We start from the raw sequence: 230686 nt of genomic DNA, 5'->3' as shown, positions 1-230686 counted from the left end.
CTATGAAAATTTTGGGTTTACCCAGCATGGCATCAGCCTGGCGGTACCGGTTCCCAAATCGCGCTGACTGCGGTCGAAATGACAGACGAAAATCTCCGCCCGCCTTCAGATTTGCTGAAGCCGGGCGCATAATATGCGGATAGCCACGGGAGACAAGACTTTGCCAACTTCAGAAAATCTGCAGCCGACCAATCAATTCGTCACGGTTGCATCCGCCGATGGCGCACAGGTGCAAGTGACATTGCACGGTGGCCACGTATGCTCCTGGCGAACGCCGGATGGCGTCGAACGGTTGTTCATGAGCCCGCTGAATGCATGGCGCAGCGACAGCGCCATTCGCGGCGGCGTACCGGTGATCTTTCCGCAATTCGCCAGCGAAGGACCGCTGCCAAAGCATGGCTTCGCACGTCTCAGTTTGTGGACATTGCTGGAGACGTCCACGCAGATAGATGGCAGCGGTCTGCTTCGGCTAGCCCTTAGTGATTCGGAAGAAACCCGGCGCGTATTTCCGCACGCATTCTCGCTGGAACTGCGCATTGAATTTTCTGGCCAGGCGTTGAATACCGAACTGATCGTGACTAATAACGGCGATCAGCCTTTTGACTTTACCTGTGCTTTGCATACTTACCTGAGTACGCTACTTGCGGAGACCGCAATATACGGCCTGGCCGGTAATGAGTATCGCGATTCTGTGGATGGTCGGCGAATCAAGCGTGCGGATCAAGATGTGTTGCATATCAAGGAAGAAGTCGACAGGGTTTATTTTTCAGTGGATAAGCCAATTACCCTGAGCGACCACAAACACAGCGTGATCGCCAGCCAGACCGGGTTTGTCGATGCAGTGGTGTGGAACCCCTGGGAAAACGGTTGTGCAAAAATCGCCGATCTGATGCTGGATTCTTATCAGCATTTTGTTTGCGTTGAAGCGGCAACGATCCAGCATCCGGTCACGCTGACGCCGAAGGCGATCTGGCGCGGATCGCAGCATCTGGAATGTCTCTCGATCGGTTGAGACCTAATCGAATTTGCCGCCCTGCATAGGAAACGCCTTCAAAAATTCGGCCACCGGCAATCGCTTGCCGCCCGGTTTCTGTAGTTCGGTAATTCGCAGAGCGCCGCTACTGCAAGCCACCACCACGCCATCCTGCGGATCGGCACTGATGATGGTTCCCGGTACATGCGCACCGGTAGCCGCAACCACCTGTGCTTGCCACAATTTCAAGGTAACGCCGGCGAATGACGCAGAAGCGGCAGGGAAGGGATTGAACGCACGTATCTTGCGTTCCAGCACTTCGGCCGGCTGCGTGAAGTCTAGCGCTGCTTCTTCCTTGCTGATCTTGGCGGCGTAGGTGACGCCCTGTTCCGGCTGTGGTGTGGCTGGCAAAGCATCATGCTCAAGCCGGCGTAGCGCTTCTACAATCATTTCACCGCCGAGCGCGGCCATCTTGTCATGCAGGCTGCCGGTGGTGTCGTCGGTGCTGATCGCCAGTTTTTCGATCAACAGCATGGCGCCCGTATCCAAGCCTTGATCCATTTGCATGATGGTGATGCCGGTCTCGCTGTCGCCGGCTTCGATCGCGCGATGGATAGGCGCGGCCCCGCGCCAGCGCGGCAGCAGCGAGCCGTGGATGTTGAGGCAGCCGCGCGGCGGAATGTTCAGGACGCTGAGCGGCAGGATCAGTCCGTAGGCGGCTACTACCATGATGTCGTGTGGCGTGGTCTGCAATAATTCATGGGCTTCTTTGGCGACCTCCGGATATTTACCATCCAGCCGCAGCGATACCGGCTGCGCAACCGGTATCTGATGATCGAGTGCGAATTGCTTGACCGGCGACGCATGCAACTGCATGCCGCGGCCGGCTGGGCGATCCGGCTGGGTCAGCGCCAGGACGATCTGATGGCCGGCGTCGTGCAAGGCCTTGAGCGCCACGGCGGCGAATTCGGGGGTTCCGGCGAAGATGATTTTCATGGATGCAATTTAGCTGGATGAGACTGGATTGGGTGGTGGCCAAAATGACTACGGGACAAACTGCAAGATCCGCATCGAGGCGCTTCTTGCAATTTGTCCCGCAACATGGAAAAGATACTTATCTGGTGCCGTATTGCTTGTCGCGTTTGAGCTCGCGTTCTTCCTTGATCATCTTGGCCTTGATCCGGTTGCGCTTCAACGGTGACAAGTATTCAACGAATACCTTGCCTTGCAAGTGATCCATTTCATGCTGGATGCAAACCGCCAGCAAACCATCGGCGTCGACTTCGAACGGATTGCCGTCAGCATCCAGCGCGCGTACTTTCACCCGCGCAGGGCGTTCGACGCCATCGTAGACGCCAGGCACCGACAGGCAGCCTTCGTCGTAAATCTGTTTTTCTTCGCTGGCCCAGAGAATTTGCGGATTGATGAACACTCGCAGATCGGTGCCGCTATCGGAGGTGTCGATTACCACCAGTTGTTCGTGCACGTCGACTTGCGAAGCGGCCAGGCCGACGCCGGGCGCTTCGTACATGGTTTCGGCCATGTCGGCGATCAATTTTTTTAACCGACTGTCAAAAACTGTCACTGGCTTGGCAATTTTGTGCAGGCGGACGTCGGGATAACGGAGAATATTTAATAAGGACATGCTTGAATGCGTAACAATTAGGCGGTTTGGAAGGGGTTTTCTCTTGCTAGTTCAATCGTTTATGGGCAAAATTTGATTCACTATGGCAAGTTTTTTGCTTTCTTTTACTTTACCTAGATCAAATGCCATGGCGACGAACCAGTAGGAGCCTGCCGGGCTTGGGAAGATCAGCTTACGCTTTGATCCCCTGAGACCGACGGGCTCCTGCGATGTAGGCGCCAATTTAACGCAGTATTCACCGGAAACAATATGAAAAAGTTTAGCACAGCTGCACTCCTTCTTGCTTTATGCACCGGATTTGGCATTTCCAGCATGGCCTATGCGCAGGCAGTCAAGCCCATGCGTTGCGAGTTTTTGCCGAATGCCCCGGATCAGCACGTGGTAGTGCGTGGCGATACGCTGTGGGGAATTTCCGGTCAGTTCTTGCAGCATCCATGGTGCTGGCCGCAGGTGTGGGGCCTGAATCAGGACCAGATTCATAATCCGCACTGGATCTATCCGGGCCAGATCGTGTATTTCGACCGCGCCAGCGGCCGTCTGCGCCTGGGTAACGCAACCAGCGGCGAGCCGGGCGTGGTTAAATTGTCACCGCAAACACGGGTGCAAGGTATCGGCCGTGACGCCATCTCCTCTATTTCCACAGACAAGATCGGCCCTTTCCTGTCGCAACCGCTGATCATCGAAGGCGACGACCTGAAAACGGCGCCGCATATCGTGGCCGTGCAGGAAGGCCATGTGAATTTGGGCAAGGGCGATAAAGCCTATGTGCGCGGCGACCTTGCCGATGCGACCACGTTCCAGGTATTTCGTCCCGGCAACCCGCTCAAGGATCCGGTAACCGGCAAGGTGATCGCCAATGAAGCGCTGTTTCTGGGCACCCTGAAGCTGGAGCGCCGGGGCAGCACGCCGGATGAGGCCGCAACTTTCAGCGTAGTCGACACTAAAGAAGAAATGCAGGTCGGCGACCGCATCATTCCGCGTCCGGTCGAGCCGATTTTGAATTATGTGCCGCATGCGCCGGCCGGTAATGTCGACGCCCGTATCGTCTCCATTTACGGTGGCGTGGCAACGGCGGCGCAGAACCAGATCGCGACGATCAATCAGGGCAAGGCTGACAATATCGATGTCGGCACCGTGCTGCAGCTGTCGCGTTTGGGTTCCACAATCAAAGATCCTGCGGATCACAACAAGAAGGTCAAGCTGCCGGACGAACAATACGGTACCCTGTTCATCTTCCGCGTGTTCAACCATATTTCGTATGGCCTGATCATGGAAGTCCAAAATACGGTCGATATCGGCGACATCGCCAGATCGCCTCAATAAAGGTTTTTGCTGTTAATAACGATAATCTCCATGACGATGGTGGCGCCGGTCTAAGCCACCATCCGGCAGCAACCGATGCCGATGAACTGGCAGCGTGGTTGCGTCTCGAACAGACTGCCGGTGTCGGCGCCGAAACAGGGCGCCGGTTGCTGGCGGCCTTCGGTTTACCCGAGAACATCTTTTCCGCTTCTTTTTCTGCCTTGCACAAAGTGGTGCCTGAGCGCGTCGCCTATGCTTTGCTGGCGCCGCCATCGGACGCCACCCAGGCGCTCATCGACCGCACCCTGGAATGGCTGCAGCATTCAGCCAACCAACTCATTACTCTGGCTGACGTCGCTTATCCGCAAGCGTTGCTGGATATCGCCGACCCGCCGCTGATGCTGTATGTGAAGGGCCGCGCCGAATTGCTGGTACGACCGGCGATGGCGGTGGTCGGGAGCCGCAATGCGACCGCGCAAGGTATCGCCAACGCCGACCGCTTTGCCGAAATCCTCAGCCAGCGTGGCCTGACCATCATTTCAGGCCTGGCTTTAGGGATCGATGCCGCTGCCCATCATGGCGCTTTGCGTGGCGCCGCGGGCTATCCTGAGTCCGGCAGCACGATAGCCGTGATCGGAACGGGCGCCGACATTGTCTACCCGGCGCGCAATCGCGGGCTGGCGCATCAGATCGCTGAAGCGGGTTGCATTGTCAGCGAGTACCCACTGGGCATGCCAGGCATAGCGGCCAACTTCCCGCGCCGCAATCGCATCGTTTCCGGCCTGGCGCGGGGCGTGCTGGTGGTGGAGGCGGCAGCACAGTCCGGTTCGCTGATTACCGCCAGGATGGCTGCCGAACAGGGACGGGATGTCTTTGCGATCCCTGGCTCTATCCATTCGCCGCTGTCGAAGGGATGCCATCAACTGATCAAGCAAGGCGCCAAGCTGGTGGAATCGGCGCAGGATATTCTGGAAGAATTGGGTACTTTCCACCGGACCGCAGCAGTACATGCGGGCGGCGGCGCGGCTAACAACGAGGCGCAGATCGCAGGGGAAGCCGATGAAGATATTGCCGCCATGGCCGACGACAATCAAAGGCTGTTGCGGCAACTCGGGTATGATCCGATCAGTTTCGATGTCCTGGCGGCGCGCTGCGAGAGCGACGCGGCCAGCCTGAACGGCCAGTTGCTTGAACTGGAGCTGGCGGGCCTGATCGAAGTCTTACCCGGCGGCTTATACCGGCGTATCGATTGATCTTGCCATACTGCATCTGAACGGTATTTGAGGGGCATTCCGTCATTTCAGGCAGCTTTACCTAAATCCTGCGATACTAATATACGTATACTGGCGCTCGAAGCTGCAACATTGTTGAAATGCATTTCTCGGCTGCGTTGCACTTTACTTGTCATACCCTTACCTTAGCGATACAGTAGAACCATGTTTGAAGTCCTTGTTTATCTGTATGAAACTTATTACCGGCCCGATGCCTGCCCTGAACCGGAGGCCTTGGTCAAGAAGCTGTCGGCGATCGGTTTTGAAGAAGACGAAATCACCAAAGCGCTTGGCTGGCTGACCGATCTGGCCGAAGCCAACCACGAATTCGCTGACAAGTATCCGCAGCAAACTTCTTTTTCTTTTGGCATCCGCATCTACGCCCAGCAGGAAATTGACGTGCTGGGGATCGCTGCGATCGGGTTTATCCAGTTCCTGGAGTCGGCCAAGATGCTCAATCCGGTGCAACGCGAGATTGTGATCGAGCGCGCACTGACCGTCAGCGAGACCCCGGTTCCGCTCGACAAACTCAAGGTGATCGTGCTGATGGTGCTATGGAGCCAGGGTAAGGAACCGGACGGTCTGATGTTCGACGAGCTGTTTCTCGACGAAGACGAGGATCCTGAACCACGTCTCTTGCATTAGCCGCACCAAGCGCCATCTGACGTATGCTGGCAAGACTACAGTCTGCCCCGCTTGCGACTTTCCCAACAACCCGCTTATCATTGGCCGCAATAATTGCTAACCGCAACGCAATTTTGATGTCAGCCAGGGAGTTGACAGAGAAATCGTCTGGTGCGACTGGTATATTAATGAGAGAATTTCTCTCAAGCAACCAAAAATTCCGAATTGCCGTGATGGCCCAAGACCAAGCCATGGCGAGCAAAAGCAAAAAAATGCGCTGAAACATAGCGCGCTACTGTCGAGACAACACTATGAGCAAGACCCTCATCATTGCCGAGAAACCTTCTGTCGCGAACGATATCGCGAAGACGCTCGGCGGCTTCACCAAGCACGATGAGTACTTTGAATCCGACGAATACGTCCTGTCATCGGCCGTTGGCCATCTGCTGGAAATCGCCGTACCTGAAGAATACGACGTCAAACGCGGTAAATGGACCTTCACCCATCTGCCGATGATCCCGCCGCATTTCGCGCTGAACCCGATCGCCAAGACCGAGTCGCGTCTCAAGGTGCTCAACAAGCTGATCAAGCGCAAAGATGTCACGTCCCTGATCAACGCATGTGACGCCGGGCGGGAAGGCGAGCTGATTTTCCGTCTGATCGCGCAACATACCAAAGCCAAGCAGCCGATCAAGCGGTTGTGGCTGCAATCGATGACGCCGGGCGCGATACGCGACGGTTTTGCGCATTTGCGTGACGACGCGGACATGCTGCCGCTGGCCGATGCCGCCCGCTGCCGCAGCGAAGCGGATTGGCTGATCGGTATCAACGGCACGCGCGCCATGACTGCGTTCAATTCGAAAGAAGGCGGCTTCTATCTGACTACCGTCGGCCGGGTGCAGACACCCACGCTGTCGATCGTGGTCGACCGTGAAGAGAAGATCAAGAAGTTCGTGCCGCGCGATTTCTGGGAAGTGCGCGCAGATTTTGTCTGCGCCGCAGGCATCTACGAAGGCCGTTGGCTCGATACCGCGCACAAGAAGGACGAAACCGATCCGGAAAAGCGGGCCGAGCGCCTGTGGAGCAAGGCCGCGGCGGAATCCATCGTCGCCGCCTGCCGTGGCAAGCTGGGTTCGGTGCGTGAAGAATCCAAACCGACTACTTCGATGGCGCCGGCGCTGTTCGACCTGACCAGTTTGCAGCGCGAAGCCAACTCGCGCTTCGGCTTCTCCGCCAAGAATACCCTCGGCCTGGCGCAAGCGCTGTACGAAAAGCACAAGGTGCTGACTTACCCGCGTACCGATTCGCGCCACTTGCCGGAAGACTACCTGAACACAGTCAAGCAGACATTGGAAACGGTTTCTGAGAACAATAATTACCAGCAGTTCGCTGCCCAGATCCTGAACAAGGGGTGGGTCAAGCCGAACAAGCGGATCTTCGACAACACCAAGATCAGCGATCACTTTGCGATCATCCCGACTCCGCAGGCGCCGAAGAATCTGTCGGAGCCGGAACAAAAACTGTACGACCTGGTGACGCGCCGTTTCATGGCGGTGTTTTTCCCGGCAGCCGAGTTCCAGGTCACCACCCGCTACACGGAAGTCTCCGGCCATCAGTTCAAGACTGAGGGCAAGGTCATGACCAATCCGGGCTGGCTGGCCATCTACGGCAAGGAAGCCGCGGACGAGAAGGACACGGAAAATAGCGGCACGCTGGTTGCCGTGGCCAAGGATGAGAAGGTCAAAACCGACAAGATTACCGCCAACGGCCTGGTGACCAAGCCGCCCGCGCGTTATACGGAAGCAACCCTGCTGTCGGCCATGGAAGGCGCCGGCAAGCTCTTGGACGACGGTGATCTGCGCGAAGCGATGGCTGGCAAGGGCCTTGGCACGCCGGCAACGCGCGCTGCGATCATTGAAGGTTTGCTGAACGAAAAATACCTGCTGCGCGAAGGCCGGGAAATGATCCCGACCGCCAAGGCGTTCCAGCTGATGACCTTGTTGCACGGTCTCGGCGTCGATGAACTGACAGAACCTGAACTGACCGGCGAGTGGGAACACAAGCTGTCGCAGATCGAACGCGGCACCATCAGCCGTGAAGAATTCATGCGTGAAATCGCGCAGCTGACCCAGATCATCGTCAAGCGCGCCAAAGAATACGACAACGATACGATCCCGGGCGACTACGCTACCTTGCTGGCGCCGTGCCCGAATTGCGGCAGCGTGGTCAAGGAAAATTATCGCCGCTTCGCCTGCACCAAGTGCGAATTCTCGATGAGCAAGACGCCGGGTAGTCGTCAGTTTGAAATTCCGGAAGTCGAAGAATTGCTGACCAATCGCACCATTGGTCCGCTGCAGGGTTTCCGCTCGAAGATGGGTCGGCCGTTTGCCGCGATCCTGAAAATCAGCCGCGATGAAGAGATCAAGAACTTCAAGCTGGAATTCGATTTCGGCCAGAACGATGAAAGTGAAGACGGCGAAGGCGTCGACTTCACCGGCCAGACCGCCTTGGGCCCATGCCCTAAATGCGCCAGCGGCGTGTATGAAATGGGCCTGGCCTACGTTTGCGAAAAAGCCGTGGCCAAACCGAAGGCTTGCGATTTCCGCAGCGGCCGCATCATTCTCCAGCAGGAAATCCTGCCGGAACAAATGGTCAAGCTGCTCAACGATGGCAAGACCGATTTGCTGCCGGGCTTCATCTCGCAACGCACCCGCCGTCCGTTCAAGGCCTTTTTGGTCAAGGGCAAGGATGGCAAGGTGAGCTTCGAGTTTGAAGAGCGCAAAGCCAAGGCTCCTGCCAAGGGGAAGGCCAAAGCGGCAGCGGTTGAATCGGAAGACGGTGCGGCCGAAGTCAAGGCGGCTGCAAAGAAACCGGCAGCGAAAAAGCCTGCGGCCAAGAAACCAGCGGCGAAAGCGGCAGCTCCTAAAAGAGTGGTCGCCAAACGCAAGGCAGCCTAAGCGCCGGGGTGCACCAGAAAAGCCGCTCGTTGAGCGGCTTTTTTTCGTCTCAAGCTATTGCCATACTGGCTTGGTGATTTTGCCATGCCACCAGCCATCGTACTTTCGGCTAAACTGCCTGACAAGCTACGCTGATGCCGGCCTGCGTTGCCGGCATCGCAATTCACTCCTGCTAACCGGATATCGCCATGTCTCTGGATCACCCCGCCGTTGCTCGTGCTGTCGTACGTGAACTGGGTGCTTCGCGCATCCGCGAAGTTGCCAATGTCGGCATTGGCCGCGACGATGTGCTGCCGTTCTGGTTCGGCGAGCCGGATCAGGTCACGCCAGGTTTTATCCGCGATGCCGCCAAGGCCGCACTGGACGACGGCGACACGTTTTACACCCACAACTACGGTATTCCTCCATTACGCGAGGCGATCGCCAAGTACTTGTCCGCGCTACATCAACCACTAGACGCCAGCAGGGTGGCTGTGACTTCATCCGGCGTCTCTGCGTTGATGGTGCTGGCGCAGATGATCATCAGTCCCGGCGACCGGGTAGTGGCTGTGACGCCGCTGTGGCCAAACGTCAGCGAAATCCCGAAAATACTCGGCGCCGAAGTCGTACGGGTGTCTTTGCAGTTCGGCCAGACCTGGGAGCTGGACTTGCAACAGTTGCTGGATGCCTTGACCCCGGATACCCGCGCAGTGCTGCTCAATTCGCCCAACAATCCTACAGGCTGGGTCATGCCGCGCGTGCAACAGGAGGCCGTGCTGGCGCATTGCCGCCGGCACGGAATCTGGATCGTTGCCGATGACGTGTATGAGCGGCTGGTATACAACGAAAATTCGAACGAAAATTCGAACGAACAATCGAGCGAACAAGCGGAAGCGCATCCATGTGCGCCTTCGTTCCTCGATATCGCCGATGCCGACGACCGGGTGATTTCATCCAACAGTTTTTCCAAATCCTGGTTGATGACCGGCTGGCGGCTCGGCTGGCTAGTGGCGCCGCCGGCGCTGATGACAGATATCGGCAAACTGATCGAATACAACACGTCTTGCGCGCCAGGGTTTGTGCAGCGCGCCGGCGTTGTCGCCATCGAACGCGGCGACGAAATTATCGACAACACCGTGGCCCGCTATCGCCAGGCGCGAGATTATCTCTATGAGAGTTTGAATGCTCTGCCGGGTATTACCGCGCCGCGGCCGAAAGGTGCGATGTATTTGTTTTTCCGTGTCGACGGTGTCAGCGACAGTCTGGCGCTGTGCAAGCAACTTGTGCGCGACGCCGGTCTCGGGCTGGCTCCGGGCAATGCCTTTGGCGCGGAAGGCGAGGGCTATGTGCGCTGGTGTTTTGCCAGTTCGCTGGAGCGTCTGGAGGATGGTGTGCAAAGATTGCAACGTTTCCTGTCTGCCTGATCAGCCTTCCGGTTTTACCGGCACCGGCCGCGTCATGAGATCGACATACAGTGCAAAAAGGCGTGCATTGTCGAAGCGTTTGACGATGTGCAGCTTCCTTTTCAATATTGGCGGCGGCTTCTTGAGATACACCAGGGTACGGCCGTCGTTGACGCCGAAACTGACGTCGACATCGACCCAGGCGTCCATCGTTTCGACGGCATAACGCGGGTCCAGTAAATACGCGATGGTCAGGGTGTTGGCGGCGTATCCCGGATCGGTTTCGAAGCCGGATTTGCCGTCGTAACCATCGCTGTTGAATTGCTTGAGCAACCTGGTGACGATGGTTTGCTTTACCGGATCGTAGGCGATACGGTCATACGTTTTTTATCCATGATCACGGAGCTGGCGACATCGAGCGGAATCATCACCTGCGGAATCGGCTGGCGCAAGACGATCTGCGCCGCGTCAGGATCGAACCAGCAGCTGAACTCGGCGTTGGCGGTGGTGTTGCCGGGGACCGCGATTGCACCGCCCACGTAGATGATCTGTTTGATCAACGGCACGATTTTGGGATGCTGCAGTACAGCCAATGCAATATTGGTGAGCGGGCCAACCGCCAGTATGGTCACTTCGTGCGGATGTTGCTTGACGGCGTCGACGATGAAGACAACCGCACTTTCACGCCGCAAAACCGTATTTTGCGCAAAGCCGTCGGGCGGTGCCTTGAGATCCAGCTCAGAGCGCGGTTCCGGTGTATTCCATGCGCCGAGATAACCGTCGCCGCCGGGAAATTTGGCCAATTCTCCCTGCACCGTCTGCAGATCATGCGTGAGCGGTGTGTTGGCGCCAGCGTAGATGCCAATGCGGGAGCCGACGCCCAGCCTTTCCATCGCTTTTAAAGCGTTGGCGACGCCTTGATTTAACCATGGGTTGCCGGAAACGGCGGTAATGCCCAACACCTCAATCGCACCTTGCGCCTGCAATTGCGCCGCCATCACCCCGAGCTGGCCATCGTCGCCCATGGCGCTGTAGTCGGTGCCGATAATGATTTTCTCAGGGCTGGCCGGAGACGGCGCACGGTGGCGCCCGGTCAAATAGCATGCACATGCCAGAATGGCAAATATTTTCCTTACTCCCGTCTCCCGCTTCCATCGGGTAATTCCGCGTCAGCAGCGCATCCTGACGCGGATGGACGCCGATTTTGCCGCAAGCTATCTTTCAGGCAGCTTTCTTATAACTCAGATAAGAAGTTCTTTGGGGTAATTTTTTGCTCCTTTTTTTTTGCCTGTTCTGGTGCTATCATCAAAACGCGCAAACGTTTGCGCGCTTAATGATGGCATGCCGATCCGAACGGATATGCCATTGGGCATGAACTTATTTGCAAAAATTTCAATAACGACTTTCAGGAGACTTTTGATGAATACCCGTATCCGCCTCAAGCTGATTGCTGCCACTATTCTGGTTTGTGCCCTGCCTTCCCTGCCGGCGATGGCGCAAACTGCCGCCAAGCCAAAGGTTGCGCTGGTGATGAAGTCGCTCGCCAATGAATTTTTCCTCACCATGGAAAACGGCGCCAAGGAACACCAGAAGGCGCACGCTGCGCAATATGACCTGATCGCCAACGGCATCAAGGACGAAACCGATACCTCGAACCAGATCAAGATCGTCGAACAGATGATTGTCTCCAAGGTCAACGGCCTGGTGATTGCGCCTGCCGATTCCAAGGCGCTGGTGCCGGTCATCAAGAAAGCGATCGACGCCGGCATCATCGTGGTGAACATCGACAACAAGCTGGATGACGCCGCGCTGAAGGAAAAGGGCATCACCGTGCCATTCGTCGGTCCGGATAACCGCTTGGGCGCCAAACTGGTGGGCGACTACCTGGCCAAGCAAATCAAGAGCGGCGACAAGGTTGCCATCATCGAAGGCGTATCAACTACTTTCAATGCGCAGCAACGTACGCTGGGCTTCCAGGACGCCATGAAGACTGCAGGCGCCAATGTGGTCGCAGTGCAATCCGGCCAGTGGGAAATGGATCCGGGCAACAAGGTTGCCGCTGCGATCCTGAACGCGCATCCTGACGTCAAGGCATTGTTGGCCGGCAACGACAACATGGCCCTCGGCGCTGTCGCCGCCGTCAAGGCAGCTGGCAAGACCGGTAAAGTGCTGGTGGTCGGCTATGACAACATCAACGCCATCAAACCGATGCTGAAAGACGGCCGCGTACTGGCGACAGCCGACCAGTATGCTTCGCAACAAGCCGTGTTCGGTATCGAAACGGTGTTGAAGGCGATCACCGACAAGAAGGCGCAGTCGAGCCTGGGCGGCACGGTTGAAACCAAGGTCGCGCTGGTGACCAAAGACAGCAAATAATCAACCTGCAAGTAATCAACCTCACTGCGGCACATGGTTAAGTTGCCGCCGCGCTTTAGGCGCGGCGGCTGCCCTGTCCGCAACCAGTTATGCCATTGGTGGAGGACGGAATGTCCAATGAATTCAATGCCGCGCATCAGTCCGACGCGCGCACCGCTGCCCCCGCAGTTCCCCTGTTGTTAAGCTTGACCGGAATTGGCAAGACCTACGTCGAACCGGTATTGAGCGACGTCTCGATCAGCATCAGCCCGGGCCAGATTCTGGCCCTGACCGGCGAAAACGGCGCTGGCAAAAGCACATTGTCGAAGATCGTTTGCGGCCTGGTGGAGGCAACCACCGGCAGCATGCTGCTGGACGGTCAACCCTATTCGCCGGCTTCGCGTAAGGAAGCCGAGCATCTCGGTATCCGCATGGTGATGCAGGAACTGAACCTGATTCCTACGCTCAGCATTGCCGAAAACCTGTTCCTGAACCAGTTGCCGCATCGTTTCGGCTGGATCGACAAGCCCAAGCTGGCGGAAGCCACGCGGATCCAGATGGCCGCGGTAGGCCTGACCGATCTCGATCCCTGGACGCCCGTTGGCGAACTGGGCGTCGGCCATCAGCAAATGGTGGAGATTGCCCGCAACCTGATCGGTCACTGCCGTCTGCTGGTGCTGGATGAACCGACCGCCATGCTGACCAGCCGCGAAGTGGAACTGCTGTTCACCCAGATTGCGCGGCTGCAGTCGGAAGGCGTCGCCATCATCTATATTTCGCATCGGCTGGAAGAGCTGAAACGGGTTGCCGACCGCATCGCCGTGCTGCGCGACGGCCAGCTGGTGTGCGACGATCCGATTTCCGGTTACAGCACCGACGCACTGGTGCAATTGATGGTCGGCCGCGCCGCTGAAGCGGAACTGGATCTCGGTCATCGCACCATCGGCGCGCCCATGTTGCGGGTACGTGATCTGGGCCGCGGCAAAGCGGTGGCGCCGACTTCCTTCGACTTGCGCGCCGGTGAAATCCTCGGCATCGCTGGTTTGATCGGTTCTGGCCGCACCGAATTGTTGCGCCTGATTTTTGGCGCTGACCGTGCCGACCAAGGCGAGGTATTCATCGGCGATCAAGGCGAGCCAGCCAGGATTTCATCGCCGAAAGACGCTGTCGCCGCCGGCATCGCCATGATCACCGAGGATCGCAAGAGCCAGGGTTTGCTGCTGTCGCAATCGATCGGCCTCAACACCACGCTGGCCAAGCTCACGGATGTCAGCAAGTACGGCGTACTTGATGTGGAGGCTGAAGCCGCGGTTGCCGACGACTATATCAAGCGTTTGCGGATCCGTTCGCGCGACGGCACGCAGGCAGCCGGTGAACTGTCCGGCGGCAACCAGCAGAAGGTGGTGATTGCCCGCTGGTTGTATCGCGATTGTCCGATCATGCTGTTCGACGAACCCACTCGCGGCATCGATATCGGCGCCAAATTCGACATCTACAAGCTGCTGGCCGAATTGTCGCGGCAAGGCAAAGGCTTGCTGATCGTTTCCAGCGACCTGCGTGAACTGATGCTGATTTGCGATCGTATTGCGGTGATGAGCGCAGGCAAGCTGGTCGATACTTTCGAACGTGGCAACTGGAGCCAGGAAACGATTCTGGCCTCGGCATTCAGCGGTTACATGAATGGCAACGGCGCCGGCAACAGCGGCGCTCCGGCAAACCCAAGCACCGCGCAAGCCGCCTGAATCCAGAGCGTCCGCCGAAAACAATTTATCCAACATCATGACAACTAATTCTCTTACCCGAAGCATGTCCGGCCTCAAGAACTACCTGGGCCTGATCGGCGCATTGATCGCCATGTGCGTGCTGTTCTCCGTTCTCAGCGAAAATTTTCTTACCATGGGGACGTTCACTACCCTGTCCAACGATATTCCGACGCTGGTGGTCATGGCGGTCGGCATGACGTTCGTGCTGATCATCGGCGGCATCGATCTCTCGGTCGGTTCGGTCATGGCGCTGGCGGCATCGGTCTTGTCGATGGCGATGGTGCGCTGGGGCTGGCCTTTGTTCGGCGCGGCTTTGCTGGGCGTGCTGGTGGCTAGCCTGTGCGGCATGGTGACCGGACTGATTTCAGTCGGCTGGCGGATTCCATCGTTCATCGTTTCGCTGGGCGTGCTGGAAATGGCGCGCGGCCTGGCGTACCAAGTCACCAATTCGCGTACTGAATACATCGGCAGCGCGGTCGACGGCATCAGCTCGCCGATCCTGTTCGGCATGTCGCCGGCCTTCCTGTCTGCCATCATCATCGTCATCGTCGGCCATCTGGTATTGACCAAGACCGTGCTGGGGCGTCACTGGATCGGCATCGGCACCAATGAAGAAGCGGTGCGCCTTGCCGGCATCAATCCGCGTCCAAGCAAGGTGCTGGTGTTTGCCTTGATGGGCTTGCTTGCCGGCGTCGGCGCGTTGTTCCAGGTATCGCGGCTGGAAGCAGCCGATCCGAACGGCGGCGTTGGTCTTGAATTGCAAGTGATTGCAGCTGTGGTTATCGGCGGCACCAGCCTGATGGGCGGGCGTGGTTCGGTCATCAGCACTTTTATCGGCGTGCTGATTATCTCGGTGCTGGAAGCAGGCCTGGCGCAAGTCGGCGTCAGCGAACCGATGAAACGGATCGTCACCGGGCTGGTGATTGTGGCTGCGGTGGTGCTGGATACATATCGACGCCGTGGCGAGCGTTCAACGCATTAAAACCCACTACATTACCGCTCCGCAAACTGGCATCGAGTAAATAATATGGCAACCATCAAGGATGTAGCGCGTAAAGCCGGGGTGTCGTACACCACGGTGTCGCATGTCCTCAACCAGACCCGTCCCGTCAGCGTCGACGCTCGCGCCCGCGTACTGGAGGCGGCCGAGTCGCTGGCCTATGTGCCGAGCGCACTGGCGCGCTCGCTGCGCAGCAAGACTACCGGCAGTATCGGCCTGATCATTCCGAACAACACCAATCCGTATTTTTCGGAAGTGGCGCGCGGTATTGAAGACAGTTGCTACGCCGCCGGCTACAGCGTCATCCTGTGCAATTCCGACGACGACCCGGCCAAGCAGCGCGATTACCTGAACGTGCTGTTGACCAAGCGCTGCGACGGCTTGATCGTGGCGACATTGGCGCAGACCGACGGCGAGCTGCTGCGCAAGATGAAAGTGCCGACGGTGCTGCTGGACCGCGCGCCGAAGGATATGGGCATCGATCTGGTGGCTGTAGACAATGCTGCCGGCGGTGCCTTGGCGGCGGAGCATCTGCTGAGCCTGGGGCGGCGTCGCATCGCTTGCATTGGCGGCCCGGCAGACATCGATATTTCCCGCGAGCGGATCGCAGGCTTGCGCCAGACCATGTATAGCGCCGGCATCGCGTTGCCGGACGACATGCTGGTGTATGCCGATTTCACCAGCGCCGGCGGCTATCTGGCGGCGCGCAGCTTGCTGGCCTCGCAGACGCCGGACGCGATTTTCTGTTGTAATGATTTGATGGCGATCGGCGCCCTGCGTGCCGCTGCGGAGCGCGGCATTGCCGTGCCGCAAACGCTCGCAGTGGTGGGCTTCGACGATATTGACCTGGCGCAGTTCGTGCATCCGACCTTGACCAGCGTCGCCCAGAATACGCGCCGGCTCGGGCAGCTCACCGCGCAATGTCTGCTGGAGCGGATCGCCAGTCCTGACCGGCCTTTGCAGCGACAGACCATCGCGCCGGAATTGCATATCCGCGGTTCGACCGTGGTCAGTTGAGTACGCGGATTTTTCGTTATTCCTTTTTGCAATCTTTATTCTTAAGACACATATGATCGTCATCATCGGCAGTATCAATATGGACCTGGTGTTGCGCGTGCCGCGTATGCCGCACCCAGGCGAAACCTTGTCCGGCGGCCAGTTCCGTACCATTCCCGGCGGCAAGGGCGCCAACCAGGCGGTGGCATGCGCACGCCTCAGCGGCGACAGCGCCAAGGTCGGCATGATTGCCTGCCTCGGCGATGACGCCTTTGGAGCTGAGCTGCGCGCCGCCTTGCGCAAGGATGGCATCGATGACGCGCATGTCGCGACAATGAGCGGCATGGCCTCCGGCGTGGCGTCGATCATGGTCGATGCCAGCGGACAAAACAGCATTGTGCTGGCGGCCGGCGCCAATGATGCGCTAAGCCCGGCACATATCGACGCCGCACGTGCTTTGATCGAACAGGCGCGCATCGTCGTCTTGCAGCTGGAAACGCCGCTTGCCACCGTTCGCCATGCGATCAAACTGGCGCATGAACTGGGTAAGACCGTGGTGCTGAATCCGGCGCCGGCGCAGGCCTTGCCGGCCGATCTGCTGGCACAAGTGGATTATCTGATTCCAAATGAAATCGAAGCCGCCATGCTGGCGGGCCTGCCTGAAGCCAGTCTCGACAGCGACGCTGCCATCGACGTCGCAGTGGCGAAATTGCGAGCAAATGGCAGCGCCAACGTGCTGGTGACGCTCGGCTCCAAGGGTGTGTATGCGGCGCTGGCGTCAACTTCAGAACATTTTGCGGCACAGCCGACCCAGGCAATCGACACTACCGCCGCTGGCGATACCTTCATCGGCGGCTTCGTCGCAGCGCTGGCGGAAGGCCGCAGCGAAGCCGATGCAATCGCCTTCGGCCAGCGTGCCGCAGCGATTAGTGTGGCGCGCATCGGCGCCCAGACTTCGATTCCTTATCGTCGCGAACTGGAGGCTTGAGATGAAGAAAAATCCATTGCTCAATATCGCCTTGTCGCAATTGATTGCATCGCTTGGCCATGGCGACAGCATCGTGATCGGCGATGCCGGTCTGCCGGCGCCGCCGGGCGTACCGCTGATCGACCTGGCGCTGACGCGTGGCGTGCCTGGTTTCATGGTGACCTTGCAAACGGTACTGACGGAAATGCAGGTCGAGCACCATGTGCTGGCCGACGAATTGCCGTTGCATAGCCCGCAACTGGCGCAGCAGATCGACGCCCTCGGCGTGGCTGACAAGCGGACCTTATCGCACGCCGATTTCAAGCGCATGACGCATACCGCCAAAGCGGTTATCCGTACCGGCGAGTTCACGCCGTATGCCAACATCATCCTGGTTGCCGGCGTAGTTTTTTAACAATAGTTGAATGGCGTGGCCGTCAAGCTGCCGGCAGCAGGTACAATAAAGCCATGAATATCTCATTGCCCGAACTGGAACAAGCCATCAATTACTGGCGTCTGCAACGGCCTGCGGTAGGAGAAGAGTGCGCCTTGTCGCCTGAGGTTAACGCGCTGGCCAACGTCTACGCCATGATGATCATCAACCACAGCAGCAACGTTGCGCTAGCCTCGATGGATAGCATGGCGCAGCAGCTGATTGCCGCCTGGCGTCAGCACATGCTGGACCTTAACGCCACTACCCGATCAGTGGGCTAGATGCCGTGCCTGGCGTTTCGGCGCCACGGCGGCATCCGTTTCTTTCTTTATCATTAGTTGCTGCACATCAGGCTGCTTAGCCGGCTTGCCCGCGTAGTCTGTGCTGAGCACGGCATTCACTGCGCTCTCCGTCATTCCCTGCAGGCGCAACCACTGTCCGACAAGTCCCGCCAGCCGGTCCAGCGCGATACGATGGGTGGCGTCGGTTTTACCGTATAGCCAATCGGAAAACGCCATGAAGCTGTTGAACGGCGTCTCGCCCAGCAGGATCGGCAAAGTGTGGGCAAAGCGGCCCGAGTTGGCGACCAGATCCCAGTAGCGCGAAAAGCGTTGCAAACGCTGCATGGTCGGAAAGTCGATCTTGTTGGTGGCGAGGATGGTGTAGGGCGGGTGCGGATCGAAGATCAGGCCGAACGGCTCGGTATGGCGGATGATGGGCGTGCCGCGCAGGCGTTTGAGAATGCCAAACTGGATTTCGTGCGGCTGCAACGCCACCAGCCGGTCGAAACCGCGGGCGAAGCTCTCGACGTCCTCTCCCGGCAAGCCGGCGATCAGATCGACGTGCAGGTGGGCTTGCGACGACTGTATCAGCCAGCGGATATTTTCCGCTGCCTTCTCATTGTTCTGTTTGCGGCTGACGAGCGCCTGAACTTCCGGATTGAAACTCTGGATGCCGATTTCGAATTGCAGCGCGCCCGGAGGAAATTGCGTGATCGCATCTTTCAGCGCATCTGGCAAATGATCCGGCACCAGTTCAAAGTGGGCAAACACCGGATCGTCAGGATTGGCGGCCAGTTTGTCGAGAAAGAATTGCAGGATCTTGAGGCTGGTCTTGACGTTCAGGTTGAAGGTACGGTCGACGAACTTGAACAGGCGCGCGCCGCGCGCATGCAACGACTCCATCTCCGCCAGGAAATTGTCGAGCGCGAACGGCCACGCAGTCTTGTCCAGCGCCGACAAACAGAACTCGCATTTGAACGGACAGCCACGGGAGGCTTCCACGTACAGGGTGCGGTGCGCGATGTCGTGGTCGCTATACAGGCTGTAGGGCAGGGTGATGTCAGCCATCGGCGGCTGCACGCCGACATGGACCTTCATCAGCGGCTTAGGCCCGCGCAGGATTTGCCGGCACAGCTGCGGCAAGGTCACATCGCCCCAGCCGGTCACCAGGTAATCGGCCAGCTGGACGATCTGCTGTTCGGCCGATTCGTAGGAAACTTCAGGTCCGCCCAGCACGATCACCATCTCCGGCGCCACCCGCTTCAGCATCGCCACTACCTTGGTGGTTTCCTCGATATTCCAGATATACACGCCGAAGCCGACGATGGTGGTGCCTTCGCTCGCCTTGTGCGCCAGCAGTTTTTCGACGATATCGGTGGTCTTTGCGCCGATAACGAATTCATGCAGCTGCGTCGCGTCGCGCAAATCTCCCATGTTGGCCTGCAGATAGCGTAAGCCGAGCGAGGCGTGGGAATAACGGGCGTTGAGCGTGGACAGCAGGATGGTCATGTGTGGCTAGCGGAAAGATTGGCGGCAGACATTGCAGGATGCGCCATTTTACGCCCTGCGCCCGTTTAGCCCTGTTTTTTAAGGGAGTTTCCAAATTGGCAATCTTCAACGTTTACCCAAGGCTCTGGTTACCAGCAGCACCGGAATCAAACCCACGGCCACAATCGTCAAGGCCGGCAGCGCCGCTTCGCCCAACCGCTCATCGCGCGCCAGATTATGGGCGATGACTGCCAGCGTATCGGTATTAAATGGCCGTAGCAAAAGCGTCGCCGGCAGTTCTTTCACGACATCTACGAAAACCATCAGGAACGCCGTCGCCATCGAACGCCACAGCAGCGGCGCATGCAGGATGCGGGCAATGCGCCAGCCGCCGCTGCCGAGCGTGCGGGCGGCTTCATCCAGCGTCGCCGGGATACGGGCATAGCCGGCTTCAACCGATTGCACGGCAACTGCGCTAAAGCGCACCAGATAGGCGTACAGGATGCCGAACGATGTGGCCGTCACCAGGATGCCGACGTTGTTTTGCGGCGCCACGGCTTGCAGCCAGGCCAGTGGCAGCAGGATACCGATGGCAATCACCGAGCCAGGTATCGCATAACCCATGCTGGCCATGCGGGTGGCCAGCCGCAGCAGCCACAGTTTCAATGGCGGCAGATTGCGCGCCCGCTGTACATAACAAAGCGCCAGCGCCACCGCAACTGCCAGCAGTGCGGCGATGCTGCCAAAGCGGAAGCTGTTCCAGGCCCAGCCGGCGTAGCGCAGCAAGTCGAAGCCTGCGTTGAGATAAGGATCGCTTTCCTGATGCAGGAATTCGCGCCACATCAGGCGCAGCAAAATCAACACCGGCAGCACGAAGCCAAGCAAGACAGGCAGGCCGCAGATCAACCAAGCCAGCAGACGCCGGCCGCCGCGTAGTGGTGTCAGCCGGGTTTCCGAAGTATCGCTGCGCTGTCCGCGCACGCTGGAAAAGCGCAGCCGTTGCTGGCCCTTGCGTTCAACCCATAGCAACAGCGCAACGATGGCCAGCAGCACGGAAGCCAGTTGCGCCGCGGCGATGCGGTCGTCCATCACCAGCCACGCTTTGTAAATGCCGGTAGTGAAAGTGGTCAGGCCGAAGTAAGCGCCTACGCCATAGTCGGCCAGCGTTTCCATCAGAGCCAGCGCAGCGCCAGCCATCAGGGCGGGCCGTGCCAGCGGTAGCGCTACTCTGCGGATACGTGCAGCCAGCGGCGTGCCGAGCAAGCGCGCGGCTTCCATCAAATGAACGCCGCGTTCGTTCAAGGCATTGCGCGCCAACAGGTAGGTGTAAGGGTAGAGCGTAAAAATGAACAGAAAAATTGCGCCCGGCAGGCTGCGGATTTCCGGTAGCCGCAAGCCGGGAATGAACTCGCGCAAACTGCTTTGCAGCAACCCACTGTATTGCAGGAAATCGGTATAGGCGTAGGCTGAGACATAGGCCGGCATCGCCATCGGCAACAACAGCGCCCACTGGAAAAAACGGCGGCCGCGAAATTCGAACAGGCTGACCGTGACCGCAGTGGCCGCGCCGACGATCACGACGCCGGCAGTGACTGCGATCGCCAGCCACGCCGACGTGGCCAGGTAGCCCGGCAATACGGTCTGCATCTGCTGCGACAGGGTGTCGATGGCGTGGGCGTCCAGCTGCAGCCAGGCGCCGATGATGCCAAGGATGGGAAGGGCGATCAGCAGCGCGATTAAACCTATAAGTGGCATGTTTGGTTTTGGAGAATGGCAGTAAGCGAAATGGAGTGCGTTAAACTAGGGGATTGATGACCACCCTTCGACTTGAACCTTCGCCACGGGTTCATCTCGATCAAGCGAATTGTTACCTGTTCCCCATGTTTCTTACTCTTGAGCAAATCTGCGTCAATTACCCCGGCGCTCCGGCACCGGCGGTGAATGGCGTTTCTCTGCAACTTGCGGCAGGCCAGCTTGGTGTGCTGATCGGTCCGTCCGGCAGCGGTAAAACTTCCTTGCTGCGCGCAATCGCCGGCCTTGAGCAAGCGCAAAGCGGACGGATCTCCTTGGATCAGGTATTGCTCGATGGCCCCGGCATCAGAGTCGCCGCCGAGGAGCGCCGTATCGGTATGGTGTTTCAGGATTTCGCCTTGTTCCCGCATCTGGATATCGCGGCGAATATCGGCTTCGGCCTGCACCAGGCATCGCGCCGTCAGCGCGAGCAGCGGATCGGGGAGATGCTGGCGCTGGTGGGGATGGAAGGTTCCGAGGAAAAATATCCGCATCAACTGTCCGGAGGCCAGCAGCAACGGGTAGCGCTGGCGCGTGCTTTGGCGCCGCAACCGCGGCTGCTGTTGCTGGATGAGCCGTTCTCCAGCCTCGACGTCGAATTGCGCGAGCGTCTGGCGCATGATGTCCGCGAGATCCTGAAGCAGGCGCATATCACTGCACTCATGGTGACCCACGATCAGCTGGAAGCCTTTGCCATCGGCGATGTCGTCGGTGTCATGCAGAGCGGCCATCTGCAACAATGGGCTGCGCCCTACGATCTGTATCATCGGCCGGCGACGCGCTTTGTCGCCGATTTTATCGGCCATGGCGTCCTGTTGCCGGGTCAGTTGATTGAACGTGACGGCCGCCAGGTGGTGTCGACCGGGTTGGGCGATCTGCACGATGTCAGTGCTGCCGCCCTGGCGCAAATCCATGCGCATGGACGCGACCGGCAGCGTTTCGATGTATTGTTGCGCTCTGATGATATCGTGCATGATGACGCTTCTCCGTTCACGGCGCGGATTGTGCGCAAATCCTTCCGCGGCGCCGAGTTCTTGTACACGCTGCAACTGGCGAGCGGCCAGGAGTTGCTGGCGCTGGTGCCATCCCATCACGATCACGCTATCGACGAATGGATCGGCATTCGCCTGGATGTCAGCCACGTGGTGACATTCCCTTTATAAATCGCATCATTTTTTGGATATGAATCATGGCGAAGTACTTTGTGGTCGGCTTGGAATTTGGTGTGGTGTTGCTGATTGGACTGGCGATTTATATGATCAGGAAAAAATAAGTGCCAGATGTTCCTGCACATGAAAAAGGCTGGCGAATGATTCGCCAGCCTTTTTTGCGTCTGACTAACCTGCTTTATTTGTAACCGGCGCGATCCAGCAGCTGCTGGACTTTTTGCTGGTTGCGGCCAACTGCGGAGACGTCGATCACTTCAGCCTTGAATGGCCCCAACGCGTCCAATGCAGGATTGCCGGTCTTGACGCCCTTGACCGCGGGGGTTTCGTTATTGCCTTCGGCGAAGTAGCGTTGCGCATCGTCGCTCGACAGGTATTCCAGGAATTTCACGGCAGCTTCACGGTGCGGCGCATGTTTGGCGACGCCGGCGCCGGCGATGTTGACATGGGTGCCGGTGGTTTTCTGGTTAGGCCAGATCACCGCGACTTTTTTCATCACTTCGATATCTTCCGGCTTGGTCGATTTCATCAAGCGGGCGACGTAGTAGGAGTTCGAAATCGCCACGCCGCATTCGCCGGAAGCCACTGCCTTGATCTGGTCGGTGTCGCCGCCTACCGGCGAACGCGCCTGGTTGGCGACATAGCCCTTGAGCAAGGCTTCGGTCTTGGCTTCGCCATGATGTTCCAGCAGCGAGCCGAACAGCGAGACGTTGTAAGGATGCGAGCCGGAACGGGTGCACAGCTTGCCCTTGTTTTCCGGGTCAGCAAGGGCTTCGTAAGTGTCGACGTCTTGCGGCTGGATATTCTGCTTGTTGTAGACGATTACGCGGGCGCGTGTCGAGAAGCCGAACCATTCCGAGCCCTTGCCATCATCCTTGCCGCGCAGGTTGGCGGGGATGCGTTCATCCAGGATCGCCGATTTCACCGGCTGAAACAGGCCGTCTTTTTCTGCACGCCACAGACGCGCAGCGTCGACCAGCAAGATGACATCGGCAGGGCTGGCGGCGCCTTCGCTTTTCAGGCGCGCAATGGTGCCGGCGTCGTCGCCGTCAACGCGGTTGATCTTGATGCCGGTGGCTTTGGTGAAGTTGCCATACAGCGCTTCGTCAGTTTGATAGTGGCGCGCCGAATACAGGTTCAGCACTTGTTCTTGCGCGAACGCAGCGGTAGTGCTGGCGGCCAGGATGGCGCTGGCAATGACAGAGCGTAAAAGCATGGAAACTCCTCTAGTGTTGATGAAAATGACAATTTTATTGCCTGTAACAAATAGTTACATTTAAGGAGGAAAGACTATAACACAAATGAGAATCGTTACTGTTTGTGATGATTTCATGACATAACAGGCGTCGTCGTTGCCGGTCGTCGCGATGGGGTAATATGTTTACTCTTTCATACGCAAAGATCGGTTTCAAATGAGTAATAAAACCACTTCCAAGTCACAAATACGCACTACCGGCAAAGCCGAGTCGACCACGCCCCGGGTGGCGCTGGTGTTACAGGGAGGTGGTGCGCTGGGCGCCTATCAGGCTGGCGTTTATCACGCGATGCACGAAAATGGCCTGACGCCGGATTGGGTAGTGGGAACCTCGATCGGCGCGATCAACGCCGCCATCATCGCTGGCAACGAACGCGATCTGCGGCTCTCGCGCCTGAAAGAATTCTGGGAGCAGGTCGGCCATGGCGACCTGGCGGATCTGAGCAAAGTGCCGGATGCAATGCGCCATTTCAACACCTGGTGGACCACGAACGATGTCACGACCCGCGGCGTGCCTGGATTCTTTTCTCCGCGCGGTTTCAATCCGTTCATGCTCGGCATGGCGGTGGAACCGGAACAAGCCAGTTTTTACGACACCAAGCCGCTCGCCGAGACCTTGGCGCGGCTGGTAGATTTCAAGTATCTGAACAGCCCGGGTGGTATGCGTCTGACAGTCAGCGCGATGCGGGTCGCCTGCGGCAGCCTGATCAATTTCGATTCACAGGAACGGACTATCGGTGTTGAGCACATCATGGCCAGCGGCGCCTTGCCGCCCGGCTTTGCGCCGGTGCGCATCGATGGCGACTTGTACTGGGATGGCGGGCTGTATTCGAATACCCCGCTGGAAGTGGTGCTGGACGACGAATCCAAGACCGATGTCGATGGCAACACCTTGTGCGTGATGGTGGATTTGTGGAGCGCCAACGGTCCTGAGCCCGCTACCCTGGACCAGATCACCAATCGCCAGAAAGACGTGACATTCGCTTCGCGTTCGGAACGCCACATCGAAAATTACCTGCGCATGTACCAGTTGCGGCGCGCTGCACAAGCGCTGTACGACAAGCTGCCGCCGGCCTTGCGCAAAAAATCCGATCTCAAGGAATTCGAAGGCTTGTCCGACGACAGCACGATTCATATCGTGCGCTTGCGCTATAGCGGACATGACTGGAATATGCCGTCCAAGGACATCAATTTTTCGCGCGGCTCGATCGAATGGCGCTGGGAGCAGGGTTACGCCGATGCCATGCATGCCGCTGAACGGATCAAAGCCAATGGCGACACGTTCGGTAATTCCGATGCCGGCCTGGTGGTGCACGAGCTGGTCATGCCGCCTGTGAGCTGATGCCGTGATGTTGCGGATTTTGCGTCGACTGTCTTTCCTCCTGTTATCGATGCTGCTGCTGTCAAGTCTGGCGCAGGCGCAATCTGCGGGTCTCGGTTCTGGCCCCGGCCTTGATCGCCAGCAATGCGAACTGCTCAAGCAGCGCGTACTGCAGCCGGGCGCGCCGGTCGGATGTTCGCAACTGCAGGTAGTGCGTTTTTCCTATATCGATTTCGAGCAAGTGCGTCACGACGATGGCGAAATCATGGTCATGGCCGCTGTCGCGCCGCAGGTAAAAGCGCTGTTCGACGAACTGCTTAAGCGCGGTTTCCCGCTTGCGCAGGCGCGTCTGATGGAGCATTATCAAGGCAACGACGATGCATCGATGGCGGACAACAATACCTCCGCTTTCAACGACAGGCCGATTACCGGCGGCAAGGCAATTTCCTTGCATGCCTACGGTTTGGCGATCGATATCAATCCTTTGCAAAATCCGTACGTCTTGCGCAATGCGCAAGGCGAGCAGATTTATAGCCCGCCAGCCGGGAAGGATTTTGGCCAGCGTGTAGCGAGCCGCGTCGGCAGCAGTGAACAAGTTGTGGAACTATTCGCCCAGCATGGCTTTCTGATCTGGGGTGGTGATTGGAAAAAACCGATCGACTACCAGCATTTCCAGGTGAGCCGCAGCATGGCTGAACGGCTGGCAAAACTGCCGCTGCCGCAGGCGCGCCAGTTGTTTGAAAATTCTGTCGTGACCTACCGCAGTTGTCGTTCCGGCAGTGGTCACAGTGGTAAGCCGAATGGCAGGAAAGTTTGCGCCGCAGCAGCAGATTGAGCGAGCAATGCACTGTTAGCTTTGGCAGGGGGCAAATGCATATTTCGCATATAAAATATGCAACGTTGCCATATTCATAGCAATCGATGATTTGTTCACACGTTCACACAGGAGAAGGCCATGTTTTCGTTCCACGAACAGTTTGCCGCAGCAACCAAAGCGCATTTCGAAGCCCAGTTGGCATTGCTTAATACACTCACTGCAAAAACCTTCGAAGGCGTTGAAAAAGTAATCGAGCTCAACCTGAATGCGGCCAAGGCATCGCTGGAGGAGACCGGCGCTGGCGCCAAGCAATTGATGAGCGCCAAGGATCCACAGGAATTCCTGACCATTTCTGCCGCACAAGCCAAGCCTAACGCCGAAAAAGCCGCAGCTTACGGACGCCATCTCGCCGGTATCGCTTCTGGCACGCAGGCTGAATTCACCCGCGCAGCTGAAGCCCAGGTTGCGGAAACCCAAAAGAAAATCAATGCATTGATCGAAGAAGTCAGCAAGAGTGCGCCGGCCGGTTCTGAAAATGCCATCGCCATTCTCAAATCGGTGATCAGCAATGCCAACGCCGGTTACGAGCAGCTGACCAAGAATGCCAAGCAGGCAGTTGAAACGCTGGAAGCCAACTTGAATACGGCCACCACGCAACTGACCAAGGCCGCTACGCCACGCACCAAGAAGTAAGCCGTAGCGCAGGTTCTGCAAACGAAAGGCCGCATTTTGCGGCCTTTTTCATAGTGGCAAATCGCGGTCCCAGTCTGGCACCTCGCCGAATTGCTGCGCCAGGAAATCGACAAAGGTGCGTACCTTGGCTGACAGATGCTGGCGGCTCGGATACACCGCATGAATTGCCAGCGCTTCGCCGTGATACTCAGTCAATAGCGGCACCAGGCGGCCTTCACGGATGGCGTCGCCGATGATGAAAGTCGGCTGGCGGATGATGCCCATGCCGGACAATGCCGCCGCCAGCAGCAGATCGCCGTTATTGCAATGCAAGCCGCCGTGGATACGCACCGTGTGGATTTTACCGTCGCGCTGCAGGCGCCATTCGTTGTCAGGCTGAGTGTAGGCGTAAGTCAGGCATTTGTGCCGGGCCAGATCGTCCGGATGTTGCGGTATGCCGTGCCGTTCCAGATAGGCGGGCGAGGCGCAGGTCAGCACGCGCGCCGCCACCAGCCGGCGCATGACCAGGCTGGAATTCTGCAATTTTCCGATGCGGATCGCCAGATCGAACCCTTCTTCCACCAGATCCACCACCCGGTCTGACAAGGTCACATCCAGCTCGACATTGGGATAACGCTCTGCATACAAGGGCAGCACCCGGCCCAGATGATGTACGGAAAACGACAGCGGGGCATTGATGCGCAATACGCCGCTAGGATTGGCGGCATGCATGCCAGCTACCAGCGTGGCCTGCTCCAGGTCAGCGAGTACTTGCTTGCAGCGTTCCAGATAGGCGCTGCCAGTATCGGTCAGGCTGATGCGCCGGGTACTGCGGTTTAGCAGGCGCGCGCCGAGGTATTCCTCCAGGTCGGCGATATGTCGCGTCACCGATGGATTGGACAGGTTCAGGATGCGCGCCGCGCCGGACAGGCTACCGGTTTCGGTGACTTTGACAAACACTTTCATGGCTTCGAACAGGTTCATCGCGGGATCCAATTGTTTCGGAATTCGGAAATAGTATTTTAAGAAAAGCAGATTTTTCTTTCCATTGCAAGAATATATAGTGAAACGTGATCTACGAGCCACCTTTGGCTTTTAACCAATTTTCGGAAAGTAAGCGATGAATACGACCAATACCACCACCCATACCGATACCAGCATGTATGCCGCAACCCTGCTTAGACTGACCCTCGGCATCGCCTTGCTGGCGCATGCCTATCTCAAGGTTTTCGTTTTCACCTTCCCCGGCGCGGCGGCATTTTTTGCCAGCCAGGGCTTCCCCGCCTGGTCGGTGTACCCTGTAGTGGCGATCGAAGTCCTGACCGGATTGGCAATGGTGCTGGGCCTTCAGGCACGTATTGCTGCGATCATTTCGCTGCCGGTGTTACTGGGCGCCTTGTCGGTGCATGCGCCTAACGGCTGGGTGTTCACCAGCCCGAACGGCGGTTGGGAATTTCCGGCGTTCATGATTGTGACCGCATTGTCTGTTGCGCTATTGGGCAATGGCGTGTTTGCAATCGGTAACGCCCGGGCCGGCAAGTAACTATCTGTTTGTGTAACTTTATTGGATGAGGAATGAAATTGCGATGAACATCAATGCCACCCGCATGCCGGCGATTTTCTTCGGTCACGGCAGCCCGATGAATGCACTGGAAGACAATCGCTACACCACCGCCTGGACACAGCTGGGCGCCAGTGTGGCGCAGCTGAAGCCGAAGGCGATCTTGTCGGTATCGGCGCACTGGTACACGCGTGGTATTGGCGTCACTGCAATGGCGATGCCGAAAACCATTCACGATTTCGGCGGTTTCCCGCAAGCGCTATTCGATGTGCGCTATCCGGCCCCGGGCGATCCGCAGCTGGCGGCGCAAGTGCGCGATCTGCTGGCGCCGCTGAGCGTTACCATGGATCAGTCCTGGGGTTTGGATCATGGCACCTGGTCGGTGCTGGTCAAGGCTTTTCCCAATGCAGATGTGCCGGTGATACAGCTCAGTATCGACGCTATGCAGCCAGCCCAGTTTCACTTTGACCTGGGACGCAAGCTGGCGGTGCTGCGCGAGCAAGGAGTACTGATCGTCGGCAGCGGCGACGTGGTGCATAACCTGCGTTTGATGAACCGTCATCAGGATGCGCCGCCCCATGACTGGGCCGAGCGCTTCAACGACCATGTCCGCGAGAGCTTGCTAAGCGGCGACATGCAAGCCCTGATCGATTACGCTGATCAGGGCCAGGACGCGCAATTGTCGGTGCCGACGCCGGAGCATTACCTGCCGCTGTTATATATCGCTGGCGCCAGGCGGGAAGGCGAGGCTGTATCGATTGTGGTGGATGGCATCGACATCGGCGCCATCAGCATGCTGACCGCTGTAGTCGGCGCCGTTTGAGTTCAGTCTTCCGCCAACAGGATTATTCCTTGCCCTTCACCGGCTTGGGATAATCCTTCAGCACATCGATAGGCTGGGCGTAGGCTGAATTCCAGGTTTGCTGATGCAAGTCAGCGATCCGCTGCGCCATTTTTTGATTGCGCAGCACGATTTCCAGGTTGCGCGACAAATCCAGGTAGCCGCCGCTCCAGTTGCTGGTGCCTATCCAGGCCACCTGGCCGTCGATCTCCATGGTCTTGGTATGGATCACGCGGGCGAAAGGGATGAAGCCGCTGCTGGCTTGCGGCAAGGTGACGATCCTGATTTCCATGCCGGGCAGCAGCGCCAGGCTTTGCAGGTAGGCGATGCCCGGCTTCTCGGTATTCCAGTTCGACACCATCAGCTTGACCTTGACGCCGCGCGCCAGCGCAGAGCGGATTGCATTGTCTATCACAGCATAGTAAGGGCGCGTGCGATTCGGGCCATAGCTAAGCGGTGCGTAGTCGAGCAACTGTATCCGCACTTCCGATTTAGCCGCCGCCAGCAGCTTGACCAGTTCGGATTCGGAATCGCCCACGCCTGCCGGGTTGAAGGCGTTCGGGCTGGCGACCAGGAACGTTGCCTGCCGGTCATCGGCGGCCACCGTCGCCTGGTTCAGGCGCGGTACTTCCTTCCCTTGCGCAATCAGTTCCTGCGCATGCCAGTCGTGATCAAAGATTTTTTGCACTTGTGCGACCACTACGGGATCGGTAATCCGCAGCCCGGTTTCGTGGATGTGGGCAAACGAGCGCCAGTCGAAATTCTGGCTGCCGACATAGGCGGCTTTGGCGTCGACCACCATATATTTTGAGTGGATGATGCCGTTGCCGGTCAGCTTGGAGTAATCGAGATAGCGGAATTCCAGGTTCGGGATTTTCTTCAACCGTTCAATGGTTGTCATGTCGGAGGCGAACTTGCCCTTTTCTTCCATCAGGAAGCGGATCTTGACGCCACGTTCGCCGGCGGCGGCCAGTCTTGCTATCACTTGCTCGAACGCTGCGCCCGGCTGGCTGGCGACATAAAACTGGCCAAGTACGATGTCGTGTTTTGCACTATCGAACATTTCGCTCCAGACCTGCAGCGGCTCTCGCAAATCAGGTGTCGCCAGCGTGGTTTCTACCGGCACGGTATGCACCAGCTCGTAACCCGGGATGCTGAATTCTGCGCGAGCAGCACCGGTACAGGCGAGCAGGATGGCTGTCGAGACGATCAATTTACGCATGCATTGCTTCCGAAAGATGGTTAAGTGGTTAGTTCACGCGCAGTATGCGGGCGTCTGTCTGCGCGCTGCCGGCGGGATGTCCTTCGCGTTCGCGGGCGATCAGATAGAGACTAAGGGCATCCAGATCATTGATGCCGGTATCGATACGGTCGGTGCCTTGGGTCAGCAGACTGAAGCCATCGCCGCCCTGGGCGATGAAACTGTTGACGCTGAGTCGGTACTGCTTCTTGGGATCCAATACAACGCCATTCAATGTGACGCTGCCGGGTACGACGCGTTGTCCAAGCGGCTGCCGCGCATCCCAGCGATAGCTCAAGCCATGTGAGACTTGCAGCATGAAACGGCCGCCGGGACGATCCTGGTCCAGCCAGCTCTGTTGTTCCAGCAAAGCCAGGATCTGTTTGCCGCTGAGCGACAGGAGCACCAGCGTATTGCCATACGGCGTGGTGGCGGCAACCTGGGCGTAGTTGCTGCCGCCGGCGCCGCTCTCCAGGTTTTCACGGATGCTCTTGTGATTGATCAATGCAATCTGCGCGCCGAGTTTGCGCGTCGCCGCCAGTTGGGAATCGGCGATGACGTCGCCCAACGGCGATTCGCCAGCGTCGTTGATCTGCTTATCGATATGCGGTACGGCGATGCGCGCTATCGGCTGCGCCAGCACGACCTTGCTACGCGCTTCCAGTTTTTTCAGAAAGCCGGCAAGCGCCGGATCGGGCGCAAAGCGCTGTGGATCCATTAGTACGTTGCGCGCGCTGATGGCCGTAATTTTCTCCGGCAAGCTTGCGCCGCGCGGATCGATGGTCAGGGAAATGCGCGTCAACATATGGCCGAAGGATTCGCCTTGCGTCACGGTGCGGCCATCGACCTGGCAAGTGTAGCCATTGTGCGAATGGGCACTGATCACCAACTTGATGGCGGGATCGAGCCGCTTGACGATGTCGACGATCGGGCCGCGCAGCTGGCTGCAGTCTGGCTTGTCGAAGGGTTCCGGGGTTTCGCCGCCCTGATGGATCAGCACCACGATGGCGCTGACGCCCTGCGCCTTTATCTCGGGAACCCACTGGTTGATGGCGTTGGCTTCATCGATGAAATGGACATTGGCGATGCCGTCGGCGGACACCATTTTCTCGGTTTCGCGCACCACCGCGCCAATGAAGGCGATCTTGACGCCGCGCACCTGTTCAACCCGGTAAGGCGGCAGGAGCGGACGGCCGCTATCGTTGACAATGACGTTGGCTGCCAGATAAGAGAACTGCGCGCCGGGAAATGTATCCTCGTAATGACACGCTTTATCCGGTCGGTTGGACTGGCAACCGCCATGCTGGTAACGCAGCAATTCCGTCGTGCCTTGGTCGAACTCGTGATTGCCGACCGAGCTGACGCGCAACTTGAGTTGATTGAGTGCGTCGATGGTAGGCTCGTCGGCCCAGATAGAGGACAGCGCCGGACTGGCGCCGATCAGGTCGCCGGCGCCGACCAGCAACAGTTGCGGATCTTCAGCGCGCCATGCGTTGAGGGCGCCGCCGATGGTATCGATGCCGCCGACCTTCAGTTTGCGTGGATTGGCGTCGGCGACGCTGGCAAAGCTCTTGGTTTCCGCTTCCAGATGACCGTGCAAGTCATTGATAGCGACCAGGTTGATCGTGACAGGCGCGTTTGGCGGCAGGCTTTGCAGGCCGCTGCACGCCGTCAGGAAAAAAGCTGCCAGGCAGCTCGCCAATGTGGTCCGGCTGAAAGATGTTGCACGCATTTGACTCATTTGACTCAGCCGGTCCTTTACAATTCATTGATCAGGCGAGATGCAGTTTCCCGGCTTCAGCTGCAGCGGCAGCCTTCGCGTTCCTGGTTGCATCACGGCCAACGCAGGCGCGCAACATCAAGACCTTCAGGTGATCGTTGATGCGCTCGATGCGTTCCTGGAACATGTTGAAGAAGAACATGCCGACTACCGCAATGCCGATCCCCAACGCCGTTGCATACAAGGCGGTGCCGATACCCTGGGACACCTGGCCCGGATCGGAAACGCCCGATACCGCGAGCGCCTTGAAGGTATCGATAATACCTAAAATCGTGCCGAGCAGGCCGAGCAATGGCGCCGCCGTCACAATCGTATCGAGAATCCACAGGCGATGCTGGACCGCGCCGCGGTTGGCGATATAGACCGATTCGCTGAAATCCTCGAGATCCTTCTCGGTCGTCAACTGATGCTTTTCAGCCAGGATATCCGACACCAGGGTCAGCGGCAAGCTGGCGCGCGCCGTCAGTTCCGCCGGCAGTTCCTGCACATGCTGCACCGCATGCGTCATGGCTTTTTCCAGGCCGATAGCCTGGCGCAAGGTGTAGTTGAAAAACAGTCCGCGTTCGACAATCACGAAGATCGCCAGCGCCGCGCAGGCGTACATCAGGTAGAAAGCGAGCTCGTGGAATAATTGCATGTTCATGATGACCTCTTTGTGCACTTATGTTGCAGCGGCGGACCGCAGTCCGCCGCCAGGGTTTGCTGCAACTGCTTTAAATACCGCTACTTACCATTACTTAGAAATCCGCGACCAGCGTCACGCTGAAAGTACGCGGAGGACTGACATAGAACGATGGCGCCGATGCCGCAATGTTGCCGACCGCGACTGCATTCGTGGTGAATTGGCTGCCGCTGCCGGAACTGAGACTCAGGAACTGCTTGTCAAAAATATTGTTGACGTTGAAGCGAACTGTCGGTTTCTTCAGCCAGGTCGATGACGGGAAGGTGTAGCCTGCGCCGGCGTTGAACACGGTGTAGCCGCCGATGCTGTCGTCGTTGACCAGCGTCGAGTAACGTTTGCCGGTGTACTTGCCCTGACCGAATACATACCAGTTATCTTGCTGATATTGCAGGCTCAGGCCGCTCAGCCAGTTCGGCGTATCGGGAAATTCCTTGCCGGCGGTAGGTAACGCCGTGGTGGCAGAAAATGGCATGTCTTTATCCATCTTGCTCTTGATGTACGAGAGCGAACCGTACAGGCTCAGATTCTTGGTGAGCGAATAGCCGGATTCCAGTTCCAACCCCTTGGAGGTCGAGTCGCCGACGTTATAGTCGGTGTTGTTACCTGTCAGGGGATTGTAGGAGGTCGCTATGCGATTCTTGAAATCGACATAGAACAAGGAACCGGAAAAAGTCCATTTATCAGCAGCGATACGGTAGCCGAGATCGTAGTTCCACGAGGTTTCCTTGTCCACCAGCGGGTTGCGCACGGTGCCGCCGGTGTACACGCCATTGACGATAGTGCCGCCCGAGATCAGGCCGAAATAGGAGAAATTGCCCGGCGCCTTGAAGTTTTTCGCGGCATTGAAAAATACCGAATCCGTTTGCGTCAGCTGATAACGCGCGCCGAAACTCGGCAGCAGGTCGGAATACGATTTTTGCAGGGTATAGAAACCCGGCGAGCTCTGGCTTGGATTGTTGGTGAAGTCGCGATCGATGCTCGAATAGCGTGCGCCGATCTGCAGGTTCAGCTTGTCTTGCATCAGGCTGATATTGTCCTGTGCAAAGGCGGATTTCCCGGTGCTGACCGTCATGGTGTCGCGGTACTGCACGTAAGAGCCATTCTGGTTCTTCAGCCACAGATCCGGATTGTTAAGCCAGACATCGGCGGCATTGCCGTTATTGTCGATCGGTGTGAAAGGACCGGTTTGCTGGTGGCGTGCACGTTCGTACCAATAGCCGACCATCAGCTTGTGGTTGTCGATCTGCTGGTTGAATTTGATCGTCACGCCAGGACGATAGGTGCGTGTGCGGCTGCCTTCATAGACGAACACGGTGTCTTTGGTGTCGCCGTCGCCGTTGATGTCCCGCACGCCGCCGCCTAGCAGGTTACTAGCGTTGCCTTCGGTGAGAGTCTGCAATTGATTGCCGCCTGTGCCGAAGCCGTACCACATGTAGGGACTCACATCCAGGCTGGATGCCGGCGTCAGCGCGAAGTGCGCATTCATGGTGGCCAGCCAGTTCTTGAACGGATTCAGGTTGTAGCCGTAATAAAGATTCTTGTTGCCGGTATTGATGCCGGCGTTCGGACCGTAGGTCGAATCGTTTTGCGCGCCGGGGCCGCCTGGCTGGTGCACTGGCGGCACTGTGCCGAAGTCGAGGTTCGGACCGAACTGGGCGATCTGCGCCTTGGTCAGCGAGCGGTAGTTGTTGTTGATCGCCGAGTTGTACATGAAGCCGGTATCGACATAGCTGCCGCCACCCAGGTCGAAGGTGCTGTTGAAGTCGGTGTGTTCCTTGTCGGCGCGGCCATCGCCTTTGAACTTGTCGGCCTGGGTCTTCGAGTACGAAATGAAGAACTTGAAGCGGTCGTTGAAAATCTTGCCGGAATCGAAGCGGACATAGCCTTTTTGCAGGCTATTGGAACCGAAGGTATATTCGGTGCGGAAGCGCTGCTTGTCTTCCGCCGAGCACATGGTCATGCCGATGTTGCCGCCGGAGGCGCCGACGTGCGGCGCTTCGGTGTCGGTAGAACCTTGCGTGACGAAGATGTTGCACAGGTTTTCTGCGTCTGTATATTCTTGCGGATAGACCGCAAAGCTGCCGGAGTCGTTGACTGGCGCGCCGTTGATGGTGAAACCCAGCTGGTCGCTGTTGAAGCCGCGCACCCGGACGTTGCCGCCGAACAGGCCGGTGCCGTCCTGGTCATAGGAATTCACGCCTGGCAGCAGGTTGATCATCTGGTACGGATTGCCGGTCGAGCTCTGCTTTTCTATATAGTCGCGACCGACCGAGCTGCGCGCCTTGGCCGATTCCTCTTGCTGGATCAGGCCGGTGCTTTGGCCGCCGCCGGCATCGCCCTGCACGGTGACTTTGCCGACGTCGGAGGTGTCGGCTGCATAGGCCAATGGACTGGTGGCGATGAATAGCCCGGAGATCAGCAGTGACAGCCGGGTGACTTTGAATTGCATGGTGTTACTCCCTGTACGTTTTTGGTGTATGTCTGAAGCAAGCGTTCAAACGATGTCTTCAACTCGGTCTTGAAACTGCTTTCATCCCGCTCCCGGAATGAACTCCAACTCGGCGCTGAATCGATGGGTCGTTTCTCCGCTCCAGCTGGACTCGGGGAAAGCGGTAAAGGTGGCACGGTTGATGGTCTTGCGGGCGGCTTCGTCGAGCAGCATCGAATTCGACGATTCCTCGATACCCTGTTCAACCAGCGTGCCGTCGCGGTTGAGTACAAACCACACCTTGACCTTGCCTTGCGGCCGCTGCTGGCTGGCTTCACGTCCGGTCGGGTAGCGCTTGATGCTATTCAGATGCGCACGCACCTTGCTGATGTAGCTGGCCTCGATGCTGGCGTTGTTTGGCTTGGCCACGGCTGCCGGCGGCGGCGCTTCGGGTGCAGGCGTTGTCGCCGGAGCTGCAGGCGGCGTAGCGGCCGGCTTGGGCGGCGCGGCCGCCAGTTCGGGGCTCGGCGTATTGCTGACCGCTGTCGGCGTCACAGCTTGCGGCGGCGTTGGCAACGGCGGAGGTTGACGCACGGGCTGCACCGGCGACGTCACCGGCTTGACTACCTGTGGCAGAACCGGCGGCGTCGGCACGGCTACCGGCGGAGCAGGCGGTTCAGGTTCAGTCAGAGCGATCTGCACTAGTGAATCGTCATTATGCGGCTGGATCTTCACTGCCTTCTGGATGCCGGCGAAGATCAGGATCGCGAGAATGAGGATGGATGGCAGCGTCGCTAGCGCATCGCGAAAGCGATAGAAGAACGGCGTGGTCGTCATTGCTTGCATCACGGTTTGCGGGTAGCAATGGAGATCGACTCGAAGCCATTCTGCTTCAGAGTATCCATCACCTCCACCAGCCGTTGCACCTCGACGCCGCGATCGCTGTTGACGATGACGTTGAGTTTTTCACCGTTCTTCTTTGCCAGGTTCAGGCGCGTCGGCAATTCACCGATCTTGGTGTCGACGCCGTCTACCTGTAGCGCATCGTTCAGGCCGATGGTAATTACCGCCTTGTTTTGCGGCTTCAGATCTTGCGAACTGCTGGCGCTAGGCAGGTGCGTTTTCAAGCCCAGGGCTGGGATCACGTTGAGACTGATCAGCACGAAAAACACGAGTAGAAACATCATGACGTCGATCATTGGAATAATCTCGACGCGCGCTTTCCGCTTTTTTGGTTCGTCCCAACTACGCATTGCTATACCCCGGTGGAAGATGTGCGATGAACGCGATAACGCATGCGGCGTTGCGCAGTTTGCGCAACGCCACGCTGGCTGATCGCTATAATTTCTATAACTGTCGGCAGAATAGCGAGGAATTATTTCGGCAGTATTACAATCACTAACAATGTGGTGGTCGCACCACGTCGCAGTTTGCGGTACGCTGTGGCGGTACCGATTCAGTGCTGGATTATTGCGGAGTGCGCGTTAAATATCAGTCGCGCGGTAAAGGGAAGAAAGACAGCAATAGCTTGATCGCATAAACCACGATCAGCGAGCCGGTGAGGTCGCCGATAGACATGACGATCAGACCAGACCAGAAATGATAGGAGATGCCGCGCAGGACAAACCACATCAGCTGCAGCAACGGATTGGTCAGGCCGTAGAGCAGGATGCAGGCCAGCAGCCGGGTCGTGGTCAGATTGCTGAGCGACGGTTGCAGGCGCATTTCCTGCAAGGTAAAGCGATAGGCAAGATAGGGGGCGAGCGCCGAGATTGCGCTATAGCCGATGGTGGTGACGGGATCGCCGGGAAAGATGGCGTAGATGCTTGAGGTGAGCAATGAGGCGATCAAGATGCCGAAAACGCCGGCTTCCGCAAATAGCAAAGTGCAGATAAGACGTATCCCTGCCGGCAAATAGATCCAGGCAATCCCTTGGGTAAACTCGATGTGCTTGAACAACCAGTCGTTGGTCATGTACACCAGCATATAGACTACCACCGTGATGGTGATGGTCAGCAGGCTCTGGCGTAGTTTCTCGGCAGGGAATGAAATGGATGACATAGCCGGCGTATATTACCGAAGTATCCGGATAGATGTGGCAATCTGCTTGCGGGGGTTGTAAATTGACGGGTATTATCGTTATGCAATTAATAGCGACAACGGCGGCGTCAGCAGAAGCATCAATCGCGCTGGCCTTGTGTTTTTACTGCAGTTTATAAAATAGCCATGGACAAAGACAACCGACCTGCAGACATCTATGTGCGTTTTCTACAGCTGGCGAATGCGCTGCGCGGCTTGCCGTCATTGCCGTCGCTGGATCCGCTGGAAGACCGCATCCTGGCCTTTATCGCCCGTGCCGGGCAAGCCCGTGAACGGCTTTCGGTGCGCGATATGATGGCGCAAAGCGAACTCGGTTCGCCGGCGATGTTGCACGCGCGCTTGAAATCGATGCGGGAAAAGGGCTGGATCGTGTTATCGGATACCGACGATACTCGCCGCAAACAGGTTGAACTCAGCCAGGCAGCCTGGCTCCATTTTGATAAATTGTCCAAATGCCTGGTGCAGGCGACGCGGGATGCGAGTAAATAGGCGCTGTTTGTTTGCCGTATGTTTGCAGTATGTTATGCCGCATAACTGGCAAGCTCTTTGAAGTGAAAAAATACGCCGCCGGCGTATTTTTTTTGCCTGTCATTTGTAACAAACAGGTCATATTTTCTTTTTATAATTTATCAACTCTCCATTATCGACCTACATCCTCGTGAGCACCATGGACGCTATCGCGCAACAACAGCAACGCAAGCCGGTTATCAAAAATTTTGGATTTGCATTGACCATAACGCTCAGCGTGCTAGTGGCAGCCTGCGGCGGCAGCGACAGTAACATCGATGCCGGTGTCAAGGCCGCCTGGGTGACAGTCGGCAGCAACAACCAGGCTATCGTCAGGGTGATCACCACCGATGCCAGTTGCCCCGAGGTGCATGATGGTTACAGCTACACGGCAATGACTTTGCGCGCAGCGGCCGGTACAGTGACGCAGCGCCCGACCGCCAGCGCTGCGGTGGATTCCAAGCCTTCCGCTTTCCCGGTCACTGCCTGTGAGTACAAGGTTCCAGCCGACAGCAGCGGCGTTTCGGTCGGTTCGCGCAGCCTGCCGTTGCCGAAGAAATCGCCGCAGCGTATCGTGGTGCTGGCCGATACTGGTTGCCGTTTGAAAAAAGCCGACAACGCCTGGCAAGCCTGCGACGACAACGATTCCTGGCCTTTCCCCGAAATTGCCAGCGCGGCTGCCGCCATGAAGCCGGATCTGGTGCTGCATATCGGCGATTATCATTATCGCGAGAATGCCTGTCCGGCAGATATCGCAGGTTGCAAAGACAGCCCTTGGGGTTACGGCTGGGATGCCTGGCAAGCCGATTTGTTCAAGCCGGCGGCGCCGCTGATGGCTGCCGCGCCATGGGTCATGGTGCGCGGTAATCATGAGGAATGCGCGCGTGCCGGACAGGGCTGGTTCCGCTTCCTCGATACCCAGGCGCTTGATCCGAAGCGCTCATGCGACGATCCAGCCAATGATGCGGCAGGAAACCTCTCCGATCCGTATGCGGTTGCCGTCGGCGCCGACACGCAGGTGATCGTGTTCGATTCGGCCAAGGCGGGGCGGGCTGCCCTGGCGACCAACGATCCGCAATTTATTGCCTACCAGGCGCAATTCCAGGCAGTCAACCGGTTGGCGGCGAAGGCCGGCGTCAACAGTATTTTCACCAATCATCATCCGATTCTCGGCTTCGCGCCAATCGCCGGTGCGCCGCCGGCGCCGGGCAACATGGCATTGCAATCGGTCATGCAAAGCGTCAATCCGACGGCGTTTTATCCGGCGGGCGTGAAGACAGCGATCCACGGCCATGTCCATGATTTCCAGGCCATCAATTTTTCCTCAAACCATCCCGCCACCTTCGTTTCCGGGAATGGCGGCGACAATCTGGATGTGAATTTCGCCGATCCTTTCCCTGTCAATACCAATCCGGCACCCGGCGCTATCGTCGACAAGATTTCTCACACCAGCAGTTTCGGCTTCATGGTGATGGATCGCCAAAGCAATGGTAATTGGGCATACAAAGCCTATACCCGAAAAGGACTGTTGCTGACTACCTGTGTGCAAAACGGGAACCAGATCAGTTGCGACAAGACCGGTTATCTGGCGCCGAACTGATGCGTCTGAAGTGGATGCGCCTGACGTTAATACAGATTCTGAGGCTCCTCTTGTTGCTGGCTGGCCTGCTGTCGCTGCCGGTAGAAGCGACGAACACGCCGCTCTATCCGGAAATGCCGGCGCCGGCAGTCGCGCCGGTCGATTCTCCGGCGCTGGTCGCACTAGGCCGCAAACTGTTTTTCGATACGCGTCTTTCAGAACCGCGCGGTACCAGTTGCGCCGGTTGCCATGCCCCGCAGCAGGCGTTTTCAGGCAATCACGGCTCACGCATCGGCGTCGCGCTCGGCAGCCGTCCAGCCAGCCTGGGTACGCGCAACACGCCCTCGGTGCTATACCTGCGTTACACGCCGCCGCGCTTTTTTTATCAGGACGACGACGCCCTGGCGCCGATTCCGTTCGGCGGCTTCTTCTGGGATGGGCGCGCGAATACGCTGGCCGAACAGGCGCAGGGACCTCTGTTCAATCCTCTGGAAATGAATAACCGCAACCCGCATCAGCTTGCCGGCAAACTGGCGCAGGGGTATACACCGGAAATGCGCTTGCTATTCGGCCAGGCGATATTTGATCAGCCCGCGAAAGCCACGGAGGCGGCCACGCTTGCGCTTGCAGCATTTCTACGCAGCGATGAAATGACGCCGTTCAATTCCCGGTACGACGCCTATATCCGCGGCAGCGGAAAATTGGAGGAGGCCGAAATGCGCGGCCTGCGTTTGTTTAAAGATCCGGACAAAGGCAATTGCGCGTCCTGTCATAAATTCAACGATAGATCGAGCAATCCGGCCCGCTCGATGTTCACCGATTTCGGCTACGACGCGGTAGCCGTGCCGCGCAACCGTCGCATCGCAGAAAATCGCAATTCCAAATTCTATGATGCCGGCTTGTGCAAAACCGCAGACCAGTTGCAATGGCCGGATAGCAGCCAATGGTGCGGTTATTTCAAAACGCCCAGCTTGCGCAATGTCGCCGTGCGCGAAAGCTATATGCACAACGGCGTCTTCACATCGCTGCGCGACGCCGTCGCGTTCTATGCAACCCGCGCCACTAAACCTGGTGACTGGTACAAGACCGGCGTCAAGTTCGATGACGTGCCTCCCGCTTATCGGGAAAACGTCAACATCAATTCAGTGCCGTATAACCGGCGCGAAGGCAGCACGCCGGCGTTGAGCGATAGTGATGTTGACGATCTGGTGGCTTTTTTGAAAACGCTGACCGATGCAGAATTTACCAAGCCAATTCAAAGCCGGAAGTCGGACAAGTAAACAGTGTTATTTGCATTCGCCGGTTTTACCTGATTCCCTCATTGCAGACCATATCTGACGTCATTAAATTCAGCTTCTGACATGCAGCCGATTTTACTTTTGGGTGCTTTAATGCAAGCTATTATGTTTCCGTTAAATTAATTGATGTAACATATTGTGTTCATCTTGATTCAAGTTGGTTGTTTGGCGATAGAGCGCTATCTATTCGCATTTTCTGTAGATCAAATTTAACATTTCTGGCCTTTGTCAGCAGGGGGGAGCCTGCTTGATATCGAACGGCTGCCTGCGAAGGTAGCGACAGCGTCGGCTGGGAACAAAACATAAAAGGGGGGAGTTGAATTGGTAGATTTAAGAATTCGGAACGGATTTTTCATTGGTTTTTTTGTCCTTGTCTTGGCGGCATGTGGTGGTGGCGGTGGTGATGGATCTGCGGATAAGGGAGGGGGAAGTGTACAACCCAATAATCCTGCGCCAACTCCGACCCCGGCGGTGGATCAGGCGCGGGCGACAGGGATTCAGACAATACCCCCGCAACCGCGCACTGGAAGCCCAGCAAAATTTTTCCCACTCGGATATTTTCCAGGGGGAACCAAGTTCTCTTGGGACTTTGGCGATGGCGGACTTGCATCGAACGATCCCCTGCCGGAACACACCTATGGCAGTCCAAATATCTATGCCGTCAAGTTCACTGCAACCGATTTGGGTGGTCGCGTTAGTACATACACTGGATCTATCCAAAGCAAAACAAATCAGCCGCCAAAGCTTGACGCGGTACTTACGACAAACGCTTCTCTGATCGTTGGCACCCCTATATCGCTGGGGGTAACAGCCACTGATTTGGACTACGATCTTCTGACATATACTTGGTTCGTTGACGGTAAGCAGGTCGCCGAAAAAACTCAGGATTATCAAATTACCTACACTTTTGCGACTAGTGGCACGCACACGATAACCGTGTCCGTCCGAGACGATTTCGGTGGGAAGGATAGTCGTGATTATGCGATGCAAATATTGGATAACCCGGTTATAAAACCGCCCCCAGTACCGGTAGATCCTCCGCCGAATCCTGTGAAGTGGAAAAAGGTTTCTGATGCGTTTTCGCAGGAAAACAATATTCGGTTCTTTGCTGATGGCACAGGCTGGGTAATTTCCATGTATCAGGCACAAGCTCTGCGTACTATAGACAAGGGGGTAACGTGGCAAAGTGTGGCGTTGCCCAAGAGTGATATGGGAGGTGCCAGCGGATTTCGTGACATCGCGTTTGCTAACAGCAAAGAAGGGTGGGTTGTCGGTTGTCCCCAACTACGCACCACGCGTCCGACTCCTGACAGTTGGCGCCTGGACTTTGGCTATGGACGTGCGGGTCACACGACTGATGGCGGACAAACGTGGGAAAACGTCGAAATCAATCTTCCCTCGAAGGGCTTGGATTGTTTTGTGGCTGTCCAGTTGATCGGAGTAAAAGGCTGGATTTTAACCAGCGGTGGGGAGTTGATGGGTACGACTGACGCTGGTAAAAACTGGAGCCTTCTCTCGCGTTTGACAACCGAGCCGTCACGTATGCAATTCGTCGATGAACTGCATGGCTGGATGATAAATACCGTCCCAAGTACCACAATGAAATTGTCTCGTACAACCGATGGTGGCAAGACTTGGACAACTACGGAACTTCCGAATTCATCCGATATGAACTCACTGATGGGCTTTTCCTTTTTCGATAAAGACACAGGTTATGTTTCGGCCCAAGGGCGTTTTCTGGAGCCATATAAGCTGCTAAAGACAACGGACGGCGGCGTAACTTGGTCGGAATTGCCGGTACATACCCGATCGACTCTTGGAGAGGCAACTTTTGCGAGCGCATCTGTCGGCTACGTCATTGACGGATATGGGGCGTTCTATAAAACCAATGACGGCGGACTTAGCTGGAATCAGGTTGCGATGACTCCTCCGGAATTGGCAGATATGTATCCTCTTGCAGTCGATTCGCAAGGGGCGTGGTGGACTGCCGTTGGAGGTATTCACGTTAATGGTGGACTATATAAGCTAATATTGCCCTGAATAGTTGCCTGTCATGTACTGGTTGGGTACTCAATGCATGACAGGCATCGTTGCAAATTACCTTGGAATGATGGACAAAACGGAGCGTGAAGTTTGATGTTGCCTCAGCTTTTATTAAGCATGCTCAACGCCACCGCCTCAGCCACCCGAATCCCGTCAATCGCCGCCGACATAATGCCGCCGGCATAGCCCGCACCTTCACCGGCCGGGAACAGGCCAGTCGTATTCAGGCTTTGCAAACTGTCGTCATGACGTTTGATACGGATCGGCGACGAGGTACGGGTTTCGACGCCGGTCAATACTGCATCGGCCATGGCGAAGCCGCGGATCTGTTTGTCGAAGGCGGGCAGGGCTTCGCGAATCGCCGCAATCGCATAGTCAGGCAAGGAAGTGCTGAGATCGCCCAGCAGCACGCCGGGTTTGTAGGAGGGGATCACCGAACCGAGTTCGGTCGATGGGCGGCCGGCGATAAAGTCGCCTACCAGTTGGCCCGGTGCATCGTAAGTGCCGCCGCCCAGTTCAAAGGCGCGCGATTCCCATTGTTGCTGGAAGGCGATCCCGGCCAGCGGATGGCCTGGATAGTCGGCCGGTGTGATGCCGACCACGATGCCGCTATTGGCGTTGCGTTCATTGCGCGAGTACTGGCTCATGCCGTTGGTGACCACGCGGCCCGGTTCAGAGGTGGCCGCGACCACGGTACCGCCTGGGCACATGCAGAAACTGTAAACTGCTCTTCCATTTTCACAGTGGTGCACCAGCTTATAGTCGGCTGCTCCCAATATCGGATGTCCTGCGCTGGGGCCGAAGCGGCAGCGGTCGATCAGCGATTGCGGGTGTTCGATGCGGAAGCCGAGCGAGAACGGTTTGGCTTCGATATAGACGCCGCGGTCGTACAGCATCTGGAAAGTATCGCGTGCGCTGTGACCGATCGCCAGCACCACATGGTCGGTGACGATGGTTTCGCCGCTGGCCAGTACGACGGCTTGCACTTGTCCCTGGCCGTTGTCCGATTTGATCGTAATGTCTTCGACCTTTTGCTGGAAGCGGAATTCACCGCCCAGCGCCTCGATGGTCGCGCGCATCTGCTCCACCATCTTGACCAGCCGGAATGTGCCGATGTGCGGCTTGCTGACATACATGATTTCTTCCGGCGCGTCGGCCTTGACGAATTCAGTCAGCACTTTACGGCCGTAATGCTTGGGGTCCTTGATCTGGGTCCACAGCTTGCCGTCGGAGAAAGTACCTGCGCCGCCTTCGCCGAACTGGACGTTGGATTCCGGCTGCAGTTCGCGTTTGCGCCACAGGCCCCAGGTATCTTTGGTGCGTTCACGCACCGCCTTGCCGCGTTCCAGAATGATTGGATTGAAACCCATTTGCGCCAGGATCAAGCCGGCGAACAGGCCGCATGGGCCGGTGCCGATCACGACCGGCCGCGATTTCAACTGGCCGGGCGCCTGCGCCACAAAGCGATAGTTGGTGTCAGGCGTCGGCATGATGTTGCGATCGCCTGCGCGTCGTTTGAGGACGGCGCTTTCATCCTTGAGCTCGACATCCACCGTGTAAGTCAGGATCACCGCGGTTTTCTTGCGGGCATCGTAGCTGCGCCGGAAAATTGTGTAACCGAGCATTTCCTCCGCTGCGATGCCGAGCCGCTCCAGAATCGCCGCATGCAAGGCGTCTTCGGGATGGTCTAGGGGCAGTTGTACTTCATTCAATCGCAACATGGATAATCCGGGAAGTCAGGTGGGGATAGTTGGCAAGCCTAGCTTGGCGAAGCGTTGGCGCTATCCTGCATATATTTTATAAAACGACAATGCCGTCTGGCAGGCCGCCATTTTACCTTAGCGGGCGCTGCTCTGGCAGCCTGCGGGGATTCCGGCGTCTTGATAGTCTGTATCTTTTGGAAACACAAAATTACAAGTTGCGGGAGTTTTGTGGCCTATATTTAATCGTCGCCCGAAGTTTTTAGATGATTAAAGGAGATCCCCGATGAAGATCAAATCGATTTTATGTGTCAGCGCCTTGGCCCTTAGTGCAGGACTTGCATTGCCGGTAAGCCAGGCCCAAGCGCAGGCTTATGTAGGCGTCCAGATCGGCCAGCCGCCACCACCACGCTATGAAGTGGTGCCGGTTCCGCGCCGCGGCTTCGTCTGGGCGCCGGGATACTGGCGCTGGAATGGCCGTCGTCACGAATGGGTCGGCGGCACCTGGATCAGAGCACGGCCGGGTTATCGTTACGTTCCCCCAAGCTGGGTCAGAGGCCCACGCGGCGATTGGCAAATGCGGCCATATCGTTGGGATCGATAAATAATTGCAAGGGCGCCTCAGGGCGCCCTTTTTAATGGGCGGGTTTAGCCTCGTGACGTTGTTTTTTTAGTAAAAATCGTCCCGGGTCGAGCGCTGCGGCCAGATCGGCCTCAATCGGTAGCGGCTCTCCATCGAGTTGCGCAGCCAGTAATTCTGCCGCCAGTGGTGCCCAGATCAGGCCACGCGAAGCGTATCCCAGCAAGCTGTACAGACCTGGAAAGCGCGGCAGGTCTTTCAGTTTTGCTTCGCGCACGCTGGATTTTCCTGTCTTGTCCGGCAAGCCCCCAATTAAGGGCAGGCGGTCGCCGGCCACGCAACGAAAACCAACACGTCCTGCCAGCGGCAATTCGCTACTTAGCCAGCCAGGGAGGATATTTTCCAGGCGTGTCAGATTGTCGGCCTGGCTGTCATGCCGCAATGCCGGATCGGCATCTTCGTCGTAGGAGGCGCCGACGCTGCAGACTCCATCGCACGGAGGGGTCAAATAGGCTTCGCCGCAAATCACCGGTGCGATAGCGGGGACCAGATCGGCATCGACATGGGTGATCTGTCCGCGTATTGCGGCGAGCGGTAAATCTTCTGCCTGCGGAAAGTCGAGCGCCTCGCAGCCATTGGCCAGGATCAATACCGGCGCGCGGGCAATTTCCTGGCCGTTTTGGTCAAGCGCTACCCAACGCTGCTGTTCATGTACAAGCCCCGTCACACGCCGTCCGAAAAGTATTTGTAATCCAGCGCCGCAATCATCCAGCATCGCCTGGCACACACTGCGCGGCTGCACCCAGCCGGCGGCTGGGAAATGCCAGCCGCCGTTGCTGACCGGATTGCCGGCCAGTCGCGTTGCGGCGGCTTGATCCAGCCATTCGGCAAAGTCGGCCGGATAACGCCAATGATTTGCCAGCTGTTGCTGGGCATTTGCATGTTCGGTATCGCGGGCGATTTGCAGTACGCCGCAGGCGGCGCCGGTGAACGCATCGCCGATACCGCCAAGCTGGCGCCAGACGTGCCGGGCGAACAGATAGGCGCTGCGGCTCAGGCGCGAACTCGGGTTGTCGTCGCGCGACAGCAGGGGCATGAAAATACCCGCCGTGTTGCCGGAAGCTTCTTGCGCTATTTCTGTGTGGCGCTCAATCAGCGTGACCGTCCAGCCGCGCCGCACCAGCCGCTGGCAGGCGGCGCTGCCGGCCAGCCCGGCGCCAATCACAATGGCGTGGCGCTCAACGATGGCGGGCGCGTCCGCCATGTGCGACCGGGGTGTAAAACGCGGTGTAAAACTGGCGCGCAAGGCATTTTCATCAAAAATAAATCCGGCCTGCATGAGCGTTGCGCGCTGCGCTTCCATCTGCGCCATGTCGGGGGTCGAAATGCTGAGGGTGGCTTGTCTGGCAGCTAATCTTCCCAGTGTGCCAAGCAGAGGCAGTGACCAGTTCTGCCAACTCCGGCCACGCAAATGGAATGCATCTATGTTTGCCACGATCTGGCGCAGGCAAGCGGCGCTGTCGCCGAACATCAGCGTCAGCACCAGCTGGCCGTTTTGCAAAAAAATCCGGTGAAAGCCCGGCACCGCGGGTGGCCATACGGCGCACAATTCAGCAGACAGCGCTTGCCAGTGCGGCCTTTGCTCCAGCACGGGCTGTAGCGCGTGCAGCGCAGTCATGTCGGGTACCAGAGCCAGGTAATGCAGCTGTTGCGGACGTTGGGGATGATCGCGCCATGCTTGCCAGGTCGCCAGAAAATGTTCGCCATCGCCGAAGTCGCTATCGAGTAAGACAAAGCGCGCTTGTCCCTGCCAGCGATTGGCGAATTCCGGCGGTACTTTTACGGGATGGCTGAGAGACATGAAGAGGGCGTACGGCAACTGTGGTCAAGAACGAATTATAGGCACTATCGCGTCTCAGTAGCGGTCATAGTCACGCCGGCTTGATCTATGTCAAAGCGCAGGCCGCTCCAGGCAGCTAGGCTGTAGCGATAGACATAGCCAATTGCCGGAGCCAGACCATGTTAACTTCCCCAAAGCCGATCGCCGCGGTTGCATCGCTGGCTGCGCTTGCGTTCGAACCGACTTTGCTAAGAAAATTAAATCAGCTCGGACCGCGCTATACCTCCTATCCGACGGCAGACAGGTTTTCCGATGTATTCGGCGCCGAAGCCTATGAGCAGGCGGTTGCCGGCCGGCGGGCGATGGGTGCGCGGCATGCCTTGTCGCTGTATCTGCACATTCCCTTTTGCGACACGGTTTGCTATTACTGCGCTTGCAACAAGGTGATCAGTAAAAACCTGGGCAAGGCCGCGCATTACCTGACTTACCTGAAGCGCGAGATTGCCATGCAGGCGGCTCTGTTTCAAGGGATGAACAGGGTTGAGCAGCTGCATTTCGGCGGCGGCACGCCGACCTATCTAAGCGATCGCCAAATGAGCGATTTGACGGCGCATCTGCACCAGCATTTCCAGTTTGCGCCGGATCAACTGGGCGAATATTCGATAGAAGTCGATCCGCGCACGGTCACGCCGAAGCGCATCGTCACGCTGCGCCGCCAAGGCTTCAACCGGCTCAGCCTGGGCGTGCAGGATTTCGACCACGCAGTGCAGAAGGCGGTGAACCGTATCCAGGCGGAGGAGGACACGCTGCGCATCATCGATGCCGCGCGCTTTGCCGGCTTCCGCTCGATCAGCATTGATCTGATCTATGGCTTGCCTAAGCAGAGCCTGACGTCGATTGCGCAAACACTGGACAAAGTGATTGCCGCTGCGCCGGACCGCATCGCCATCTACAACTATGCTCACATGCCGCACTTGTTCAAGCCGCAACGGCGGATTGCCGGCGACGATCTGCCGACGCCGGCCAGCAAGATCGACATGCTGTTCCTGTGCATCCGGCGCCTGACCGAGGCCGGCTATATATACATCGGCATGGATCATTTCGCCAGGCCGGAGGACGACCTGGCGATCGCACAACGGCAGGGACGCCTGCACCGCAACTTCCAAGGTTATTCGACGCATGCCGAGGCGGACCTGGTGTCATGCGGCGTATCGGCGATCAGTGCGGTCGGCGCTAGCTACAGCCAGAATGAAAAGACGCTGGAAGCCTACTATCAGCGGCTCGACCAGCAACAACTGCCGATTGCGCGCGGCATCAAACTGAGCATGGATGACTTGTTGCGGCGGCTGATCATCCAGCGTCTGATGTGCCATTTCGAATTGTCGCTGGCATCGATCGAGATGGCCCATCCTGTCAAGTTTGCCGCCTATTTTGCGAAAGAGCTGGCGCAGCTGAAATTGCTGGAAACGGATGGTTTGCTATTGCTGGAAGACGACTGGATCAGCGTCACGATGAAAGGGCGCTTGCTGATCCGGAATATTTGCATGGTGTTCGACCGTTACCTGGGTACTGCGAAAGAGCCTTTGCGGTACTCGAAAACCATCTGATGCCAGTCTGACGCTGATAGCAGACGGTCAGGCGCAGGTCTCGCCGCCGGTCGCCAGTCTTTTCAACGCCGGCAAGTCGACAAGTTCGATTTCCCGGTTGCTGACTTTCAGCATCCCGTCTTTCTTGAGTTTGGACAGCAGGCGACTGATGCTTTCAATCGTCAGGCCAAGATAGTTGCCGATATCTTCGCGCGTCATGCGCAGCTGGAAACTGGTCGAAGAATAGCCGCGCGCCGCGTAGCGCGACGACAGGTTGACCAGGAACGCGGCAAAGCGCTGTTCGGCGCGCATGTTCCCAAGCAGCAGAATGACGCTTTGTTCGCGTGTGATTTCCTTGCTCATGATGCGATGGAAGTGCCGCAGCAAAGTAGGGATGTCGCCGAACAGTTCTTCGAGCCGCACGAATGGAATTTCACAGATTTCGCTATCTTCCAATGCCATCGCATCGCATTGATGGGTATCGGTGCTGATCGCATCCATGCCGAGCAATTCGCCGCTCATCTGGAAGCCGGTGATTTGCTGGGCGCCGTCGGGATTGGCTTGTGAGGTTTTGAACTGGCCCACCCGTACCGCATACAAAGCGCTGAATTTGTCGCCGATACGATACAAGGTTTCATCGCGCGCGATGCGGCGGCGGCCGATAATGCCGTCCAGGCGCTGCATCTCGGACTCATCCAGCCCCATCGGCAGGCATAGCTGGTGCATGCTGCAAGACGAACAGCTGGAGCGCAGGGCCCTGATGTCCAGCAGCGGCGCTGCGTGGAGGGGAGCGTGATTCATGACAGGATCCGATGGAAAGCGTGGCTTTGTATGTTGCCAAGACACGCCATTTTACCGCCGCCGGTTGCACAGCGGCCGAAACCTCGTTGCGAATTGATCACAAGTTGGGCACGAATGGGCCAAGATCAGCTGACGACGGCAGCCGCGCTGGTCGGCAGGCCGGAAAAATTGGTCCAGCATTGGCGCCGGAAATCATACAGCTTGCAACGCCGCGCCGTATCGAAATACCAGCGCCATGAAAATTTCTGGATCACGATGCGCATGGGCAGCATGGTTTCAAGAATCTGCTGTGCTTCCTGCAGGCGATACAGCGGGATGCTCATATCGACATGATGCGCGGTGTGTTCCATGATGTGATGCAATAGCGCGCCGATGCGATAGCGGAAGGTCAGGTGCACGGTAGTCGAGACAAACGGTTGCGACGCCGCCCATTTGATTTTTTGATCGTACCAGGCGATGCCGGTGTGGGTGTGATGCACGTAGACGACAAAACCGATCATTGCATTCCAGAACAGGAACGGCAACACAAAGCCAGCCGCTAACGTCAGCCAGATCGATTGCGCGGTGGCCAGCGCGGCGATAACCAGCAGGCTAATCCAGACCAGCGCCGCCATCGTCACCAGGACGCCGTCCCAGACAAATACCGGACGCCGGGTCGGCATGGTGCGGCGGTTCGGAAAATACATGCGCTGCCACCACATTTCAACCAGGTAATACAGCCACGGCGCCCAGCCGCTACGGTAGACGCGCTCCAGCCACTGACGCCAGCGCGGCAGGGCCTGGAACTCGTCCAGCGACAGCGGGTGCCAGACAAAATCAAAGCCTTTCAGATTGGTATAGCCGTGATGCACCATGTTATGGCCCACATCCCACAGACTGTAAAGCGTCAGCGAGGGAAGGAACACCAGGCGGCCGAGCCAGCGATTGAGGCGTCGGTGCGGCGTAAAGCTTTGATGGCAGGCATCATGGCCGAGGATGAACAGACGGCCGATGATGAAGCCGGCGATTGCGCCGAACAGCAATTTTATGGCGGTATTTTGCAGCCAGACCGTGGCGGTGATCGCCAGCGCGAACAAGCACAGATCGAGCAGCACCAATGCCAGCGCACGGCCGGTATTACGTTGCGCGACCGGCAGCAGCCAGGAGCGGATCACTTTGCGATGCGGCATGGCTGCCGACGGTGATACCGGTTCGGGCAAGTGGGAGAAATGCATGTGGCAAACCTTTGATATGGAAATGACGCCGTCTGATCTTAGGAAAATTGCGCCGGTGCGGCTTTGATCTCGATCAAAGATTGTCGAGATTATCCGTGCTGCCATCCGGGGTCATATAGACAATGGCAAAAAAGCGCGCCAGGCAGTTTTATACCTGGCGCGCAACAGTCCGGGGAAAGACTGACGAGACATCGATTTCCGGAGAGCGCGATTGCGCGGCCGGTCTAGAAGCGGTAACCGACACCCATGCCGATCAGCCAGGGATCGATCTGCACGCGACTGATTTTTTCGCCGCCGGCATAGACGTCGCTACGGATCTGCAGTTTTTTCACATCCAGGTTGAGTAACCAGTTTTTGTCCAGCTTATAGTCGAGCCCGGCTTGCAGTGCCAGGCCCCAGCTGCTGTTGTCCAGCGAACCTGCGCCATTGAGCAGATCGACGTTCGAAATGCGGGTGTAGCTCACGCCGGCGCCGAGATAGGGGCTGAACTGCGCTTGCGGCAGGAAGTGGTATTGCAAGGTCAGCGTTGGCGGTAAATGCTTGAAACTGCCGATATTCTTTCCGTCCAGCGAAACATTCTGTTTTTGCGGATAGGTCAAGACCAGTTCCGCTACCCAATTGGACGTAAAGAAATAGGAAATGTCGATTTCAGGGATGGTCTTGTTGTTGACCTGCAAACGGTCGGAGGCGCCAACGCCGCCGATCGGATCGGACTTGTTCGCCGGTTTCAGGTAATCGGCGCGCAGCCGTATTTGCCAAGGACTTTCTTGCGCCATACTGTTGCCGGCCAAGACCAGCGCCAGTGCTGAAAGCGTTGATATGCATACCGCTTTTTTCATTTCCTATTCCCGTTTTTGGTGAGAGATCTATGTTGACCTTCACTGTAAAAGGAAACGCTGCGAATTGATTTGATGTAAATCAAATCAATTCGCAGAACACGGAAATGGCAGCAGTCTGAGAAATGGGAAGTGGGCCAGATGTTAGTAAACCCGTGTCACCGTATAACCACGCTGTTGCAATATCGCCAGCACGCTGTTCGGTCCGACCAGATGCAACATGCCGATAGCGACGAAGGGGGCGTTGGTCGAGTTGGCCAGCTTGGCGATGCCGTCCGCCAGCCCCGGATTCCTGCCGTCGAGCAGGGAACGTTGCATGAATTTACTGGCAAATGTGTCCTCGGAATTCATTTCCGCCAGCATTGCGGCCAAGCCGTCGACATCGCCGCTGCGCCACAAATTGACCAGTTCGAGCGAGCGCTGCGCTTTGGCTGGATCCTGGATTTCATCGATGCTGTCTTGCAGAAACTGAACTTGCTCGGTGTACGACAAGCTCCCAAGCAGCGATAGCTGTGCGTCGGCGGTCTCAAGTTCGACCAGGCGTTTGTTGCTTTTTTTTGCAAGATTGGCCAAGGTGGTGTCGACGCCATATTGCGACAGATAACCCTGGCTGCTGTATTCATTGATGCCGAGCATGGTCGCTATCAGCCAGGGTTTCAGGCTGGCGACCTGGTCCGGCGCCATGCCGTACTTTTCCAGCAGGGCGGCGAGCTCTTTTTGCAGCTTTGGCGGCAAATCCTTCTGGTGCGATTTACCATCCGGATAGATGCCGTACTTTTTTATCAGCGGAACCATGGCCTGATTATTGTTCGGATCGATTTCCAGTGCGATACAGGACGATTGTTGTATTGCTTGCAATATTTTTGCATCCAAGGGATAAAAATCGGCTTTACCGACATGGATGGTGCCGAACAAGTAGGCGCTGTGGCCGTCGCGTTGTACCTGAAACATGGCGCCACCCTGGCGAACGCCGGCGGCAGGCTGTAGCGATGCGCCGGCGATGACATCCTGGGCGAACAGCGGCGGCGCGCCCGCCAGCAATGCACCAAATCCCAAGGGAAGCAGCAGCCGGCGTAGCCGGGTCCGTTGGCACAGGCAAGATAGCTGCGCGAGTAATCCGGCGGCCGAACCTAGGCCGGTTGCACCTAATGAAACTATAATCTGACGAAACACGTGTTCCCCTTTGGTTATCGAATCAACGATTCAGCGACTTCACGACTCAGCGATTTTAAATTCCGGAAAATCACCGGCGCACATCATGGTAATGGATACAGGAAGAAAAAATACAAAGGGGAACAAACACGCCGTGCTTTGGCTGTTCGACCTGGACAATACCTTGCACAATGCCTCGCATGCGATTTTTCCGGCGATTCACGTCAACATGAACGCCTTCATGGCGCGTACCCTCGGCAGTGACGGCATCGATGCCGACGCCGCTACCGTCAATGCCGCGCGCGAGAATTACTGGCGGCGCTATGGCGCGACCTTGCTGGGCATGGTAAAACATCACCAGGTACGGCCCGAAGATTTTTTGCGCGAAGCGCATCGTTTCGACGACCTGCTGGGCATGATTCGGGCGGAACGCGGCCTGATCAATTTGCTCAAGCGGCTGCCGGGGCGCAAGATCTTGCTGACCAATGCGCCGCTGCACTATTCTGGTGATGTGATGCGCCATCTGCGCCTGCAGCGTCATTTCGGCAAGCATATTTCGATCGAGGCCATGCATGTGCATCGCCAGTTGCGCCCCAAGCCGTCGCGCCACATGCTGCGACAACTGGTGGCGCGCGAGAAGGTTCCGGCACGGCGCTGCATTCTGGTGGAGGACACCATCGTCAATCTGAAGGCCGCCAAGCGGGTCGGGATGCGTACCGCGTGGGTGACGCAGTACCTGAAGGACCAGTCAAATACGATAAAGCGCCCCAATTACGTCGATGTCAAAGTAAAATCCGTCCGTCAGTTGAGCAAGAATCTGCACCGTTTGCGCTGAAGCAGCGCTACAGCGCCGGCGTTCCGGTTCTGCTCCAGTTTTCATTATCTCCATTATTACTAAAATAAAAACCATGGCTACTACTAAACCAGGCGAGCGTAAACTTCAGATCCTTCAGACCCTCGCGGTCATGCTGGAACAACCAAAGGGCGAAAAAATCACCACGGCTGCGCTGGCGGCTCGGATCGAGGTGTCGGAAGCGGCGTTGTACCGGCATTTCGCCAGCAAGGCGCAAATGTTCGAAGGCTTGATCGACTTTATCGAAAGCACCGTGTTCGGCCTGGTCAACCAGATTACCGAACAGCAGGAAAAGGGCTTGCATCAGGCGCAGGCGATTACGCTGATGCTGCTTAATTTTGCCGAACGCAATCCGGGTATGACCCGCGTCATGATCGGCGATGCCTTGGTCAATGAGGACGAACGTCTGCAACTGCGCATGAACCAGTTCGTCGACCGTATCGAACTGGCGCTCAAGCAGGCGCTGCGAACCGCTGCCGCGCAGGGCGAAGCGAATGAGGCAGAAACCGCGATGCGGGCCAATATCCTGGCAAGTTTCGTGCTGGGCCGCTGGCAGCGTTTCGCCAAGAGCCGTTTCCAGCACAAGCCCGGAGCCGACGCCGCGCAACAGGTCGCGCTGATGCTGGTTTGATTTTTTTGCTACCATCGCTGGGCTTGGCGCCATTGTCGCCGCCTGTGACGGCGGCATCCAAGCGCTATAACCACATGGAGCAGATCAGATGAAAAAAGCATGGTTGGGGACGACCGTTTCCGCAGCACTGGCAATCACCCTGGCCGCAAGTAGCGGCGGCGCATACGCACAGATCAAGGTTGGCGTGAGCGTGTCCGCCACCGGTCCGGCGGCTTCGCTGGGTATCCCTGAGAAAAATACTTTTGCCTTGCTGCCGAAGGAAATCGCCGGCCAGAAGGTGCAGTATATTGTGCTCGATGACGCTACGGACAGCACCACCGCAGTCAAGAATGTGCGCAAGCTGGTCAGTGAAGAAAAGGTGGACTTGCTGATCGGTTCGACCGCAGTTCCCGGTTCGCTGGCGATGAGCGACGTCGCCGCCGAATCCGGCACGCCGATGATTTCGATGGCGGCTTCGGCCGCGCTGATCGAGCCGGTCGACGCCAAGCGCCGCTGGATTTTCAAGACGCCGCAAAATGACTCGCACATGGCGACTGCAATCATCGCTCACATGGCGGATGCCGGCGTCAAGAGCGTGGCTTTTATCGGCTTCTCGGATGCTTACGGCGAGGGCTGGTATCGTGAATTTTCCAAGCTGGCCGAGCTGCGCAAGATCAAGATCGTCGCTAACGAGCGTTTCGCGCGTAACGACACGTCGGTCACCGGCCAGGTGTTGAAGATGGTTAGCGCCAATCCCGACGCGGTGCTGATCGCCGGCGCCGGCACACCGGCCGCCTTGCCGCAAAAGACGCTGAAAGAGCGTGGCTATAAAGGCAAAATCTATCAGACCCACGGCGTCGCCAATAACGATTTCCTGCGCGTCTGCGGCAAGGATTGCGAAGGCACTTTCCTGCCCGCCGGCCCCTTGCTGGTGGCAGAACAACTGCCGGACAGCAATCCGGTCAAGAAGTCGGCGATGGCTTATCGTAGTGCCTACGAAAAGGCCTATGGCGTCGGCAGCATCTCCACTTTCGGCGGCCATGCCTGGGATGCAGGCATGTTGCTTGGCGCCGCCGCACCTGCGGCCCTCAAGAAAGGCAAGCCCGGCAGTCCTGAGTTCCGCGCCGGGCTGCGCGACAGCATCGAAGCCATCAAAAACCTGCCGGTCTCGCAAGGCATCGTCAACATGAGTCCGACCGATCACGTCGGTTTCGACCAGCGCTCCCGCGTGATGGTGGAAATCGTTAGCGGAAAATGGAAACTGCTGGGCGCTGCGCAGTAATTCGATAATCCCGGTAACTTGGGTAACCCCGGCAATCCGGACAACATCACGCAGCACAGGTATATTTATGGATTTCTCAATCGCCGCTATCCTGGCGCAGGATGGCATCACCAGCGGCGCCGTCTATGCGCTGCTGGCCTTGGCGCTGGTGCTGGTGTTTTCAGTCACCCGCGTCATCTTTATCCCGCAGGGCGAGTTCGTGGCTTTCGGCGCCCTGACGCTGGCGGCCATCCAGGCCGACAAATTTCCCTTGTCGGCGACCTTGCTGGTGGTGCTTGGCGCGTTGAGCTTTATCCAGGAAGCGGTAGCGCTGGCTGTGGGTCGTAATGGCGAAAGCCGCGCTACGGTTGTCCGCCGCATCGGCCTGGCTTTGCTGAAATTCGTGCTGCTGCCGCTGGCGATCTACGCCGTTGCGCGGGTGTATGGCCATGCTGCGCTGGCCATGCCGCTGCAGGTATTGCTGACCCTGGCGATCGTGGTGCCGATGGGGCCGATGGTTTATAGGCTGGCGTTCCAGCCGCTGGCGGAGGCCAGCACCCTGGTCTTGTTGATTGTTTCGGTAGCGGTGCACTACGCCTTGACGGGTATCGGCTTGCTGATGTTCGGCGCTGAAGGTTCGCGCACCACATCGTTTTCCGACGCCCGTTTCGAGATCGGCGGCTTGACCGTTTCCGGCCAGAGTTGCGTGATCATCCTGGTTTCCCTGCTGCTGATCGTGGCGCTCTATCTCTATTTCGAACGTACTTTGTCCGGCAAGGCCTTACGCGCCACGGCTGTCAACCGGCTTGGCGCGCAGCTGGTCGGTATCGGCACCACGCAGGCCGGACGGCTGGCATTTACGCTCGCCGCCGCATTGGGCGCCTTGTGCGGCATTCTGATTGCGCCGCTGACTACCATCTACTACGACAGCGGTTTCCTGATCGGCTTGAAGGGATTTGTCGGCGCCATTATCGGCGGTCTTGGCAGTTATCCGATTGCCGCCGCCGGCGCTTTGCTGGTGGGTTTGCTGGAATCGTATTCTTCGTTCTGGGCCAGCGCCTTCAAGGAAGTGATCGTATTTACCCTGATCATTCCGGTGCTGCTATGGCGTTCGCTGACCAGCAAGCAGGTTGACGAGGGAGACCAGTGATGCGTCATCTCTCTGTGCGGTTTCTACCGCTGATCGCTTTTATCGCCATCCTGGGTTTATTGCCGATTTTGCCGACGCCGGAATTCTGGATCACGCTGGCCAACTACATCGGCCTGTATGCGATCGTGGCGCTGGGGTTGGTGCTGCTGACAGGAGTTGGCGGGCTGACTTCGTTCGGCCAGGCTGCCTTTGTCGGCCTTGGCGCGTATTCCACAGCTTACCTGAGCACGCAATTCGGCCTGTCGCCATGGATCGGTCTGCTGGCTGGCTTGGGCGTGACGACCGTAGCGGCATTGGCGATAGGCGGCATTACCATGCGGCTGTCAGGACATTTCCTGCCGCTCGGGACAATTGCCTGGGCTTTGTCGCTTTACTTCCTGTTCGGTAACCTAGAGTTTCTCGGCAAGTACGACGGCTTGAACGGCATTCCCGCCATCAATCTGCTGGGCATCGAGCTCGATAGCGGCCGCAAGATGTTTTATCTGATCTGGGTAATCTTGCTGATCGCGCTGGCCGGCCTGCAAAATCTGTTGAATTCGCGTCCCGGCCGCGCCATTCGCGCGCTAAACGGCGGCGGCGTGATGGCGGAAGCGATGGGCGTCAACACGGCCTGGATCAAGGTGCTGATCTTCGTGTTGGCGGCTTTGATGGCCAGCGTTTCTGGCTGGCTCTATGCGCATCTGCAACGCTCGATAAGTCCGACGCCGTTCGGCCTGAATGCCGGTATCGAATACCTGTTCATGGCGGTGGTTGGCGGCGCCGGTTATGTATGGGGTGCGATCCTGGGATCGGCGCTGCTGACTGTACTGAAAGACCAGCTGCAATCGTGGCTGCCGAAACTGCTGGGGGCCAGCGGTAACTTCGAAACCATCGTCTTCGGTATTCTCATGGTCTTGCTGCTGCAACGCGCACGCGATGGATTGTGGCCGTATCTGCGCAAACTGGCGCCTGCCAAGCCGACAGTAAGGGCGCCGGAATCCGCGACGGCGTTACCGGCGAGAAGCAAGCATGCAGATGCGGCGGTGGTGCTGGAGATAGATCGCGCACGCAAGAAATTTGGCGGCCTGGTTGCGGTCAATGACATGAGCTTTAGCGTCGAGGCAGGACAAATCGTCGGCCTGATTGGCCCCAACGGCGCCGGCAAATCGACCATGTTCAATCTGGTGACCGGGGTTCTGCCATTGACCAGTGGTGCGATCAGGTTTCGTGCACAGCAGGAATTGCAGCAGATCTCTGGCTTGCCGTCGCGCCGGATCGTTGCACGCGGAATCGCTCGCACCTTCCAACATGTGCGCCTGATGAGCAGCATGTCGGTGCTTGAGAACGTTGCCATTGGCGCACACCTACGTGGCAGCCACAACGATGTCAGTGGCATTGCGGCCAGCTTGTTGCGTCTCAATCGTGCGGAAGAAAAGGCGTTACTGTTCGAGGCCAGGAAGCAGCTGGAGCGTGTCGGTCTTGGCCATTTGCTGTACGAAGAAGCTGGTAGCCTGGCGCTGGGCCAGCAACGGATCCTCGAAATCGCCCGCGCCTTGTGCTGCGATCCCACCTTGTTGTTGCTGGATGAACCGGCGGCTGGATTGCGTTACCAGGAAAAGCAGGCGCTGGCGGTATTGCTGCGCAAGCTGAAAGCCGAGGGGATGAGCATCTTGCTGGTAGAGCACGATATGGATTTCGTCATGAACCTGACCGATCATTTGGTGGTCATGGAATTCGGCAGCAAGATTGCAGAAGGCTTGCCGGCCGCAATCCAGCAGGATCTGGCGGTGTTGGAAGCTTATCTGGGAGGCATCGATGAATAATGCTCTTGCCAATCCCGTATTGGAAGTAAGCGATCTGCACGTTGCCTACGGCAAGGTCGAAGCCTTGCATGGCGCCGGTTTGCAAGTCGGTGCGGGCCAGATTGTGACAGTGATCGGCCCCAATGGCGCCGGTAAGTCGACCATGCTTAATGCGATTGCCGGCGCCATGCCGAATAACGGCAGCATGCGCGGCAAAGTGCGTCTGCTGGGGCAAAATACCGATGGCGTGGCGATCGAAACCCGGGTCGCGCGCGGCATGTGCCTGGTGCCGGAAAAGCGCGAACTGTTTGCCAGCATGACGGTGCAAGACAATCTGCTGCTCGGCAGCTATCGGCGCTACAAGGAAGGCGAGAGCGGCTATGCCGATCAGATGGCGGTGGTGTTCGACCTGTTTCCTCGCTTGCAGGAGCGGCGCAAGCAGCTGGCCGGCAGTTTGTCCGGCGGCGAACGGCAGATGCTGGCAGTAGGGCGGGCCTTGATGGCGAAGCCGCAATTACTCATGCTGGACGAGCCCAGCCTCGGTCTGGCACCGCTGATCGTCAAAGAGATTTTCCACATCATCGTGCGTTTGAAGCAGACCGGCGTGGCAATCCTGCTGGTCGAGCAAAACGCTCGCGCGGCTTTGCAGGCTGCCGATTACGCCTATGTGCTGGAAACCGGAGATATGGTCTTGCAAGGTCCTGCCGCAGAGTTGGCGCATGATCCAAAGGTGATCGATACCTATCTCGGACTCGCCAGGAAAACCGGCTGAGGCCGGCTGACACGGCGGTTGCCAGACCTGGCGTGCTTGTGCAGCGCCGCAATTTATGTGATAAATTCTCCGCTCGGTGCGCTAATCAATATGGCGCGCCGAGACGTTCTCAGGGCGGGGTGCGATTCCCCACCGGCGGTAATTGCGTGCAATGCGCATAGCCCGCGAGCGCTTGTTGCGATTTCTTGCAGCAAGGTCAGCAGACCCGGTGTGATTCCGGGGCCGACGGTATAGTCCGGATAAAGAGAGAACAGGTTGTACCGTGTTTATCTGAACCGATAGAGTCATGCTGTGTGTCGCCTAGGCGACGGCAGGGCTGTTGCCATTTGCATCGGCGTTGGCGTTTGTCGTGTTGAATAATTACGTGCTTCCTTTCGATCCAACGCGCCCTGTTTTTATCATTTAAACAGGAGTCTTCACATGCAACAGCAACAAACCTCAGCAGTCGATATCAAAACAAAAATCCTGGGCGCAGCCAATGAGCGCATCGCCTTCATTCAGGCCGGCTGGCACCGCGAGATCGTCGATCAATGCCGTATCGCTTTCATTGCCGAAATCGCGCATGCCGGCTACAGCGAGCAGGACATCGATTTCTTTGAAGTCGCCGGCGCTTTCGAAATTCCCTTGCACGCCAAGCTGCTGGCAAATAGCGGCAGGTACGCTGCGGTGGTTGCAACCGGGCTGGTGGTGGATGGCGGCATCTATCGTCACGAATTTGTCGCCCACGCGGTGATCGCCGGCCTGATGCAAGTACAGCTGGAAACTGGCGTGCCGGTATTGTCAGCGGTATTGACGCCGCATCATTTCCACGGCGGCGAGGAACATCACAAGTATTTCTATGAGCATTTCTTGGTGAAGGGCGCGGAAGCAGCGCGCGCTTGTGCGGACACTATCCAGAAACTGCGCGCGCTGAAAGCCATGCAAGCGGTGGGCGCCGTACGCGCCTTGCACAGCGCTTAATTCAGGGGCGGTGCCGCTGTCCGCAGACCGGGCAGGCGGCATCGCGGGTGACGCCGATGCGTGTCCATTCCATGCTGCGGGCATCCAGCATCAGGAGAAATCCTGACAGGGAAGTGCCGATGCCGGCGATCAGCTTGAGCGCTTCCGCCGCCTGCATGCTGCCGATGATGCCGACCAGCGGCGCAAATACGCCCATAGTGGAACAGGCGATTTCTTCAAACTCGCGGTCCGGCGGAAACAGGCAGGCATAGCATGGCGATTTTTCATCGCGCGCATCGAAGACGCTGATCTGGCCGTCAAACTGTATGGCGGCGCCGGACACCAACGGCACGTTGAGCGCAACGCAGGTGCGGTTGATCGCTTGCCGCGTGGAGAAATTATCGCTGCAGTCGACGACAACGTCGGCGTCGGCGACCAATGCATGCAGACGCGCCTGGTCCGCGCGCTCGGACAGGGCGATGATCTCGATCTCCGGGTTGATTTGCGCCATGGCGGCTTTACCCGAGCTGACTTTGGCCTGGCCGATCCGTTCGCTGGTATGCAGGATCTGCCGTTGCAGGTTGGTCAGGTCGACCGTGTCGTTATCGACCAGCGTGATGCGGCCGACGCCGGCCGATGCCAGGTACATCGCCACCGGTGAGCCAAGGCCGCCTGCGCCGATGATGAGGGCATGCGCTGCCAGGAATTTTTCCTGGCCGGCTATGTCGATATCATCCAGCAGGATGTGGCGCGAATAGCGGAGTAATTGCTGGTCGTTCATAAGAAACTGTCAAAAAGTAAATGTGTGCCAGGCGATCAAGCAAGGGACATAGCCATAAAAAAGGCCGCATCGCTGCGGCCCTAGTTTAGCGTGAAAAGCGATTATTCTTTATCGCTCTTCTTGTCGTCTTTTTTCTCTTCGGTCTTCAAGTTTTTCTTGATGACTGCGCCAGCGGCCGGATCTGCTTTGTCATCTTTCGAGGTGGTGTCGTCCTTGTCGGTTTCCGAGCGAATTTCCGGCTTGACCTTGGACACCTGCACCGGCAATCCCTTCAACTGATTGATCGCTTGCGCCAGCTGAAAATCATCCTTGCTACCGTATTCCAACGGTTTGCGTTTCTTCTCGGCGGCGGCAATCCGTTGCGCTTCTTCCAGTTCATCGACTTTTGGTGCGGTGACTTCAGGACCCTTGTCAGTGTCGTTGCTCAGATGCTTGGTCAGGTCGGCTTCACGCAGACGCAGGCCGTTCAAACCGTCGCCGTCAGCATACTCGTCCACCATGACGTCAGGCACGATGCCCCGGGCCTGGATCGAGCGGCCGTTCGGCGTGTAGTAGCGCGCCGTGGTCAGCTTGACCGCAGTCGTGCGGTCAGGCGGCAGAGCGATGACGGATTGCACCGAGCCTTTGCCGAAAGTCTGTGTGCCCATAATGGTGGCGCGCTTGTAGTCTTGCAAGGCCCCGGCGACGATTTCCGAAGCGGACGCGGAACCGGTATTGACCAGCACCACCATCGGTACTTTTTTCAAGGCTTCCGGCAGGCGCGCCAGCGGGTCGTTGCCCGGATTGGCATAATATTCGCGCTTGGCGTAGAACGAGGCCTTGGAGCTTGGCAACTGGCCATTGGTTGTCACTACCACCGAATCCTTAGGCAGGAAGGCGGCGGACACGCCGATCGCGCCTGGCAGCACGCCGCCCGGATCGTTACGCAGATCCAGCACCAGGCCTTTCAGGTTCGGTTCTTGTGCGTAGATGGCGGTGACTTTCTTGGCCATGTCGTCGACTGTCGGTTCCTGGAACTGGGTGATGCGCAGCCATGCGTAACCCGGTTCAACCACTTTCGATTTCACGCTCTGAACGCGAATTTCCTGGCGCGTGATAGGGATGATCAGGGGCTTGTCTTCACCCTTGCGTGAAATAGTCAGGGTGATCTTGGTGTTCGGCTCGCCGCGCATGCGCTTGACTGCCTGCTCCAGGGTCATGCCCTTGACCGGGGTAGAGTCGAGGCGGGTGACCAGGTCGCCAGCCTTGATGCCGGCGCGGTAGGCGGGCGAATCCTCGATTGGCGAGATGATCTTGATGTAGCCGTCTTCCATGCCGACTTCGATGCCGAGACCGACAAACGTGCCTTGCGTGCTCTCGCGTAATTCCTTGTAAGCTTTCTTGTCCAGGTAGGCCGAGTGCGGATCGAGCGAAGCGACCATGCCGGAAATGGCTTCGGTCAGTAGCTTTTTATCATCAGCCGGCTCTACGTAATCCGACTTGATCAGTCCGAACACATCGGCCAGCTGGCGCAACTCTTCCAGCGGCAATGGCGCAGCAGCACTCTTCTGCGCAATAGCGTCGAACTGGATAGAGGCGCCGATGCCGGCAATGACGCCTAAACTGATTAGACCGATATTTTTAAGCTTACTGCCCATGTTTCACCTAGTAGTTACCCACCCGAGTGGGTCGAACGCACGGCCTTGATGCCGAATTTCGAAGTATAAACCCGATTGTTCATTACCGCCGCTGTTGCCGGCATTGGCAATCACGTCGCCAGCTTTTACCGTATCGCCGGGGCGCTTCAATAATGCCTGATTATTACCGTAAATAGTCATGTACTGGTTGCCGTGGTCGACAATGATCAGATTGCCGAAGCCGCGCAGCCAGTCTGCAAACACCACGCGGCCGGCGGCGACCGCCTTGACCTCGGCGCCTTCCGGGGTACGGATGAACAATCCCTTCCAGCTCGGGCCGTCGCCGCGCTTGCTGCCAAAGCGCGCCATGACGTCGCCGCGTACCGGCAGCCGTAGCTGGCCGCGCAAGGATTCAAACGGTTTGCCGTAGGAAACATCTTTGACGTCGGCTTCCGGCGTCAGCTCGTTGCGCGCCACCGGCGTTGCAGGAGCCGGCGGTGTCACGGCAACGGCCGGCGGCTGGTCATCGTCGATCGCATCCGGATTGACTGGCTTGGGTTTGACCGTAGTATCGCCGGCGGGCGGCTTGTTAGCCCGGGCTGCGCGCTGCTGTTCAAGCAGGCGCTGGCGCTCGCGTGCCGCCTGGGCTTGTGCTTCGGCCTTGGCTTTAGCCTGGGCCAGTTGCTGCTGGCGTAGTTTTTCGCGCGCCGCAGCTTCCGCTTGTTTTTGCGCTTCGATCAGTTGCGCCAATTTATCCACCAGGCCCGACAGGCGCTGGTCGTCGCGCTCGATATTGCCGACTTCCTTGCGCTGGCTGCTCAGTTTGCTGGAAAGCTGGCTCAGCAATGCCGCCCGTTTGGCTTTTTCCTGATCCAGCAGCTTCTTCTGGTCGCGCTGTTCCTGGGCGATTTCGTCGAGGTCGTCCTTGGCGTTCTGGGCTTCAGTCTGGTTGGCTTCCACCGCGGCCAGGTTGGCGCGAAGCGATTCCAGCAGCTTGGCCTGCGCCTGCGAGACGTAGCCCATGTATTGCAGGTCGCGATTGATGCGGTTCGGATTGTCGCCCGACAACAGCAGTTTGATGCGGTCTTCATTGCCGGCGACATATTGCTGGCGCAGCAGATTGGCTAGCTGGGTTTGCTGCTTTGTGACGGTCTTGCTGAGTTCATCGTGCTGTTTGGCCAGTTTGGCCAGTTTGGCTTCAGTCTGGTTTTGCTCGGCGCCGAGATCGCGCAAGGAGCGGGTCGCCTTGGAAACCGCTTCTTCAGAATCGGCCAGCGCATCGCTGGCATCGTCTTTCTGGGTTTCGGTCTGGCTGATGTCACGCTTGAGATTATCAAGTTTTTGCCGCAAGTCGGCGCGCTGTGCTTCCGCCGCCTGTTTTTGCTTGCTGCGTTCAGTGATTTTGGCAGGTGCAGCGTTGGTCGCCGCAGGCAGGGCCAAGCCCAGCGCTGTCGCCAACAGCAGCGCCAAAGGCCACGCCAAGAGAGCCGGCTGGCGGCGTTTGGCGTGGCTGGTTTTGCGCTTGCTGAAGGGCGTCAGGAGATTACCCGGCGAGATATTTATTTCGCTTTCCCCTGACTGGCCACGGCGTTCATCGCCGCTGCTATCGCCGCCTGGTCGCCGAGGTAATAGCTCTTGATCGGCTTCAGATCCGCATCCAGCTCATAGACCAGCGGCTGGCCGTTAGGGATGTTGAGGCCAACGATATCTTCGTCGCTGATGCCGTCCAGCATCTTGATCAGGGCGCGCAAGCTGTTGCCGTGCGCCGAAATAATGATCCGTTTGCCGCTACGGATAGATGGCGCGATTTCATCGTTCCAGTATGGCAATACGCGCGCCACGGTGTCTTTCAGGCATTCGGTCAGCGGAATTTCCTCGCGCTTGAGGCCGGCGTACCGTGGATCGGCATAGGAAGTACGCGGATCGTTCGGCTCCAGCGGCATCGGCGGCGTGTCGTAGCTGCGGCGCCATACCATCACTTGTTCGTCGCCGTACTTGGCGGCTGTCTCCGCCTTGTTCAAGCCTTGCAGAGCGCCATAGTGGCGTTCGTTCAGACGCCAGCTGTGCCGGATTGGCAACCACATCAGGTCCATCTCGTCGAGCGTGCCCCACAGGGTGCGAACCGCACGTTTCAACACCGACGTGTAGGCCAGGTCGAAGGTGAGGCCGGCTTGCAGCAGCAACTGGCCGGCCTGGCGAGCTTCGGCTACGCCCTTTTCCGTGAGGTCGACATCGACCCAGCCGGTGAAGCGGTTAGCCAGGTTCCAGGTGGATTCGCCGTGACGCATCAATACGATTTTGTACATAGATATAAATAATTGGGGACAGGGTTCAAGAGTCGCCTCAGGGCGACGAATTACTCCGTCCTCAACTGATCAAGTAAGATGGTTAAATTACCAAGAACAGCATCAGTCGATCGCGATGCAAGATCAACCGCATGCCAAGTTTTTCGCGGCAAGCAATACGAATTGAATGGCGCTCCAGCTTCTATTTTATAATGGCGGGATTAACTAATACCATTGGATCGCCGTGAAATTCTTGATTGATAACATTTTTCTGATTGCAGTAGCAATTTTGTCGGGCGGTGCGTTGTTGCTGCCTTTGTTGCAAAAACGCGGTAACCGGGTAACGACTTTACAGGCTACCCAGCTGATTAACCAGGGTAAAACCCTGGTGCTGGATGTACGCGACGGCGAGGCATTTGCCGCCGCCCACCTGATTGACGCCAAAAACATTCCCTTGAAAGACTTGCCGCAGCGCATGGCCGAACTCGACAAGTTTAAAGCAAAGAATGTAGTGGTGGTTTGCCAGACTGGCAACCAGTCTGCAAAAGCGGTGGCGCAATTGGGCCAGGCCGGTTTTGCCCAGGCCTATAACCTGGAAGGTGGCATTGCAGCCTGGCAGACCCAGGGCCTGCCTACCGTCAAATAACCGCCGTTGAACCGCCGCTGCCCGCTGCGGCAACCGGACCAGAAAGAGTAATCATGACAGCACAAGTGGTAATGTATAGCACTGCGGTATGCCCGTATTGCATCCGCGCCGAACAATTGCTGAAGGCAAAAGGCGTGGAAAATATCGAAAAAATCAGAATTGACCTTGATCCGTCGCAACGCGCGACAATGATGCAAAAGACCGGCCGTCGCACCGTTCCGCAAATTTATATCGGCGAAACCCATGTTGGCGGCTTTGACGACTTGCACGCGCTCGATCGCGATGGCAAGCTTGAGCCCCTGCTGCAAAGTGCCTGATTTTCAGCAATAAGCCAGCAAATAAGCTGGCGATTCAGGTATTGTTGCAAACTGTACGGAGAAACAGGTCAGATGGCATTTTTCGCAATCTGGCTAATTTAAATTAACTGAAAGAGTGTCATGGCTGAAGAGAACCAACAAGTTGAAGCACCGGTGTTCCAGATTCAACGCGTTTACCTGAAGGATTTGTCGCTTGAGCAACCGAATTCGCCGGCCATTTTCCTCGAGCAAGAGGCGCCGCAAATCGAAGTAGCGGTTGATGTCGGCGCAGAAGCGCTGGCCGAAGGCATTTTCGAGTCGACCGTTACCGTCACCGTTACCGCCAAGGTAAAGGACAAGGTTGCATTCCTGGTTGAAGGCAAGCAAGCCGGTATTTTCGAACTGCGCAATATCCCGACTGAACAGCTGGATCCGCTGCTCGGCATCGGTTGCCCGAACATCGTCTATCCATATCTGCGCGCAAACCTGGCTGACGCAATCACGCGCGCCGGTTTCCCACCGATCCACCTGGCGGAAATCAACTTCGAAGTGTTCTACCAACAACGCCTGCAGGCATTGGCTGAACAAGCGCAAAAAGGCAGCGGCGACAGCATCGCTGTTGATGGTTCGACAGCAATCAACTAATTTCGGCGGGCTTGCCGGCGGTAACTTGCTGCCGGTTCCTGTCGACAAATGAGTGCGGTATGTCTGGCGGCAGGCCGTCCGCTTTGGCGGGCGCTTGCCACCCAGTGAATTTTTCCGCAACTGGAGATCAATAGATGAATTTTGCACGCATGGCCGGTGCCGCCACGTTGTTCATGGGAAGCTTGCTTGGCGTTGCCGGTTCTGCCCATGCGCTCGATTTCAAGGCGGTTGGCGCAGCGCCTGTGGTGTTATATGACGCGCCCTCGGAAAAAGGCCGGCGCGTAGCAGTTGCCCCGCGTGGCATGCCGGTCGAAGTGGTGCTGACCTACGGCGAATGGACCAAAGTGCGCGACGCCAGCGGCGATTTGTCGTGGTTGCAGTCGAAAGGCCTGGTCGCCAAGCGCAATTTGCAAGTCAGCGTGGCCAATGCCAAGATCCGCGCTAATCCTGACGATGCCGCCGCTGTCGTGTTTTCAGCCGACAAGGGTGTGTTGCTGGAACTGGTTGATCCGGTCGCATCCGGCTGGGCCAAGGTGCGTCACCGTGATGGTCAAACCGGCTATGTGAAGGCTGCTGAGGTTTGGGGCGATTGATACATGTTCCGTCAATATTTTTCATAGCAATTTGGGCGTTTTATCTGATCGGTTGAGGACAGAGTAATTCGCCGCGCTACGGCGGCTCTTAAACTCTGTCCCGCAAATAATAAAACTATGAACATAACTGTACTCGGCGCCGGCGCCTGGGGCACGGCGTTGGCGATTGCCTTGGCGCAGCGCCATAGCGTGACGCTGTGGGGGCGGAATCCCGACACCATGGCGGCGGCCGCGCAACAGCGTGAGAATAGCGCCTATCTGCCGGGCTTTGCCTTGCCTGACAATCTGCGCCTGAGCGCCGATTTTTCACAGGCTGTGACTCATGTGACCAGCGATGCGCTCGCCGCTCAGGCCGAGGGCTTGCTGATCGTCGCTTCTTCGGTTGCCGGCTTGCGTGAACTGGTGCAGCAGCTGCAAGCGTATCCGATTCCGAATATCGTCTGGCTGTGCAAGGGTTTTGAAGAAAACACCAGCTTGCTGCCGCATCAGATCGTGCGCGAGGTGCTGGGCGATGCGATCCCGGCGGCGGCGTTGTCCGGGCCGTCGTTTGCACAGGAAGTTGCGCGCGGCCTGCCTTGCGCCCTGTCGGTGGCCAGTACCCATGCCGGCCTGTGCGATCAGGTGGTGGCAGCGGTGCATGGCGATAACATCCGGGTTTACTCCACCGACGATCTGGTTGGCGTCGAAGTAGGCGGCGCGGTAAAGAATATCCTGGCGATCGCCACCGGCGTTGCCGATGGCCTGGGACTTGGCCTGAATGCGCGGGCAGCGCTGATCACGCGCGGTCTGGCGGAAATTACCCGGCTCGGCGTCGCACTTGGCGGCCGCAGCGAAACTTTCATGGGCCTGTCCGGCGTCGGCGACCTGATCCTGACCTGCACCGGCGACTTGTCGCGTAATCGCAAAGTCGGGCTGGGACTGGCGCAGGGTAAACCACTGGCGACCATCGTCACCGAACTCGGCCACGTCGCCGAGGGTGTGCGTTGCGCCGCCGCGGTGCGTGCCCTGGCACAGCAGCGTGGCGTTGACATGCCGATCACCAACGCGGTGGCTGGCGTCCTGTTCGACGGCGCTTCCTTGCGCTCGGTCATGGAGCTCTTGTTGTCGCGCAATCCGCGCGAGGAAGCTGTATAGGCTGGTTGGCATCGACCGCCGCATAAAGCCGATTTACATAGCGATGCAATGTCGTTATGTCGTTTGCAGCTGCATCAAGTAGTATCATTTCTTTGTGTCAAATCAATGACAAAATCCGGATAAATACGCTGATGATAATTAAGTGTATTTCTCCTGCTTCCTGGCAACGATTGCGGCATATAATCGCCCTTTCCAAACATGGTCGTGGTTTTTTTGATAAGGAAAGAAATGCATAGCACAATGTTTCCGGCCGTTCGACGTCGCTCTGCCCTTATGCAACGCGGATTCACGCTGATTGAAATCATGGTGGTGGTGGTGATCATGGGGATTCTGGCCGCTTTGGTCGTGCCTAAATTGATGGGCCGTACCGACGATGCGCGTATCCAGGCTGCGCGCCAGGACATCGGCACCTTGATGCAGGCGCTCAAGCTCTACAAACTCGACAATCAACGTTATCCAACCACTGAACAAGGCTTGCAGGCGCTGGTCGTCAAGCCGACCAGCGGTCCTGCCGCCAATGGCTGGAAAACCGGCGGCTACATCGACAAGTTGCCAAAAGATCCTTGGGGTAATCCATACCAATTCCTGTCGCCCGGCATTCACGGCGAAGTGGATATATTTTCCTATGGCGCCGATGGCCAACCGGGCGGAGAAGGCAACGATGCCGATATCGGCTCGTGGGATCTGTAGGAATGTCTCTGATGGCGCATCGCAATTTGCGCCAGGGCGCCATCGGTGGCTTTACGCTGCTGGAGTTGCTGGTGGTGGTGGTGATCGCCGGCATCACGCTGGGCGTGGTGTCGCTTAACGCTTTTCGTAGCGACCGCCAGGTGATGCAAGACGATGCCCGGCGCATTGCCTTGCTGCTGCAACTGACGCGCGAAGAAGCGATCTTGCGTAATCGCCCCACGGCTTTCGAAGCCGATGCCAACAGCTATCGCTTCATGGTGCGCGAAGAAACCGGCTGGCAGCCGCTGGCGCAGGACGACATGCTGCGCCAGCGCGATTTCAAGCGAGCTCCCATGCAATTGTTCATGGAACCGCCGCCGACTGAGGCCGCACCGCCAAACACTCTACGCATCACCTTCGGCCGCGAGCCGGTAGACAAGCCTTTTACGCTGACCATGACTAGCGGTGACAGCAGCGTCGTCATCCGTGCCGATGGCATCGGTCATTTTGCGGTCGAATAAATGTTTAGGCCGCGTCTATCCCCCCATCGTTATGAAGCAGGTTTCACCTTGCTGGAAGTGCTGGTGGCGCTGGTCATCGTCGGTACCGCGCTGGGCGCCAGCTTGCGCGCGGTCGGCAGCCTGACGCAAAACAGCAGCGGCTTGCGCGCCGCCATGATGGCCAACTGGTCGGCGGAAAACCGCCTGACCCAGATCCGCCTCGGCAAGGAATGGCCGGCAATAGGCAGCCGTGCCTTCGAGTGTGCCCAGGGCGACCTGCCGCTGCATTGCGAAGAAAAGGTTTCCGGTACGCCCAACCCGTATTTCCGGCGCGTTGAAGTGTCGGTGTTCGCCGACGCCAATTCCGAACGGCGCATTGTCAATCTGTCGCAGGTGGTGCCGAATGCGCGTTAGCAGACAGCTGAAAAGCGGCAGCCACGGTTTTACGTTGGTAGAGCTGATCATCGCCGTCACGATATTGGCAATGGTGGCGGTACTGGGCTGGCGCGGTCTGGACGGTATCGTCCGCTCGCGGATTTCGCTGACGGCTGAAATGGAAGAGACGCGTGGCATGCAATTGACGTTCGCCCAATTGCAAAGCGATTGTGCGCAAATCGCTCCCAAGAGCTTGATGACCACGCGGCCGTATTTACTGGCGGAGCCGGGGCGTTTGTTGTTGGTGCGAATGGTGTTCGCCGACCAGCAGCCTACGCGTTTGCAATTGGTCGATTACCGGCTGCGCGACGGCAAGCTGACACGCCAGGAATCGTCGCCGACGCGCGATTTGAACGCCCTCGATACGTTGTGGCAAAGCGCGCTTAACGATGGCGGTGACGGCAACAACAGCCAGGCAGTGTTATTGCAATCGAATATCGCCAGCATGCAAATGCAGGTGTGGGGGAGCGACCAGCAGGGATGGCGTCCGCCGTCCGCCATCAGCGCGGGCAGCCAGGATACTAGCGTTAACGCTAATCGCTGGACAGGTTTGCAGGTAGCGCTACAGCTGCGTGGCCATACCAGCACCATGGCCAAGACTTTCCTGCTGGGGGCTGTATGAGCCGGAAGCTCCGGGCCAGATACAGCCAGCGTGGCGTCGCAGTAGTGACCGCCTTGCTGCTGACGACGCTGGCGATCACCATCGTCGCCAGCCTGTTCTGGCAGCAGCAGGTGCAGGTGCGTTCGATTGAAAACCAGCGCCTGCAGTTGCAGAAAAGCTGGATCATGCGCGGTTCCCTGGATTGGGCCGGCATGATTTTGCGCGCCAGTGGCAAGCAATTCCAATACGTTGATCTGGGACAGCCCTGGGCCGTACCTTTGGCAGAGACGCGTCTTGATCAATATGCGGAAGATAAGCAGGCAGCCGGCGATGCGGCGGATGCTGTCCTGTCTGGCAACATCATCGATGCGCAATCACGCTACAACCTGAATAACCTGAGCGTCAATGGCGTTCCGGCACCCGATGAGGTGGCGGCGTTCAAACGTTTGCTGAGTTATCTGCGCCTGCCGACCACATTGGCGACGGCTGCCGCCCAGGCTATCGCCCAAAGTCAGCCTGTCACGGCGCCGACCGGGCAGCAAAGCCCGGCTACTTCAAGTAACGGCGCGATGCCGCTGCTGCAAGTCGACGATTTGCTGTCGGTACCTGGATTCACGCCAGATATTGTGCGCCAGCTACAGGATTACGTGGTGCTCTTGCCCTCGACCGGAAACCCAACGCCTATCAATGTGAATACTGCGCCGGCAGAAGTGCTGGCCTCGCGTTTTGCCACCTTGTCCTTGGCGCAAGCCAATACGCTGGTTGCGGCGCGCCGCACCGCGCCATTCCCCGATATCCCTCATTTCACTACGCAAATGTCAAACCTGTTTGGCATCTCCTTGCCGGAAAACGCGGTGATCGGAGTTTCCAGTAACTTTTTTTTGGTCTACGGCAAGATTCGCATGGGTCGCGCTGGCCTGAATACCGTATCCTTGTTGCAGCTAGTGGGTCAAGCCCCCAACATCACCGGCACCAATATCGTGTGGATTAGAGAACAATAAATGGAAGATGCGTTTTGAGTACCTTACTTATTCGCTTACCCGCCAGGGCAACGCTGGACAGCGCGGCGGCGGTGGCCATGCCGGATTGCCGCTACGCGCTGGTTTCCGACGCCGGCCGTATCGAGCGCCAGGGCGCTGAGCAGCTGGCCGGCCTGGCTGAGTCGATTGCTGCGGCGACCCGGGTGATGCTGATACTGGCTGCGGCTGACGTCAACCTGCTGCAGCTGCAAGTGCCGCCATTGTCCGACGCCAAACTGAAGATGGCGCTGCCGAATCTGGTGGAGGAACAACTGCTGGTCGATCCTTTCGACTGCGTGATCGTCGCCGGCCGCAAACGCGCCGGCGTCGCCGCTGCCGCAAATAATCCGCGCCTGATTGCCGTCGTGCAAAGAGACTGGCTGGAATTGCTGGTCAAAACCTTGCTCGCCCTGGGCGCACATAATCTGCAAGCCTGGCCGGCCCAGCTTTGTCTGCCTTTGCGCGAGCCGGATATGGCAGTGGCTGCGATTACCGATCACGGTGGCGACATCGATGTCGCATTGCACGTGTCCACAGAGCAGGGCATGGGCTGGTCACTGTCGCCGGTATCGGGACAGTCGGTGGCGCAAGAAGTGCTGGAGGGCTTGACCTCCATCCTGCCGCAGCAGCAAATCACTTTATATGTACCGCAATCCAGCCTGGCCGCTTATCAAGAACTGGAGCCGGCGCAAGTGACGGTGCTGGCCGACGACTGGTCGCACTGGCTTGCGGGGACGCAAGAGCTGGCGCGCAGCGGCGTCGATTTGATGAGCGGATTGACCGCCAGCGCCGCCGGCACCGAGTTCAGCTGGCGTCGCTGGCGCTGGCCGCTGGGTCTGGCTGCAGCGCTGCTGCTGGTAAATATAGTGAGCCTGAATTACGACTGGCTGCGCATGCGGCACGAAGCCGCTGGCCTGCGCAGCGGCATGATGCAAAACTATCGCGCGGCCTTTCCAAAAGAGACCGTGATCGTTGATCCGATCGCCCAGGCTAAGCAAAAGATCGCCACCGCCCAGCGTGATGGCGGCCAGCTTGCCGCTGACGATTTCCTTTCGCTGGCAACCGCCTTTGGCACAGCCTGGGCTGGATTGCCGCAAAGTTCAGATAGCGGTGCGATCGCCAGCATGGATTACCGTGACCACCATCTGCTGGTGCGTTTGAAAAATCCTGGCGACGCGGATGGCGCCGAAACACAAATCAAGAGCGCATTGGCAAGTATGAAATTAACGCTGAGCAAATCGGCTACCGGCGTCTGGCAAATCGGGAGTGGCAAGTGACATCTACACGCAATCCCCTGCGGCAAGCCTGGGATCGCATCGCGACTCCGGCCGGCGCCTATTGGGCGCAGAGAAACCAGCGCGAGCGTCGTTTGCTGAGCGTAGCCGGGGTGGTGATCCTGCTGGCGATCATTTATCTGCTCCTGCTGGATCCTGCCTTGAACGGCCGCAGCCGGCTGCAAAAGGATTTGCCGGCGTTACGCCAGCAAGCCGCCGAATTGCAGTCCCTGACGGCCAAGGCGGTAGCGTTGTCCGGACAGATAGCAGAACGGCCAGCTTCGCCTTTGAGTAAAGAGGCTGTCGAGAGCGCCTTGAAAAGCAAAGGGTTGAGTGCGCAAAGCGTGACGCTGAACGGCGATATGGCGAAGGTGCAGCTATCGTCGATCGCTTTTGCCGGCTTGCTGGACTGGCTTGACGATGCCCAGAAGAATTCGCAGTGGCAAGTGGTGGACGCCAACGTCACGGCGCTCGGTGGTGCTACGCCTCAACCGGGAATTGTCAACGCCACAGTCACTTTGTTGCAGCAAAAGCATGAGTAATGCGCAGCAAGGGAGGGCATTCGCAATGTCATCTCGGATTACGGGATGTCGATGCGCGGACTAGGCAGAGCATTGATATGGCTGGTGGCTGCAGGATTGAGTGCACTGATCACGGTACTGGCGTTTTTACCAGCCGCGTGGCTGGCGCCGTTGCTGGAAAGCCGTACCGGCGGCCGTTTGACCTTGGGCGATGCACAAGGATCCTTGTGGCAGGGATCGGCTTTTATCGGCGCCGCACCCAGCGGCAAGGATGCGGTTGCAGCCTTGTTGCCGGGCCGTTTTACCTGGCACCTGTCGCCGCAGGTGTTGTTCGGGCGAGTCGATGCGACGCTGGAGAATGCGCAAGTGTTGTCGAACAAGGTAAGCATTCGCGGCAGCTGGAGCGAATGGACTGTCAGTCCGTCCAGCATGCTATTGCCGGCGGAGCGTTTGTCGGCATTGGGGGCGCCCTTGAATACCTTGCAGCCGTCAGGCAAGATGCAGCTGAGCTGGCAGCAGTTGACGTTGGCGCGCACCAAGGTTGGCGGCGGCGATGGCATTGCCTTGAACGGTGGCATGACGCTGGACCTGCTGGCGATGGCGTCGCGTATGTCGCCGGTCAAGCCGCTTGGCAGCTATCGCATGCAGCTTGATTGGCAGGGCACCCAGGCGGCTTTGACGCTGACCACATTAGGTGGCGCGATGTTGTTGAACGGCAGCGGTAAATTGCAAGACGGTCATTTTCAGTTTTCGGGGACCGCGGAAGCGGCGGCGGGTCAAGAGGAAAAGTTGGCTACTCTACTGAGCTTGCTCGGCCAACGGCGCCAGATCAATGGCAGAAATGTTATCGGACTAGAGTTTAAATCATGAAAGATAAAATGTATCTCGCACCATTCAACAACACTGCGAACAAGATTGCATCGACATTCGAGACACCTCATTTGCAGATGGCGTTGCGCGGTTCGTGGCGCTACGCTGCTGCCATCGCCTTGCTGACCTGCGCGGCCGGTATCCCGGTGGTTGCCACGGCGCAACCGGTGTTGGGCACAGCTCCGGCCGGCGCCACGACCGATGGCCCCAGCGGCCAGGCAGTGATGAATTTTGTCGGTGCAGATATCGAGTCGGTGATCAAGGCGGTCGGCCAATATACCAACACCACCTTCATCGTCGATCCGCGCGTCAAGGGCACCATCAACCTGGTATCGGAAAAGCCGCTGAGCAAAGCGCAGGCTTTTGATTTGCTGGCATCAACCTTGCGCCTGCAAGGCTACGCGGTGGTGCGCGGCGACGGTTTTGTCAAAGTCGTGCCGGAAGCGGACGCCAAGCTGCAAGTGGCGCCAACCAGGCCGGCCAGCGTGCGCGGGGACCAGATCGCAACGCAGATTTTCTCGTTGAACTACGAGTCGGCAACCAACATCCTGCCGGTGCTGCGGCCGCTGATTTCACCAAACAACACGATCAATGCCAACCCGGGCAACAACACCTTGGTTGTCACCGACTACGCAGAAAATTTACAGCGCCTTGGAAAAATGATCGCCGCGCTGGACGTGCCTGCGATCAATGACCTGGATGTCATCCCGGTTCGTTATGCGGTGGCCAGCGATATCGCAGTAATGGCTAGCAAACTGCTGGATTCCGGTTCCGCTGCACCTGGCGCCAGCGATAGCGCGCGTACCATGATCATGGCGGATTCGAGGACCAACTCGGTGGTGATTCGGGCGCCATCTGCAGGTCGGGCCAACCTGGCCAAGTCGCTTATTGCCAAGCTGGACCAGCCGACTGCCAACGCTGGCAATGTCCATGTGGTCTATCTGAAAAACGCCGACGCGGTGAAGCTGGCTAAAACCTTGCGTGCGATAGTTTCCAATGATACGTCGTTGCCTAGTTCCAGCCAGTCCAGCAAGAGTTCCAGCAGTTCGGGCAGCATGTTGCAAGGTTCAGGTAGTGGGGGGGCGCTGAATTCCGGGACGTCGACTACGCCATCGCCCCCATCGACCGATACATCTCCGCAATCTTCAGGTGGCAGCGGTGGCGGCGCTGCCGGATTTATCCAGGCCGACGAAAGTACCAACACGCTGATCATTACTGCCAGCGAGCCGGTCTATCGCAATATCCGGGGAGTTATTGATCAGCTCGACACGCGCCGGGCGCAGGTGTATGTGGAAGCGTTGATTGTCGAAGTCACCGACAGCGCCGCCAGCGAGATCGGAGTGCAGTGGCTGGCATTAAGCGGCGATAAAAACAGCGCCTACCGGATCGGTGGCGGTACTGGATTTACCGGCACTAATACTGGCCTGATTAATAGCAATCTGTTCAATACGGCGATTGGTCAAACGGTAAATACCGGGACTACCACTACCGTGCCGAGTGTTGGCAGTGGTTTGCAGCTTGGCATATTCCGTCAGATCGCCGGCAAAATCGGCTTGGGTGCTTTAGCCAGCGCCTTGAACTCGACTACTGGCAGCAATGTTTTGTCCATGCCTAACCTGCTGACGCTGGACAATGAGGAAGCTAAGATTATCGTTGGTCAGAACGTGCCGTTTGTGTCGGGCTCGACCTTGACCACTGGCGCCGGCACCACCAGCCCGTTTACCACCATCGACCGCAAAGACGTCGGCACCGCGTTGAAAATCAAGCCACATATTTCGGAAGGCGGTACGGTGCGGCTGGAAATTTCGCAAGAAGTGTCTGCGGTCGTCACCGGCACGGCGAACAACACTAACGGACCGATTACAACCAAGCGTTCCTTGGATACCAATGTGGTGATCGACGATGGTGAGATCATTGCGCTCGGCGGTTTGATTGGCGACAACAACCAAAGCGGGGTGCAAAAAGTACCTTTACTGGGCGATCTGCCCTTTATCGGCAATTTCTTCAAATACCAGACCGGCTCGCGCGAGAAGACTAATCTGATGATTTTCCTGCGCCCGGTGATTGTGCGCGACAAGGAGACCAGTAATTTGCTGGCAGTGGACCGTTACGACTACATGCGCAAGCAACAGATCAAGGTGCAGCCAGGTAAGAGCATTCTTACCGATTTTGGCTCATCTGTGACCAGCAAACTGGAAGACGGTGGACCATTCATTGACCTGCGCAAGCAAGAATCCGCACCGAATTCGCCTCATCAACCTGCCCCGGAACAGGAGCAAATGCCGATGCTGGTCCCGGCGAAACCACAGGTCTCGCCGGCCCCTGGTTTTCTGAATGACAGAACGCCATGAGCGACCCCAGAATGACGGACACGCGCCTTCTGCCCTACGCTTTCGCCCGCAATTTTTCATTGCTGGCGCAGCGTACCGAAGATGCCAACGGCGCAGACAATCCGGTGGAGCTGTGGATTTCCGAAGCTACTCAGCCGAGCGCGATTGCCGAAGTCAGCCGGCGTTTCGGCCGCGTCAAATTCCGCAAACTTTCACGCGATGAGTTGGAAGCGGCGATTGCCGCGGCTTATGCCGGCGCAGGCGGTGATGCGGCGCAGGTGGTGGATGAATTCGAATCCGATATGGATCTGGCCAAGCTGATGCAGGACATGCCGGCGATCGAGGATTTGCTGGAGTCTTCCGATGACGCACCGGTGATCCGTATGATCAACGTGCTGTTGACGCAGGCCTTGCGCGAAGGCGCGTCGGATATTCACATCGAGCCGTTCGAGCAGATCTCGGTGGTGCGCTTCCGCATCGACGGCAGCTTGCGCGATGTGGTGCGGCCTAAGAAAGCCGTGCATGCTTCGCTGATTTCGCGGATCAAGATCATGGCGCAACTCGACATCGCCGAAAAGCGTTTGCCACAGGATGGCCGTATCACCTTGCGCGTCGGCGGCAAGCCGGTCGACGTCCGGGTTTCCACTCTGCCTACCGGCCACGGCGAGCGCGCGGTGCTGCGTTTGCTGGACAAGGAGGCCGGCCGGCTAGACCTGCAACATCTGGGGATGAGCCCGACGATGTTGCCGCAATTCGACCGGCTGATCGCTCAGCCGCACGGTATCGTGCTGGTGACCGGGCCAACCGGCTCCGGTAAAACTACGACGCTGTATGCGGCGCTGTCTCGCCTCAATACCAGCAGCACCAACATCCTGACGGTAGAGGATCCGATCGAGTATGAACTGGCGGGAGTCGGCCAGACCCAAGTCAATGCGCGTATCGACATGACCTTCGCTAAAGCCCTGCGGGCAATCTTGCGGCAGGATCCGGACGTCATCATGATTGGTGAAATTCGCGACCTGGAAACTGCGCAGATCGCGGTGCAAGCTTCACTCACGGGCCATCTGGTGCTGGCGACTTTGCATACCAATGATTCTGCCGCCGCGGTGACGCGTCTGCTGGACATGGGGATCGAACCGTTCCTGTTGTCATCGTCCTTGCTGGGCGTGGTGGCGCAACGACTGGTGCGCAAGCTGTGCGTACATTGCCGCCGCCATGACGGCCAGTTATGGCATGCAGTCGGCTGCGAACAGTGTGGCCACACCGGCTATCACGGTCGCGTCGGTGTCTATGAATTGTTATTGACCACGGATGAGATTACTGCGCAGATTCATAATCGGGCTTCCGAAGCCGAGATCCAGCAAGTGGCGCAGCGCAATGGCATGCAGACCATGCGCCAGGATGGCGAGCGTTGGCTGAACGAAGGCGTTACGACGCAAGCTGAGCTGTTGCGTGTAACTAAAGAGTAAGCCCCAAAAGCAAGCTGTGAATTCAAGTTGAAAAGTTAAGCGAGGAGCAGAGTGCCAGCATTTCGTTACGAAGCGGTAGATACCAGCGGCAGCACCACCAAAGGCGTGGTGAATGCGGATAGCGCCAAGGCGGCGCGGGCGGATCTGCGCGCTCAGGGTTTGCTGCCATTAACGGTAGACATCATTGCGCAACAGGTCGATGCCGCCGGCAATACGCAACGACGCGGTTTTGGCGAGCATTTGTCGACGGTCGAGATTGCCTTGTTTACGCGCCAGCTGGCCAGTCTGCTGGAAGCCAGCCTGCCGCTTGAGCAAGCCCTGACGGCGTTGCTGGAGCAGTCGGAACGCAATTATCAGCGCGATCTGATCGCCTCGATACGTTCTGAAGTCATGGGCGGCGCTTCATTGTCCAGCGCTTTAGCCGGACATCCGCGCGATTTCGCCGAGATTTACCGGGCACTGGTGGCTTCCGGCGAGCAAATCGGACAACTGTCGCGGGTGTTGTCGCGGCTGGCCGATTACATCGAACGCCGCAATTCGCTGGTGCAAAAGGTAAAGTTGGCGTTTACCTACCCGGCCATCGTGACCGTGGTGGCGTTCGTGATTGTGATTTTCCTGCTGACCTATGTGGTGCCGCAAATCGTTTCGGTATTCGCCAACACCAAGCAGAAACTACCGCTGCTGACGGTGGTGATGCTGGCGACTTCCGATTTCGTTCGCAACTATGGCTGGATCGTGCTGATCGTGGTGATTGCCCTGTTCTATGCCTGGCGCACTGCGCTCAAAAACCCCGCCACCAAGATGCGTTGGCATAAATGGTTGCTGGTCGCGCCTTTGTACGGCAAGTTCGAACGCAGCCTGAATACCGCGCGCTTCGCCAGTACGCTGGCGATCACCACCGGCTCCGGCGTGCCGATCTTGAAAGCGCTGCAAACAAGCCGCGATACCTTATCCAACGTCGCCATGCGGCAGCAGGTTGATACAGCCGCCACCAGCGTGCGCGAAGGGGTCGGTCTGGCGCGTGCGTTGGCGGCGCACAAGCATTTCCCGCCAATGCTGATCCATATGATACGTGCAGGCGAAGTCACCGGAGAACTGCCTGCCATGCTGGAACGCGCCGCCAGCGCCCAGGAGCAGGATCTGGAGCGGCGCGCCATGACCATTGCCGGCTTGCTGGAACCGGCGCTGATCCTGGCGATGGGGGTTGTGGTGTTGCTGATTGTGCTGGCTGTGCTGATGCCGATTATTGAAATCAACCAGTTGGTCCACTAGGAATAAATGTGAACGTACCGATAAGCAAAAAACTGGGCCGCCATACCAAGCGCCTGCCGGAATTCATCAGCCTGCTGCTGTTCATGTTGCTGTGCGCCTGCACGGCGTATTGGGTGATGCAATTGATCAAGCCGCCGGTGCGCCCGGTGGCTGCGCCGCCGCCAGCCGAGGATGCGCAGGTTGACGTAACGCTGGCTGCAGGCTTGTTCGGCGGCCGCGGTACAGTCACCGTCGCCAGCAACTATCAGCTGCTGGGCGTCGTCGCTGCAAAAAAAGATGGTGAAAGCGTGGCCATCCTGAGCGCCGATGGCAAACCGCCGCAGGCTGTGCGGCAGGGCAAGGAACTGTTGCCAGGAACCAGCGTAAAAGAAGTCCATGCGACTTACGTGCTGCTGTCCGAAGGTGGAGTGCTGAAGCGGGTGATGTTGCCGGAGGATGTCCGCGCCAAATCGGGTCTGGGAAACACCGCGCCACCATTGGCGACGCCGCAGATGGCGCCAATGGCCCCACAACCCGCACCAAACCAGGATTTGCCGCCGGAGCAGCCGGCGGTGCCAGTGCAGGACAAATAAATACTCCGGGGCAGAGCGGCTCTGCCCCGTATTTTGTTAAAGCACGTAACGCGACAGGTCCTCATTGACCACCAGAGCCCCCAGGCGTTGATCGACATAGGCAGCATCGATCACCATGGTTTTCTCCGTAGCGTTAGTCGCCGAGAACGAGATTTCTTCCAGCAGCTTTTCCATCACCGTGTACAAGCGGCGGGCGCCGATGTTTTCGGTTTTCTCGTTGACAGAGAAAGCGATTTCGGCCAGCCGCTGCACGCCTTCCTTGGCGAACTCCAGCGTCACCCCTTCGGTTGCCAGCAGCGCTTCATATTGCTTGGTCAGGCAGGCATCGGTGCCGGTCATGATTCTTTCGAAATCGCTGATCGACAAGGAATCGAGTTCGACCCGGATCGGAAAGCGTCCTTGCAGTTCCGGGATCAGGTCGGATGGTTTGGCCAGATGGAAAGCGCCGGAGGCGATGAACAGGATGTGATCGGTCTTGATCATGCCATACTTGGTGTTGACAGTTGTGCCTTCCACCAGCGGCAGCAGGTCGCGCTGGACGCCGGCGCGCGAAACATCGGCGCCGCCGTTTTGCGAGCGGGTGGCGATCTTGTCGATCTCGTCAAGGAACACAATACCGTTTTGCTCGACGTTACTGATGGCTTTTTGCTTCAGCTCGTCTTCATTCAACAGTTTGGCGGCTTCCTCTTCGATCAGGACTTTCATCGCATCCTTGATCTTGATCTTGCGGTTTTTCTTGCGGTTGCTACCCATCCCGGAGAACATCGACTTGATCTGCTCGGTCATTTCTTCCATGCCCGGCGGCGCCATGATTTCCATTTGCGATGCGGCTTCCGACAATTCAATCTCAATTTCCTTGTCGTCGAGCGCGCCTTCACGCAGGCGCTTGCGGAAAGTCTGGCGCGTATTGCTTCCTTTGTCTGTATTGTCGCCGTCGCCGGAACTCTGTTCAGGATGAAAGCCGAAATCACGGGCCGGCGGCACCAGGATATCGATGATGCGGTCTTCGGCAGCATCTTCGGCGCGGGTGCGGACCTTGCGCATTTCGGTTTCGCGGGTCTGCTTGATGCCGATATCGATCAGGTCGCGAATGATGGTGTCAACATCGCGTCCGACGTAGCCGACTTCAGTGAATTTGGTCGCTTCGATCTTGATGAAAGGGGCCTCCGCCAATTTCGCCAGGCGCCGCGCGATCTCAGTCTTGCCGACACCGGTAGGGCCGATCATCAGGATATTCTTGGGAGTGATTTCGTGTCGCAGCGGCTCAGCAATCTGCTGCCTGCGCCAGCGGTTACGCAGCGCAATCGCTACCGCGCGCTTGGCGCGATCCTGGCCGACTACGTGTTTATCCAGTTCTGAAACAATTTCTTGGGGTGTCATGTTCATGGTTCTTCCGCGTTTGATAGTTGAATGCGCAAGCTGGCTGCATGGTCCGGGGTGCGGACATTGATAAGCTCAAAGTAATGTTTGCGCATCACAGAATGTGTGGAATCGTGGGTGTGGAATTAATCCAGCGTTTCGATGATGTGCGACTGATTGGTATAGATGCAGAGCTCGCCGGCAATCACCAGCGATTTCTTGACGATCTCGGCGGGCGTCAGCTCGGTGTTTTCTTGCAGCGCCTTGGCTGCCGATTGTGCAAAGGTGCCGCCGGAACCGATCGCGCCGATACCGTCAGTAGGTTCCAGCACATCGCCATTGCCGGTGATTACCAGCGTGGTTTCACGGTCAGCCGTCAACAGCATGGCTTCCAGCCGGCGCAGCATGCGGTCGGTGCGCCATTCTTTGGCCAGGTCGACTGAAGCGCGCATCAGATTGCCCTGATGCTTTTCCAGTTTTGACTCAAACAGGTCGAGCAGGGTGAACGCGTCGGCAGTGCCGCCAGCGAAACCGACCAAAACTTTACCTTGATACAACTTGCGTACTTTACGGGCAGTGCCCTTCATAACGACATTGCCGAGTGTTACCTGACCATCTCCGCCCAAGGCGACGCTATTGCCGCGCCGTACTGAAAGAATGGTGGTGCCGTGAAATTGTTCCATTTTTGCAAGCCTCAGAAAATGCGGACAGAGCCGCTCATGCAGGGCGCAGGATGCTGCGGCCATGCTGCATGTGATGCAGTATCAAACGATAAATTGATGCTGTTCCGAAAAAATGGGGACGGCTGGCGTGATTACAAGCGTTTATTTTGGCCGACTCGACGCGAATCGCATTGCTATTTAATTACTGCGGAGGTCGATTTTGCTAATAAATCAATTTTTACGTGGCACAACCCGAACGATTTCCTGTATGCCTACTACTTTGAACAAGGCTGTCACCAGATGGTTGACGCTGTGAAACTCGATGACGTTACCGCTACCGACAAGTATGGACAAACCATTCAACAACTCGCCTGCAGCACTGAAATCGACCCTGACCAGGCGCGAACAATCCATGATCGCCGGACTATGGGTGATGGTGTGGGTGTGAATCTTGGTTAGCAGGTCTTCTGTGCGGCCTTCTATCAGGATTGGCATCAGCAAGCTGTTGTTGCCAGCTGCATTGGAGACCTGGCCATTGTCTTCAGCGGCGGTGATGATCTTGGTGTGCGGCGCTACAAACGGCGGTGGCGAGACTTCAAAGGTTATCGAATAGTCGATGCTTGTGTCTTCATAGGCTTGCTCAAGATTGAGCAGGTGCAGTATTTCCAGCAGCAACAGCCATGGCGCGGCGGTTTCGTCACGACGACCGACCTGCAGGATTTCACGGATCCTGTCCGCCAGCTCGTTGGCGCCGACCAGGATCAGGTCGAGTCCGGATTTTTGCAATTTTTTCAGCATGCGCAGCAACAGGCCGCAACCGATCGGATCCACCGAACTGACTCGTGTAAATTCGAGCCGCACCGCAGGATGGGTGACGCTCAGTTTTTGCGCGCGTTCAAGTTGCTTGCCGATGTTGGCATCCAGTTTCCCGGAGAACGCTACGGCCGGCGTGGAGCCGGGCTTTTCCTGATTTTTTGCCTGCGGATCGAGGGTCATGATGTCGATCCAGGTCGGCGGGGACGTTTCAAATTTATTGGCAAAATCGACGGACAGGTTATCGAATTCCTGTTGCTTGCCAGTGATCTGGTACAGGTCCAGCAGCATCCACCAGACAATATGGGTGGAGGAGCCGAGATTATCTTCGCCGATGGCATTCAACAACAGCGCTTCGGCAATGTCGTTCTGGTCGCTGGCAAAAAGTACGGCCGCCTCTTCGATGACTTCCGGCGTGTCGGAGACGGATACTTCGATGCTGCCGCTTCTGGATTGATCGTCCAGGTATTCTGTCGTGCGGCTCATCACCGGCAATGTCAGCTGGGTAGTGTTCGGTCCCTGGGTGAGCGGCGTTGTTGTCGTTGAGTCCGCCAGTGATTTCGCCGACGGCGGCAGATGAACGAACTCGGAAGACATCTCTGATTCGATGGCGTCGATCTTCATGGTGGTCGTGCTGCGTACAGCGCCATCACGTATCGTGGTCGAGTTGGTCAGCCGCTCCGGGCTTTCGCCAAACAGAACCGGCGCCTGATTGTCTGCCGCGGCTGGTAACTTGTCATCCTCCGGTGGCGTACCGTTTGGACGATTATTTTTGCCGAAGAGCGAGAAAATCCCCACGTGTTAATCCTGATAGTTAGTTGCTGTTATAGCTGCGTATGAGTAGCCGCGTTAGCTGTAATTTTATTGAAAACCGGGTTGTCAGATAAGGCCGCTTACTGTGGGGCCGGTTGCTGATTCCGCGAATTTCCAGATGCGCTTTTGTCATCGCTTTAGCCACTGCTTTTGCTGTCTTCATGGCTGCATTTTTGTTTTGAGGCTGCTCGGGCTTTTACCTGTTTCCAAGAAAAAAAGCACGATCAATCGATACCGCTAAAGGTAACACAAAGCCACCCTGGAAGTATGTCCGGAACACGCTAAGTTATGACATAAATATGTTGTGATTTTTGCATAAGGACCGTTGAAAATGGTCATCTTGCATACTCTTCCATGTCTGAAATCGGGTGGGGATTGCACTGCACAAGCTTTTTTAGACACTGGCTTTTCGGCTTTGCAATCCCGCCTGTTCAGCTTAGAACTTTGTGCGCACGCCAAGAATCAGACTACGTCCCGGCTGCGGTGCAACATCTTTCAATACCGACGTCGCCAAGCGGATATCCTGGTTGAGCAGGTTTTTGGCCAAGGCAAACCAGGTTATCTGCATTGCCCCCATCTTTTGCGTGTAGGAGATATTGGCGTCGATCTTGGTGTAGGCTGGCGTCACGCTGTGCTCAAATGTCGCCAGCCGGTCTTGCTGCTGCGCGCGCAGGATGGTCAGGCCGCTGCGCCACGGGCCTTGGGCGTAGCCGAGATCGACGCCGTAGCGGCTGGCTGGCTGCAATGGCAGATTGCCCATGTTTGTCAACCTGCCGCGTGAAGTGTCGGCAAAGCCGCGCACCGAAAAACCTTCACCAGCCAGGTTATAGCTTATTTCTGCTTCGGCGCCGCGAATGACGGCGTCAGCCTGCGACCAGAAACGTTCCGTGAATTCGCCGTGATCGTGATCATGCTCATGATCGTCTGCGGCGCCATGGTCGTGCTCGTCTACCGCCGTCTCTCCCATGCGCCCGTAAACATAATTGCGCACGTGGTTTTCGAACAGGTTGGCTTTCCATCGCACCAGGCCTGTGGTTTTCTGCAAGGTGAGTTCGATGTTGCGTGAGGTTTCCTTTTTCAAGGCTGGATCGCCGATGTCGAAAGTGGCGGTTGCTTCATGCGGACCATGCGAATACAACTCTTCCGCGGTAGGTGCGCGCTGTGCGATGGAGAGTGTCGGGCCGAAGCTGTAGCCTGGAGCGAAACGCCACAGGCCGCCGATCGAGTACGAAGCCAGGTTGAAATTGCGATCGGCCAGCTGCGCTGCGGCGTCCGGTTGACGTTTCACCGATTCCAGACGCAGGCCTGCGGTGGCGAGGATCGGACCGAAATCGCGTTCTTCGACCAGGAATGCTGCGATCGAGGTGGATTTGGTTTTAGGAACCGTATCGGGCATATTGCTTTCTGCGCCGAGCGAGGAGAAACGGGTATCGTCGCTTTGCATGCCGAAAGTGCCGCGCCATCCCGCCATCGGCTTGTGCGACAGTTCCAGCCTGGTTTCGGTCGACTGGTTGGAGAAAATCGTGTGCGCTGTACCATCTTCCCCTTTCTCCGTATGGCCGTAGTCGGTGCGACCCAGCTTGAAGCTCAATTTCTCAAAACCGGCGAATGGTTCGTCGACCTGGCCGGCGATGTCGTAGCGGGTCTGATGCAGGTCGATGAACGATTTTTCATCGGTTGGGATGCCGTAGTGGTCGTCCAGGGCGGCTGCGGAGGCGCCGATATAGCCCCAGGAAGCGATATACGAGGCACCCAGGCCGAGATTGGTCTCATGGGTAAAGGAGGTCGGTAGTCGGCGGGAAGCCGAGGTAGGGTCGTTCTGGGCCGCATTGCCGGGGATCTTGTAGTTGCCGGTATCGCGCCAGTTACCGTCCAGATGCATACCTATCGGTCCGGCGGAACCTTCCAGCATGACAGAGGTGCTTTTGCCGTTGTCGACGCTGCTATAGCGGGCTTCGGCTTCGCCGCTGACCTCCTTTTGCAGTTGTGTCGGGATACGGTCGTTGACCACATTGACCAGGCCGCCGATGGCGCCCGAACCATACAGCAGTGCAGCCGGGCCGCGCAGGATTTCAATTTGACGGGCCAGCGTGGCTTCGCTGGCGACCGCATGATCATCGGACAGGCTGGAGACGTCGGCGACCGACATGCCGTTTTGCAGAATCTTGACGCGCGGACCGCCCATGCCACGGATGATCGGTCGGGAAGCGCCAGCGCCAAAACCAGATGCGGACACGCCGAGTTCCTGCGCCAGTGTGTCGCCCAGCGAGGTGCCGGTCTTGTTACGTAGTTCTGCTCCTGACAATACTTTTGTCGGATTCAGGATTTGGGTGTCGGCACTGGCGTTGAACGGGCTGGCGGTGACTACGACGGGCGACAGGGCGCCGGCCTGCTCGGCGATTTCGGTTTGGGCGGATGCGGCAGACGACAAAACGGCCAGCGCGGACAGGACCGCGCTGGATAAGAGCGTACGTTGGACAAACATGATAATTCCTAGACAGGTAACGGCCGTCGACCTTGAGATCGATGCGTCAGCAATGCGCGAGGGTGCTACGCCGGTTGCTTACGGTCCCACGCAACGTGAATCGTGCGGGACGGCGGACAGCCAGGCATGGCTAGCGCGCTATCGGTCGGGCATGATCCCGGGCGACGGCAATAAATGATGTGATGCTTCGGGATGAGCGAAGCCGGTAAATGGCGTCCTGTCAGGAGCGGGGTGGAGCGCGGGATGAAAAGTGGCAAGTGAATGGTGCATCCCAAGAGGCGAATGCCTGCCATAGGGCCAGTAGATGTTTACCTGGCAATGGCGGTAGTGCTGGCGGCGCCGAGTATATCGCTGCTGCCAAGGTGGCGTCGTCGAATGCCGCGCAGGAATGATGTGCTTTGCCGCCGCCTTCGATGGCGCGCTCAATGACCGACGTAATGTGCGTCAGGTGAGTCTCGGACTTGTTTTCCCAGGCCGCATGGACAATGCTGTGTGTCAGCCCCAGCCATTGGGCGAACAGGATCGCAAACACCAGCACTGGCGCCAGGGCGGCATGCCGGAGGTGTCTTGAGCGGGTTGGCTGGGCTTGCATCGAGAGTCTGGATAAAGCAAACGGCGGTGAATCAGGCGTAACAATCCGACGACAGGGAGGCTATCTGCTGCGCGCCTGCGTTATCTGCAGGAATTCATCCTTGCAGCGTTCGCAGGCATTTGCGTTATCGGGACCGCTGGCGAGACTCAGTCGCCGTAAAGTTTCTGCTTCAGTTCGCGGCGTTGCTGCGCTTCCAGCGACAAGGTTGCCGTCGGCCGCGCCAACAAGCGTGGAATGCCGATTGGTTCGCCGGTTTCTTCGCACCAGCCGTATTCACCGGCGTCGATCGATGCGATCGATTGCTGTACTTTTTTCAGCAATTTGCGTTCGCGGTCGCGGGTGCGCAATTCCAGTGCATGCTCTTCTTCGATCGTGGCGCGGTCCGCAGGATCCGGCACCAGGACCGTTTCACGCAGATGTTCCGTGGTTTCTCCTGCGTTCTTGAGCAGGTCGATTTCTAACTGCTGCAAACGTGCCTTGAAGAATGCCAGTTGGGCCTCATTCATGTAGTCCTTTTCGCTCATCTTTAAGATTTGCTCTTCGGTCAACAGAGTGATGGAATCAGAGGTTGGTTTGGTTGTTTTAGTAGCCACTTCGCTTGCTTTCGATACGACGTTTTTTTCAATTTTATCCGTTGATCCGGTACCAGGCTTACTGCTGGTGTTGCTGGCGCTGGCGCCGGATCTGGCCGTTGGGGAATTCAGTTTCTTTGTAGCAGAACTACTGGTTTTCACCGCTGTATTACCCGTTACTTCATTACGGATTACCTTATTGCGTGTTTCCTTGTCGGCTGCAGGATCGGATCTTGTTGCAGTCACCGTTTTCTTGGCTAAGGATTTTACAACAGGTTTGGGACTGGGTTTGGCAACTTTGGAAACTGCCTTGGCCGCAGTTGCCGTAGGGGGCTCAGTTTTCCGCGGTGCCGTGGCGGCAAGTTTTGCCTGCTTTTCCGTCGCCTTTGCGCTGCTGCCGGTCTTTCCTGCGGCGGCAGGAGCCTGGCCCGATTCACGGGCTTGGCTCGACGACGTCGATTTCCCCAGCGAGACCGTCGCTTTGGCGGCGGTCTTTTTATCGGTCAGGTTCATGGTCCTCTCCCTTAATCAGCGGCCAAAGGAAGATGCTATTGGCCTGCTATCCAGTGATTTCCCAGCGCAAAACTGCCATAGTTTATACCAAACATTGCTCTAAACCGCGAATAAAGATGTCTTTCGGCAGATTCTTGCCGATGAAGACCATTTTACTGCCACGTGTCTCATTTGCATCCCATTTGCCGCCGACATCGCTGCCCATGATTTGATGCACGCCTTGAAACACTACCTTGCGGTCGGCGCCATCCATCAACAATACGCCTTTGTAGCGCAGCATGCGCGGTCCATATACTTGCACCAGGCTGCCGAGGAATTCATCCAGGCGCGCAGTATCGAAAGGTCTTTCACTTTTGAACACAAAAGCGGCGATTTCATCGTCATGGTGAGCATGGTGATGGTTGTGATGATGGTCGTGGCTATCGTGCTGGTGGGACGGATGGTCGCAATCGTCGCCGGCATGCTCGTGATCGTGCTCTTCTGTTGCCAAAAAATCAGGATCGATTTCCAGCTTGGCGTTGAGATTGAAGCCGCGGATATCCAGGATTTCTTCAATCGGAGTGTGTTGTGGATCGAGCGTGATGATCGGCGCACGCGGATTGATGCGTTTCAGGCGGCTGTTCAGGGCGGCTACCTCTTCCGAGCTGACTAGGTCGGTTTTGGAGAGCAGCAATTTGTCGGCAAAACCAACTTGCCGTTGTGCTTCTTCCTGCTGATCCAGCTGCATCATTGCATGTTTGGCATCGACCACGGTGACGATGGCGTCCAGCATGAAGTGCATCGCCACCTCGTCGTCGACAAAGAAGGTTTGCGCGACCGGTCCCGGATTGGCCATGCCGGTGGTCTCAATGATGACTCTGTCAAAATTCAGTTCGCCCGCAGTGCGGCGGTGCGCCAGATTGGTCAGGGCAACGATCAGGTCGCCGCGTACGGTGCAGCAAATGCAGCCGTTGTTCATTTCAACGATTTGCTCGGTGCTATCCTGCACCAGGATTTCATTATCAATATTTTCCTGGCCGAACTCGTTTTCGATCACGGCGATTTTATGGCTGTGCTGCTGTTGCAGAATGCGGTTCAGCAAAGTGGTTTTTCCGGCGCCGAGGAAGCCGGTCAGGATAGTAGTAGGTATAAGTGCCATGGCAGTTCGGAAAATTAGAAATAAAAGGGGACCGGCCGGCAGATCAATACATTTCTGCGCCTGCTGGCCAAGGATCAGGTAGCCTGCTAATGCGCGCAGTCAGCGCACCAGCCCTTGATCGTCAATTCGATCTCATGGCCCTGGAAACCTTTACCCAGCGTATCTTGCAAGGCTTGCTGCAACTGCTTGCGCAGCGCCGCCGGTGTGCTGTTGGCATGATTGTCGCCAAGCGTCAGTATGCTGTCGAGGAAGCCTGCGTCGCCACTGCCGTCCAGGCAAAACACCTTGGTGCAGCGGGTGCATTTGAAATGACCGTGCTGATGCTGGGTATGGTGCGCAGCGTCGCCGTGCGTCCCGGAATCGCCATGTTCGGCGCCGGCGCTATAGCGGAACACGCGGTCATCGCCGGCGATCTTGTGCGCCAGGCCGGCGTCGGTCAGGCAGTCTAGCGCGCGATACAAGGTTACCCGGTCCATTTCGACAAACTGGTCCTGCATGTCTTGATGCGAAAAAGCGCAACGCGCTTCCAGTAACGCAGCCAGGACTTTGATACGGACCGGCGTAATACGTAGCGCGGCTTCGCGCAACTGCGCCTCAGCCAAAGCTGCGGCATGCTGATGGGGGGCAGCCTTGGCGGCGGTTGCTGCCGCATGTGCAGCGGCGCCGGCAACAGACTTGGATTTTTGACCTGGGTTCATAGTGCGAGGCATGCTGCGGGGTTGTATAAGGCTTCAATTATGCCTGAAATGCAATTCAGTTGCATATTTGATGTGGGTTTCGAGACAAGGGCTTCATTCATTTCCCTATATGGCATTACTTGTCAGAGATTTTTTTTGCACGTGGGTGGGCTGCGTCGTAGACCTGCGCCAAGCGCTGGAAATCCAGCGATGTATAGACCTGGGTGGCGGCAATCGATGCGTGGCCCAGCAGTTCTTGCACCGCGCGTAAATCTCCTGAACCCTGCAGCATGTGCGACGCAAACGAGTGACGCAGCATGTGAGGATGGACGTTGCTGCCGATACCGAGCGCTTGCGCATGGTGTTTCAGACGCAGTTGGATCACGCGCGGCGATACGCGGCTACCGCGTTCGCTCAGGAATAACGCCGCCGCATGGTCAGCTTGATCGCTTTTACACAGCGTTTGCCGTAGTGGCAGCCAAGCAGCAATAGCTTTGATCGCCGGATCGCCCACAGGCACACTGCGCTTCTTGCCGCCCTTGCCGGTGACGGTCACTTCGGCGGCATCCAGATCGATCCAACCGGCCGACTCGTAGCCGTCCTGACGCGTATAACGCAGATCCAGCCCGGCTAGTTCTGAGACCCGCAAGCCGCTGGAATACAGCAGTTCAAACATGGCCTGGTTGCACAAAGCCATGCTGGAGCCGGCATCGGCGAGCGGATTGACGCTGGCGACCAGGTGGATGGCGTCATCGGCGGCCATGGCTTTCGGCAAGGGCTTGGCGCGTTTGGGTGCTTTGACCCCTTCGACAGGATTACTGGAAAGTGGGATTTGTTCTGCCAGCCACTCAAAAAATCCGCGCCAGGCGGACAGCTTGCGTGCAATCGAGCTCGGGCTCAAGCCGCGCGAGTGCAATTGCGCCGCGAATTTACGAATATGGAAATGGCTGATGGCGGCGAATTCCCACGTTTCGCCCAGCGCCTGGGTCAAGCTGGTCAGCTCCTGCAAGTCGCGTGCATAGTTGCTGATCGTATGCGCGGATAACTGGCGCTGTCCCGCCAGGCTATCGAGGTAGCTGCTCAGATAAGACTGGTTGGTGGCGCCGTTCACGTTCACGTTGTCGTTTATCCTTTGGTTCCGGTCTATTCGAGCAGGCAGGCGAGGGCAGCGCTTGCCGTCTCGCCGATCTGTACCAGGAAATCGGTCGCCATGTCGGCGCTGAAGCGTTGCGCATCGGGCGAGCCCAGCACCAGTAAGCCGAAGGTGGCTGAAGTTGTGCTGTCGCCGCTGCGTAGCGGCAGCATGGCCACGGACTGGATATCCTGCTCTAGCCAGGAGGCAGCTTCGAAATCATTGTTGCTGCCGCAAAATGGCATGCTCAAGCCATTTGCAAAAATCTTGGCATCTTCTGACGCAGCAGCGGCAAACCAGGTATGCGAATAGTCTTCGGAGACGCCCCAAAGACGCAAGGTGGCCTGTGGTACTGCAAATGTGGTGCGCAATCCATCTACCAGTGTATGCGGCAAATCGACATCGTTGCGTGCTAGCAGCAGGCTGCGGGTCCAACGATGCAATTTATGCGAGGTGGCGTCATTTTCCTGTGCATTGCGCACCATGTCCGCCAGCCGTAAATCCTGTACTTTGATTTTCTCGCGCAGTATTTCCATTTGCCGTTCTTGCAGCGATACTGCGCGGCCCAGCAGAGGGCTGCTGAGGCGAATTTTTGCCAGCAGTTCGGCATGTTCTTCGAAAAAATGCGGTGAGTCGATCAGATATTGGGCGACGTTATCGGGATCCAGAGGGGAGGTCATGTGCTGTGGTGTCGATGATGAAGAAAAGGAATGACCTAGGGTACACCGCGAAGCCGTTGTGTGACAACCTGAGGTTTTCAGAGAGCGACAAGGGGCTGCAGGCAATAAAAAACCCGCATGGCGAACCATGCGGGTTTTTTAGATCTTGATTCAAGTAACCTGGCCCGCTTGTTGCTGCGGGTTCGGCTAACTTAAATTAGAACTTGTGACGGATACCAACAGTAACTGCTGTTTGGTTAGCTGTGCCACCAGTGCCGTCGCCTTCAACGCCTGGGTTAGCTGCATTCTTAGCTTGCAGGTAAGAAGCGAATGCATACAGGTCGGTACGCTTGGACAGGAAGTAGTCTGTACCCAGGTTGTACTGGATCAGCTTACCGTTGCTGTTCAGGCCAGTGCCATCAGGAACGAAAGTCAGCTTGTTGTACTGAACGCTGCCCAACAGGTGCAGAGGAGCAGTCACAGAGTAGTTAACACCCAGTTCGAAGATGTCAGCTTTGCTGTTGTTAATCGAACCAACGCTGTAGAAGTTAGGAGCGCCAGAAGCGGTTGTCAGAGCAGTTGTGCCGTTCCATGCAGTAGCCAGTGGCTGCTTGACGCGCGACCAGTTACCGTACAGGCGAGCAGGACCAGCTTGGTAGCTTGCGCCCAGGCTGAATGTCTTCAGAGCTGTGTCGCCAGCCTTGCCGGCGAATGCTGGAGCGTTGTTAGTCAGCGAAACGTCAGACGGTGTATTGCCCAGCTTCGATTGGTAGTAAGCAGCATACACACCCAGTGGGCCGTTTGCGTACTGACCGCCCAGACCGAACGATTGACCGCCCGAAGTTTGACCAGCTGTTTCGCCGAAGCCATAGATCAGGCTACCAGTGAAGCCGGACAGATTTGGCGTGTTGTAGCGGATCGAATTGTTAGTACGTGTACCTTCCAAACGGTCCAGGTTGTGACCGACGGAACCAGTTACGCCACCGAAATCTTGAACCGAAGTCCATTGGCTAACGTCGTCCAGGATGTCAGTTTGACGACCCAGCAGAACGGAACCGAAGTCACCGCCCAGGCCAACTACCGATTTACGACGGAACAGAGTCGACGAACCCTTGTCGCTTTGCAGCGCGCCAGTGTCGTTCGAGAAGCCAGCTTCCAATTGGAACAGAGCCTTCAGACCGCCGCCCAGATCTTCAACGCCCTTGAAACCCAGACGCGAACCTTGGATGATGCCGGAGTTAACAGCAAATTTGCTGCCGTTGGCGGACGTTGTGCCATTTGGGCCAGCATTTGCAGTCGAAACCTTGTTGGTGTATGTGATACCAGTATCAACGATACCGTAGATGGTTACGGAGCTTTGAGCTTGTGCTGCACCTGCGATTGCGCCGAGTACGGCCAGTGCGATTAGTGATTTCTTCATTTGACGTCCTTTATTTAGAAAACTGTCTTAAGGATCCGTACATCTTGCCGGATGGATGAACATTAAGGGGTCTCGCCGTCTATGCCTGTGGTTTGGTTTCCTGTGGCGCTATAAATTGGTCGAAATTGGAGAAGATTGTTAATTCTGTTGTATTTTTGGGACATCTATTAACGGCCCAGTGTTGCTTTCGCAGCTCAAGCTTTCTCTTGTTTCCATGGTAACCGTTCGAACTTTCCTGAGCAGAACTATGTAAAGTTAGGCAATAAAAATCAGGCAATAGCTCGAGGACATTAATCTATGCAAAAAACCGGGCGGTGTCGCCGTCTACGGCTAAGGCCTGGGATGTTGCGTATTTATAAAATATTTCACATCGATTAAGTTTTGTATGTCTTTGATACTAAAATATTGCTTTTGATACATATCTTGACTGTTTGAGTCGAATAGCTGGATTTGTCATGTTCTTATGGGAATCTTTATCCGCCACAAACGTCCAACGCCTTGTTGTATAAAAGATTCATATATTGTAAAAAATGGGCGGAAATAAAATTTTATGAATTTATCGGGGATAATTTACGTTTTAGTAGTGAGTGCTTATGGCTAAACGTGAAGATTTGGCGATTATTCGCGCGGCCCGTGCAGGGCAGGGGCCGGCGCAACTGGCCTTGGGTAAACGTTATCTATTTGGCGGCAATGGATTGCCGCAAAGTTTGTCGACCGCGCTGCATTGGCTGGATCGGGCCGCGCAGCAACAGGAATCTGAAGCCTGGATGTTGATCGGGAGTCATATTCCGTTGGATGTGGCGCGTGCGGCAGCCGATCCATTTGCCCTGTGCGTCTGGTATGAGCGGGCTTTCGATGCGGGTCTGATGCAAGCCGGGCTGGTGCTGGCGCAGCTGGTGCTGGCCGGCGAGGGGCAGGCTGCAGCGCAACATGTGTCGCAAGGATTGCGCGTGAAGGTAATCAAAGTTTTGGAAACAGCGGCTAATGCGGGTGTAGCGGAAGCCCAGTGGCTGTTGGCGCAACACGCTGACATCGCTCCGCAACCTTCTACTGAAAGAAAATCGCTGGACGAACATGTTATCGCTGTCCAGTCGCACAGGCTGGCTGAACAGCAGGCGGAGCAGGACGCCACTTTGAAATGGACAGCACGAGCCGCCGATGCCGGCGTCACGCAGGCTCAGCAATCATTGGCTCAGTTGGCTTGGGAAAAGTCTGACTGGCCGGTTTTTCTCGAAAGAGCCTTGCCATTAGCGAAGGCGCTGGCCGAACAATATGCCGATATCCTGGCGCAATTGAATGTGCCATCGGAAACTCTGGCTCGCCAGCTAGGTGAAGAGAACCTGTCTTTGCTGCTGCGTTGCGCCCAAGTGCTGCAGACTAATGCCAGTTTCGATGCCGGAGAGGTGCAGCAGTTTCTCGAGCTCGCCGCCTATGGGGATGATAAAACTGCACAACTGGCGCTAGGTCTTTGGTATGCCCGTATGAATAGCGATGGTGAGCGCTTACTAGTAGGGACCGGTTCAGCCAATTACAAAAAAGCCATCCGCTGGCTGACACTGGCCGGTGAGGCTGGTTTGGCCGATGCCTGGTACGCCTTGTCACGAATCTATTTGAAGTCTGAATTTTCCCAGCGCAATCTGGTTGATATGCAGCGCCATCTGGAGCATGCAGCTGAAATGGGCCATTGTGCGGCGCAGTTGGAGTGCGGTTTGAGCGCCTGGCGCAATCGCCGTGAGAAACTGGCCAACGACGTCAGGGCTGTGTACTGGTTGCAAAAGGCGGCAGCGCAAGGCAATACCGAGGCTGCAAGTTTATTGGCAAAGATTGCCGATAGCGCGCAGCCGGCCCCTTGGGCCGAATCGGCGAAACAGCAATTGACGCGTGAGCTGGTCACAGCGCATCCGTTTCTTGCCGCGCGCATCGAGCTGGCGACCATATTCGGCCTGAGCCGGCCGGAAGCCTTGTTGCTGGATTTGAACCAGGCCGATTGCGGGCATTGCCTGGTGGTCGACATCCGGGGGCATTATGCGCGCAGCAAGCGGCGGCTGATCCAGATCCAGACCGGTGAGGAACGCCAGGCGTTGAGCCGGGTTGCACGTTTGTTCGAAGATGTGGATTGCGGCCCCAACGGACCCGAAGGCAACTATCGCCAACGCCTGTATCGTTTCAAGGCAGCGGTGCCGGTTGCAGTGTCTGGAACCGAAGCCGACGATCTGGCCTAGGAGGCTGTTGCCCTAAGCCGATAGGTTCTTAGGCGGCGATCTCGATTTCGCCTTCGAATACCGATACCGCCGGACCGGTCATCATGACCGGATGCTGGTCGCCCGCCCATGCAATAGACAGTTCTCCACCGTGCGTCTGGACTTTCACCGGCGTATCCAGCAAGCCGCGGCGGATCCCTGCCACCACTGCAGCACAAGCTCCTGTACCGCAAGCGAGGGTTTCACCGGCGCCGCGTTCGAACACCCGCAGCTTGATGTGATGACGATCGACAATCTGCATGAAGCCGGCGTTGACCCGTTTCGGAAAGCGCGGATGATGTTCTATCAGCGGGCCATCGATCAAGACCGGCGCTGCTTCACACTCCTCGACCACTTGCACCGCATGCGGGTTGCCCATCGATACCACCGATATCCAGATTTGCTTGTCCCGGATATCCAGCGGCCATAGTGCATCCTCGCCTTGCATCCGGCTACTCAGGTTGCTGGCGTCAAACGGCACGGCGGCCGGCGTCAGGACGGGCGCGCCCATGTCGACCGTTATCCTGCCATCGTCTTCCAGGCGCGGTTCAATAATGCCCGACATGGTTTGCACCCGGATCGCACGTTTGCTGGTCAGGCCCTTGTCGGTGACGAATTTGACGAAAGCGCGCGCGCCATTGCCGCATTGTTCGACTTCACCGCCATCGGCGTTATAAATCCGATAGCGGAAATCGACTCCTTCTGCCGGCGACTTTTCCACCACCAGCATTTGATCGGCGCCGACGCCGAAGCGGCGATCTCCCAGCATTTGCCATTGCGCCGCAGTGAAATCGATGTGCTGGCTGATCGCGTCTATGACGACGAAATCATTGCCAGCACCGTGCATTTTTGTGAATTTGAGTTTCATATGTCTATTATCACGGAAATCACGGAAACCGTGTTTGGATGCTGCGGTGTTTCAAGTTTGTTCTGGCGTTGACGAGGCGTAGACATCTGCTTGTCCTGGCGGCCGGGTCTTGAAGCGTTTGTGGGCCCAAAAATATTCGGCTGGCGCTTCCAGGATACGAGCTTCGATAAAGGCGTTCATGCGCCGGGTGGCTTCTGTCATGTCGTCGCCAGGGTAGTTTTCCCAGGCTGGATAGAATGTGACCTTCCAGCCTTTGTAGCCGGGGAGGAAAGTCGCAATCATTGGCACGACGCTGGCTTTGGTGGCGGCGGCAATCCGTGCGGTGGCGGTTAGTGTTGCCGTCGGGATACTGAAAAACGGCACGAACTCTGCATCTTTCATGCCGAAATCCATATCCGGCAACATGATGAAAGGATAGCCTTCGCGCATGGCGCGAATGATGGGCTTGACTCCTTGTTCACGGGAAAACAGCTTGACCGGCCGGAAGCGCGAGCGTCCCTTCAGCAGCGCGGCATCCGTCACCGCATCTTGCTGGCGCGTATAGATAGTGCAGATCGATACCGATGAATTCAGCACCAGTGCAATCCCCGGAATCTCCAGACAGACGAAGTGCGGGCATAACAGGATGGTCGGCCCCGCCTGTAGCGTGCTGAGAGGCAGGTCGGATTCGATCTTGATCAGACGTCGCAAGCGCGTTTCCGACGCCCACCACAAAACGCTGCGTTCCAGCACGCTACGCGAATAAGCCTGGAAATGGCGGCGCGCCAGCGCGACACGTTCTTGTTCCGGCATCTCGGGAAAGCACAGGCGCAGATTGGTCAGCGTAATGTGCCGTCGCGGCTTCATGATGATAAACAGCAATGAGCCTAGCGCTTCGCCGACCGGGCCGAGGATCCATAGCGGTAAAAAATGCGCCAGCCACAAAAGTGCCAATAGCGCCCTCATGCTTGCGGTTCCTGCGCGGTGGAATCCATTGCCGGCGTAACTCCCGGCGGCGTCTTGTAGCGGTTGTAGCTCCAGATATATTGCGCCGGACAACGCGCAATCAGCTGTTCCATCGCCTGGTTGATGGCGAGCGTACGTTGTTCAGGGGTGTGGCCCGGAGTTTCGTCAAAAGCTACGAAGCGGATCACATAGCCGCGCCCGAAAGATAGTCGTTCGGCATAGGACAAGATGATAGGCGCGCCGCTCATCTGCTGCAGCTTTGCCGGCAGCGTCATGGTGTAGGCGGGACGACCGAAAAAATCGGCCCATATGCCTTCGCCGTTTTGCGGTACCTGATCGGGTAGCAAGCCGATTGCCTGCCCCTTTTTTAGCGCCTTGAACAAGGTCCGAACACCAGCCAGGTTGGCTGGCGCCAGCAGCAAGTTGTGGCGTCCGCGCGCCCCTTCGATCAAGGGTTTCAGAGCTGCCTTGCGCGGCGGCCGGTATAGCGCTGTAAGTGGGGTCTTGGTGGCGATTGCCTGGGCGATGACTTCAAAGCATCCCAGATGCGGCGTCAGGAAAATTACGCCGGTCTTGGCATCCAGAGCGGCCTGCGCCAGTTCCCAGTTTTCGATGGTGGCAGTGCGCAACACCCGTTGCGGCGACGCACACCAGATGAATGGCAACTCAAACATGCTCTTGCCGGATTCACTGATAGCTTGCGACAGAGTGGCTTGATAACCGGCCTGCGTCAGGTTGTCTTTCAATTTTTGGCGGTACGAGGCAGAGGCGAGATAGACCAGCCAGCCGCCAGCCGTGCCCATAACATGTAAGAAAGAAAGCGGTAGTTTTGAGAGCAGGCGAAAGAGTGATACGAGCATTGGATGAGGCCTAAAAGAGCTAAGGAGCCGTCAGGAAATAAGTTGACCATTGTGCTGGCCGTAGCTGGCGCCCTGCGGCGTTAGCCACCGCTTGCAGTGCTTGCACTGCGGCGTGTCGTCTGCCTTGCATCGCATCCAGCCACGACAGCCAAATAGCCAACTTATTCCCTGACGCCCCCTAAACAAAGCCCAAAAGGGGCCGGATTTTGCCGATTTTTTTCAAGAGGCGTAAAATAGCACAATAGTATGGAATTCAAATAACGTTGCGATATCGTTTTGAATCGTGTTTTGAATTGCCGAAGTTTGCTTATAAGAATTATCTTAATATATAGTAATCAGCATTATCCGCCGAGTTAATAGACAACTTGCGAGGCGGAATACAAATTTCGCTAAAGCGTCGCAGGCTCAACAAGTTTGACTGCGACATGGTCACCACTTGTTTTTTGTTGGAGCTTGCAATGGCACATGAATACCTCTTCACCTCGGAATCTGTTTCTGAAGGTCACCCTGACAAAGTCGCAGATCAAATCTCCGATGCAATTCTGGACGCAATTTTCACGCAAGACCCGCAAGCCCGGGTCGCCGCTGAAACCCTCTGCAACACCGGCCTGGTAGTACTGGCGGGTGAAGTCACCACTTTCGCCAATGTCGATTACATCGCCGTTGCGCGTGAAACCATCAAGCGTATCGGTTACGACAACGCCGACTACGGCATCGACTACAAGAGCTGCTCGGTGCTGGTCGGCTACGACAAGCAATCGCCGGATATCGCCCAAGGTGTGGATGAAGGCAAGGGCCTCGATCTCGACCAGGGTGCTGGCGACCAGGGCCTGATGTTCGGCTACGCTTGCGACGAAACGCCGGAACTGATGCCAGCCGCGATCTACTACGCGCACAGAATCGTCGAACGCCAATCGCAGTTACGCAAGGATGGCCGGCTGCCTTGGCTGCGCCCAGACGCCAAATCGCAAGTCACGCTGAAATACGTCGATGGCGTTCCAGTTGCAATCGATACCGTGGTGCTGTCGACCCAGCACGCGCCGGAAATGCTGCACAAGGCCATCGAGGAAGCAGCGATTGAAGAAATCATCAAGCCGGTGGTGCCGAAGGAATGGCTGCAGAACACCCGTTACCTGGTTAATCCGACCGGCCGTTTCGTCATTGGCGGCCCGCAAGGCGATTGCGGCTTGACCGGACGCAAGATCATTGTTGACACCTATGGCGGCGCAGCGCCCCATGGCGGCGGCGCATTTTCCGGTAAGGATCCGTCCAAGGTTGACCGTTCGGCGGCCTATGCCGGCCGTTATGTGGCGAAGAATATCGTTGCCGCCGGTCTTGCCAGCCGTTGCCAGATCCAGATTTCGTATGCGATCGGTATCGCCAAGCCGACTTCGGTGATGGTGACCACTTTTGGCACCGGCAAGATCAGCGACGAAAAGCTGGCGCAATTGGTGCTGGAGCATTTCGACCTGCGCCCCAAGGGTATCGTGCAGATGCTTGATTTGCTGCGTCCGATTTACCAAAAAACTGCAGCCTATGGCCATTTCGGCCGCGAAGAGCCGGAATTCACTTGGGAGCGCACTGACAAGGCTGCTGCCCTGAAAGCCGCCGCTCTGTAATTGTTTGATCGAGCATGGCGAGTTCTTTCTCGCCATGCTGCATATCGGCGACGCCAGAATCGTGCTTTGCACGATGGTTACGACTTGTTACACTGATCATCTCAGTGACTATCCTAAAAGAAAGATGCAAGAGCATTATTTCGCCAGCGCTATATCGCGCTCGATCTTTGCGCTTGATCTAACCAAGTCCCCACATGGCCTCCGCCCCCAAATCCGTTCCTGAATCCACTACTCGTCAACTACGGCCGGTCATCACCGAACTGCCGCGCTTTCGCCTGGCCGCCTGGCTGGTAGCCCTGACGGTGCTGTTTTTGGTGATGTCGCTACACATGTTGACGGCGCTGCTGGCCGGCTTACTGGTGTACGAGCTGGTGCGGGCGCTGACGCCGTTTGTCCAGCGTCGGCTTACCAGCGAACGGGCCCACCTGATCTCCGTCGTCTTCTTGTCTTCAATCATCATTGGACTGCTGACCCTGGTCATTTTTGGCCTGATTGCTTTCTTTCATGGCGGCCCTGACCGCCTGCAAGTGTTGCAATCGAAATTGCTGGTAGTGCTGGACCAGGCGCGCACGCAACTTCCGGTGTGGCTGCAGCAATATTTACCCGATGACATCGACGATATCCGCCAAATGATCGGTGACTGGCTGCAATCCCACAGTGGCGAAGTGCAGCTGGCGGGCCGGGAGGCGGTGCAGGTATTCGTGCATGTGCTGATCGGTATGGTGCTGGGCGCCATGGTGGCGCTGAATGCTGCGCATCCGATGCCGTTGCTGCAACCGCTGGCGAGAGAGCTTCTAGGGCGCGCGCATCTGCTGGCGGACGCCTTCCGCCGCGTCGTGTTCGCCCAGATCAAGATTTCCCTGTTGAATACGGTCTTGACGGCGATCTTTCTGTTGGTCGTGTTGCGGCTTGGCGGTATTCATCTGCCTTTGACCAAGACCATGATCATCGTCACTTTCCTGGCGGGATTGCTGCCGGTGATCGGGAACCTGATTTCCAACACGCTGATCGTGCTGGTCGCCATGTCGGTATCGGTGTACGTGGCCTTGGCGGCGCTGGTGTTCCTGGTAGTGATCCACAAGCTGGAATATTTCCTGAATGCGAAGATCGTCGGCACGCAAATCAATGCGCGCAGCTGGGAATTGCTACTGATGATGGTGCTGGCCGAAGCCGCATTCGGCTTGCCGGGGCTGGTGGCGGCGCCGATTTACTATGCTTATATCAAGAGCGAGCTGCATGAAATGGGCTGGGTTTAAGGGCGGGCCGGCTATTCGCCAATCCGGATAGCCTGAATTTGTATTGCGGTCAGCCGAAAACCTGCCGTTTTGCTTTAAAATGACAGGCCGTATCCAAGGAGCGTTGCGACAGACATAGTCTGCCAGGCTTGGTACAGTCAACATGCAACCGCGCTCACGTTACTTTTTTTCTAACGAAAGGAGGGCGTGATGAACGCCGCTGTAATGAACTCTACAACCTCTTCAACCCAAGACTACGTCGTTGCCGATATCAGCCTGTCCGGCTGGGGCGACAAGGAAATCAAGATCGCCGAAACTGAAATGCCGGGCCTGATGGCGATTCGCGACGAATTCGCAGCAGCCCAGCCGCTCAAGGGTGCGCGCATTACCGGTTCGATCCACATGACGATCCAGACCGCAGTCCTGATCCAGACGCTGGAAGCGCTGGGGGCGAAGGTCCGTTGGGCATCTTGCAATATTTACTCGACCCAGGATCACGCCGCTGCCGCCATCGCCGCTACCGGCACACCTGTGTTCGCTTTCAAGGGTGAATCGCTGGACGACTATTGGGAATTCACTCATCGCATTTTCGAATGGCCGGGTGAAGAGCAAGCCAACATGATCCTGGATGATGGCGGCGATGCAACTCTGTTGCTGCATCTCGGCACACGCGCAGAAAAAGATGCTTCTGTCCTGAACAATCCGGGTTCGGAAGAAGAGATCTGCCTGTTCAATGCGATCAAGAAGAAGCTGGCGACATCGTCGAACTGGTATTCGACCCGCCTGGCGCAAATCAAGGGCGTCACCGAAGAAACCACGACCGGCGTGCATCGCCTGTACCAGATGCACAAGGAAGGCAAGCTGGCTTTTCCTGCCATCAACGTCAATGATTCGGTGACCAAATCGAAGTTCGACAATCTCTACGGTTGCCGCGAGTCGCTGGTCGACGGCATCAAGCGCGCTACCGATGTCATGATCGCAGGCAAGGTCGCTGTGATCGCCGGTTACGGCGACGTCGGCAAGGGTTCGGCCCAAGCCATGCGCGCTTTGTCGGCGCAAGTGTGGGTGACCGAAGTCGATCCGATCTGCGCTTTGCAGGCGGCAATGGAAGGTTATCGCGTTGTCACCATGGAATACGCGGCTGAGCACGGCGACATTTTCGTCACCTGCACCGGCAACTATCATGTCATCACGCATGCGCACATGCAAAAGATGAAAGACCAGGCAATCGTTTGCAACATCGGTCACTTCGACAATGAAATCGAAGTCGCCGCCTTGAAGCAATACACTTGGGAAAACATCAAGCCGCAAGTCGACCACATCATCTTCCCTGACGGCAAACGCATCATCCTGCTGGCTGAAGGCCGTCTGGTGAATCTGGGCTGCGGCACCGGCCATCCATCGTATGTCATGAGCTCGTCGTTCGCTAACCAGACCATCGCCCAGATCGAATTGTTTGTGAACACCAAGGCCTATCCGGTTGGCGTGTATACATTGCCAAAACACCTGGATGAAAAAGTCGCGCGCCTGCAGTTGAAAAAGCTGAACGCGCAACTGTCGGTACTGACGGAAGAGCAGGCTGCTTACATCGGCGTCAAGCAAACCGGTCCTTACAAGCCGGAACACTATCGTTATTAATCGCTAGGCCACCGGCCGCCAGGCAAAACCATGTATGGCGGCCGGCAGATGCCGCATAACCAAGAGGAAAACGCAATGCGCTTACTGATAACCTGGCTAATCAATACCCTGGCCTTGCTGGCGGTGCCGTATCTGATGCATTCGGTGCAGTTCACCAGTTTCGGTGCGGCGTTGATCGCAGCGCTGGTGCTGGGTTTCGTTAATACCCTGATCCGTCCGGTCCTGCTGCTGCTGACTTTGCCGGCAACCTTGCTGACCCTGGGTTTGTTCATCTTTATCATTAACGGCCTGATGTTCTGGCTGGTGTCGCATCTGGTAAGCGGTTTCTATGTCGCCAGTTTCTGGTCGGCGGTAGGTGGTGCGATCTTGTACAGCATCGTTTCATGGGCGCTGTCCACGCTGCTGTTGAAGAAAAATTGATTGGCACAGAAAATGACACAAAAGAATTTTAGTATTGAATTTTTCCCGCCGAAGACACCCGAGGGCACCGAAAAGCTGCGGGTGACGCGCGCCAAACTGGCAGAACTGCATCCGCGCTATTTCTCGGTCACTTTCGGCGCAGGCGGTTCGACCCAGAAGGGCACGCTGGATACCGTGCTGGATATCCGCAGCGAAGGCCACGAAGCGGCGCCGCACCTATCCTGTCTGGGCAGTTCGCGCGAATCATTGCGCGCCATCCTGACGCAATATAAGGATCACGGTATCAAGCGCTTGGTGGCTTTGCGCGGCGATTTACCGAGTGGCTACGGCGCGATGGATTTTTCTTCCGGTGAGTTCCGCTACGCGAATGAACTGGTGGAATTCATTCGTGCGGAAACCGGTGACTGGTTTCATATCGAAGTCGCGGCTTATCCTGAGATGCATCCACAGGCAAAGTCGCCGCAAGACGACGTGCAGCGTTATGTGAGCAAGGTAAAGGCCGGCGCCAACGGCGCTATCACACAGTATTTCTACAATGCGGACGCGTATTTCCGTTTTGTCGACGAAGCGCAAAAATTGGGCGCGACGGTGCCGGTGGTTGCCGGCATCATGCCGATCACCAACTACTCGCAACTGATGCGTTTTTCCGACATGTGCGGCACTGAGATCCCGCGCTGGATTCGCCTGAAGTTGGCCAGTTATGGCGACGACACCGATTCGATCCGGGCTTTTGGCCTGGATGTGGTGACGCAACTTTGCGAGCGCTTGCTGGCCGGCGGCGCACCGGGCTTGCATTTCTATACGCTGAATCAATCGCCTGCGACGATTGCCATCTGGCAGCGCCTGAAGTTATAAGTGCTTATAAGCCGATTGATTCGGTAATGACGGTGTCCAGCGCAATATCGTGCGGCGCGCCGTCAAAATCCACCAATCCGCAGGAATAGGCTATCCCGATTGCTTGCGGACGTGGAGTCGACGCCAGCGTCCTGTCATAAAAACCGCCGCCATAACCTAGCCGTATCCTGTGCCGGCTAAAGCCGACGCAGGGAATCAACAAGGCAGACGGCGTCGCCGTCGCGCCGCTGGCTGGAATTGCAACGCCAAAACTATCCTTGCTCATGGTATCGCCCGGTGTCCACGCCACAAAGCGTAAGGGACTATCGTTATCAACCACGATCGGCAACGCAAGCAGTATGCCGCGGGCTGCCAGTTCGACGTAAGCGGGCCGCAAATCCGGTTCGCTACGGATCGGCCAATACACGCCCAGTACGCTGTCCGGATGGGCCAGTCGCCATTGCATGGCCCAGGCAATTACCCGTTGTCCGAGTTCCGCATCCCAGTCCCGGCGAGCGTTTGCATCTATTGCACGCCGTGCCGCCAGCAGCGCAGGCCGTAACAGTGCTTTGTCCCGATGGCTTTCGGGTGTTGCATCACTGGCATCACATGCTATGCTAGACGTCATCGCTCGTACCCGTAAAAAATAGGTTTAACATGTTTAAAAAGAAATGGCTTGCTGTTATCGCTGTCGCCGTGGCTTCCTCTGCGGCCCTGACAAGTACAGCTTATGCGCAAAAGCGCTCCACAAACAGCGCAGCTATCGGCAGTTATGCCAGCCAGGATGACGCATTCCTGGCCTTGCGCGACGCTTCGCGTGCAAATAACCCCGACAAGGCGGAATTGCTGGCTTCTACCTTGAGCGATTATGACATTCCTTCGTATGTCGATTATTACCGTCTGAAGCCACTGATCAAAGATCTGGTAGCGCCACAGGCCGATATTCGCGACTATCTCAACCGTTACGAGGGCAGCGCGATTGCCGACCGCCTGCGTAATGATTGGTTGCTGGAACTGGGCAAGGCTGGCGACTGGGCAACTTTCGACGAACAATATCCCAAATTTGTGCTCGACGATGACACACAGTTGAAATGCTATGCGCTGACTTCGGCCGCCTTGAAAGGCACGAATGTAGCGGCAGAGGCACGTGCATTGCTGACCACGCCGAAAGATTACGGCCCGGGTTGTACCGATCTGATCGGTACGCTGGCGCAAAATGGCCAGTTTACGGCGGACGACGTCTGGTTCCAGATCCGGCTGGCGGTGGAATCCGGCTTTGCCGGCGTGGCTCGCCGTATGACACCGTTTGTCGATGCCGATGACGCCCAGGTGGCGCAAGCCATCGATAAATCGGCGCTGGTGCTTGCGCGTGGCCCGGGTGCCGGACGTAGCGGTCATGAATTATTCATTCTTGCGCTCGGACGTGTCGCTAAAAACGATACCGGCCGCGCCGCCGGGGCGCTCAATGCGTCTTCCGACCAGCTGACATCCTCGGAACGTTCGCTGGCATGGGCGCAGATCGCGCTGCAGTCGGCGCTGAAACTTGAGCCGCAAGCCATCGATTATTGGCGTCAGGTGAAGGGTAATGCAGTATTGTCCAGCGATGCCTATCAGTGGCGCGTGCGCTCGGCGCTGCGTGGCGGTGACTGGAAATTGGTCCGCAGCGGGATCGACGCGATGCCTGCGGCTTTGCGCGCCGATCCAACCTGGATTTACTGGCTGGCCCGTGTCGATCAAACCGAAGGCAAGACCGACGAGGCACAGCAGAAATTCCAGTCGATCGCGGACCAGACCAATTTCTATGGCCAGTTGGCGCTGGAAGAACTCGGGCAGAAAATTATTGCAGTTTCTTCGACACAGGCATTTACCCCCGCAGAAATGGCGGCGATGACAAATAACCAAGGCTTTCGTCGCGCCCTGCGTTTCTTCGACATGAATCTGCGTTTTGAAGGCGTGCGCGAATGGAACTGGGAATTGCGCGGAATGACTGACCGGCAATTGTTGACGGCCGCTGAATTTGCGCGCCAGAACAATGTCCTTGACCGTATGGTGAACACGTCCGACCGGACCAAGGTTGAGGTTGATTTCAACCAGCGTTTTCCGTCGCCGCATCGCGACGTCATGACGACCAATACTCAAAACCTGGGTCTTGATATGGCCTGGGTATACGGCGTGATCCGGCAAGAGTCGCGCTTTATGCGCAGCGCCCGCTCGAATGTTGGCGCCAGCGGCCTGATGCAGGTGATGCCGGCGACGGCGAAATGGGTCGCCAAGAAAATCGGACTAAGCGGCTTTACCACCGACCAGATCTCTGACGTGAATACCAATATTCTATTGGGGACGAATTACCTGAGCATGGTGTTGTCCGATCTCGACGGCTCGCAAGCGCTGGCATCTGCGGCATACAACGCAGGCCCTGGCCGGCCGCGTGCCTGGCGTTCGACCTTGCCTGGCACGGTGGAAGGTGCGATTTTTGCCGAGTCGATTCCGTTTAACGAAACGCGCGGCTACGTCAAGAATGTACTGTCCAATGCGACCTATTATGCGGCTTTGTTCGACGGCAAGCCGCAATCCTTGAAGGCGCGTCTGGGTACCGTCGCACCCAAGGGGTTTGTCGAATCGGCGTTACCCTGATAGTGGTATTTCTACGGTCGCCAGCTTGCTTGACGTATTGCATGGCATCTTGAATTTGCAGTCCCGGAGCAGTATATGCAAACCACAGAACTCGATCCAAGCCTGTCGGCTGCTTTGGAAAAAGCCGGTAAAGATGGCCTGACGCTGGTGATCGCCAATAAAAACTATTCCTCATGGTCGATGCGGCCATGGGTGGCGATGACTGCGTTCGGCATTCCGTTCAAAGAGCACAAGATCTTGTTACGACAGGCGCAGACTGCCAACGAAATAGGACGTTTTTCCGCCAGCGGCCGGGTGCCGATCTTGCTGGTGGGAGAGATGGCGATCTGGGACTCTCTCTCAATTTGCGAATATCTGGCGGAGCAGTTTCCCGATCTGTGCATGTGGCCGCAAGATACGTTGGCGCGCGCTACCGCCCGCTCAATATGCGCCGAGATGCATTCCGGGTTTGCGGCCCTGCGCTCAGACATGCCGATGGATATTCGCGCTCACAAGCCTGGCCACGGACGTACTGCAGGTTCTCAGGCAGATATCGCCAGGGTGATTGAAATCTGGGAAACCTGTTTGTCCGAATTCGGCCATCACCAGTTCTTGTTCGGCGCATTTTCGATTGCCGATGCCTACTTTGCACCAGTTGTCATGCGTTTCCACAGCTACGGCGTCTCGTTGGCGCCCGCGCTGCAAGCCTATGCCGAGCGGGTCCAGGCCCATCCTGCTGTGGCGCGCTGGATTCGTGAGGCGCTGGCGGAAACCGAAGTATTGCCAAAGTAAGTATTGCCGGACCAGTCATTGCCGGATGTGCATTTCATTACAGGTTCAATTGATAGACATGAAAGTTTTTGCAGTGGGCGGCGCGGTACGCGACGAATTGCTCGGATTGCCGGTAAAGGATCGCGATTACGTGGTGGTCGGAGCGACGCCGGAAGACATGCTGGCGCAAGGATTCCGTCCGGTCGGAAAAGATTTTCCAGTATTTCTCCATCCGCACACGCATGAAGAATATGCGCTGGCGCGCACCGAACGCAAAACTGCACCAGGTTATAAAGGTTTCGTATTTCATACCGCCTCTGACGTCACGCTGGAGCAAGACCTGGTGCGCCGCGACCTGACCATCAACGCCATCGCACGCGCAGAAGACGGTACCCTGGTTGATCCGTTTAACGGTCGCCAGGATTTACAGGGCCGTGTGTTTCGCCACGTCTCCGGCGCTTTTGCTGAAGATCCGGTGCGTATCTTGCGTATCGCCAGGTTTGCTGCGCGCTTTACCGATTTCACGGTGGCGCCCGAGACCAATATCTTGATGCAAAGCATGGTGGCTGCTGGGGAAGTGGATGCATTGGTGCCGGAGCGCGTCTGGCAAGAACTGTCCCGCGGCCTGATGGAACAACAGCCATCGCGCATGTTTGAAGTGTTGCGCGCATGCGGCGCATTAGCGCGCATCCTGCCAGAGCTGGACGCTCTGTGGGGCATTCCGCAACCGGAAAAATATCATCCGGAAATCGATACTGGGGTGCACGTGATGATGGTGGTGGATACCGCCGCCCGTGCAAATTATCCGCTTCCGGTGCGCTTTGCCACCATCATGCATGATCTGGGCAAGGGCGTGACGCCGGCAGCCGGCTGGCCCAGCCATCACGGTCACGAAGGTCTTGGCGTCGAACTGGTGGAACGTGTTTGCCAGCGTCTCAAAGTACCGAGCGAGGCCCGTGACCTGGCGCTGATGACGACCCGCGAACATGGCAATGTCGGCCGCGCTTTCGAGCTGCGTGCAAGCACTATCGTCAACTTGCTGGGACGTTGTGACGCCTTTCGCAAGCCGGAGCGTTTTATTGATATGCTACGTGCCACCGAATGCGATTCCCGTGGCAGAACCGGCTATGAGGAAAAGCCGTTTCCACAGCTGGCTTATTTGCAGGCTGCGCTGCGGGCGGCGCAGTCGGTCAATGCCGGCGTCATTGCCGGCATGTTCCAGCAGCAGCCGCAGCGGATACCCGAAGCGATTCACGCTGCCCGGGTCGAAGTGGTTGAACAATTGGTGCAAGCACAGCGGCAATGATACGGATCAGCTGATCAGACCAGAGAGGCCAGGATGACAGCGACAGAGGCGAAGGGGCGCGGCAACAGCGAGACAACCGCCGGTGGCGCCGGCTCCGGGCAATCCAAGACATCGCGGCCGATCATTTTCGTCAAGGAATTGTCGCGCCGTGCACGCAAGCGGCTATTGCGCCATTTTCTTGCGCTCACCAGTGGCGACCGTCTGCTGCGCTTTGGTTCGGCGTTGTCGGATGATCTGGTCAGCCGCTACGTCGACAATATCGATTTCTCGCGCGATACCGTATTCGGCGTCTATGACCGTAAGCTGCGCTTGCTCGGCGTCGGCCATCTGGCGTTCGCGCCACGCGAAACACGGCCCTCTGTGAGTGCTTCCACCTCCAAGGAAAGGGTGGCTGAATTCGGCGTTTCCGTCGCTGCGTCGGCGCGTGGCATGGGCGTCGGCAGCCGCCTGTTCGAACGCGCAGCGATACGTTGCCGCAATGTCGATATCGATACCCTGTACATGCACTGCCTGTCATCCAACAAAGTGATGATGCACATCGCCAAGAAAGCCGGAATGGCGATCCATCGCGATTACGGCGAGGCCGATGCGTATCTGAAATTACCCCCCGCGAACCCTGCCAGCATGCTGCAGGAAGCTGTGCAAGAACAGGCGGCTATGCTTGACTACACCTTCAAGGCAAATCTGCGTGCTGCGCTGAAATGGCTCGGCAATCTGCCCGGCATCAAGCGTGACTAGGCGGCAGGGCCCAGACCCGAGCCGGTAATTTCAGATAAGATTGCCCTCCCGTCATTCGTATCCGGCAAATCTTCCATGACTCGTTATTTGGTGACCACATTTCGCACGCCTGCATTCCAGGCCCGCGTGGTTGAGCAGCATTATGCTTTTCTCGATCAATTGCGGGAGCAAGGCAAGCTTGAACTGGCCGGTCCGTTCGCCGATAAATCCGGCGGCGCGTACCTGATCAAGGCCGCCAGTCTGGAAGAGGCACGCAACCTCGCGTTTGCCGATCCGGTGCATCTCACGGGATCGTCGGTGGTGACTGTCTATGAATGGAATGCGGTCTAAGATGCGGTGGCTGGGTTAAAGCAAAGGCAACGCTGTCGTATCTTTCACCCGCTGCAAGGCAAAACTGGATTTTACGTCCAGCACGGCTGGATGACGTAGCAAGGTTTCCATCATGAAGCGGGAAAAATGCGCCATGTCCTCCACATGCACCCTTAACAGAAAATCCATTTCGCCGGTCATTGCATAACAGGCGACCACTTCTGGCCAGCGTTCCACGGCGGTTGAAAAAGAAACCCGGGGCGACATGGTCTGATGTTGTGCCGCCGCGGCTTTGGTGCCGCTCAGATATTGCGGGTCGCTATGTTTTTCCAACCGGACGTTGATATAAGCCAACAGGCCCAGGCCGATCTTGTCCGGCTCCAGCAGCGCCACATACTGTCGTATCACGCCCGCCTGTTCCAGCTGTTTGATACGGCGCAGGCAAGGCGATGGCGACAAATTGACGCGCTCGGCCACCTCCTGATTGCTCAGGCGGCCATCCTCCTGCAAGATCGCCAATATTTTACGATCGGTTGCATCCAATGCAATGGTTGGCATAAATGACCTCAAAGAGAATGTTTTTTGACATATTAATGCGCAAATTTAAGGCTGGTGGACAAATTTTGCAATTAACTGCTCGCGAGTCACCCCTATACTGTACACATAGAACTAGTAAAACGCGTTGAATCCGGGACAGAGAGAATGAATGCAAACGTAATGGAAATGAACTTGAACACCGATGATTTTTTTGCCGCCGTCGCTGAAAAGTCGGACGGCACGTCGTTGCGTGGCGACTACAGTAAGATCGACGCGCAATACGTCGTCAAGCAGGACTGGGACGCCTACACGCCGGAGCAGCATGCGCTGTGGCGCCGCCTGTACCAACGCCAGGCCAAGTTGATTCCCGGCCGGGCTTGTGACGTGTTCATCGAAAGCCTGGAGTTGCTGAATATTGGCGACGGCATTCCTCGCTTCGAGGAAAGTTCAGCCTTGCTGTTCAAGGCTACGGGCTGGACGCTGGTAGCCGTACCAGGCCTGGTGCCAGATCACACTTTCTTCGAACATTTGGCCAACCGCCGTTTTCCGGTCACAGTCTGGCTGCGCGATCCGGAAGAGTTCGACTACATTGTGGAACCCGACGTTTTTCATGATTTTTTCGGTCATGTCCCGCTATTGTTCAATCCGATTTTTGCGGATCATTTACAGGATTACGGTATCGGTGCGCTGAAGGCTATGAAGCTGGACGGCTTGTCGATGCTGGCGCGCCTGTACTGGTACACGGTTGAGTTCGGCCTGATCCAGAGTCCGGAAGGTTTGCGCGTATATGGCGCCGGTATCCTCTCATCCGGAGGTGAAATCGAACATTGCCTGAGCAGCCCGGCGCCGTTGCGCCTGCCGTTTGATGTTGAGCGTGTGATGCGCACCTTGTACAAGATCGACTCTTATCAGGAAACCTATTTTGTCATCAAAGACTTCAAGCAGCTGTTTGATGACACCGCGCCAGATTTCACACCGATCTATGCGCGCCTGAAAGCACGGGAGCCGTTGCCTGCGAATGCCTTGCTGGCTGGTGAAACAAATCTGGCATTGAAATAAAAAAGCGGATCCTGCCGGGGAGAGCAGAATCCGCGAACTAGTGATAATGGGAACACTAGAGGGAGGAATGCCCGACATGGCTGGTCCAGGGGAGGTATTCAGCCATATCAGACAAGGCCCCATTACACGCTGAGTAGCTCCCCTTATCTACTCGATTTACCAGTTGTTACAGTTGTTACCCTGCGGGGCCTGTTCGCACTCCCAAATCAAGTACGAACAGCCCCCATGACGCGGTTGATTGCTGCGGCGTGCATTGAGTCAGCCCCTCTCATGTGGTAGTGTTGGGGCCGTAACAGGCAGGAAAAAAGCAGGAAAAAAATGAACGATTTGCCCACAAGGCGAAGACGTTTGACCGCGTAGGATAACCTCCACGCAGTGCAATCAAAAACATAATTTTTGGCACGGAGACTGAATGAACGCACCACTCAAATCGGCGGAAGCCTTGCAGCCCAACCAAACGGCGCAAGCGTCTGAAGCGGATAATATTACCCTTGATGATAAATTTACACTAGAACGTGGCCGTGCTTTCATGACGGGCACGCAGGCCATTATTCGTTTGCCAATGTTGCAACGGCAGCGCGATGTCATGGCTGGCCTGAATACTGCCGGTTATGTCACCGGTTATCGCGGCTCACCGCTTGGCAGCGTCGACCTGACCGCGGCCAAAGCAAAAAAATACCTCGAATCGCATCACGTCAAATTCCACCCCGGCATGAACGAAGACCTTGCCGCGACCAGTGTCTGGGGTACGCAGCAGGTGAACCTGTTTCCGGGCGCGCAATATGACGGCGTATTCGGCATGTGGTACGGCAAAGGCCCAGGCGTCGACCGCTGCGGAGACGTTTTCAAGCACGCCAATATGGCCGGTACTTCCAAGAATGGCGGCGTACTGGTATTGGCCGGCGACGATCATGCGGCAAAGTCGTCGACGACCGCGCATCAAAGCGAACACATCCTGAAAGCCTGCGGCATCCCGGTACTGTATCCATCGTCCGTGCAGGAGTATCTAGACTATGGCTTGCATGGCTGGGCCATGAGCCGTTATACCGGTTTGTGGGTATCGATGAAATGCGTCACCGACCTGGTCGAATCCGGTGCATCGATCGATCTCGATCCGGACCGCGTCAAGATTGTGTTGCCTACCGATTTCGAATTGCCTGCGGATGGTTTGAATATCCGTTTGCCCGATACCGTGCTGGGACAAGAAGCACGGATGAACAATTACAAATGGTATGCCGCGCTGGCCTATGCCCGCGTCAACAAGCTGAACCAGATCATCTGGGACAGTCCGGTCGCCAAGATTGGCATCATCACCGCCGGTAAATCGTATCTGGATACGCGCCAGGCGCTGGCCGATCTCGGCATCGATGAGACTGTGGCGCGTGATATCGGCATCCGGCTGTACAAGATCGGCATGACCTGGCCGCTGGAAGCGGAAGGTGTGCGTGAATTTGCGCAGGGCCTGGAAGAAATCCTGGTGGTTGAAGAGAAACGCCAGATCCTGGAATACCAGGTCAAGGAAGAACTCTACAATTGGCGCGACGATGTACGGCCGCGTGTCGTCGGCAAATTCGACGATACCGGCGAATGGAGCAACCGCAGCGGCGAAGGCCATGGCGACTGGTTGCTGCCGGCTACCTATGAACTCAATCCTGCGCAAATCGCGCGTGCGATTGCGACCCGCGTGTCGAAATACTTTGCCGGTCATCCGGTAGCGCAGCGCGTGCAGCAGCGGGTGGCCTATCTGGAGGCCAAGGAAGCGCTGCTGAACATCAGCAGCAAGCCTGATCCGAACAAGGACCGCGTACCGCATTTCTGCTCCGGCTGCCCGCACAATACCTCCACCAAACTGCCGGATGGCAGCCGCGGCCTGGCTGGTATCGGCTGTCATTACATGGTGCTGTGGATGGATCGCGAATCGTCGACCTTCACCCACATGGGCGGAGAAGGCGTCACCTGGGTTGGGCAAGCGCCATTTACGTCGGAAAAACACGTGTTCGCCAATCTTGGCGATGGTACTTATTTCCACTCCGGCCTGCTGGCGATCCGCGCATCGGTCGCCGCCAAGGTTAACATCACCTACAAGATCCTGTTCAACGATGCGGTAGCCATGACGGGCGGCCAGGCGTTCGACGGTCCGCTCGACCCGGCCATGATTTCACGCCAGATTGCGGCGGAAGGCGTGACGCCGATTATCGTGGTGACCGACGAACCGGAGAAATACGCATCCAATACCGACTGGGCGCCGGGCGTAACAATCCGCCACCGTAGCGAACTCGATGCCGTGCAACGTGAACTGCGCGAAATCGAAGGCACTTCGGCGATGATTTACGACCAGACCTGCGCTTCGGAAAAACGCCGCCGCCGGAAACGCAACGAGTATCCGGATCCGGCCAAGCGCGCAGTCATCAACGAAGCCGTTTGTGAAGGTTGCGGTGATTGCAGCGTGCAGTCGAATTGCTTGTCGGTAGAGCCGTTGGAAACTGAATTCGGCCGCAAACGCCAGATCAACCAATCCTCATGCAACAAGGACTTCTCTTGCGTGACCGGATTTTGTCCGAGCTTTGTCACGGTCGAAGGCGGTAGCCTGAAGAAACCGGCAAAGATCGCTGCGATGCCGGCAGCCGCTGCGGCACCTGTCGCCGCTCTGCCGTCGCCGGTCCTGCCTAACACCATCAAGCCGTACGGCATCCTGGTGACCGGTATCGGCGGTACCGGCGTCGTGACTATCGGCCAGATACTGGCGATGGCTGCCCACGTCGAAGGCAAGGGTTGTTCGGTGCTGGACATGAGCGGCCTGGCGCAAAAGGGCGGCCCGGTGATGTCGCATGTGCGGCTTGCCGATCATCCCGATGATATTTATTCGACCCGCGTCGGCACCGGTGATGCCGATCTGGTGATCGGTTGCGATGCGATCGTCAGCGCCAATCGCGATGCCTTGTCGCGCATGGGCGAAGGCCGGACCTACGCGGCGATCAATTCGACCAAGACGCCAACGGCGGCATTCGTCAAGAATCCGGACTGGCAATCCCCTGATGCAGCAGCCGAGCATGATATCCGCGCAGCCTGCGGCAGCGATCGGGTGGAGTTCATCAATGCAGGTCAAATTGCGACTACCTTGATGGGCGATGCGATCGCCACCAATATGTTCATGCTGGGCTATGCCTGGCAAAAGGGCTGGGTGCCGTTGCAAGAAGCATCGCTGATGCGGGCGATCGAGCTGAATGCATTGCAAGTCGCATTCAACAAACAAGCCTTTGTCTGGGGCCGTACAGCGGCAATCGATCTGGCTGGACTGGAAAAACGTACCCGTATCAGCGATACGCCGACGCAGGTGATCGAGTTCAAGCGCACGCCGAATCTGGACGACCTGATCAAGCGCCGGATGGCATTCCTGACTTCATACCAGGATGCCGCTTATGCAGAGCAGTACCGTGTCTTCGTCGAGCAGGTACGGGCTGCTGAGCTGCCGCATACGGAAGCCGGACGCGGCGCGCAGCGCTTGAGCATGGCGGTCGCTACGTATCTGTTCAAGCTGATGGCTTACAAGGACGAGTACGAGGTTGCGCGCCTTTACACTGACGGCGCTTTCAAAGCGAAAATTGCCGCCATGTTCGAAGGCGGCTACAAGCTCAAGTTTCATCTGGCGCCACCGTTGCTGGCCAAGCACGATACCCATGGCCATCTGATCAAACAGGAATTCGGTTCGTGGATGATGCGCGCTTTCGGCGTCCTGGCGAAATTGAAATTCCTGCGTGGCAGCGTGCTGGACATTTTTGGCTACACCGCCGAGCGCAAGGTAGAGCGTGCCTTGATCGTGCATTACAAGGAAACAATTTCTTCCTTGCTGCCGAAACTGACTGCCGGTAATCTGGCTACTGCTGTCGCGATAGCCAGCCTGCCGGAAGAAATTCGCGGTTATGGTCACGTCAAGGACCGGCATCTGGCGGCGACACGCGCCAAGAAAGCACAGTTGCTGAATCAGTTTGCTGCACCTGAAGCAAAAGGGGAGTTGTCTCGTTCGATCGCTGCCTAGTTGTTTTTACTGGTGATTGATCGTTAAAAAAACGGCGGGTAGATAAACATCTACCCGCCGTTTTGTATTTGAGTTTCCGGAATGTTTCGGGTTAGCTGCCGGCTGTCTGCTTGAACTGTTGATAGCCGCGCGCGCGCAACGCGCATGCCGGACAGGTACCGCAGCCGTAACCCCAGTCATGCAAAGCGCCGCGCTCACCCAGGTAACAGGTATGGGTATCGGCGCGAATCAGATCAACCAGGCTGTCGCCGCCCAAATCCTGCGCCAGCTTCCAGGTTTCCGATTTGTCGATCCACATCAACGGCGTTTCCAGCTTGAGCTGCGTCGCCATACCGAGATTGAGCGCCACCTGCAAGGCTTTCATTGTGTCGTCGCGGCAATCGGGATAGCCGGAGAAATCGGTTTCGCACATGCCGCCGACCAGTACATTCAAGCCGCGTCGGTAGGCGACAGTGGCGGCTACAGTCATGAACAGCAGATTGCGGCCGGGAACAAAAGTGTTCGGCAAGCCGTTTTCTTGCATCACGATTTCGACGTCTTCGGTCATTGCGGTCGATGATATTTTTGAAATCAGCGACAGGTCGATCATGTGGTCTTCGCCCAGTTTGTCGGCCCATTGCGGAAACTGGGCGCGGATCTTCTGCAGCAAGACCGGACGCACCGTCAGCTCGACAGCATGCCGCTGGCCATAGTCGAAGCCGATTGTCTCGACCCGCTCATATCGTTCCAGTGCCCATGCCAGGCAAGTGGTGGAATCCTGGCCGCCGCTGAAGAGGACGATAGCGCCATGTGGTGTGGCCATATTATTTTGCTCCCTTGTTGCTGACTTGTTGCAGGGTCTGTTCGACGAAATCCTTGTTCGGATCGGTAAAGCGCAAACGCACCGGATACCATTCCAGGGAAGGCGCCAGCCAGATATCTAGCTGCTGGTCTTTGGCATCTGGCGGCGGCGCCTTGAAAATATGCACAGCGTCGAGATCGCCCATCGGTGTCTTGATTTTTTCCGTGTTGATAACTTTGAACGTCCAAGGTTCGGCATCGTGCATACCTGCAACGAAGAAAGTCCAGTTGGAACCGGGCTTGAATTTTTGCGGCGCGGCCCGCGCCACGGAAATCAGCTGCCAGATGATGCTGGTACGATCCTGTTCGCCGCCCTTGATAGGGTAGGTATTGTCGGATTCGGAAAAACCGATGCTGCCGTTATCGCGATGGAAGGTGGTGGTGGTCGCTTCCTTGCGAAAGCGCTTGTTGATGAACTGCGTTGGCGCCAGGCCGTAATCGTCAATCGCACCTTCGCTGGACGACTCCAGTATTTTCCCAAACAACATGGCCCGGGTTTCCGAATTAACGCTGAAGTGCTTGTCGGCTACCAGCCACTTGACTGTACCTTCGCCGCCCAGGGTGATGCCGCTTTGCTTGGCTTGAATCGTATAATTCAGCTCGGCTGACGGCGGCAGGTCGATACTGTACTTGGTGGCGGGATGCTCCGTGCCGGTCGCAGACGCGCTTAACAGATTGCCGCACAGTGCGGCGGCTACGGACAGGCGCAACAAAGAAGAGAGAGTTGGTTTCATGGTGTTCCAAAAAATATTATTGCTTATTAATGCTAATCATTGCCTAACCAGCTTGGTCTAATTCTGTGCGGTATCCAAACGCTTCAGTTTCGACAGCGACATATCCAGATAGTCTCCATCGGTCTCCGTAAAACGTAACTTCACGGGATACCAGTCCTGCTGCGGAGACAACCAGATGTCCAGTCGCTGCTCGTGAGAGCCCGGCTCAGGAACACGGATGACATGCCAGACCGAGAGATTGTTGCCGTCAACATCGAGCTGTTCCTGGCCGATCACCTGCATACGCCAGGTTTCAGCATCCAGCGGACCAGCGACAAACAGGTCGATCACCGCACCTGGCGAAAATTGCGTGCTATTGCCGCGGCCGATGCTTGCCAGTTGCCACACCACGCTGGCGCGGTCTTGTTCGCCGCCGCTGCGAGGATATTTGTTCGCCGATGAAGAAAAGACAATGCTGTTTTGTGTACGGTCAAAGGTGGTTTCGGTCGCCGGTTTGCGAAAACGTTTTTGCGTATAGATTACTGGCGCCACGCCGAAGCCATTGATTTCGCCGCCGCTTTTGAAATCCAGTACCGTGATGAATAGCGCCCCGGCCTCGCCATTGATGGTGTAATTAGCGCCGTCGGTTTGCCAGGTGATTTTGCCGCTGCCATGATAGTTCTGGCCCTTTTGCAAAGCCTCTACATTGTATTTGAGCTCTGCCGATGGCGGCGGACTGGTCTGATAGTGTTTGCCGGCAGCGGGAGCCGGTTCTACCGGCGCAGCAGGAACGGGAGGTCCGGCGGCAGAGCTGCCAGCGCCAGCGCCCGTAGTCGTATCCGCCATGCCGAGATCGACTGGCTGGGCATCAACGATAGGGGTTACGGTTTCCCTGATCGGCGTATCCGGTACTTCTATGGGTGGCTCGGGGACAGCGCGCGGCTTTGCCGCTGTCGCGTTGGAACGCGGTTTCGGACTGGGTTTGGGTTGTGCTTTCGGCTCCTGCGGCAGCAGCACAGGTTTTTCAACCGGCGGTAGCGGAGCGATATTGGCCATGACAAGCTGCTCAGGCCGTTCAATCGACACAGGTAAGCTGAATTGACGACTGCCCCAGACGATCAAGAACAGGTGCAGTAAAGCGGTGAGCAGCAATACGCCTAGCCATCTGCGATGGCTAAAAAAAGTGTTGCTCGAAGTCAAGGAGTATTCAGAGGAAGACGACATGGGCATAGTGTAAACGATCCGCCTGGATTAACTTCGGCAAGCCGAGATGGATGCGTTAAACCACGTAAAATATTGCATCCATATCAAGCGGAATAGTTACCGATGCTACACCGATCACATTTCACCGCCAGCATTGCGCTGGCATTCACGCTGGCGGGTACGTTCGCGCCGTCGCCGGCATTTTCTGCGACGCCAGCCAATTTGGCGCCGATCCGACTGGGCATGATAGAAGGCATGTCGGGACCCTTCGCCAATGCCGGCGAGGCAGTGGAGCACAATATCCGCTTTGCGGTAGAGCAGGTCAATGCGCGTGGCGGCGTGCGCTTGCCGGACGGCCGTCATCTGCTGAGCCTGGCGGTGTTTGACAGCAAGCAGGGAGTTGAAGACGCCTTATTGCAGTTAAAGCAATTGACTGACCAGAAAATCCCGTTCGTGCTCGAGGGTAATAGTTCTGCGGTTGCCGGAGCACTGGTGGAAGCGATCAACAAGCACAATGCCAGAACCCCGGATAATCGCGTGTTATTCATGAATTACTCGGCGGTCGATCCGGCGCTGACCAACGAAAAATGTAGTTTCTGGCACTTCCGTTTCGACGCCAATGCCGACATGCGCATGCGCGCACTGGTGGAGGTCATCAAAAATGACCGCCAGGCCAAAAGCGTTTACCTGATCGGCCAGGATTACAGTTTCGGCCAGCAAGTCGCCAAGGCAGCGCGTCAGCAACTGCAAGTCGCGAGGCCAGACATCAAGATCGTCGGCGATGAGCTGCACCCGGTTGGCAAGGTGAAGGATTTTGCACCGTACATCGCCAAAATCCGTGCCAGCGGCGCCGATACGGTGATCACAGGTAATTGGGGCAATGACTTGACCTTGCTGGTGAAAGCGGCGAAGGAAGCCGGCGTGCATCTCAAGTTCTACACCTTCTATGCCAACAGCCTGGGAGCGCCGGCGGCCATCGGCGATGCCGGCGTAGGCATCGTGCGCGCTGTAGCTGAGTGGCATCCGAATGTTGCCGATGGCGTCCAGGATGCAGCCAGCGATGCGTTCTACCGCAGTTTTCGCCAGCGCTTCCCGCAATCCAAAGATGACTACCTGTTTTTGCGTATGGATGTCATGATCGACATGTTGGTTGCGGCTATCGAGAAAGCCCAGACAACGGAGGCGGTAGCGGTTGCGCGTGCACTTGAAGGCGCGCAATACAAGAGCCGGTTTCACGAAGCCAGCATGCGTGCGTACGATCATCAGCTGATCCAGCCGCTGTATGTCGCGGTCATGCAGAAACTTGCCGACGGTGGCATCCGGTTTGATAATGAAGGCAGCGGCTACGGTTTCAAGACCGAGCGCTATCTGGCGCCGGCAGCGACGGCTTTGCCAAGTACATGCAAGATGCAGCGGCCCTGAGACTTAAGTGGCAGCAATATGGATTTTCCTTGAAGGAGTGTAGCGATGAGCGGTTCGAATATTCCAGGAGCAGATGCGATGCAGGACAGTCTTGAATTCATCAAGAAGATGTGGGGCGGTATGGGTGTGCCGGGAATGGTCGTGCCGACCTTGTCGGTGGAAGAGATCAACAAGAAAATCACTGATCTCAAAGCTGTCGAGTCGTGGCTCAATCTTAACCTGAACATGTTGCGCACCTCCATCCAGGCGCTTGAGGTGCAAAGCGCGACGCTCTCGGCCCTGCGTGCGATGGGGGCGGTCAGTCAATCGAATATTGAGAGCGGCGAGTCTGCAGCGAACGCCTGGGCCATGCCGTCGGGCTTTCCGTTTTCCTTCATGAGTCCGTCTCAGAATGCCGATGCACCGCCGGCTTCTGCGCCAACTCCGAAACAGCATGAACCGGAGCCGCCCGTTGAACCGGCGGCTGCCGAGGCTGCATCTTCCTCTCCGGGGAATGCGAACGCCTGGTGGGACCTGTTGCAGAACCAGTTCAAGCAGGCGGTGAACAGCGTGGCGGCGACGGAGAAGGCGGGGAAACAGGCTTCAACCGCGGCAGCCAAGAGTGAGACCAAAAGTGGCCCCAAGGCCCCGGCTAAACCGCGCAGCAAGACAGCTGCCAAACCCGCGGTGAAAAAAGCAGGCAGTGCCACTGGAAAAACCAAGCCGGCTCCCAAATAAGGGGGTACTGCCTAGTTGCGCGCAGCGCGTTTCAATATTCGCATCAAGCCGCTTAGCAGCGGCAATTTTTCGTACAGTTCTTCGGCCGCGTCCCAATAGTCGCGATGATAAGTGACCAGGCCGGCGTCGTTGAAATGCAGATGGGTGGCGCCGCGTATCGATTGCGGCGCCATGGAAAATCGTTTCATCTTGAACTCGAAGTCCCAAGTCAGGAAGGCAGCCTGGTCTTGCGCCAATTGCGAGGTTACGACAAAACGCGCGCTGTCGGCCTGTACAAACATATGGGCAAAGATGCGGCCGATCTCGGCCAGACCCTTGACTTCGTTGAATGGATCCTTGAACCAGGCGTCGTCGGCATATACCAGCGGCAGTTCCAGCAGATTGTCGGGCGACAGGTGTTCAAAGAAGTACACCACTCTTGCCAGCGTTGCCATCTGGGGGCTGTTCATAGTCCGGTCACCTTGCGTACCAATGCAAAATACAGGTGATACGGCAGCAAACGCGCCAGTCGCAACCAGTTGGTAAAGCGGCGCGGGAAGTGCAGATGAAAATCACCCCGCTCCATACCCTTGATGAGCGCCGATGCAGCTTCTGGCGCCGGCATCAGCGCTGGCATTTTGAATTTGTTCCCTGCCGTTAGCGGGGTATCGACGAAGCCCGGATTCACCAGGTAGACGCCGATATTGCGCGGCCGCAGGTCAAGGAACAGACATTCCGCGAGATTGATCAAGGCGGCTTTGGTGGGGCCATAGACCGTCGCCTTCGGCAAGCCGCTATAACCGGCAGCCGAAGCCACGATGCCGATTGCGCCCTTTTCCTGTCTCAGCAATGTGGGCAAGGTCGCGTCCAGGCAGTTGAAGACGCCGCGCAGATTGGTGTCGACCAGCTGGTTAGCGATCTTCAGGTCGAATCTGTCGGCGCGCATTTCGTGATACGCGCCGGCCACGATCAGCACCAGGTCGATGCCTTCCCATTGCCGCAGGATGCTGTCGCGCGCTGCCGCTACGGTGCCCGGCAAGGTGATATCCAATCTCAGTTTCAGCGCTTCGGGGTGGTTTGCAGCGATTTGCTGAAGCGCCTCGGCATTGCGCGCGGAGAGGGCGACGCGAGCGCCCTTTGCCAGCAATTGGCTCGCTGTTTCAGCACCAATGCCGCTCGATGCGCCGATAATCCAGACCCGCAAATTTCGCCAGTCCGCGATGGGTGGATTGAGAGATTTCATGAATGAGCGTCCAGATGCGGTTTGCTGAACGATAAAGCGATGTCGTCAAGTGTGATGCCGTATTTGCGCATGCTTTTTTTATTCATCGGTATCACCTGATCGTCGAATGCATTGTCAATTGTTGTACTAGTGTGAACATTATCAGTAGTTTTCCTGATGGTCCATATGCGCATGGCGGTTATTCCTGGTTCAGACGTTGTGGTCGTGAAACGACAAGAAGCTGAAGCGATTGCGTCACAAAAAAGATTGTGAAACTGCCGGTGACGAACGTACTAAATGCCTGCAAGGATAACCGCGTGTGATACACGTCATAGCTGAACGCGTTGCGCTTGGACTTCAGGCGCAAATGCGCGCACTCAGCAAGCTGCGGCGCTGTGCAGATAAGGTGTCGAGATTGGCACCGGCCCATTTCAGAGAGGGGCGCCTGCCGAAGCCGGCGGCGATCGGTATCTTCGCTGAAAACGACATGCCAGTTGCCACTGTAGCAATCTCAAGTTCTTTGAACAACTTGACTAGCGTCGGATAAGTGCGATGATTGAAGACGAGGAAGCCGGTGTCGGTCCCAAAAGTCTGGCGTCCACGTGACTTGTTGTCCGGATGTGGCGAATCTGTATACACAAGAGAGGCCGGTGATACCCGAGCCGATGACCGCAATTTTCATCTGCTTGCCTTCTGCGGGAAAGATCAATCAATGGTTTGCTCCCGTATCGGGGCTTGCAAAGAGGCGCGCAGAAAAGTAACAATCGGATTCAAGAAGTGACTGGCACGCCGAATTTTTGATTGCTATGGCGGGGCGGTGAATGAATTCGTTTTCTCCTGGCGGTTGTATAAATTGGGTGCGGCGCTGGTTTTCGACCGACTAATGTCTCTAAACGAATAATTGACTTTGTTGTGATTTACACCAAATTTCCAGTAAAAAATGCTGCTTGATCGGTTTATAAACGGCCTTGTAACAAATTCTTGGTAAAATCGAGCAGTTAACTCACTTGCTTAAGGTATGTATGCTGTATCCAGAACTGTTTAAATCGCTTGAACAAGTCCGCTGGAACATGGAGACCGATATTCCATGGGACAAGTTTGATGCCAACCAGCTGTCCGACGAACAAGCTCAGACTATTCGTATGAATGCGATTACGGAATGGTCGGCGCTGCCTGCAACCGAGATGTTTTTGCGTGATAACCACGGCGACAGCGACTTTTGCGCTTTCATGTCGGTCTGGTTTTTCGAAGAGCAAAAGCATTCGCTGGTCTTGATGGAATACCTGCGCCGTTTCCGGCCTGAGCTGGTTCCTACCGAAGCTGAGCTGGACAATGTACGTTTCGAATTCGATCCGGCACCCGCGCTGGAAACCCTGATGATGCATTTCTGCGGCGAAATTCGCCTTAACCACTGGTACCGTTGCGCCTCTGACTGGCACACTGAGCCGGTAATCAAGCAGATCTACAAGATCATCAGCCAGGATGAAGCACGCCATGGCGGCGCTTACCTGCGCTACATGAAGAAGGCCTTGTCCGAAGTCGGCGATAGCGCGTCGGCGGCATTTGCCAAGATCGGCGTCTTGATGGCTTCGGCGCGTCGCACCGAAAAGCCGCTGCATCCGACCAACCTGCACGTCAACCAGGCGCTATTCCCGAACGACACGGTACAAAGCCGCTTGCCGGATCCGGAATGGCTGGAGCGCTGGCTGGACCACCAGATCAAGTTCGACGGCGTTTGGGAAAAGAAAGTGGTCGATCGTATCCTGCACAATATGTCTTTGCTGTTCGAGCGTACTTTCGACACCGTGCAAGAATTGAATCGTTATCGCAAGGAAGTTGTTGCGCGGCTGGCATTGAAACAGGCCGAAGCAGTCTGATCGCGGCAAGCAGTGCGGTAACGCCAGGTTTGTGCCCGCCTGCGATGCTCATCAGCCATTGATACCAAGCCGCGTTGTTGCGGCTTTTTTTATATTTCCTCATGCCTATATTTGAAAACAAGCTTTGTACTCGCGTCGACTTGAAAGCGCGCGTTGCCGCCTTGCCACAACCAGTTGTGCTAACCAACGGCGTCTTTGACATCCTGCATCGTGGCCACGTCACCTATCTGGCGCAGGCGCGCGAGCAAGGGGCATCGCTGGTGGTGGCGGTGAATACCGACGCCTCGGTCAAGCGCCTGGGCAAGGGCGACGACAGGCCGATCAATACCTGTGCCGACCGCATGGCGGTGTTGGCGGCGCTGGAATCGGTCAGCCTGGTGGTCGAGTTTGACGAAGATACCGCGCTTGAAGTGGTGCAGGAAGCGCAGCCTGGCGTGTATGTAAAGGGTGGCGATTATCAGATGGACGCGATTCCCGAAGGGCGAGCGGTGCTGGCCTATGGCGGCCAGGTAGTGGCGATTGCCTTTGCGCATGATCGCTCGACCAGCAAGTTACTGGACAAGGTCCGACAGGGTTCTTGATCTTCACCCGCATGAAACGAAAAAGCGCGAAATTCGCGCTTTTTTTATTTCCGGGCCGTCGGCAGTCAGTGTTGATGCGCTGGTTCGGCCGCTTTTCCGCTCATATCGGTGACCTGTACCGAGACGTCGATCTTCCCGGCTTTCTGGAAGGTCAGCGTCAGCGGAAATTTGTCGCCTGCTTTTAACGGTTGGGTCAAGCCGATCAGCATGATGTGATAACCATTGCCGGGTTTCATGTCAACGGTTGCCGTCGGCGGCAGTTCAATTTCGCCCACCTCACGCATTTTCATGACATTGCCGTCCATCGACATGGTGTGAATCTCTGCATTTTTTGCCGCCGGTGAGCTGACGCCGATCAGTTTGTCGCCCTCCTTGCCGGTATTTTCGATGCTGAGAAAGGCGCCGCCGCTAGGCTGGCCGGGAACAGTTGCGCGAGCATAGGGATGGCCGATGTGCAGGGCGCCAAGCGTGTACTCGTGAGCGTGGGCCGATACGCTGAGTGCCAGCGCACAGAAGAACAGGGAAACCGAACGTAAAGACATGCTGATCCTTTGATTAGATTGGGCAAATACGAATGTTCTTGCAGCGCTAGTTGCCGCCTGGCTTACGATTATAGCAATGCCGCGAATATTATTACTTTATCCAAGGAAATGTTTGTCAGGCGCCGCCGCTAAAACCGTTTTGACGCCATGCTTCATACACGACCACCGCCACCGTGTTAGAAAGATTCAGGCTACGGTTGTCCGGCCGCATTGGCAAGCGGATGCGCTGCGAAGGGGCAAATGATTCGCGTAGCGCTGGGTCGAGGCCGCGGGTTTCTGAGCCAAACACGAATATGTCACCCGGCTGGAAGTTCAGATTGGCGAACGGTGTCGAGCCGTGGGTGGTCATGGCAAACATACGGTCAGGCGCATAACCTCCTGCCGTCTGCATGCTGGCGATGAAAGCGTCCCAGTTGGCATGTACTTTCATGGCAGCGTAGTCGTGATAGTCCAGGCCGGCGCGTCGCATCTTGGCGTCATCAAGGGGAAACCCGAGCGGTTCGATCAAGTGCAATTGGGTGCCGGTATTGGCGCACAGACGGATAATGTTGCCGGTATTCGGCGGAATTTCCGGTTCAACCAGTACGACGTGGAACAATCTGATTCTCCTTCTATATAGAGTAATGGTGACGCAAGTTTGCTACGGGGTTCTTGCGAACACGAAATTGGTAATGCGGCGCGCACCGTGGCGACGCAAGGTCTTCGCCAGCGCATGCAAGGTTTCGCCTGTCGTCATGACGTCGTCGACTACACCTATGTGGCGTCCGCGTATTTTTTCGGAAGCCACCGGCGGTACGGCAAAAGCCTGGCGCAAATTGCGTCGGCGCTGCTCCTGGTCCAATCCCATCGATTGCGGCAAGGTGTCGCGTTGCCGCAGCAGCAGATCATGGCGCAGCGGAATGCCGGTCAAGCGCGCCAGAGGTTTGGCTATTTCGTGCGCCTGATTGAAGCCGCGATGCCGCAGGCGTTGCATGCTGAGCGGCACCGCCATCAGTATATCGGGCAAGTCTGCCGCTAACCTCGCCTGGTCGCTGGCTAAAGTGGCCTTCCGCAATATCGTGTCGCGCAACATCCGGGCGAATTCCGGTGCCAGCGCCAACTGGCCGCCGAATTTTAGCGCAAGGATCAGCTGGTCAACCGGCGCGGCATAATCGCATACTACTATCGTAGCGTCGAACGCTCTCGATTGCTTAAGGCAATTACCGCACCGGATAGGGCCGGCGCCATTGAGCGGCGGCAGCAAATTCGCACATTGTTCGCAGCGATGGGGGCATTCAGCAAAGTAGTGTTTGCTGCAGTCGTCGCAAATCACCCGTTTTCCGGTTTGGCCGCACAATGCGCAACAAGACGGCATGCCGGACAGGATGCGCACTAATTGCAATTGTGGCCATTGACGTAGCTGGGAAAATAGCAATGAGGACATCTCGTTTCTGGATTTAGCGGCGGTACTCTCAGCCTACAGCGATTCAAGCGTGTAAACTATTGGCGATTATCGCATTTCATCTCACCTGTCGGATCTTGATGCCTACCTCACTCCCTCCTTCTGAAACCAGCCAGAGCGCCCCGATCGACTTGCGCCGGGTGCGCCAACTGTTTGCCCAGCCTGCGCTAGTGCGCGAATCCGAGTTCTTGCGCCGGGAAATATCGAGTCGTATGCACGAGCGTCTTGCTCTAGTGAAATTAACGCCGCAGCGGATATTGGATGCCGGCTGCGGCGCCGGTCCTGATATATATACGTTACAGCAGCGCTTTGCCGATGCTGCGATTATCGGGCTGGATGCCTCGGCTGCCATGCTACTGTTGGCAAAAGAACAGCGTCAGGGCGCGCAATTGTCGGTTAATCGCCTATTAAAGAAGTGGTTGCCATTTACCGGTAATGGCGGCGAGTTGTCTTCGGCACTGCTGTGCGGCGATTTCGCCCAATTGCCGCTGGCGCCGAATACGGTGGATCTGGTCTGGTCGAACCTGGCGCTGCACTGGCATCCGCAGCCCGACCGCGTCTTTGCCGAATGGCGTCGCATACTGCGTGTAGACGGCCTGTTGATGTTCTCTTGTTTTGGACCAGACACATTCAAAGAGCTGCGTAACGCATTTGCGGATATCGACGATGGCGCGCATGTATTGCCGTTCGTGGATATGCATGACTTTGGCGACATGCTGGTCAATGCCGGGTTCTCTACGCCGGTCATGGACATGGAAACTATTACTGTTACTTACGATACAGTAGAGAAGTTGCTGGCCGATGTCAGAGCCTGGGGCGGCAATCCGCTGGCGACGCGCGGCCGCGGCTTATTAGGCAGGAAAGCAGGCATCCGCCTGAAGGCGGCGCTGGAGGTGCGCCGCAGGCCGGACGGCAAACTACCGCTGACCTTCGAGATTATCTATGGCCATGCGTTCCGGCCAGTGCCCAAGACAACGAGTGGCGGCGAGTCTATCGTGCAATGGAATTTGGGCAAAAACAGATAAATGAAAATATTTTAAAGAAAGTTTTAAAAAGTACTTGCGGGGAATGAGGTGGGTTGCTATAGTTCGCCTCCCGTTGAGAACGACGCGAAAGAAGCGAAGCAGGCAGGTAGTAAAAGGTCTGTTTTGCGGGTGAAGTTTGAGGGGTAAAAGCGGGGAAGAAGTAGGTGTGGTGAGTAAAAAGTTTTTCGGTGGTTAGTAAAAAAGTAGTTGACGAAAAACTTGAAACGCTACATAATCTCATCTCTCTGCTGCTGACAAACAAAACGATTTGTTGGCGACGCGAACCGGGTAGCTGGTGACGCGAAGTAGAAGGTTCTTTAACAATTAACAGTCGATAAGTGTGGGCGTTTAATGGAAGTGCAGCGCTGCTGACGTAAGTCGGTGGCGTATAACTTAAAACATTAAATGTTCACAAAAGAAGAAAATAGGATGCTTCGCAAGAAGTAGCCTGTCAGTATTTTGAGTGAGCGATAGCAGAGATGCTAGGCAGCAATGCCACAAAACAGAGATTGAACTGAAGAGTTTGATCCTGGCTCAGATTGAACGCTGGCGGCATGCCTTACACATGCAAGTCGAACGGTAACAGGGAGCTTGCTCCGCTGACGAGTGGCGAACGGGTGAGTAATATATCGGAACGTACCTTTGAGTGGGGGATAACTAGTCGAAAGATTAGCTAATACCGCATACGATCTACGGATGAAAGCGGGGGCTCGCAAGACCTCGTGCTCATAGAGCGGCCGATATCTGATTAGCTAGTTGGTGAGGTAAAGGCTCACCAAGGCTTCGATCAGTAGCTGGTCTGAGAGGACGACCAGCCACACTGGGACTGAGACACGGCCCAGACTCCTACGGGAGGCAGCAGTGGGGAATTTTGGACAATGGGGGCAACCCTGATCCAGCAATGCCGCGTGAGTGAAGAAGGCCTTCGGGTTGTAAAGCTCTTTTGTCAGGGAAGAAACGGTGAGGGCTAATATCCCTTGCTAATGACGGTACCTGAAGAATAAGCACCGGCTAACTACGTGCCAGCAGCCGCGGTAATACGTAGGGTGCAAGCGTTAATCGGAATTACTGGGCGTAAAGCGTGCGCAGGCGGTTATGTAAGACAGGTGTGAAATCCCCGGGCTTAACCTGGGAATGGCATTTGTGACTGCATAGCTAGAGTGTGTCAGAGGGGGGTAGAATTCCACGTGTAGCAGTGAAATGCGTAGAGATGTGGAGGAATACCGATGGCGAAGGCAGCCCCCTGGGATAACACTGACGCTCATGCACGAAAGCGTGGGGAGCAAACAGGATTAGATACCCTGGTAGTCCACGCCCTAAACGATGTCTACTAGTTGTCGGGTCTTAATTGACTTGGTAACGCAGCTAACGCGTGAAGTAGACCGCCTGGGGAGTACGGTCGCAAGATTAAAACTCAAAGGAATTGACGGGGACCCGCACAAGCGGTGGATGATGTGGATTAATTCGATGCAACGCGAAAAACCTTACCTACCCTTGACATGTACAGAATCCCGAAGAGATTTGGGAGTGTTCGAAAGAAAACTGTAACACAGGTGCTGCATGGCTGTCGTCAGCTCGTGTCGTGAGATGTTGGGTTAAGTCCCGCAACGAGCGCAACCCTTGTCATTAGTTGCTACGAAAGGGCACTCTAATGAGACTGCCGGTGACAAACCGGAGGAAGGTGGGGATGACGTCAAGTCCTCATGGCCCTTATGGGTAGGGCTTCACACGTCATACAATGGTACATACAGAGGGCCGCCAACCCGCGAGGGGGAGCTAATCCCAGAAAGTGTATCGTAGTCCGGATTGTAGTCTGCAACTCGACTACATGAAGTTGGAATCGCTAGTAATCGCGGATCAGCATGTCGCGGTGAATACGTTCCCGGGTCTTGTACACACCGCCCGTCACACCATGGGAGCGGGTTTTACCAGAAGTAGGTAGCCTAACCGTAAGGAGGGCGCTTACCACGGTAGGATTCGTGACTGGGGTGAAGTCGTAACAAGGTAGCCGTATCGGAAGGTGCGGCTGGATCACCTCCTTTCTAGAGTTTGCATGAAAGTTAAGCGTCCACACTTATCGTCTGTTAATAAAGAAGAACAGGTATCGGTCAAGACTGTTGCGTGAGAGCGCAGTAGTTGATGGGTGGCTCGTACTGATCCAAGCGGGTCTGTAGCTCAGTTGGTTAGAGCACCGTGTTGATAACGCGGGGGTCGTTGGTTCGAGCCCAACCAGACCCACCAACAAGTTTCGGGGGTTTAGCTCAGCTGGGAGAGCACCTGCTTTGCAAGCAGGGGGTCGTCGGTTCGATCCCGTCAACCTCCACCAAGTTTCCGGTGGCACGAAGCAAGAAATATCAAACCTAAGTCGGCGCAGAGAGTGCGTTGGGATTTAGGTTTGGTCTTTTTAAGATCAATGGATTTACCGTTCTTTAACAATCTAGAAGAAGTAGTAAAGATTCGTCAGCAGACAAGACATTGTTTGTTGATGGGTATGATTGTATCAAATCAAAAAGTATGTAAAGAGTTCTCAAAAGAGTTGATGGGCGCAAGCTGCATCAACAACTGCGAAAACACTTTGGATACGGCAAACGCTAAACTCATAGAAATACCTCTATAACCGCTTTTTGGCTGTGAACGCAGTCAGAGGCTAACGTTATAGGGACAAGTGAATAAGTGCACATGGTGGATGCCTTGGCGATATCAGGCGATGAAGGACGTAGTAGCTTGCGATAAGCTGCGGGGAGCTAGCAAACAAGCTTTGATCCGCAGATTTCCGAATGGGGAAACCCGGCCCTAGTGGTCATTGCATACTGAATACATAGGTATGCAAAGCGAACGCGGCGAACTGAAACATCTAAGTAGCTGCAGGAAAAGAAATCAACCGAGATTCCCAAAGTAGTGGCGAGCGAAATGGGAACAGCCGCAAGTTTTAGCAGTGGACATAGTAGAACGACTTGGAAACGTCGGCCATAGAGGGTGATAGCCCCTTATACGAAATGATCATTGTGGAACTAAGCTTGCAACAAGTAGGGCGGGACACGTGTAATCCTGTCTGAACATGGGGGGACCATCCTCCAAGGCTAAATACTCGATATCGACCGATAGTGAACCAGTACCGTGAGGGAAAGGCGAAAAGAACCCCGGAAGGGGAGTGAAATAGATCCTGAAACCGTGTGCATACAAACAGTAGGAGCGGACTTGTTCCGTGACTGCGTACCTTTTGTATAATGGGTCAGCGACTTACATTCAGTGGCAAGCTTAACCGTATAGGGAAGGCGTAGAGAAATCGAGTCCGAATAGGGCGTTCAGTCGCTGGGTGTAGACCCGAAACCAAGTGATCTACTCATGGCCAGGATGAAGGTGCGGTAACACGCACTGGAGGTCCGAACCCACTAATGTTGAAAAATTAGGGGATGAGCTGTGGGTAGGGGTGAAAGGCTAAACAAACTTGGAAATAGCTGGTTCTCTCCGAAAACTATTTAGGTAGTGCCTCAAGTATCACCATCGGGGGTAGAGCACTGTTATGGCTAGGGGGTCATCGAGACTTACCAAACCATTGCAAACTCCGAATACCGATGAGTGCGAGCTTGGGAGACAGACGCCGGGTGCTAACGTCCGACGTCAAGAGGGAAACAACCCAGACCGCCAGCTAAGGTCCCAAAGATTGGCTAAGTGGCAAACGAAGTGGGAAGGCTAAAACAGTCAGGAGGTTGGCTTAGAAGCAGCCATCCTTTAAAGAAAGCGTAATAGCTCACTGATCGAGTCGTCCTGCGCGGAAGATGTAACGGGGCTAAGCCAGTCACCGAAGCTGCGGATATCCGTAAGGATATGGTAGGAGAGCGTTCTGTAAGCCTGCGAAGGTGTCTTGTAAAGGATGCTGGAGGTATCAGAAGTGCGAATGCTGACATGAGTAGCGATAATGGGGGTGAAAAGCCCCCACGCCGTAAGCCCAAGGTTTCCTGTTCAACGTTCATCGGAGCAGGGTGAGTCGGCCCCTAAGGCGAGGCAGAGATGCGTAGCTGATGGGAAGCAGGTTAATATTCCTGCACCGTCGTTAGATGCGATGGGGGGACGGATCGCGGAAGGTTGTCCGGGTGTTGGAAGTCCCGGTTTCTGTATCAGAGAAGGCTGTTAGGCAAATCCGGCAGCGTAATTCAAGGGTATGGGACGAGCCAATTTATTGGTGAAGCAATCGGAAGTGGTTCCAAGAAAAGCCTCTAAGCTTCAGTCTAACGAGACCGTACCGCAAACCGACACAGGTGGGCGAGATGAGTATTCTAAGGCGCTTGAGAGAACTCGGGAGAAGGAACTCGGCAAATTTGTACCGTAACTTCGGGATAAGGTACGCCCCGGTAGTTTGACTGGCCTGCGCCAGAAGGACGAAAGGGCTGCAATAAAAAGGTGGCTGCGACTGTTTAATAAAAACACAGCACTCTGCAAACACGAAAGTGGACGTATAGGGTGTGACGCCTGCCCGGTGCTGGAAGATTAAATGATGGGGTGCAAGCTCTTGATTGAAGTCCCAGTAAACGGCGGCCGTAACTATAACGGTCCTAAGGTAGCGAAATTCCTTGTCGGGTAAGTTCCGACCTGCACGAATGGCGTAACGATGGCCACACTGTCTCCTCCCGAGACTCAGCGAAGTTGAAATGTTTGTGATGATGCAATCTACCCGCGGCTAGACGGAAAGACCCCATGAACCTTTACTGTAGCTTTGCATTGGACTTTGAACCAATCTGTGTAGGATAGGTGGGAGGCTTTGAAGCGGGGACGCTAGTTCTCGTGGAGCCATCCTTGAAATACCACCCTGGTTTGTTTGAGGTTCTAACCTTGGTCCGTTATCCGGATCGGGGACAGTGCATGGTAGGCAGTTTGACTGGGGCGGTCTCCTCCCAAAGTGTAACGGAGGAGTTCGAAGGTACGCTAGGTACGGTCGGACATCGTGCTAATAGTGCAATGGCATAAGCGTGCTTAACTGCGAGACTGACAAGTCGAGCAGGTACGAAAGTAGGACATAGTGATCCGGTGGTTCTGTATGGAAGGGCCATCGCTCAACGGATAAAAGGTACTCTGGGGATAACAGGCTGATTCCTCCCAAGAGTTCATATCGACGGGGGAGTTTGGCACCTCGATGTCGGCTCATCACATCCTGGGGCTGTAGCCGGTCCCAAGGGTATGGCTGTTCGCCATTTAAAGTGGTACGTGAGCTGGGTTTAAAACGTCGTGAGACAGTTTGGTCCCTATCTGCCGTGGGCGTTGGAAATTTGAAGGGGGCTGCTCCTAGTACGAGAGGACCGGAGTGGACGAACCTCTGGTGTACCGGTTGTCACGCCAGTGGCATTGCCGGGTAGCTAAGTTCGGAAGAGATAACCGCTGAAAGCATCTAAGCGGGAAACTTGCCTTGAGATGATATTTCCCGGGAACTAGATTCCCCTAAAGGGTCGTTCGAGACCAGGACGTTGATAGGTCAGGTGTGGAAGCGTAGTAATACGTTAAGCTAACTGATACTAATTGCCCGTGAGGCTTGTCCCTATAACCTTAGCAGGTTATATGATGAGCTTTATTTGTTTGCCAAGGTTGAACCTCGAAAGAGATACCAACCGTTTGGACATTCATACCCAACCGGACTCATCCACCCCGATGAGTTCGGTATAAAAAACTACTTCTTCTAGATTGCGCGGTTTGTTGCTCCAACTGGAGAACAGACAGCGGTACAAGTTATGCCTGATGACCATAGCGAGTTGGTACCACCCCTTCCCATCCCGAACAGGACCGTGAAACGACTTTGCGCCGATGATAGTGCTGCAACCAGTGTGAAAGTAGGTCATCGTCAGGCTTTTATTAGAAAACCCTCTCAGCGATTGCTGGGAGGGTTTTTGCTTTGGGCTTTAGGCTTTGGATTTGCAATTCGCATTGGCAAAATTACTTCCTAACGCACAGAGGCGCTGCAAAAATCTGCTCGCAAACCAACCCTCAAGCGGCATTCAGCGTCACAAAATACCACTCAAGCCGCCATTCAGCATCGCAAAAGGCGACTCAGGCCTCATGCCGAGTCCGCAATAATCGGTAACACACGCTGCAGCACCGGAAAATCACGCAGAAAAAGCCTCTTCTCCCGCACAGTGCCTTCACATTCCTGCACAAATTCTTCACCCTACCCAAAATAACAGGCACAAAAAAACCAGTCAGCTCGCGCGACTGGCTTTTCTATTGATCTATCCGGGTCTTTATTACAATCAATATTGCTCTTAGAACGGATAAGCAACCCGCAACACGGCAAAATTCGCACCGCTGTTCGGCTTTTTAATGCCGCCATTAGAGAAATGCTGCAACTTGAGGCCGACATCAAGGCCGTTGCTGAATACATAGCCAGTGCCGATATGATCGCCAAATTCAAAAGCAGTGGAAAAGCGCCGGCTGTTGTTGTCATACAGGTGCGACATCAGATGCACACCGATGCCAGCTTCGCCGTACAGGCCCTTCTTATCATTGGACTGGAAACGAAACACCGGCGTAAAGCCGATATCTGTCAGATTCTTCGATTGTCCTGGAATATTCTGGTATTGGTTCTGACGAAACTCAGCCAGGCTCAAATCCCAATAGCCGCCAAGTTGCGTGCTGCTTCCTTGCCATAATGGTGCATTCCAGTTCCATTGGGCAGCAACCCGGGCCAGTTGGCTCTTGTTTCCTGTACCGAGTTCGAAGGATGCGGAGTCAACCGCGAAACTGCTTGAGTGAACACCGGCCAGCAGACAGGCTGCGGCAAGAATTTTGAGTCCGGTTTGTTTTTTTTGCATAAAAGACTTTCGAGCGTAAAAAATAAAAAGCGAATGACAAACAAGCCTGCGCTTCATTCATGAGAAGGCTGCGCTAGCCGGCTGGCGCCAACAGGTGAAAAGCGGTCCCCTATCGGATTGCTGCGGCATGCAGGTACAGCCCTAAAGAATAGTCGAAAATAGGGATTGTTGCCGGAGTACAGGTAATTTGTGTCGTAAAACGGTGAGTTCGTTCCTTGAAGTCAAGCAATATAAGCAGGCTCATTTCTGCCAGGTACGTCTACTCGGAGCGACAAGACACAACCAGACAAGGGATATTTTTCCAACTCTGCCGGGCTGCGCTTCTCACGCACGCTGGTGATATACAAGGTACGTAAATCAGGGCCGCCAAATGCAATCATGGTAGGGCAACGCACCGGCAAGACGACTTCCTGCAATATCTCGCCAGCAGGGGACAAACGCAGCAAGCGGCCGCCTTCATACATGGCGCACCAGTAAGCGTCTTCGCTATCGACCGCAGCGCCATCAGGGCGTCCGCCATAGTCAGGCGCATTTTTGTCCATGGCAAATTGCTTGAGCACATGACCCGCACCAATTTTTCCATTAGCCAGGTCAAAGGCATAGCTGGTAATCCTGTGCGCGGTGGTATCGCTGTGATACATCGTACGGCTGTCGCTGCTAAAGCCGAGGCCGTTGGAAACGGTGACGGGATTTCCGGCAGCACGCACTACGCCTTTTTCGATCGCATACAACTGCGCGCCGGCATGGTCGCGCGGTTCATAGATACTGCCCGTCCAGAATCTGCCGGAGGCATCGCAGCGGCCATCGTTAAAGCGGGCGGTAGCCATGTCATACGGCGCATCGGCGATATGGGTGACTGCGCCAGTGTTGGTGTCAAGGTGGGCGATGCCGCTGCGCATGGCGACCAACAGGCCGCCACCGGCTTGCATGCCGATACAGCCAGGTTCGGCGTCCAACTGCCACATGGCGTGTTTACCGTCAGCAGGAAGTAGCCGATGCACCTGCATGGCGGAGATGTCGACCCAGTATAGTGCTGCCTCCGCAGCATGCCAAAGCGGGCATTCGCCCAATAACATGGGAACGTCGTATGCGGCTTCGATTTGATTCATGAGTGTAATGATATGGAGAGAAGGTGAAGCAGAAGGAGAGCAAAACGGCCCGCGCTGATTCAGAGTCGAAACAGCGCAGCCAAATCGCATCGTCATTGTGGCGGCAGCGTCGCATTCACGCCGAGCGCCACCAGGCAATCATTTTTTCTTCAGATAAGTTTCTGCCAGATTAACCCAATAGCTGGCGCCAATCGGCAGCAAGTCATCGTTGAAATCATAGCTGGCATTATGCAGGTTGCACGGACCAAGGCCATGCCCGCTATCCCTGTGAGCGCCTTCGCCATTGCCGATGAAGACATAGCAACCAGGTTTATTCTGCAGCATGAAGGCGAAATCTTCCGCCCCCATGGTCGGCTCAACTTGCGGATTGACATTGTCGCTGCCCACCATCGCTTGCAGCACTTCCACCGCAAATGCGGTCTCTTTGGCGTGGTTCACCAGTGGCGGATAATTGCGATGGAAACGGAACGTCACTTCGGCGCCAAACGCTGCTGCAGTGTGTTGCGCCACTTCTCGCATGCGCGCCTCGATCGTATCCAGCACGGAGAGAGAAAACGTTCGTACCGTGCCGATCAGCGTCGCTTCATCGGGGATGACATTGGTGGCGCTGCCGCTGTGGATTTGCGTCACCGACAGCACCGCCGGGTCATTCGGATTGATATTGCGTGAAACGATAGTCTGCCAGCTTTGCGCAATCTGGACCGCAACCATCACCGGATCGATACTCTTGTGCGGCTGGGCAGCATGCGAGCCTTTGCCCTTGACGGTCACTTCAAACTCATTACTCGAAGCCATCATCGGACCAGGCGTCACGCCGAAACTGCCAGTCGCCATGCCTGGCCAGTTATGCATGCCGAATACAGCCTCCACCGGACATTTCTCGAACAAGCCATCGTCAATCATGCGCTGGGCGCCACCGCCTCCTTCTTCCGCAGGCTGGAAAATTAGATAAACGGTGCCATCGAAATTGCGGTGCTGCGCCAGATGGTGCGCCGCACCAAGCAACATCGCCGTATGGCCATCATGCCCGCAAGCGTGCATCTTGCCCTGATGTTGGGAGGCGTGTGGAAAAGTATTCAGTTCTTGCACCGGCAACGCATCCATATCGGCGCGCAAGCCAATGGCGCGGTCGCTGCTGCCGTTTTTTACAATACCGACAACACCGGTAACACCCATGCCCCGCAGGATGGGAATCTGCCATTCGGTGAGCTTGCGCGCCACCACGTCGGAGGTGCGCTGTTCTTCATAATTGAGTTCGGGATGCGCGTGCAAATCGCGCCGGATGGCTTGCAGCTCCGCCTGAAAGGCGATGATGGGATCGATCAAATTCATATTCAGCTCCTGATATGTGGCACGCCTCTTGCCTATAAAAATGGCTAGTGGCGTAACGTCCAGAATGTGTATATTACGCCTACACGGTCCGTCGGTGTTCATTCACAGGGGAGCATAATGCGTTTGATGTTTTGGCCGAACATGGGATTGCCTGCGATTTTGCGTGTATTACTTCAGGCGATTGCGCGTATGTGGTTACGCATAGACATTGCCGCCAAGGTCGAGGGGGGGGGGCGACGCCAACCTATGCTGCAACAGGCGAGCGCTAGCGCGCCGGCATCACCTCGATTCACCTGGCGACCATATGGACCACAAAAAAAGTATCGTATATATCCTGCGCAGCCATGAGCCTACCAATGCTTGCGGTTTTTCTCCTCGATAGAGGTGGCACGCAGATCCGCTCATCAGGTGTGGCGAGCGGATTTTTTATGGATGTAAATAGGATATTCGATGCTGGCTTTTATTATCCGCCGCGTATTTCAAAGCCTGGTCGTACTGCTGATCATGTCGCTGTTGGTGTTCATCGGCGTGTACGCGATCGGCAATCCGATCGATGTGCTGATCAGCCCCGATGCCGACCAGATCGAACGCGCTAAGGTGATCGTCGCCTTTGGCCTCGACAAGCCACTTTGGCTTCAATATTTCATTTTCCTTAAAAATGCGGTGAGTGGCGATCTTGGCCGCTCGTTCGCCTATTCGACGCCGGCCCTGAGCCTTATTTTCGAGCGCATGCCGGCCACGCTGGAATTGTCGGCAGCTGCGATCCTGCTTTCCGTCGTAGCGGGACTGCCGCTGGGCTTGCTGGCCGGCTTGCGTCCCAACGGCATCATCGGAAAAACCATCATGGCAGTCTCCATCCTCGGATTTTCGCTGCCGACATTCTGGGTCGGCTTGATGCTGATTATGGTGTTTGCTGTGCAGCTAGGCTGGCTGCCCACTAGCGGCCGCGGCGAGACACAACTGCTGCTGGGCGTGCCTGTCAGTTTTCTTAGCTGGGACGGCTTGAAGCATTTGTTGATGCCAGCTTTCAATCTGGCGCTGTTCAATATCGCGCTTGTGATCCGGTTGACGCGCTCTGGCGCACAGGAAGCGCTGATGCAGGACTACGTCAAATTCGCACGCGCCAAGGGATTACGCAATAGCCGCATCATTGGGGTCCACGTCTTGAAAAATATCCTGATTCCGATCGTCACCGTCGTTGCACTGCAATTCGGTTCGATCATTGCGTTTTCCATTGTCACAGAAACAGTGTTCGCCTGGCCTGGCATGGGCAAGCTGATCATCGATTCGATCCGCGTGCTGGACCGGCCGGTGATCGTCGCCTATCTGCTATTGATCGTCACCATTTTCATCCTGATCAATCTGGTGGTGGATATGCTGTATTCATTGCTCGATCCGCGCGTGCGTCTGGCAGAAAGCAAAGGGTGATATGTAGATGACGCAAATGCTAGCCGAAGTAGAGACACCATGGCAACGCTTCGTGCGAAATTATTTCAACAGCAAGATTGCAACCATCGGTTTCGTGCTACTGGCGCTGGTCTTGCTGGCGGCGATCTTCGCTCCGGTTTTGTCGCCGCAAAACCCCTACGACCTGGCCAAGCTGGACGTCATGGATTCACGCCTTGAACCGGGCAAGACCTCGATCGACGGCAGCGTGACCTATATGCTCGGTACCGACGATCAGGGGCGCGACATGTTGTCGGCGATTTTGTATGGCATCCGCATTTCAGTGATGGTCGGCGTGGCGAGTACGGTCATTGCACTATCGCTAGGTTTGATCCTTGGCTTGCTGGCCGGTTACACCGGCGGGCGTACCGAAGCGTTTATCATGCGGGTGGCGGATATCCAGCTGTCGTTCCCACCTATCCTGATCGCACTGATTCTGTTGGCGCTGACTGGCCGTGGCGTGGACAAGATCATTATTGCGCTGGTAACGGTGCAGTGGGCTTACTACGCACGCACCACGCGCAGCGCAGCGCTGGTAGAGCGCAAGAAAGAATATATCGAAGCCGCCACGGCGCTCGGCTTGTCCCCGCTACGCATCATGTTCCGGCATTTGCTGCCTAACTGCCTGCCGCCCTTGATCGTGATCGCTGCCTTGCAAGTGGCGTCGGCAATTTCGCTGGAAGCAACGTTGTCCTTTCTTGGTCTTGGCTTGCCGATCACGGAACCATCGCTAGGCCTGCTGATCGCCAACGGCTTCCAGTATCTGCTCTCCGGGAAATACTGGATCAGCGTATTTCCCGGCATCGCCTTGCTGCTGACCGTGGTCACGATCAACCTGGTGGCGGACCAGTTGCGCGACGTCCTCACCCCACGCTTGCAGACGCAATAAATCACTATGGATACACCAGCGACATTGGTCGTCAATAACCTGCAGACCCAGTTTGCTACCCGGGCAGGCTTGGTCAAAGCGGTCGACCAAGTTTCGTTTTCGCTCAAGCGTGGTGAAATCATGGGCTTGGTCGGAGAATCAGGATCCGGCAAATCGATGACCGGCTATTTCATCATGGGGCTGATCGATGCGCCCGGAAAAATCGTCGCCGGCGAGATTCTGCTGCAAGGGAATAACCTGCGCGGCTTGTCGGCGGAAGCCATGCGCAAGATCCGCGGCAATCGCATCGCCATGATTTTCCAGGATCCGATGATGACGCTGAACCCGGTGTTGCGCATCGATACGCAAATGATGGAAGCAGTGCGCGCGCATCAGAATGTGAGCCGCATGGTGGCGCATGAAATGTCGCGCGAAGCGCTGGCGCGGGTCGGTATTGCCTCCCCAGACGAACGGTTGCAAGCGTATCCTCATCAATTCTCTGGCGGCATGCGGCAGCGGGTTGCTATTGCGATCGCCTTGCTGAACAAGCCGGACTTGATCATTTGCGACGAACCGACCACAGCGCTGGACGTGACAATACAAGGGCAGATCCTGTATGAGATGCAGAAGCTGTGCAGGGAATCCGGCACAGCGTTGATCTGGATTACGCACGATCTGTCGGTGGTAGCCGGACTAGCGGACACGGTATCGGTGATGTACGTTGGCCGTATTGTCGAAAGCGGCACGGTGCAGCAAGTCCTGGAACGTCCGCGGCATCCTTACACACATGGGCTGATCTCGTCGGCGCCGTCGCGCAATCCACGCGGCCAGCCGCTGCAGCAGATTCCCGGCATGACGCCATCGCTGCTGAACTTGCCGGAAGGCTGTGCTTTCCGTACGCGCTGCGTCCATGCCACTGCTGAATGCCAGCAGACGCCGCAGTTGCGTGAGATTGAACAGCGCATGCTGCGTTGTTACCATCCAATGCGAGCTAGTGTTATGGAGGCTGCGCAATGAACCGGAATCTTGAAAACGAAGTAGTAACAAAGACGGCATCGCCGCCGCTGCTGGAATTGCAGGCCGTCAGCAAGCGCTTCGTCAAGGAGCTGGATAGCGCTGCAAAAATAGCTAATCTGTTCGGGGCCGGCGCACGGCAAGAAGTAGTGCATGCAGTTGATGACGTCAGCCTGAGCATCAGTCGTGGCGAGGTAGTGGGGCTGGTTGGCGAATCCGGCTGCGGCAAATCGACATTAGGAAGGATGGCGGTCGGTTTGCATCACCTTAGCGCAGGCGTTCGCTTGTGGAAAGGGCAGTCGCTGGAACAGCTTGACGCGTCTGAAAGGCGCAAGAAACAATTGACGATCCAAATGATTTTCCAGGATCCCTATGCTTCCCTGAATCCGCGCATGCGTGTGCAAGACATTGTCGGCGAAGCGCCGCGAGTGCATGGCATGGTGGGCGCCTCGCAGCAGTGTGAATACGTCGAAAGCCTGTTGCAACGGGTAGGATTGGACGGCAGCATGCTGCGCCGCTTTCCGCATCAGTTTTCTGGCGGCCAGCGCGCACGTGTGGGGATTGCGCGAGCGCTGGCGGTCAAGCCGGAATTCCTGGTGTGCGATGAGGCCGTCGCGGCGCTGGACGTGTCGATCCAGGCGCAGGTGCTGAATCTGTTCATGAAGCTGCGCGATGAACTCGACCTGACTTACTTGTTCATTAGTCACGACCTTGGCGTGGTCCGGCATTTGTCGGACCGGGTGGTTATCATGTATCTTGGCCGTATCGTGGAATTGGCCGCGACGGATACGATTTTTTCCCGCGCCAATCATCCGTATACCCAGGCTTTGCTGGCGTCGGCGCCCAATCTGGAAGTCAGGAGAACCGAATTTTTTGCGGTGAAGGGAGAAATTCCGTCGCCGCTGCATCCGCCCTCCGGTTGTCACTTTCATCCGCGCTGCCCGCATGCAATGCCGCGCTGTAAAGTAGAGAAGCCGGAGTTAAAAGAAATCAGCAACAACCATTTTTCCGCCTGCCATCTGAATGATGGTTAGCGTAGAGGACACTAATTATGAACATACCGCCTGCAACCCAGTTGACACCATCAGCCGATGTCATGGCAATGATAGAACGCCTGATCGCGTTCCAGACCGTATCGCGTGATTCCAACCTGGGATTGATCGAATGGACCCGCGACTACCTGGCCGGATTCGGTGTCAAGTCGCGCCTGACTTACGACGCCAGCGGCAAGAAAGCCAATCTGTTTGCGACACTCGGTGAAGGCTCCAAGCCGGGCTTGATCTTGTCTGGCCATACCGACGTCGTGCCAGTCGAAGGCCAGGCTTGGGATAGCGATCCGTTCAAGGCCACCATCAAGGAAGGTTTGCTGTACGGCCGCGGCTCGGCTGATATGAAGAGCTATATCGCCACTGCGCTGGCGCTGACGCCGAAATTTCTGGCCGCCAAGATGGATGCGCCGCTGCACTTTGCCTTGTCGTATGACGAAGAAGTCGGCTGCATCGGCGTGCAAGGGCTGATCAAGGATTTACAGGAACTGGGATTGAAGCCGGCGGCTTGCATTGTCGGCGAACCGACCTCGATGCAGCCGATTATCGCGCACAAGGGGACACATCGTTTCCGCTGCTGCATCCGCGGCCGCGAAGCGCATTCCAGCTACACCACCATGGGCGTCAATTCGATCGAATATGCGGCGCGCATCATTGTCTATATCCGGCAGATGGCCGACCGCTTTGCCCAGCTGGAAACGCGCGACTACGGTTTTACTGTCCCCTACACCACGATGCAGACCGGCATCATCCATGGCGGCCTAGCTGCCAATATCGTACCCAAGGATTGCAAGTTTGAATTTGAAGCGCGCACCATGCCGGGTATCGATGTTGAACGTCTGTATAAGGAAATCCAGGCTTTTGCTGCGACCCTGTTACCGGAAATGCAAAGGGTGGAACCGAACGCTGCCATCGATTTTGAATGGCTGGCTTCCGCCCCGGGACTCAACATGCAGGAGAACGATGCAGTGGTTCAGTTAGCGAAGGCGCTGGCGCGCAACCAGGCGCATGGCGCAGTCTCCTACGGTACAGAAGCCGGCTTGTTCCAGCGCGCTGGTATTCCCACCGTGGTTTGCGGCCCGGGCAGCATCGAACAGGCGCACCGGCCGAACGAGTTCGTGGCGCTGGAACAGGTGGCGCAGTGTGAAGCGTTCATGCTGCGACTGATGGATCCGGGCATGCAGTTGCAGACTGGCGCATAGGAAAAAAATGGCGGTAGCGATCTAAATGCCATCCTGTCTGGCCGGATTTTGCTAAAGTAACGGATTGAAGCGCTCTGGTTCTAATGACATTATGACTACTTCCACCGTTCGTGCCGCGTGCCCGCATGACTGCCCTGATACCTGTGCTCTGTTGGTGACGGTCACCGATGGCGTCGCCACCGAAGTGCGCGGCGATCCTGACCATCCGACCACGGCTGGCGTCTTGTGCACTAAAGTCTCACGTTACACCGAACGCACTTATCACAAGGACCGTTTGCTGTATCCGCTCAAGCGGGTTGGTAAAAAGGGAGAAGGCAAGTTTGTCCAGATCAGCTGGGATGAAGCGATCGGCACCATCGCAGAGCGGCTGGCCGACATAGCTGCACGCAATCCGCAAGCAATCCTGCCCTACAGTTACGCCGGCACCATGGGCCTGGTGCAGGGCGAATCCATGTCGATGCGGTTTTTCAATCGCATAGGCGCTTCATTGCTGGACCGCACCATCTGTGCGTCGGCAGGCGGCACCGGCTACAAATACACAATAGGCGCCAGAATTGGCATGGACCTGGAACAGCTCCAGAACGCCAAGCTGATCTTGATCTGGGGTGGCAATCCGATCGCATCGAATCTGCATTTCTGGATGCGCGCACAAGAAGCCAAGCGCAACGGCGCCCGGCTGATTGCCATCGATCCTTACCGTTCGCTCACCGCCGACAAATGCCATCAACATATTGCGCTGTTGCCGGGAACCGATTCTGCACTGGCGCTCGGCATGATGCATGTGCTGATTGCTGAAGATTTGCTGGACCATGATTACATCGCCCGCCACACGTTCGGTTTTGAGCAGCTAAAGCAACAGGTGCTGGAGTGGACGCCGCAAAAGACCGCAGAAGTGTGCGGTATCAGCGCCGACGAAGTGAGCGAGCTTGCGCGTGTCTATGGTACTGCTGCGTTGCGCGGCGAGGGCGCGGCGATCCGAGTCAATTATGGACTGCAGCGAGTGCATGGCGGCGGCATGGCGGTGCGAAATATCACCTGCTTGCCAGCACTGGTGGGTGCCTGGCGTCAGGCCGCCGGTGGCGTTCAACTGTCGTTATCGGACAGCTTCCCAAAGAATAATCATGTTTTGCAACGTCCCGATTTTTTGACCAGGCAAGGCATGGCGCCGCGCACTATCAACATGAGTACCATCGGTGACGACTTGCTGCGTGAATCTTCACCCGAATTCGGTCCGAAAATCGAAGCCGTGATCGTCTATAACTCGAACCCGGTGGCGATTGCACCGGAATCAGGCGCTGTCGCACGAGGCTTTGCACGCGAGGATCTGTTCACCGTAGTGCTGGAGCATTTTCAGACCGATACGGCCGACTACGCCGATATCGTACTGCCCGCCACCACGCAATTGGAACATGTCGATGCGCATTCGGCCTACGGCCATCTGTACATGCTGGCCAATAACGCGGCGATTACGCCATTAGGCGAAGCCAAGCCGAATACCGAGATTTTCCGTTTGCTGGCGGAGCGCATGGGTTTCGATGACGCTTGCTTCCGCGAGAGCGACGACGAGATCGCTGCCCAGGCATTCGACCGCAACAATGTGCGCGCCGTCCATTTCGATTGGGATTCGTTGAAGAAAAACGGCTGGCAAAAACTGAGCCTGTCGGATGCGCCGTTTGCTGACGGTGGTTTCCCGACGCCATCCGGCAAATGCGAGTTCTACAGCGCGCAAATGCTAAAGGATGGGCTGGATCCTTTGCCGACTTATATTGCACCCTATGAATCGCGCGCCAGCAATCCGGATTTGGCGAAAAAATATCCACTGGGGATGATTTCACCGCCCGCGCGCAACTTCCTCAATTCCAGCTTCGTGAATGTCAAAAGTCTGCGCGATACCGAAGGCGAACCACACCTTGACATGCATCCGGCGGACGCCTTGCAGCGTGGTCTGGTCAGTGGCGATACGGTGCGCATCTACAATGACCGCGGTAGCTTCAACGCCAAGCTTCGCGTGACCGACAAGGCAAGAACCGGTTTGGTGGTGGGCTTGTCGATCTGGTGGAAAAAAATGGCCAGCGATGGCAAGAACGCCAACGAGGTGACTAGCCAGCGTCTGACCGATATGGGACGCGCACCGACCTTCTACGATGTGCTGGTGGAGGTGGAAAAGGCCGATATCGGCACTCTTGCCGGAATTAGCGCCAACGCATGAGCGCGCGCCGGCTGATCCCGTTGCTGGCCTTGGTGCTGATCTCCGGGTGTGCACAGCTGGCATATTACGGGCAGGCGGCCAACGGTCAGTTTTCCTTGCTGGACCGGGCTCATCCGATCGACGACTGGCTGGCCGATCCGAGTGTCGACGCCGGCCTCAAAGCCAAGCTAAAGCGCACCAAGCAAATGCGGCGCTTTGCTGTCAGCGAGTTGGGTCTGCCGGATAATCGCAGCTATACGGAGTACGCCGATCTGCAACGTCCCTTTGCCTTGTGGAACGTAGTGGCGGCGCCGGCGCTGTCGCTGGAACCCAAGCAATGGTGTTTCCCGGTAGCTGGTTGCGTTAACTACCGCGGTTATTTCAGCAAGGGCGCAGCGCAGAGATTTGCCGCCGAAATGCGTGCGCAAGGCTACGATGTCCAGGTCAGCGGCGTACCGGCTTATTCAACGCTTGGCTGGTTTAACGACCCGCTGCTGTCGACTTTTATTAAATATCCTGATGGCGAGCTGGCGCGCTTGATTTTCCATGAGCTGGCGCATCAGACTGTCTATGCCAAAGACGATACCCAATTCAATGAATCGTTCGCCACCACCGTGGAGCAAGCCGGCGTGGAGCGTTGGCTGCAAGCAGTCGGCGATCAGAAAATGCGCGATGCCTACGTCCAGTTTGAAGGGCGCAAGGAAGATTTCCTGGCGTTGTTGCTCAAGTACCGTGAACAGCTGGCCAGCAACTATGACAGCGAACTCAGCGATGCGCAGAAGCTGCAACGGAAGGCGGAGATCTTTGTCGCCTTGCAGGCGGACTATCGACGGCTCAAGGCAAGCTGGGGCGGCTACACCGGTTATGATCGCTGGTTTGCCGAGCCGCTGTCGAACGCGCATCTGGCGCTGGTAGCGACCTATTACGACCTGGTGCCGGGTTTCAAGGCTCTGCTGGCACAACAGCAGACGCTGCCGAAGTTTTATATCGCGGTGGCCAAGCTTGCCGCACTCAGTAAGGAAGAAAGACACCGACAGTTGAGCGAGCTGGCGAAAGCGCCGCCGGCGGCAGATCGTAAGCAGGGGCGTTAGCTGGTCCGTACGTGTCATCGTATTGTGCCGGGCGATTGGTTACAATGACAAGATGACCTTCAATACCGACCTGCATCGCAGCACGTTGACATTGCCCGGACGCCTCGCGCGTGGCGGTGGCGCCGCGCTTGAGATGAGCGTGCTCGACGCCGGCCCGGAATATGGCCGCGGAACGAGAAGCCAGCAACCGACCATGGTGTTCATCCACGGCTTTGGCGGCCGCGCTGCTTACTGGGAGTACCAGCTGGAACAGTTCCAGGCCGACTATCGGGTGATCGCGCTTGACCTGCGCGGCCATGGCTATACCGATGCGCCGACCGAGGCCGATGGCGCGCGCTATGACGTACCGGAACTGGTGGCCGATATCGCCGCCGCGCTGGATTTGCTCGACTTGCCGCCAAAGTTCATCCTGGTTTGCCATTCATTCGGTGGCGCGCTGTCTTCCTACTTTCTCAAGCAGTTTCCCGAGCGCGTGTCGGCGCTGATCATGATCGCCTCGGCGGCGCGTTTCCGGTTGCGCTGGGCCGGCAGAACCCTATTGCGCATGCCGCCGCCGATTTTTGGCATGGTGCGTAAGCTGATGCCGTACTTTGGCATTACTGCCGCCCGCATTTATCCACCGCCGCATGTGGTGTATCTGCAAAACAAAAATGCCTTGCTCCCTTGGGACGGCAGCGACTATCTGCGCGCCGTCAAAGTGCCTGCGCTGGTGATCCTTGGCCACCGCGATATCCTGTTCGATGAAGCGGCCTATAAAGAAGTGGCCAGCCTGATCCCGGGCGCCGAGGAAGTGATCGTGCCGGTCTCCGCGCACCAGGTGATGGTGGAACGGCCGGACGCCGTCAATCGTGCGATCGAACGTTTTCTGCAGATGCAATCCGATCCGGCGGAGCAAGCCGAGCGTCGCATCCGGCAAAAGGCCGAGCGGCGCGCCGCACGCAAGCAACTGGAGAGCGAACGGCCGTGGCTGAAATTCTACGATGCCCGCACGCCTTACCGCATCAAGTTGCCGACTGTAGCCTTGCCGCGTTTGCTGGAAGCCACTGCACGGCGCTTTGGCAAGACCACGGCACTCTCATACCGTGGCGGCAAGATCGACTGGCGTGAACTGGACCGCCAGGCCAATCGCTTTGCCCATGGCTTGATTGAAATGCGGGTCAAACCTGGGGAACGGATCTTGCTGGCCTTGCCGAATATCCCGTCGCTGGTGATTGCCTATTTCGGTATTCTCAAAGCCGGCGCGGTTGCGGTGCTGAGCGATGCAGCGACGCCGGCCGAAATTTTGCTGACGCGCATCGCAGATGCGGCTGCGGTGATGCTGGTGACGACCACCAATCGCTATGACGAATTGCGCGACGTGTTGCAAAGCGATCGCCGCGCAGCCGGCTTGCGGCGGGTGATATTCGCTTCGATGATCGATCACATGGGCTGGCGGGAAAAGCTCAAGTTCGCCGCCCTGCATCATGTCCAGGAGGGGCATTGGCTGCCATGGTTCCGGCAGGATAAGCAGCATCGCAAGCAAGAGCGGCGCTATCTGAAATTCAAGCAGGTTTTGGGACGCGGCGCGATCTATCCGGTCGAGCTGGTGCAAGACGTCAACGACATTGCGGTAGTGGTCTACACCTATGGCGCTACCGGTACGCCGCTGCCAGTGGCGCTCTCGCACCGCAATCTGGCGACTAATGCTTTGCAGTTGCGTCACTGGCTGCCGGAATCGCGGCCGGGCGACGAACGCTTTCTGGCGCAGCAGCCTTTGTCTAGCGCATATGGCCTGACCGGTGTGTTGCACCTTGGCGTTTATCTGGGCGCAACGCTGATCCTGTTGCCCGGGGCGGAGCTGGAGCCCTTGCTAAAGACAGTGAAAAAAATGCGGCCGACCTATTTCCCGACCACCCCGCGTATGGTGCGCGAGTTGGCGCACACGCCGGGTGTAAGGCGCTACGGCCTGGCGTCGATACGCGTATGCGCCGTCAGCGGTTCGCCGCTGGCGCAGGAAATCCGCGAAGAATTTGAAAAACTGACGCGTGGCCGCCTGGTTGAAGCCTATGGCCTGACTGAAGCGTCGCCAGCCGTTTTGGCGATGCCGCTGTCGGCCCGCCGCAATCCAGGCGTGGTTGGCGTGCCGTTGCCAGATACCGAAGTGAAAGTGGTCGATCTTGATAGCGGCGAAACCTTGCCTGCCGATACCCTTGGCGAGTTGTGGGTGCGCGGCCCGCAGCTGTTCGCCGGCTATGATCAGGGCTACGCCAACGCAACCGGCGCCGGACCTAGCGCCACAGCCTTGAATCTGATTGCCAAAAAAATAAGCAAGGAGCGTCTGCATGAAGGCTGGTTTGCGACAGGCGACGTCGCCAGCATTGATGAAGATGGTTTTGTTTCTATTATCGACCGCAAGAGTAATATGTTGGTACGGGGTGGCCAGCGGGTGTTTCCTCGGCAGATTGAAGAGGTCTTGTTCGAGCACCCGGCGGTAGCTGTGGCGCACGTGAAATGGAGTCCGGACGAGGAGGGCGTGAAGCACCTGCGGGCAGAGATTTTGTTGCACCACAACATGAAGCTCAGTGTCGATGATTTGCTCAAATATGCATCAAAACGCTTGCATGCCGACGCTTTGCCCGATAGCATCGCGATAGAACAAAAAAACACAACCGTGCTTTTTTAGCGGACAGAGTGCTTACCAAATCCCCTATCGGCGTGTTTTCTTCATTCCAAGTGAAACAAGCCAAAAACAATGCATTTATAACAAGCAGAGACTAAAGGCAGAACATGGATAAATTTTGGCTCAAGTCGTATCCTGAAGGCGTCGCCACTGAGATCGACTACACCCAGTACCAGTCGCTGGTGCAATTGCTGGAAGAGGCGTTTCAGAAATATGCGGCGCGCAATGCCTATGCCTGCATGGGTAAATACCTGACTTACGCCGAAGTCGATCAGTTGTCGCGCAAAGTCGGCGCCTGGCTGCAAGCCAAGGGCCTGCAAAAGGGTGCGCGAGTCGCCATCATGATGCCGAACGTATTGCAATATCCGGTGGCGATCGCCGCCATTTTGCGTGCCGGTTATATCGTGGTGAACGTGAATCCGCTGTACACGCCGCGTGAGCTCGAGCACCAGCTGAACGATTCCGGCGCAGAAGCCATCTTCATCCTTGAAAATTTCGCCACGACCTTGCAGCAAGTGGTGGCGCGCACCAAGATCAAGCAGGTCGTGGTTGCCAGCATGGGCGACCTGATGGGCGTCAAAGGCTTGCTGGTCAACCTGGTGGTGCGGCATGTCAAGAAAATGGTGCCGGGCTTTTCCCTGCCTGGCTCGACGCCTTTCAATAGCGTGGTCTCGCAAGGTGCTTCGATGCAATTGGGCGCAGTCACGCTGGGCCAGGAAGATGTCGCGTTCCTGCAATATACCGGCGGCACTACCGGCGTCTCCAAAGGCGCGACTCTGACGCATCGCAATGTCGTGGCCAACGTGTTGCAGGCTGAAGCATGGCTGTCGCCTGGTCTTGCCAAAGGACCGAAGGTCGAGCAACTGGCATTCGTATGCGCCTTGCCGCTGTACCATATTTTTGCGCTGACAGTATGTGGTTTGCTGGGTATGCGCGAAGGCGCGTTGAACCTGCTGATTCCGAATCCGCGCGACATCGCAGGCCTGATCAAGGAAATGTCGAAGTACCAGATCAATACTTTCCCGGCTGTGAATACCTTGTATAACGCGCTGCTGCACCATCCAGATTTCGCCAAGCTGGATTTCTCCGGTTATCGGGTGTGCGTCGGTGGCGGCATGGCAGTGCAAAAAGCAGTTGCCGACAAATGGAAAGAAGTGACCGGATGCCCGATCATAGAAGGTTACGGCTTGTCCGAAACTTCGCCAATCGCCAGCGCCAATCCATGCACGATCACCGAATACAGCGGCACTATCGGCTTGCCGTTGCCGTCGACCGAGATCGCCATCCTGGACGACGCAGGCAATCCGGTGCCGCTGGGCCAGCCGGGCGAAATCGCGATTCGCGGCCCGCAAGTGATGCGCGGCTACTGGAACCGCGACGATGAAACCGCCAAGGTCATGACCGCAGACGGTTTCTTCAAGTCCGGCGATATCGGTGTCATGGATGAACGTGGCTACACCAAGATTGTCGACCGCAAGAAAGACATGATCCTGGTCTCCGGCTTCAACGTCTATCCGAACGAAGTCGAAGGCGTCGTGGTGCAGCACCCCGGCGTTCTGGAATGCGCCTGCGTCGGCGTGCCGGACGAGCATGCGGGCGAAGTCGTGAAGATTTTCGTGGTGCGCAAGGATCCGTCGCTGACGGCAGAACAGTTGATGGCTTATTGCCGTGAGCAGTTGACCGGCTACAAGCGGCCGAAGTACATTGAGTTCCGCACCGATCTGCCGAAGACTAATGTCGGCAAGATCTTGCGCCGCGAATTGCGCGATGAAAAGCCCGCGGAGCAGAAGCAAGCTGCCTGAAACAGGATGTCTGAAAACAGTAGCATCTTGCCGGATGCCGCCGTTGTGAAGTGAATACCCCGGATATGCCATAAGCGTATCCGGGGTTTGTTTTTTTTACGGTGATTTTATCCAGCTATGTATCACCACTCGGCAAAGCTGCCGTCCTTGTGACGCCAGATAGGATTACGCCAGCGATGACCGATAGCGGCCCGTTCCTTGACATATTCTTCGTTGATTTCAATGCCCAGGCCCGGTCCTTGCGGAATCGTGACATAGCCCTTGTCATAGGCGAATACTTCCGGCTGCTTCACATAGTCGAGCAGATCGTTGCTCTCGTTATAGTGAATGCCCAGACTTTGCTCCTGGATGAACGCGTTATACGACACCGCGTCGACTTGCAGGCAGGCCGCTAGCGCGATCGGCCCGAGCGGGCAATGTAGTGCCACCGCGACGTCGTAAGCTTCCGCCATGGTGGCGATCTTGCGGGTTTCGGTGATGCCGCCGGCGTGCGACACATCCGGCTGGATGATATCGACATAGCCTTCGCTCAGGACGCGCTTGAAATCCCAGCGCGAATACAAGCGCTCGCCCAGCGCAATCGGCGTGCTGGTCAAGGGCGCGAGTTCCTTCAGCGCTTCGTAGTTTTCGCTGAGCACCGGTTCCTCGATGAACATCAGCTTGTACGGATCCAGTTCCTTGATCAGGATCTTCGCCATAGGCTTATGCACCCGGCCATGGAAATCGACGCCGATGCCGATATGCGGACCGACCGCCTCGCGCACTGCGGCGACGTTGGCCAATGTCGCTTCGATTTTTTCATATGAATCGACGAACTGCAATTCTTCGGTGCCGTTCATCTTCACTGCAGTAAAGCCGCGCGCCACGGCATCTTTGGCCGCCGCCGCGGTATCGGCCGGCCGGTCGCCGCCGATCCAGGAATAAACGCGGATGCTGTCACGCACCGGGCCGCCCAGCAACTGGCTGACGGAAACGCCGAGCGCCTTGCCTTTGATATCCCACAAAGCCTGGTCGATACCGGCCAGCGCACTCATATGAATGGCGCCGCCGCGATAAAAGCCACCGCGATACAGCACTGTCCAATGGTCTTCGATATGGCGCGGATCCTTGCCAATCAGGTAGTCGGACAATTCTTCTACCGCAGCAACGACGCTATGCACACGGCCTTCCACCACCGGCTCGCCCCATCCGACCACACCCTCATCGGTTTCTATCTTCAGAAAGCACCAACGCGGCGGTACGATGTAAGTGGTGAGTTTGGTGATTTTCATTAAATGGGTCTCCTGGTTACAGGCGGCGGGTCGGCCCGCGCCTGGTCAACTATTATTTGCTGCGTTGCTCTTGTACCGCGCACCATGCAGCAACAAATTTGTTGGCATGCTGGCCCACTTGTTCTGCACTCAGGTCCGGCTTGTACAAGGCCGATCCCAAGCCAAATCCGGAAGCGCCGGCGTCAATGAATGCCGCCAGGTTTTCCGGCGTGATGCCGCCCACCGGCAGCAAGGCGATTTCGTGCGGGATGACCGCACGCCATGCCTTGACCACGTGTGCACCCAGCTGCTCGGCCGGGAACATTTTCAAGACGTCGGCGCCGGCCGCCAGTGCGGCAAACGCTTCGGTGACCGTGGCGACACCGGGCGCGCACGCCATGCCAGCCTGCTTGGCGGCAGCGATCACCAGCGGATCGCTATGCGGCATTACGATGATTTCACCGCCCGCGCGTTTGACTGCCGCCACCTGATCTGTGGTCAAGACGGTGCCTGCGCCCACCAAGCAGTCTGCCGGCAGGGTGGTGCGCAAGGTGCGGATGCTGTCGTAAGGTTCGGGCGAGTTGAGCGGTACCTCAATGATCCTGAAGCCGGCTTCATACAGCTTGAGGCCGATGGCCGCCACCTCAAGCGGTTTGACGCCGCGCAGTATGGCGATCAGTCCGCACTGCTTCAATGCGTTTTTCAACATGATGGATTCCTGATAGAGGCCCGCATTAATTGGTGCGCTCAGTGTGCGGTAGCAAACCTGCGCTGAGAGCAAGTTGCCACAATCCGCGCTCGGTGGCTTGCTGCACTATCTCAATGCCGGCAAAGCCATAGGCGTGCAACCCGTTTGCATAGCGTTGGCATAATCCGTCTTCGCCAACCAGCATGACGCGGTCTGGCAGGCGCCCCTGATTCTGCAACAGCGTTTTCAAGGCCGCGATTTCGTGGCCGATCAGCAGCCCAGATAAATATTCGCGCTGGCCAGCGCCATCGAGTACGCCGGTCAAGCCCAGCGTACGGGTGCTGAATATGGTCGACAGCACGCCCGCTGCGCCAGCGGCAGTGCCTGCGACTTGCAGGCCGCGCTCGAAGCCATGCCAGACGCTGGCCACTTCTGGCGCGGCGGCTTCCATGCCGCGCCCGAGAATGGTGTGCCCGCACAGTGCTGCATACACCTCGCCGGTCATGAAGGTATCGAAATGGGTCAGCTCGCTTTGCGCTGTCGTATGTTGTACGTGCACCCATTTCGAATGGGTGCCCGGCAGGCCGATCAGGATATGTTCAGCGTGCCCGGTTGCGTTGTCACCACTCAGCGACAGCGCGCCGATTACCTGGGTCTCTTCGCCTCGCATGACGTTCGGCAGCAAAGAATTTTCAATCAGGCCGGGCACGATATGGATTGCTTGGCCATGGCGGTTGCACACGACGTTCAGGTTGCTGCCGATATGGGCGACTGCAATCGGCACTTCCAGATAAGCCGCTTCGGACCAACCTTGGCGGCTGCCGACCATGCCGGCGGCGATCACGGGCGTACCTGGTTCAGCCAGCAGCCAGTCGCCGCAAGCTTGTTCGAAAGCAGCTTCAAAACCGGCGTTGGGTTCAGTGCCGGCCGGCGGCAACTGCATGACGCCCCAAGGCAGCGCCCGCAACTCAAGTCGCTTGCCGTCGGCGCCCAGGCGGTAGGCGCGCAGCGAGGAAGTACCCCAATCGAGTGCTATCAGGCGGGTTTGCTGCAGTGGCTTAGTCATCGGTTTCGCAGATTCTGGAGTTGTTGGGATTGCTGTCATAGGATCGCCTGAAGCATCGCCTGATTTTTGCCTCTTACCGGTGACTATGCAGGCAATCCGTAGCTGCGTACTTTATGCTGATAGTCATCCCCTGTCAATATATGATACTATGTCCCAATATATGGGATTTATTGATTTGAAAGACGCGTGATGCGACAAACTCCAGACTCGCTTGATAACGCCGGCAACGCAGATGACGCCGTCGCTGCAGCGCCCACCGGGACCCAGACCTTGACGCGTGGACTGGCGGTGCTACAGGCGGTAGCCGGCGGCGCGCGCGACCTGAAAGACATCGCGCAACTGCTCGGCACGACGCGTAGTACTACACACCGGTTGGCCAACTGCCTGGTGCAGGAGCGCTTCCTGCGTTTTACGCCCAGCATCGGCTATGCACTGGGGCCGAAACTGATTGAACTGGGATTCCAGGCGCGCGATGAAGTTTCGCTGAGCGTGGTGGCTCGGCCTTATCTGGAGCGCTTGGCTGAACAGTCCGGCGATACGATTCACCTGGCTTTGCAAGATGCCGACGACGTACTCTATCTGGACAAGATTCCCGGCAAGAAGGGTTTGGAAATGCGTTCGCGGGTGGGGCATCGCATGCCTATCGCCACCACCGGCGTCGGCAAGGCGCTGATGCTGGGAATGAGCGAGGACGAATGGAAAAACCTGTACCAGAAGCGCAGCTCGGCTACCAGCGTCGATACTTCCCGCTTGCTGCCGAAGCGCAGCTGGGCCGAGTTTCGCGAGCAGATGCGCGAGTACGCTAAAGGCGGCTACGCTTTCGACCTGGAAGACAATGAACCGTCGATACGTTGTGTGGCGGCGCCGATCTACGACGCCAGCCACGCCATCGTCGCCGCCATCAGTGTCTCCAGCACGTTGCCTTACATGCCGCTTGAGCGGATGCAGTCACTGATTGCAGTGGTGCAGGCCGCGGCTGCCGGGATTTCAGGCGAATTGGGTGCGCATCAGGCCCCGGCGAGAAAGTAAGAGGCTGTTGCGAACACAGATGGCTAGGCGCTCCGACGAAGACAGTACGAGTAGTACGGCTAGGAGGGTGTAGCAGGGGTTTCAGGCGACACTGTCGTCTGCCTGCGGAACGCCCCGGGCTTGCAAGTCCGGGCGCGCCCTGCAAGGGCAACAACGCCAGGTGCGTTTGCAACAGCCTCTAAGTAGAAAATAGACAGAAACCAATCAAGGCGTGAGCTGAGGTAGCTTGCGCGGCTTGCGCTGGTCGTCGGTAGCGACATAGGTCAGCGTCGCTTCGGTCACTTTGACGATCTCCGTTTGCAGCCGGTTACGTTCCGCATAGACTTCGACGTTGACCGTGATCGAGGTATTGCCGACCTTGACGATCTCGGCGTAAAAAGACAGCAGGTCGCCGACAAATACCGGTTGCTTGAACAAGAAGGAGTTCACCGCAATGGTGGCGACGCGGCCATTGGCGCGGCGCGTGGCCGGCAGCGAGCCGGCGATGTCGACTTGTGCCATGATCCAACCGCCAAAGACGTCGCCGTGGACATTGGCGTCGGCCGGCATCGGCATCACGCGCAGTTGCGGCATGGCGCCAAGTGGTAATTGATTGTCGATTTGATCAGCCATCTTTTATTTTCCCCGAGAGCTACAATAGTCTGTTATGCCCGTAGCTTAAACCATTTATACCCAGGACTTACGCAAAACTGCCCTGACCGCGTTGCATCTCCTGGCCGACCATTCGTACTGTCTTCGTCGATGCGTCTTGCCAGAACGATTTTGCGTAAGTCCCTATACATAAAGATTGTCACCCTATGCGCCACCATTCCGCCCCACAGCCAGACGCCGCTGCCACCGCTACCAGCGGCGCCCAGCCCAAGCGCAGCGATTGGGCCACGCTCAAGACCTTGCTGCCCTATCTCTGGACCTATAAATGGCGGGTCTCGCTGGCATTGTTGTTCATGCTGGGCGCCAAGCTGGCCAATGTCGGCGTGCCGTTGGTCTTGAAGAAGCTGGTCGACAGCATGACCGTCACCGCCACGCATCCGCTGGCGTTGCTGGTGCTGCCATTGGGGATACTGGTGGCTTACGGCGCGCTACGCCTGAGCACCACCTTGTTCACCGAACTGCGCGAATTCGTCTTTGCCCGCGTCACCCAGCGCGCGGTGCGCACCATCGCCTTGCAGGTTTTCCGTCACCTGCATTCGCTGTCCTTGCGTTTCCATTTGAACCGACAGACCGGCGGCATGACGCGCGATATCGAACGCGGTACGCGCGGAATATCTTCTCTGGTGTCGTACGCCTTGTTCAGCATCTTGCCGACCCTGATTGAAATCTCTCTGGTGCTGGGCTACCTAGTGCTGCATTACGATATCTGGTTCGCCGGCATCACGGTAGTGGCGCTGGTCAGCTACATTGGTTTTACGGTGACGGTAACCGAATGGCGCACTCATTTCCGGCGCACCATGAACACACTGGATTCGAGCGCCAACACCAAAGCCATCGATTCGCTGATCAACTACGAGACCGTCAAGTATTTCGGCAATGAGGAATACGAAGCGCGACGCTACGACGACGGTCTAATGCGCTACGAAACGGCAGCGGTCAAATCGCAGACTTCGCTATCGCTGCTCAACACCGGGCAATCGCTGATCATCGCCATCGCGGTGACCCTGATTTTATGGCGTGCGACGCAGGGTGTAATCGACGGCAAGATGACTTTGGGCGACCTGGTACTGGTCAACTCTTTCATGATCCAACTGTACATCCCGCTGAATTTCCTCGGCGTGATTTACCGTGAAATCAAGCAGAGCCTGGCTGATATGGAAAGGCTGTTTCATTTGCTCGATGAGAATCGCGAAATCGCCGATGCGGAAGACGCACGGCCGCTGTTGACCGGTGGAGCGCAAGTACGTTTTTCACACGTCGATTTCAGCTACGAAAGCAAACGCCAGATTCTGTTCGATGTCGATTTCACGATAGCAGCAGGCACCACCACCGCCGTGGTCGGCCATAGCGGCTCCGGCAAGTCGACGTTGTCGCGTCTGCTGTTCCGCTTCTACGATATCAACAGCGGCCGCATCACCATCGACGGCCAGGATCTGCGCGACATTACGCAAGCCTCGTTGCGCCAGGCCATCGGCATCGTGCCGCAAGATACGGTGCTGTTCAACGACAGCATCGAGTACAACATTGCTTACGGCAAACCAGGCGCGAGCAAGGAAGAAATTATCGCAGTGGCCAAGGCTGCGCACATCCACGACTTCATCGAGTCGCTGCCGGATGGCTATAACTCGATGGTCGGCGAGCGCGGCCTGAAATTGTCCGGCGGCGAAAAACAGCGTGTCGCTATCGCCCGCACCTTGCTGAAGAATCCGGCTGTGCTGATATTCGATGAGGCGACTTCTGCGCTGGATTCGAAATCGGAGCAAGCAATCCAAGCGCAGCTCAAGGAAATCGCCAGGGACCGCACCACGCTCGTCATTGCGCACCGGCTATCGACGATTGCCGACGCCGCGCAGATCCTGGTGCTCGACCACGGTTGCATTATCGAACGCGGCACGCATGCGCAATTGCTGGCCGCAGACGGCGCTTATGCGCAAATGTGGTTGCGCCAGCAAGCGCATCCGGAGGAGGTGGGAATCGCATCGCCGTCGTCGCCGGACACCGATGGCTACGCTGAAAATGTGATTCGGATGGTGTAGCAGAGTGGGGTGAGAAAGAGTATCAGAACTACTCGGCACGTACATTGTTCTCTGTGATTTAAACGTTTTATCTAGTCTGTTGGGGACAGAGTAATTCGTCGCGCTGCGGCGACTCTTAAAGCCTACGCCGGCCGCCTCTTTCCCGAAAATATTTTTATCTCGAAATGCCGACTCGCGTTACGATAGCGGCATGGAAAGCAAATGGTTAGAAGACTTCATTTCGTTGGCGGAGACGCATAGTTTCAGCCGTTCGGCAGAATTGCGTCACGTCACGCAGCCGGCGTTTTCGCGCCGGATTCAATCGCTGGAGGCATGGCTGGGCGCCGACCTGATTGACCGCACTTCCTATCCGACGCGTCTGACGGCGGCAGGCGAAGTCTTTTACGAGCAGGCGCTGGAGATGCTCGGCCAGATCAACAACGCCCGCGCGCTGATGCGCGGCAAGCGGCCAACGGCCTTGAGTACGGTCGATTTCGCGGTGCCGCACACCTTGTCGCTGACCTACGTGCCGCGCTGGATTCGTGTGCTGGAAGAGGGGTTCGGCCCGCTCAATACGCGCTTGCTGGCGCTGAACGTACACGATGCGGTGATGGCGATGGTTGACGGCGGTTGTGATCTGCTGCTGTGCTACCACCATCCGCGCCAGCCGGTGCAACTCGATACCGGCCGCTACGACCTGATCACCCTTGGCAGCGAAGTGCTGCGTGCCTACGCCCATTGCAACAAGGCGGGCGAGCCCGATTATCGCTTTCCCGGCAGCGCGACCGCGCCTTTGCCGTTCCTCTCGTACACCAGCAATGCTTATCTCGGGCGTATGGTGGAACTGATCCTGGCCGACGCCAAAAAGCCGTTGTATCTTGAAAAACGCTATGAAACCGATATGGCGGAAGGCTTGAAAATGATGGCGCTGGAAGGCCATGGTGTGGCGTTCTTGCCGGAGTCCGCAGTGACGCGCGAGGTCAAGTTGAAGCAGCTGGCCAGCGTCGACCTGGGGGCGCCGGAATGGGAGGCGACGATGGAAATCCGTTTGTATCGCGAGCGCCCGACAGTGCAAAGACCAGGCAAGCCAGTGGTTGCACGCTTGTGGGCCTATCTGTTGCAACAGCAGGAGCTGGCGGCCAGGAACGCCAAGCGTAAAACCCCGATTCCGGCTATTTCCAGCCAGCGCTAGCGGCGTTGAGGGAGCAAGGAGTGACCATGCTTTCGGCATGGAAATTGCATAATAGATAATCATGCAAAAATTGCATAGTTACATGCGCACAAAGCATTGGCAATGCCCCATGCCGTTGTCCTACGATTCGCCACTAGATCGATTTCGCCCCTGCTGCAATCTTTCATACGGGGGCCGGTCTGCTACTTCCAGGAGCGCGCAAACGTATGACTATCAAGCACGAAGTTCCATCCTATCTCTCGCAACATGGCATCGGCCCATGGGGCGACTATCTCGAACAAATCGACCGCGTTACCCCTTATCTCGGCAACCTGGCCCGCTGGGTTGAAACCATGAAGCGTCCGAAGCGGATGCTGATCGTCGACGTCCCGATCGAACGTGACGACGGCACCATTGCCCACTTCGAAGGCTACCGGGTCCAGCACAATACATCGCGCGGCCCAGGCAAGGGCGGCGTACGTTTTCACCAGGACGTGACCCTGTCGGAAGTGATGGCGCTGTCGGCCTGGATGACGGTCAAGAACGCCGCTGTCAACGTGCCGTACGGCGGCGCCAAGGGCGGCATCCGGGTTGATCCGAAGACTCTGTCGCAAGGCGAGCTGCAACGCATGACGCGTCGCTACACCAGCGAGATTGGCATCATCATCGGCCCGAATAAAGACATTCCGGCGCCGGACGTCAACACCAACGAACAGATCATGGCATGGATGATGGATACCTATTCCATGAACCAGGGCAGCACGGCTTCAGGCGTGGTGACCGGCAAGCCGATTTCCCTGGGCGGAAGCCTGGGACGGCGCGAAGCCACTGGTCGCGGCGTATTCGTGGTTGGTTGCGAAGCAGCGGTCAAGCGCGGCCTGGATATCCATGGCGCCAAGATCGCGGTGCAGGGTTTCGGTAATGTCGGCAGCATTGCGGCGCGTTTGTTTTCGGAAGCCGGCGCCAAAGTGGTAGCGGTGCAAGATCATAAAACTACCATCGTGCGCGACAGCGGCCTGGACGTGGCGGCGTTGCAAGCCCACGTGCAGGAAACCGGCAGCGTTGCCGGTTTCAGCGGCGGCGATGAAGTCAGCGACCGTGCGCAGTTTTGGGCGGTGGATTGCGATATTTTGGTGCCTGCAGCGCTGGAACAGCAAATCACTGTTGAAAACGCCGGCAAGATCCGCGCCAAGATCATTCTCGAAGGCGCGAATGGTCCGACCAGCCCCGCAGCCGACGACATCCTGCATGAAAAAGGCGTGTTGATCGTTCCTGACGTGATCGCCAATGCCGGTGGCGTGACCGTGAGTTATTTCGAATGGGTACAGGACTTTTCCAGCTTTTTCTGGACCGAAGACGAAATCAATTTGCGCCTCACCCGCATCATGCGCGAAGCGTTCACAGCGGTTTGGCAATTGGCTGAGGAGAAGAAGGTCTCACTGCGTACCGCGGCGTTTATCGTTGCATGTACGCGGGTATTGCAGGCGCGCGAAATGCGCGGTTTGTATCCTTGATTGATGTCGCGCTAACTTGAAGTTATAGTCGAAATATTTTTGTACAAACGCAAACGGCAGCCGCCGTTTGCGTTTGTGGTATCTGGCCCCGGTAAAATTCGGGGCGTTTGCTTATCTAAGAGCGATGAAAGGCAATCGCCGCGGGCAGCTAAGCAGCTGGCTTGAATATTGCATGTTTAGCATATTCAGGACATAAAAATAGTTCGACAACATTAGCGCATATCAACGGGAGAACAGTGTGGACATCAGGGAATGTAGTGGCAGCGGCGTAACCGCGTGGCGTAAAAATGGCTTGGGCGTAGCATTGATCTTCAGCCTCGGTTTGAGTGCAATGACGGCGCATGCGGAAGACGTGCTAGCCAGGATCCGCGATAGCAAGACCATTACAATCGCGTACAGAGAGGCATCTTTTCCCTTCTCTTTTCTGGACCAGGATAAAAAACCGGTGGGCTACGCGATTGACCTGTGCTTGAAAATAGCAGATGCGGTAAAGCAACAATTAAAGTTGCCGCAATTGAATATCGCCTATGTACCGGTGACTTCGTCCAACCGTATCGATGTGATTTCGGGTGGAAAAGCGGATCTGGAATGCGGTTCGACCACGAATAACGCGGAGCGGCGCAAGAAGGTAGACTTCACCATTGCGCACTTCATGGCGTCGTCGCGCATGATCGTCAGGGTCGACGACAAGATCAAGAACTGGCCGGATCTGCGCGATAAAAGAGTGGTGACGACCAAAGGCACGACTAGCGTCAAATCGCTGGAAGACCGCGGCCAGGTCCGTTCGCTCAACATGACGGTGCTGGAAGGACACGACCACAACGAGTCGTTCAAGATGGTGGAAGACAAGAAGGCGGACGCTTTTGTGATGGATGACGTGCTGCTGTATGGCTTGAAAGCAACTGCCAAGGATCCGGCCGCTTATGCGATTGTCGGCGATCCTTTGACAACAGAGCCTTACGCTATCATGCTGCCGAAGGGCGATCCGGCATACAAAGCGCTAGTGGATCGCGAAATGGGCCGCATCATTCATGATGGCGAGATCTACAAGCTGTATTCAAAGTGGTTCCTGAGTGCGATACCGGCAAAAAATAATCTTACGTTGAACATGCCTATGGGCTATCTTTTTAGAGAGTCGTTGCGCTTCCCGTCAGATCATGTCGGAAATTAAGCCATAGCGCGCAGCGTGCCAAGTTGTAGCAAGAAGACAAGAACAAGAAAATCGATCGTTATTGACATTTTGTACAGGCGGGGAGGCCGGCATTTTTTGGAGGAGAGCTAAAAATAAACAATAAGCATAGGTATAAGTCTGCTGCGGCTGCAGTGAGTTTGTTAAACTATACAGATAATTTTTTAACGGGAGTTGCTATGATGTCATCGAAATTGGTCGTTGCTTTGGTTGGCCTGGGAGTGCTGGTTAGCTCCGTGCAAGCGCAAGAACTGACCGGAACACTCAAAAAAATCAAAGATACCGGCACCATTACCCTGGGTGTGCGCGATTCTTCCATTCCTTTTGCTTACCTGGATGACAAGCAATCGTATCAAGGCTATTCGATCGACCTGTGCCTGAAGGCCGCCACTGCGATTCAAAAGCAGCTGGGCATGACAGCACTGAACGTCAAGATGGTGCCAGTGACATCGGCTACCCGCGTTCCGCTGATCGCCAACGGCACAATCGACCTGTCCTGCGATTCCGCCACCAACAATGCTGATCGTCAAAAAGTTGTTTCTTTTGCCCCGACCATGTTCGTCACGGCAAACCGTATCCTGGCCAAGAAATCGTCCAACATCAAGACGCTGGATGATCTGAAGGGCAAGACGATCGTTTCGACTTCCGGCACGTCGAACCTGAAGCAGATCACGATCCTCAATGGCGAGCGCAACCTCGGCATGAACATCCTGGCTGCCAAGGACCACGCTGAAGCGTTCCTGATGGTTGAAACCGGCCGTGCAGTGGCGTTCGTGATGGATGACATCCTGTTGGCTTCGCTGGCAGCAAGCTCGCGTGCGCCTAACGACTATGCAATCACTACCGAAGCGCTGTCGGTTGAGCCATACGGCATCATCGAGCGCAAGGACGATCCTGCTTTCAAGGCAGCAGTCGACGGTGCGCTGACCAGCCTCTACAAATCGGGCGCGGTCAACGACATCTACGCAAAATGGTTCTTGAAGCCGATTCCTCCTAAAGGCGTCAACCTGAATGTGCCGATGAGCCCGCAATTGAAGGCGGCATTTGCCCATCCGACCGACTCCAGCGATCCGGCTGTGTACGCTGTCGTGCCAGAAGCGCAAAAACAATCGTTGAAGAAAAAATAAGATTGGCGATCTGAAGAAATGAAAGGGAGGCGTAAGCCTCCCCTTTTGTTTCTGGAATCAATTTGCTGCATTGCACAATTTTCATTGTCATATGCGCCGGATGGCAGTAGTTCCGGCGCACATTCAAGTGGTTTCAAGCAGTAGCGGCAGTGAGTTAGAGAGTGAGAGGGGACTTAATATGCATTACAACTGGAACTGGGGTATCTTCTGGCAAGAGTCTCCCGACGGTGTCAGCACTTACATGGACACCTTGCTGGCCGGTTTGAAATGGACGCTTGCGTTGTCTATTTCAGCCTGGATCATGGCGCTGGTCATCGGTACGGTGATCGGTACGATTCGCACCATGCCGAACAAGTGGGCAGTACGCCTGGCCAACGGCTACGTCGAACTATTTCGTAACATCCCATTAATCGTTCAGATGTTCCTCTGGTATTTCGTGATGCCGGAAATTGTACCTGCGAGCATTGGCAACTGGCTCAAAAGCCTGCCGAATGCGTCGTTCATTACCGCCTTCCTGGCGCTTGGTTTCTTTACGTCGTCGCGGATTGCCGTACAGGTCTCCGCTGGCATTAATGCACTGCCCCGTGGCCAAAAGCTGGCGGGTACTGCACTTGGTCTGACGTTGCCACAAACATATCGCTACGTATTGCTGCCGATGTCGTTCCGGATCATCATTCCGTCCCTGACCAACGAATTTGCAGCGATCATCAAGAACAGCTCGGTCGCATTGACCATCGGCCTGGTGGAACTGACTGCGGCGACTTATTCAATGCGTGAATTTACGTTCCAGACTTTCGAATCCCTGACTGGCGCTACAGTGATCTATGTGCTCATTTCGGGTATCGCCTTGTTGCTGGCCCGCTGGCTTGAAAAAGCCATTGCGATTCCAGGATTTATTGCCTCTGGCAGTGCGAACACAGGAGGCCATTAATCATGTTTTCGAATTTCGATTTTGACGTCATCCAGCGTTCCTGGTTCTACCTGTTCACCACCGGCATGAAGTTCACGCTGACACTGACACTGGTGGCGATGGTCGGCGGTATCTTGTTTGGCACCGTGCTGGCGATGATGCGTTTGTCGCACAGCAAGACCATCTCGCTGATCGCCACCAGCTATGTCAACCTGATCCGCTCGGTGCCGCTGGTGCTGGTGATTTTCTGGTTCTACTTCCTGGTGCCGTATATCGGCGCCTGGATCATCGGCGCGAAGGAACCGGTGCAGGTCGGCGCGTTTTCATCTGCGTTGATTACCTTCATCCTGTTTGAAGCAGCTTACTATTGCGAAATCATGCGTTCGGGGATCCAGTCGATTCCACGCGGCCAGGTTTCTGCCGGCTACGCGCTCGGCATGAACTACTGGCAGATGATGGGCAATGTGGTGCTGCCGCAAGCGTTCCGCAACATGATCCCGATCTTGCTGACGCAAACCATCGTGCTGTTCCAGGACGTCTCGCTGGTCTACGTGCTGGGCTCGGTACCGGACTTCGTTACCGTTGCCTCGAAGATCGCGCAGCGTGACGGCCGTCTGGTGGAAATGTATATGTTTGTCGCCGTGGTGTACTTCGTGATGAGCTTCGGTTTGTCGACGCTGGTCAAGAAGCTGCAGCACAAGGTTGCGATTATTCGATAAAGGACGGCAGCCTGTCCGTTGACGGGTAGGCTGCCACCTGCAAAACAGAATTCAGGAATTAGGAGAAATACTCATGATTAAGTTAGATAACGTCAGCAAATGGTACGGTCAGTTTCAAGTCTTGACCGATTGCACCACGCAAGTGGCCAAGGGCGACGTGGTCGTCGTGTGCGGACCGTCGGGTTCAGGTAAATCAACGCTGATCAAAACTGTCAACGGCCTCGAACCGTTTCAAAAGGGCGTGATCACGGTCGACGGCGTCTCGGTCGGCGATCCGAAAACCAACCTGTCGAAACTGCGTGCGCGCATCGGCATGGTGTTCCAGAATTTCGAACTGTTCCCGCACATGTCGATCCGTGAAAACCTGACTATCGGCCAGGTCAAGGTGCTCGGCCGTAGCCAGGATGAAGCGAACGAAAAGGGGTTGAAATACCTGGACCGCGTTGGCCTGATCGCACAGAAGGACAAGTTCCCAGGCCAGTTGTCGGGCGGCCAGCAGCAACGCGTGGCGATTGCCCGTGCGTTGTCGATGGATCCGATCGCAATGCTGTTCGACGAGCCGACTTCGGCCCTCGATCCGGAAATGATCAACGAAGTGCTGGACGTAATGGTCGGCCTGGCGCAAGAAGGCATGACCATGATGGTGGTTACACATGAAATGGGTTTCGCCAAGAAGGTCGCCAACCGCGTAGTGTTCATGGATAAAGGCCTGGTAGTAGAAGACTGCCGCAAGGAAGAGTTCTTCGGTGCGCCGCGCTCCGATCGCGCGCGTGACTTCCTGGCGAAGATCATTCACTGACCATCCGGATTTTTGCAGGATCAGAAGCCGTTCCGGATCAATACCGGGCGGCTTTTTTATTGCCCATCCGATCTTGGTTCGGAGCTGAGTCGTACAGGGAAAGCCAGGTCTTTCGCGGGGGTATTATCCCGGCTGCGGTAAAATGACGCCATCAAAACCTCCGCCGTACCATGCTCTCCGTCAAACCCTATCTGCGCAGTCTGAAACTCAATCCCGACATGGCGATTGACTACGATGCCTATCCTTTCAGCATTCCTGCGGTGCGGGAGCTGGAGCAGATCGAGTTTCATCCGGAGGTGACTTTCCTGGTGGGCGAGAATGGCGCAGGCAAATCGACCCTGATGGAAGCGATGGCGATTGCCTGGGGTTTCAACGCCGAAGGAGGCACCAGAAATGCGCGTTTCTCTACTGCCGATGCCCATTCCGAGTTGCACAGCTATCTGCGCACAGTGAAGAGTTTCAAACGGCCAAGGAATGGCTACTTCCTGCGCGCCGAGAGTTTTTTCAATCTGGCCACCTATGAAGAAGAATTGGAAGAGGGCGCTGGCCGGGTGCATCACTCCTATGGCGACAAGGGTTTGCACCGGCAATCGCATGGCGAGTCTTTCCTGGCGTTGCTGCAAAACAAATTCCAGCCTGATGGCTTTTACATGCTGGATGAACCCGAGGCCGCGCTTTCGCCCAACCGCCAACTGACGGCGCTGGCGATCATTCATAAGCTGGCGCAAGACCGCTGTCAGTTCATCATCGCCACGCATTCGCCGATTCTGCTTGCCTATCCGCATGCCAGGATCTATCTGCTGGACCAGAGCGGGCTGGCTGAAACCCGCTACGAAGACACCGAACACTATACGACTACCCGCCATTTCCTGAATAATCCGGCAGCCATGTTGGAGCAACTTTTTGCAGAAGAGAATGAAGATGACTGATACCTTGACCATTACCCGGCCCGACGACTGGCACTTGCACCTGCGCGACGGCGTCGCCATGGCGAGCGTGCTGCCGCACAGCGCGCGCCAGTTCGGCCGCGCCATCGTGATGCCTAACCTGAAGCCGCCGGTGACCACCACTGCACAGGCTGGGGCTTACCGCGAGCGCATCCTGGCGGCGCTGCCGTCTGATCTGGCGTTTGAACCCCTGATGACGCTGTACCTGACCAACAATACCCCGCCCGATGAAATCCGGCGCGCCAAGGACAGCGGCTTTGTGCATGCGGTAAAACTCTATCCGGCTGGCGCCACTACCAATTCGGATGCCGGTGTAACCGACTTGACCAAGTGCTACAAGACGCTGGAAACGATGCAGGAACTGGGCATGCCTTTCCTGGTGCATGGCGAAGTGACCGATCCGGCCATCGATATTTTCGATCGCGAAGCCGTTTTCATCGATCGCGTGATGCAGCCGTTGCGGCGCGACATGCCGGAGCTGAAAGTGGTGTTTGAGCACATCACCACCAAGGACGCGGCCCAGTACGTCGAGAGCGCTGACGGTCCGGTTGCCGCTACCGTCACGGCACATCATCTGCTGTACAACCGCAACGAAATCTTCAAGGGCGGGATTCGTCCGCATTATTACTGCCTGCCGGTATTGAAGCGCGAAGAACATCGCCAGGCGCTGGTGCGTGCGGTAACTTCCGGCAGCAAGCGCTTCTTCCTCGGTACCGACTCGGCGCCGCACCCCAAGGGTTTGAAAGAACACGCTTGCGGTTGCGCCGGCTGCTACACGGCCTTGCATGCGATGGAACTGTACGCACAAGCTTTCGACCAGGCCGGTGCGCTGGATCAGCTAGAAGCATTCGCCAGCTTTAACGGTCCGGCTTTCTATAACCTGCCGCGCAACCAAGGCAGCGTGACATTGAAACGCCAGCCCTGGACCTTGCCGGCCGAATTGCCTCTGGGCGAAACCACCGTGGTGCCCCTGAACGGTGGTGAAACAATCGATTGGCAGTTGATATAAAGTTATCAGGCCACCTCTCCGGTGGCCTGTCGCATCGACTTGGTGCGATTTTTGCATGCATGTACGGCAGGGATGGATAAAGGGGCTTCCATCCTGTCTAACCGTAACTCACTAAGTCATCTCCGGACGCGGGTTTCAAGCATGCAAAGTCTACGTATCGTTGTTGTCAATCCGGTCGCCATTGAGGGTGAAGACGACCCTGCGTTTGCGGTCCAGGCCGCGCGTGGCAAGGACTTGCGCATCGGTTTGCTGGAAGCCGGCTACAACATCGTCGCCTCGCTTCCGGCCGACCTTTATCTGCCTGAGAGAATTGCTCAGTTGCAACCTGACATGATCATCGTGGATGCCGAATCCAACGCCCGCGATGTACTGGAACACGTGGTGGTGGCAACCCGCGATGCGCGCCGTCCCATCGTCTTGTTTACCGAGGATGCAAAGACCTCCAGCATGGATGCCGCCATGGCCGCCGGAGTGTCCGCCTACATCGTGGCGGGTCTACAGACAGCGCGCATCAAGCCGGTACTGGATGTCGCTTTGGCGCGCTTCCGGCAAGAGCAGAAATCGCTTGCTGAGTTATCCGACACCAAGCTGAAACTGGCCGAGCGCAAAGTGCTGGAGCGGGCCAAAGGCTTGCTGATGGAGCACCATAAGCTGAGCGAGCAGGAGGCTTATCAAAAGCTGCGCCGGCTGGCAATGGACAAGAATCTGAAATTGTCCGAGGTGGCCCAACGCATTATCGACGCCGCCGATTTGCTGGGCTAAAACAAGCTGGCCAGATGGTCAGACATTCAACAGCAATGCCCGAAAATCGTGAGCACATTTGGTGCGACGCACAAAGCAAGTGCGCTTTCCGGGTGAGAAACGCGCGCTTTGTCGCAAAAAATCCTGGCACGTGGTTTGCATATAAACATTCAAGCGCCAACGATGGCGTCGCTGGAATCGGCTAACGGTGGTCCTTTCCACATAAGACAAAGGTGTCTTTCCACATGACTGGTGCATTGTGGAACGACGCCTTTTTTGTTTGCCGAAACCAAGGGGCCGTGCGATGGATGTAGAGAATGTGTTGCCGCAGGATGATCTGGATACAAGCCTGGCTGTCGATGGCAAGCGCCGCCAACTATTACAGACCGCGACACTCGCGGCAGGAGCCAGCATGTTGGGATTATCGAGCACTGCAACCGGAGCCTGGGCCGCCGGCTCGGACAAACCGGAAAAAACCGAAGTCAAGATCGGTTTCATTCCTCTCACCGACTGCGCCTCCGTCGTGATGGCGTCGCTGCTCGGCTTCGACAAGAAATACGGCATCAAGATCGTCCTCAGCAAGGAAGCTTCCTGGGCAGGCGTGCGCGACAAGTTGGCCAACGGCGAACTGGATGGCGCGCACGTGTTGTCTGGTTTGATCTACGGCGTGCAGATGGGCATCGGCGGACAAAAGAAAGACATGGCGATCCTGATGGGACTGAACAATAACGGCCAGGCGATCACTTTGTCGAAAAAACTGGCTGACAAGGGGGCGGTCGACGGCGCTTCGCTGGCCAAGCTGATGACCAGCGACAAGCGCGAATATACCTTCGCGCAGACTTTCCCGACTGGCACGCACGCCATGTGGCTGTATTACTGGCTGGCCGCCAACGGCGTTAATCCGCTCAAGGACGCCAAAGTTATCACCGTGCCGCCGCCGCAGATGGTGGCGAATATGCGGGTCGGTAACATGGATGGTTTCTGTGTTGGCGAGCCATGGGGCCACAGGGCGATTGTCGACGGCGTCGGCGTCACCGCCATCACCACGCAAGAGATCTGGAAAGACCATCCGGAAAAAGTACTAGGCGCCACCGCCGAGTTTGCCGCCAAGAATCCGAATACCTGCCGTGCACTGATTGCGGCGGTGCTGGAAGCCGGCAGGTGGATTGACGCCTCGCTCGCCAACAAGAACAAGATGGCTGAAGCGATTGCCGATAAATCCTATGTCAATACCAGCAAGGATGTGATCGACCAGCGAATCATGGGGCGTTACCAGAACGGCCTGGGCAAGACCTGGGACGACCCGAACTACATGAAATTCTACAACGACGGCCTGGTCAATTTCCCTTATCTGTCGGACGGCATGTGGTTCATGACGCAGCACCGGCGCTGGGGTTTGCTGAAGACCGATCCGGACTACCTGGCGGTGGCAAAGTCGGTCAGCCAGATCGCTCTCTACAAGGACGCCGCGGCGATGACGAATACGCCGGTGCCGAAGGATGTATTGCGTACCTCGAAGCTGATGGATGGCGTGGTGTGGGATGGCAAGAATCCGCAAGCCTATGCCGCGTCGTTCAAGATCCATGCATGACATGGTCCGGCAGTCGCCGGGCCATGGATTATCCGGGAGCGAATATGAATGCAATCATGGATACAACGGCGAATGCAAACCGCCAGGCGGCGATCATGGATAGCGCCGGGCATGAAGCGAAAGCACCGGTCGATACGGCCGCCGCGCCGCGGCCAATGCTGAAAACAATCAAGCGGCGCAGCAGCGCACCTTCCTGGCTGATGCAAATCATTGCGCCGCTGCTCGGACTGGCGTTCCTGGTGCTGGTCTGGCAGATCATTGCGATGAACAACAGACAGTTCCCGACGCCGCTGCTGACCTTGCAGGAAGCGTTCAAACTATTTTCAGATCCGTTCTACCGCACCAGTCCCAACGACCAGGGCATCGGCTGGAATATCCTGGCTTCGCTGCAGCGTGTCGGCGTCGGCTTCGGCCTGGCGGCTCTGGTCGGGATTCCACTCGGCTTCATGATCGGCCGCTTCGCATTCTTGTCGAGCATGTTCGGACCCATTATCAGTTTGCTGAAGCCCGTGTCGCCGCTGGCCTGGCTGCCGATTGGTTTGCTAGTGTTCAAGTCGGCCAACCCGGCGGCCATCTGGTCAATCTTCATCTGCTCGATCTGGCCGATGGTGATCAATACCGCGATCGGTGTGCAGAGAGTGCCGCAGGACTACATGAATGTAGCGCGGGTGCTGAACCTGTCGGAGTGGAAAATCATCACCAAGATTCTCTTCCCTTCGGTCCTGCCTTACATGCTGACCGGTGTACGGCTGGCGATCGGCACCGCATGGCTGGTCATCGTGGCGGCGGAAATGCTGACGGGGGGCGTCGGTATCGGCTTCTGGGTCTGGGATGAATGGAACAACCTGAACGTGCCACACATCATCATCGCGATTGTGGTGATCGGCGTGGTCGGTTTGCTGCTGGAGCAATTGCTGGTGGCATTGGCTAAGGCGTTTACTTACGAACAGGTTGCGAGCTAGCAATCACATCAGCGAGGAAGAGCATGGAACAGCGCGACGCTAGATTCATCGATATCCATCAGGCCGAGATGGTATTCAACACCCGCAAAGGCCCGTTTCATGCGCTGTGCGATATCAACCTGACAGTGCGCAAGGGCGAGTTTGTGACGCTGATCGGTCATTCGGGTTGCGGCAAGTCGACCTTGTTGAATCTCATTGCCGGTTTACTGATGCCGAGCGGGGGCGTATTGATTTGCGCGGGTCGTGAAATCGGTGGACCGTCGCCTGAGCGTGCGGTGGTGTTCCAGAATCATTCGCTGCTGCCGTGGCTGACCTGCCATGAAAACATCTACCTCGGCGTCGAACGCGTATTTGGCGCGACCGAAAACAGGAACGCCCTGAAGGAACGCACCAAGGCCGCGCTGGCGATGGTGGGTTTGACGGCGGCGGGAAAAAAACGCCCGCACGAAATTTCCGGCGGCATGAAGCAACGGGTCGGTATTGCGCGGGCGCTGGCAATGGAGCCAAAGGTGTTGCTGATGGATGAACCGTTCGGTGCACTGGATGCTTTGACGCGCGCCCATTTGCAGGACGAGTTGTTGAAGATTGTCGCCAAGACCGAATCGACGGTTGTGATGGTGACCCATGATGTCGACGAAGCAGTGCTGTTGTCGGACCGCATCGTGATGATGACGAATGGTCCAGCAGCCACTATCGGCGAGATTGTGCAAGTAAGGCTGGCGCGGCCACGGGAACGGGTGACGCTGGCGCAGGATCCGCTATATGCAGAATACCGTACCTCGGTGCTGGAATTCCTGTATCGAAAACAGACGCATCCGGTGGCGGCTTAGCGTGGAGGCAGATATGCAGCGACAAGGCAAAGTCATATTGGTTGGAGCGGGACCGGGCGATCCTGACCTGCTGACGCTGAAAGCAGTCAAGGCGATTGCCCGCGCCGACGTGCTGCTGGTGGACGATCTGGTCAATCCCGAGATCCTGCAGCATGCGCACGAGGGTGCGCGCATCATCCACGTTGGCAAGCGCGGCGGTTGCCAGTCGACCTCGCAAGAATTCATCCAGCGCCTGATGGTACTGGAGGCGCAAAACGGACAATGCGTGGTGCGCTTGAAGGGTGGCGATCCTTACCTGTTCGGCCGCGGTGGTGAAGAGCGCGCCTATCTGCGCGATGCCGGCGTGGCAGTCGATGTGGTGCCGGGCATTACCAGCGGCATGGCGGCTGCCGCCAGTATCGGCGTTGCAGCAACCCATCGCGACTATAGCCAGGGTGTGATTTTCGTCACTGGCCATGGCAAGAGCGATGCGGTGCAGCCGAACTGGCCTGCGCTGGTCGCGGCCGGGATGACTCTGGTGATCTATATGGGTGTTGCTCGCTGTCGGCAATTGCAGCGCAATCTGCCGGATGCCGGCATGGCCGGAAGCATGCCTGTCGCAGTGGTGCGATCGGCAACGCTGGCGTCGCAAGCGCAGTTGCTGACCTGTCTCGATCGGCTGCCGCAGGACCTGCAGGAGAGCGGTCTTGGTAGCCCCAGCATTATTGTTATCGGCGAAGTGGTCCGCTGTGCCGATGCATTGGCTGATATTGTGCCGGAAAAACTGCAGCAGGCGCCAATCTGAGCCTGGCATTGGCGCTTGGCTAAGCGCGATGTAAAATGCGCGGCAAATGACTACACCCGCCGCTCCCGATTCGTTCGACTCATCCGCATTGTTCCTGCGTGCAATTGACTGGTCGCAACCGTGGCTCGCGCCGTTTCGTGTTCTTGGCAGGCAGTTGAGCGCCGCCACAGATTGGAGGCAGGCGTTGAACGCGGTTGTGCAAGCGCGTTGTATTCATAATTACCAAGGCTTGCCGCTCAATTTTGTGGCGCAAGCCGAGCTACCCGCCGCAGTGGCTTACGAAGCATTTATCGGCAGTAGCGGCAAAGTGCCAACTCGTGACAATCTCCATGATTTCCTGAATGCCTTGATCTGGCTCTCTTTCCCGGCCATCAAGGCGCGCCTGAACGCATTGCAGGCCGCCGAGCTGGCGCGGGCCGGTACGTTGTCCGGCAGCAGCAAGCCGCGCGGCGCGACGCGCGATGCAGCCACTATCTTTGATGAGAATGCAGCTTTGCTGTTGGTGCGTGACAACGCTGCCGGGCAAGCGCTGACGACGGCTTTGCGCAACCATCAATGGACCGACGCATTTGTCGAACAACGAGCTGCGTTTGGCGTGGATGCCGAGGTCTGGTTGTTCGGCCATGCCTTGCTGGAAAAACTGGTGCGTCCGTACAAGGCGATTACCGCACATACCTTGGTGATCAGCGCGCCAGAGTTTTACTTTTCACTGGGCGAAGATGCCAAGCGCGGTTGGATCGACCAACAGATCGCCGCCGACCTGGCGCAGCACGGCTCTCTGGTCAGGCGTCTGACACCGTTGCCGGTACTCGGCGTGCCGGGATGGTGCGCCGGACAAGACGACGGTTTTTATGCAGATAGCGCGGTGTTTCGTCCAAAGCGCGTCAAATGACACCGATGACACCGGCCTGATAAAATTCAGGCCACTGACCTTTATAGACAATTCCCAGCATGCCATTCCTAGACAAAGCCATCGCCGATTTCGACAACGCCTTGCGCGTCATTACCGGGCAAGCCTCGGCATCGCGACCGAGCCCGGCTTTGCAGGCCTCTGACGGTGTGCTGGATGCGGGCGAGCAGCGCCATAGCGCCGGCCTGATGCGCATCAATCATGTCGGTGAAGTGTGCGCCCAGGCTTTGTATGATGCGCAAGGCCGTTTTGCGCAAGGCGAGCCGATCAAGCAGCAGTTTGCCGAAGCGGGCAGGGAAGAGGAAGACCATTTAGCCTGGACTGCGGAACGCTTGCGTGAACTGGGTTCGCATGTCAGCTTGCTCAATCCCTTGTGGTACGCTGGTTCCTACGCACTGGGGACGCTGGCGGCGCGGCTGGGCGACGTGCGCAGCCTGAGCTTTGTCTCGGAAACCGAACGCCAGGTGGAAAAGCACTTGAACAGCCATCTGGAGAAATTGCCGCTACAAGACGCCAAGTCGCGCGCTATCGTCGAGCAGATGCGTGACGACGAGATCGCCCATGGCGAGGCGGCGCGTACGCTTGGCGGGGCTGAAATGCCGTTGCCGGCGCAAAAGGCGATGCAGGCGATGTCGAAAGTGATGACGACGGTCGCCTATTACATCTGAATAGTCTGCAGCCGTCGATTGCTTAGGCGTTAGCTGGCATTTCCGCCAGGTCGTCGATGATCTCGAACGAATGGGTCATCTCGGCGGTTTTTTCCAGCATGATCGAGGCCGAGCAGTATTTCTCGTGCGACAACTTGATCGCACGCTCAACCAGATTTGGCTTGAGGTTGCGTCCGCGCACGGTGAAGTGGAAATGGATCTTGGTGAATACCTTGGGTTCTTTCTCGGCCCGCTCCGATTTCAGCGTGACGTCGCAGCCGCGCACATCCTGATGGCTTTTGCGCAAGATCAGCACCACGTCATAGGCGGTGCAGCCGCCGGTGCCGGCCAGTACCACTTCCATCGGCCGTGGTGCCAGGTCGCGGCCGCCGCCATCCGGGGCGCCATCCATCGTCAACAGGTGGCCGGAGCCGGTTTCTGCTAAAAAAGTCATGCCGGACAAGCCGGTCCAGCGTACTGTGCATTCCATAGGATCTCGCGGGCTGTTTGTGTGTCGCGATATTCTAACTGCTCTGGACGGATGTGGTTCAGGCGCGATTTTGTTGTCGCAGGGGAAATTCAGGCAGTATTATTGGTAAAATCCCTTATTTTTCTACCTTGCGACGCACAATTCCGTTTGCTAAGATGGTTTATCGATTGCTGGAGTTGATGTTGGGCAATCAATCGTGTCTCCTCCACCCCTCCACAGGAGTGGATTTAAACCCGATGCCTATGTGCAGATCGGGTTTTCTTTTGCCCGGAGTTGTTTCCCCGGCTGGCGCAATAACAACAATTCCTAGCGCAAGTGCCGATAATTTTCAATCAGTTTGACGCCAAGTCCTTGAAAAGGCTATAATTTACGGCTTTTCCGTTTGCTCAGGGAAAGATAACAAGGAAGAGTCTGTCGCTGATGCAGGGCGAAAATCCGGTCTAACAACCAGGTTTCCGATAGCGGTGGAACCACCATTTGAGCGAATTAAACTAGTTAGGAAGTCAACATGAAAACTTTTTCCGCTAAGGGCCATGAAGTCCAGCGTGATTGGTTCGTGATTGACGCGACGGACAAAGTCCTCGGACGTGTTGCCAGCGAAGTGGCACTCCGACTGCGCGGCAAACACAAACCGGAATTTACTCCACACGTTGATACCGGCGATTTCATCGTCGTCATCAATGCAGGCAAACTGCGCGTCACTGGCGCCAAGGCAACCGACAAGACATATTTCCGTCACTCCGGTTACCCAGGCGGCATCTACGAAACAAATTTCCAGAAAATGCAACAGCGTTTTCCAGGTCGTGCGCTGGAAAAAGCGGTCAAGGGCATGCTGCCTAAGGGTCCGCTTGGCTACGCCATGATCAAGAAGCTCAAAGTGTACGCAGATGGCAGCCATCCGCACACCGCGCAGCAACCTAAAGCACTTGAACTCTAAGGAATAGACATGATCGGTAACTACAATTACGGAACCGGCCGTCGCAAGAGTGCAGTGGCTCGCGTTTTCATCAAGTCCGGCTCTGGCCAGATCATCGTCAACGGCAAGCCAGCGAATGAATATTTTTCGCGCGAAACCGGTTTGATGGTGATTCGTCAACCACTGGAACTGACTAACCATGTCGAAACTTTCGACATCAAAGTCAATGTCAGCGGTGGCGGCGAGTCCGGCCAGGCTGGTGCAGTTCGCCACGGTATCACTCGTGCACTGATCGACTACGATGCAACTTTGAAATCGGAGCTGTCCAAAGCCGGCTTCGTTACACGTGATGCACGTGAAGTTGAACGTAAGAAGGTCGGTCTGCGCAAGGCACGTCGCGCAAAACAATTCTCCAAGCGCTAATCTACGCTTTCAGAATCATGAAAAGCCGCCAGGTTCGCGCCTGGCGGCTTTTTGTCTTTCGGCGTGCTTCAATTTCGCCAGGATAACATTGAGCGAGGCGATCGCCAGGGGCATTGCCATGTTCATAACGGCTAAATATTGCCTTGGTGAATGTTAACAAGCTCAAACAATTGGCTGATAAAATAGTCGGCCCTATGCTGTCGTACCTGAGAAACCTGCGGCCATGGATCGTACGATTTTCATATCAGGTTCAGGACGAATTTCAGGAACGAATTTCAAGAACGAGTTACAGGAAAATCATAAGCGGCTCAGTACGCTTCCAAGCAAGGAAATAAGATGATCAAAGTCGGGATTGTGGGTGGTACGGGTTATACCGGGGTCGAGTTGCTGCGTTTGCTGGCAACGCATCCACAGGTGCAGTTGCAAGCAGTGACTTCGCGCAAAGAGGATGGCATGCCGATTGCGGACATGTACCCATCGCTGCGCGGCCGCGTTTCCCTGGCATTCTCAGCGCCGGAAAAAGCCAATCTGACCGAATGCGATGTAGTGTTCTTCGCGACACCCCACGGCGTCGCCATGGCGCAGACGCCTGAGTTGCTGGCCGCCGGCGTCAAGGTGATTGACTTGGCCGCGGATTTCCGTCTGCAGGACACAGCGGTATTCGAGAAGTGGTACAAGATGCCGCACAGCTGTCCTGAACTGCTGAAGGAATCCGTCTACGGTTTGCCAGAGCTGAACCGCGCTGCGATCAAGGATGCGCGCATTATCGGCAATCCAGGCTGTTATCCGACTACCATGCAGCTCGGCTTGGCGCCCTTGCTGAAAGCCGATGTAGTGGATGCCTCGCACATCATCGCCGATTGCAAATCAGGCGTGTCCGGCGCTGGCCGCAAGGCCGAAGTGGCGATGCTGTTCTCAGAAGCCAGTGACAATTTCAAAGCGTACGGCGTCTCCGGCCATCGTCATTCGCCGGAAACCGTGGAGCAACTCGGCAAGCTCACGAAGCAGAAAGTCGGCTTGCTGTTTACGCCGCATCTGGTGCCGATGATACGCGGCATGCATTCGACTATCTATGCGCGCTTGACCAAGGATTTGGACAACGTTGCTTTGCAGGCGCTGTTTGAAGACGCTTACAAGAACGAGCCGTTTGTCGATGTGATGCCGTTCGGTGCGCATCCGGAAACCCGTTCTACCCGCAGCTCCAACATGTTGCGCATCGCGCTGCATCGGCCGAACGACGGCGATACCGTGGTGGTGCTGGTGGTGCAGGATAATCTGGTCAAAGGCTCTGCCGGCCAGGCGGTTCAATGCATGAACCTGATGTTCGGATTCGAAGAAACGACGGGTCTGATGCACGTGCCAGTGATGCCATGAGTCGCTCGATGACTGGCTGTGCGGCTGCTGGGTCGCGATGAAATACAAGCTGTGGGTCCGGCGCATGTCGATCTCTGCGCCGAAAATGACCGTCAAAAGTCATTTTCCCTGGCCGCTGAAGGCGCTTTTCCTGATCGTCGTATTAGGTTTTGGCGGCGCGATCGCCATGTGGGTATACGACATGGGCCGCAATTTTACTGGCCACGGTCCGGCTGTCAGCCGGCAGCAGCTGGCGGATTTGAATGACAAGGTGGCCGGTTTGACGGCAGAGCGGGATCGTTTTTCGAGCACCGTCAATGCAGCAGAAAGCCGGCTGAATATCGAGAAGGCGGCGCAAGAACAACTGGGCCAGCAGATCAAGGTACTGGAAACCGAAAATGCCAAGCTGAAAGAAGATCTGGCGTTTTTTGAGGGTTTGCTGCCGAATGCTACTGGTAATCAAGGCATTACCATCCAGCGTCTGACCGCCGAAATGCAGACGCCGACGCAGTTGCGTTATCGGATGCTGATCATGCAAGGCGGCAAGGCGCCTAATTTTGTCGGCGACGTGCAAATACTGGTAAGCGCCACGGTCGCGGGGAAAAGCACGGTGTTGACTTTCCCTGGCGCCAGCGCTTCGGTCGCCGATAAAGCTGCTTATAAGCTGGATTTCAAGTATTACCAGCGGGTAGAGGCCGAACTGACTTTGCCGGAAGGCGCCGTGGTCAAGGCGATTCAAGCCAAAGTCATGGAAAAAGGCCAGATGCGCGCGCAGCAAACTTCTAATTTGTAAAAAGGAAACATCATGTTCAATCGCAAGGCAAAGAGCACCATCGATAGCCTGATCGGCTCGTCGACCAGTATCCAGGGCGATGTCCACTTCAAGGGCGGGCTGCGGATCGACGGCCACGTCAAGGGCAACGTGGTAGCCGAAGTCGGGCAGACCAGCGTGCTGGTGATTTCCGAGAGCGCCAAGGTCGAGGGCGAGGTGCGGGTGGCGCATCTGGTAGTTAACGGCGAAATCTGCGGTAATGTTTTTTCGTCTGAATTGCTTGAATTGCAGCCGAAAGCCCGTATAACCGGTGATGTCAATTACAAAGCGCTGGAAATGCATAGCGGCGCTCTGGTCAGCGGGAAGCTGACCCATGACCAGAATGTGATCGAGCCGGTATTGAAGCTTGCCATGACGCAATCTGCCTGAAGTGTCGCATAGACAACCGCATGTGTGGTTTCAGGCTTTGCCTGCATGATTCCAGGCAAGCGCCTATAATGCAGTATTGTATGTATTCCCGCAGGAGCAAAAAATGAATGCTGTCGCTGAAATTCAAGATGTAGTCGCATCCCCGATCGTGTTTACCGATAGCGCGGCCGCCAAGGTTGCGCAACTGATTGAAGAAGAAGGCAATCCCGACCTGAAGTTGCGCGTATTCGTGCAGGGTGGCGGCTGCTCGGGCTTCCAGTACGGTTTCACTTTCGATGAAATCGTCAATGAAGACGACACCACAATGAGCAAGAACGGTGTGCAGTTGCTGATCGATTCGATGAGCTACCAGTACCTGGTTGGCGCCGAAATCGATTACAAGGACGATCTGGAAGGCGCGCAATTCGTGATCAAGAATCCGAATGCAACGACTACCTGCGGCTGCGGATCTTCTTTCTCGGCTTGATCGAGTTGGAAGGAGCTGGCCAGGCCTGACGTTTTGCGGTGATAAAAAAGACGCTGGGGAGAAATCCCGGAGCGTCTTTTTTTGCGCCTGTACGTTCTTGGTTTGGTTCATCAGGAGGGGTACAAGGCTCCCAAAATTCGTGGGCTGCGCGCCCCTGTCACTGCGGGCAGGTTGCCGGGTAAGCGCTGGTCGAAACGCATCGCCAGCCACGCAAAAGCCACTGCCTCGACGTGGTTGGGGGCAATCCCCAGTTTCTGGGTAGAGCACACTGTGGTGGCCGGCAGGCCGTTTTTTTGCAGCGCCTGGGTCAGTTGCGTCATCAGGTAGGAGTTATAGGCCCCACCGCCGCAGACATACACGGTTTGCACATCCTCAGCATGTCGTGCGATGGCATCGGCAATCGTGGTCGCGGTCAGCATCGCCAATGTTGCTTGCACATCGGCTGCGGACAGTTGTAGCGAGCCGCTCAACTGTTTAGCCAGCCAGGCTTCGTGGAACAGGTCGCGGCCGGTGCTTTTCGGTGGCGTGGCGGCAAAATAATCTTCCTTGCGCATTTGCGCCAGCAAGGCTGGCGAATACTGGCCGCTGGCGGCCCAGTGGCCGCTTTCGTCGTAATCCTTGCCATGATGGCGTTTGATCCACAAATCCATCAGGACGTTGCCTGGTCCGGTGTCAAAACCGATCACTTTGGGGCTTGCACCGGCGCTAGCCTGACTGTGCAAGACGCTGATGTTGGCGATGCCGCCGATATTCACCACCACCCGGGTTTGCGCCGGGTCGGCGAAAACCGCCTGATGGAATGCCGGCACCAGAGGCGCACCCTGGCCGCCGGCTGCAACGTCGCGGTTACGAAAATCGGCGATGACGTCAATACCGGTTAGTTCTGCCAGTAGTGACGGATTGTTAGTCTGGCGGGTAAAGCCGAGTTCGGGACGATGGCGGATAGTCTGGCCATGGACGCCGATGGCCCGGATCTGCGTCGCTTGCACGCCGGCTTCCACCAGCAGGCGTTCGACGCAGGCGGCGTAATGTTCGGTCAGGGTATTGGCGACCAGCGCTTCACGTTCGATTTCATTTTGACCGGCAGTCTGCAAGGCCATCAGCTCAGCGCGCAGTCCGGCCGAAAACGGTACATAGGCTGAGGCCAGGGTCACCACTGGCGCTTGCTCCTGGTGTGCAGGAAAGGTGGTGATGACGCCATCGACGCCATCCAGGCTGGTGCCGGACATCAGGCCGATGAAGAGCTTGCCGGGCAGATCTTTTTGGGGATGTAGTGTGGACATAATAAAACCGTTGTGAGATCGCCTGATTTTACTAGCGCTCCGACAACGGTTCTATGTTTATTCCTCATTCGACAACAGGACAAGCGTCCCGCACTGGCATAAAGCTTATTTTGCCGCCAGTTTGGTAGCCGGCGCCGCAGGCGTTGTTTCGCTGCCGCTCAGCAGGTTGAACCGGTGGGTAATGTCGGCGGCAACGGTCTTGAAGCGTTGCAGTTCGGCACCGGCCAGCGGCGTGGCGGTAGGCACCACCACCGACAGCGGATCGCGCGGCACATCGGCCACCCGGAATTCATAATGCAGGTGCGGTCCGGTTGCCCAGCCAGTCATGCCAACATAGCCGATAACGTCTCCCTGACTGACCTTGCTGCCCTTGCGCGAGGCTGGCGCGAAGCGGCTCATGTGGGCATACACCGTTGAATATTTGCTATCGTGTTTAATGATGACGACGTTGCCGTAGCCGCTTTCGACGCCGGCAAAGTCAATTGTGCCGTCTGCGGTAGCGTGGATAGGGGTACCTGTGGCAGCGGCAAAATCGACACCGGTGTGCTTTTTCCATTTCCCCAGGATCGGATGGATCCGCATCGAAAAGCCAGAAGAAATACGGGTAAAGGTCAGCGGCGATTTTAAAAATGCTTTTTTCAGCGATTTGCCATCGAAGCCGTAGTAGCCGCCACTGCCACCGGCTTCATCGAACCAGACCGCCTGGAACGGCTTGCCGCCGTTGACAAATTCACCAGCAAGGATGCGGCCGGCGCGCAGGAACTGGCCGTCTTGCCAAAAGGTTTCGTAGGCAACATTGAAGTGGTCGCCACGTTTTAGGTCTGAAGCAAAATTGATATTGGTGCCGAACATGGCGACGATCTGCGACGCCACGCTGTCAGGAATATCTGCGGCATCGGTAGCGGCAAACAGCGACGAGCGGATCACCCCGGTATGCATTTCGATGCGGCGTTCAACGGTCGGCGTTTCTTCTGCGACACTGAATTTGTCGCCGTCGCGCTTGATAAGCAAATTCTTGGGAGAATTATCGACGCCGCTGGCAATGGTCGCACGCAACATTTGCAATTCGCCATCATTGCTGGTCTGTGCTTGTACCGTTGTGCCCGGCTTGAGCCGCAACATGGCACGCGCACTGCTGTCGGATTTGATGAAGTTGGCTGCGGCGTCGTCATCCACGCCGAGCCGGGTCAACAAGGCTGCCAGTGTATCGCCGGCGCGCATTTTGTCTTCGGCAACATAGAGTTGCTGTTGTGCTTCAAGTTTCGCGATTTGCTCGCCCAGACTAGGCAATGCCAGCTCGGCGGAAATGGCTCTCACAGCAACTTCGTCCGGATCCGTTGTTATCGGAGAAACACCAGCCGCACCAAACGCAACCAGGGTCAGCACCACGGCAGAAGCGGAGATAATACGGGTTTTACGTGAGGAACTTGTAAAAGACGCACTGACCCGCGCTGGTATCTGCTGGAACAATGGCGTGATACTGGACCGAAGGTCGAGGAATTTATCTTTGATAGACATGCAATACGTTAAAATTTGCCGTTTGCTACCGATTCTTGTGCTGTTGTTGACTGAACGACTTGCGGCGGGATTAAAAAGGATCAAGGATTATACCCTACGTCGATATGGGACAAATCCGATTTATGTAACCCTATGTTTTCCTTCTAGCCGCAGGCGCGAGCGCCGTTTTTAGTCGCTGCTTTTAGCCACTTTTTTATAGACGTTTTTTTAGATTTCATTTCGCTGGATTTCCCTAATATGGCTCACGATTCTCAAAGCGCATCACCAAAAACCGCCGCAGCCGCGGCCGTTGAAAACACGCCCCTGGTCCTGTCTGACCGGACCCAGGAAGCATTGGCGATTACCAAGCGCGGCGTTGACGAACTGCTGATCGAAAGCGATTTTGCGCGCAAGCTGCAGCGCTCGGAGCAAAGCGGCAAACCATTGCGCATCAAACTGGGCCTGGACCCTACAGCGCCGGATTTGCACCTGGGCCATACCGTGGTGCTAAACAAGATGCGGCAATTGCAGGATCTTGGCCATAACGTGATTTTCCTGATCGGCGATTTCACCTCGATGATCGGCGATCCTTCCGGCCGCAATGTGACGCGGCCACCGCTGACGCGCGAGCAGATCGAAGAAAACGCCAAGACCTATTTCGCCCAGGCCAGCTTGGTGCTGGATCCGGCCCGCACCGAGATCCGTTACAACTCGGAATGGTCCGACAAGCTCGGCGCGCGCGGCATGATCCAGTTGTCGGCCAAGTACACCGTGGCGCGTATCTTGGAACGCGAAGATTTCACCAAACGCTTCAAGGCCGGTACGCCGATCTCGGTGCACGAATTGCTCTATCCGCTGATGCAGGGCTACGATTCAGTGGCGCTGGAATCGGATCTGGAACTGGGTGGCACCGACCAGAAATTCAACCTGCTGGTGGGGCGCGAGCTGCAAAAGGATTACGGCCAGGAGCCGCAGTGCATCTTGACCATGCCTTTGCTGGAAGGTCTTGACGGCGTCGAGAAGATGTCCAAGTCGAAAGGCAACTACATCGGCATCACCGAACCGGCCAACACCATGTTCGCCAAGGTCATGAGCATTTCCGACGTGATGATGTGGCGTTACTACGAGCTGCTGTCGTTCAAGTCGCTGGCGGAAATTGCCGGCTACAAGACACAGGTCGAGGGTGGCCAGAATCCGCGCGACGTCAAGGTTGCGCTGGCGCAGGAAATCGTCGCACGCTTCCATAACCGGCAATCGGCGGACGACGCCCTGAGCGATTTCAATAACCGCGCCAAAGGCGGCATTCCGGATGATATTCCTGAACTGACCTTGAGCGGCGCGCCGCTCGGTATTGGCCAGTTGCTGAAGCAAACCAACCTTTGCCCATCAACGTCGGAAGCCTTGCGTATGGTGGAGCAGGGCGGAGTCCGGATTGATGGTGCTGTGGTCAGCGACAAAGGCTTGAAAGTCGATGCGGCGACTTTCGTGATTCAAGTCGGCAAGCGCAAGTTTGCGCGGGTAACGTTGACCGCATGACGAGTCTGTCATGATCGGATTGTTGCAACGGGTCAGTCATGCCAGCGTTGTGGTTGATGGCCTCACGGTCGGTGCTATCGACGCGGGTTTGATGGTGCTGCTGTGCGCCGAACGCGGAGATAGTGAAAAGCAGGCTGATGCCTTGCTTGCCAAGCTGCTCGGTTATCGCGTGTTCAGCGACGATGCAGGCAAGATGAATCGCAGTGTGAGCGACATTGGCGGCGGTTTGCTGCTGGTGCCGCAATTCACGCTGGCGGCGGATACGCAATCGGGTACGCGGCCATCGTTTACACCTGCCGCCGCGCCGGAAGAAGGCCGCCGCTTGTTCGACTATTTTGTGCGGCAGGCCAGCGGTCGCCATGCATTGGTGCAAACTGGCCAGTTTGGCGCCGACATGAAAGTGTCGCTGACCAATGACGGCCCGGTGACATTCTGGCTGCAGGTAAAACCGCCGGCCTCCAAAGCGTAGGCGTTTTTTTTGCTGTAGTCTGGCAGATCTGAATTTATCGACGGGAGCTTACTGTGAAACTCTGGAGCAATTCTTTTAAGGACGGCGCGTATATTCCTGGCGAATTCGCTTTCGCCGTGGTCAGCCCCGAAACCCATATCGCTTTGTCGGCCAATCGCAATCCGCACCTGGCCTGGGAGCAACTTCCGGCCGCCACGCGATCGCTAGTGTTGGTATGTCACGATCCGGATGTGCCGTCGCGCGGCGACGATGTTAACCAGGAAGGCAAGACGGTGCCGGTGGATTTGCCGCGTGTCGATTTTTTCCATTGGCTGCTGCTGGACCTGCCGCCGACCACTTCCTTGATTGCTGCCGGAGCATTCAGCGACGGCATCACGCCGCGCGGCAAGCCCGGTCCGGAAGCACCGAACAGCCCGCTGCCGGGTATCCGCCAAGGCTTGAACGACTACACCGGCTGGTTCGCCAGCGATGCGGCGATGAGCGGCGACTACTTCGGTTACGACGGCCCTTGTCCGCCGTGGAACGATGAGATCGTGCATCGTTATATCTTCACCTTGTACGCATTGTCTATTCCGCGCCTGGCGGTGACCGGCAAGTTCACAGGTGCACAGGTGCAGGCCGCCATGCACGGTCATATCCTGGCGGAGGAGTCGATCGTCGGTCTTTATACTTTGAATCCGGCTTTATAAAGTTGGCCGGCCTTGCAGAAAATCTATGGCAACTACACAAATCTTATTGATACGCCACGGCGAAACAGACTGGAACCTGGAGCGTCGCCTGCAGGGTCATCTCGATATTGCACTGAACCAGGTGGGTGAACGCCAGGCGCAAGCATTGGCTCGTTGCCTGGATGGCGTCGCCCTCGACGCTATCTTCAGCAGCGATCTGCAACGTGCGCAGCAAACCGCTGTACCGTTGGCCGCCGCCCGTAATCTGCCGTTGCAACTCGACGCTGGTTTGCGTGAGCGTTGCTACGGTGCGCTGGAAGGCCTGCGTTATCCGGAGGCGGCGGAACGCTTTCCCGAGGCTTATGCTGCCCTGATGGGACGCGATGTCGATTTTCGTTATCCGGCCGGTGTGCATGTTGCAGAAACCATGCGTGAATTCTATCAACGGGCAGTACATGCATTGCTGGCGATACTGGCGTCCGCCGATCGGACGCGGATTGCCATCGTCACTCATGGCGGCGTACTCGATTGCATCTACCGCTACGCGAATTCACTGCCGCTGGAGCAGCCGCGCAACTGCGATATCTTCAATGCCAGCATCAATCGTCTGAGCTGGAATACCGAATGGGCGCAGCCACTGCGGGTGGATGGCTGGGCCGACGTCGCCCATCTGGACGAGCTGACGCTGGATGAAGTCGACCGTTAGCCTGGTGCATAAAATGGCGGGGGGGAAATATTGCAGTAGAAGCATGTAATATTTCCGTAGATCAACTATCAAAAACTGCTATAAATCTGTATAAGCTGCAGTGAAAACAGTTGCGATAAAGGCAGCGTGCTTGTGCTAATCTTGCTGACAAGAACTAAAACAACAGCGGGACCGCCAGCATGAAACTTAACCTCTTTCCCTCCTGGGCGCAGCGTGCTGCCGACTCCGAACAATTGGTGGAATCGGCCACGGGGAAAAGGGTTGCCCAGCCGGAGCCATCCTCGACGTTGAACGACGAGCAACTGGCGCTGGTCGGCGTCCTTCATCAGTTGCTGCAAACCTTGCCCCAGGCCTACAGCGGGCGCGATAGCGTCAAGCGGCTGTGTCAGATGATCTTGCCAGCCAGTCCGCATATACGGTTGGTATGGGTTGGTTTTTGCCAGGATGACTCGGAAGCAACGATCAAGCCGACAGCGATTGTCGGCAAGGCATTGGGGGAGTCGGATCAATGGCGGCTGACGAAGGATTGTTTTGATTACGTTGCGCCGTTTGCCCAGACCGCGGATTGGGAAGCTGGCCACGACAGCGATTTCCAGGCTTTGTTTGCGCCCTGGCAGGCGAATCCCGAGCGATGTTCCGTCAAGGCTGCGCTGGCCATTCCGTTACGCTCTGAAAAAGCCCGCATGCACGGCATGATGGTGTTTTATGCCGACAGCCAGGATTATTTTTCCGCAACCGGACTAGCCTCATTCCAGGCCTTCGGCCATGTCTGCGAAGTGATCTGGAAACAATCCAACCTGTCGCATCTGCTGACACGCCAGGCACAGCTTGATTCGCTGACCGGTTTGCTGACACGGCGCCGGATTGTCCATGTCTATGAAGAAGCGGTGGCGGCGACCGCGACGGATGAGTCGCCGCTGTCGATCCTGTACTGTCAGCTGGATGATTTTCACAAGATTAATGATCTTTATGGCTGGGCTGTGGCCGACAATATCCTGGCGGCCTTTGCCAAGGACACCGGCGGCCAGTTGCGCAAGGCCGATAGCGGCGGGCGCTGGAATGCGACCGAATTCCTGTATGTGTTGCCTGCGACCGACACGGTGGACGCGGATAATCTGGCGGCTGCATTTATCGGCCATTTCAAGAATCACCCGGTAAATATCGAGAACTGGTCGATCCGGCTTGCGCTCTCGGTAGGGGTGGCTACCTATGGCGCCGATGGCCGCGGGCTTGATGAGCTGATCCACTACGCGACGCAGCATCTGGTCAGTTCCAACACGGTGGCTGAAGACGAGCTCTAACTGCGGCACCGAGAATAACCCGCGTGCGGCGGCAATCGCGATAAAATGACGCCTTTCCCGCTGCAACGCATCTCGAGTTATCGATAGCGCCTTGAATTTTCCATGAACATTGGCCCCTATTTCCTGCGTAACAATGTTTTTGTGGCACCGATGGCAGGTGTCACGGACAGACCATTCCGGCAGCTCTGTAAAGAGTTGGGTGCCGGCTATGCCGTGTCGGAAATGGCCGCTTCCAATCCGCGTCTGTGGCAGACCGAGAAAACTTCGCGCCGTATCAATCACGACGGCGAGATGGAGCCAAGAGCGGTGCAGATCGCCGGCGCCGACCCGCTGATGCTGGCGGAATGTGCAAAATACAACGTCGACCACGGTGCCCAGATCATCGATATCAACATGGGATGTCCGGTCAAGAAGGTATGCAACAGCTGGTGCGGTTCGGCTTTGTTGCAAGACGAGCAATTGGTGGCGAAGATTCTGGAAGCGGTGGTCAAGGCGGCGGACGTGCCTGTGACGTTGAAGTTTCGCACCGGCTGGGATCGCCTCAACAAGAATGCCTTGAATATAGCCAGGCTGGCGGAAGCCAACGGCATCGCAATGCTGACCTTGCACGGACGCACCCGCGCTGACGGCTATAGCGGCGACGCTGAATACCAGACCATTGCCGCAGTCAAAGCGGCAGTGGGCATCCCGGTCGTCGCCAACGGCGATATCGCGACGCCGGAAAAGGCGCGCCAGGTGCTTGAATACACCAAGGCCGATGCCATCATGGTTGGCCGTGCAGCGCAGGGGCGGCCATGGATTTTCCGTGAGATCGATCATTACCTGCGCACCGGTGAATATTTGCCGGCGCCGCTGGTGGCTGAAGTGCAACAATTGATGGATGAACATTTGCGCGCTCACTACGGGTTTTACGGGGATTACCTGGGAGTCCGTACCGCGCGCAAACATATAGGCTGGTACGTAAGGGATTTGCCGGGCGGCGAGGCATTCCGGCAGCGTATGAACCTGCTGGAAGACTGTGGCCAGCAACTGGCAGCAGTAAATAGCTTCTTCGAATCGCAGTTTGCGTTTGGGGAGCGGTTACAATACGGGGTGGCCGAGCAGATGGCGGCCTGAATCAGATCAACAAGAAACAGGACTGGATGGGATTTAATCCGGATCTTGAAAAAGAATAGTAAAAAAGAATGAGTAAAGAAAGTATCCAAGACGTGGTAAAGCAAAGCCTTGAAAAATATTTCAAGGATTTGGGTGAACAGCCGCCGTCGAACGTGTACGACATGGTGATTTCCACGGTTGAAAAGCCGGTATTGGAAGCCGTGATCGCGCGCGCCGAGGGTAACCAGTCGCATGCCGCCGAAATGTTGGGCATCAATCGCAATACCCTGCGCAAGAAATTGCAGCAGCACGGCCTGTTGTAATAAAAATTTACGCTTTTGCATTGCCGGGTGTGTCGGTCATGCCGGTCACGCCCAGGCAGTAAAATGTGGCAAAGCTTGTTTAGTAATACGACCAGTAAATACGACCGCAGACTGTCATGCCCGTCACAGGGAACTGCGAGTCCCACCTGATTCAGTTATTTGTAGTCCATTCACCAAGTCCGCCTTCCCGTCATTCATCACCTTCCTGAGTTTTCACTATGATCAAACAAGCCCTCATTTCCGTATCCGACAAGACCGGGATACTCGATTTCGCAAAAGAGTTGTCGGCGCTTGGCGTGAATATTCTGTCGACCGGCGGCACCGCCAAGCTGCTTGCCGATAACGGCATCAAGGTCACGGAAGTGGCGGATTACACCGGTTTCCCGGAAATGCTGGATGGCCGCGTCAAGACCCTGCATCCGAAAGTCCATGGCGGTATCCTGGCGCGCCGCGACTTTCCTGAGCACATGGCGGCGCTGACGCAACACCAAATCCCGATGATCGACATGGTGGTGGTCAATCTCTACCCGTTCCAGCAGACCATTGCCAAGGAGCAGTGTTCGCTGGAAGACGCCATCGAGAACATCGACATCGGCGGCCCTGCCATGCTGCGTTCCTCGGCCAAGAACCATAAAGATGTCATCGTCCTGTGCGATCCTAGCGATTACGCGGCAGTGCTGGGCGAACTGAAGGCGAATCAGGGCGAGGTCGGCTACGGCACCAAATTTGCGCTGGCGAAGAAGGTCTTTGCCCACACCGCGCAATACGACGGCGCCATCACCAACTATTTCACTTCGCTGGGCGAAGACAAGCAACACGCCACCCGCAGCGCCTATCCGGCAACCCTGAACCTGCATTTCGAAAAAGTGCAGGAAATGCGCTACGGCGAAAACCCGCACCAGTCGGCGGCGTTCTATCGCGACACCCGCCATGTCGAAGGCGCGCTGGCCAACTACAAGCAATTGCAAGGCAAGGAATTGTCGTACAACAACATCGCCGATGCCGATGCAGCGTGGGAGTGCGTCAAGACCTTCAGCGACACCGCCTGCGTCATCATCAAGCATGCCAATCCTTGCGGTGTCGCCATCGGCGCGAATCCGCTGGAAGCCTATAGCAAGGCGCTGCAAACCGATCCGACCTCGGCTTTTGGCGGCATCATCGCCTTCAACCAGGAACTCGACGGCAATGCCGCCGAAGCGGTCGCCAAGCAATTCGTTGAAGTGATCATCGCACCATCGTTCACTGAGCAAGCCAAGCAGATTTTCGCTGCCAAACAGAATGTCCGCCTGCTGGAAATCCCGTTGGCACATGCGATCAATTTGCATGATTTCAAGCGCGTGGGCGGTGGTTTGCTGGTGCAATCGCCGGACGCACGCAATGTCGCTCTGGGCGAATTGAAAGTTGTCAGCAAGAAGCAGCCGACCCAGCAGCAATTGCAGGACCTGATGTTTGCCTGGCGCGTCGCCAAGTTCGTCAAATCGAATGCGATCGTGTTCTGTGGTAACGGCATGACGCTGGGTGTCGGCGCCGGCCAGATGAGCCGTGTCGATTCCGCCCGCATCGCGTCGATCAAGGCGCAAAACGCCGGCTTGTCGCTGGTTGGTTCGGCTGTGGCGTCTGATGCCTTCTTCCCGTTCCGTGACGGCCTGGATGTCGTTGTCGATGCCGGCGCAACCTGCGTAGTGCAGCCGGGCGGTTCGATGCGTGACCAGGAAGTGATCGATGCAGCGGATGAGCATGGCGTCGTCATGTTGCTAACCGGCACCCGTCATTTCCGTCATTAATTTTTGTCACTAAGTTGTTGAGCAGTGCTTCGCTGGTGCAGGCAACGGCGAAGCGCTCCAGAATATGAAAATCCTAGGCATCGACCCAGGTCTGCGGACCACCGGCTTCGGTATCATCGACAAACAGGGCAGCAAGCTCAGCTATGTCGCCTCGGGTACCATCAAGACGCCGGATGCCGACTTGCCGCAACGGCTGAAGGTGATATTGGCCAGTGTTTCCGAGGTCATCCGCACCTACACGCCGGATTGTTCGGCGATCGAGAAAGTCTTCGTCAACGTTAATCCACAATCGACACTATTGCTCGGGCAAGCCCGTGGTGCGGCCATTTGTGCGTTAGTGAGTGCAGACTTGCCGGTTGCTGAATATACCGCTTTGCAAATCAAGCAAGCAGTCGCCGGTCATGGCAAGGCGCAAAAACAGCAAGTCCAGGATATGGTGCAGCGGCTGTTGCAATTGCCCGGCTTGCCGGGTACCGATGCCGCCGATGCACTCGCCGTGGCTATCTGCCATGCGCACAGCGGTGATGCCTTGGCACATCTGAGCGCACTGGCGCCGGGGCTGGCCAAGAAAGGTTTGCGTGTACGAGGGGGACGATTGGTTGGCTAGGTCGCCGCCGCCGCGAAGAGCCGGATCAAATGGTTGTAGTTGTTTTATTGTCGTCGTGAAATATTTTTATATCGCATCATCCAAGCTATCCATTCCGCACTATCAAGCTGCCTACTCCCTTCTTTATCTGCGATTTGTACCATTTTGGATGTCCAACACTCTGTCCAATTGTGAACCTTTGTTTCGGCATGTTTGCTGCAAACACATGTGTATATCTCAGAGCTGACATTTACAACTTTCGCTAAGTCCTTCATTTATTTAGTAATTCAATGTAATGCATTCTTTGGGAATCTTTAAATAGTGGCGCTAAGTCATTGACTTTACTCGCATATTTTCCAATTGCTCGCTGCTAAATGGCTTGACCTAGAATAGTGCATCCTCTAAAGTGGGTGAAAGTGTGGAAAAGTGTTTTTTTGTGGGGCATTTTTACTGACTTGGAAAGAAATTTTTTCCAGAATTTAGCAAATTAACAGGAGCGTATGCGGTGTTTCAGGGGGCGTCAGCATTAAATCTCGATGCAAAAGGACGGATGGCTGTGCCATCCAAGCATCGTGACGCGCTGACGGTCCAGTGCGAGGGGCGGCTGACGCTTACCAAGCACCCGCACGGTTGCCTGTTGCTGTTCCCGCGCCCGGTCTGGGAAAGCCACCGCGAGCAAATCGCCGCGTGGCCGATGTCGGCGCGCGCCTGGCAGCGGATTTTCCTTGGCAACGCCTCGGATGTCGAACTCGACTCCGCCGGCCGGATCCTGGTTGCGCCGGAACTGCGCGCAGCCGTCGGTCTGACGCGCGACGTCATGTTGCTGGGCATGGGAAGCCATTTCGAGATTTGGGACGCGGCCAAACTGGCTGAGAGCGAGTCGCAGGCCGTTGCGACTGGCATGCCCGATGTGTTAAATAATTTTTCGTTCTGACAGGCCCGCCATGAGTGAACCAGTGGTGCCCGAGTTCCAGCACCGCACCGTGTTATTGGATGAGGCTGTCAGTGCGCTGGTGATCGAGGGCGCACGCGCCGACGGTATCTACGTCGACGGTACTTTCGGCCGCGGCGGCCATAGCCGCAAGATTTTGGAAAGCCTGAGCGAGCGTGGTCGTTTGATCGCCTTTGACAAGGACCCGCAAGCCATCGCCACGGCAAGCACGATCGCTGATCCACGTTTCGAGATTGTGCATGACAGTTTTGCGACGATGGCGCAGGCCTTGCAGGAAAGAGGAATAAAGCAAGTCGATGGGGTGTTGCTGGACCTTGGCATCTCATCGCCGCAAGTCGACGATGCCAGCCGGGGTTTCAGTTTTCGTGCTGACGGTCCGCTCGACATGCGGATGGATACGACGCGTGGCATATCAGCTGCAGAGTGGCTGGCCAGCGCGGATGAACAAACAATCGGAAAGGTGGTACGTGATTATGGGGAAGAACGGTTTGCTGTTCAGATTGCAAAGGCGATTGTTGCTGGCCGGACAATCGAGCCCATTACTGGCACACGACAGCTTGCCAAGATCGTGGCAAACGCCGTCAAGACCCGCGAGAAAGGCAAAGACCCGGCCACTCGTACCTTTCAGGCTATACGGATTTTCATCAATCAAGAGCTTGAAGAACTCGAGATAGTACTGGACCAGGCATTTCGGCAGTTGGGCCAGCAAGGGAGATTAGTCGTGATCAGCTTTCATTCGCTGGAAGACCGTATCGTCAAGCAGTTCCTGGCCTCCAAGGCCAAGCTGCCGCAGCCCGACCGTCGCCTGCCGATTCGTGCGGTTGATTTGCCGCAACCGGAATTGAAACTGATCTCACGGGTCAAGCCGTCCGATGCTGAAGTCGCTGACAACCCCCGTGCCCGTTCCGCGATCATGCGGGTCGGTGAACGTCTGGGCGCCAGCGGACCGCAAGCCGGGGGGCAAGCATGACCGGCCGCATCAATTTTGTCCTGGCCATGGCGCTGGTGCTGTGCGCGCTGGCGCTGGTCAATGCCCAATACCAGGCGCGCCAGTTGTTCATAGAGCTGGAACGGGTGGCAAGCCAGTCGCGCCAGCTCGATATCGAGTGGGCGCAATTGCAGCTCGACCAGTCGACGCTGGGCAAGAATTCACGCATTGAGGCTAGCGCCACGCACGACCTCAACATGGTGCCGCTGACGGCGGCCCGTACCCAATACCTGACGCTGGGGGACAAATGACGCGCAATCCGCCGCGCAGCTCCCACACCGGCCGCGTTGCGGCCGGCAAAGGCGTGCCGTTTTCGGCCAGCCCGGTGCTCAAGGTCAAGTTGCCGGTATGGCGTTCGCGGGTTGTGCTGTTCGCTATGTTTGCAGCTTTCCTGGCGTTGATCGTGCGAGCGCTGTGGTTGCAAGGCATTTCCACCGATTTCCTGCAAAAACAGGGCGCCTCTCGCTATGCGCGGACGCTGGAACTGCCGGCCACACGTGGCAAGATTACCGATCGCAACGGCCAGGTGCTGGCTTCGTCGGTGCCGGTCAAGGCAATCTGGGCGATTCCTGACGACGTCAAGGACGCCCCGAAAGAAAAATTGCAGGCGCTGGCGAAATTGCTCGAAATGAGCGACGCCGAGCTAAGTAAGAAACTTGATTCCGACCGTAATTTTGTCTATCTCAAGCGGCAAGTCGAGCAAGACGTGTCCGACAAGATCATCAAGCTCGGCATCGAGGGCATTGAAACCCGCAAGGAATACAAGCGCTTTTACCCTGAGGGTGAAGTGATGGCGCACGTAGTCGGTTTTACCAATGTGGAAGACGCCGGCCAGGACGGCATGGAGCTGTCGCAGCAAAAAAACCTGGCAGGCGCCACCGGCAGCCGGCGCGTGATCAAGGACCGGCTGGGCCGCATCGTCGAAGATATCGAGGCGGTCAAAGAGCCGCATGATGGCAAGGACCTGGTGTTGTCGATCGATAGCAAGATCCAGTACATCGCCTTCACTCAGCTCAAGGAAGCGGTCGAGAAATTCAAGGCCAAGGCCGGCGGTATTGTGGTGGTCGACGCCAAGAGCGGCGAAGTGCTAGCGCTGGCCAACCTGCCGAGCTACAACCCTAACGACCGCTCAGTCCTGACCGGTGCGCAATTGCGCAACCGCGTGATGACGGATACCTTCGAGCCAGGCTCGACCCTGAAACCGTTCACGATTGCCCTGGCGCTGGATACTAACCGGGTGCAAGCCACCACCACGTTCCAGGTGCCGGACAAGATGACCATCGGCACCGCTACTATCGGCGATTCGCATCCGCATGGCTTGCTGACCATGAGCGTGGCGCAGATTATCCAGAAATCGTCGAATCTTGGTACTGCGCAGATCGCGCTGAAGATGCCGGCTGAAGAAATGTGGGAAATGTTCACTACCGTCGGTCTCGGCCAGCAACCGAAGTTCGGTTTCCCCGGCGCCGTCGCCGGCCGCGTACGACCTTTCAAGTCCTGGCGGCCGATTGAGCAGGCGACCATGAGCTACGGTCACGGGATATCGGTATCGCTGATCCAGATGGCGCATGCCTATACGATCTTCGCTCGCAACGGCGATCTGATTCCGCTTTCGTTCCAGAAGGTTACCGAACCGCCGGTCGGCCAGCGTGTGGTCTCTGAAAAGACCGCGCTCACTATGCGCGCCATGCTGGAAAGAGTCACTGCTCCTGGCGGCACAGCGCCGAAAGCACAGGTGCCTGGTTATCGAGTCGGTGGCAAAACCGGTACGGCTTACAAGATTGAAGGCGGCAAGTACGTCAAAAAATATATCGCCGACTTTGTCGGTTTTGCACCAGCCTCCGATCCGCGCCTGATCATTGCCGTGATGGTGGATGAGCCGACGGTCGGTTCGCACTTTGGTGGCGATGTGGCGGCGCCGGTATTTGCGACAGTCGCCGCGAATGCCTTGCGGGCCCTGAACGTGCCGCCGGATTCCAGCGTGACGGACATCATTATCCCGACCGATGGTCCGCAGGAGGGTTTGTAATGACCTCCAAGGGAAAGCAATTACAAGACATCCAGCAATGGTTGAGCGGCGTTGCGCCGGCCGGCGCAGAGCTGGTGTCGGATTCGCGCAAAGTCAAGGCTGGCGACGTATTTTTCGCCTACCCAGGCGATGCCGCAGATGGCCGTGCCTATATTGCACAAGCGCTGAAAAATGGCGCTTCCGCAGTGCTGTACGAGAGCGAGAAATTCAGCTGGGACGCCGCATGGACTACAGCACATCTGGCGGTCAGCGGACTCAAGCACCTGTCAGGCCAGATTGCCGGCGCGTATTATCAGCAAGCCGACAAGGATATGCTGGTGGTGGCCGTCACCGGCACCAACGGCAAGACGTCCTGCAGCCAGTGGCTCGGACACGCTTTGTCGCACCTGGGGCAGGACACCGGTGTGATCGGTACGCTCGGGACCGGTATTTTTGCGCAAGGCGAGCGCGGCGAATTCGAGGAAACCGGCAACACCACGCCGGATGCGCTGCTGCTGCAACATACCTTGAGCGACATGCGCAAACAAGGCGTCACCGCGCTGGCCATCGAGGCGTCTTCGATCGGCCTGGAGCAGGGACGCTTGAACGGCATGCATGTCGACATCGCCTTGTTTACCAATTTCACCCGCGATCATCTGGATTATCACGGCGATGAGCAACATTACGAAGCCGCCAAGCGCATGTTGTTCGACTGGCCGGGTTTGCAGCAAGCTGTGATCAATCTTGATGACGACATGGGATTGCGCCTGATCAGCCATCTGCAGCAAAAGAAGCAGGCGATTCCCCTGATCGGCTATACCTGCGACGCATTGGATGCGCCGCCTGGCGTGGCCGTACTGCGTGCCTCGGCAATCCGCACCAGTGCCAGCGGCACCGTTTTTCACGTTGAATCGCCATTCGGTTCAGGGCAGGTCAAGACTCAGTTGGTGGGCCAATTCAATGTCAGTAATGCACTAGGTATCCTGGGTGTGTTGCTGGCGCATGGCATTGAATGGAAAACCGCGCTCTATGCGATTGAACTGTTGGTTGCCGTACCGGGTCGAATGCAGCAATTCGGCGGCCAAGACGCGCCGCTGATCGTGATCGATTATGCCCACACGCCAGATGCCTTGGAAAAGACCTTGAGTACCTTGCGACAGGTTGCGCAGCAACGCAATGGCGAACTGTGGTGCGTGTTCGGTTGCGGCGGCGATCGCGATCCCGGCAAGCGGCCGCAGATGGGGGCAGTGGCGGAACTGGCGGATCACGTCATCGTCACCAGCGACAATCCGCGCAGCGAAGAGCCTGCCGTCATCATCGGCCAGGTCCTTGCGGGAATGAAGGCGCCGCACGACGCGCAGGCCTTGGAAGATCGTGCTGCCGCGATCTTGTGGGCTGTACGTCATGCCGCCAGGGCGGATGTGGTGCTGCTGGCAGGAAAAGGACATGAAACATATCAGGAAATCAAAGGAAAGAAATTGCCGTTTTTAGACGCCGATCACACCGCTCTGGCGCTCGCAGCGCGGGCCACGATGAAGGGCGGTAGCTGATGCATACTTCATTGGCGCAACTACAATCCTGGTTGGGAGTGCCCGCGAGCGTGGGGGCCAGCGGCCAGACTGCGATTGACGGATTGTTCACCGACAGCCGCGCAGTGACCCCCGGTTCTGTGTTTGTCGCTCTGCGCGGCGAGCGTTTCGACGCCCACGATTTCCTGGATCAGGTCATCGCACAGGGCGCCGCCGCTGTGATAGTCGAGCGTGCTCCCGTCGCATTGGCTGTTCCTGCGCTAGTAGTTAAAGATACCCGTGAGGCCTTGGGCACGATAGGACAGCGCTGGCGCCAGCAATTCAAGCTGCCGCTGATCGCTGTCACCGGCAGCAATGGAAAAACCACAGTAAAAGAAATGATTGCCGCGATTCTGGTCGCGGCTTTTGGCGTTGACAAGTCGCTGGCTACGCGCGGCAATTTCAATAACGAAATTGGTGTGCCGCTGACCTTATTGCGGCTGGAAGGCATGCATCAGGCTGCCGTGATCGAGCTTGGCATGAACCATCCAGGCGAGATCGCCGTGTTGACTGCAATTGCCGAACCCACTGTCGCTCTCGTCAATAACGCCCAACGCGAACATCAGGAATTCATGGCCAGCGTCGAAGCTGTTGCTGAGGAAAACGGCAACGTGATCCGTGGCATGGCAAATAATGGCATCGCGGTGTTTCCGGCAGACGATCCTTACACTGATCTGTGGCGCAGCTACAGCGCAGGCAAGGGCGGCAGCATTACTTTCGGCCTGACACCTGAAGCTGATGTCCATTGCAGCTATAACAACGCCGCCAATGGCTTTGGTAGCGACTTGACGGTCAGTGTTCCGGATCAACCGGTATTCACTGTGCAACTGTTTGCCGCCGGCGAACACAACGTCCGCAACGCGCTGGCCGCTATCGCCTGCGCCTTGGCGATCGGCGTCGATGTCGCTGCCATCAAGCGCGGCCTGGAATCCTTCGCGCCGGTTAGCGGTCGTCTGCAACGCAAGCTGGCGACCGTGGCGACTTGCGCCGGCGCGCTGGTGATTGACGATACCTACAATGCCAATCCGGATTCTGTGCGGGCTGCTATCGATGTGCTGGCGCAGTCTGCCGCACCGCGTTTGCTGGTGCTGGGCGAGATGGGCGAGGTCGGCAACGAGGGAAGCACGTTTCATCAGGAAATTGGCGCTTACGCACAGCAACGGGGCATCACGAAACTATTCACGCTAGGCGACATGGCTGCCGAAGCCAGCACCGCTTTTGGCGCGCAAGCGCAACACTTTACCGACATCGCAGCGTTGCTAGCCGCGCTCGATGCCGATATGACACCGAATACGACCGTGCTGGTCAAAGGCTCGCGCTTCATGAAAATGGAGCGCGCCGTCCTGCACCTGGTTGGTACAACATCCGAGGGGACTCACTAACATGCTGCTATGGCTGGCACAAAATTTTCAGCAGGATTTCAGTTTCCTGCGCGTCTTCAATTTCATCACATTCCGTGCCGTGTTCGCGACCTTGACGGCATTGATGATTGGTTTGATCGCCGGTCCTGGCGTGATCCGTATGCTGGCGCGCCTGAAGGTCGGCCAAGCGGTGCGTACCGACGGTCCGCAAACGCATCTGATCAAATCCGGCACGCCGACCATGGGTGGCGTGCTGATCTTGATCGCCATCGGGATTTCAACGTTGCTATGGAGCGATCTCGGCAATCGTTTTGTCTGGATCGTACTGATCGTGACGCTCGGTTTCGGCACTATCGGCTGGGTCGATGACTATCGCAAGGTGGTCTACAAGGATCCGAACGGTATGCGCTCGCGAGAAAAATATTTCTGGCAATCGGTGATCGGCGTGGTCGCCGCAATCTACCTGGCGTTCTCAGTCTCGGCGCCGAACAACACCCAGGTCTGGGATTTGTTTGTGGCCTGGGTCGAATCCGGCTTCAGTCTGGATCTGCCGCCAAAGGCCGACCTGATCGTGCCGTTTTTCAAGACGGTCAGTTATCCATTGGGCGTGTGGGGCTTCATGGCGCTGACCTATTTTGTCATCGTCGGCACCAGTAACGCTGTCAACCTGACCGATGGTCTCGACGGCCTGGCGATCATGCCGACTGTGATGGTAGGCGCAGCGCTGGGATTGTTCGCTTATCTGACCGGTAACGTCACGTTCGCGAAATATCTGCTGATTCCGCATATCCCGGGCGCGGGCGAGCTGCTGATCTTCTGCGGCGCGATGGCGGGTGCAGGGCTTGCTTTCCTTTGGTACAACGCCTATCCGGCGCAAGTTTTCATGGGCGATGTCGGCGCCCTGGCCTTGGGCGGTGCGCTGGGAACTGTCGCCGTGATCGTGCGCCAGGAAATCGTGCTGTTCATTATGGGTGGTATTTTCGTGGTCGAAACTTTATCGGTCATGTTGCAAGTAATCTATTTCAAGTACACAAAGAAGCGCTTCGGCGTGGGTCGCCGCGTGCTGTTGATGGCGCCTCTGCACCATCACTACGAGCAAAAAGGCTGGAAAGAGACGCAGGTAGTAGTGCGTTTCTGGATCATCTCAATGATGTTGGTGTTGTTTGGACTTTCAACCCTGAAGTTAAGGTAGTGAGCAGCAGTAATGAACTATACGGGTAAACATGTTCTGGTATTAGGACTCGGCGAGTCGGGTCTGGCATCCGCTTTGTGGCTGGCACATTGCGGTGCAACCGTGCGCGTGGCAGACACACGCAGCGCACCGGAACGGCTGCCGCTGCTGTTGCAGGAAATTCCGGCGGTGGAGTTCGTCAGCTCCGGCGAAGAAGGTGGCTTTGCCGCCAGCCTGCTGGATGGCATCGACTTTGCCGTGACCAGCCCGGGTTTGGCGCCCGGCAAGGAGTTAAAAGACATCCTGTCCGCCGCCACCGATCGTGACATTCCGGTATGGGGTGAAATCGAGGTATTTGCACAAGCCCTGGCGGCACTACGCGAAAGCCACGCCTATACGCCAAAGGTGATTGCCATCACTGGTACCAACGGCAAGACCACGGTCACCAGCCTGACCGGCTTGCTATGCGAACGCGCCGGCCTGACGGTGCAGGTCGCCGGCAATATCAGCCCTGCAGCACTGGATGTCTTGCGCAGCGCGCTGGAACGCGAGGCTTTGCCGCAAGTTTGGGTACTGGAGTTGTCCAGTTTCCAGTTGCATGCAACGTGTGGTCTGCATGCCGACGCCGCAACGATTTTGAACATCACCCAGGATCACCTGGACTGGCATGGCGACATGACGTCGTACGTCGCTGACAAGGCGCGCATCTTCAGCGCCGAAACCGTACGTGTGCTGAATCGCGACGATCCTTTGACGATGCAGTTCAAGACAGGCAATAGCATCAGTTTCGGTTTTGATGAGCCCGATGAAGGTGATTGTTTCGGCCTGGTCAGCGACAACGGTATGCAGTGGTTGTCGGTTGCGGTGCCTGGTGACGAAGAAGAGAGAGTCGAAAAGCGGCGCAGCAAGAAAGAACAGCTGGCCTTGTTGCCGGTGACGGTAAAGCGTCTGATGCCGGCCGATGCCTTGCGTATCCGTGGCCGCCACAATGCGGCCAACGCGCTGGCGGCGCTGGCGCTGTGCCGTGCAATCGACTTGCCGTTTGCCCCCTTGTTGCATGGTTTGCGCGAGTATCACGGCGAGCCGCATCGAGTTGAACTGGTCACTACCATTGGTGGCGTCGAATATTACGATGACAGCAAAGGCACCAATGTTGGCGCCACGGTGGCCGCGTTGAATGGCATCGGCCGAGGTTGCGACGGCGACGGTAATGCCAGCCGCCTGATACTGATCGCAGGTGGCGACGGTAAGGGACAGGATTTTGCGCCTCTGGGCGCGCCGCTGGCCGCCTACGGTCGGGCGTTGCTGCTGATCGGCCGTGATGCGGCGGCAATTCGTGCAGCGGTTGAACACCAGGCCGGCGGCCTGGAAATTGTCGACTGTGAAACATTGGAACAGGCCGTCGTGCGCGCCGCCGAGCTGGCGCATGCTGGCGACGCCGTGCTGCTGTCACCAGCCTGCGCCAGTTTCGACATGTTCCGCAACTACGCGCACCGGGCACAAGTGTTTGTCGATGCCGTGCGTGAACTGGCCTTGTCGCGTGGCGAGGTCGGACTATGAAATTCGCCTTTCCATCATTTTCAGGCAAGCCGGCGGATAGCACTGTGAATAGTGCGCCGCCGCGGCCGCGTGCGCGTGACAGCCAAAGGCCCGGCGTCCAGCGTTCGAAAATGATGGAATACGACCAACCGCTGGTTTGGGTGGTCATCTTGCTGATGTTGTTTGGCCTGGTGATGGTGTATTCGGCCTCGATTGCCTTGCCGGACTCGCCCAAGTACGCCAACTATACGAATGCCCATTTCCTGGTGCGGCAAGCGATCTTCATCTGCGTTTCGCTAGTCGCCGGACTGGTGACTTTCCGCATTCCTATCGCTACCTGGCAGCGCTGGGCGCCGTATCTGTTCGTGGTTACTTTGATACTGCTGGCCATGGTGCTAGTGCCAGGCCTGGGACGCGGCGTCAATGGCGCCAAGCGCTGGCTGTCGTTCCGGGTTTTCAATTTGCAGCCGTCGGAACTGATGAAGCTGTTCATCGTCTTGTACGCGGCCAATTACACGGTGCGCAAGCAGGAAGTGATGCACAAGCTGACCAAGGGATTTTTGCCGATGACTGCCGCCGTCGGCCTGGTCGGCCTGCTGCTGATGCTGGAGCCAGATCTGGGCGCTCTCGGTGTGATCGTATGTATTGCTATGGGCATCTTGTTTTTGGGCGGAATCAACGGTGTCTGGTTCGGCGGCATCGGCGCCATGCTGGCCGGGATGTTTACGCTGGTGATCTGGCTCTCGCCATGGCGTCGCGAGCGGATTTTTGCCTATCTGAATCCTTGGGCGGAAGAAAATGCACTGGGCAAGGCATACCAGTTGTCGCATTCGTTGATTGCTTTTGGCCGTGGCGAACTGTTTGGGGTTGGTCTTGGCGCCAGCGTTGAAAAACTACACTACCTGCCGGAAGCGCATACCGACTTTTTGCTTGCTGTCATCGGCGAGGAACTTGGGTTTGCTGGTGTGCTGGTGGTGGTCATGCTGTTTTACTGGATTATCAAACGTTCGTTTGAAATCGGCCGCCAGGCGATCGCGATGGAGCAGACTTTCGCCGGCCTGACCGCCAAGGGCATCGGTATCTGGATCGGTGTGCAGACCTTCATCAACATGGGCGTCAACCTGGGTTTGTTGCCGACCAAGGGATTGACCTTGCCGTTGATGAGCTATGGCGGCTCCGGCGTGCTGATTAACTGTATCGGCCTGGCGATCCTGTTGCGCATCGATTACGAGAACCGGGTTCTCATGCGTGGAGGCCGGGCATGAGCGCAAGCAAAAAAAACCTGATGATCATGGCGGCGGGTACCGGCGGCCATATTTTCCCCGGTCTGGCAATTGCCGACACCATGCGTGCACGCGGCTGGCAAGTAAGCTGGCTGGGAACCACGCATGGCATGGAGACTGACCTTGTGCCGCAGCATGGTATCGAGATGGACAAGATCGTCTTCTCCGGTTTGCGCGGCAAAGGCTTGGCGCATACCGTGCGCGGCGTTTGGCGTATGTTGCTCAGTTTTCCGGCTTGCTTCCGGATATTGGGTCGACGCCAGGCCGATGTGGTGCTGGGAATGGGCGGCTATGTGACAGTGCCGGGCGGTGCGATGGCGCGTTTGCGTGGCGTACCGCTGGTGTTGGTGAATGCCGATGCGGCCTTGCTGTTGTCGAACAAGACCCTGACGCCGTTGGCCAAGCGGGTACTGTTCGGTTTCCCCGCAGATTTCGGCAAGGCGGCCAACAAGGCGCTGGTGACCGGTAATCCGGTGCGCAAGGAAATCATGGCGCTGCCTTTGCCGGCAGAGCGCTACAGCGGCCGCATCGGCCCGCTGCGTTTGCTGGTAGTTGGCGGCAGCCTTGGCGCGAAAGCGCTGAACGATTGCCTGCCGGCGGCGCTGGCCTTGATTCCCGCCGAACAGCGGCCGAGCGTTACGCACCAGTCCGGCAAGCAGCATATCGAGGCCTTACGGAGCGCCTATGCGGCAGCTGGCGTGTCGGCAGAAGTGGTGGCGTTTATCGACGACATGCCGCGCCGTTATGCCGACGCCGACCTGGTGATTTGTCGGGCCGGGGCGATCACGGTGTCGGAACTGACTGCAGCCGGCGTCGCTAGCGTACTGGTGCCATTGGTGGCTTCGACTACTTCGCATCAGCGCGACAATGCACGCTGGATGGCGACGCAAAGGGCGGCGATTCATTTGCCGCAAACAGACTTGAGCAAGGAGCGCCTGGCCGCGTTGTTGACGCGGATCTCGCGTCAGGACTGCCAAACGATGGCGCAGGCAGCATATGAAAACGGCCGGCGCGATGCGAATGAAGCCATCGCGCAGGTTCTTGAAGAATTGGCAGGTGCGCAGTGAGTAACTACTATGAAACATAAAGTAAAGAATATCCATTTCGTCGGAATTGGCGGCAGCGGCATGAGCGGCATCGCTGAAGTATTGCTGAATCTCGGCTACACGATTTCCGGCTCCGATCTCGGCGACAATGCGGCGACTCGCCGTCTGGCCGGTCTTGGCGCCAAGGTGAGCCGTGGCCACGCGGCAGCGCATATCGACCAGGCCCACGCCATCGTTACCTCGACCGCGGTGCAAGCCGATAATCCGGAAGTTGTCGCAGCGCGCGAAAAACATATTCCGATCGTCCCGCGCGCGGTCATGCTGGCGGAGTTGATGCGGCTCAAGCGCGGCATCGCGATTGCCGGCACCCATGGAAAAACCACTACCACCAGCCTGGTGGCGAGCGTACTGGCGCAGGGCGGGTTGGATCCGACCTTCGTCATCGGCGGCCGTCTGACCAGCGCTGGCGCCAACGCCAAGCTGGGTTCGGGCGACTTTATCGTGGCGGAGGCCGATGAGTCGGATGCGTCTTTCCTGAATCTGTCGCCGGTGATTGAGGTCATCACCAATATCGATGCCGATCATATGGATACCTATGATCATGATTTCAACAAGTTGAAGCAGGCTTTCGTCGAGTTCACCCAGCGTTTGCCATTTTATGGCGTAGCAGTGCTATGTATGGATGATGCCAATGTACGCGAAATCATGCCGCAGATTTCCAAGTTGATTACAACGTACGGCTTCCACGAAGACGCCGATGTACGGGCGATTGACGCCAAGGCGGTCGGCGGGCACATGCAGTTCACTGTGATTCAAAAGGGTTACGCGGCGATGCCGATCAGCCTGAATCAACCGGGCATGCACAACGTCCAGAACGCCTGCGCCGCGATTGCGATTGCGCGCGAACTAGGTGTTGCCGATAGCGCGATCCAGCAGGCCTTGACCGAGTTTAATGGCGTAGGACGACGTTTCACACGCTACGGCGAAATCAAATTGCAGGACGCCGAAGGCAAGCCTAAGGGAGAGTTTGCACTGGTCGATGACTACGGTCACCATCCGGTGGAAACCGCGGCAACGATCCAGGCAGCGCGTGGCGCTTATCCTGGCCGGCGGCTGGTGCTGGTATTCCAGCCGCATCGTTATACACGGACACGCGATCTGTTTGAAGATTTTGTAAAAGTATTGTCGACGGTCGACGTGCTGGTGCTGGCGGAAGTGTATGCCGCCGGCGAAGCGCCGATAGTCGCCGCCGACGGCCGCGCTTTGGCGCATGCCCTGCGGGTAGCCGGCATGGGCGAACTGGTATTCGTGGAGGATATCAACGACATGGCGGCGTCGATCATGAACATCGTGCGCGATGGCGACGTCGTGATGACCATGGGTGCGGGTTCGATTAGCGGCGTGCCGGGCAAGCTGGCGCAACTGGTAGAGCAATAGAAATGAGCAAAAAAATGACAGGTCATCAATTCGGAAAAGTCGGCGTGCTGTTCGGCGGCCGTTCGGCCGAGCGCGAAGTGTCCATCATGTCCGGTAACGGCGTATTGACGGCGTTGAAAAGCCGCGGTGTCGACGCTCATCCTTTCGATCCAGCTGAGCGTAGCCTGGCGGAACTTGCAGCGGAAAAATTCGACCGCGTATTTATCGCCTTGCATGGCCGCTACGGAGAAGACGGCACCTTGCAAGGGGCGTTGGAACAGCTTGGCATTCCGTATACGGGGCCGGGCGTCATGGCGTCGGCTATTGCAATGGATAAAGTAATGACCAAGCGCGTCTGGCACAGCCTGGCTTTGCCGACGCCGCGTTTCCTGGTGCTGGATGCGCATAGCGCGACCCGGGAAGATCTGCGTCAGGTGCCGGACGTATTGGGTCTGCCGCTGATGTTGAAAGCGCCGCATGAAGGCTCAACCATCGGTATCAGCAAGGTGGCGGGTTATTCCGACATGAATGACGGTTTTGCACTGTGCGCGAAATATGATGAGGTGGTATTGGCGGAAGAGTTTGTACGTGGGCGCGAATTGACGGTGCCGGTGCTCGGTAAGGGCCGTACTGCGCGGGCGCTGCCGATCGTTGAAATTCGTGCGCCTGACGGTAACTACGATTATCAGCATAAGTATTTTACCGACGATACCAAATATCTTTGTCCGGCGCCGCTGGATGATGCCTTGGCCCAGCGCATACAGTCGCTTGCGGTGCAGGCATTCAAGGCGATTGGTTGTGAAGGCTGGGCGCGGGTGGATTTCATGCTGCGCGATTCCGACAATGAGCCGTTCCTGCTGGAGATCAACACCTCACCCGGGATGACCGGACATTCGCTGGTGCCGATGGCGGCCAAGGCGGACGGTGTCAGCTACGAAGATCTGTGCCTTGAAATACTGGCTTCGGCAGCACTCGATCTGGCGCCCACTGCAGATTGGAAGCCGGTGTAACCGGCAAAGCAAGTAAAAAGATTTGAAGAAGTTATTTAGAGAATTATTTAACGAACCAAGCGATAAAGTCGAAAACCATGTGGCAAGACGTCAAAATGTTGAATGCAATCTCCGGCACCTTGCTAGGGTTGGTTGCGCTCGCATTGCTGGCGTCCGGCGTGTGGTGGCTGGCGCAGCGTCCTATGTTTACGCTGAAGACGATCCGGATTGAAGCTGCACCTCAAAGCGAACTGCGGCGCGTCAATCCCCTGATCGTTCGCGCTACGGCACTGCAGCGCATCAAGGGCAACTTCTTTACCGCCAATCTGGACACGGTACGCACAGCATTCGAATCGGTGCCGTGGGTGCGCAAGGCAGCGGTACGGCGTGAATGGCCGAATACGCTGATCGTGACAGTGGAAGAGCATCAGCCGCTGGCGACCTGGGATGACGACGGACGCTTGTTATCGGTGCGTGGCGATTTGTTCACCGCGAACCTGGACGAGGCAGAAGAGGATGGAGCATTGCTGCGTTTGTCCGGACCGGATGGCAGCGAGAAGGATGTGGTGGCGCGCCTGGCGGATTTTCGCCAGTGGTTTGCACCGCTGAAGTTAAACCCGGTGGAAGTGGCTTTATCGAGCCGCTATGCGTGGACCATCAAGCTGGACAACGGCATGATGGTAGAGCTGGGACGTGAACAAAACAAGACTACCTTGAAAGACCGGGTTACACGACTGGTGCAGATTTATCCGCAACTGCTGTCACGTTTGCAGAACCGGATCGAAGGTGTGGATATGCGGTATCCAAATGGCTTGGCGCTGAAGGCGAGCGGCTTGTCGGGCGGATTGGGAAGCAAGAAAAAATAAGCGAAACATTATGACAAAAGACGCAAAAAATTTGATCGTCGGTCTCGACATCGGCACCTCGAAGGTGGTGGCGGTGGTTGCCGAGGTATTGTCGGATGGGCGCCATGAAGTGATCGGCCTGGGCCAGGCGGAATCCAAGGGCTTGAAGAAGGGCGTGGTAGTCAATATCGAGGCCACAGTGGAATCGATCCAGCGTGCGCTGGAAGAAGCCGAACTGATGGCCGACTGCAAGATCCGCAACGTCTACACAGGCATCGCCGGCAGCCATATCCGCAGCTTCAATTCCAGCGGCATGGTGGCGATCAAGGACAAGGAAGTCAGCGCCGCCGACGTCTCGCGCGTTATTGAAACGGCGAAGGCGGTCAACATTCCTACCGACCAGCAATTGCTGCATACCGTACCGCAGGAATTTATTGTCGACAGCCAGGAAGATGTGCGTGAACCAATCGGCATGAGCGGCATCCGACTAGAGGTCAAGGTGCACATTGTTACCGGGGCGGTATCTGCGGTGCAGAACATCGTCAAGTGCATTCGCCGTTGCGGGCTGGAAGTGTCGGACCTGATCTTGCAGCCGATGGCATCGGCCGATGCGGTGTTAACGCCGGACGAGAAAGAATTGGGCGTGGTGCTGGTGGATATCGGCGGCGGCACCACCGACGTGGCGGTGTTCACCGAAGGGGCGATTCGCCATACCGCAGTGATCCCGATTGCAGGCGATCAGATTACTAACGACATTGCCATGGCGTTGCGGACGCCGACCAATGAAGCGGAAGAAATCAAGTTGCGCTACGGCGTCGCCAAGCAGATTCTGGCCGATCCGGGTGAAACGCTGGAAGTGCCCGGCCTCGGTGACCGCAATCCGCGCACCTTGTCGCGCCAGGCGCTGGCGGCGGTGATCGAGCCACGCGTCGAAGAGTTGTTCGCGCTGGTGCATCAGGTGGTGCGCGAGTCAGGCTATGAAGAAGTGCTGTCGAGCGGTGTGGTGCTGACCGGCGGCTCGGCCATGATGCCAGGCATGATCGAGTTGGCGGAAGACATCTTCCTCAAGCCGGCGCGCCTGGGGACGCCGGATTACCGCGGCCAGCTGGCCGACGTGGTGCGCAGCCCGCGCTATTCGACGGTGCTGGGCTTGCTGCTGGAAGCGAAAAAGCAATACCTGCGCGGCTATATCGTGACGCGTCAGGAAGGATCTGCGAAGGCGATTTGGCAGCGCATGAAAGAATGGTTTTTGGGTAATTTTTAATATTAACTTTAACGTTGTTTGTGCAATTGGCAGTTGTCAGTTGCTAGGCCTCACACAGCGTGATGCCTATTGACTGGATGCTGCATCTTTATGAGGAAATATCATGGAAATCGATATGCTTGACAATGCAACTTTGGGCACCGTGATTAAAGTCGTCGGCGTCGGCGGCGCCGGCGGCAATGCGGTCCAACATATGATCAACAAGGGTGTGTCGGGAGTGGAGTTCATCGCTGCCAACACGGATGCACAGGCGCTCAAGCAGTCGAAGGCGCATAACGTGATCCAGATCGGCGAGACCGGCCTGGGTGCTGGCATGAAGCCGTCGGTAGGGCGTCAGCTGGCAGAAGAATCACGTAACCGCATCGAAGATGCGCTGCGCGGCGCGCACATGGTGTTTATCGCTGCCGGAATGGGCGGCGGCACAGGTACCGGCGCCGCACCGGTGGTGGCGCAGATCGCGAAGGAACAGGGCGCGCTGACAGTGGCGGTGGTTTCCAAGCCGTTTTCATATGAAGGCCAGAAGTGCATGGATATCGCCGATGAAGGTCTGGAGGCTTTGTCCCTGCACGTTGATTCGCTGATCATTATTCTCAACGAAAAACTCGAAGAGATTTATGAAGACGACAGCATGATGGAGTGGTTGCAACACGCTGACGATGTGCTCAACAATGCCGTTGCCGGTATTGCTGAAATCATCAATGTGCCGGGCCATATCAACGTCGACTTCAATGACGTCAAGACCATCATGGGCGAACAAGGCAAGGCGATGATGGGTACGGCTACCGCATCCGGCGTGGATCGCGCACGTTTGGCGGCGGAGCAGGCAGTCGCCTCGCCGCTGCTGGACGGCATCGACCTCTCCGGCGCGCGCGGCGTATTGGTCAACGTTACCGCCAGCCGCAGTCTGAAGGGTAAGGAAATCAAGGAAGTCATGGCGACCGTACGCGCGTTTGCGGCACCGGATGCTTCGATTGCCCAAGGGATTGCATACGATGAAGCCATGGGCGACGATATCCGCGTTACCGTGGTCGCAACCGGCCTCGGCCGCACGCGTAAGGCCGTGCAACTGGTGCAAGCGCCAATGATGCGTACCGGCACCCACAACGAGCCGTTGATGCACGGTCAGCCGTCGGTTGGTCACGGCAGCTCGTCGTTCGAAGGCATGAAGGCGCCGGCGGTATGGCGTCGCGAGTCAGCTTCCGATACGGTGCGCGCCTTGGAAAAGAACGGCATGGAAACGTATGACATCCCGGCCTTCCTGCGTAAGCAAGCCGACTAAATAAGCTGACTGAGCAAGCCGGCCAAGCAGGGCACGCCGTGACCTGAGGTGTTGGCGGGTTCTTATACCCGCTATCACCGGCTGGGCTGTGCATGAATTTGCGGAACAAGGCATACTGCGGGTTCCACGCCGCGTCGCAAGGCGCGGCGTTTTCTTTTGTAGTATCTGTTAACATTCAACATTCGGTGCTTCCGAAAATCGGCGAACGACCCTTGTCGCGGCACGGGTTCGGAGGCCTCATCAACTAGACAAGGATTTATCATGACTATCAAGATCGGCGATCGCCTGCCAGAAGGCAAATTAGCAGAATTCATCGAAACCGAGACCGCAGGCTGCGCACTCGGACCAAATACATTCGCTGTCAGCGATTTGGTCAAGGGCAAGAAAATTGCCCTGTTTGCGGTTCCAGGCGCTTTCACGCCAACTTGCTCCGCTAAGCATCTGCCAGGCTACATCCAGCATGCAGCAGAATTCAAGGCCAAGGGCGTTGATGAAATCTGGGCGATTTCGGTTAACGATGCGTTCGTCATGGGCGCTTGGGGACGTGATCAGAAAGCCACCGGCATTGTGCGTTTGCTGGCTGACGGCAATGCCGATTTCGCCAAGGCGCTGGGCCTGGATGCTGATTTCAGCAAGTTTGGCATGGGTACCCGTTCGCAGCGTTTCTCTGCGCTGATCGAAGACGGCGTGGTCAAGCAATTGAACGTCGAACAAGGCGGCGCATTTGAAGTTTCCAATGCAGAAACGTTGCTCGCGCAGTTGGCATAAAACTGACGTTTGTCGTTAGTAGGCAAAGCGGCGCATATGCGCCGCTTTTCGTTTGAGCCGGGAGAGAAATGGAGGTATTCGATAGCCTGTCGATATGCCTTTGATAGAAAAAAATAGTTGGAAAACCCAAGCGTGTTTTTTCCCCCACACTAACTACACATCGTTACAGAATAATTATCAGTCAGATTTATAATGCCATCATGTTGAAACAACGCACCATTAAAAAAATTGTCAAGACGACAGGTATTGGCGTCCATTCCGGCACAAAAGTCGAGCTGACCTTGCGCCCGGCCGCTGTGGATACCGGCATCGTCTTCCGTCGTGTTGATCTTGATCCGGTCGTCGATTTCCCTGCGAAAGCCACCGAGGTCGGCGATACGCGCATGGCCTCGGTACTGGTCAAGGATGGCGCGCGGGTATCGACTATTGAGCATCTGATGTCAGCCTGCTCAGGACTGGGCATCGATAACCTGTATGTCGACGTGACTGCCGAAGAAATTCCGATCATGGACGGTTCTGCCTCATCCTTCGTGTTCCTGCTGCAGCAAGCCGGGCTGGAAGAGCAGGGGGCCGCCAAGAAATTTGTCCGCATCAAGAAATCAGTTGAAGTGCGTGAAGGCCTGGGTGATCGTGAAAAGTGGGCGCGATTGGACCCTTGCAATGGTTTCAAGCTCAAGTTTTTCATCGAATTCAACCATCCCGCGGTAGATGGCACCGGCCAGACGGCGGAAGTGGATTTCAGCATCGAGTCGTACGTAAAAGAAATCGCGCGTGCGCGTACTTTCGGTTTTATGCAGGATGTGGAAACTATGCGCGGCTTGGGACTGGCGCGTGGCGGTTCGCTGGAAAACGCTATCGTTATGGACGAATACCGGATCCTGAATAGCGACGGCCTGCGTTATGAAAACGAGTTTGTGCGTCACAAGATACTGGATGCCATCGGCGATCTGTACCTGATCGGCCATCCGCTGCTTGCCAGCTATACCGCCCATAAATCCGGCCATGGTTTGAATAACCAGCTGTTGCGTGCCTTGCTGGCGCAACCGGATGCCTATGAGGTGGTCAGCTTTGACGAGTTGACTGAAGCGCCGGGCGCGTATCAGCGGCAAGTCGGACAAGAGTGGGCGTTGAATTAAAGCAGGTTTTTAAAGCGTGTGCTTTTCCATCTGTTGTCCAGCTTCACCGCGTCAAATCCCTTCCATCCACGTTACGTACTGCTCACCTGCGGCTCATGCGCCTCCAGGTGGACAGTGCCGGTGCGTTGGTCGTAGTCTATGATTTCCGCATAACGCCCCCAGGAAATCAGCGTCGCGAACAAGCTCTCCGGCTGGTCGTAAGGCAGCAGGCTCGCCAGTTCTTCCAGGATGTCGTCCTCTTTTACCTTCGCCCCCGGATTTTCATTGAGGCGCGTCGTCAGCATCTGGAACAGGCGCAAACGCAAGATCTGTTTCCTGAATAGCGTTTTACGGGCGGCCATCGGCGCGGCCAGGAAATACCAGCCGAGCGTAGTCATGTTGACTTCATGCTTAGGCGTATCGACCAGATCCAGCATTTCGGCAGCCTTGACGATGGCAATCGTTTCGCCGAAGTCGGTGCCGATCCGGGTGCTCAGTTCGTAGATGTTGATGGTTTCCTGATTGTTCTGGAGAATTTCCAGTAAACCTACAATCCGACCGACCGGCACATTAGGAATCGGTTCGACGCGATTTGAGCTTGCATCTTGCGCCGCTGTTTGTACTTCCTGTTCTGGCGTTTTCTCGCCATCAACGCCAGTCTCGGCGAGTGCAACTTCAGCGCCTGGTTCATCCGGCAGCGCCAGCGCTGTAATCGCGTCGTGAATCTGGTTGACCAGAGCTGCAAATTCCTTCGACTTGACGTCCCGCGGATAGGGCAGCGGATTCTGAATCACATTCTTGATGCGGCCCGGATGCGAGGAAATGATCACGATGCGCGACGCCATGTAAGCCGCTTCGACGATATTGTGGGTCACGAAGAAAATACTCTTGATACCGGTCTCGCTGGCGTTATTCCAGAGGTCGACTACTTCGGCGCGCAGGTTCTCAGCGGTGAGCACGTCGAGCGCGCTGAATGCTTCATCCATACATAGCACTTCCGGTTTGGCGACGATCGCCCGGGCCAGTCCGACGCGTTGTCGCATACCGCCGGAGAGTTCCTTGGGGAAGGCGTTTTCGAAGCCTGATAGGCCGATCAACGTCAGGACCTTGTCGATTTCTTCCTGTTCCTGCTGAACGCTCAGGCGACGCTGGGTGAGTCCGACCTGGACATTCTGCTGTACGGTCAGCCAGGGATACAGGGCGAAGCTCTGGAACACGATGGACAGCTTGCGATTGATGCCCTCCAAGGCTTTACCGTGGCTGAGGACGGCGCCGTTGGTAGGATCGGTCAGCCCGGCAATCAGGCGCAAGATGGTCGATTTTCCGCTTCCCGACTGGCCTAGCAGCGCCAGCATTTCTCCCTCGCGCACGGCAAGACTGATGTCGTCGAGGATGGTGACGGGCTCGCCGCCACCAGTGGTATAGGCTTTCGACACATGCTGCAGTTCGATCAGGGGCGCGGCGTGCAAGGCGCTGCGGCCGGTGGCCGGGGATGCGGTGGAAACTGGGTTTGACATCGGTCAATTCCTTTGAGCGTTTAATCGAGCTTTAACTTAGCGAGCTTGAACTTAACGAGCTTGAACTTAATCGAGCTTGAATTTATGTTCTGCCAGCGCATACAGCCGGCGCCACAGTACGCGGTTGATGACCACCACGAACAACGACATCACCACGATGCTGAAATAAATAGCGGGCTTGTCGCCTTTCTCGGTGACGTGGGCGATGTAGGCGCCAAGGCCATCGGCCACCAGCTTGTTCTGGCCCCAGGAAGCAACCTCGGCCACGATGCTGGCATTCCAGGCGCCACCAGTAGCGGTGACTGCGCCGGTGACCCAGAACGGGAAAATCGCTGGAATGATCACCGTCTTCCACAAGCGCCACTTGCGCAAGCCGAAGATCTGCGCAGCTTCACGCAGGTCGGTCGGAATCGCCATGGCGCCGGCGATCACATTAAACAGGATATACCATTGGGTTCCCAACGCCATGAGCAGGATGCTGCCGATGTTGATGGGAATGTTCATCGTGATGAAAAACACCACGATGAATGGGAAAGTCATGTTCACCGGAAACGAGGCAGCGATTTGCGCCAGCGGCTGGGCGATGCGCGCGACCCGCGGCCGCAAGCCTATCCAGACGCCGATCGGGGTCCAGATCAGCGTCGCCACCACCATCATTGCCAGCACCCGCAGGAAGGTGAGGATGCCAAGCCAGACCACGTGCAGCATCTCGGCGCCGGTCATCTCGGTCTTGATTTCCCTGGCGACGCCAAACGCATCGATTACCAGCCAGGCAATGCCGGCAGCGATGGCCAGCCACAGCGCCACGCGCAAGACTTGCTTGAAGAGCGTCGGTGCGTTGCGGGTCACGCTGGTCGAGACATCGGACGCCACCATCGAGACGCGTTGGCTGACTCGGGCGAAAAAATGGCCAATGCGCTGGAACAGCCAGCCGACTACATTGGAACGTCGCAACAAATCCAGCATCCAGGATTGCGGGCTGTCTTTGGCCTCGGTATTTTCGAGTTTGAATTTTTCGGCCCAGGCGACCAGCGGCCGCCACACTAGCTGATCGATCAAGAGGATGGTCAGGATCATTGCGCCAATTGCATACAGCGCGGCGCGGGTGTTGCCGGCTTCGACTGCCGCCGCCATGTAAGATCCCAGGCCCGGCAGCTTGATATTCTTGTTCAGTACGGTAATCGCTTCGCTTTGCGCCACGAAAAACCAGCCGCCGCCGAAGCTCATCATCGAATTCCACATCAGGCCGATGGCCGAGGTCGGCAGCTCCAGCGTGGTAAAGCGCTGCCAGCGGTTGAGGCGGAAGATGGAGGCGGCTTCTGACAGTTCGGCGGGAATCGTCACGAGCGAGTGGTAGAAGCCGAAGGTCATGTTCCAGGCTTGCGCGGTGAACACCGCAAAAATGCTGGCGCATTCGACACCCAGGAGACTGCCGGGAAACAGGGCCAGGAACCCCGTCACCGTGATCGACAGGAAGCCCAGCACCGGCACCGATTGCAGGATATCCAGGATCGGCAGCATGACCTTGCGCGCGCGCGGGCTCTTGGCCGCAACATAGCCCCAGATGAATGTAAACAACAGCGAAGCGCCGAAGGCGATAAACATCCGCAACACGGTGCGCGCCGTGTAATAAGGGATCATGTCTACATCCAGCGACAATGGCGGAGGATGCAGTTCGTCGAAGTGCACGCGCATGTCGCCGCTGAGCGAGAACACCAGCCAGAACAGCAGCAGCATCGCCATCACGACCAAGATGTCGATCCAGCCAAAGCGCCAGCTGGTGCGTAGCTGGGGCGAAGTGATATCCGGATAAGAGCGTTTAGGCATGCGCAGGTATTCTTACAGGTTTTTATTCAGGCCAGCCAGTAAAGGCGCGAAGTGTATCGGCGGCATCATCGCACAAGGAAAGCCGTTCGCGGAAACCCCTGTCCTGGAACATCTCGGCGACTTCTGCCAGGATTTTCAAATGCTGGTCGGTGGCGTGTTCGGGTATCAGAATGACGATGATGTCCGATACCGGCTTTGCATCGGGAGCGTCAAACGGGATCGGCGTGCGCGGTCGTATGAACGCCAGCTTTGCCTGCGCCAATCCGTGAATGCGTGCATGTGGCACGGCAACCCCGGCGCCCAGTCCTGTCGAGCCCAGCATCTCGCGCGCCGACAATGCATCGACAACCTGATTGGCTGTCAGATCATGCTGGCCGCCGAGGAGTTGCCCGGTTGCCGCGAAAACCTGCTTCTTATGCGAAACGTCCAGGTCCAGCAGAATATTTTCGACTGCCAACAATTCGCCAATACTATTCATCAATCTGTCTATCGCGGTTCGAGGTTCAATGAGAGGCGGCAGGTATGCAAGGTAATGATTTGGTTTGAATGCCACCGTCGGCAGACGACAGCATATCCGTCTTGTTGGGCTGCAACAATCTTTTTGCGGTGGGATGGTTTGTTGCTTGTAGGTGGTTTGTTATTTGCCGCGATATGTTGCGCGGTCGCCGATACTCGAATCAAGTGGCGTGGCGGTTAAGCCGGCAGTCAAACTCATCGCTTTCCCTCAAGGCAAATATTGAAGAGGGCATTGCTGCTGGCGTATAATGCTTTTATTGCAATGTTTTGTGGTTCTGAGGAAAGAAGAATTTAGTCTTTAGCACTCTTGTTGCGATGACGCGCCACCATGGCAGCGATGGCGTTTTTCAGCGTCTCGTTCGCAGCGGAAGATGGAAGATCTTCCATCAATGCGGCAAACGCTAAAACGGCGTTGGATGAAAGTAATGCCTGCTTGACCACAGGCGGTTTCACGAGGTTTTGGCTTACTTGCACTTTGATTCGGATTGCATTAATCTGCCAATTTCCTGTTTGCAACTGGCTTTGCAGGCGTGGCAGTTGTTGCTTCAGTTTAGTTGCAAGAGCGGCATTGGGTGCTGACAAGACAAGTTGGCCTGCTTCACATTGCAATACTTCGCAAGCACTGAACATGGATGGTAATTCGGCGGCGCACTGTTTTTGCAATGCCGCCATGCGCGTGACAGCGGGCAGTAACGCCGCCATCCTGTCATTTCCCCGTAAAAAATCTGTGGCTTCCCGGGATGTTATGGTTTGAGGCCTGGAGCCGATTGCCGATGGCTGGTAAGAAGAAGTTGAGAGTCTACGCATGATAGTGAAACATTATCACACCTGTGAGCTGGCCAGTATGCCATCGGAGCCGCAATGCAAGTAATTCTGCTGCACCCGCGCTTTAATCGTGCAAAATCCATTACTTTGGGCGCCAAGCATCTGGCATTGATGGTCGCAGCCTTCCTGTTGTCGGTCATACTGGCAACCGTCTTGCTGTATTTCCTCACGGTCCATTATTCGCTCAGCGTACCTTTCGTCGGTAAAGCCGCAGTCGGCAGTACCGCTGGGGGCATGCCTGATAAAGACAAATACCTGAAAGAAAATCTGGCGGCGATGGCGATCAAACTAGGGGAAATGCAGGCACAGCTGATGCGCCTGGATGCGCTTGGTGAACGGGTTCAGGGGCTGGCGGGCGTGAAGCCGGAAGAGTTCAATTTCAAGGAGCCGCCGGGACGCGGCGGCGCGGAATCCAGCAGCCTCAGCGACCGACGGTCGCATGACATGAGCATGAGCGAGTTCCAGCAGGCGCTGGATGCCATGTCGCGTGACGTCGGTTATCGCGCCGACTATATGAATGTGGTCGAAACCGTGCTGATGAGCGACCGGATCAAATCCAAGCTGTTGCCGACCAACCAGCCGGTCAATGTCAGTTATAACTCATCGAGCTTTGGCTGGCGGCTCGATCCTTTTACCGGCCGCAGTGCGTTTCATGAAGGATTGGATTTTCCCGCATCGGTTGGCACGGCAATTGTAGCTGCTGCTGCGGGCGTGGTGATTGCGGCTGAATATCACCCGCAATACGGCAACATGCTCGATATTGATCATGGCAACGATATTATTACCCGTTATGCCCATGCCTCACGCCTGCTGGTCAAGGTGGGTGATATCGTGCAGCGCGGGCAGCATATCGCCGATATTGGCACCACCGGGCGCTCTACCGGGCCGCATTTGCACTTTGAGGTAAGAATCAAAGGCATCGCCCAGGATCCGCGCAAGTTCCTGAATGCCGGCACCGACTTGGCCAAGGTGGCAACATTGGCAGGGAAGTAATAGATATTGTTGTAATGGAAGTATGTTTGGGCGAAGAATAGCCGTAAGCCGTGCGAATGCTGCACAATTTGCGCAACTTGCTATTGTTTCCTGGCGCATAACCCCAATGTGTCGGGGACTGCGTGATAAAATTCTCCGATTATTTATTTAGCCACAGCCCGGTTTCGTACTCATTGCGTGTGCGTTCACAAGATGCCACAAGATGTGACGGAATGTCGCCGGCGCTCTTTTTTAGAATCCAAGCATGTCATTACTGACCCAGATTTTCGGTAGCCGCAACCAGCGCCTGCTCAAACAATATAAAAAAGTCGTCCGACAAATTAATGCACTTGAACCGGCATTTGAAAAACTGTCCGATGCTGAGCTGCAGGCTAAAACGCCGGAGCTGAAGCAGCGTATTGCTGGCGGCGAAAAGCTCGACGACCTGTTGCCAGAAGCTTTTGCGGTATGCCGCGAGGCCGGCAAGCGCGTCTTGAAGATGCGCCATTTCGACGTCCAGCTGATCGGCGGCATGGTACTACATTACGGCAAGATCGCCGAAATGGGCACAGGCGAAGGCAAGACGCTGATGGCGACCCTGCCGGCTTATCTGAACGCGCTGTCCGGCAAGGGCGTGCATGTGGTGACCGTCAATGATTACCTGGCGCAACGCGATGCCGAATGGATGGGACGCCTGTATGGCTGGCTTGGCCTGACTACCGGTGTCAACCTGTCGTCGGTTGAGCACGACGCCAAGCAAGTCGCCTACGGCGCAGACATCACCTACGGCACCAACAACGAATTCGGTTTTGATTACTTGCGTGACAACATGGTGTACGACGCTGCTGACCGCGTCCAGCGCACACTGAATTTCGCCATCGTCGATGAAGTTGACTCGATCCTGATCGACGAAGCCCGTACGCCGCTGATCATTTCAGGCCAGGCTGAAAACCACACAGACCTCTACTACAAGATCAATGAAGTGCCGCCGCTGCTGATCCAGCAAATTGGTGAAGAAACGCCGGACGGCAAGGGTAAGGTTGAAGTCCCGGGCGACTACACCAAGGATGAGAAGGCGCATCAGGTCCTGCTGACGGAAGCCGGCCATGAAAAGGCTGAGCAGATCCTGACCAACATGGGTTTGCTGGCAGAAGGCGCTTCGTTGTACGACGCCGCCAACATCAGCCTGATTCATCACCTGTACGCTGCACTGCGCGCGCATTCGCTGTATTTCAAGGACCAGCACTATGTCGTGCAGGGCGGCGAAATCGTCATCGTCGATGAATTCACCGGCCGCATGATGACCGGTCGCCGCTGGTCGGATGGCTTGCATCAGGCAGTGGAAGCGAAAGAAGGCGTCAAGATCCAGAACGAGAACCAGACCCTGGCCTCGATCACTTTCCAGAACTACTTCCGTATGTACGGCAAGCTGGCCGGTATGACCGGTACAGCCGATACCGAAGCTTACGAATTCCAGGAAATCTATGGCCTGGAAACCGTGGTGATTCCGCAAAACCGTCCGAACCAGCGTAAAGATCGCCAAGATCAGGTCTACAAGACTTCGCAGGAAAAATACAATGCGATGCTGAAGGATATCCAGGATTGCTACGAGCGTGGACAGCCGGTGCTGGTTGGTACGACTTCGATCGAAAACTCGGAGCTGCTGGCCGAAATCCTGAGCAAGGCCAAGCTGCCGCACAACGTGCTGAACGCCAAGCAGCATGCGCGTGAAGCGGAGATCATTGCACAGGCCGGCCGTCCTAAGGCGATCACCATCGCGACCAACATGGCCGGTCGCGGTACCGACATCGTGCTGGGCGGGAATGTCGAGAAGCAGATCCAGTTCATCGAAGCAGACGAAGCGCTGAGCGATACGGAAAAGCAGCTGCGCTCCGACAAGTTGCGTGATGAATGGCAATCGCTGCATGACCATGTGGTCCATGCGGGTGGCTTGCACATTATCGGTACTGAACGTCATGAGTCACGTCGCGTGGACAACCAGTTGCGCGGCCGCGCCGCCCGCCAGGGCGATCCAGGTTCTTCGCGTTTCTATCTGTCGCTGGATGACGCCTTGCTGCGCATTTTTGCCGGCGACCGAGTGCGCGCGATCATGGACCGTTTGAAGATGCCGGAAGGCGAACCAATCGAAGCGGGTATCGTATCGCGTTCGATTGAGTCGGCGCAGCGCAAGGTGGAAGCGCGCAACTTCGATATCCGTAAGCAATTGCTGGAGTACGACGACGTCGCCAATGACCAGCGTAAGGTGATTTATCAGCAGCGTAACGAATTGCTCGAATCACAAGGCGTTACCGAGACTGTCGCATCGTTGCGTGAAGGTGTGCTGGACGACACTTTCCGCACCCATGTACCGGCTGAATCGCTGGAAGAGCAATGGGATATCCCAGCGCTGGAAGCGACTTTGGCTAGTGAGTTGCATCTGGAAGTGCCGCTGGGCGAAATGCTGAAATCGGAACCGAACCTGACCGATGAAGAGTTGCTGGAGCGCGTACTGGCCACGGCGGAGAGTTCGTATGCCGCCAAGACCGAAATCGTTGGCAAGGAGTCGTTCGCCGGCTTCGAGCGTAGCGTCATGCTGCAAAGCGTCGACAGCCACTGGCGCGAACATCTGGCGGCGCTGGATCATCTGCGCCAAGGTATCCATCTGCGCGGTTACGCGCAGAAGAATCCGAAGCAGGAATACAAGCGCGAAGCATTTGAGCTGTTCGGCCAGATGCTGGACCTGATCAAGAATGAAGTGGTCAAGGTCGTGATGACGGTGCGTATCGAGAACCGTGAAGAAATCGCGGCAGCGGAAGAGGAAATGGCGCAATCGCATGTTGAAAACGTCCATTATCAACACGCTGATTTCGATCCTACTGCAGCACCGGAAGCATTGCTGGCGCCAACCGCGCATAACGATGCGTCGCAGCATCAGATTAGCGATGTGCCAAAGGTCGGCCGCAACGACCCTTGTCCTTGCGGCAGCGGCAAGAAGTACAAGCAGTGCCATGGCCAGCTGATGTAATCAGGATGACTGGCGCCGGCCAAGGCTGGCACTGATTAAACAAGGGCGGGGCGGAGAAGTCTCCGCCCTTTGCTTTTGTTGACGCAGATTGTACACATCCCCGCTATACGCCTTAGAATAGCCATCTGATTTCGCGCCAGGTTTTGTGCCCGCATTGTTCACGCAAAGAGTCGCCAGAATTATCATTCCCATTACCAACGTCAATATTTATATTTAGTTAAGGATTCTCATGGCCGTCAATTCCCCTGTTCCCGTCGCCGCCGACCTGCTGCCCGTTGCGGGTATTGAGCTTGGATATGCCGAAGCCGGCGTGCGCAAAGCGAATCGCAAGGATTTGCTGGTGATGAAATTGGTGCCTACCGCCACCGTGGCTGGGGTGTTCACCCAAAACCGCTTTTGCGCCGCGCCGGTCCAAGTCAGTAAAGCGCATCTGGCAGCTGCCGAGATTTCAGGCGAACCTATTCGTGCGTTGTTAATCAATACCGGCAATGCCAACGCCGGAACCGGCGAAGCCGGCCTTGCGGCTGCCAATGCGACTTGTGATGCGCTGGCGGAATTGCTGGGCTGCCATGCGGCGCAGATTTTGCCATTCTCGACCGGTGTGATTCTCGAACCGTTACCAGTGGAGCGGATCATTGCGGGCTTGCCGCTGGCGATCAAAAACCTGCAGGGCGATAACTGGTTCAATGCCGCTGAATCCATCATGACCACCGATACGCAACCTAAAGCGGCTTCGCGCAGTCTTGTCATCGCTGGTAAAACCGTGAATTTTTCCGGTATCAGCAAGGGTGCGGGCATGATCAAGCCGAACATGGCGACTATGCTGGGTTTCCTGGCGATCGATGCGAAAGTGGCGCAGCCGGTGTTGGAGAAAATGGTAAAGCAAGCGGCTGACCGCTCCTTCAACTGCATCACTATCGATGGCGATACCTCGACCAACGATTCCTTCATGCTGATCGCCACCGGCGCCGGCGAGTTGGAAGTGAACAGCGTCGACAGCCCGGAATACGCGGCGCTGGCGGCGGCGGTGACCGATATTTCGCAGCATCTGGCGCAGATGATCATCCGCGACGGCGAGGGCGCAACCAAGTTCATCACGGTGACTGTGGAGCAAGGGCAGGATGTCGCCGAGTGCCGCAAGATCGCGTACTCGATCGCGCATTCGCCATTGGTCAAGACAGCATTCTTTGCCTCCGATCCTAACTTGGGCCGGATTCTGGCGGCGATCGGCTATGCCGGCGTAGATGATCTGGATGTCAGCAAGCTGGACCTGTATCTGGATGACGTCCTGGTGGCCAAGAACGGCGGCCGCAATCCTGAATATCAGGAAGCGGATGGCCAGCGTGTAATGAAACAAAGCGAGATTACAGTGCGTGTGCAACTAGCGCGCGGAGACGTGGCGGCGACCATCTGGACTTGCGATCTGTCGCATGATTATGTGTCGATTAATGCCGATTATCGCTCCTGATCGGCCATGAAATAGTAGTGATACCGGCTGTCGTCAGATTTGTTCTGACGGCAGCTGCGCTTGAGCGGGTAAAGCCTCGACAAATAATATTCATCTACTATCATTGTGCTTTGCGTCAAAATGGTAATCAATGATTGTTGTCTCTTTCGATTACCGCATTTCTGATTTTTTGAGCCATGACCCAACTAGACCAGTTCCTGATCCGCGCCGAGGCCCTGCTGGGCCGTCTTGAGTCCATCCTGCCGCGTGCCGATGCCGCGCCAGACTGGGAGGCCGCAACCGCATTCCGCTGGCGTCATCGCGGCGGAGCCGCTGGCGGCTATCTGCAGGCCGTGGGTCATATTTCAAATATCGCCTTGTCGGACTTGCATAATATCGAGATACAGAAACAGCAGATCGATCAGAATACCCGTCAGTTCGTCGACGGCCGGCCGGCCAATAACGTACTGCTGACCGGCGCCCGCGGCACCGGCAAGTCATCCTTGATCAAGGCTTGCCTGAATCAATATGCCCCGCAGGGCTTGCGACTGATCGAGGTCGATAAGGATGATCTGGCAGCATTGCCTGATATTGTCGACCTGGTGGCGGCGCGTCCTGAGCGTTTCATTATATTTTGTGACGATCTCTCTTTTGAAGAAGGGGAAAGCGGCTATAAGGCGCTCAAGGTGGCGCTGGACGGCAGTATCGCTGCGCAATCGGACAATGTGCTGATTTATGCGACATCCAATCGCCGTCATTTGCTGCCGGAGCGGATGTCTGACAACGCTACCTACAAGACTACTGAAGACGGCGATCTGCATCCGGGTGAAACCGTCGAGGAAAAAATTTCACTTTCAGAACGCTTCGGCCTGTGGGTGTCGTTCTATCCATTCAAACAAGATGACTATCTGGATATTGTGGGCCACTGGCTTAGCCATTTTGGCTGCAATGTCGAGCAAATCGCCGAAGCGCGCGCTGATGCATTGCGTTGGGCGTTGCAACGTGCCTCACGCTCTGGCCGTGTTGCGTGGCAATTCGCACGTGATTACGCTGGCCGCATGACTAGCAACGATTAAACGGAAAGCCCGATTTAAACATGACAACAGAGCAAGTATCGCCAGTCAACGTAGCCGTTGGCATTTTGATGAAGCCCAATGGTGACGTCCTGCTGGGCCAGCGGCCAGCAGGCAAACCGATGGCCGGCTATTGGGAGTTTCCTGGGGGTAAAGTTGAATCCGGCGAGTCGATTTTCGATGCGCTGAAACGCGAGTTGCTGGAAGAGCTGGGGATAGAAATCCACTCTGCAGAACCGTGGTGCGGCATTGAACATCAATACGCGCATGCGCATGTGCGGTTGCATTTTTACATCAGCCGCGACTGGCGTGGTGAGCCACAAAGCCTGGAAGGGCAGGCTTTTTCGTGGCAGGGCAGCGTTGGCGTAGAGCCATTGCTGCCGGCAGCGATTCCTTTGATCGAGTGGCTGGACGAATTAAGGCGCGAAGCGTACTGAAACGTAGATAAGCGAGGCGCCGCCACGTATAAGCGGCTGGTTTAGGCGTCAGTTTTCTCGAAAGCTATCGCAAATTATTGCGGCAGCTTGCCATCATCGTCAATTTCATCCGGAGGATTGACTGCCGGAATAGCGTATTTCTCTTCTGCCCAGGCACCCAGGTCAATCTGTTTACAGCGTTCCGAACAAAACGGTCGGAATTTATTTGCTGCAATCCATTCAACTTTTACGCCGCAAGTCGGGCAATCGACGGTAGTAGTCATGCAATTCTGCTCAATAAAACGTTTAAAAGTTACACAAGGTTAGTTCAAACGGTACATCGCCTTCGTACGCCTTGGGCTTGAGGTCGCCGCCTTGCGAAGTGAAGCGCACCCATAACATATATTTATTAGCCGATATTTCAGGAATGGCTAGCAATTGCGGATCAATCACCAATCGCAGCATCTGGTAAGATTTTCCTTGCAGCATTTGCTGGTAACTACCGTTTTGTGCATCTATTTTTACCGAACTGCCGGTTTCTCGCAGCAATCGCAAGACAATGCTGATGGCGTCAAATAATGGGGCCAACGGTCCAAACCAGCCGATAATGTCGGCAAAACGCTGTTCTGCAGGATGCTGCTGCCAGGCGTAATAGGACGGCAGGTCGAATTCGCAGGCGCCGCCCGGAATGATAGTGCGGCCGCGAATGCTCATCAACCATTCGTTATCGCGGATATGCTGGCCGGTTTTGCCCTGGGTTGCCATCAGCGCGGTGCTGACACGGTCAATCTCCTGCAAGATGGCGTCCAGCATCTCCGGCGCCACATTTGGATTGGTCTTGAAGCCGAGTAGGGTTTGTCTTTGTCGTTCCAGTTCTTGCAGCAGATCCGATTTCAGGTCGGCGCGTCCAGCAACCTCCAGCATTTCAAAAATGGTGGACAGCGCGATATGGTGTTGTAGCGGACTTTCCTGTTGCACGAAAAAGCTGAATCTTTCGTGCAGGTCTTCCAGCCGCAACAGGGTGCGAATGCGCTCGTTGAAAGGATATTCGTAGACGATCAAAGTGACATCCCTTAAAAATTTGAGCCAGATAAGACATGATTCTGAACGATGCGAACAGAAATTACAAATACCCTTCTGTTTTTAACATTCTGGGATAGGCTTTTCGTTCTTGCACAAGGCTTTATACCATTTATAAGGAGCGGGCAAATGCTTCATATAAGGCATGCAGGCGTTCTACTTGCGGTAATAGTGCGGCGCGGTCGCCGTCGTTGACAATTACATCGTCTGCTGCCTGCAAACGCTGCTGCCTGGTAGCTTGCGTTGCCATGATGGCGCGTACTTGCGATTCGTCCAGTGCATTGCGTTGCATCACGCGTTGTACTTGAACTTGCTCGTCGCAATCAATCACTAGTATGCGCTCAACCCGTTGTTCCCAGCTGCCGGACTCAACCAACAGCGGCACTGCGAAGATCAGGTACGAACCTTCCACGTGTTCAGCCGCACTGGCGGTTTCGGCGCGAATCAACGGATGCAGTATGGCTTCCAATTGCTGTTTTGCTTGCGGATCGGAGAATACATGAGCGCGCATTCTGACCCTGTCCATCGCGCCGCTGGCGTCGATGAAGCTAGCGCCAAATTGTGCGGCAATCGCGGTCACGGCCATACCGCCGGCTGCTGTTAATTGGTGGGCGATGGCGTCGGTGTCGATAATTGCCGCACCGCGTTCTGCGAACATATCGGCGACCGTGGATTTGCCGCTACCGATACCGCCGGTCAGGCCGACGGTAAATCTCGGTTTAGCTGTCGCCGGCTGGCCGTCTTTACCATTGCGTTGGTCCATACGCTGTTAGGTAGCAAAACCGAAATAAGTTTCCAGAATTGTGTGGCCATAAAGTAGAGCCAGTACGCCGGCAGCCGCCAGATAGGGGCCAAACGGGATCGGATTGTCGCGTCCGCGGCGAGCAAAAATGATCAACGCGATGCCGACAATGGCGCCTACCAGCGATGAAAACAAGATAATAATGGGGAGCATTTTCCAGCCCAGCCATGCGCCCAGCGCCGCTAGCAGCTTGAAATCACCGTAGCCCATGCCTTCCTTGCCAGTCAGCAGTTTGAATGCCCAGTAAATCGTCCACAAGCTCAGATAGCCGGCAGCAGCGCCAATGACGGCCTCATTCAGCGGTACGAACAGGCCTGACAGATTGAGTAGCAAACCTAGCCATAACAAGGGTAGGGTCAGGTCATCGGGCAGCAACTGCGTATCGGCATCGATGAACGTCATTGCAATCAGCAGATAGGCAAAAACCAGAGTCGCCAAACCAACCCAGCCGCTGCCGAAATGCCAGATCAGCAGCGCAGACAAGGCACCGGTAAATGTTTCCACAATCGGATAGCGTGCGGAAATTGGCGTTTTGCAGGATGCGCATTTACCACGCAATGCCAAGTAGCTCAGCACCGGCACGTTTTCCAATGCGCCGATCTGGTGTTTGCATTGCGGACAGGCGGAACGCGGCACGATCAGGTTGTAGCGATCGGTATGCGGCAGCGGCTTGCCGCTTTCATGGGCCACATAATTATCCGATTCGCGCTGCATCATGATCGGCAAGCGATGAATCACTACATTCAGAAAACTGCCGATAAGCAAGCCAAAAACAGCTGCCAGAACGGTGGGAAGCAGGCTTCCCGCCGCCAGGAAAAAAATACCATCTTGCATCAGACCACCGAACCCAGTTTGAAAATTGGCAGATACATGGCGATTACCAAGCCGCCGATCAACACACCCAGGATTACCATGATCAGAGGTTCCATCAGGCTGGACAGGGATGCCACGGCATCGTCGACTTCTGCTTCATAGAAATCGGCAACCTTACCCAGCATCTGGTCCAGGGAGCCTGACTCTTCACCAATAGAGACCATCTGTGTCACCATATTCGGAAACACGTTGGCATTTTCCATTGCCGTGGTCAGGCTTGTGCCCGTGCTGACTTCGCTCTGAATCTTCTTGGTGGCATCAAGATACACGGCATTGCCTGATGCGCCGCCTACAGAGTCAAGCGACTCGACCAACGGCACACCGGCTGCAAACATGGTGGCTAGAGTGCGCGTCCACCGTGCAATCGTAGCTTTGCGTATCACCTCACCGAAGATTGGAGCTTTTAACAAGAGCTTATCCATGACGCGTTGCATTTTGAGCGAACGCCTCCAAGATTGGAAGAACAGATATAAGCCGGCAAATATGGTAGGGAAAATGATGTACCAGTTGCCCACCATGAAATCGGAGATCGCCATTACGAACAAGGTAGGTGCGGGCAAGTTGGCGCCGAAACTTGCAAATACCTGTTTGAACGCAGGTACCACCCAAATCATGATCACTGCGGTAACGACAAACGCCACCGCCAGGATTGATATGGGGTAGAACAGTGCAGACTTGATCTTACCTTTGATGGCGAGGGTTTTTTCTTTGTAGATCGCCAAGCGTTCCAGCAAGTCCTCAAGAATACCGGCTTGCTCGCCTGCTCCAACCAGATTGCAGAAGAGTGGATCGAAGTACAAGGGAAACTTGCGAAATGCCTGGCTCAGGCTGGTTCCTGTCTCCACATCGCCACGGATGTCATTGACGAGTTTTGATACCGACGGATTCGCGTGGCCTTTGGCTACAATATCGAAAGATTGCAAAAGCGGTACGCCCGCCTTCATCATGGTAGCCAGCTGACGGGTAAACAGGGAAATATCCTTGTCGGAAATTTTTTTCCCGCTACGAAAGGTCTTCTTTTTAACTTTGGTAACCAGGATACCTTGCCGACGCATGGTGACGTTGACCACAGTCTCGCTACCGGCACGCAGTTCTCCGCGGACTATTTTGCCCTTTTTGTCTTTGCCCTCCCAGACAAAAACCCACTCTTTTACCTGACGTGCGCTTGCAGCGCTGCGTGCGGCAGTTGCCATGAACTATTCCCCTAATTAGATATTGGTGCAACCAAGCACTTCTTCGAGGCTGGTCATCCCTTGTTTAACCTTCATCAGTCCCGACTGGCGCAATGTTTTGACACCCTCGCGCTTGGCTTGTGCTTCGATTTCCAGTGCGGTGCCATGCGCCAGAATAATGCGTTCTATTTCTTCGGTGATCGGCATGATCTGATAGATGCCGACCCGCCCCTTGTAGCCGGTGCCATTGCAGCGTTCGCAACCTACCGCCTTGTAGGGCATCCAGCTGCCATCTAGGTCGTCTTCGGTGTAGCCGGCTTCGACCAGGGTTTCTTCCTGGATCGTAATCGGCTGCTTGCAGCTGCACAGGCGGCGTGCCAGCCGCTGCGCAGTGATCAAGATTACCGAGGAGGCGATATTGAATGCCGGGACACCCATGTTCATCAGCCGTGTCAGTGTCGACGGTGCGTCGTTGGTATGCAGCGTGGAGAACACCATATGCCCGGTTTGTGCAGCCTTGATCGAGATGTCGGCTGTTTCCAGGTCGCGGATTTCACCGACCATGATGATGTCAGGATCCTGCCGCAGGAAGGCTTTCAACGCCACAGGGAAAGTCAGTCCGGCGCGGTCGTTGATATTGACCTGGTTGACGCCAGGCAAGTTGATTTCGGCGGGATCTTCGGCGGTGGAGATATTGATGCCGGGCTGATTCAGGATATTCAAGCAGGTATACAGCGACACGGTTTTACCGGAACCGGTAGGCCCGGTCACCAGTACCATGCCATAAGGGCGCTGGATGGCGTCCATCAGGATGGCTTTTTGATCCGGATCGTAACCCAGTGCGTCAATCCCCATCTGCGCCTGGCTAGGATCCAGGATACGCATTACGATCTTTTCGCCAAACAGGGTCGGCAAGGTGCTTACGCGGAAATCGATCGCCCGTGTTTTCGATACCACCAGCCGCATGCGTCCATCTTGCGGCACGCGCTTTTCCGAAATATCAAGTTTGGAAATAACCTTGATGCGGGATGCCAGTTTTTCCTTGATCGACAACGGCGGTTGTGCCATGTCACGCAACACGCCATCGACCCGGAAACGGATCCGGTAGAACTTTTCGAATGGTTCGAAATGCAAATCGGAAGCGCCTTGGTTGATAGCGTCGGTCAAGATTTTTTGCAGGAAACGGACCACGGGCGCGTCGTCAATATCAGCAGTGGCGTCGGCAACCGCGACCGCATCTTCTTCGACGAAATTGATTTCCTGGTCGTCGCCGACCATCTCATTCAAGCTTTGTTCAGTCGATTTCACCAGCTTCTGGATCTGCTTCAGCAGCACCGGATGCTCGACGATGATTGGCTCAACCGTCAGTTCGGTTTGAAACTTGATTTGGTCCAGCGCCTGGATATTGGTCGGGTCGGACAGCGCCACATAAATCTTGTTGCCGCGTTTCGCCAGTGCAAGGACGGAGTGAGTTTCCATCAGTTTGGCGTCGATTGCCTTTTCCGGCAGCGAACCCAGATTCAGTACATTCAGATCCAGTTGAGGATAGCCAAAAGTTTCTGCACAAAACAAGGCCAGCGCGCGGGCATCGAGGTGGCCGCTTTCCAGCAAGGCAGCGATAAACGGGGTTTGCGTATCACCGGCTTTCTTGTGCAAGGTTTCGACTTGCGCGGTGGATAGGCGTCCCGCCTGTAGCAATGCGCGGGCAAGCCCCGAGATCGGACCGGTGGTACTAACGTTGGGAAATACTGCTGCCATAGGGGGAATCAATACCAAAAGGTGTGCGGAACCATTACAACCGGCTTATGATGCCCTACGGGAAACTCACTTGTAAAGGTTTTGTGAATAAATGTGTCGCAAAAATTGCCGTTCAGCAGCTTTTATCGTTCTTGTAGTTTATTCGGCCGAATCAATTTAGCAACCTTGATGGCTTGGTTTTGCACTTGCACGATTTCTATGATGCATCCGGCAATTTTCAGGCTGACATTATTGTCTGGAATATCTTGCAGCCATTCCAGCAACAGGCCATTTAGCGTCTTGGGACCGTCCAGCGGGAAATTCAAGCCGAGGCGTTTATTGATGTCTCGCAGGCTTGTCGCGCCCTCCAGCAGGCACTGGCCTTGTGCATTCCAGGCAAAGCTGTCGGCACGGGCTGCTCCCGGTTTGGAGGTAGTGAATTCACCAATCATTTCTTCAATGATATCTTCCAGGGTGACCAGTCCCTGCACTTCGCCGTATTCGTCGACGATGATGCCAAGCCGCTCATGATTTTCCTGGAAGTATTGGAGCTGGGTGAACACATCCGTGTCTTCGGGGATGAAATAGGGCGTACTGAGCAACTGGCGGAAATGCTCGACTGTTAGTTCGGCTTCCTGATTCAGCAATACCATCGCTTTGCGTACGTGCAGGATGCCAACGATCTGGTTGATTTCACCCTCATAAACCGGCAATTTATTATGATAACAAGTTGTCAGCTGATGCTTGATGTCGTCCACCGAAGCTGCCAGATTCAGCGCTTCGACTTGCGCCCTGGGTGTCATGACGTCTTCTACTGAAATTTTCTCGAGGTCGAACAAATTCAGCAAAATGCTCTTGTGTTTTTGTGGCATGAAATTGCCGCCTTCGAGCACGATGGAGCGCAACTCTTCCGGTGAGACACGTTGTTCCTGCGCGTGTTTGCCTGTTTTGATGTGCAGCACTTTCAGGATTGTCGATACGAACAGATTGACAAACCAGATCAACGGCTTGGCCAGCCCCATCAGGGGCTTGAGCACGAAACTGGTCGGCAGAGCAATTCGTTCAGGGTAGGTTGCACCGATCACTTTTGGCGTAATCTCGGCAAATACGATCAGCAGGAAGGCAACCGCCGCGGTGGCAATGGTGATTACATTCTGATGATTGCCGAAGGTGGTAATGGCAATTGCCGTCACCAGCGCAGTGGCCAGGGCATTGACCAGCGTGTTGACGATCAGGATCAGCGACAGCAACTTGTCAGTACGGTCCAGCAGCCACAAGGTCGTGGCGGCAGACTTGCTGCCGCGCTTGGCCAGATGGCGCAGGCGATGCTTGTTGGCGGCCACCAGTGCGGTTTCCGACATTGCAAAAAAAGCCGACAGGAAGATGAGTATGACTAGTGCAAGAATCTGCACCCAGATGGGCACGGCATCCAAAGGGTCACCGTAAAGAAAAGGTTAAATTAAACCAATTGTTGTTGGTCGGGGTGAGAGGATTCGAACCTCCGGCCTCTACGTCCCGAACGTAGCGCTCTACCAGGCTAAGCTACACCCCGACATGAGCTGTTCAATAATTTGAACAGGTTTTTGGGGCTGCCAGCCGTTACGCGTAACAATGTAACGGAATTGCAGTCCCCCTGGTTACGTTTTCAGTGATTGCGATCTACTGCGAACGCTGATAATTGTAGCAAAGAATCTTTGAACTGACTATTTGGCAACCCGGCGATCGCTGCTGCTGCACGCTGCGCCGCTTTCTCCGCTTCGTGCCGCGTGTAGTTGAGGGCGCCGGAACTGGTAATGGCGGCCAGAATTTCATCGAAGTGCTGTTCGTCACCGTTTTCGATACAGCTGCGCACCAGCTGCCGCTGCTCTGGAGTCCCATGGCTCATCAAATAGATCAGCGGCAGTGTGGGCTTGCCTTCACGCAGATCGTCGCCGACATTCTTGCCGATATCGCTGGCGTTGCCGGAGTAGTCCAGTACGTCGTCGATCAGCTGGAACGCGGTGCCTAGCGAACGGCCATATTCCCCTGCGGCTTCAATCACGTCATCATCGGCGTCGGCAATCAGGACGCCGAGCTGTGCCGCCGCCTCGAACAGCTTGGCAGTCTTCGAACGTATCACTTGCAGATAGCTTTCTTCGGAGACGTCCGGGTTGTGCATGTTTAGCAATTGCAGCACTTCGCCTTCGGCGATGACGTTGGTGGCGTCGGCGACGATTTGCATCACACGTGCATTGTCGACCGCAACCATCATTTGAAAGGCGCGCGAGTACAGGAAGTCGCCAACCAGCACCGAGGCGGCGTTGCCAAACAGCGCATTGGCGGTCTGGCGGCCACGCCGCAAGGAGGATTCGTCCACCACGTCGTCATGTAACAACGTAGCGGTGTGGATGAATTCGATCACCGCTGCCAGTTCGTGGTGCTTGTCGCCTGTATAGCCGCAAGCACGGGCCATCAGCAATACCAGTACCGGCCGCAGACGCTTGCCGCCGGCGCTGATGATGTATTCGGCAATTTGATTCACGAGCGGCACTTCTGAGTGCAATTGCCTGCGAATCACCGCATTGACAGCGTCCATATCGGCCGCGATCGGGGACATCATGGATTGTGGGGATGAAGTGTTGGAAGCGGCTGACAAAATAAAACCTGTTGGAAATCAATTGTGCCGTGATTATACGATGACAAAAGGTCCTGGATTAGGTCCGCGCTGATTTTGTCGATGAGATGCGAATTTGGGCGGCACGCTGCGTTATGGAGCTACAGCAGCACCGCCTTGGTGGAATTGCCTAATTGCTATCCCTTGAGTTTGGCAAATGCAGCTGCCATGGCGCCATTGGCTGGCGCCGGCACGGATTGCCGTTGCTGATGCTGGGACAAGCGTTTGGCATCATTGCGGTCGGCGCGCTGTTCCGGCTTGGTGCCTGGCGCCGGTGCGTTGTCGCTCAGACGCATGGTCAGGGCAATGCGCTTGCGCTTCTCATCGACTTCCAGCACTTTGACTTTCACAACCTGGCCAGCCTTGACCACGGTATGCGGATCCTTGACGAAGGTATTGGACAACGCCGAAATATGCACCAAGCCATCCTGATGCACGCCGATGTCGACAAAAGCGCCGAACGCCGCCACATTGGTCACCACGCCTTCCAGGATCATATCGGGACGCAGGTCACGGATTTCCTCGACGCCGTCCTTGAAAGTAGCGGTGGTGAATTCCGGACGCGGGTCGCGGCCCGGCTTTTCCAGTTCCTTGAGGATGTCGGCGATGGTCGGTACGCCGAATTTTTCATCGGCGTATTTGGCTGGATTGAGCGAGGTCAGCAACTTATTGTCGCCGATCACGCCTTTGACGTCTTTTTTGATATCGGCCAGGATTTTTTCCACCAGCGGATAGGATTCCGGGTGCACTGCGGAGCTGTCCAGCGGATTGTCGCTGTTCATGATGCGCAGGAAGCCTGCGGCCTGTTCAAAGGTTTTTTCACCCAGTCGCGGCACTTCGCGCAAGGAGGCGCGCGAGGCAAACATGCCCTTCATGTCGCGATAGGTGACAATACTTTGGGCGACGCTGGCGTTGAGGCCGGAAACGCGTGCCAGCAACGGCGCCGATGCTGTGTTGACGTCGACCCCGACCGCATTCACGCAGTCTTCCACCACCGCGTCCAGCGAGCGCGCCAGCTGTGTCTGGCCGACATCATGTTGGTACTGGCCGACGCCGATCGATTTCGGGTCGATCTTGACCAGCTCCGCCAACGGATCCTGCAAACGTCGTGCAATCGATACTGCACCGCGCAGCGAGACGTCCATGTCGGGCAGTTCGCGTGAAGCGAATTCAGATGCTGAGTAGACCGACGCACCCGCTTCCGATACCACGATCTTGGTCAGTTTCAGTTCCGGCCGCAGCTTGATCAGGTCCTGCGCCAGCTTGTCGGTTTCGCGCGAAGCCGTGCCGTTGCCAATCGAAATCAGTGAAACCTTGTGCTTTTCGGCCAGTTGCGCAAGCGTGTGCAGCGAGCCGTCCCAGTCATTGCGCGGCTGGTGGGGATAAATTGCAGTAGTGTCGACCACCTTTCCGGTGGCATCGATCACCGCCACCTTAACGCCGGTGCGCAGGCCCGGGTCCAGGCCCATGGTGGCGCGTGGTCCGGCAGGCGCCGCCAGCAACAGTGCTTTCAGGTTGAGGGCAAAGACATTGATCGCTTCGACCTCGGCCTTTTCGCGCAGCTTGGTCATCAGCTCGGTTTCCAGGTGCATGAAAACCTTGACGCGCCAACTCCAGCGCACTGTATCGCTCAACCATTTGTCGGCGCTGCGGCTTTTGTTACTGATGCCGAAACGGGCGGCAATGCGGCCTTCGCAAGGATTGTGCGGTGCGTCCCACTTCGGCTTTTCTTCTTCTGTATCAAGGCGCAGCACTACGTTCAGGATTTCTTCGCGGCGGCCGCGGAACAATGCCAGAGCGCGATGCGACGGAATCGTGGCGATGGTTTCGGAGTAATCAAAGTAGTCGGCGAATTTTTCACCGGCATCCTGCTTGCCTTCCACCACTTTTGATTCGACTACGCCGTGCTCGTTGAGATATTCGCGCAACGCTTGCAATAGCGTGGCGTCTTCCGAAAAGCGTTCCATCAGGATTTGGCGTGCACCGTCGAGCGCCGCCTTGACGTCGGCGACGCCGGGATTGTCGCCGTTGTCTGTGCTGAAGGCAGGCTTGAGATATTTTTCCGCTTCCTGCTCCGGATTCAAGTTCGGGTCAGCCAGCAGCGCATCGGCCAATGCGGTCAAGCCTGCTTCAGCTGCGATTTGCGCCTTGGTGCGGCGCTTGAGTTTGTACGGCAGATACAGATCTTCCAGTCGCGTCTTATCTTCAGCCATGGTGATCGCCTGCAGCAATGCCGGCGTCATTTTTCCTTGTTCTTCGATTGAGGCCAGGATGGCGCCGCGGCGTACTTCCAATTCGCGCAGATAGCGCAAGCGTTCTTCCAGCAGGCGCAGCTGGATATCGTCGAGGCCACCGGTGGCTTCCTTGCGGTATCGCGCGATAAAAGGAACGGTAGCGCCTTCATCCAGCAGGGCGACGGCAGCGGCGACTTGGGCCGGCTTGGCGGCAAGTTCAAGGGCGAGGCGTTGTTCGATCGAAGGCAGCATGAGAATTCTTAAGAATGAAAATCAAGCGTTGGATCATACGCAATCCAGATAATTTCGCCAGTCTTGACAGTCCGAAAAGTAAGAGGGCCAGGGGAAATTGCAGCGTCAGAGTGGCCCGGATCATTGACATAGCGCCATTTTATATTTCTCAATGGTATTATTTATGCCGTCAGAACGCCGTTTTAGCAGCAGTCTGACCGGAAGTTGGCATAGATCGAGAGGAAAATGAAAAGGATTGTTAAATGATAATTTTTTTCTTGTTTGCTCATGGTTCAGCAAATATGCTTGTGGCCGTACGCGATGAGATGACAAGTTTGCGCTTGTCTTTCATCAAGGTAATCACACAGTAGTATTTCTTCAGGAGTGGAATATGCATCTTTCTAAACGTATGGGAGCGGAAGCGCTCGGTACATTCTGGCTGGTTCTTGGCGGTTGCGGCAGTGCGGTGCTGGCGGCGGCATTTCCTGGCGTTGGCATCGGCTTCCATGGCGTGGCGCTGGCGTTCGGCCTGACCGTGCTGACGATGGCATTCGCCATCGGCCATATTTCCGGTTGCCATCTGAATCCGGCCGTGACGTTGGGACTGGCGACCGCAGGTCGTTTTCCAAAAAGTGAAATCCTGCCTTACTGGATCGCACAGGTGGTTGGCGGCATTATTGCAGCCGGCATCTTGTATTTGATTGCTACCGGTAAGCCGGGCGCGGATATTGGCGGTTTTGCCGCCAACGGTTATGGCGAACATTCGCCTGGCTTGTATTCGATGAATGCAGCCTTGATTACGGAAGTCGTGATGACCTTCATGTTCCTGATCGTGATCCTGGGGGCCACCGACAAGCGCGCACCGGCCGGTTTCGCACCGATCGCCATCGGTTTGTGCCTGACCTTGATTCACCTGATCAGCATTCCTGTCACCAACACATCGGTCAATCCTGCACGTAGCACCAGCCAAGCCCTGTTTGTCGGCGGTTGGGCGCTGCAGCAGTTGTGGCTGTTCTGGCTGGCGCCGCTGGTTGGCGCCTTGATTGCGGGGGTTGTATACCCAGCAATCTGGGGTGAGAAGAACAACTGAGACAACTGATACAACTGATTTTTTATCGTTCCAGCTATGAAAAAGCGCGGCAATTTAATTGCCGCGCTTTTTTTATTTCCGCATTTGTCGCTATCTCGATTGCGATGCTAAGCTTTCCGGCGTGCTCCGCTAACCCGCTCGATGGCGGCAATATCTTGCCAGCTTTGCACTTCTTGGAATTGCCCGATATTCAGCAATCCACGAACCGCTGGCGCCTGATCGTAACCATGCTCCATCAACAGCCAACCGCCATCTTTCAAATAAGCGCCGGCACCGTCGACAATCTTGCGCAATGCGCTTAGTCCGTCGGCGTGATCGGTCAAGGCATCCTGCGGTTCAAAGCGCAAGTCGCCTTGCGTGAGATGCCGGTCTCCCACGACGATATAGGGTGGATTGGCGACGATGATATCGAACTGCCGTTCGCCGAGCGCACTATACCAGTCACTTTGCATTAGCTGGAATGGTGCGTGCCGCGGCTGCAAATGGCGTGCCGCGTTGCGGCTCGCAACCGCAAGAGCTGCAGCGCTGACATCCAGCGCGGTCACTTCCACGTCAGAACGGCTGTGCGCGATAGCAATGGCAATCGCGCCGGAACCGGTACCCAGATCCAGCACGCTAAGCTGCCGACTCGCATCGAGAGGCAAATGCTGCAAGGCCAGGTCAACCAGCAACTCGGTTTCAGGCCTCGGAATCAATACGTCTGCTGTGACTTCCAGTAACAAGCCATAAAATTCGCGCTGACCAATGATGTAAGCAATCGGTTCACCGCGCAGCCGCCGTTTGAACAAGGCTGACAATTGCTCGGCCTGCTGTGCATCGAGGTTGCGCTCATCTTGTGTAATCAGCTGTATGCGCGTC

208 protein-coding genes, 3 tRNA genes, 3 rRNA genes, 1 pseudogene and 2 riboswitches (2 of these 217 running past the window's edge) are annotated in these 230686 nt (G+C 56.6%); of the genes and pseudogenes, 140 read left to right on the top strand and 75 right to left on the bottom strand.

Translation table 11 applies throughout. The features are described from left to right. Both LT85_RS23155 and LT85_RS23150 read left to right on the top strand, forming a co-directional pair. A protein-coding gene (locus LT85_RS23155) for a GNAT family N-acetyltransferase (protein ID WP_172657017.1) crosses the window boundary here: on the top strand, nucleotides 1-67 show its end. Its footprint begins 425 nt before the window's first position; 67 of the gene's 492 nt are visible here — the last part of the coding sequence; the start codon falls outside the window, past its left edge; its stop codon occupies nucleotides 65-67. A gap of 93 nt (nucleotides 68-160) precedes the next feature. Then, on the top strand, nucleotides 161-1012 hold the full coding sequence (locus LT85_RS23150; protein ID WP_038497269.1) for a D-hexose-6-phosphate mutarotase: 852 nt from the start codon (nucleotides 161-163) through the stop codon (nucleotides 1010-1012). Nucleotides 1013-1015: 3 nt separating this feature from the next. On the opposite strand, the gene fmt is transcribed toward LT85_RS23150, so the two are convergent. Both fmt and def read right to left on the bottom strand, forming a co-directional pair. Continuing rightward, entirely contained in the window at nucleotides 1016-1969 is a 954-nt protein-coding gene (gene fmt / locus LT85_RS23145; RefSeq protein WP_038493706.1) for a methionyl-tRNA formyltransferase, read from the bottom strand. Between the two features lie 118 nt (nucleotides 1970-2087). Beyond that, nucleotides 2088-2618 (bottom strand): peptide deformylase, encoded by a 531-nt coding sequence (gene def, locus LT85_RS23140; RefSeq protein WP_038493704.1) that lies wholly within the window; start codon nucleotides 2616-2618, stop codon nucleotides 2088-2090. A 249-nt stretch (nucleotides 2619-2867) separates the two neighbouring features. Between def and LT85_RS23135 the strand changes: the two genes are divergently transcribed. The 5 genes from LT85_RS23135 to LT85_RS23110 all read left to right on the top strand — a co-directional run bounded on the left by LT85_RS23135 (nucleotide 2868) and on the right by LT85_RS23110 (nucleotide 10175). Then, nucleotides 2868-3941 (top strand): LysM peptidoglycan-binding domain-containing protein, encoded by a 1074-nt coding sequence (locus LT85_RS23135; RefSeq protein WP_038493701.1) that lies wholly within the window; start codon nucleotides 2868-2870, stop codon nucleotides 3939-3941. Between the two features lie 98 nt (nucleotides 3942-4039). Next, nucleotides 4040-5173 (top strand): DNA-processing protein DprA, encoded by a 1134-nt coding sequence (gene dprA / locus LT85_RS23130; RefSeq protein ID WP_437177278.1) that lies wholly within the window; start codon nucleotides 4040-4042, stop codon nucleotides 5171-5173. Nucleotides 5174-5356: 183 nt separating this feature from the next. Further along, nucleotides 5357-5836, top strand: a complete 480-nt coding sequence (locus tag LT85_RS23125; protein ID WP_038493694.1) for a DUF494 family protein — start codon at nucleotides 5357-5359, stop codon at nucleotides 5834-5836. A gap of 290 nt (nucleotides 5837-6126) precedes the next feature. Continuing rightward, on the top strand, nucleotides 6127-8772 hold the full coding sequence (locus LT85_RS23115) for a DNA topoisomerase III (protein ID WP_038493688.1): 2646 nt from the start codon (nucleotides 6127-6129) through the stop codon (nucleotides 8770-8772). Between the two features lie 188 nt (nucleotides 8773-8960). Further along, complete coding sequence (locus LT85_RS23110) at nucleotides 8961-10175, top strand: pyridoxal phosphate-dependent aminotransferase (protein ID WP_038493685.1); 1215 nt, start codon at nucleotides 8961-8963, stop codon at nucleotides 10173-10175. Here the strand turns inward: LT85_RS23110 and LT85_RS23105 are convergent. Further along, nucleotides 10176-11272 (bottom strand): annotated as a pseudogene (locus LT85_RS23105) (nucleoside hydrolase). 301 nt (nucleotides 11273-11573) lie between these two features. Between LT85_RS23105 and LT85_RS23100 the strand changes: the two are divergent. From LT85_RS23100 to LT85_RS23070, 7 genes are all read left to right on the top strand, one after another. Next, nucleotides 11574-12530, top strand: coding sequence for a sugar ABC transporter substrate-binding protein (locus tag LT85_RS23100; protein WP_038493682.1), 957 nt, complete (start codon nucleotides 11574-11576; stop codon nucleotides 12528-12530). Between the two features lie 110 nt (nucleotides 12531-12640). Next, nucleotides 12641-14251 (top strand): sugar ABC transporter ATP-binding protein, encoded by a 1611-nt coding sequence (locus tag LT85_RS23095; RefSeq protein ID WP_052135411.1) that lies wholly within the window; start codon nucleotides 12641-12643, stop codon nucleotides 14249-14251. A gap of 37 nt (nucleotides 14252-14288) precedes the next feature. Further along, the gene (locus LT85_RS23090) at nucleotides 14289-15254 is read left to right on the top strand and encodes an ABC transporter permease (RefSeq protein WP_038497264.1); all 966 of its coding nucleotides are present in this window, start codon (nucleotides 14289-14291) and stop codon (nucleotides 15252-15254) included. 45 nt (nucleotides 15255-15299) lie between these two features. After that, on the top strand, nucleotides 15300-16289 hold the full coding sequence (locus LT85_RS23085; protein WP_038493679.1) for a LacI family DNA-binding transcriptional regulator: 990 nt from the start codon (nucleotides 15300-15302) through the stop codon (nucleotides 16287-16289). A 52-nt stretch (nucleotides 16290-16341) separates the two neighbouring features. Continuing rightward, nucleotides 16342-17256 carry a ribokinase gene (rbsK, locus tag LT85_RS23080; RefSeq protein ID WP_038493676.1) on the top strand — a complete coding sequence of 305 codons (915 nt, stop codon included), beginning with the start codon at nucleotides 16342-16344 and terminating at the stop codon, nucleotides 17254-17256. Between the two features lies 1 nt (nucleotide 17257). Then, on the top strand, nucleotides 17258-17650 hold the full coding sequence (gene rbsD / locus LT85_RS23075; RefSeq protein WP_038493673.1) for a D-ribose pyranase: 393 nt from the start codon (nucleotides 17258-17260) through the stop codon (nucleotides 17648-17650). A 53-nt stretch (nucleotides 17651-17703) separates the two neighbouring features. Continuing rightward, a complete protein-coding gene (locus LT85_RS23070) occupies nucleotides 17704-17949 on the top strand; it encodes a DUF3717 domain-containing protein (protein WP_038493670.1) in 246 nt (81 codons plus the stop codon). On the opposite strand, the gene LT85_RS23065 is transcribed toward LT85_RS23070, so the two are convergent. Then, nucleotides 17938-19458: a B12-binding domain-containing radical SAM protein gene (locus tag LT85_RS23065; RefSeq protein ID WP_038493667.1), complete on the bottom strand. Its 1521-nt coding sequence runs from the start codon at nucleotides 19456-19458 to the stop codon at nucleotides 17938-17940. The genes LT85_RS23070 and LT85_RS23065 overlap by 12 nt on opposite strands. 105 nt (nucleotides 19459-19563) lie before the next feature. Beyond that, entirely contained in the window at nucleotides 19564-21192 is a 1629-nt protein-coding gene (locus LT85_RS23060; RefSeq protein ID WP_038493664.1) for an ABC transporter permease, read from the bottom strand. A 125-nt stretch (nucleotides 21193-21317) separates the two neighbouring features. On the opposite strand from LT85_RS23060, the gene LT85_RS23055 reads away from it, so the two are divergent. Further along, on the top strand, nucleotides 21318-22391 hold the full coding sequence (locus LT85_RS23055; protein ID WP_038493661.1) for an ABC transporter ATP-binding protein: 1074 nt from the start codon (nucleotides 21318-21320) through the stop codon (nucleotides 22389-22391). A 184-nt stretch (nucleotides 22392-22575) separates the two neighbouring features. Here the strand turns inward: LT85_RS23055 and LT85_RS23050 are convergent, their stop codons facing one another. After that, on the bottom strand, nucleotides 22576-23610 hold the full coding sequence (locus tag LT85_RS23050) for a Fe(3+) ABC transporter substrate-binding protein (RefSeq protein ID WP_038493658.1): 1035 nt from the start codon (nucleotides 23608-23610) through the stop codon (nucleotides 22576-22578). A gap of 196 nt (nucleotides 23611-23806) precedes the next feature. Between LT85_RS23050 and LT85_RS23045 the strand changes: the two genes are divergently transcribed. The 3 genes from LT85_RS23045 to phaP all read left to right on the top strand — a co-directional run bounded on the left by LT85_RS23045 (nucleotide 23807) and on the right by phaP (nucleotide 26480). Next, a complete protein-coding gene (locus LT85_RS23045; protein ID WP_038493655.1) occupies nucleotides 23807-24991 on the top strand; it encodes a patatin-like phospholipase family protein in 1185 nt (394 codons plus the stop codon). 49 nt (nucleotides 24992-25040) lie between these two features. Then, a complete protein-coding gene (locus LT85_RS23040; protein WP_253273610.1) occupies nucleotides 25041-25805 on the top strand; it encodes a M15 family metallopeptidase in 765 nt (254 codons plus the stop codon). Between the two features lie 120 nt (nucleotides 25806-25925). Beyond that, entirely contained in the window at nucleotides 25926-26480 is a 555-nt protein-coding gene (gene phaP / locus LT85_RS23035) for a TIGR01841 family phasin (RefSeq protein WP_038493649.1), read from the top strand. 48 nt (nucleotides 26481-26528) lie between these two features. Here phaP and LT85_RS23030 read toward each other — a convergent pair whose 3' ends face one another. Continuing rightward, complete coding sequence (locus LT85_RS23030; RefSeq protein ID WP_038493645.1) at nucleotides 26529-27443, bottom strand: LysR family transcriptional regulator; 915 nt, start codon at nucleotides 27441-27443, stop codon at nucleotides 26529-26531. Between the two features lie 136 nt (nucleotides 27444-27579). On the opposite strand from LT85_RS23030, the gene LT85_RS23025 reads away from it, so the two are divergent. Then, complete coding sequence (locus LT85_RS23025) at nucleotides 27580-28002, top strand: DoxX family protein (protein WP_081992643.1); 423 nt, start codon at nucleotides 27580-27582, stop codon at nucleotides 28000-28002. A gap of 43 nt (nucleotides 28003-28045) precedes the next feature. Further along, nucleotides 28046-28843: a 4,5-DOPA dioxygenase extradiol gene (ygiD, locus tag LT85_RS23020; RefSeq protein WP_253273609.1), complete on the top strand. Its 798-nt coding sequence runs from the start codon at nucleotides 28046-28048 to the stop codon at nucleotides 28841-28843. Between the two features lie 22 nt (nucleotides 28844-28865). Here ygiD and LT85_RS23015 read toward each other — a convergent pair whose 3' ends face one another. The 7 genes from LT85_RS23015 to LT85_RS22985 all read right to left on the bottom strand — a co-directional run bounded on the left by LT85_RS23015 (nucleotide 28866) and on the right by LT85_RS22985 (nucleotide 37052). Continuing rightward, nucleotides 28866-30083, bottom strand: a complete 1218-nt coding sequence (locus LT85_RS23015) for a phospholipase D-like domain-containing protein (RefSeq protein ID WP_038493642.1) — start codon at nucleotides 30081-30083, stop codon at nucleotides 28866-28868. A 28-nt stretch (nucleotides 30084-30111) separates the two neighbouring features. Beyond that, the gene (locus LT85_RS23010) at nucleotides 30112-31833 is read right to left on the bottom strand and encodes a bifunctional metallophosphatase/5'-nucleotidase (RefSeq protein ID WP_172657016.1); all 1722 of its coding nucleotides are present in this window, start codon (nucleotides 31831-31833) and stop codon (nucleotides 30112-30114) included. 40 nt (nucleotides 31834-31873) lie between these two features. Further along, nucleotides 31874-32524 (bottom strand): MotA/TolQ/ExbB proton channel family protein, encoded by a 651-nt coding sequence (locus LT85_RS23005; protein WP_038497256.1) that lies wholly within the window; start codon nucleotides 32522-32524, stop codon nucleotides 31874-31876. Between the two features lie 94 nt (nucleotides 32525-32618). Continuing rightward, nucleotides 32619-35012 carry a TonB-dependent receptor gene (locus LT85_RS23000; RefSeq protein WP_038493636.1) on the bottom strand — a complete coding sequence of 798 codons (2394 nt, stop codon included), beginning with the start codon at nucleotides 35010-35012 and terminating at the stop codon, nucleotides 32619-32621. A gap of 81 nt (nucleotides 35013-35093) precedes the next feature. Then, nucleotides 35094-35837, bottom strand: a complete 744-nt coding sequence (locus LT85_RS22995) for a TonB family protein (RefSeq protein ID WP_367379786.1) — start codon at nucleotides 35835-35837, stop codon at nucleotides 35094-35096. Beyond that, nucleotides 35837-36244, bottom strand: a complete 408-nt coding sequence (locus LT85_RS22990; protein WP_038493633.1) for an ExbD/TolR family protein — start codon at nucleotides 36242-36244, stop codon at nucleotides 35837-35839. The genes LT85_RS22995 and LT85_RS22990 overlap by 1 nt, the downstream gene beginning before the upstream one ends. A 238-nt stretch (nucleotides 36245-36482) precedes the next feature. After that, complete coding sequence (locus LT85_RS22985; RefSeq protein ID WP_038493630.1) at nucleotides 36483-37052, bottom strand: hypothetical protein; 570 nt, start codon at nucleotides 37050-37052, stop codon at nucleotides 36483-36485. 165 nt (nucleotides 37053-37217) lie between these two features. On the opposite strand from LT85_RS22985, the gene LT85_RS22980 reads away from it, so the two are divergent. The 4 genes from LT85_RS22980 (at nucleotide 37218) to LT85_RS22965 (ending at nucleotide 42515) form a co-directional block, all read left to right on the top strand. Continuing rightward, nucleotides 37218-37580: a transcriptional regulator gene (locus tag LT85_RS22980; protein ID WP_038493627.1), complete on the top strand. Its 363-nt coding sequence runs from the start codon at nucleotides 37218-37220 to the stop codon at nucleotides 37578-37580. Nucleotides 37581-37749: 169 nt separating this feature from the next. Further along, on the top strand, nucleotides 37750-39198 hold the full coding sequence (locus tag LT85_RS22975) for a metallophosphoesterase (RefSeq protein ID WP_437177277.1): 1449 nt from the start codon (nucleotides 37750-37752) through the stop codon (nucleotides 39196-39198). Continuing rightward, nucleotides 39198-40457: a cytochrome-c peroxidase gene (locus tag LT85_RS22970; RefSeq protein WP_156117619.1), complete on the top strand. Its 1260-nt coding sequence runs from the start codon at nucleotides 39198-39200 to the stop codon at nucleotides 40455-40457. Before LT85_RS22975 ends, LT85_RS22970 begins: the two co-directional genes overlap by 1 nt. A 339-nt stretch (nucleotides 40458-40796) precedes the next feature. Next, nucleotides 40797-42515 carry a YCF48-related protein gene (locus tag LT85_RS22965; RefSeq protein WP_038493623.1) on the top strand — a complete coding sequence of 573 codons (1719 nt, stop codon included), beginning with the start codon at nucleotides 40797-40799 and terminating at the stop codon, nucleotides 42513-42515. A gap of 104 nt (nucleotides 42516-42619) precedes the next feature. Here the strand turns inward: LT85_RS22965 and LT85_RS22960 are convergent, their stop codons facing one another. Next, complete coding sequence (locus LT85_RS22960; RefSeq protein ID WP_038493619.1) at nucleotides 42620-44239, bottom strand: NAD(P)/FAD-dependent oxidoreductase; 1620 nt, start codon at nucleotides 44237-44239, stop codon at nucleotides 42620-42622. Nucleotides 44240-44504: 265 nt separating this feature from the next. Here LT85_RS22960 and LT85_RS22955 point away from each other — a divergent pair, with 265 nt between their 5' ends. Then, a complete protein-coding gene (locus tag LT85_RS22955) occupies nucleotides 44505-44822 on the top strand; it encodes a YXWGXW repeat-containing protein (protein WP_038493616.1) in 318 nt (105 codons plus the stop codon). Between the two features lie 31 nt (nucleotides 44823-44853). On the opposite strand, the gene mnmC is transcribed toward LT85_RS22955, so the two are convergent. Then, complete coding sequence (gene mnmC / locus LT85_RS22950; RefSeq protein ID WP_038493613.1) at nucleotides 44854-46659, bottom strand: FAD-dependent 5-carboxymethylaminomethyl-2-thiouridine(34) oxidoreductase MnmC; 1806 nt, start codon at nucleotides 46657-46659, stop codon at nucleotides 44854-44856. A gap of 158 nt (nucleotides 46660-46817) precedes the next feature. Here mnmC and hemN point away from each other — a divergent pair, with 158 nt between their 5' ends. Beyond that, nucleotides 46818-48245, top strand: a complete 1428-nt coding sequence (hemN, locus tag LT85_RS22945) for an oxygen-independent coproporphyrinogen III oxidase (RefSeq protein ID WP_038493610.1) — start codon at nucleotides 46818-46820, stop codon at nucleotides 48243-48245. Between the two features lie 27 nt (nucleotides 48246-48272). On the opposite strand, the gene fnr is transcribed toward hemN, so the two are convergent. The 4 genes from fnr to LT85_RS22925 all read right to left on the bottom strand — a co-directional run bounded on the left by fnr (nucleotide 48273) and on the right by LT85_RS22925 (nucleotide 52248). Continuing rightward, nucleotides 48273-49025, bottom strand: a complete 753-nt coding sequence (gene fnr, locus LT85_RS22940) for a fumarate/nitrate reduction transcriptional regulator Fnr (protein WP_038493605.1) — start codon at nucleotides 49023-49025, stop codon at nucleotides 48273-48275. A 125-nt stretch (nucleotides 49026-49150) separates the two neighbouring features. Further along, nucleotides 49151-50239 (bottom strand): fatty acid desaturase, encoded by a 1089-nt coding sequence (locus LT85_RS22935; protein WP_253273607.1) that lies wholly within the window; start codon nucleotides 50237-50239, stop codon nucleotides 49151-49153. 224 nt (nucleotides 50240-50463) lie between these two features. Continuing rightward, complete coding sequence (locus tag LT85_RS22930) at nucleotides 50464-51078, bottom strand: OmpW/AlkL family protein (RefSeq protein ID WP_038493599.1); 615 nt, start codon at nucleotides 51076-51078, stop codon at nucleotides 50464-50466. A gap of 141 nt (nucleotides 51079-51219) precedes the next feature. After that, entirely contained in the window at nucleotides 51220-52248 is a 1029-nt protein-coding gene (locus tag LT85_RS22925; RefSeq protein WP_156117618.1) for a TraB/GumN family protein, read from the bottom strand. 91 nt (nucleotides 52249-52339) lie between these two features. On the opposite strand from LT85_RS22925, the gene LT85_RS22920 reads away from it, so the two are divergent. The 7 genes from LT85_RS22920 to LT85_RS22890 all read left to right on the top strand — a co-directional run bounded on the left by LT85_RS22920 (nucleotide 52340) and on the right by LT85_RS22890 (nucleotide 59614). Next, nucleotides 52340-53062: a pyrimidine 5'-nucleotidase gene (locus LT85_RS22920; protein WP_052135409.1), complete on the top strand. Its 723-nt coding sequence runs from the start codon at nucleotides 52340-52342 to the stop codon at nucleotides 53060-53062. Nucleotides 53063-53135: 73 nt separating this feature from the next. Beyond that, nucleotides 53136-53711, top strand: coding sequence for a nucleoid occlusion factor SlmA (gene slmA / locus LT85_RS22915; protein WP_038493596.1), 576 nt, complete (start codon nucleotides 53136-53138; stop codon nucleotides 53709-53711). 88 nt (nucleotides 53712-53799) lie between these two features. Then, entirely contained in the window at nucleotides 53800-54972 is a 1173-nt protein-coding gene (locus LT85_RS22910) for an ABC transporter substrate-binding protein (RefSeq protein WP_038493593.1), read from the top strand. A gap of 67 nt (nucleotides 54973-55039) precedes the next feature. After that, nucleotides 55040-56101 (top strand): branched-chain amino acid ABC transporter permease, encoded by a 1062-nt coding sequence (locus LT85_RS22905; protein WP_038493590.1) that lies wholly within the window; start codon nucleotides 55040-55042, stop codon nucleotides 56099-56101. Continuing rightward, nucleotides 56101-57903, top strand: coding sequence for a branched-chain amino acid ABC transporter ATP-binding protein/permease (locus LT85_RS22900; RefSeq protein WP_038493586.1), 1803 nt, complete (start codon nucleotides 56101-56103; stop codon nucleotides 57901-57903). The genes LT85_RS22905 and LT85_RS22900 overlap by 1 nt, the downstream gene beginning before the upstream one ends. Continuing rightward, nucleotides 57896-58654, top strand: a complete 759-nt coding sequence (locus LT85_RS22895; RefSeq protein WP_038493583.1) for an ABC transporter ATP-binding protein — start codon at nucleotides 57896-57898, stop codon at nucleotides 58652-58654. The genes LT85_RS22900 and LT85_RS22895 overlap by 8 nt, the downstream gene beginning before the upstream one ends. Before the next feature lie 101 nt (nucleotides 58655-58755). Further along, nucleotides 58756-58910: riboswitch (FMN riboswitch) on the top strand. Between the two features lie 164 nt (nucleotides 58911-59074). Beyond that, nucleotides 59075-59614 carry a 6,7-dimethyl-8-ribityllumazine synthase gene (locus LT85_RS22890; RefSeq protein WP_038493580.1) on the top strand — a complete coding sequence of 180 codons (540 nt, stop codon included), beginning with the start codon at nucleotides 59075-59077 and terminating at the stop codon, nucleotides 59612-59614. 1 nt (nucleotide 59615) lies between these two features. Here LT85_RS22890 and LT85_RS22885 read toward each other — a convergent pair whose 3' ends face one another. From LT85_RS22885 to gpmA, 4 genes are all read right to left on the bottom strand, one after another. Further along, the gene (locus tag LT85_RS22885; protein ID WP_038493577.1) at nucleotides 59616-60374 is read right to left on the bottom strand and encodes a HesA/MoeB/ThiF family protein; all 759 of its coding nucleotides are present in this window, start codon (nucleotides 60372-60374) and stop codon (nucleotides 59616-59618) included. A gap of 101 nt (nucleotides 60375-60475) precedes the next feature. Continuing rightward, the gene (locus LT85_RS22880) at nucleotides 60476-62011 is read right to left on the bottom strand and encodes a S41 family peptidase (protein WP_038493574.1); all 1536 of its coding nucleotides are present in this window, start codon (nucleotides 62009-62011) and stop codon (nucleotides 60476-60478) included. Between the two features lie 3 nt (nucleotides 62012-62014). Next, on the bottom strand, nucleotides 62015-63460 hold the full coding sequence (locus tag LT85_RS22875) for a murein hydrolase activator EnvC family protein (protein ID WP_038493571.1): 1446 nt from the start codon (nucleotides 63458-63460) through the stop codon (nucleotides 62015-62017). A gap of 89 nt (nucleotides 63461-63549) precedes the next feature. Beyond that, the gene (gene gpmA, locus LT85_RS22870; RefSeq protein ID WP_038493567.1) at nucleotides 63550-64296 is read right to left on the bottom strand and encodes a 2,3-diphosphoglycerate-dependent phosphoglycerate mutase; all 747 of its coding nucleotides are present in this window, start codon (nucleotides 64294-64296) and stop codon (nucleotides 63550-63552) included. 223 nt (nucleotides 64297-64519) lie between these two features. Between gpmA and LT85_RS22865 the strand changes: the two genes are divergently transcribed. The 17 genes from LT85_RS22865 to LT85_RS22785 all read left to right on the top strand — a co-directional run bounded on the left by LT85_RS22865 (nucleotide 64520) and on the right by LT85_RS22785 (nucleotide 79121). Next, entirely contained in the window at nucleotides 64520-64921 is a 402-nt protein-coding gene (locus tag LT85_RS22865) for a rhodanese-like domain-containing protein (RefSeq protein ID WP_038493564.1), read from the top strand. Between the two features lie 53 nt (nucleotides 64922-64974). Further along, nucleotides 64975-65238, top strand: a complete 264-nt coding sequence (grxC, locus tag LT85_RS22860; protein WP_038493561.1) for a glutaredoxin 3 — start codon at nucleotides 64975-64977, stop codon at nucleotides 65236-65238. Nucleotides 65239-65358: 120 nt separating this feature from the next. Continuing rightward, nucleotides 65359-65862 (top strand): protein-export chaperone SecB, encoded by a 504-nt coding sequence (secB, locus tag LT85_RS22855; protein WP_038493558.1) that lies wholly within the window; start codon nucleotides 65359-65361, stop codon nucleotides 65860-65862. A 242-nt stretch (nucleotides 65863-66104) separates the two neighbouring features. Further along, on the top strand, nucleotides 66105-66455 hold the full coding sequence (locus LT85_RS22850; protein ID WP_437177304.1) for an SH3 domain-containing protein: 351 nt from the start codon (nucleotides 66105-66107) through the stop codon (nucleotides 66453-66455). A gap of 117 nt (nucleotides 66456-66572) precedes the next feature. Beyond that, on the top strand, nucleotides 66573-67589 hold the full coding sequence (locus LT85_RS22845) for an NAD(P)H-dependent glycerol-3-phosphate dehydrogenase (RefSeq protein ID WP_038493555.1): 1017 nt from the start codon (nucleotides 66573-66575) through the stop codon (nucleotides 67587-67589). A gap of 273 nt (nucleotides 67590-67862) precedes the next feature. Continuing rightward, entirely contained in the window at nucleotides 67863-68279 is a 417-nt protein-coding gene (gene gspG / locus LT85_RS22840) for a type II secretion system major pseudopilin GspG (protein WP_253273606.1), read from the top strand. Between the two features lie 11 nt (nucleotides 68280-68290). Beyond that, nucleotides 68291-68779: a GspH/FimT family pseudopilin gene (locus LT85_RS22835; protein WP_156117617.1), complete on the top strand. Its 489-nt coding sequence runs from the start codon at nucleotides 68291-68293 to the stop codon at nucleotides 68777-68779. Then, complete coding sequence (gene gspI / locus LT85_RS22830; protein ID WP_038493549.1) at nucleotides 68780-69172, top strand: type II secretion system minor pseudopilin GspI; 393 nt, start codon at nucleotides 68780-68782, stop codon at nucleotides 69170-69172. Then, nucleotides 69162-69815 carry a prepilin-type N-terminal cleavage/methylation domain-containing protein gene (locus LT85_RS22825; RefSeq protein ID WP_038493547.1) on the top strand — a complete coding sequence of 218 codons (654 nt, stop codon included), beginning with the start codon at nucleotides 69162-69164 and terminating at the stop codon, nucleotides 69813-69815. The genes gspI and LT85_RS22825 overlap by 11 nt, the downstream gene beginning before the upstream one ends. Then, nucleotides 69812-70795, top strand: a complete 984-nt coding sequence (gspK, locus tag LT85_RS22820) for a type II secretion system minor pseudopilin GspK (protein WP_038493544.1) — start codon at nucleotides 69812-69814, stop codon at nucleotides 70793-70795. The genes LT85_RS22825 and gspK overlap by 4 nt, the downstream gene beginning before the upstream one ends. Before the next feature lie 14 nt (nucleotides 70796-70809). Next, nucleotides 70810-72090: a type II secretion system protein GspL gene (gene gspL / locus LT85_RS22815; protein ID WP_038493541.1), complete on the top strand. Its 1281-nt coding sequence runs from the start codon at nucleotides 70810-70812 to the stop codon at nucleotides 72088-72090. Further along, a complete protein-coding gene (gspM, locus tag LT85_RS22810; protein ID WP_052135406.1) occupies nucleotides 72087-72629 on the top strand; it encodes a type II secretion system protein GspM in 543 nt (180 codons plus the stop codon). The genes gspL and gspM overlap by 4 nt, the downstream gene beginning before the upstream one ends. 45 nt (nucleotides 72630-72674) lie before the next feature. After that, entirely contained in the window at nucleotides 72675-73478 is an 804-nt protein-coding gene (locus tag LT85_RS22805; protein ID WP_253273605.1) for a type II secretion system protein N, read from the top strand. Next, complete coding sequence (gene gspD, locus LT85_RS22800) at nucleotides 73475-75829, top strand: type II secretion system secretin GspD (RefSeq protein ID WP_081992640.1); 2355 nt, start codon at nucleotides 73475-73477, stop codon at nucleotides 75827-75829. Before LT85_RS22805 ends, gspD begins: the two co-directional genes overlap by 4 nt. Next, on the top strand, nucleotides 75826-77277 hold the full coding sequence (gene gspE, locus LT85_RS22795; RefSeq protein ID WP_172657014.1) for a type II secretion system ATPase GspE: 1452 nt from the start codon (nucleotides 75826-75828) through the stop codon (nucleotides 77275-77277). The genes gspD and gspE overlap by 4 nt, the downstream gene beginning before the upstream one ends. Nucleotides 77278-77328: 51 nt before the next feature. Then, nucleotides 77329-78549 (top strand): type II secretion system inner membrane protein GspF, encoded by a 1221-nt coding sequence (gspF, locus tag LT85_RS22790; RefSeq protein WP_038493535.1) that lies wholly within the window; start codon nucleotides 77329-77331, stop codon nucleotides 78547-78549. Nucleotides 78550-78557: 8 nt separating this feature from the next. Next, entirely contained in the window at nucleotides 78558-79121 is a 564-nt protein-coding gene (locus tag LT85_RS22785) for a type II secretion system protein N (protein WP_052135405.1), read from the top strand. A 36-nt stretch (nucleotides 79122-79157) separates the two neighbouring features. Here the strand turns inward: LT85_RS22785 and hslU are convergent, their stop codons facing one another. The 4 genes from hslU to LT85_RS22765 all read right to left on the bottom strand — a co-directional run bounded on the left by hslU (nucleotide 79158) and on the right by LT85_RS22765 (nucleotide 85253). Continuing rightward, entirely contained in the window at nucleotides 79158-80507 is a 1350-nt protein-coding gene (gene hslU / locus LT85_RS22780) for an ATP-dependent protease ATPase subunit HslU (protein WP_038493533.1), read from the bottom strand. 119 nt (nucleotides 80508-80626) lie between these two features. Continuing rightward, the gene (gene hslV / locus LT85_RS22775; RefSeq protein WP_038493529.1) at nucleotides 80627-81163 is read right to left on the bottom strand and encodes an ATP-dependent protease subunit HslV; all 537 of its coding nucleotides are present in this window, start codon (nucleotides 81161-81163) and stop codon (nucleotides 80627-80629) included. A gap of 210 nt (nucleotides 81164-81373) precedes the next feature. Next, on the bottom strand, nucleotides 81374-82753 hold the full coding sequence (locus LT85_RS22770) for an STAS domain-containing protein (RefSeq protein ID WP_038493526.1): 1380 nt from the start codon (nucleotides 82751-82753) through the stop codon (nucleotides 81374-81376). A gap of 451 nt (nucleotides 82754-83204) precedes the next feature. Next, nucleotides 83205-85253, bottom strand: a complete 2049-nt coding sequence (locus LT85_RS22765) for a TonB-dependent receptor (protein ID WP_038493523.1) — start codon at nucleotides 85251-85253, stop codon at nucleotides 83205-83207. On the opposite strand from LT85_RS22765, the gene LT85_RS22760 reads away from it, so the two are divergent. Beyond that, nucleotides 85252-85431: a hypothetical protein gene (locus tag LT85_RS22760; protein ID WP_038493520.1), complete on the top strand. Its 180-nt coding sequence runs from the start codon at nucleotides 85252-85254 to the stop codon at nucleotides 85429-85431. The genes LT85_RS22765 and LT85_RS22760 overlap by 2 nt on opposite strands. 42 nt (nucleotides 85432-85473) lie before the next feature. Here the strand turns inward: LT85_RS22760 and LT85_RS22755 are convergent, their stop codons facing one another. Continuing rightward, complete coding sequence (locus tag LT85_RS22755) at nucleotides 85474-85845, bottom strand: hypothetical protein (RefSeq protein WP_038493515.1); 372 nt, start codon at nucleotides 85843-85845, stop codon at nucleotides 85474-85476. Nucleotides 85846-85991: 146 nt separating this feature from the next. Further along, nucleotides 85992-86396 (bottom strand): RNA polymerase-binding protein DksA, encoded by a 405-nt coding sequence (gene dksA / locus LT85_RS27635; protein ID WP_038497220.1) that lies wholly within the window; start codon nucleotides 86394-86396, stop codon nucleotides 85992-85994. A gap of 4 nt (nucleotides 86397-86400) precedes the next feature. On the opposite strand from dksA, the gene LT85_RS27630 reads away from it, so the two are divergent. Further along, a complete protein-coding gene (locus tag LT85_RS27630; RefSeq protein WP_172656920.1) occupies nucleotides 86401-87033 on the top strand; it encodes a hypothetical protein in 633 nt (210 codons plus the stop codon). Here the strand turns inward: LT85_RS27630 and LT85_RS22745 are convergent. The 5 genes from LT85_RS22745 to LT85_RS22725 all read right to left on the bottom strand — a co-directional run bounded on the left by LT85_RS22745 (nucleotide 87013) and on the right by LT85_RS22725 (nucleotide 91956). Then, nucleotides 87013-88068 carry a CobW family GTP-binding protein gene (locus LT85_RS22745; RefSeq protein ID WP_038493512.1) on the bottom strand — a complete coding sequence of 352 codons (1056 nt, stop codon included), beginning with the start codon at nucleotides 88066-88068 and terminating at the stop codon, nucleotides 87013-87015. The genes LT85_RS27630 and LT85_RS22745 overlap by 21 nt on opposite strands. Before the next feature lie 86 nt (nucleotides 88069-88154). Further along, nucleotides 88155-88766: a Fur family transcriptional regulator gene (locus LT85_RS22740; RefSeq protein ID WP_156117615.1), complete on the bottom strand. Its 612-nt coding sequence runs from the start codon at nucleotides 88764-88766 to the stop codon at nucleotides 88155-88157. A 115-nt stretch (nucleotides 88767-88881) separates the two neighbouring features. Beyond that, nucleotides 88882-89856 carry a tyrosine recombinase XerC gene (xerC, locus tag LT85_RS22735; protein WP_038497217.1) on the bottom strand — a complete coding sequence of 325 codons (975 nt, stop codon included), beginning with the start codon at nucleotides 89854-89856 and terminating at the stop codon, nucleotides 88882-88884. A gap of 32 nt (nucleotides 89857-89888) precedes the next feature. Continuing rightward, complete coding sequence (locus tag LT85_RS22730) at nucleotides 89889-90557, bottom strand: DUF484 family protein (protein WP_038493506.1); 669 nt, start codon at nucleotides 90555-90557, stop codon at nucleotides 89889-89891. A 196-nt stretch (nucleotides 90558-90753) separates the two neighbouring features. Beyond that, nucleotides 90754-91956 (bottom strand): porin, encoded by a 1203-nt coding sequence (locus LT85_RS22725; RefSeq protein ID WP_038493504.1) that lies wholly within the window; start codon nucleotides 91954-91956, stop codon nucleotides 90754-90756. A gap of 593 nt (nucleotides 91957-92549) precedes the next feature. Between LT85_RS22725 and LT85_RS22720 the strand changes: the two genes are divergently transcribed. Next, nucleotides 92550-94178 (top strand): tetratricopeptide repeat protein, encoded by a 1629-nt coding sequence (locus tag LT85_RS22720; RefSeq protein ID WP_038493501.1) that lies wholly within the window; start codon nucleotides 92550-92552, stop codon nucleotides 94176-94178. 28 nt (nucleotides 94179-94206) lie between these two features. Here LT85_RS22720 and dapF read toward each other — a convergent pair whose 3' ends face one another. From dapF to LT85_RS22705, 3 genes are read right to left on the bottom strand one after another with little or no spacing between them, the layout of a single operon-like run. Further along, on the bottom strand, nucleotides 94207-95064 hold the full coding sequence (gene dapF, locus LT85_RS22715) for a diaminopimelate epimerase (protein ID WP_038493498.1): 858 nt from the start codon (nucleotides 95062-95064) through the stop codon (nucleotides 94207-94209). Between the two features lie 51 nt (nucleotides 95065-95115). Then, the gene (locus LT85_RS22710) at nucleotides 95116-96009 is read right to left on the bottom strand and encodes an LpxL/LpxP family acyltransferase (protein WP_038493495.1); all 894 of its coding nucleotides are present in this window, start codon (nucleotides 96007-96009) and stop codon (nucleotides 95116-95118) included. Next, nucleotides 96006-96869 carry a lysophospholipid acyltransferase family protein gene (locus LT85_RS22705; protein WP_038493492.1) on the bottom strand — a complete coding sequence of 288 codons (864 nt, stop codon included), beginning with the start codon at nucleotides 96867-96869 and terminating at the stop codon, nucleotides 96006-96008. Before LT85_RS22705 ends, LT85_RS22710 begins: the two co-directional genes overlap by 4 nt. Nucleotides 96870-97327: 458 nt before the next feature. On the opposite strand from LT85_RS22705, the gene metK reads away from it, so the two are divergent. From metK to metF, 5 genes are all read left to right on the top strand, one after another. Beyond that, nucleotides 97328-98488, top strand: a complete 1161-nt coding sequence (metK, locus tag LT85_RS22700) for a methionine adenosyltransferase (RefSeq protein WP_038493489.1) — start codon at nucleotides 97328-97330, stop codon at nucleotides 98486-98488. 194 nt (nucleotides 98489-98682) lie between these two features. Next, nucleotides 98683-99744: an AI-2E family transporter gene (locus LT85_RS22695; RefSeq protein WP_038493487.1), complete on the top strand. Its 1062-nt coding sequence runs from the start codon at nucleotides 98683-98685 to the stop codon at nucleotides 99742-99744. An 88-nt stretch (nucleotides 99745-99832) separates the two neighbouring features. After that, a riboswitch (S-adenosyl-L-homocysteine riboswitch) is annotated at nucleotides 99833-99907 on the top strand. 26 nt (nucleotides 99908-99933) lie between these two features. Next, complete coding sequence (gene ahcY / locus LT85_RS22690) at nucleotides 99934-101361, top strand: adenosylhomocysteinase (RefSeq protein ID WP_038493485.1); 1428 nt, start codon at nucleotides 99934-99936, stop codon at nucleotides 101359-101361. A 75-nt stretch (nucleotides 101362-101436) separates the two neighbouring features. Continuing rightward, nucleotides 101437-101781: a phage holin family protein gene (locus LT85_RS22685; RefSeq protein WP_038497214.1), complete on the top strand. Its 345-nt coding sequence runs from the start codon at nucleotides 101437-101439 to the stop codon at nucleotides 101779-101781. 12 nt (nucleotides 101782-101793) lie between these two features. Further along, nucleotides 101794-102636 (top strand): methylenetetrahydrofolate reductase [NAD(P)H], encoded by an 843-nt coding sequence (gene metF, locus LT85_RS22680; protein ID WP_038493483.1) that lies wholly within the window; start codon nucleotides 101794-101796, stop codon nucleotides 102634-102636. A 4-nt stretch (nucleotides 102637-102640) separates the two neighbouring features. Here the strand turns inward: metF and LT85_RS22675 are convergent, their stop codons facing one another. Further along, nucleotides 102641-103243 (bottom strand): 5-formyltetrahydrofolate cyclo-ligase, encoded by a 603-nt coding sequence (locus tag LT85_RS22675; protein WP_081992637.1) that lies wholly within the window; start codon nucleotides 103241-103243, stop codon nucleotides 102641-102643. Nucleotides 103244-103272: 29 nt separating this feature from the next. Here LT85_RS22675 and LT85_RS22670 point away from each other — a divergent pair, with 29 nt between their 5' ends. The 5 genes from LT85_RS22670 (at nucleotide 103273) to LT85_RS22650 (ending at nucleotide 108373) form a co-directional block, all read left to right on the top strand. Further along, nucleotides 103273-105249 carry a lytic transglycosylase domain-containing protein gene (locus LT85_RS22670; protein WP_038493481.1) on the top strand — a complete coding sequence of 659 codons (1977 nt, stop codon included), beginning with the start codon at nucleotides 103273-103275 and terminating at the stop codon, nucleotides 105247-105249. A 75-nt stretch (nucleotides 105250-105324) separates the two neighbouring features. Beyond that, on the top strand, nucleotides 105325-106020 hold the full coding sequence (locus LT85_RS22665) for a glutathione S-transferase family protein (protein ID WP_038493479.1): 696 nt from the start codon (nucleotides 105325-105327) through the stop codon (nucleotides 106018-106020). Nucleotides 106021-106078: 58 nt separating this feature from the next. After that, nucleotides 106079-107305, top strand: coding sequence for a multifunctional CCA addition/repair protein (locus LT85_RS22660; RefSeq protein ID WP_038493476.1), 1227 nt, complete (start codon nucleotides 106079-106081; stop codon nucleotides 107303-107305). Nucleotides 107306-107338: 33 nt separating this feature from the next. Next, entirely contained in the window at nucleotides 107339-108043 is a 705-nt protein-coding gene (locus LT85_RS22655; RefSeq protein WP_038493473.1) for a GNAT family N-acetyltransferase, read from the top strand. Nucleotides 108044-108118: 75 nt separating this feature from the next. Next, the gene (locus LT85_RS22650; RefSeq protein ID WP_038493470.1) at nucleotides 108119-108373 is read left to right on the top strand and encodes a YciI family protein; all 255 of its coding nucleotides are present in this window, start codon (nucleotides 108119-108121) and stop codon (nucleotides 108371-108373) included. A 15-nt stretch (nucleotides 108374-108388) separates the two neighbouring features. On the opposite strand, the gene LT85_RS22645 is transcribed toward LT85_RS22650, so the two are convergent. Further along, nucleotides 108389-108910 carry an Lrp/AsnC family transcriptional regulator gene (locus tag LT85_RS22645; protein ID WP_038493468.1) on the bottom strand — a complete coding sequence of 174 codons (522 nt, stop codon included), beginning with the start codon at nucleotides 108908-108910 and terminating at the stop codon, nucleotides 108389-108391. Nucleotides 108911-109069: 159 nt separating this feature from the next. Between LT85_RS22645 and phhA the strand changes: the two genes are divergently transcribed. Both phhA and LT85_RS22635 read left to right on the top strand, forming a co-directional pair. Then, the gene (gene phhA, locus LT85_RS22640; RefSeq protein ID WP_038493465.1) at nucleotides 109070-109948 is read left to right on the top strand and encodes a phenylalanine 4-monooxygenase; all 879 of its coding nucleotides are present in this window, start codon (nucleotides 109070-109072) and stop codon (nucleotides 109946-109948) included. A gap of 412 nt (nucleotides 109949-110360) precedes the next feature. Continuing rightward, nucleotides 110361-113984, top strand: coding sequence for an indolepyruvate ferredoxin oxidoreductase family protein (locus tag LT85_RS22635; protein ID WP_038493462.1), 3624 nt, complete (start codon nucleotides 110361-110363; stop codon nucleotides 113982-113984). 91 nt (nucleotides 113985-114075) lie between these two features. On the opposite strand, the gene queC is transcribed toward LT85_RS22635, so the two are convergent. The 3 genes from queC to LT85_RS22620 are packed head-to-tail and all read right to left on the bottom strand — an operon-like array spanning nucleotide 114076 to nucleotide 116737. Continuing rightward, entirely contained in the window at nucleotides 114076-114786 is a 711-nt protein-coding gene (gene queC, locus LT85_RS22630; protein WP_038493459.1) for a 7-cyano-7-deazaguanine synthase QueC, read from the bottom strand. 1 nt (nucleotide 114787) lies between these two features. Next, entirely contained in the window at nucleotides 114788-115558 is a 771-nt protein-coding gene (locus LT85_RS22625) for a DUF3108 domain-containing protein (RefSeq protein ID WP_038493457.1), read from the bottom strand. Nucleotides 115559-115615: 57 nt separating this feature from the next. Next, complete coding sequence (locus LT85_RS22620) at nucleotides 115616-116737, bottom strand: DUF3108 domain-containing protein (protein ID WP_038493455.1); 1122 nt, start codon at nucleotides 116735-116737, stop codon at nucleotides 115616-115618. A gap of 126 nt (nucleotides 116738-116863) precedes the next feature. Between LT85_RS22620 and LT85_RS22615 the strand changes: the two genes are divergently transcribed. After that, nucleotides 116864-118162, top strand: coding sequence for a branched-chain amino acid ABC transporter substrate-binding protein (locus LT85_RS22615; RefSeq protein WP_081992633.1), 1299 nt, complete (start codon nucleotides 116864-116866; stop codon nucleotides 118160-118162). Nucleotides 118163-118207: 45 nt separating this feature from the next. Then, nucleotides 118208-118879, top strand: a complete 672-nt coding sequence (locus LT85_RS27005) for a PhaM family polyhydroxyalkanoate granule multifunctional regulatory protein (protein ID WP_038493452.1) — start codon at nucleotides 118208-118210, stop codon at nucleotides 118877-118879. 11 nt (nucleotides 118880-118890) lie between these two features. Here LT85_RS27005 and LT85_RS22605 read toward each other — a convergent pair whose 3' ends face one another. The 4 genes from LT85_RS22605 to LT85_RS22595 form a co-directional block, all read right to left on the bottom strand. Further along, entirely contained in the window at nucleotides 118891-119328 is a 438-nt protein-coding gene (locus LT85_RS22605) for a nuclear transport factor 2 family protein (protein WP_038493449.1), read from the bottom strand. After that, complete coding sequence (locus LT85_RS22600) at nucleotides 119325-120101, bottom strand: SDR family NAD(P)-dependent oxidoreductase (protein ID WP_038493447.1); 777 nt, start codon at nucleotides 120099-120101, stop codon at nucleotides 119325-119327. The genes LT85_RS22605 and LT85_RS22600 overlap by 4 nt, the downstream gene beginning before the upstream one ends. Then, nucleotides 120098-120187 (bottom strand): DUF3833 domain-containing protein, encoded by a 90-nt coding sequence (locus tag LT85_RS27000; protein ID WP_216595035.1) that lies wholly within the window; start codon nucleotides 120185-120187, stop codon nucleotides 120098-120100. Before LT85_RS27000 ends, LT85_RS22600 begins: the two co-directional genes overlap by 4 nt. A gap of 250 nt (nucleotides 120188-120437) precedes the next feature. After that, nucleotides 120438-120719 carry a hypothetical protein gene (locus tag LT85_RS22595; protein ID WP_038493444.1) on the bottom strand — a complete coding sequence of 94 codons (282 nt, stop codon included), beginning with the start codon at nucleotides 120717-120719 and terminating at the stop codon, nucleotides 120438-120440. Between the two features lie 383 nt (nucleotides 120720-121102). On the opposite strand from LT85_RS22595, the gene LT85_RS22590 reads away from it, so the two are divergent. Beyond that, nucleotides 121103-121957: a ferritin gene (locus tag LT85_RS22590; protein WP_038493441.1), complete on the top strand. Its 855-nt coding sequence runs from the start codon at nucleotides 121103-121105 to the stop codon at nucleotides 121955-121957. Nucleotides 121958-122058: 101 nt separating this feature from the next. Continuing rightward, on the top strand, nucleotides 122059-122538 hold the full coding sequence (gene rfaE2, locus LT85_RS22585; RefSeq protein WP_038493438.1) for a D-glycero-beta-D-manno-heptose 1-phosphate adenylyltransferase: 480 nt from the start codon (nucleotides 122059-122061) through the stop codon (nucleotides 122536-122538). 65 nt (nucleotides 122539-122603) lie between these two features. Here the strand turns inward: rfaE2 and LT85_RS22580 are convergent, their stop codons facing one another. The 3 genes from LT85_RS22580 to LT85_RS22570 all read right to left on the bottom strand — a co-directional run bounded on the left by LT85_RS22580 (nucleotide 122604) and on the right by LT85_RS22570 (nucleotide 124503). Beyond that, nucleotides 122604-123080: a copper chaperone PCu(A)C gene (locus LT85_RS22580; RefSeq protein ID WP_038493435.1), complete on the bottom strand. Its 477-nt coding sequence runs from the start codon at nucleotides 123078-123080 to the stop codon at nucleotides 122604-122606. 115 nt (nucleotides 123081-123195) lie between these two features. Further along, the gene (gene trmL / locus LT85_RS22575) at nucleotides 123196-123678 is read right to left on the bottom strand and encodes a tRNA (uridine(34)/cytosine(34)/5-carboxymethylaminomethyluridine(34)-2'-O)-methyltransferase TrmL (protein ID WP_038493432.1); all 483 of its coding nucleotides are present in this window, start codon (nucleotides 123676-123678) and stop codon (nucleotides 123196-123198) included. Nucleotides 123679-123720: 42 nt separating this feature from the next. Next, nucleotides 123721-124503, bottom strand: coding sequence for a ComF family protein (locus tag LT85_RS22570; protein WP_253273603.1), 783 nt, complete (start codon nucleotides 124501-124503; stop codon nucleotides 123721-123723). Nucleotides 124504-124601: 98 nt separating this feature from the next. Here LT85_RS22570 and LT85_RS22565 point away from each other — a divergent pair, with 98 nt between their 5' ends. The 6 genes from LT85_RS22565 (at nucleotide 124602) to rrf (ending at nucleotide 131382) form a co-directional block, all read left to right on the top strand. Continuing rightward, nucleotides 124602-125546: a methyltransferase domain-containing protein gene (locus LT85_RS22565; protein WP_038493429.1), complete on the top strand. Its 945-nt coding sequence runs from the start codon at nucleotides 124602-124604 to the stop codon at nucleotides 125544-125546. A gap of 511 nt (nucleotides 125547-126057) precedes the next feature. Then, nucleotides 126058-127588: ribosomal RNA gene (locus tag LT85_RS22560) — 16S ribosomal RNA — on the top strand. A gap of 122 nt (nucleotides 127589-127710) precedes the next feature. Next, nucleotides 127711-127787: transfer RNA gene (locus tag LT85_RS22555), tRNA-Ile, on the top strand. 9 nt (nucleotides 127788-127796) lie between these two features. After that, nucleotides 127797-127872: transfer RNA gene (locus tag LT85_RS22550), tRNA-Ala, on the top strand. A gap of 333 nt (nucleotides 127873-128205) precedes the next feature. Continuing rightward, nucleotides 128206-131078: ribosomal RNA gene (locus tag LT85_RS22545) — 23S ribosomal RNA — on the top strand. 191 nt (nucleotides 131079-131269) lie between these two features. Further along, nucleotides 131270-131382, top strand: a 5S ribosomal RNA gene (gene rrf / locus LT85_RS22540). Together the 16S, 23S and 5S rRNA genes with 2 tRNA genes alongside form the textbook arrangement of a ribosomal RNA operon. Before the next feature lie 412 nt (nucleotides 131383-131794). On the opposite strand, the gene LT85_RS22535 is transcribed toward rrf, so the two are convergent. From LT85_RS22535 to LT85_RS22525, 3 genes are all read right to left on the bottom strand, one after another. Further along, the gene (locus tag LT85_RS22535; protein WP_038493425.1) at nucleotides 131795-132343 is read right to left on the bottom strand and encodes an acyloxyacyl hydrolase; all 549 of its coding nucleotides are present in this window, start codon (nucleotides 132341-132343) and stop codon (nucleotides 131795-131797) included. Nucleotides 132344-132564: 221 nt separating this feature from the next. Beyond that, complete coding sequence (locus LT85_RS22530; protein ID WP_038493422.1) at nucleotides 132565-133452, bottom strand: SMP-30/gluconolactonase/LRE family protein; 888 nt, start codon at nucleotides 133450-133452, stop codon at nucleotides 132565-132567. A gap of 138 nt (nucleotides 133453-133590) precedes the next feature. Beyond that, nucleotides 133591-134784 carry a M20 aminoacylase family protein gene (locus tag LT85_RS22525; protein ID WP_038493420.1) on the bottom strand — a complete coding sequence of 398 codons (1194 nt, stop codon included), beginning with the start codon at nucleotides 134782-134784 and terminating at the stop codon, nucleotides 133591-133593. Between the two features lie 450 nt (nucleotides 134785-135234). Here LT85_RS22525 and LT85_RS22520 point away from each other — a divergent pair, with 450 nt between their 5' ends. From LT85_RS22520 to LT85_RS22480, 9 genes are all read left to right on the top strand, one after another. Continuing rightward, nucleotides 135235-136212, top strand: a complete 978-nt coding sequence (locus LT85_RS22520) for an ABC transporter permease (RefSeq protein ID WP_038493417.1) — start codon at nucleotides 135235-135237, stop codon at nucleotides 136210-136212. A 7-nt stretch (nucleotides 136213-136219) separates the two neighbouring features. Further along, nucleotides 136220-137119, top strand: coding sequence for an ABC transporter permease (locus LT85_RS22515; protein ID WP_038493414.1), 900 nt, complete (start codon nucleotides 136220-136222; stop codon nucleotides 137117-137119). A 6-nt stretch (nucleotides 137120-137125) separates the two neighbouring features. After that, on the top strand, nucleotides 137126-138115 hold the full coding sequence (locus tag LT85_RS22510) for an ABC transporter ATP-binding protein (RefSeq protein ID WP_038493411.1): 990 nt from the start codon (nucleotides 137126-137128) through the stop codon (nucleotides 138113-138115). After that, nucleotides 138112-139146 carry an ABC transporter ATP-binding protein gene (locus LT85_RS22505; RefSeq protein ID WP_052135402.1) on the top strand — a complete coding sequence of 345 codons (1035 nt, stop codon included), beginning with the start codon at nucleotides 138112-138114 and terminating at the stop codon, nucleotides 139144-139146. The genes LT85_RS22510 and LT85_RS22505 overlap by 4 nt, the downstream gene beginning before the upstream one ends. 17 nt (nucleotides 139147-139163) lie before the next feature. Beyond that, nucleotides 139164-140360 (top strand): acetylornithine deacetylase, encoded by a 1197-nt coding sequence (gene argE, locus LT85_RS22500; RefSeq protein WP_038493408.1) that lies wholly within the window; start codon nucleotides 139164-139166, stop codon nucleotides 140358-140360. Between the two features lie 91 nt (nucleotides 140361-140451). Beyond that, complete coding sequence (locus LT85_RS22495; protein WP_052135401.1) at nucleotides 140452-142569, top strand: molybdopterin-containing oxidoreductase family protein; 2118 nt, start codon at nucleotides 140452-140454, stop codon at nucleotides 142567-142569. Further along, the gene (locus LT85_RS22490) at nucleotides 142566-143639 is read left to right on the top strand and encodes an aminopeptidase (RefSeq protein ID WP_038493406.1); all 1074 of its coding nucleotides are present in this window, start codon (nucleotides 142566-142568) and stop codon (nucleotides 143637-143639) included. Before LT85_RS22495 ends, LT85_RS22490 begins: the two co-directional genes overlap by 4 nt. Nucleotides 143640-143691: 52 nt before the next feature. Then, a complete protein-coding gene (locus tag LT85_RS22485; RefSeq protein ID WP_156117614.1) occupies nucleotides 143692-146301 on the top strand; it encodes an alpha/beta fold hydrolase in 2610 nt (869 codons plus the stop codon). A 104-nt stretch (nucleotides 146302-146405) separates the two neighbouring features. Then, nucleotides 146406-148100 (top strand): long-chain fatty acid--CoA ligase, encoded by a 1695-nt coding sequence (locus tag LT85_RS22480; protein WP_038493402.1) that lies wholly within the window; start codon nucleotides 146406-146408, stop codon nucleotides 148098-148100. 122 nt (nucleotides 148101-148222) lie between these two features. Here the strand turns inward: LT85_RS22480 and dgoD are convergent, their stop codons facing one another. Genes dgoD through LT85_RS22465 form a run of 3 tightly spaced genes read right to left on the bottom strand, consistent with a single transcriptional unit; the run spans nucleotide 148223 to nucleotide 151104 of the window. Further along, nucleotides 148223-149371, bottom strand: coding sequence for a galactonate dehydratase (gene dgoD / locus LT85_RS22475; RefSeq protein WP_038493400.1), 1149 nt, complete (start codon nucleotides 149369-149371; stop codon nucleotides 148223-148225). 52 nt (nucleotides 149372-149423) lie between these two features. Further along, nucleotides 149424-150059, bottom strand: a complete 636-nt coding sequence (locus LT85_RS22470; protein WP_038493397.1) for a 2-dehydro-3-deoxy-6-phosphogalactonate aldolase — start codon at nucleotides 150057-150059, stop codon at nucleotides 149424-149426. 25 nt (nucleotides 150060-150084) lie between these two features. Continuing rightward, entirely contained in the window at nucleotides 150085-151104 is a 1020-nt protein-coding gene (locus tag LT85_RS22465) for a 2-dehydro-3-deoxygalactonokinase (RefSeq protein ID WP_038493394.1), read from the bottom strand. A 189-nt stretch (nucleotides 151105-151293) separates the two neighbouring features. On the opposite strand from LT85_RS22465, the gene LT85_RS22460 reads away from it, so the two are divergent. Next, a complete protein-coding gene (locus LT85_RS22460; RefSeq protein WP_038493390.1) occupies nucleotides 151294-152133 on the top strand; it encodes an IclR family transcriptional regulator in 840 nt (279 codons plus the stop codon). Nucleotides 152134-152337: 204 nt separating this feature from the next. Here the strand turns inward: LT85_RS22460 and LT85_RS22455 are convergent, their stop codons facing one another. After that, nucleotides 152338-152745, bottom strand: coding sequence for an acyl-CoA thioesterase (locus tag LT85_RS22455; RefSeq protein WP_038493387.1), 408 nt, complete (start codon nucleotides 152743-152745; stop codon nucleotides 152338-152340). Nucleotides 152746-152930: 185 nt separating this feature from the next. Between LT85_RS22455 and LT85_RS22450 the strand changes: the two genes are divergently transcribed. The 17 genes from LT85_RS22450 to coq7 all read left to right on the top strand — a co-directional run bounded on the left by LT85_RS22450 (nucleotide 152931) and on the right by coq7 (nucleotide 170670). Further along, a complete protein-coding gene (locus LT85_RS22450; RefSeq protein WP_038493384.1) occupies nucleotides 152931-154820 on the top strand; it encodes an ABCB family ABC transporter ATP-binding protein/permease in 1890 nt (629 codons plus the stop codon). 190 nt (nucleotides 154821-155010) lie between these two features. Beyond that, nucleotides 155011-155991 (top strand): LysR family transcriptional regulator, encoded by a 981-nt coding sequence (locus LT85_RS22445; protein ID WP_038493381.1) that lies wholly within the window; start codon nucleotides 155011-155013, stop codon nucleotides 155989-155991. Nucleotides 155992-156197: 206 nt separating this feature from the next. After that, entirely contained in the window at nucleotides 156198-157484 is a 1287-nt protein-coding gene (locus LT85_RS22440) for a Glu/Leu/Phe/Val family dehydrogenase (protein WP_038493379.1), read from the top strand. Between the two features lie 331 nt (nucleotides 157485-157815). After that, entirely contained in the window at nucleotides 157816-158655 is an 840-nt protein-coding gene (locus tag LT85_RS22435; protein WP_081992845.1) for an amino acid ABC transporter substrate-binding protein, read from the top strand. Nucleotides 158656-158852: 197 nt separating this feature from the next. Continuing rightward, nucleotides 158853-159800, top strand: coding sequence for an amino acid ABC transporter substrate-binding protein (locus LT85_RS22430; protein WP_038493374.1), 948 nt, complete (start codon nucleotides 158853-158855; stop codon nucleotides 159798-159800). 178 nt (nucleotides 159801-159978) lie between these two features. After that, complete coding sequence (locus tag LT85_RS22425; RefSeq protein ID WP_038493371.1) at nucleotides 159979-160731, top strand: amino acid ABC transporter permease; 753 nt, start codon at nucleotides 159979-159981, stop codon at nucleotides 160729-160731. A 2-nt stretch (nucleotides 160732-160733) separates the two neighbouring features. Then, the gene (locus LT85_RS22420) at nucleotides 160734-161429 is read left to right on the top strand and encodes an amino acid ABC transporter permease (protein WP_038493368.1); all 696 of its coding nucleotides are present in this window, start codon (nucleotides 160734-160736) and stop codon (nucleotides 161427-161429) included. Nucleotides 161430-161502: 73 nt separating this feature from the next. Beyond that, complete coding sequence (locus LT85_RS22415) at nucleotides 161503-162228, top strand: amino acid ABC transporter ATP-binding protein (RefSeq protein WP_038493365.1); 726 nt, start codon at nucleotides 161503-161505, stop codon at nucleotides 162226-162228. Between the two features lie 170 nt (nucleotides 162229-162398). Continuing rightward, nucleotides 162399-163157, top strand: a complete 759-nt coding sequence (locus LT85_RS22410; RefSeq protein ID WP_038493362.1) for an AAA family ATPase — start codon at nucleotides 162399-162401, stop codon at nucleotides 163155-163157. Then, the gene (gene pyrC, locus LT85_RS22405) at nucleotides 163150-164184 is read left to right on the top strand and encodes a dihydroorotase (protein WP_038497195.1); all 1035 of its coding nucleotides are present in this window, start codon (nucleotides 163150-163152) and stop codon (nucleotides 164182-164184) included. Before LT85_RS22410 ends, pyrC begins: the two co-directional genes overlap by 8 nt. A gap of 141 nt (nucleotides 164185-164325) precedes the next feature. Then, on the top strand, nucleotides 164326-164946 hold the full coding sequence (locus LT85_RS22400) for an ANTAR domain-containing response regulator (protein WP_038493359.1): 621 nt from the start codon (nucleotides 164326-164328) through the stop codon (nucleotides 164944-164946). A gap of 283 nt (nucleotides 164947-165229) precedes the next feature. Next, on the top strand, nucleotides 165230-166516 hold the full coding sequence (locus tag LT85_RS22395; protein ID WP_052135400.1) for a CmpA/NrtA family ABC transporter substrate-binding protein: 1287 nt from the start codon (nucleotides 165230-165232) through the stop codon (nucleotides 166514-166516). 155 nt (nucleotides 166517-166671) lie between these two features. Continuing rightward, nucleotides 166672-167478: a nitrate ABC transporter permease gene (ntrB, locus tag LT85_RS22390; RefSeq protein ID WP_437177303.1), complete on the top strand. Its 807-nt coding sequence runs from the start codon at nucleotides 166672-166674 to the stop codon at nucleotides 167476-167478. A 23-nt stretch (nucleotides 167479-167501) separates the two neighbouring features. Further along, on the top strand, nucleotides 167502-168308 hold the full coding sequence (locus tag LT85_RS22385; RefSeq protein WP_038493356.1) for an ABC transporter ATP-binding protein: 807 nt from the start codon (nucleotides 167502-167504) through the stop codon (nucleotides 168306-168308). A gap of 13 nt (nucleotides 168309-168321) precedes the next feature. Next, nucleotides 168322-169092, top strand: a complete 771-nt coding sequence (cobA, locus tag LT85_RS22380) for a uroporphyrinogen-III C-methyltransferase (RefSeq protein WP_038493353.1) — start codon at nucleotides 168322-168324, stop codon at nucleotides 169090-169092. Between the two features lie 46 nt (nucleotides 169093-169138). Continuing rightward, complete coding sequence (locus tag LT85_RS22375; protein WP_052135399.1) at nucleotides 169139-169984, top strand: DUF3025 domain-containing protein; 846 nt, start codon at nucleotides 169139-169141, stop codon at nucleotides 169982-169984. Nucleotides 169985-170043: 59 nt separating this feature from the next. Then, entirely contained in the window at nucleotides 170044-170670 is a 627-nt protein-coding gene (gene coq7 / locus LT85_RS22370) for a 2-polyprenyl-3-methyl-6-methoxy-1,4-benzoquinone monooxygenase (RefSeq protein WP_038493350.1), read from the top strand. A gap of 22 nt (nucleotides 170671-170692) precedes the next feature. Here coq7 and LT85_RS22365 read toward each other — a convergent pair whose 3' ends face one another. Then, the gene (locus tag LT85_RS22365; protein WP_038493347.1) at nucleotides 170693-171139 is read right to left on the bottom strand and encodes an OsmC family protein; all 447 of its coding nucleotides are present in this window, start codon (nucleotides 171137-171139) and stop codon (nucleotides 170693-170695) included. Nucleotides 171140-171647: 508 nt separating this feature from the next. On the opposite strand from LT85_RS22365, the gene rplM reads away from it, so the two are divergent. The 6 genes from rplM to erpA all read left to right on the top strand — a co-directional run bounded on the left by rplM (nucleotide 171648) and on the right by erpA (nucleotide 175498). Continuing rightward, complete coding sequence (gene rplM / locus LT85_RS22360) at nucleotides 171648-172076, top strand: 50S ribosomal protein L13 (protein WP_014007943.1); 429 nt, start codon at nucleotides 171648-171650, stop codon at nucleotides 172074-172076. Between the two features lie 9 nt (nucleotides 172077-172085). Beyond that, nucleotides 172086-172478, top strand: a complete 393-nt coding sequence (gene rpsI / locus LT85_RS22355; protein ID WP_038493344.1) for a 30S ribosomal protein S9 — start codon at nucleotides 172086-172088, stop codon at nucleotides 172476-172478. Nucleotides 172479-172814: 336 nt separating this feature from the next. After that, entirely contained in the window at nucleotides 172815-173852 is a 1038-nt protein-coding gene (gene argC / locus LT85_RS22350) for an N-acetyl-gamma-glutamyl-phosphate reductase (RefSeq protein WP_038493341.1), read from the top strand. 37 nt (nucleotides 173853-173889) lie between these two features. Further along, nucleotides 173890-174624 (top strand): DUF6776 family protein, encoded by a 735-nt coding sequence (locus LT85_RS22345; protein ID WP_172657013.1) that lies wholly within the window; start codon nucleotides 173890-173892, stop codon nucleotides 174622-174624. Nucleotides 174625-174636: 12 nt separating this feature from the next. Then, nucleotides 174637-175032, top strand: a complete 396-nt coding sequence (locus tag LT85_RS22340; RefSeq protein WP_038493337.1) for a bactofilin family protein — start codon at nucleotides 174637-174639, stop codon at nucleotides 175030-175032. Nucleotides 175033-175135: 103 nt separating this feature from the next. Beyond that, the gene (gene erpA / locus LT85_RS22335; RefSeq protein ID WP_014007938.1) at nucleotides 175136-175498 is read left to right on the top strand and encodes an iron-sulfur cluster insertion protein ErpA; all 363 of its coding nucleotides are present in this window, start codon (nucleotides 175136-175138) and stop codon (nucleotides 175496-175498) included. A gap of 110 nt (nucleotides 175499-175608) precedes the next feature. Here erpA and LT85_RS22330 read toward each other — a convergent pair whose 3' ends face one another. Further along, a complete protein-coding gene (locus tag LT85_RS22330; protein WP_052135398.1) occupies nucleotides 175609-176781 on the bottom strand; it encodes an anhydro-N-acetylmuramic acid kinase in 1173 nt (390 codons plus the stop codon). 105 nt (nucleotides 176782-176886) lie between these two features. After that, nucleotides 176887-178299, bottom strand: coding sequence for a M23 family metallopeptidase (locus tag LT85_RS22325; RefSeq protein WP_038493335.1), 1413 nt, complete (start codon nucleotides 178297-178299; stop codon nucleotides 176887-176889). Nucleotides 178300-178536: 237 nt separating this feature from the next. On the opposite strand from LT85_RS22325, the gene tyrS reads away from it, so the two are divergent. The 26 genes from tyrS (at nucleotide 178537) to lpxC (ending at nucleotide 206359) form a co-directional block, all read left to right on the top strand. Further along, a complete protein-coding gene (gene tyrS / locus LT85_RS22320) occupies nucleotides 178537-179814 on the top strand; it encodes a tyrosine--tRNA ligase (RefSeq protein WP_038493333.1) in 1278 nt (425 codons plus the stop codon). Between the two features lie 10 nt (nucleotides 179815-179824). Continuing rightward, nucleotides 179825-180283 carry a D-aminoacyl-tRNA deacylase gene (dtd, locus tag LT85_RS22315; RefSeq protein WP_038493331.1) on the top strand — a complete coding sequence of 153 codons (459 nt, stop codon included), beginning with the start codon at nucleotides 179825-179827 and terminating at the stop codon, nucleotides 180281-180283. A 53-nt stretch (nucleotides 180284-180336) separates the two neighbouring features. After that, on the top strand, nucleotides 180337-180972 hold the full coding sequence (locus LT85_RS22310; RefSeq protein ID WP_038493329.1) for a YbhB/YbcL family Raf kinase inhibitor-like protein: 636 nt from the start codon (nucleotides 180337-180339) through the stop codon (nucleotides 180970-180972). Nucleotides 180973-180997: 25 nt separating this feature from the next. Next, nucleotides 180998-181657 (top strand): histidine phosphatase family protein, encoded by a 660-nt coding sequence (locus LT85_RS22305; protein ID WP_038493327.1) that lies wholly within the window; start codon nucleotides 180998-181000, stop codon nucleotides 181655-181657. Nucleotides 181658-181836: 179 nt separating this feature from the next. After that, on the top strand, nucleotides 181837-182958 hold the full coding sequence (locus LT85_RS22300) for a GGDEF domain-containing protein (protein WP_081992631.1): 1122 nt from the start codon (nucleotides 181837-181839) through the stop codon (nucleotides 182956-182958). Between the two features lie 102 nt (nucleotides 182959-183060). Further along, nucleotides 183061-184074: a tRNA dihydrouridine synthase DusB gene (dusB, locus tag LT85_RS22295; RefSeq protein ID WP_038493323.1), complete on the top strand. Its 1014-nt coding sequence runs from the start codon at nucleotides 183061-183063 to the stop codon at nucleotides 184072-184074. A 68-nt stretch (nucleotides 184075-184142) separates the two neighbouring features. Next, the gene (locus LT85_RS22290) at nucleotides 184143-184376 is read left to right on the top strand and encodes a Fis family transcriptional regulator (protein ID WP_014007929.1); all 234 of its coding nucleotides are present in this window, start codon (nucleotides 184143-184145) and stop codon (nucleotides 184374-184376) included. A gap of 218 nt (nucleotides 184377-184594) precedes the next feature. After that, nucleotides 184595-186160: a bifunctional phosphoribosylaminoimidazolecarboxamide formyltransferase/IMP cyclohydrolase gene (gene purH / locus LT85_RS22285; protein WP_038493321.1), complete on the top strand. Its 1566-nt coding sequence runs from the start codon at nucleotides 184595-184597 to the stop codon at nucleotides 186158-186160. Between the two features lie 64 nt (nucleotides 186161-186224). Beyond that, complete coding sequence (ruvC, locus tag LT85_RS22280) at nucleotides 186225-186767, top strand: crossover junction endodeoxyribonuclease RuvC (protein WP_038493319.1); 543 nt, start codon at nucleotides 186225-186227, stop codon at nucleotides 186765-186767. A gap of 484 nt (nucleotides 186768-187251) precedes the next feature. Next, on the top strand, nucleotides 187252-187680 hold the full coding sequence (gene mraZ, locus LT85_RS22275) for a division/cell wall cluster transcriptional repressor MraZ (RefSeq protein ID WP_038493316.1): 429 nt from the start codon (nucleotides 187252-187254) through the stop codon (nucleotides 187678-187680). 10 nt (nucleotides 187681-187690) lie between these two features. Then, nucleotides 187691-188668, top strand: a complete 978-nt coding sequence (gene rsmH / locus LT85_RS22270; RefSeq protein ID WP_038493314.1) for a 16S rRNA (cytosine(1402)-N(4))-methyltransferase RsmH — start codon at nucleotides 187691-187693, stop codon at nucleotides 188666-188668. Continuing rightward, nucleotides 188665-188937 carry a cell division protein FtsL gene (ftsL, locus tag LT85_RS22265; protein WP_038493312.1) on the top strand — a complete coding sequence of 91 codons (273 nt, stop codon included), beginning with the start codon at nucleotides 188665-188667 and terminating at the stop codon, nucleotides 188935-188937. The genes rsmH and ftsL overlap by 4 nt, the downstream gene beginning before the upstream one ends. After that, nucleotides 188934-190715: a peptidoglycan D,D-transpeptidase FtsI family protein gene (locus tag LT85_RS22260; protein ID WP_038493310.1), complete on the top strand. Its 1782-nt coding sequence runs from the start codon at nucleotides 188934-188936 to the stop codon at nucleotides 190713-190715. The genes ftsL and LT85_RS22260 overlap by 4 nt, the downstream gene beginning before the upstream one ends. After that, a complete protein-coding gene (locus LT85_RS22255) occupies nucleotides 190715-192244 on the top strand; it encodes a UDP-N-acetylmuramoyl-L-alanyl-D-glutamate--2,6-diaminopimelate ligase (protein WP_038493308.1) in 1530 nt (509 codons plus the stop codon). Before LT85_RS22260 ends, LT85_RS22255 begins: the two co-directional genes overlap by 1 nt. Further along, nucleotides 192244-193644 (top strand): UDP-N-acetylmuramoyl-tripeptide--D-alanyl-D-alanine ligase, encoded by a 1401-nt coding sequence (locus tag LT85_RS22250; RefSeq protein WP_038493306.1) that lies wholly within the window; start codon nucleotides 192244-192246, stop codon nucleotides 193642-193644. The genes LT85_RS22255 and LT85_RS22250 overlap by 1 nt, the downstream gene beginning before the upstream one ends. A 1-nt stretch (nucleotide 193645) precedes the next feature. Further along, nucleotides 193646-194815: a phospho-N-acetylmuramoyl-pentapeptide-transferase gene (gene mraY, locus LT85_RS22245; protein WP_038493304.1), complete on the top strand. Its 1170-nt coding sequence runs from the start codon at nucleotides 193646-193648 to the stop codon at nucleotides 194813-194815. Between the two features lie 12 nt (nucleotides 194816-194827). Continuing rightward, entirely contained in the window at nucleotides 194828-196354 is a 1527-nt protein-coding gene (murD, locus tag LT85_RS22240; protein WP_038493302.1) for a UDP-N-acetylmuramoyl-L-alanine--D-glutamate ligase, read from the top strand. Continuing rightward, complete coding sequence (ftsW, locus tag LT85_RS22235) at nucleotides 196351-197598, top strand: putative lipid II flippase FtsW (RefSeq protein WP_038493300.1); 1248 nt, start codon at nucleotides 196351-196353, stop codon at nucleotides 197596-197598. The genes murD and ftsW overlap by 4 nt, the downstream gene beginning before the upstream one ends. Next, nucleotides 197595-198683, top strand: a complete 1089-nt coding sequence (murG, locus tag LT85_RS22230; protein WP_038493298.1) for an undecaprenyldiphospho-muramoylpentapeptide beta-N-acetylglucosaminyltransferase — start codon at nucleotides 197595-197597, stop codon at nucleotides 198681-198683. Before ftsW ends, murG begins: the two co-directional genes overlap by 4 nt. Nucleotides 198684-198692: 9 nt before the next feature. Further along, nucleotides 198693-200099 (top strand): UDP-N-acetylmuramate--L-alanine ligase, encoded by a 1407-nt coding sequence (gene murC / locus LT85_RS22225; RefSeq protein WP_038493296.1) that lies wholly within the window; start codon nucleotides 198693-198695, stop codon nucleotides 200097-200099. Between the two features lie 14 nt (nucleotides 200100-200113). Beyond that, nucleotides 200114-201088, top strand: a complete 975-nt coding sequence (locus LT85_RS22220; protein ID WP_253273600.1) for a D-alanine--D-alanine ligase — start codon at nucleotides 200114-200116, stop codon at nucleotides 201086-201088. 77 nt (nucleotides 201089-201165) lie between these two features. Beyond that, nucleotides 201166-201933 carry a cell division protein FtsQ/DivIB gene (locus tag LT85_RS22215; RefSeq protein ID WP_038493292.1) on the top strand — a complete coding sequence of 256 codons (768 nt, stop codon included), beginning with the start codon at nucleotides 201166-201168 and terminating at the stop codon, nucleotides 201931-201933. Nucleotides 201934-201943: 10 nt separating this feature from the next. Continuing rightward, entirely contained in the window at nucleotides 201944-203176 is a 1233-nt protein-coding gene (ftsA, locus tag LT85_RS22210) for a cell division protein FtsA (RefSeq protein ID WP_014007913.1), read from the top strand. Nucleotides 203177-203279: 103 nt separating this feature from the next. After that, a complete protein-coding gene (ftsZ, locus tag LT85_RS22205) occupies nucleotides 203280-204455 on the top strand; it encodes a cell division protein FtsZ (RefSeq protein WP_038493289.1) in 1176 nt (391 codons plus the stop codon). A 261-nt stretch (nucleotides 204456-204716) separates the two neighbouring features. Beyond that, nucleotides 204717-205223, top strand: coding sequence for a peroxiredoxin (locus LT85_RS22200; protein ID WP_038493287.1), 507 nt, complete (start codon nucleotides 204717-204719; stop codon nucleotides 205221-205223). Nucleotides 205224-205423: 200 nt separating this feature from the next. Then, on the top strand, nucleotides 205424-206359 hold the full coding sequence (lpxC, locus tag LT85_RS22195; protein WP_038493286.1) for a UDP-3-O-acyl-N-acetylglucosamine deacetylase: 936 nt from the start codon (nucleotides 205424-205426) through the stop codon (nucleotides 206357-206359). A 71-nt stretch (nucleotides 206360-206430) separates the two neighbouring features. Here lpxC and LT85_RS22190 read toward each other — a convergent pair whose 3' ends face one another. The 4 genes from LT85_RS22190 to LT85_RS22175 all read right to left on the bottom strand — a co-directional run bounded on the left by LT85_RS22190 (nucleotide 206431) and on the right by LT85_RS22175 (nucleotide 210900). After that, entirely contained in the window at nucleotides 206431-207855 is a 1425-nt protein-coding gene (locus tag LT85_RS22190; RefSeq protein WP_081992629.1) for an ABC transporter ATP-binding protein, read from the bottom strand. Nucleotides 207856-207921: 66 nt separating this feature from the next. Next, entirely contained in the window at nucleotides 207922-209682 is a 1761-nt protein-coding gene (locus tag LT85_RS22185) for an ABC transporter permease (protein ID WP_038493283.1), read from the bottom strand. 22 nt (nucleotides 209683-209704) lie between these two features. Further along, nucleotides 209705-210160 carry a PTS sugar transporter subunit IIA gene (locus tag LT85_RS22180; protein WP_038493281.1) on the bottom strand — a complete coding sequence of 152 codons (456 nt, stop codon included), beginning with the start codon at nucleotides 210158-210160 and terminating at the stop codon, nucleotides 209705-209707. Between the two features lie 329 nt (nucleotides 210161-210489). Then, nucleotides 210490-210900 (bottom strand): hypothetical protein, encoded by a 411-nt coding sequence (locus tag LT85_RS22175; protein WP_367379785.1) that lies wholly within the window; start codon nucleotides 210898-210900, stop codon nucleotides 210490-210492. A 159-nt stretch (nucleotides 210901-211059) separates the two neighbouring features. Between LT85_RS22175 and LT85_RS22170 the strand changes: the two genes are divergently transcribed. From LT85_RS22170 to LT85_RS22150, 5 genes are all read left to right on the top strand, one after another. Then, on the top strand, nucleotides 211060-212016 hold the full coding sequence (locus tag LT85_RS22170; RefSeq protein WP_038493278.1) for a M23 family metallopeptidase: 957 nt from the start codon (nucleotides 211060-211062) through the stop codon (nucleotides 212014-212016). A 244-nt stretch (nucleotides 212017-212260) separates the two neighbouring features. Further along, nucleotides 212261-215020 (top strand): preprotein translocase subunit SecA, encoded by a 2760-nt coding sequence (secA, locus tag LT85_RS22165; RefSeq protein ID WP_038493275.1) that lies wholly within the window; start codon nucleotides 212261-212263, stop codon nucleotides 215018-215020. A gap of 229 nt (nucleotides 215021-215249) precedes the next feature. Further along, complete coding sequence (argJ, locus tag LT85_RS22160; protein WP_038493273.1) at nucleotides 215250-216488, top strand: bifunctional glutamate N-acetyltransferase/amino-acid acetyltransferase ArgJ; 1239 nt, start codon at nucleotides 215250-215252, stop codon at nucleotides 216486-216488. Nucleotides 216489-216664: 176 nt separating this feature from the next. Then, nucleotides 216665-217543 carry an ATP-binding protein gene (locus tag LT85_RS22155; RefSeq protein WP_038493270.1) on the top strand — a complete coding sequence of 293 codons (879 nt, stop codon included), beginning with the start codon at nucleotides 216665-216667 and terminating at the stop codon, nucleotides 217541-217543. A gap of 20 nt (nucleotides 217544-217563) precedes the next feature. Continuing rightward, nucleotides 217564-217977, top strand: a complete 414-nt coding sequence (locus tag LT85_RS22150; protein ID WP_038493267.1) for an NUDIX domain-containing protein — start codon at nucleotides 217564-217566, stop codon at nucleotides 217975-217977. A gap of 74 nt (nucleotides 217978-218051) precedes the next feature. Here the strand turns inward: LT85_RS22150 and LT85_RS22145 are convergent, their stop codons facing one another. From LT85_RS22145 to LT85_RS22100, 10 genes are all read right to left on the bottom strand, one after another. Further along, complete coding sequence (locus LT85_RS22145) at nucleotides 218052-218240, bottom strand: DNA gyrase inhibitor YacG (RefSeq protein ID WP_038493266.1); 189 nt, start codon at nucleotides 218238-218240, stop codon at nucleotides 218052-218054. A gap of 22 nt (nucleotides 218241-218262) precedes the next feature. Continuing rightward, nucleotides 218263-219018, bottom strand: coding sequence for a cell division protein ZapD (gene zapD / locus LT85_RS22140; RefSeq protein ID WP_038493264.1), 756 nt, complete (start codon nucleotides 219016-219018; stop codon nucleotides 218263-218265). Nucleotides 219019-219148: 130 nt separating this feature from the next. Next, nucleotides 219149-219799, bottom strand: coding sequence for a dephospho-CoA kinase (gene coaE, locus LT85_RS22135; protein WP_038493262.1), 651 nt, complete (start codon nucleotides 219797-219799; stop codon nucleotides 219149-219151). Between the two features lie 6 nt (nucleotides 219800-219805). Continuing rightward, nucleotides 219806-220672, bottom strand: coding sequence for a prepilin peptidase (locus tag LT85_RS22130; RefSeq protein ID WP_038493260.1), 867 nt, complete (start codon nucleotides 220670-220672; stop codon nucleotides 219806-219808). Continuing rightward, nucleotides 220672-221904 carry a type II secretion system F family protein gene (locus tag LT85_RS22125; protein ID WP_038493258.1) on the bottom strand — a complete coding sequence of 411 codons (1233 nt, stop codon included), beginning with the start codon at nucleotides 221902-221904 and terminating at the stop codon, nucleotides 220672-220674. Before LT85_RS22125 ends, LT85_RS22130 begins: the two co-directional genes overlap by 1 nt. A 15-nt stretch (nucleotides 221905-221919) precedes the next feature. After that, complete coding sequence (pilB, locus tag LT85_RS22120) at nucleotides 221920-223641, bottom strand: type IV-A pilus assembly ATPase PilB (RefSeq protein ID WP_038493256.1); 1722 nt, start codon at nucleotides 223639-223641, stop codon at nucleotides 221920-221922. Between the two features lie 122 nt (nucleotides 223642-223763). Further along, nucleotides 223764-225053 (bottom strand): HlyC/CorC family transporter, encoded by a 1290-nt coding sequence (locus LT85_RS22115; RefSeq protein WP_038493254.1) that lies wholly within the window; start codon nucleotides 225051-225053, stop codon nucleotides 223764-223766. A 42-nt stretch (nucleotides 225054-225095) separates the two neighbouring features. Further along, nucleotides 225096-225172, bottom strand: a tRNA-Pro gene (locus LT85_RS22110). 93 nt (nucleotides 225173-225265) lie between these two features. Further along, nucleotides 225266-226216 carry an octaprenyl diphosphate synthase gene (gene ispB, locus LT85_RS22105; protein WP_156117685.1) on the bottom strand — a complete coding sequence of 317 codons (951 nt, stop codon included), beginning with the start codon at nucleotides 226214-226216 and terminating at the stop codon, nucleotides 225266-225268. A 194-nt stretch (nucleotides 226217-226410) separates the two neighbouring features. Next, complete coding sequence (locus tag LT85_RS22100) at nucleotides 226411-228759, bottom strand: Tex family protein (protein WP_038493250.1); 2349 nt, start codon at nucleotides 228757-228759, stop codon at nucleotides 226411-226413. A gap of 370 nt (nucleotides 228760-229129) precedes the next feature. Here LT85_RS22100 and aqpZ point away from each other — a divergent pair, with 370 nt between their 5' ends. Continuing rightward, nucleotides 229130-229828: an aquaporin Z gene (aqpZ, locus tag LT85_RS22095; protein WP_038493248.1), complete on the top strand. Its 699-nt coding sequence runs from the start codon at nucleotides 229130-229132 to the stop codon at nucleotides 229826-229828. Nucleotides 229829-229935: 107 nt separating this feature from the next. Here the strand turns inward: aqpZ and prmC are convergent, their stop codons facing one another. Next, nucleotides 229936-230686, bottom strand: partial view of a peptide chain release factor N(5)-glutamine methyltransferase gene (prmC, locus tag LT85_RS22090; protein WP_038493246.1) — the 3' portion only. Its footprint extends 119 nt past the window's final position; 751 of the gene's 870 nt are visible here — the last part of the coding sequence; its start codon lies off the right edge, out of view; it ends in the stop codon at nucleotides 229936-229938.

This window comes from Collimonas arenae, from assembly GCF_000786695.1.
Lineage (GTDB): Bacteria > Pseudomonadota > Gammaproteobacteria > Burkholderiales > Burkholderiaceae_D > Collimonas > Collimonas arenae_A.
This window is presented reverse-complemented; position numbering and strand designations above follow the sequence as displayed.

Excerpts from the sequence above, each read along its gene's own strand:
- LT85_RS22425 (WP_038493371.1), top strand. The coding sequence starts at position 159,979 with ATGCATTACAACTGGAACTGGGGTATCTTCTGGCAAGAGTCTCCCGAC.
- rpsI (WP_038493344.1), top strand. The coding sequence starts at position 172,086 with ATGATCGGTAACTACAATTACGGAACCGGCCGTCGCAAGAGTGCAGTG.
- LT85_RS22290 (WP_014007929.1), top strand. The coding sequence starts at position 184,143 with ATGAGTAAAGAAAGTATCCAAGACGTGGTAAAGCAAAGCCTTGAAAAA.
- LT85_RS22685 (WP_038497214.1), top strand. The coding sequence starts at position 101,437 with ATGCGCTTACTGATAACCTGGCTAATCAATACCCTGGCCTTGCTGGCG.
- dgoD (WP_038493400.1), bottom strand. The coding sequence starts at position 149,371 with ATGAAAATCACCAAACTCACCACTTACATCGTACCGCCGCGTTGGTGC.
- LT85_RS22330 (WP_052135398.1), bottom strand. The coding sequence starts at position 176,781 with ATGTCCACACTACATCCCCAAAAAGATCTGCCCGGCAAGCTCTTCATC.
- pyrC (WP_038497195.1), top strand. The coding sequence starts at position 163,150 with ATGACTGATACCTTGACCATTACCCGGCCCGACGACTGGCACTTGCAC.
- rbsK (WP_038493676.1), top strand. The coding sequence starts at position 16,342 with ATGATCGTCATCATCGGCAGTATCAATATGGACCTGGTGTTGCGCGTG.
- LT85_RS22385 (WP_038493356.1), top strand. The coding sequence starts at position 167,502 with ATGGAACAGCGCGACGCTAGATTCATCGATATCCATCAGGCCGAGATG.
- LT85_RS22765 (WP_038493523.1), bottom strand. The coding sequence starts at position 85,253 with ATGTTTGTCCAACGTACGCTCTTATCCAGCGCGGTCCTGTCCGCGCTG.
- LT85_RS22565 (WP_038493429.1), top strand. The coding sequence starts at position 124,602 with ATGCCTACCTCACTCCCTCCTTCTGAAACCAGCCAGAGCGCCCCGATC.
- LT85_RS22305 (WP_038493327.1), top strand. The coding sequence starts at position 180,998 with ATGGCAACTACACAAATCTTATTGATACGCCACGGCGAAACAGACTGG.
- LT85_RS22625 (WP_038493457.1), bottom strand. The coding sequence starts at position 115,558 with ATGAAACCAACTCTCTCTTCTTTGTTGCGCCTGTCCGTAGCCGCCGCA.
- LT85_RS22955 (WP_038493616.1), top strand. The coding sequence starts at position 44,505 with ATGAAGATCAAATCGATTTTATGTGTCAGCGCCTTGGCCCTTAGTGCA.
- LT85_RS22900 (WP_038493586.1), top strand. The coding sequence starts at position 56,101 with ATGCGTCATCTCTCTGTGCGGTTTCTACCGCTGATCGCTTTTATCGCC.
- LT85_RS22300 (WP_081992631.1), top strand. The coding sequence starts at position 181,837 with ATGAAACTTAACCTCTTTCCCTCCTGGGCGCAGCGTGCTGCCGACTCC.
- gspE (WP_172657014.1), top strand. The coding sequence starts at position 75,826 with ATGAGCGACCCCAGAATGACGGACACGCGCCTTCTGCCCTACGCTTTC.
- argJ (WP_038493273.1), top strand. The coding sequence starts at position 215,250 with ATGGCCGTCAATTCCCCTGTTCCCGTCGCCGCCGACCTGCTGCCCGTT.
- LT85_RS22710 (WP_038493495.1), bottom strand. The coding sequence starts at position 96,009 with ATGAGGGCGCTATTGGCACTTTTGTGGCTGGCGCATTTTTTACCGCTA.
- LT85_RS22490 (WP_038493406.1), top strand. The coding sequence starts at position 142,566 with ATGAGCGCGCGCCGGCTGATCCCGTTGCTGGCCTTGGTGCTGATCTCC.
- LT85_RS22665 (WP_038493479.1), top strand. The coding sequence starts at position 105,325 with ATGCAAACCACAGAACTCGATCCAAGCCTGTCGGCTGCTTTGGAAAAA.
- gspI (WP_038493549.1), top strand. The coding sequence starts at position 68,780 with ATGTTTAGGCCGCGTCTATCCCCCCATCGTTATGAAGCAGGTTTCACC.
- LT85_RS22910 (WP_038493593.1), top strand. The coding sequence starts at position 53,800 with ATGAAAAAAGCATGGTTGGGGACGACCGTTTCCGCAGCACTGGCAATC.
- LT85_RS22260 (WP_038493310.1), top strand. The coding sequence starts at position 188,934 with ATGACGCGCAATCCGCCGCGCAGCTCCCACACCGGCCGCGTTGCGGCC.
- LT85_RS22525 (WP_038493420.1), bottom strand. The coding sequence starts at position 134,784 with ATGAATTTGATCGATCCCATCATCGCCTTTCAGGCGGAGCTGCAAGCC.
- LT85_RS22905 (WP_038493590.1), top strand. The coding sequence starts at position 55,040 with ATGGATTTCTCAATCGCCGCTATCCTGGCGCAGGATGGCATCACCAGC.
- lpxC (WP_038493286.1), top strand. The coding sequence starts at position 205,424 with ATGTTGAAACAACGCACCATTAAAAAAATTGTCAAGACGACAGGTATT.
- LT85_RS27630 (WP_172656920.1), top strand. The coding sequence starts at position 86,401 with ATGGAATCAGAGGTTGGTTTGGTTGTTTTAGTAGCCACTTCGCTTGCT.
- LT85_RS22255 (WP_038493308.1), top strand. The coding sequence starts at position 190,715 with ATGACCTCCAAGGGAAAGCAATTACAAGACATCCAGCAATGGTTGAGC.
- LT85_RS22150 (WP_038493267.1), top strand. The coding sequence starts at position 217,564 with ATGACAACAGAGCAAGTATCGCCAGTCAACGTAGCCGTTGGCATTTTG.
- LT85_RS23015 (WP_038493642.1), bottom strand. The coding sequence starts at position 30,083 with ATGCGTAAATTGATCGTCTCGACAGCCATCCTGCTCGCCTGTACCGGT.
- LT85_RS22935 (WP_253273607.1), bottom strand. The coding sequence starts at position 50,239 with ATGCATTTCTCCCACTTGCCCGAACCGGTATCACCGTCGGCAGCCATG.
- dtd (WP_038493331.1), top strand. The coding sequence starts at position 179,825 with ATGATCGGATTGTTGCAACGGGTCAGTCATGCCAGCGTTGTGGTTGAT.
- argC (WP_038493341.1), top strand. The coding sequence starts at position 172,815 with ATGATCAAAGTCGGGATTGTGGGTGGTACGGGTTATACCGGGGTCGAG.
- mnmC (WP_038493613.1), bottom strand. The coding sequence starts at position 46,659 with ATGTCTCTCAGCCATCCCGTAAAAGTACCGCCGGAATTCGCCAATCGC.
- LT85_RS23050 (WP_038493658.1), bottom strand. The coding sequence starts at position 23,610 with ATGCTTTTACGCTCTGTCATTGCCAGCGCCATCCTGGCCGCCAGCACT.
- aqpZ (WP_038493248.1), top strand. The coding sequence starts at position 229,130 with ATGCATCTTTCTAAACGTATGGGAGCGGAAGCGCTCGGTACATTCTGG.
- hslV (WP_038493529.1), bottom strand. The coding sequence starts at position 81,163 with ATGGAACAATTTCACGGCACCACCATTCTTTCAGTACGGCGCGGCAAT.
- LT85_RS22155 (WP_038493270.1), top strand. The coding sequence starts at position 216,665 with ATGACCCAACTAGACCAGTTCCTGATCCGCGCCGAGGCCCTGCTGGGC.
- LT85_RS22100 (WP_038493250.1), bottom strand. The coding sequence starts at position 228,759 with ATGCTGCCTTCGATCGAACAACGCCTCGCCCTTGAACTTGCCGCCAAG.
- LT85_RS23095 (WP_052135411.1), top strand. The coding sequence starts at position 12,641 with ATGTCCAATGAATTCAATGCCGCGCATCAGTCCGACGCGCGCACCGCT.
- LT85_RS22660 (WP_038493476.1), top strand. The coding sequence starts at position 106,079 with ATGAAAGTTTTTGCAGTGGGCGGCGCGGTACGCGACGAATTGCTCGGA.
- LT85_RS22645 (WP_038493468.1), bottom strand. The coding sequence starts at position 108,910 with ATGCCAACCATTGCATTGGATGCAACCGATCGTAAAATATTGGCGATC.
- LT85_RS22880 (WP_038493574.1), bottom strand. The coding sequence starts at position 62,011 with ATGGGCAGTAAGCTTAAAAATATCGGTCTAATCAGTTTAGGCGTCATT.
- LT85_RS22890 (WP_038493580.1), top strand. The coding sequence starts at position 59,075 with ATGCAACAGCAACAAACCTCAGCAGTCGATATCAAAACAAAAATCCTG.
- LT85_RS23060 (WP_038493664.1), bottom strand. The coding sequence starts at position 21,192 with ATGCCACTTATAGGTTTAATCGCGCTGCTGATCGCCCTTCCCATCCTT.
- LT85_RS22570 (WP_253273603.1), bottom strand. The coding sequence starts at position 124,503 with ATGTCCTCATTGCTATTTTCCCAGCTACGTCAATGGCCACAATTGCAA.
- LT85_RS22430 (WP_038493374.1), top strand. The coding sequence starts at position 158,853 with ATGATGTCATCGAAATTGGTCGTTGCTTTGGTTGGCCTGGGAGTGCTG.
- LT85_RS22470 (WP_038493397.1), bottom strand. The coding sequence starts at position 150,059 with ATGTTGAAAAACGCATTGAAGCAGTGCGGACTGATCGCCATACTGCGC.
- erpA (WP_014007938.1), top strand. The coding sequence starts at position 175,136 with ATGAATGCTGTCGCTGAAATTCAAGATGTAGTCGCATCCCCGATCGTG.
- LT85_RS22755 (WP_038493515.1), bottom strand. The coding sequence starts at position 85,845 with ATGCAAGCCCAGCCAACCCGCTCAAGACACCTCCGGCATGCCGCCCTG.
- LT85_RS22605 (WP_038493449.1), bottom strand. The coding sequence starts at position 119,328 with ATGAACAGCCCCCAGATGGCAACGCTGGCAAGAGTGGTGTACTTCTTT.
- LT85_RS22130 (WP_038493260.1), bottom strand. The coding sequence starts at position 220,672 with ATGCAAGATGGTATTTTTTTCCTGGCGGCGGGAAGCCTGCTTCCCACC.
- LT85_RS22970 (WP_156117619.1), top strand. The coding sequence starts at position 39,198 with ATGCGTCTGAAGTGGATGCGCCTGACGTTAATACAGATTCTGAGGCTC.
- LT85_RS22125 (WP_038493258.1), bottom strand. The coding sequence starts at position 221,904 with ATGGCAACTGCCGCACGCAGCGCTGCAAGCGCACGTCAGGTAAAAGAG.
- LT85_RS22445 (WP_038493381.1), top strand. The coding sequence starts at position 155,011 with ATGGAAAGCAAATGGTTAGAAGACTTCATTTCGTTGGCGGAGACGCAT.
- metK (WP_038493489.1), top strand. The coding sequence starts at position 97,328 with ATGGCACATGAATACCTCTTCACCTCGGAATCTGTTTCTGAAGGTCAC.
- ftsA (WP_014007913.1), top strand. The coding sequence starts at position 201,944 with ATGACAAAAGACGCAAAAAATTTGATCGTCGGTCTCGACATCGGCACC.
- LT85_RS22250 (WP_038493306.1), top strand. The coding sequence starts at position 192,244 with ATGCATACTTCATTGGCGCAACTACAATCCTGGTTGGGAGTGCCCGCG.
- LT85_RS23045 (WP_038493655.1), top strand. The coding sequence starts at position 23,807 with ATGAGTAATAAAACCACTTCCAAGTCACAAATACGCACTACCGGCAAA.
- LT85_RS22695 (WP_038493487.1), top strand. The coding sequence starts at position 98,683 with ATGGCCTCCGCCCCCAAATCCGTTCCTGAATCCACTACTCGTCAACTA.
- LT85_RS22835 (WP_156117617.1), top strand. The coding sequence starts at position 68,291 with ATGGCGCATCGCAATTTGCGCCAGGGCGCCATCGGTGGCTTTACGCTG.
- LT85_RS23090 (WP_038497264.1), top strand. The coding sequence starts at position 14,289 with ATGACAACTAATTCTCTTACCCGAAGCATGTCCGGCCTCAAGAACTAC.
- LT85_RS22805 (WP_253273605.1), top strand. The coding sequence starts at position 72,675 with ATGTCGATGCGCGGACTAGGCAGAGCATTGATATGGCTGGTGGCTGCA.
- LT85_RS22930 (WP_038493599.1), bottom strand. The coding sequence starts at position 51,078 with ATGAAAAAAGCGGTATGCATATCAACGCTTTCAGCACTGGCGCTGGTC.
- LT85_RS22420 (WP_038493368.1), top strand. The coding sequence starts at position 160,734 with ATGTTTTCGAATTTCGATTTTGACGTCATCCAGCGTTCCTGGTTCTAC.
- gspK (WP_038493544.1), top strand. The coding sequence starts at position 69,812 with ATGAGCCGGAAGCTCCGGGCCAGATACAGCCAGCGTGGCGTCGCAGTA.
- LT85_RS22895 (WP_038493583.1), top strand. The coding sequence starts at position 57,896 with ATGAATAATGCTCTTGCCAATCCCGTATTGGAAGTAAGCGATCTGCAC.
- LT85_RS22145 (WP_038493266.1), bottom strand. The coding sequence starts at position 218,240 with ATGACTACTACCGTCGATTGCCCGACTTGCGGCGTAAAAGTTGAATGG.
- LT85_RS22465 (WP_038493394.1), bottom strand. The coding sequence starts at position 151,104 with ATGACTAAGCCACTGCAGCAAACCCGCCTGATAGCACTCGATTGGGGT.
- phhA (WP_038493465.1), top strand. The coding sequence starts at position 109,070 with ATGGAAATGAACTTGAACACCGATGATTTTTTTGCCGCCGTCGCTGAA.
- LT85_RS22515 (WP_038493414.1), top strand. The coding sequence starts at position 136,220 with ATGACGCAAATGCTAGCCGAAGTAGAGACACCATGGCAACGCTTCGTG.
- phaP (WP_038493649.1), top strand. The coding sequence starts at position 25,926 with ATGTTTTCGTTCCACGAACAGTTTGCCGCAGCAACCAAAGCGCATTTC.
- LT85_RS22745 (WP_038493512.1), bottom strand. The coding sequence starts at position 88,068 with ATGGCACTTATACCTACTACTATCCTGACCGGCTTCCTCGGCGCCGGA.
- fnr (WP_038493605.1), bottom strand. The coding sequence starts at position 49,025 with ATGAATCACGCTCCCCTCCACGCAGCGCCGCTGCTGGACATCAGGGCC.
- LT85_RS22455 (WP_038493387.1), bottom strand. The coding sequence starts at position 152,745 with ATGGCTGATCAAATCGACAATCAATTACCACTTGGCGCCATGCCGCAA.
- coq7 (WP_038493350.1), top strand. The coding sequence starts at position 170,044 with ATGCCATTCCTAGACAAAGCCATCGCCGATTTCGACAACGCCTTGCGC.
- LT85_RS23000 (WP_038493636.1), bottom strand. The coding sequence starts at position 35,012 with ATGCAATTCAAAGTCACCCGGCTGTCACTGCTGATCTCCGGGCTATTC.
- LT85_RS22510 (WP_038493411.1), top strand. The coding sequence starts at position 137,126 with ATGGATACACCAGCGACATTGGTCGTCAATAACCTGCAGACCCAGTTT.
- LT85_RS22520 (WP_038493417.1), top strand. The coding sequence starts at position 135,235 with ATGCTGGCTTTTATTATCCGCCGCGTATTTCAAAGCCTGGTCGTACTG.
- LT85_RS22580 (WP_038493435.1), bottom strand. The coding sequence starts at position 123,080 with ATGTCTTTACGTTCGGTTTCCCTGTTCTTCTGTGCGCTGGCACTCAGC.
- LT85_RS22415 (WP_038493365.1), top strand. The coding sequence starts at position 161,503 with ATGATTAAGTTAGATAACGTCAGCAAATGGTACGGTCAGTTTCAAGTC.
- mraY (WP_038493304.1), top strand. The coding sequence starts at position 193,646 with ATGCTGCTATGGCTGGCACAAAATTTTCAGCAGGATTTCAGTTTCCTG.
- LT85_RS22670 (WP_038493481.1), top strand. The coding sequence starts at position 103,273 with ATGTTTAAAAAGAAATGGCTTGCTGTTATCGCTGTCGCCGTGGCTTCC.
- ispB (WP_156117685.1), bottom strand. The coding sequence starts at position 226,216 with ATGTCCCCGATCGCGGCCGATATGGACGCTGTCAATGCGGTGATTCGC.
- dusB (WP_038493323.1), top strand. The coding sequence starts at position 183,061 with ATGAACATTGGCCCCTATTTCCTGCGTAACAATGTTTTTGTGGCACCG.
- LT85_RS22725 (WP_038493504.1), bottom strand. The coding sequence starts at position 91,956 with ATGAAGAAATCACTAATCGCACTGGCCGTACTCGGCGCAATCGCAGGT.
- hslU (WP_038493533.1), bottom strand. The coding sequence starts at position 80,507 with ATGAACATGACACCCCAAGAAATTGTTTCAGAACTGGATAAACACGTA.
- queC (WP_038493459.1), bottom strand. The coding sequence starts at position 114,786 with ATGGCCACACCACATGGCGCTATCGTCCTCTTCAGCGGCGGCCAGGAT.
- pilB (WP_038493256.1), bottom strand. The coding sequence starts at position 223,641 with ATGGCAGCAGTATTTCCCAACGTTAGTACCACCGGTCCGATCTCGGGG.
- LT85_RS22400 (WP_038493359.1), top strand. The coding sequence starts at position 164,326 with ATGCAAAGTCTACGTATCGTTGTTGTCAATCCGGTCGCCATTGAGGGT.
- LT85_RS22600 (WP_038493447.1), bottom strand. The coding sequence starts at position 120,101 with ATGAAATCTCTCAATCCACCCATCGCGGACTGGCGAAATTTGCGGGTC.
- LT85_RS22825 (WP_038493547.1), top strand. The coding sequence starts at position 69,162 with ATGCGCGTTAGCAGACAGCTGAAAAGCGGCAGCCACGGTTTTACGTTG.
- fmt (WP_038493706.1), bottom strand. The coding sequence starts at position 1,969 with ATGAAAATCATCTTCGCCGGAACCCCCGAATTCGCCGCCGTGGCGCTC.
- LT85_RS22175 (WP_367379785.1), bottom strand. The coding sequence starts at position 210,900 with ATGGCGGCGTTACTGCCCGCTGTCACGCGCATGGCGGCATTGCAAAAA.
- LT85_RS22705 (WP_038493492.1), bottom strand. The coding sequence starts at position 96,869 with ATGCTCGTATCACTCTTTCGCCTGCTCTCAAAACTACCGCTTTCTTTC.
- rplM (WP_014007943.1), top strand. The coding sequence starts at position 171,648 with ATGAAAACTTTTTCCGCTAAGGGCCATGAAGTCCAGCGTGATTGGTTC.
- LT85_RS22885 (WP_038493577.1), bottom strand. The coding sequence starts at position 60,374 with ATGAACGACCAGCAATTACTCCGCTATTCGCGCCACATCCTGCTGGAT.
- LT85_RS23010 (WP_172657016.1), bottom strand. The coding sequence starts at position 31,833 with ATGCGTGCAACATCTTTCAGCCGGACCACATTGGCGAGCTGCCTGGCA.
- LT85_RS22650 (WP_038493470.1), top strand. The coding sequence starts at position 108,119 with ATGACTCGTTATTTGGTGACCACATTTCGCACGCCTGCATTCCAGGCC.
- secA (WP_038493275.1), top strand. The coding sequence starts at position 212,261 with ATGTCATTACTGACCCAGATTTTCGGTAGCCGCAACCAGCGCCTGCTC.
- LT85_RS22435 (WP_081992845.1), top strand. The coding sequence starts at position 157,816 with ATGACGGCGCATGCGGAAGACGTGCTAGCCAGGATCCGCGATAGCAAG.
- LT85_RS22720 (WP_038493501.1), top strand. The coding sequence starts at position 92,550 with ATGGCTAAACGTGAAGATTTGGCGATTATTCGCGCGGCCCGTGCAGGG.
- rfaE2 (WP_038493438.1), top strand. The coding sequence starts at position 122,059 with ATGCCTATATTTGAAAACAAGCTTTGTACTCGCGTCGACTTGAAAGCG.
- argE (WP_038493408.1), top strand. The coding sequence starts at position 139,164 with ATGAACATACCGCCTGCAACCCAGTTGACACCATCAGCCGATGTCATG.
- LT85_RS23070 (WP_038493670.1), top strand. The coding sequence starts at position 17,704 with ATGAATATCTCATTGCCCGAACTGGAACAAGCCATCAATTACTGGCGT.
- ftsW (WP_038493300.1), top strand. The coding sequence starts at position 196,351 with ATGAAATTCGCCTTTCCATCATTTTCAGGCAAGCCGGCGGATAGCACT.
- LT85_RS27000 (WP_216595035.1), bottom strand. The coding sequence starts at position 120,187 with ATGAATAAAAAAAGCATGCGCAAATACGGCATCACACTTGACGACATC.
- LT85_RS22325 (WP_038493335.1), bottom strand. The coding sequence starts at position 178,299 with ATGTCTATCAAAGATAAATTCCTCGACCTTCGGTCCAGTATCACGCCA.
- LT85_RS22375 (WP_052135399.1), top strand. The coding sequence starts at position 169,139 with ATGACTACACCCGCCGCTCCCGATTCGTTCGACTCATCCGCATTGTTC.
- ruvC (WP_038493319.1), top strand. The coding sequence starts at position 186,225 with ATGAAAATCCTAGGCATCGACCCAGGTCTGCGGACCACCGGCTTCGGT.
- tyrS (WP_038493333.1), top strand. The coding sequence starts at position 178,537 with ATGGCTCACGATTCTCAAAGCGCATCACCAAAAACCGCCGCAGCCGCG.
- LT85_RS22675 (WP_081992637.1), bottom strand. The coding sequence starts at position 103,243 with ATGACGTCTAGCATAGCATGTGATGCCAGTGATGCAACACCCGAAAGC.
- LT85_RS22395 (WP_052135400.1), top strand. The coding sequence starts at position 165,230 with ATGGATGTAGAGAATGTGTTGCCGCAGGATGATCTGGATACAAGCCTG.
- LT85_RS22170 (WP_038493278.1), top strand. The coding sequence starts at position 211,060 with ATGCAAGTAATTCTGCTGCACCCGCGCTTTAATCGTGCAAAATCCATT.
- LT85_RS22410 (WP_038493362.1), top strand. The coding sequence starts at position 162,399 with ATGCTCTCCGTCAAACCCTATCTGCGCAGTCTGAAACTCAATCCCGAC.
- LT85_RS22530 (WP_038493422.1), bottom strand. The coding sequence starts at position 133,452 with ATGAATCAAATCGAAGCCGCATACGACGTTCCCATGTTATTGGGCGAA.
- LT85_RS22485 (WP_156117614.1), top strand. The coding sequence starts at position 143,692 with ATGACCTTCAATACCGACCTGCATCGCAGCACGTTGACATTGCCCGGA.
- LT85_RS22345 (WP_172657013.1), top strand. The coding sequence starts at position 173,890 with ATGAAATACAAGCTGTGGGTCCGGCGCATGTCGATCTCTGCGCCGAAA.
- murG (WP_038493298.1), top strand. The coding sequence starts at position 197,595 with ATGAGCGCAAGCAAAAAAAACCTGATGATCATGGCGGCGGGTACCGGC.
- gspD (WP_081992640.1), top strand. The coding sequence starts at position 73,475 with ATGAAAGATAAAATGTATCTCGCACCATTCAACAACACTGCGAACAAG.
- LT85_RS23115 (WP_038493688.1), top strand. The coding sequence starts at position 6,127 with ATGAGCAAGACCCTCATCATTGCCGAGAAACCTTCTGTCGCGAACGAT.
- metF (WP_038493483.1), top strand. The coding sequence starts at position 101,794 with ATGACACAAAAGAATTTTAGTATTGAATTTTTCCCGCCGAAGACACCC.
- LT85_RS22920 (WP_052135409.1), top strand. The coding sequence starts at position 52,340 with ATGGATACAGGAAGAAAAAATACAAAGGGGAACAAACACGCCGTGCTT.
- LT85_RS22440 (WP_038493379.1), top strand. The coding sequence starts at position 156,198 with ATGACTATCAAGCACGAAGTTCCATCCTATCTCTCGCAACATGGCATC.
- LT85_RS22450 (WP_038493384.1), top strand. The coding sequence starts at position 152,931 with ATGCGCCACCATTCCGCCCCACAGCCAGACGCCGCTGCCACCGCTACC.
- LT85_RS23055 (WP_038493661.1), top strand. The coding sequence starts at position 21,318 with ATGTTTCTTACTCTTGAGCAAATCTGCGTCAATTACCCCGGCGCTCCG.
- LT85_RS23065 (WP_038493667.1), bottom strand. The coding sequence starts at position 19,458 with ATGACCATCCTGCTGTCCACGCTCAACGCCCGTTATTCCCACGCCTCG.
- LT85_RS22460 (WP_038493390.1), top strand. The coding sequence starts at position 151,294 with ATGCGACAAACTCCAGACTCGCTTGATAACGCCGGCAACGCAGATGAC.
- LT85_RS23005 (WP_038497256.1), bottom strand. The coding sequence starts at position 32,524 with ATGAACATGCAATTATTCCACGAGCTCGCTTTCTACCTGATGTACGCC.
- slmA (WP_038493596.1), top strand. The coding sequence starts at position 53,136 with ATGGCTACTACTAAACCAGGCGAGCGTAAACTTCAGATCCTTCAGACC.
- LT85_RS22960 (WP_038493619.1), bottom strand. The coding sequence starts at position 44,239 with ATGTTGCGATTGAATGAAGTACAACTGCCCCTAGACCATCCCGAAGAC.
- LT85_RS23110 (WP_038493685.1), top strand. The coding sequence starts at position 8,961 with ATGTCTCTGGATCACCCCGCCGTTGCTCGTGCTGTCGTACGTGAACTG.
- grxC (WP_038493561.1), top strand. The coding sequence starts at position 64,975 with ATGACAGCACAAGTGGTAATGTATAGCACTGCGGTATGCCCGTATTGC.
- LT85_RS22980 (WP_038493627.1), top strand. The coding sequence starts at position 37,218 with ATGGACAAAGACAACCGACCTGCAGACATCTATGTGCGTTTTCTACAG.
- LT85_RS22495 (WP_052135401.1), top strand. The coding sequence starts at position 140,452 with ATGACTACTTCCACCGTTCGTGCCGCGTGCCCGCATGACTGCCCTGAT.
- hemN (WP_038493610.1), top strand. The coding sequence starts at position 46,818 with ATGTTAACTTCCCCAAAGCCGATCGCCGCGGTTGCATCGCTGGCTGCG.
- purH (WP_038493321.1), top strand. The coding sequence starts at position 184,595 with ATGATCAAACAAGCCCTCATTTCCGTATCCGACAAGACCGGGATACTC.
- LT85_RS22990 (WP_038493633.1), bottom strand. The coding sequence starts at position 36,244 with ATGCGTAGTTGGGACGAACCAAAAAAGCGGAAAGCGCGCGTCGAGATT.
- murC (WP_038493296.1), top strand. The coding sequence starts at position 198,693 with ATGAAACATAAAGTAAAGAATATCCATTTCGTCGGAATTGGCGGCAGC.
- LT85_RS23100 (WP_038493682.1), top strand. The coding sequence starts at position 11,574 with ATGAATACCCGTATCCGCCTCAAGCTGATTGCTGCCACTATTCTGGTT.
- LT85_RS22215 (WP_038493292.1), top strand. The coding sequence starts at position 201,166 with ATGTGGCAAGACGTCAAAATGTTGAATGCAATCTCCGGCACCTTGCTA.
- LT85_RS22340 (WP_038493337.1), top strand. The coding sequence starts at position 174,637 with ATGTTCAATCGCAAGGCAAAGAGCACCATCGATAGCCTGATCGGCTCG.
- LT85_RS22760 (WP_038493520.1), top strand. The coding sequence starts at position 85,252 with ATGATAATTCCTAGACAGGTAACGGCCGTCGACCTTGAGATCGATGCG.
- ahcY (WP_038493485.1), top strand. The coding sequence starts at position 99,934 with ATGAACGCCGCTGTAATGAACTCTACAACCTCTTCAACCCAAGACTAC.
- rsmH (WP_038493314.1), top strand. The coding sequence starts at position 187,691 with ATGAGTGAACCAGTGGTGCCCGAGTTCCAGCACCGCACCGTGTTATTG.
- LT85_RS23125 (WP_038493694.1), top strand. The coding sequence starts at position 5,357 with ATGTTTGAAGTCCTTGTTTATCTGTATGAAACTTATTACCGGCCCGAT.
- LT85_RS23085 (WP_038493679.1), top strand. The coding sequence starts at position 15,300 with ATGGCAACCATCAAGGATGTAGCGCGTAAAGCCGGGGTGTCGTACACC.
- LT85_RS22220 (WP_253273600.1), top strand. The coding sequence starts at position 200,114 with ATGACAGGTCATCAATTCGGAAAAGTCGGCGTGCTGTTCGGCGGCCGT.
- gspG (WP_253273606.1), top strand. The coding sequence starts at position 67,863 with ATGCAACGCGGATTCACGCTGATTGAAATCATGGTGGTGGTGGTGATC.
- gpmA (WP_038493567.1), bottom strand. The coding sequence starts at position 64,296 with ATGTACAAAATCGTATTGATGCGTCACGGCGAATCCACCTGGAACCTG.
- LT85_RS22985 (WP_038493630.1), bottom strand. The coding sequence starts at position 37,052 with ATGTCATCCATTTCATTCCCTGCCGAGAAACTACGCCAGAGCCTGCTG.
- ftsL (WP_038493312.1), top strand. The coding sequence starts at position 188,665 with ATGACCGGCCGCATCAATTTTGTCCTGGCCATGGCGCTGGTGCTGTGC.
- ygiD (WP_253273609.1), top strand. The coding sequence starts at position 28,046 with ATGAACATCAATGCCACCCGCATGCCGGCGATTTTCTTCGGTCACGGC.
- LT85_RS22480 (WP_038493402.1), top strand. The coding sequence starts at position 146,406 with ATGGATAAATTTTGGCTCAAGTCGTATCCTGAAGGCGTCGCCACTGAG.
- LT85_RS23040 (WP_253273610.1), top strand. The coding sequence starts at position 25,041 with ATGCTGCTGCTGTCAAGTCTGGCGCAGGCGCAATCTGCGGGTCTCGGT.
- dapF (WP_038493498.1), bottom strand. The coding sequence starts at position 95,064 with ATGAAACTCAAATTCACAAAAATGCACGGTGCTGGCAATGATTTCGTC.
- LT85_RS22740 (WP_156117615.1), bottom strand. The coding sequence starts at position 88,766 with ATGAACCCAGGTCAAAAATCCAAGTCTGTTGCCGGCGCCGCTGCACAT.
- LT85_RS22200 (WP_038493287.1), top strand. The coding sequence starts at position 204,717 with ATGACTATCAAGATCGGCGATCGCCTGCCAGAAGGCAAATTAGCAGAA.
- LT85_RS22995 (WP_367379786.1), bottom strand. The coding sequence starts at position 35,837 with ATGCAAGCAATGACGACCACGCCGTTCTTCTATCGCTTTCGCGATGCG.
- ftsZ (WP_038493289.1), top strand. The coding sequence starts at position 203,280 with ATGGAAATCGATATGCTTGACAATGCAACTTTGGGCACCGTGATTAAA.
- LT85_RS22590 (WP_038493441.1), top strand. The coding sequence starts at position 121,103 with ATGCTGTATCCAGAACTGTTTAAATCGCTTGAACAAGTCCGCTGGAAC.
- LT85_RS22615 (WP_081992633.1), top strand. The coding sequence starts at position 116,864 with ATGCTACACCGATCACATTTCACCGCCAGCATTGCGCTGGCATTCACG.
- LT85_RS22365 (WP_038493347.1), bottom strand. The coding sequence starts at position 171,139 with ATGGAATGCACAGTACGCTGGACCGGCTTGTCCGGCATGACTTTTTTA.
- LT85_RS22730 (WP_038493506.1), bottom strand. The coding sequence starts at position 90,557 with ATGACCTCCCCTCTGGATCCCGATAACGTCGCCCAATATCTGATCGAC.
- murD (WP_038493302.1), top strand. The coding sequence starts at position 194,828 with ATGAACTATACGGGTAAACATGTTCTGGTATTAGGACTCGGCGAGTCG.
- LT85_RS22180 (WP_038493281.1), bottom strand. The coding sequence starts at position 210,160 with ATGAATAGTATTGGCGAATTGTTGGCAGTCGAAAATATTCTGCTGGAC.
- LT85_RS23030 (WP_038493645.1), bottom strand. The coding sequence starts at position 27,443 with ATGAACCTGTTCGAAGCCATGAAAGTGTTTGTCAAAGTCACCGAAACC.
- LT85_RS22845 (WP_038493555.1), top strand. The coding sequence starts at position 66,573 with ATGAACATAACTGTACTCGGCGCCGGCGCCTGGGGCACGGCGTTGGCG.
- LT85_RS27005 (WP_038493452.1), top strand. The coding sequence starts at position 118,208 with ATGAGCGGTTCGAATATTCCAGGAGCAGATGCGATGCAGGACAGTCTT.
- coaE (WP_038493262.1), bottom strand. The coding sequence starts at position 219,799 with ATGGACCAACGCAATGGTAAAGACGGCCAGCCGGCGACAGCTAAACCG.
- LT85_RS22505 (WP_052135402.1), top strand. The coding sequence starts at position 138,112 with ATGAACCGGAATCTTGAAAACGAAGTAGTAACAAAGACGGCATCGCCG.
- LT85_RS22190 (WP_081992629.1), bottom strand. The coding sequence starts at position 207,855 with ATGTCAAACCCAGTTTCCACCGCATCCCCGGCCACCGGCCGCAGCGCC.
- def (WP_038493704.1), bottom strand. The coding sequence starts at position 2,618 with ATGTCCTTATTAAATATTCTCCGTTATCCCGACGTCCGCCTGCACAAA.
- LT85_RS22535 (WP_038493425.1), bottom strand. The coding sequence starts at position 132,343 with ATGCAAAAAAAACAAACCGGACTCAAAATTCTTGCCGCAGCCTGTCTG.
- LT85_RS22185 (WP_038493283.1), bottom strand. The coding sequence starts at position 209,682 with ATGCCTAAACGCTCTTATCCGGATATCACTTCGCCCCAGCTACGCACC.
- ntrB (WP_437177303.1), top strand. The coding sequence starts at position 166,672 with ATGCTGAAAACAATCAAGCGGCGCAGCAGCGCACCTTCCTGGCTGATG.
- LT85_RS22655 (WP_038493473.1), top strand. The coding sequence starts at position 107,339 with ATGACAGCGACAGAGGCGAAGGGGCGCGGCAACAGCGAGACAACCGCC.
- rbsD (WP_038493673.1), top strand. The coding sequence starts at position 17,258 with ATGAAGAAAAATCCATTGCTCAATATCGCCTTGTCGCAATTGATTGCA.
- cobA (WP_038493353.1), top strand. The coding sequence starts at position 168,322 with ATGCAGCGACAAGGCAAAGTCATATTGGTTGGAGCGGGACCGGGCGAT.
- LT85_RS22635 (WP_038493462.1), top strand. The coding sequence starts at position 110,361 with ATGAACGCACCACTCAAATCGGCGGAAGCCTTGCAGCCCAACCAAACG.
- LT85_RS23135 (WP_038493701.1), top strand. The coding sequence starts at position 2,868 with ATGAAAAAGTTTAGCACAGCTGCACTCCTTCTTGCTTTATGCACCGGA.
- LT85_RS23025 (WP_081992643.1), top strand. The coding sequence starts at position 27,580 with ATGAATACGACCAATACCACCACCCATACCGATACCAGCATGTATGCC.
- secB (WP_038493558.1), top strand. The coding sequence starts at position 65,359 with ATGGCTGAAGAGAACCAACAAGTTGAAGCACCGGTGTTCCAGATTCAA.